This window comes from Rothia aeria (genome assembly GCF_016726365.1).
Taxonomy (GTDB): domain Bacteria; phylum Actinomycetota; class Actinomycetes; order Actinomycetales; family Micrococcaceae; genus Rothia; species Rothia aeria.
This window is the reverse complement of record NZ_CP068102.1, coordinates 1,557,133-1,787,818: the sequence shown is the minus strand read 5'-3', so window position 1 is coordinate 1,787,818 and position 230,686 is coordinate 1,557,133. Positions and strand designations below refer to the sequence as shown.

Genomic DNA, 230,686 nt, shown 5'->3' with positions numbered 1-230,686 from the left:
GATGTTGTCATACGGGCGGCCTAGAAATGCCCGGTAGGCTTAATGGCATGAACAGTAATATTCAGGCGGATTTTCCTCAGGCGATTCTTTTTGATCATGATGGCACGCTGGTTGATACTGAGCCAGTGTGGGCGGCCGCGAAGGTTGAGCTGGCGGCGGAGTTTGGTGGTGTATGGACCGCGCAGGACACCCTGGATTGCCTGGGTTATTCCATGAAGTTCACGCTTGACCGCCTGCGCGAACGCGGGGTTGATCTGCCGGATGAGCAGATTAATGAGCGCCTAGTCGCTAAGGTTCGTGAGGCGCTGGCGCATCAGCAGGTGGAGTTTCTGCCCGGTATTGAGCGTTTCCTGACCCAAGTGCGTGATGCCCAGATTCCGGCGGCAATTGTTACAAATGCTACGACTGCGGTGGCTCAGCGCACGGCTGATGCCGCCCCTGAGGGAACATTCTCGGTTGTTATTGGTAATGATGAGACCACGCATCCGAAGCCAAACCCGCAGCCGTATCTTTTAGCGGCGCAGCGCTTGGGTGTGGATCCCAGCCAGTGCGTGGCGATTGAGGATTCCCCTTCCGGGGTGCGTAGCGCTACGGATGCGGGTATGAAGGTGATTGTAGTCCCCGGTGAGCTTGAGGTTCCTGCCGGTTTAGGGGATGTGCGTCTTCGGCATGAGGAGCTGGAGCTGAGCGTGTTTAAGGCGCTCGGGCGCTAGTCTTGAGGTTAGCCTAGCTTTCTCAAACTCTTAGGATTTTCAAGGCGTCATATCAAGCAGTGCTTATTATGAATAAATAAGACTAATCTTGACGGGCCGGTCTAAAAATGATTTACTAATATCAACGTACCGGCCGGGTTTTCTCACAATAACCACCGGGCGGGCATCTACACAGCATTAAGGAGTCGTCACTATGGCATTCGCAAAATACACCGCACCCGGTCTTACCCTTGACGAGGGCAAAGAAATCTCGGAAGTTCTGCAGAGCCGCCTGCACGATCTGAACGAGCTGCACCTGTCCCTGAAGCACGCACACTGGAACGTGACCGGCCCCGGCTTCATCGCCGTGCACGAAATGATCGACCCGCAGGTTGATACTGTGCGTAACTTTGTGGACGACATCGCAGAGCGTATGGCGACCCTGGGTGCAACCCCCAACGGCCTCGCAGGTGCCCTAGTCGCAGCGCGCAGCCACGACGACTACCCCGTAGGCCGCGCTCGCGTCACCGACCACCTGCACGCCCTGAACGAGGTCTACACCCGCGTGATCGAAGACCATCGCAAGGCTATCGAATTTGCGGGCAAGGTTGACCCCATCACCGAAGACCTGCTGATCGGCCAGACCGCCGAACTCGAGAAGTTCCAGTGGTTCATTCGCGCATTCCTAGAGAACAGCGCAGGCGAAATCTCCTAACAGGCAGCCTTTCTGAGCCCTATAGGCCCACCGGGTGGGTGCCCTCCCCTAGCTGGGGAAAGCACCCACCCTTTTTGCTGCCCCCCTCACGTCTGTGGCCTGGGAACCACCCCAGCCACGGCATAACCATATGCGCCGCATATTCCGGCAGAAGTGCGGGCACAGGTGGGTGCGACACTTAGGCGAGTAAGCCCTATCAGCACGGTGGCGGCTGCCCGCATTTTTTCGGCCCGGCGAACATCAGCACCCGGTCGGGTTTACCTAGATTTTCGCCCAGCGCCCGTCTATTCTAGTGTTTTGCACGCACCAGCCACCCTGAGGAAGACGCCCCATGTCACCCGAGCCCCGCAAACACACACCCGAAGCACCCAGCAGCAACAACCACTCCCCCGCCCAGGCAACACCCGGCAGAAACCGGCGAGAGCCCATCACCACGCAGGCGTTCACCGCACCGGATGTCCCCACGCGCCGCAACCCCGAACACTCAGCCCCTTCCCCAACGGCGGCACGCACAGGAGCGCTTGACCATGTACCGGCACGGCACCACCCCGTCACCCAGCCAAGTGAGGCACAAATCCGGCGGTGGCGGCGCTACCTGGCTGATGAAGAGTCGGAGGCCCGCATCTACCGCTACCTGGCCCAGCGCGCCGAAGGTAAAGACCGCGAGATTCTGATGCAGGTTGCCGAGGCTGAGAAACGCCACCAACAGCACTGGCGTGACATGCTCGGTGAACACGTTGGCAAACCCGTCCGCCCGTCGCTCTCATCCGCATTTTTACAGTTCATGGCGAAGCATTTCGGGTCGGTCTTTATTCTGGCAATGGCGCAAATGGCCGAATCCCGCTCCCCCTACGCCGAAGACCCGGACGCCACCGAAGAAATGGCGGCTGACGAGGCTATTCACGAAGAAATTATCCGTGCCCTAGCCACCAGCGGGCGCGAAAAACTCTCCGGCAACTTCCGCGCGGCGGTGTTCGGCGCGAACGACGGGCTGGTCTCGAATCTGGCGCTAACGATCGGCATCACGGCCTCGGGCGCATCCAGCTCTATGGTGCTGCTTTCGGGGATTGCCGGGCTGCTCGCGGGCGCGCTTTCCATGGCGGCGGGCGAGTTCGTTTCGGTACGTTCCCAGCGCGAACTTTTGGATGCATCCCAGCCGACCCAGGTGACCCTGCGCGTGGCGGGCGACCTTGATATTGACGCGAACGAGCTTGAGCTCATCTACCGGGCGCGCGGCATGGATGAGGAGGCGGCGCATCACCGCGCGCTGGAACGTTTCGGGTACCTCGACTGCGACTGCGACCCGTCGCTGTCACACCGTGCGAATGAGGACGGCGAGGAAGAGAATGTAGCACTGGGTACGGATATTGGTGCGGCGGCGGCATCGTTTAGCTTCTTCGCATCCGGGGCGCTCGTGCCGATTCTGCCCTATATTTTCGGGCTTTCCGGCCTCTGGGCGATGCTGCTTTCGCTCCTGTTCGTCACCATGGCGCTGGGTTTCACCGGCGGTATTGTGGGCCTGCTCTCGGGGTCTTCCCCGATGCGCCGCGGGCTGCGCCAAATCCTCATCGGACTGGGCGCGGCGGGCATCACCTACCTGCTGGGCCTAGCCTTCGGCACCACACTGGGGTAGGTCTATTCCGTTCCATACTTTCTCTACGCCAGCGGCTTTGCCCCTTTGCAATACACGAAATGCCACGCATATGACGTGGCATCCGGAACTGGCGCATCCAAGCAGTCTTTCAGCTTTAGCTACTTGCATATCAGGTCATCGGCTATACAGCATTGCGCAAAGAGTAATCATAATGGAGAGACTGGTTCTTTGTTTTATGCTCCCTCGCAAGCCCAATCGAAAAACTCCTGCCATTGACGCTCTCCCGATAGTGGAGGGCCGTTGACAGGAGCGAGTTAGTACTTTGATTATATACGAGACCCCCGGCGGCGCGAGCGTAATGGCTCGCACCGCCGGGGGTCTTATTAGCTGCCCTACCCGGGCGGAATGCTACTTGTTCGCGAAGATTTCGCGCATCAGATTAGCGGCCTCGGAAGGGGTCTTGCCGACCTTCACGCCAGCAGCCTCCAGAGCTTCTTTCTTCGCCTGAGCGGTACCCGAAGAACCCGAAACGATCGCACCCGCGTGGCCCATAGTCTTGCCCTCAGGAGCGGTAAAGCCAGCCACGTAACCGACCACGGGCTTGGTGACGTTCGCCTTGATGTACTCAGCGGCACGCTCCTCCGCGTCGCCACCAATCTCACCAATCATCACGATACCCTCGGTCTCCGGGTCAGCCTCGAAAGCCTCCAGAGCATCAATATGGGTGGTGCCGATAATCGGGTCGCCGCCAATACCGATAGCGGTGGTGAACCCAATGTCGGCGAGCTCGAACATCATCTGGTAGGTGAGGGTACCCGACTTGGAGACAAGACCGATCTTGCCCTTACCGGTAATATTCGCCGGAGTAATACCGACCAGGCACTCCTCAGGGGTGATAATACCGGGGCAGTTCGGCCCGATAATGCGGGTAATCTGTTTGCCGTTCTCGTCCACCGAGGCTTTCGCGGCAGCCCAGAACTCAGCGGTATCCTGCACAGGCACGCCCTCGGTAATGACGACGACCAGACCGATCTTAGCCTCAATAGCCTCCAGCACAGCGGCCTTGGTGAAGGCGGGCGGCACGAAAACAATCGAAACGTCCGCACCGGTTTCGGCAATAGCCTCGGCAACAGTACCGAAGACTTTCAGCTCAACATCGGAGCCGTCCTTTGCCTTGTGGGTAACGGTGGTGCCAGCCTTGCGGGCATTCACGCCGCCCACAATGTTTGTGCCGGCTGCGAGCATACGAGCGGTGTGCTTGGTGCCTTCGCCGCCGGTGATGCCCTGAACGATGACCTTAGAGTCTTTGTTCACAAAGATAGACATAGTTTTTCCTATAAATCCTTCGGTGGCGATTACGCCTTGTTAGCGAGCTCTGCTGCCTTATCGGCGCCTGAATCCATGGTGGTTGCCTGCACCACGAGCGGGTGGTTTGCCTCAGAGAGGATGCGGCGGCCTTCCTCCACGTTGTTGCCGTCCAGCCGCACCACAAGCGGCTTAGTTGCGGAATCGCCCAGAATCTCAAGCGCCTTCACGATGCCCTCAGCCACGGCATCGCACGAGGTGATACCGCCGAAGACGTTCACGAAAACGCTCTTAACCTGCTCATCGCCCAGAATAATCTCAAGGCCCGCAGCCATAACCTCAGCGGATGCGCCGCCACCGATATCGAGGAAGTTGGCGGGCTTCACATTGCCGTGCTTTTCGCCAGCGTATGCCACCACATCCAGGGTGGACATCACCAGACCGGCGCCGTTGCCGACAACGCCAACTTCGCCATCGAGCTTCACATAGTTCAGGTCGTGCTGCTTAGCCTTAGCTTCCAGCGGGTTTTCAGCGGATTTATCGACAAGCGCCACGTGATCGGGCTGGCGGAATTCCGCGTTATCGTCGAGAGAGACCTTGCCGTCAAGAGCCAGAATATCGCCTTCGGGGGTCTGCACGAGGGGGTTAACCTCAACGAGGGTTGCGTCTTCCTTCTTGAAGACACCGCCCAGCTTCGCGAGAACCTCAACCACCTTGGGCTGCAGTTCAGCGGAGAACCCGGCGGCCTCAACGATCTCCTGCGCCTTAGCGGAGTCGATACCCACCAGCGGGTCCACCTCAACCTTAGCGAGAGCCTCGGGACGTTCAGCGGCGAGCTGCTCAATTTCCATGCCGCCTTCGACCGAGCACATGGCAAGGTACGAGCGGTTTGCGCGGTCAAGCAGAATCGAGAAATAGTATTCTTCAGCAATGTCAGCACCCTGTGCAACCAGCACGCGGTGAACGGTGTGACCCTTGATATCCATACCAAGAATCTGCTGAGCGTGCTCGTATGCCTCATCAGGGTTTTTAGCGAGCTTCACGCCGCCGGCCTTACCGCGGCCGCCGGTCTTAACCTGAGCCTTAATGACGGTCAGGCCGCCGATTTCCTCAGCTGCTGCCTTTGCTTCTTCGGGAGTGGTCGCAACAATGCCCTTGAGCACGGGTACACCGTGCTTTGCGAAGAGATCGCGCGCCTGGTATTCGAAAAGGTCCACAGGTGTCCTTCTTCGTCGAAGTGGTGCCGCCGTTTTAGGGTGCGGCGGCTTGGTCTGGTGAGTTACTATTCGACGTGTTTTACGCCCCTGAGAGGGCGCGCTGTCACGCTCTAAATTTCTCTCGGTTCTACTCTATCGGATATTTGGTTGAGGGTGTACTTATCAGACAACACACACGCTATTTTTGTAATGGGCATCACTCTTCGGTGTGTTGGGTTTTGGCTAGACCTTCTCAACCGGTGCGTACCGCAGCAGCAGACGCTTCTCCTCGGAGGCAAAACGCACCTTCGCCACGGTCTTATCGCCAGTACCTTCCAGGGCAAGAACCCGGCCCTCGCCAAAGGATTTATGCCGCACCGTATCGCCCACCTTCAGCTGCGGAATTTCCTTGCCTTGATGCACCCGCGAGCGGTTACGCACCGCTCCGGATGCGCTGGCTGCGGCCGCCAACCCGTAGCTTGCCGAACCATTGACCTCAGCGGTTGATGGTTCACGGTTCGCCCGGGAGCGAGAGTCCTCGTATCCCGTGCCATAGCCGCCCGCGCTGCCCCCGTCAAAACCGTGCCCATCAGCATTGCGCCCACCGCCGGAGCTGTATCCGCTCGCCCCGCGGTAGCCGCCCTGCCCGTAGCCTCCATACCCGCTGGCACCGTTGGCGTATGCCCCCATCCCGGAGGCACCAAACCCGGCAAAACCGCCCAGGCGGCGCCACTCGATCAGCTCCTCGGGAATCTCTTCCAGGAAGGGTGAGGGCGGGTTGAACTGGCTCTTGCCCCACATTGTGCGGGTCTCGGAGCGGGTGATGTAGAGCCGCTGCATCGCGCGCGTGAGCCCCACATAGGCAAGGCGGCGTTCCTCGCTCATCTCACCCTCGTCGGTCAGCGCCCGCTGATGCGGAAACAGCCCGTGTTCCAGCCCGGTCAGGAAAACAACCGGGAACTCCAGGCCTTTAGCGGTGTGCAGGGTCATCAGGGTAATCATGCCCTGCGCCTTCGCCTCTGCGGCCTCGGCGGCAATCTGCTCGGCGGACGGGGTCTGACCGTCGGCGGAGGCACCCCGGGACGGAATCGAGTCGGCATCTGCCACCAGCGAGACATGCTCTAAAAACTGTTCTAAGTCCGCGCCGGGGTTCTCCGCCTCAAACTCGACCATCGCATCCAGCAGCTCCGAGAGGTTTTCCACCCGGGATTCGTCCTGAATATCCTTAGATTCGCGCAGGGCGGCGAGATAGCCGGACTGTTCGAGCACCGCTTCTAGGGTTGTGGCGGCTGATTCGGTGCGCGCAATCTGGGCGAGGTCGTCCATGAGCTTGACGAACTGAGCATACTTTTTCACGGCGGCAGCGCCCAAACCCGGCACGCTCCCCGGCTCGGCGGCAGCGGCACGGGCGGCGGCGAAGAAAGAAATTCGCTGTGCTGAAGCATAATCGGCAACCACGGTCTCAGATTTCGCACCGATACCGCGTTTAGGTTCGTTGAGAATACGCCGCACGCTCACGTCGTCGTCCGGGTTTGAGAGGGCGCGCAGGTAGGCGAGCGCATCTTTAATTTCTTTGCGCTCGTAGAACCGGGTGCCGCCGACCACGCGGTACGGCAGTCCGGCGCGCATCAGGAGTTCTTCGAGGGCCCGGGATTGAGCGTTGGTGCGGTAGAAAATCGCCACATCCGAGGGTTTGATGCCGTGTTCATCGGCAAGCCGGTCTATTTCTTGGGCGATATAGCGTGCCTCTGCATGTTCGGATTCGGCGACGTACCCCACGATTTTGGTGCCCTCCCCCGATGCCGTCCACAGCTTCTTGGGGCGGCGGTTGGGGTTGCGTTCAATCACGGCGTTCGCGGCAGAGAGAATGTTCTGCGTGGAACGGTAGTTCTGCTCCAGCAGAATAATGTGTGCGTTGGGGTAGTCGCTCTCGAAATCCGTAATATTGCGAATGTCGGCGCCGCGGAAGGCGTAAATCGACTGGTCTGAGTCGCCCACGACGGTCAGTTCGCCGGGCGGCGGAGCATCCGGGTACGGTCCCTGCTCGCGAGTGTTTCCCTGCGGATGCGCCCCCACTAACTCCCGCACGAGCGCGTACTGGGCGTGGTTGGTATCTTGGTATTCGTCCACCAGAATATGCCGGAACTTACGGCGATAATAGTTTGCGATTTCGGGGAACTTCTTGAGCAAAAACACGGTTTTGCCAATGAGGTCGTCAAAGTCGAGGGAGTTCGCGGCGCGAAGGCGCTGGGTGTAGATGGTGTAAATCTGTGCGATAGTCTTTTCCCACGGGTTATTCGCGGCCGCCGCACTGTATTCTTCGGCGCTCACCAGCTCGTTTTTGAGGGCAGAAATCCTGTGCCCTACGGCCTTGGGGGCAAACTTTTTGGTGTCCAGGTTCAGCTCTTTGATAATGAGCGTGAGCAGGCGCTGCGAATCCGCCGAATCATAGATCGTGAAGGTAGATTTGAGTCCGAGTGCCTTGGCTTCCCGGCGCAGCACGCGCACGCAGAAACTATGGAAAGTTGAAATCCACATGTGCTGCGCACGCGGGCCGATCAGCGCTTGGATGCGCTCACGCATTTCCGCCGCGGCCTTGTTCGTGAAGGTGATGGCGAGAATCTGCCCTGGAGTCGCCCGCCCGGTTGCGAGCAGATGGGCGATGCGGTGCGTCAGCACGCGGGTTTTACCAGACCCGGCCCCGGCGACGATCAACAGGGGTGAACCGGCGTGTAAAACAGCTTCGCGCTGCCGGTCGTTAAGCCCGTCGATCAGGGTTGCGGGGTCGATAGTGCTGAGCGAATAGGTGCGCTCCCCGTAAGGGTCTTCGGGATTGTACTCACTTCCGTACCCGCCCACTCGGTAGGCGGGCGGCATGAACTCGCCGAGCGCATCCTCATGGGCGGTGACGGTTTGGGAGGTCACCGCTTCAGGGTTGAGCTCTGACATAAAAGATTCGTGAGCGAAGGGGTCTTCTTCCGGTGCGAAACTATCTTCCGGCGGAATACGGGCATCATATTCGGGATCGTAGGGCGGCTGCGTGTTTTCGAGATCGGCAAAGAGGGTATCTGCGGCAGGATCAACGCCGGATGCGGAGTTGGTGGGTTCGCTCATGATCTACCTCGCTGCCTAGAATACACGTTCGATATTCCATGCTACCGTATTTGCCCTCTCGCTCCCACCCATCGCGCCCGTTTGCCGCGCATAATTCGCTCTTAGCGGTACCCCACCGCGCGGTGCACCCATGTTACGATGACCGAATGGATCAGGTCATCACTCCCGCTATGTGGTGCGACGGCACCGCCGACGAAGCAGCACAGTTCTACGCCGATGTTTTCCGCGATACATCCATTGCCGAGCAGGCGCCCGGGATTGTGACGACGGTCAGCATCCACGGTTTCAGGCTCTCGCTCATCAACGGCGGTAACCAATATGCCCCGAACCCGTCGATCAGCTGCATCCTGAACTTTGATCCGCTCTTATTCGGCGGAGAGGAACAGGCCCGAGACTACCTTGATGAGCTCTATGAGCGGCTCAGCACCGGCGGCGTACTCATGGAGCTGGGTGAGTACCCCTTCTCCCCGCGCTACGCTTGGGTTCGTGACCGTTTCGGCATGACCTGGCAGCTCATGCTCACCGACCCGGACGGCGATCCGCGCCCCTTTGTTATCCCATCCTTCATGTTCGGCGGTACTAATCACGCTAATGCCGAGGAAGCCACAGACGCTTGGATCGCCCTGTTTGATAACGCCCGCCGCGGTGCTCTGTACCGTTACGAGGAAGGCGGACCGCTGGATGCGGGTACGGTCATGTTCACCGACTTTACCCTGCGCGGCACCTGGATGGCAGCCACGGACTCTGGGACCTTCCACGATTTCACCTTCACGCCCGGAGTCTCCATCATCGTCTCCTGCCGCGACCAAGAAGAGATCGACCGCTACTGGGCGGGGCTCTCCGCCGTACCCGAGGCCGAGCGCTGCGGCTGGTGCGTCGACCGCTGGGGTGTCTCGTGGCAGGTCGTCCCCCACAACATCGCCGAACTCATGGCCAACGCCACCACACGCGATAAGATCCTGCACATGGGCAAGATCGACCTGACTAAGCTGTAACCCACTGCACCACGACCCTCCTGATATAGGGGTATCAGTAAATAAGCAGTATCGCGCGGCAGAAGATCAAGAAGCCTGCCCCGTATATATACTCCACAGCTTTCTTTTGGTAAAGGCCCCACGCTGACGCACCCAACCGCTCTGCGCAATAATGGAAGGTATGGGTCTATCACAAGGTCAGAAGAGGCGCCGCTACGGCACGAACACGAAGGCCGCTCACACTCCAGGGGGCGGCACCCCCGACCCGCAGCATAGCGAAACCCGTGAGCTTCGGCAGTTTATGGAGGAACGCGCTGCCCACGATCAAGCGACCGGGCGGGGTTCACGTGTTTTCCTCCACGTTGCGGTCGCTATTTCCCTGCTCATGGGCGTGTACCTTTTCGCGTGGGTGCTTCCCGGCTACGGCAGGCTGGCGGGTGCCCCCGTTCCCGAGCTGTCACTGGCCCTGAGTACGGATGCGCTGGGGTCGTTCGCGCACGGGCTGTCCTCCTCCTCAGCGGGTGACGCCCTGGGGCCTTACACGTATGCGCACCGTTCAGTGGGTTTGGCGTTTGCAGTGTTTTTCGGGTTGTCTGTGGCGGGCCTGTCGTGGGCGGCGACGGCGAAAAAGCCGCTTCGGGTGTTATTGACGGCGCTTCCACTGGTGTACAGTGCGGTGTTTACGGCCACAATTTTTGCGGTGGACGCATCATTGGCTGACCCAGCGCATCAGCCGGGTGCACTTGTGGTGCTTCTGCCTCTGGGCTGGGCCCTTCTGGTGCTCTCGCTTCTGAGCCTGGCATACCGTGGTGTGCGGGCGTTCAAACGGGCGGTTGCTGCTTTTATTGCGGGTGGGCCGCCCACCGAGTAGCGCCGCATCTCCTTCCAGCCTGTACAAGGCAGTAGAATTTACGTCCGACACGCTGCTGGAAGGCAGCCGCCATCCGCGGAACAACCAATCCCCCTGTCCGCACCCGGTAATCGTTTGGGCCGAAGCCACATTACTCTTTGCGGCGGTTATCGTGTGAGCTAATCTCCCACGCCCCGTTCACATACTGCGCGGATACCAGACCAATAAACTCTTCTGCTACAACGGATCCTTTACCGCTCTTGGGGTAGATTACCCGGCCGTCTTCCACCTCAAACTTGCCGTATGTAATCTTGAAAGTACGGGACCACAGATACCGGTCGTCTTCTAGTAACGGTTGCGGCTCGGTAATCTCGTATTCAATGGTGACATTATCCGGCCAGTAGTTGCCTTCACGGATTTTCTTAAGCCGCACCTTCTCAAGCCCTTTGTAGTTGTCGCGTTCCGACTCTGATAGGGCGCTCTCCTCCGCCAGGGAGTAGTCCCCAGTGTTGTAGGCGTACTGGGTGGCTGCCGCCGCAAACACGACACTCAGGTAGAGACCTTTCAAAGATTTATCGTTGGCATCCTCCGGTTTCTTAGGCCGGGGCACGTTTCGCGCCGCATGTTCCTCCGTGGCAGGTTCGTAGGTGCCCGACTTCTTATACTCTAAAACGGACTCGAAGTTAATCTTTCCCTTATAGTCGCCGCTCATATCTATATCGGTCTGCGCGGTAGCAGACGATGCGGACGGGCTAGTCTCTGAGGGTTCGTTTGATGAGGAAGATGACCCTTTTGAAACGGAACGGTTGGCATCGCATGCCGCCAGTACAAAGGCACCAGCGCTTGCGCCTAGTACGCCCAATGCTGCACGACGGTTAAAAATGGAAGACATTATTACTCTCCTCTCTGAGCCTAACAATAAACCATTAACTTTAAAGCTCAGCAGTAACCTTCATGTTCTCAAGGTTCTACCTGCTGTCCCGCCCAGGCCCTCAGGCGAAACCGCCCGGTGCAGCCTCCGCTATGAGAGACCACACCGGGCGGATACCGCACCTCAACACATGGCGGGCATTCAGCACCTGCCCTAGAAGAGAAGTCTTTGACAGACCTAAGCCACCGGCAGTATGCCCTGCTGTAGCGGTGCCGTTAAAGCTTTCCTCTTCCATGGTTGAGGAGGATAGGCGCTTACTGACCACCATTTTCTGGTGGCACGAGAGGCAGATCATTGGAGAGCAGCCCGCTAATCTGCCACTGCCCGTTCACGTACTTAGCGCGAATTTCACCGTTCGTGTGGTAGCGTTTGCCCCAGTCACCCTTACCGGAGTAAGTTTCCTTGGTTACCTCGTGCACCTTGCCGTCCTTCACATAGAAGTCACCATTGAGCAGCACCAGGTTGTACGCCCACACGTACTCGCCTCCGCTGGATGCCACAGGGTGCGAGCCCACCAGCGTGTACTGCAAAATACTGCCTGCCGCCGTCCAGTATTTTCCGTCGCGGGTATCGATCAGGTTAGTAGACTTCTTGAAATACAGCTGCTCCGATTCAACGATCGCCGACTGCTCCAGGTAGCGGGCATTACCGGTCTGCAGTGCATAATCCAGAGAGGTCACCGCGAACGAGATGCTGCTATACAGGCCCCGCTCCGTGCGGTCATTAATGGTGGAGGGCTTCTTCGGCGGGTAGGTGTTCTGCTGCGGTTTCTCGCGTGTTGCATACTCCTGGCGGGGGCCGGAGCTGTCCACTTCAAGCGAGACTTCCCCAGACAGCTCAGTATGCCCCTCCCCGGGAGTATTTCCGGATTCAAGAGGGGCAGCGTCCGCGGCGCCGCTCTGGGCTGCGCTACTAGATGCTGCGCCGTTCTGGGCGGTGTCGCTGGATGCGGCACTGTTCGGTCCCGCCGGCTGCTGCGTACTGGGCTCATTCACCGCAGCCGCAGAACTGCTGGCAGTACCACCACCGGTTTCAGGCCCGTGCGCTGGGGACGATGCACTATTTGAAGCACTCGCTGAGGATGAGGCCGCACCCCCTGCGTTTGAGGACGAGCTGCCGCATGCGCTGAGAAAAGCGGCTCCTGCGCCGCCACCGAGCAGCAGCAGTGCGGCTCGACGATTAAGATGGGAAGACATCTTTAGCCTCCTTAGAATCGGTCAATACCGTCACTTTCAGACTAGCCCACATGTTATGTGTCACATCATAATTTTCAGGTGTGTCTTTAATAAAACTTCAATGTTACATTCTATGAAATGTAGACTTTTGGCCCAAGCTTGCACAGCACACGCCCCCTAAAACTCAGGCATACAGCAGAACCCGCTTGGTGCGCCTCCGTGAGGAAGCCGCATCAAGCGGGTTCTGTAACTGTGCCCCCGAGACGATTCGAACGTCCGACACCTTCTTTAGGAGAGAAGTGCTCTATCCCCTGAGCTACGGGGGCAACGTTCTCTATTATAGCGGCAACATCACGGCAGTTTTCCACCCGGGCCCCGGCGCGTCACGCTCACTACAATAGGTAGGTGAGTATTTTCATTGACCCGCCCCTCTGGCCGGCACACGGCACTTTCTTCTCGCACCTTATCTCAGACACCAGCCTGAAGGAACTGCATGACTTCGCGGCCGCCCACGAGATCAGCCCGCGCGCCTTCGACGCCGACCACTACGACGTGCCGCAGCACCGCTACACTGCCCTCGTAAACGCTGGGGCGCAGGAAGTAACCGGCACCCAACTAACTCGCATACTCATCCGCAGCGGACTGCGGGTTCCGCTCAAAGAACGGCCCAGTAAGATCCGTCCGCGTCTTCTGCGTGCCTGGGAGGCGCTCGCGCCCGGTGCTTCCGCTGTGGGCGCTGACCTGCTTGAGCGGTGGGAGCAGCCGCATCGGGCCTATCACAATAGTGTTCATCTTTCAGAGATGCTCGCCGCTCTTACCCTTTTGTACTCCCCTAAGCCGGTGCCGCGCACTGTGCTCTTTGCGGCGTGGTTCCATGATGCGGTGTATGAGGCTCAGCCCGGCCAGGATGAGGCCGCCAGCGCCGAATTGGTACGTACCAATCTTATGCCTCTCACCAGAACCGGTGTTCTGACCGCTGCGGAGGTCACCGCCGCCGCCCAGCTGGTGGAGTTCACCGCCTCCCACCGGGTACCTGAAGAGCTTGCCGGACTGACCGGTGGTGTGCTCACCCGCGCCGACGCCGATTTTTTCATGGATGCCGACCTTGCGATTCTCGCAGCAGAAACCGCCCGGTATGGCCGTTACATTGCGGGTGTACGCACGGAGTACAGCCACTACGGGCCGCAGGCGTTTGCGCAGGGAAGGTCAGGGTTTTTACGGGAGTTCTTAGGCAGAGACCGTATTTTTGCCTCTGCGGCGGGGCATTCGCTGTGGGATGCGGCGGCTCGGGCGAATATGGCCGCTGAGCTAGAGAGCTACACCTAAAAGCCCTCTTCTAAAGCGCTCACGTAGTGCTAGCACGGCCCATATAGATAGGAGCGCGCCCGCCTTACTGCTTTTTGTCGTTGGGGTGCTGCGGGCCTTCAGAAGGGCTTTGAGGCTGGTTACTGTATTTCTTACGGTAGATGAATTTACCGGTGACCATGCCAATCACGATGCCAATCCCGCCGGTGATAGAGACCCACATGGCGGGGTTGCCAAGAGGAATAGCCAGCAGCAGGCCGATAATAATGCCTGGTATGGCGCCAGCGACCATGCCGACGGCCAGGTAGGTGAATTCCTGATCGGAGCTACTTTTGGGGCTTTGGTACTGCATGTTCATTATTCTACCGGGCGTCCGCTACCCTTCGGTACGCCCCGTGCCCCGCGTGTAGCCCCGACCAGTGTATTCGGGGTCAGCGCGTGATGCGCGGTTTAACATGGGGAAGGCACCCCGTTGGGGGTGCCTTCCTCCGAGTCTAAATATCTCTAGAGTCGAGATTAGAATGCGGTGTAGTAACCGTCAACCGACATCCAGGAAACCGGGTGCAGCTGGGTGCCCTGGCTCGGGTTCAGAGCGGAGATCATCATGCCGTTACCAACGTAGATGCCCACGTGGTTGTAGCCGTTCTGGAAGACGATGTCGCCGGGCTGGGGGTTAGCGGTTGCACGCAGTTCGTTCTTCATAGCGAAGGTGTAGGGGGTCAGCTTCACGCCGTGCTGTGCGTAAACGTAGGATACGAAGCCGGAGCAGTCCCATGCACCAAAGCTGCGGCCGCCCCAAACGTAGCCGCCACCGATGCCGGTCTTAGCGGTTGCTACAACGCCCTCGTGGCCACCGGTTGCGGTCTGCACAGGAGCGGAGGGGGTGGTGGAGCTGGTGTTGGTGGTCTGCTGCTGGCCGAAGCTCGGGGTGGGTGCAACGTACTCGGTCTGGTACTCAGCCTGGGGTGCAACGTAGTTGGTAGCACCGGTCTGGTAGCTGGTGTAATCAGTCTCGTAGTTGTTGTAATCGTAGCTCAGGTCTGCTGCTGCAGGAACCTGTGCGAATGCGTTAGCGGGAACGGTGGAACCCACCAGAGCTGCACCAGCGAATGCCACGATACCTGCGTTACGAACGATCTTCTTAGCCATTGTGTATGTTTCCTCCATTGCTTCACGAGGTGAGCTGTCGGACTCGGGTATGGATTCACCCGGCTACCGAAGTAGCTTAGCCCCTAGGCCCCCTATAAGGGAGCCAAAAATTGGTTCCCCCGCTCCTGCCATTATGGGTAGATGTTTCACGTTGCGGCGGCAGGACTAAGCGGATCCGCTCCGTGGTGCCCTCTTACGATTAGGATTTGGACACAGATACGAGAATACACAGAAAACTCCCAGCTGTCACATCCCAATCTGAGTTTTTTCTCAAAAAGCTACGGTTTATATACGCAAATCATGGCCCGCAGCGGTCCCTCAAGCGGTCCCCGCCACCCCCTGTAGACCCTTCTCTGACAAGGGAATTCGATAGATTCAGGGGGTTAAGAGACAGGCAAACCGATGCGTGCATAAATTTTCTTAAGAAAAACACAGGTGTGCTTTATCTCTTAAATATTTTTCCGATAACAAACAGGCATAATCCCAGGTGAAACCACGTATCCCATAGGAAACAGGCGGCCGGTAAGGATGCACCTGCCGATGAATATAAAAAAATTTGGCTTCGGGCTAAAAAGGCTCAGGTTACCCTCAAGGAACGCTGCCCCTTAGGGAAGAGCTTAACAAATAATGCGGGGCGGTGCGGCCAGTTATGGCCGCACCGCCCCGCATCCGGCGGCACCGCGCTACGAACGCTTCACCACAATAGCGTTGGCAACGTCCTCATCGAGCGATAGGGAGGTCTCCTCCCCATCTGCACGCACAATCACGTCGTCGTCTTTACCGGCCAGAACCGACACACTGGCACCGAATGAGATACCGGCGTCCGCCAAAAGCTTGAGAAGCTCAATATCGGTCTGAATCGACTCTGGGAACCGGGAGACAGTAAACCGGTCTTCCGGCCCCGAGTCACGGGCCGCAATCGACATGGGCACAGTCCGTTCGTCGTTGTGCTCACTTTCCACGCCCAGCTCTTCAAGACCGGGAATCGCATTTCCGTACGGTGAGAACTTGGGGTTATTGAGCATCGCCAGGATGCGTTTTTCCACGTGGTCGCTCATCACGTGTTCCCAGCGGCACGCTTCATCGTGCACATACTCAATGTCCAGCCCAATCACATCGGAGAGCAGGCGCTCCGCCAGGCGGTGCTTACGCATCACCTCGACCGCTTTCTTACGGCCAGCATCGGTGAGCGCCAAGTGGCGGTCAGGCTCAACACTGAGCAGCCCGTGCTTCTCCATACGGGCAACAGTCTGCGAAACAGTCGGCCCGGAATGCTCCAGACGTTCGGCGATGCGCGCACGCATGGGGGTAATGCCCTCTTCCTCAAGCTCAAGGATGGTGCGCAGGTACATTTCGGTAGTGTCAATAAGATCGGTCATGCCGCCTGTATCCCTTTTCCCTGCCGACTAGGAAAACCTAGCCTTAGTTATGATGCTCTTCTGAGTAACTATTATGTACCTTTTTAGCGTGTTTCGCCACGGATTGCGCGGCGCGTCGCCCGAAGCGAACGTCCCGCCAGGTACACCTGACGGGCCCGTATCGCCACGCAGTCTAGCCCTCAGAGTTACGTGCGGCGGAGGTTTTTGCGCGCTTGCGCCCGCCCGATCCCCGCCCGGAGCCCTTACGTCCGCCGCTCTTCTGCGGGGCGTCCTGCTGCGGAGCGGAATCCCCCTGGGATGCTTTCTGCCCGCCTGCTCGCTGCCGGTTCAGGTTCTTCCGGTTCTGTGCTTTTCGGGCGCTACGGCGCGCCTTACGGCTCTTGCCGCCGGTTTCGGGTGTCTCAGTATCAGCGTCGAATTGAGGTTCCTCGTCCTCGTACACATCCTCAGGGTCCGCAGCGAGCGCCTCGTCAAGATCGGCGGTATCAGGCAGCTCCTGAAGGCGCTGCGCCCAAGGAACCCAGTCGGGGGCTAGCAGTGCGTCATCGCCGGGCAGCAGACCAACCTCGCATACGGTCGCCACTTTCGAACGTGGCGCCCGCGCTAATGTGGCGAACCAGAACCACCCCCGGTAACCGGGCAGGGTGCACTCAAACAGGTGGGTGGTCAAACGGTCCTCTTCACCGCGCAAATGGTGCAGCAGGCCAATGGTGTTTTTGGGGGCGATCTGCTCAATACCGGCCAACGCTACGTCTTTGGCCTGCGCCAAGACCGTGTCCACACGGCTGGTGCGGCGGCGCTTATGCGGCTGCCCAAGGGTGGGTTCACCAACCTGCTCGTATGTGTGGTCGGCAAACGGGTCAAAGCTGGCGGTTTCGGTTGGGTTCTGGTCAATCACCTGTTCAGACATACCACTATTAAAGCATTCTTAAGGTTCGCTGGGAGGGCGGGGCGGCCTGCCTTGACCTCTTACGTTCACGGTTCGCGCCGGTGTGCCATTATGGCGCGGTTTTCCGCCATTTTTCTGCCCTGATGCAACCTCTTATTCCTTGCAGAGAATACGGTATGCGCGCTATCGGGCTGGCAAACCTCCGAAGGGAACCTGCAAAAAAGATGTGAATACCGTCCACAACGCCGCAATATTAGTATTTCCACCCCGTTAAAGGGGCCTAAACCTGCTACGGTTATGCCATGACTAGCGAACGAGAAACGCCTCTTGAAGTAGCCAATGAGCTCCCCTACACCCGCGCTATCCGCTGGTTGGGAGTCGGTGGCGGCATCCTCGCACTGCTGTGCACCCTTTCGGGGGTGGCGATGCTAGTACTCAAGTGGGTGGATGCTCATCCTCCCGCCGTTATGAGCCAGGTTCCCCTGGTGCTGTTCCCCGTCGCTTTCATCGCGCTAATGCTTGCCCTCCTCCTTGCGGTTCTTCGGCGTAAGTCAAGTTAGAGGGCCTTCCGGCCGCGCAACCACATATATACGTCAGAAAAGAGTGAACATGTCTGCTGAAGCTAAGCTGCTCGTCGTTGATGACGAGTTCAACATTCTTGAACTACTCGCCACCTCCCTGCGTTTTGCCGGGTTTGAAGTGGTGACCGCCGGAAACGGACGCGAGGCCATTGAGAAGGCCGAACAGGAACAGCCCGACCTGATTGTGCTTGACGTGATGATGCCGGGCATGGACGGGTTTGATGTGACGCGCCGCCTGCGTGAAGGCGGACGCACCTACCCTGTGCTGTTCTTGACCGCGAAAGACGCCACCGAAGATAAAGTTGCTGGTCTCTCAGCAGGCGGTGACGACTACGTGACTAAGCCGTTCTCGCTGGATGAGGTGATCGCCCGTATCCGAGCCATCCTGCGCCGTTCCCGCTCACTGCAGGAGGAAGATACTGCTATTTTGCGGGTGGACGATCTGAGCCTGAATACCGACACCCATGAGGTGTTCCTTGGCGAGGAGGAGATTGACCTCTCCCCCACCGAGTTCAATCTGCTGCACTACCTAATGCTCAACGCAAACCGGGTGCTGTCGAAGGCGCAGATCCTCGACCACGTGTGGGAGTACGATTTTAACGGCGACTCGTCCATCGTGGAGTCGTATATCTCGTACCTGCGCCGCAAGATCGATAACAACCGTGAGGGCCACGAACCCCTGATCCACACCAAACGCGGCGTAGGGTACATGGTTCGTGGTTCCCGCAGCTAGGGGCGGTACCTATTAAACTGTTCAACCGCGAACCCGCACAGCAGCCCCCGGAGGCCCCGGAGGCGGCTCAACAGAATGCCTCCACGCAGAAGCACATGGGGCGCAGACCCCTTGAGCGTATACCGTTCACGCTGTCGCTGCGCACGCAGCTGGTGCTGGTGACCTCTGCACTGATTGCTTTGGCGATCGTTGTGACCTCCCTTGTGGCGATTTCGGCGTTGCGCGCGCAGATGGTGCATCAGCTGGACGACGAGATGAAGGCGAACTCGGCGAACCTGCTTTCCCTTGTCTCGAACAATAGCCAGCATCCCGTGCAGGAGGCCACGCTCGGTTCGTACCACGTGTACCTGCTGGATGAGCACGGCAACACCCTGTACGCGCTCAGCCCCGATACGAGCTCCCGGGACGAGCCGCAAGTAACCGGCTGGACAGCCGATAAAGTGCGCAAAAATAACGGGGTCGGCACTACTGTTAACTCGGTGGAAGGGTCGAAAGACTGGCGTCTGCTGCCGATGACGCTTAATAACGACACCAGCGTGAACGGGGTGCACGCCACCTCCATGGTGGTTGCCTTACCCCTGGAGCAAACCAACCAGGTGGTTGCTCTCGTAGGTGTGCTCACCTTCGCGTTCGGGCTGGCCACGCTCGCCTCGGCTATTGCAATGACGTGGGTGATTGTCACCCGCACTTTCGAGCCGCTGGCGCGCGTGGAGCAGACGGCGGCGAAGATCGCTAAAGGGGATCTGTCACAACGTATTGAGGACTACAATCCCGGCAATGAGATTGGCAGTCTTGCCACGTCGCTGAACACCATGCTCGCCCAGATCGAGACCTCGTTCAATGCGCAGGCAAAATCTGAGGCGAAGATGCGCCAGTTCGTGGGCGATGCATCCCACGAGCTACGCACCCCCCTGGTGAGTATTCGCGGGTACTCCGAGCTGTACCGGCAGGGGGCGCTGCCGAATGAGGACGCTGTGGCCACCGCTATGGGCCGTATTGAGGCGGAGTCTAAACGTATGGGGCAGCTGGTGGAGGATCTGCTGACGCTGGCCCGCATTGATGAGCGCCGGGAATCGAAGCTGGCCCCGTTTGATATGTTCCACCTGGCGGTGGACGCCACCAACGATGCCTTCGCCACCTCCCCCGACCGTGAGATTACCCTGGTGGGCCTGACCGACGATGTGGCGCCCTGCTCCGCACCGGTGGTCGGTGATGAGCCGCGGATGCGTCAGGTGGTGGCGAACCTGCTCACCAACGCCATGCGGTACACCCCTGAGGGTTCGCCCCTTGAAGTTGCGGTGGGTGTGCGGCAGGAGGCCCCCGGGGTGCCGCGCGCCATTATTGAGGTGCGCGACCACGGCCCCGGTATCCACGGTGAGGATCGTGAGCGCGTGTTCGAGCGTTTCTACCGCACCGACACTTCACGCTCACGGGAGACCGGGGGCACGGGTCTGGGCCTGTCGATTGTGGCCGCAATCGTGGAGCAACACGACGGGCATATCCGTATTGAAGAGACTGATGGAGGCGGGGCCACGTTTGTGGTGTCGCTGCCGGTTTTGGCGGGCGCTGGCTAAAAGAAGCTGCGGTACATGCGGGGCGCACGGTGACGGTGTAAGAGCCGAACCGTGCGCCCCTTTCGCGTGTGCAGGGATGTTCCACGGGCTGGTGGTCTGGGCGCCGCTAGCCCCGCAAAGCTTCATATTTCTTCATACTGAGAGGGTCTGTGGGGGTATTCAGGGCTGAAAATTGAGTTTTATTCTGTGGATAAGCTGGTTTTACGACCAGGTAACGTAAGTTATCCACAGATTTATTTTAATTCATGAAAATATTTTTTGATTCGTTTTAGTCTTGTAACAAGCGCTTAGGAATTAGGTGCTAGAGGCACAACCAATACATACCCTACTGAAGGAGAACCTATCATGGCACAGTTCATTGTCGATTCCGAAGTCATTGCGTCAAAGAGCGCGCAGGCAAAAGCACACGTTGCTTCCATCACCGCAGAGGTGAACGGCATGACTGCTTCCCTGCAGGATTTGCAGAGCTCTTGGACCGGCTCGGCCTCGACCAACTTCCAGGGCGTGCTCGATAAGTGGCGTGCAACCCAGCGGCAGGTGGAAGAGTCTATCGCCCAGATTAACGAAGCGCTTTCACGTGCCGGTGTTAACTACTCCGATACCGAGCAGTCGAACGCTTCGATGTTTATGGGGTAATATAATAAGCGAATTCTGCAATTTCAATTCAATAAACCGATATAAGTAACTCAAGATATGTGGTGAGTCTATCTTAACGGTTTGGGGCGGGTACATGATGTACCCGCCCCAATCTTTTAACCTGCTACCATCCCAGCACCCGCAGGCCCGTGCTTCGCCCCCTTCTGGGCGCAGGCTCACCCGCCCGAACGTACCGAACCGGCCAGCGCCGCACTTTTGGCGGCTGCTAGCCAGCAGCACACAGCGGATCCTGTGAGGCTGGGCGCGGCAGGTGAAACTAGCCGGGTATGGCGGTATCCTGCCTGAACCGCAGGCGCCAGGAGCCCACCTGCGCATCATAATGCCATAGGCTGGAACGGTTCACCCGACCGCGCGCGGTATCCACCACCGCCATCACCAGCACATTCGCGGTGTCTACCAGTTCCACTACGCGGTGAGTTGGTTCCCCGCGTTGAGTAAACGCGCGGGCACGGTACTCGATGGTGGAGGCTCGCGAAACCGGGCGGCCAGCAGAGGTAATCCACACCAGGTTCTCGTCCAGCAGCTCGGCGATTTCCTCCTCGCCCATGGCCGCGCCGTTGGCTTCAAGCTCTTCTTCTGCGGCAAGCGCCTCATCAGGGTCGGCGGTGAGCTGTTGCTGTGTCTGCTGTGGGCTCTGAATATGAGCGGCCTGCTCGTGCCGCTCGGCTCGCTGCGCAGCCTGCGCTAATTTCTCCTTACGCTCCGCCACCGCCTGCGGGTCGGGGGCAGCAACAGCAGAGGCGGGTTTGAGCACACCGTTGAGTTTGAGGGCGTTGAATCCTTCACGGGCCTGCTGCGCCTGCTCCATCGTGAACTCTTCAACGCTCAGATGCGCATCTGCTGAGGGGCCCTGCTCAGGCTCGGCCTCCGCAGCCGGAGCCTGCCCGTCGGAGGCCCCTGAAGATGCCCCAGCAGCCGCACCAAAGCCCGGGCCGGCATCCGGTGCGTTCCCCTGCTGGTACGCCTGCGCGGCGGCGTTTGCGCGCGCATCAGCGGCCTCGTTCAGTTCGTGGCCGGAGTGGCCCTTGACCCACACCAGCTGATAGTCACGCCCAGCGGTGGCAGCATCCAGCTCTTGCAGCAGTTCACGGTTCAACACCGGCTTGCCGTCGGCTTTTTTCCAGCCGCGGCTCTTCCAGCCGGGCATCCACTTGGTGAGGGAATTAATCACATACTGGCTGTCGCAGTACACCACAAGTTTACGTTCGGGCATGTGCGCGGTCGCCTCAAACAGGTCAAGGACAGCCTTCAGCTCACCCATATTGTTGGTGCCGTGCTCCCAGCCCCCAGCCGCCCAGTGATTGTCGTCAATGTACCAGGCCCATCCCGCCGGGCCGGGGTTGCCCAGCGCCGAACCGTCAGCAGCCGCAATAATCTCGCTCATGCACTCGACTTTACCCTACCGGCGGGTACAAACAGTGACATGTTCGTCATGCACATATCTGCATATTTTCCCTCTGGCGGGAGTAGACTATAGAGCATGATCACCACTGTCTCTACTTCCGGCGGTGCACAGGTGGCGGTATTTGCCTTGCCCACACGCACCATGTACAGCGGCCTGCGGGTCAGCTGGCTCAGCTACCTAGGTGCGGCTGAACAACGCCGCGCCGCCGAATTGCCCACCCCCGTCGGGGCGGTCAGCTACCTCTCCACCCAGGCGCTCATGCGCTCTATGGCGGCATGCCGACTGGGGGTTGCCTCCAGCGCGGCGCACACGATCGAAGTGGATCGTACCTGCACCCTATGCAACAGCACCAAGCCGCACGGCAAACCCCGCATTGAAGGCATGAACTTCAATATGTCGCAGGTTTCATCCCTGGCGGTGGGCGGGTTCTGCCCCGACGATACGCAGGTGCTCGGGGTTGATCTTGAGCCCCGTCGAGACCGCCTATTCCCCGGGTTCGCGCGGGTGGCGCTATCACTGCGTGAACGTGAAATATATGAGACAACCACCGGTGAGGCACGCAACCTGCTGGGGGTGGCGTTATGGACCGCGAAAGAGGCAGTGCTCAAAGCCACCGGCCACGGGCTGAGCGTCTCCCCGGCGGCGGTGCGCGTATTTTTCAGCGACTCCCTAACAGACCAACTGGCAGAGGCTTTCGAGGCATCCCGAGAGTCAGCTGACGAAGAGGTGACGGCCGCATCCGTCTGCTCCGCGCGCGCAGTGTTCACCGTGCCTTCACGGGATAACAGCGACACCACGGAAGAACGGTCGTTCTATATCACCTGGACGGCGCTCACCCTACATCCCGAGAAGCAGCCCGCCCACAACAACCCACAGAACACCAACCCGGCGCACGGCAGCGACGTCGCTGCCGAACAATTCCTCCTAGCCACCGCAACTGAAGGGGTGCCCAACAGCGTGCACGTACACCCGGTGGCCACCCCCGTTGAGCTGCGCAATAACCTGGCGCCGCTCACTTTTTCCCAGCTGCCCACCATGAGGATGGGGACTAACACCGTCACCGCCTAACCGCCCCTGCCGTATACTGGCGCACCGGGCGGCGCAGTGAAAGACGATGAGGAAGCGCCCTACGCCGCCGGGGGCTCTTCAGGGAGTGTATTAATCCCCAGCGCACGCCCGAAGCTGCGCAGCTTCGTGCCGGTTTCGGTGTGTTCCAGCACCGGGTCTGATTTAGCCACAATGCCCGCGCCCGCGTAGAGGATGGCGGTTTGCGCATCAACTTCAGCGCAGCGCAGCACGAGCGCCCACTGGCCGCTTCCGTCCGCGTTCATATAGCCAACAAGCCCGCCGAAATAGTCGCGGCTAAACGGCTCAAGTTCGGTAATCATACGCCGCGCAACCTCGGTGGGGGTGCCGCAGATCGCGGGGGTCGGGTGAATGGCGTGCGCACCGTCCAGGCAGGTCATACCCTGCTTGAGCACACCTGAGATGGGGGTGCCTAAATGCCACAGCTGCGGGGTTTGCAGAAGCGAAGGTTCCTCAGGAATAGTGAGCTGGCGGGTCATGGGTTCCAGTTGCGCGCGAATATCGGCGATAACGGTCGCATGTTCGCCACGGTCCTTCGGTGAAGCCATAAGCCGCCGCCCAATAGCCTCATCCTCGGTGCTGCCGCGTTCGGCGATGCGCGGGGCGCTGCCCGCCAACGGGTGCGTTTTGAAAGCACTGCCTTCCCCGGTGTCTGGTTCAGTACTGAAAATCAGTTCCGGGGAGGCACCCATCAGGTACGGGTGTTCCAACCCGCGATGCCCCTGCGGCAGTTTGACGCTAAAAACAAACGTGTTGGGCTGCTGTGCGCGCAGGTTGTTATACACCCCGGCAAGGTCGAGTGTGCCCGGCGCATAATCGGCGCGCAGCAGGCGAGAGAGCACGACCTTATCCAGCTGATGCGCCTTCATACGCTCAACGGCGGTCGCCACCGCCTGCCGATACCCGGGGTTTTCGCGGCCCTCAATCTGCGTTGGTTCGGCGAGCGTAACCTCGTGCTCGGGCACCGGAATGTCGTCGATCTGCAGGCGTTCGGGCACAAAGAGATGCGCGGGGGCGTTCGGGTCGAAAGGAATCAGACCGACCACGGCGGTACCGGCGGATTCGGCGGCGGCGTGCGCCTGCTGCGGGGTGACCTGACGGAGGGAACCGGCGGTGCGCATCACGCGGGTGCCGGTGGCAAACATGAAATCGGGCAGGGTAGTGCTCACAGATGATACAGCCTTTCGGGCCTGCTAGAGGGTCGCGCCGCCATCGGCAACAATGTTTTGCATGCTGATATGCCGTGAGGCATCGCTAATGAGGAACGCATTCACCGCCGCAATATCGGCGGGGTCGGCGATGCGCCCGAGCGGAATTCCCAGGCGGAAAGTCTCGGGGCTGCCCGCCACCGGCAGGGCGCTGAGGTCCTCGCCGCCCCAGGCGTCAGTCACCATGGGGGTGCGGGTGGTGCCGGGGCAGACCGTGTTCACGCGAATACCGTGGCGCGCCAGCTGCAGCCCGAAGCTTGACGATACGCGCACCGCTGAGGCTTTCGAGGCCCCGTAAGCACCGAATTCAGCGCGGGGCACGCGGGCCGCATTGGAGGCGACCGTCACCAGCGAACGCGTGTTCTCAGGGGTTGCCTGTACCTGCTCAATCATAACGCGCGCAATCTCGCGCAGGCACAGGAAAACACCGTCAGCATTAACCGCGTGCAGCCGTTTCCAGTCCTCAAAAGAGGTGTCTAAGAGCGGCTGGCTGTGGGCAATCCCCGCCGCGAGCACGGCACCTTTAATGGGCTCCCCCATCTCAGCGGCGGCATGTGCGAGCGCCCGCACCGACTCTTCATCACCCACATTAACGGGGCTGTAGCGGAACGTGGTGTCGCTGTAGGCGGCGAATGACTCATGCGGGGTCTCCGCCAGATCGGCGGCGTACACCGAATAGTTATTCTTGATGAGTTCGTGTACGGTTGCCGCACCAATTCCGCCGTTCGCGCCGGTCACAATAACCCAGCTCATGCGATTACCTTCCCGGTTTCCGGCGCCCCGTCCGCGCCGGGGGCACCAGCGGTAATCTGCGCCAGCGCCTCGGCGGTGTCTAGCACGCGGGCGCATCGGCCCGAGGCGTATTCGCAGGCCATACGGTGCTCTTCCTCGGTGAAGTCGGCGAGCGCATCCGCCACCATGAACGGCTGAATATCGCGCATGAACGCCTCCAGGGCGGTGGTGAGGCAGCCAATATGTGCGTACACTCCGCTGATGATGAGCTGGTCACGCCCAAGCTCTTTGAGCTGTTCTTCGAGCGGGGAGCGCACGAAGGCTGAGTAACGCCATTTGGTGAGCACAGTATCGGCCTCGGTGGGGGCGAGCTCGTCAAGAATCTGGGCGCTTTCATCGTCCTGCAGGCCGTCGCCCCAGAAGTCGGTCAGCAGGCGCCTGTCGGCGGGGTTCTGGCGGGGCGGCTGGGCGGTGTAGTAGACCGGGATATTCGCCGCGTGTGCCGCATCCACTAGGCGGCGAATATTGGCAATGGCAATGTTGATTTGGGCGTCTGGGAGGGTTTGGCCGTTACGTTCCAGCTCAAAGGCGCGCACGAAATAGCGCTGCATATCGTGCACAAGAAGCGCAGCGCGAGCAGGATCGACCCGCCAATTCACGCGGTTCTGGTGTTCCTGGTCTCGGTACGAATAGGGTGCAATTTTCTTGGGCAACGCCACGGATGACTCCCCCGTCTTTTGTATGGTTGGTGAATGACGTGCCAGCGGCGCGCACGTACGATTAAATATTAGGACATCCTGACCTAACCTGCATCTTTGGGGGTGGTGATTACGCCCCGAAAAGAAAATATAGCAAAGGCCCCTGACAGCGGTGAACAACTGTTCACCTCATGCCGGGGCCTTTACTACATACACCGGGTGACAACGCGGCAGCCAGCACCACGAAGACAACACACACAGCCAGCGGGGCGTAAAACCGCCCCGGCTCACAGCTTGAACGACGGTCCCACACCCGCAGAATAGCGCTCGCGTGGGCGGGCAGGCGTACTGGCTGGGCGCGCCGCCCCACGGGTTTTAGGCTACGGGGCTAGGCCACAGGTTGGGCCACTGCCAGCACCTCATTCAACCCCTCGGTAATTGAGGGGTGAGTGTAAATTTCATCACGTAGCTGCGATGCCGTAATATTGTGGCGCATTGCCAACGCCACAAGATTGATAACCTCCATAGACTCGACCACCAGCAGCTGAGCGCCAAGAATCTGGTCAGTCTCCGCGTCAATCACGAACTTCATGATGCCGCGCGGGTTTTCCAGGGTCTTCGCACGCGGCATGGCGGCGATAGCGGCAACAGGCTTGGCGGCAACCTTGATGGTGTGACCGGCGGCGAGCGCATCACGCTCAGTGAGGCCGATGGACGAGAGCGGCGGGTTCATGTAGATGGTTGCGGCAACCGCCTGGCGGTCCTTCGTGGAGCGGGAACCGTCACCGAGCAGCTGCGAGAGCACCACGCGGTAGTCATCCAGCGAAATGTAGGTGAACTGCGGGCCGCCGTTAACGTCGCCGAGCGCAAAAATATTCGGTGCCGTGGTGCGCAGGTGCTCGTCGACAGCGATTGCGCCGTGCTCGGTGGTTTCGATGCTCGTGTTCTCAAGCCCCAGCCCCTCGGTGGCAGGTTTGCGCCCGGTTGCAACCATCACGTAATCCACCTCAAGGTGCTTGGACGCACCCTCAGAGTCCAGGTAGTTCACGGTCACGGAGTCGGCGTTATCGGTTACAGACTCTACGCGAACGCCCGCGTGAGCGGTAATGCCTTGGTCGGCGATAATCTCGCGTGCCGCCTGGGCGACGTCGTCATCGTAACGCCCGAAAAGCGCGGGAGCGCCTTCAAGCAGGGTTACTTTGGTGCCGTAGGAGGAGAAAATACCGGCGAACTCGACGCCGATAGGACCGCCGCCGATAATGCCCAGGCGTTTCGGGCGCGGGGTGAGCTTCTGCAGTTCGGTGGAGGTGAGCACGCGCTTCGATTCGCGGGCGCCCGGGATAGGCGGGATAGTCGCCACGGCACCGGTGTTGATGATAAAACAGTCGGCGGTGACGACCAGTTTGTCCTCGCCCGCGGTGACCTCAACCTCGGTGTCTGAGAGGAACCGTGCGTGACCGTCAATGAGTTTGGCGGTGGCGTTCGATTCGAGGATTTCGCGGTTCTTCGCGCGCATGGCACCGGTGAGTTTGTCGCGGAAAATCACGGCGCTCTCGTAGGCGGCGTTCGCAGCTTCGGCATTGTGCTCGCCGAGGGCACGGAATTCGTCAGCCCGGTGCACAAGCGCCTTGGTGGGCACGCAGCCGATATTGATGCAGGTGCCGCCGTACATGTTTGAGGACTGCTCGATCAGGGCAACGTTCTTGCCGGTTTTCGCGTAGGCGCCAGCAAGGGTTTTGCCGCCTTTGCCGAAGCCGATAACGACCATATCGAAGTGAAGGCGCGCGGTAGTCATAGTGTTCTCCCGGTGAAGTTTGAGGTGTTCATAATTTGTGTCTGGTGTTCCGGTGAACTTCAACGGGCGGCGTATGGCATTTATTCCTGGGTTTTGCAAGAAAACATTAAGTTTTTTGACGCTGCGCTGGGGGCGGGTCGTCTACCTTATCTTATGCAGCCTAAAAAGAGCCTTTATGTGAATAAAGCGTTGGAAATCCCGCTTTATTCACATAAAGGCTCTTTTTACACCCAGCAGCGGGGGTGTAAGCTACCGCGACACCACACTCACGCGCTCGCACTGATGCTCCCCCGACTCGATAAGGTCAAGCACGGCGACCGCAAAATCCGCATAGCTGATTTCGCTCTGCCCGGCAGCATTCATCGTCAGCACATCGCCTGCCAGCTGGTATTCACCCGTGCGCTCACCCTCAGGGTTAAACACCAGGGCCGGGCTCAGGTACGTCCAGGCAACATCGTCGCGGATGCGCAGCGCATCATACGCCTGCGCCATCGCGGTAGCCAGCGGCTTGAATTCTTCGGGCATGGCGGGCGAGTCTACAAGCCGCTGATCCGTGGTCGAGTCGGGGTAGAGGCTGCCAGCGCTGCCGATAACGAGCAGACGGGTTTGGGTGCCGCTGAGCGCATCCGCAAGATGGACTAGGTGATCCTTGTGCAGGTGCAGGCTCTCGGGAGTCCACGCGCCGAAGGCGTCTACTACCGCATCGAACCCAGACAGGTCGCTGCGAGTGAGCGCGAAAACGTCCTTGATGAGCGTGTGCTGCGCCTGGGTGGGGTGTTCGGACCGCATGATAGCGGTAACTTCATGCCCGCGTTCGACGGCTTCGCGCACGACGAGAGTACCGGACTTACCGTTTGCACCGATGACTGCGATTTTCATGTTTCCTCCGCGATAAACGTTGTATTCTTAGGACGTATTCAACGCTACCGACGCGATAAACACCTGTGAAGACGGCACTTTAACGTGCCCCAGTTACCCCAAGGAAACTATTGTGACGGACCAGTATCTTTACCAAAACGCCGAATTGCCGCAGTGCCCCGTCGAAACCACGCTGGAGGTTATTTCAACGCGCTGGGGTGCCCTTATTGTGCGCGATCTGCTCAACGGGCCCCTGCGCTATAAAGAGCTTCAGCGTTCGCTCGGCAATATTTCGCAGAAAGTGCTCACCGAGAACCTGCGCCAGCTTGAGGCTCGCGGAATCCTCACCCGCACCGTCTACGAGCAGGTGCCGCCGCGCGTGGAGTATAAGCTGACCGAGCTGGGGCAGAGCATGCGCACCCTGTTCGATGCACTGTGGGCATGGGGCGAGCACTACCAGGAGACCGTTACGCAGAGTCAGTTGTGAAAGAGCGGCGACGGTGAGCGTTATTGCGCCGGTTGGCCTTGGTACACCTCGGTTTTCTATTTTGGTGTTTGTTTTGCATCTGGCGGTTATTTAAGTCGCTGAATGCACAACAAACCCCAAAATAGATGTGCCTCTGCGCTTTGGAATCTAGACTGGTGGTAGACGTTTTTACCCCGAATGAAGGAGCCGCAATGGATGCCCGCGATGTTCTGTGCGAAGCTGCAAGCCGACCCGCAACTGAGGCAAAAGCCCTTGTAGACGCTCTGCCCGCAGGGGTGTTGAACGCGCACGCTGGTGGGCATACGAATTCGATCGCCTGGCTGCTGTGGCATGCGGGGCGGCAGATGGATGTGCAGCTCGCGCAGCTAAACGGCGAGCCGCAGGTGTGGCATAGCCAGGGGTTTGATGCCCGCTTCAACTTGAGTGAGCTGGGCGATACGGTGGGCTACGGGCATACTGCGGAGCAGGCGCGCGCCGTCGTGGTGGAGGATGCCGCACTGTTGGCCGAATATTTGGGTGCGGCCACTGCGGCGTTGAGCGAGTATGTCGCGGGTTTGAGCGAGGCTGATTTGGATGACGTGATTGATACGTCCTGGACTCCGCATGTGACGCGCGGGGTGCGGCTGGTGAGTATGATCGACGATGCCGCCCAGCACATGGGGCAGGCAGCCTATGCGGCAGGCATTCTCGCGGGTGCAGACGGTTCGGGTGGGGCGGCATAGTGGCTGTCAGTACGAGCGGAACCGAGATATCTTCTATTAATAAAAAAGATTTTCCGAAGAAAGGTAATAAAATATTGAAAATTATTGATATCCTTCATGAGTTTTATGGTGATTTTGATTTCATTAAAGAAAAATGGAATGAGGACTATGAAGGTCTCCTTATTAAGACAAAGGAAGAGCAAAAATATAAAAGGTGTCGTTTAGCAAAGAGGACATCCAAAAAAGAAGGCTACTTTACAGTCTTTTGGAAAAAGGACCAAAATAATAATAATGTTCCTTATACTAATGAAGACTTGGGTGATGAACTTGTTATTGTCGTAATCGACAGCTACAATAGTGGGCTATTTATTATCCCGAAAGAGGTGGCAGTTAATAAAAGGATTCTCTCTACAAGGGATAGTAAAGGGAAAATGGCTATGCGTTTTTATCCACCTTGGTGTACAAATTTAAATAAAACAGCTCAGTCAACGCAAAAATGGCAGTTAGATTACTTTCGGAGTTATAAAATTGGGAATTAAGTATATTTGAAATAAATATTGGCAGAGGGCAGTGATATGAAAAAGTTAGAGAGTATTACGGGTGCGGCCAGTTCGAGAGGGGTAGCGTAGTGACAGTCAGTACGGGCGGAGCCGATTGGCGTGATGGTGCGACTGCCGAGCAGGTTGCGGCGGTTGAGCACCTGTACCGCAACCATCGGAGCCTGCCGTATATTTCGCCCAAGCGTGACCTGGCGGCGTGGCTTGAAGAGGTGGAGCTGTCCTCGTCGAAGGCCGTTCCGAAGTGGGCGCTTGAGCCGGTCGCCGACATTGAACTTTATGGTGGGTACCTGTTTGAGGTGACGGCGGGCGACATTATTCTGCTGTGGCGCATAAGCTTCGATACCTTTACCACGCAGAGCTGGTTCCCGAAATATTTTGAGTACGTCTACGGGATCGATGCGGCGTTCGACCTGCGGATGCTGGTTGAGGCCGGGGTCGTGGAGGTGGAGTCTGCCGCTGATTCTTTGGATTTGGTGACTGCCCCGGCACTGCGCAAGGCTCTCAAGGATGCGGGCGTGAACGACTTGAGCAGTGCGAAAAAGGCCGATTTGATGAGGCTTGCGCGGGAACACCTCTCCCCCACCCAACTTGAGGACGCGGTCCCCGTGCGGTCTTATAAGCTCACCACCGCAGGGCGGGCATTACTTGACGCCCGCCCCGAGGTAGTAGCTAAGCACCCGAAGAAGGGTTGATCACAGAATTTTTCCAGAGGTAATTTTCGATGGATCTACACCAAACCTCTGTAGTTTCTTGAACTGCTCGGCTACTTCATTCTTACAATATTCATTGAGCAACCAGGCTGCGTGCGAGGTTTTAGGGTGATTGATAAGGGCACGGATATATTCGTCGTCAGAATCACCAAAACTAAATCCTATACAAATTATACTGTCCACATTTTCTTGAATATCCAGAAATTTTTTCAATTTACCTAGCTGTACATCTTTTTTTAATTCCTCATGCAAATCGCGAACATTGTCATCATATTCCAGCATATAGCTCTTATAGCCAACTTCTCTAGCGCAATGACCTACAATAAGTTCGTCTTTTTCATTACCCCTAAAACCGTGTATATACAATATATTCTGACTCTGCACATCATACATTTTCTGAAGAGTTTCTGTGTAATTAAAATTAATGAAACCTCCTTTATTAATTTTTGAGTAATTTAAAAAACTTTCTTTCATTCTAGATTTCTCAATATCAACTGTAGCTATCCATTGTCTAAAGACTTTTTTAAATTCCTGGGCAGCACGAGGCCAAGGGCTACTACCATCCTCTAAAACATATCCAGTCTTTCGAGGATCAAGATCTCCCTCCTTATCAACAATATCCTCAATCTCATCGCGAATCAGCTGATAATCAATCTCTCCAAGCGCATACTCTAAATGTGACCATAAATCATCAGTTTCACAATAACTAAGAATCCCCAAAAAACCCGCAAGCACCCCTTTTACATAGGCCCAAGGCTGTATATCTTCTATTTCTTCAGCCGGAAAATTCCAGACATTATGACTAAGAGATATTAAAATATTCTCAGATTTTTCCAGAAATTCTTCATACACTAAACATTTATATTCAGGTTGTGTATCAGCAATATAATTTTTATAAATGAAATAAGCGAAATGTGTATAAGATGTTGGAAGTCCATGTGCAAGATCAAAACCATTACCAACAATGTAAAGGTTGTTCAATTCTTCACCCCTATATTAGTATTCAGATAATTTTGCTGTATTCAATTATATCCTAAGTAGCATCAACGAGAAAAGTGAACAAGAAAAAATTTTTAATCTTGAGAGTTATCTATATAATATGTAATATAGTGAAACAATGGTTTATAATATTAAATATTATTTCACACTTTTCTTTGCAAATCTATACGCTTTCTTTCGCAAAGCCCACGCCAGCGCGTCACCTCGACACACTTCTGCCTCAGACCCGCCACGCTGCGGGCTGCCGTATTCGGTCGGAACCGTGCTTACCTATGTTTCGGAATTTGGGTATTCACCATCTCCCACCGGTTCCAGCCATTCTGCCGTACCTGCCGTAATAACAAGGTGGGAGAACCATGAGTCTACCGGAGCTCCGTGCCAGTGCTTCACGCCGTCTTTGGCGAGAGCCACATCCCCAGCATGGAGTTTGGCGGGCGGATGACCTTCTTCCTGGTACCAGCCCTCCCCCGCTGTCGCTAGGATGATCTGGAACCCACCATTATGCTTGTGCCAGTTATTGCGAACGCCGAGCTCGAAACTCACATTCGCCACGGTGACAGGCACATCCGGATCATTCACCAGCGTATTCATGTAGCTGGTTCCGCTGAAATACTGGGCGAGCGCATCGTTCACACCGCCGAGCGGGAACACACCCTCGGTCACTTCAGTCTCGTATTGACTCATGGATTCCTCCGTTTGCCCTTGAAACGTCGTTCAGGCATTAGATTACCCTTAACGTTTCCTTAAACCTAGGATTTTCGGAGAGAAACACCCAAAAATTTTGTTTGTGGCGCTTTATGACGCGAAACCCACAGCGACACGCCGCATCCGCGCGTGCCACCGCCTCGCACCCGCCACTCTGCGGGATACCCTAAGAGCACCGCGCGAGCAGATAGGATTTCGACGAAAAGATAGCGAAATGTTATCTTTTCGTCGAAATCCTATCTGCTCGCGCGCTTACACTAGTGTTATGTGCCTGATCGCGATGCTGTGGCTAAGTTAGCTGGCTCGATGAAGACCCCAGAAAAACACGAAGCCCTGCCCACGCATCCGGCCTTCGAGACCGCGTTTACCTATATTTCTCGGAGTCCGGGTATTCCTCATCAGTCACCGGGTCGCCCCAAACAGCCTCACCCGCGTTCACCACGATATGCGAAAGCCACGAATCGGCAGCGGCACCGTGCCAGTGCTTCACCCCATTACGGGCGACCGCCACATCCCCGGCGTGAAGTTTGCGGGGCTCCTCGCCCTCCTGCTGATACCAGCCCTCACCGGCGGTCACCAACAAAATCTGGTACCCACCCACATGCTTATGCCATTTAGTACGGGCACCGGGCTCAAAACTCACGTTCGCCACCTTGGCGCTCACCTCCGGGTCAAACACCAGCGGGTAGTTGTAGCTTGACGGCATATCCGGCGCTGTCGATACCGGGTTCACCTCACCCAGCGGGAAAATACCTTCGGTTACTTCGGTCTTAAACTTTGACATCATCTGTTCCTTTCGGCATAGGTTTCATCTAAGAAACCTTCCGTATCTTTATTCTACTCTCGCTGACAACTTCGTGAGAAGCGGTGGGAGGGAGAATGTTGAGGCGGCGACGGGACGTGATGGCAGGGTGATGGTTTTTATTTGAAGCGGCTTGCCCTCATCTGAGGTCCACTGTATCTATCAGTTTGTCATCCCGTGGGTTCCACACCTATTCAGCGAACCTTCCACACCCCACCCACCAGCGTTCTCACCCGTGATAGAATCCACAGTATTATGAGACGCACCACAGAGCTTTCGCCTGAGCACCCTGAATCACCTGCGCCGCGCATTCCAACAAACACACCAGACTCGACCGCAAAACCCACATCAGCAACGCCGCTGAACGCACGCGGGCAGCTCACGCTCCTGACCGCGCAGGTTTCTGATGCTCTTGCGTCCAGTATCCAAGCTATCGCCATGCCCCTGCTGACCTACGGCGCCACCGGCGACCTCGCCCACTCCGCTATCGTCATGGTCGTCGAGGCAGTCCCCGTCATCCTCTTCGCACCCTTCGCAGGCACCATCGCCGACAGATTCAACCGCAAAACCCTCACCGTCAGCTTCAGACTCGCCAGCGCCGCCCTACTCATCGCATCCCCAGCCCTCTACGCCGCCGCAGGACTGTCCGCCTTCCTCACCATCGCATTTCTCGTCTCAACCTTCGGCACCTTCTCATCCCCCGCAGCCTCCGCCGCCATGCCCTCCCTGCTCGGCGACGACTACCAAAAATACATGGCACGCCGCGGCAGCCTCATCTTCCTCGCCCAAACCCTCGGCCCCACCATCGCAGCCGCCGTCGCATCCTTCACCACCCCAGCCCTCGCCGTCGGATTCGCAGGCACCCTCAACCTGCTCGCCGCCCTCACCGTCGCCACCATACGCAACTACGACCTCACCCACGCCGAACGCACCGCCACCGTGCAGGAACACCACACCGGCAGACTCCTGCGCGAAGGCGCCGCCTACACCGCACACAACCCGGTCGTGCGCGGCATGCTCACCTTCTGGTTCCTCTCCATCGCCGCCGTACCCATCACCACCCTGCCCATGCTCGAATACCTCACCCGCGGCCTCGGGCACGACTACACTGCCTTCGGAATCGCAACTTCCGTCTACGCCGCCGGATGCGTGATCAGCTCCTGGCTCTCAGCCAAACTCGGCGTCGGTACAGGCACCGGGCGGGTACGCATAACCAAACGCGGGTGGATGTGCATCTCCGGACTCGGCTACGGCGCTGTTTGTCTGAGCATGGGACTGTACCCGGCACTGTGGGCGGTACTCGTACTCTGGTTCACCTGGGGCATGTTCTACGGACCCGAAGAAGTGCTCGGGCAGGTTCTCTTCGCAGACGCTATTGACGAGCACATGCGCGGGCGCGTCTACAGCTTCATGGGCGTGGTTTTCTCCCTAGCAGGTATGGTCGGGTACCTCATCACAGGATGGGCGGTACCAGCATTCGGCGCGATCAACACCATCGTTGCCGGAGGGTCACTCTTCGTTATCGCCACCGTATTCACGTTCATTCTCGGCCCGACCGCACGAGCGATACGGGCGCAGGAATCGCGGAATGAGGCAAAGAACCGTGCGGGTGCATGACCTGCTCTGCGTATCCATCTTTGGGGTACTACCACTTCGCACCCGCCACGCTGCGGGATGCCCGAAACATCGCGAGCAGATAGTATTTCGGCGAGAAGATAACAAACCGCTATCTTCTCGCCGAAATACTATCTGCTCGCGCCCTAGGGTTGGGTTATGTATATGCTCGGGAAACCTACCCGCGCCTGAGCAACACCATAACCTCGTAGTGGTTCGTGTGAGGGAACATATCGAGCACACGCGCGGCGACCGGCTTGTAAGAAGGCATGCGCGCCAGGTCAGCGGCAAGGGTTTTTGCGTTGCAGCTCGAATAGATGACGTGCTCAATCCTCGATCCCTCAACCCAGGCGCACAGCCTCTCGCCAATACCTCGCCTGGGCGGGTTCACCACCAGCATCTCAGGGGTTTCGCGGGCATTCACGGCGAACTCGGTCGCGTCCCCCGCCGCAAATTTCACGCCCTTAAGCCCCTGCTCGGCAACGGTACGCTGGGCACTACGAATCGCCTCCGCACTGATCTCGATCCCGGTGACCTCACCGTGCATCACCTGCGCCGCGTGCAGGGCAAAACCGCCCACGCCGCAATACAAATCCCAGAGCGTGCGCGGCTGCGCCTGCCCCACCCACTCGCGGCCTTGCGCGTACATCGCCTGCGCAATCTGCGTGTTCGTCTGAAAGAAACTCTGTGGTCGCAGGTGCAGGCTCATGCCGTTCACGCGCATCGGCAGGGTTTGCCGCTCGGTCAGAATAATCTCTTCATCGCCCTCAATCAGCGCCACATGCTCGCGCAGCAGGTTCACCGACAGCACCGCCAACTTCGGCAGACGCTCCTGCAGCCACCCCAGCTGGCGGCGAATAGGCACCAGCAGCTTCTTCGAGCGGAGCACAAACCGCACCATCAGCTCGCCCGTCTCGGATGCGGTCACCAGAATATTCTTGAGCTCACCGCGCCGGGCCGGAATGTCATACGGGGTCAAATCGGCACGCTGAATGAGCTCGTGCAGCACCGGAATGGCGCGCTCAATCGGCTTAATATAGAGCGGGCATTCGCTTAAATCGGTGGCGCGCCCCGAACGGTAATCCACGATGCCCAGGGACGGGTTCTGCGCCGAACCGCCCACCACCAGCTTCGCCTTATTCCGAAAATGCGCCTCGGCACTGGCGACAGGTTCCAGCCAGGTCAGGTGAGGGTACGCCGCAAGAAGCCTGCGCGCATCGGCCTGTTTCGCCGCGAGCTGGGCGGGGTATGGGGTTTCGATGCTGGTGCAGGAGCGGCAAAGACTCTCACGGTAATAGGCGCATTCCATAGCCCCACTATTCTACCTTGTGGATGCGCGGGCACGGGTAACCCGCCGGGTGGTTTTGCTGATGTGCCCCTCAAGGCGTGCTCCTTCGCCCCTGCCCCATCGGAAAAAGAGCCTTTATGTGAATAAAGCGTAGTTTTTGCCGCTTTATTCACATAAAGGCTCTTTTTAGCAGGCAGGCGGGACTGGATCGGTCGGAAAGGCTACGGCTTCTTTGCCTTCTTCTGCTGGCCCGCATTAAGCACCGACCTGTACGACCGTGCCGAGAGCACAGATGCTTCCGATAAAACCGATAACACGCTCATGTAGCTCAGGCACGAGGCAACGGACAGCGAAGAAAAAGCCGAACCGATAGATCCGAACGAGAAAGCCGAGCCGATAGAAAACGCCGAATTTACGGAGCCAATGCTGCAGAATGAGTTCACCGACCCGATGCTCAGAAATGAATTTCGCGAGCCGATACTCTTTGCATTTTGGTCGGAATGGGCGGGGGCATCGGGGGCGTTGTTTTCGGAAGATTTGGAGGTGGTGTTAGGCATCATAAATCCAGCATACCGCGTGGCTTGCCCATCCCGAACGAATCACAGCGCACGTCACGAACAATCACACATATGCGCAAGCAGGTAGTATTGTGCCGAAAAGGTAGAATTTTCCTACCTGCTCGAGCCAAAAAACCACCCGCTCGCGGCCCTGAAGAGCATAGACAAAAGCTCTCCGGGGTGAGTCCCGCACCCGGCATTGTGCCGGTCAGGAACCCACCCCGGAGAGCTTCAACATACTCCCTCAGTCGGGAAACGTTACATCATGCCGCCCATCGGGTCAGCAGCAGGTGCCGCAGCGGATGCGGGCTCAGGCTTGTTCGCCACCACAGCCTCGGTGGTCAGGAACAGGCCAGCGATCGATGCTGCGTTCTGCAGAGCGGAACGGGTCACCTTCACGGGGTCGTTAATACCCGCAGCCATGAGATCTTCGTACTCGCCGGTTGCAGCGTTCAGACCGGTGCCCTCGGGCAGGGAACGAACCTTATCGACCACCACGCCGGGCTCAAGGCCAGCGTTCGTTGCGATCTGCTTCAGCGGCGCATCGATAGCCACACGCACGATGTTCGCGCCGGTTGCCTCATCCCCCTTCAGGTCGAGCTTGTCGAAGACCTTCGCGCCCGCCTGAATCAGTGCCACGCCGCCGCCGGGGACAATACCCTCTTCAACGGCTGCCTTTGCGTTACGCACAGCATCCTCAATGCGGTGCTTGCGTTCCTTCAGCTCAACCTCGGTTGCTGCGCCAGCCTTGAGCACAGCCACACCACCGGCGAGCTTTGCCAGGCGCTCCTGCAGCTTCTCGCGGTCGTAGTCGGAATCGGAGTTTGCGATCTCGGCGCGAATCTGTGCCACACGGCCATCAAGTGCGGCGGCGTCGCCAGCACCCTCAATAATGGTGGTCTCGTCCTTGGTGACAACAACCTTGCGTGCCTTACCCAGCATATCCAGGGTTGCGGTATCCAGCGCGAGGCCAACCTCTTCGGTAATAACCTGGCCGCCGGTGAGGATCGCAATATCAGCCATCATAGCCTTGCGACGGTCACCGAAACCGGGTGCCTTCACGGCAACGGACTTGATGGAGCCGCGCATCTTGTTCAGCACGAGCAGCGCCAGAGCCTCGCCCTCAACATCCTCGGCGATAATCAGCAGCGGCTTGCCGGACTGCATGACCTTCTCCAGGACGGGAACCAGATCCTTCACGTTCGAGATCTTCTGGTTGACCACCAGGATGTAGGGGTCTTCCAGCACAGCTTCCTGACGCTCGGGGTCGGTCACGAAGTAGCCGGAGAGGAAGCCCTTATCGAAGCGCATACCCTCGGTGAGTTCCAGGTGCAGGCCGAAGGTGTTGGATTCCTCAACGGTAATCACACCTTCCTTGCCGACCTTCTCCATAGCCTGAGCGATCAGCTTACCGATCTCCTGATCGCCCGCAGAGATGGATGCGGTTGCCGCGATCTCTTCCTCAGTCTCAACCTCTTTTGCGGAGTCGAGCAGGGTCTTGGTGACCTCCTCAACAGCCTTCTCAATGCCGCGCTTGAGGCTCAGCGGGTCAGCACCAGCAGCCACGTTGCGCAGGCCCTCACGCACGAGCGCCTGAGCGAGCACAGTTGCGGTGGTGGTACCGTCACCTGCGATATCGTCGGTCTTCTTGGCTACCTCTTTGACGAGTTCGGCGCCAATCTTTTCATAGGGGTCTTCAAGCTCGATCTCTTTGGCGATGGAAACACCGTCGTTGGTGATCGTGGGTGCGCCCCACGACTTCTCAAGCACGACGTTGCGGCCACGGGGGCCAAGAGTCACCTTAACGGCATCGGCTAGGGTGTTCAGTCCGCGCTCTAGACCGCGACGAGCTTCTTCATCAAAAGCAATAAGTTTTGCCATGTGGCGATGTCCCTCCTGGACCTATATTTCCTGATAAATGAATGTAGGAATCCCTATATCAAAAGTGTGCGGTGCACCCGAGCGGATGCGCCGCCGCAGAACGCTTCACGGCGCATGCGCACCGTGGGTGCACCGAATGCTACATCAATTTTGGCACCGACCGCACCCAGGGGCAAACATTTTCGGCCGTGGCGGGCCATCATATCGCCAACAGCGCAAGGAACACGCGCGGCACAGCAGGAAAAACAGGGCACAGCCCACATAGATGCTCACGGGCACAGCACTAACGCCCGGATCATGTGCAGGGGAAAGAATGAATGAACTAGCTCTGGAAGTCGCTGGCAAGCACCACGACTGTGTCGTTACTGCCCAGATCCTCGGCGGTGCCTTCCTGAACATTGCTAATACCCACAGCGTTAGCAACCTGCTGGGCCTGCTGCTGGGCGCCGCTCTTATAGTAGACGGTGCTGCTCTGCGGCGGGTTACCGGGCCAGTTGCCGGTCTCACTAATGGTGTAGCTCTTAAGCTTAGCGGCGGCACGGGATGCGCTGCCCGAAGGGGCCGACGCGTTATACACGGCCACAGTCCCCGAGGTGGAGCTCTGGCTCGACGACTGCGACGGCTGGGCGCTGCCGCTCTTATTCCCGCCATCAGTTTTTGGGGCGTTACTGGAAGGGCTGGCTGCCGCCTTACCCGCATACGCTTTAGAGCCCGCAGAGTTGGGTGAACTGTAGCGGGGAGCCATCACATACATGGACGCGCCCAAGAGCAACGCAATAACCCCGGCCGTGACAAGAGGAATGGCTCCTCGCGGGTCCTTAGCGGGGTCGTCGATAGTACCGCGATAGATGCCGCGCCGGGCGGTATTCTCGTCGATATCATCGAATTCGTCGTGCGGATACTTACTCATGCATCTCTCGGGTGGGTCGTCTTTGGTGTTCTATACAGATTACAGGGATTCTCGCCCGACTCCAAGGACGGGTCTGAACAATAACACACCCATTGTAAAGTTTTCAGGAAGAGTTATTCAGCATCCTCTACCGTTTTGTGGCTAATTTATCTGCCGAACCGCAGGCGCCCTGCGGCCCTCGTTGGGCGCGGTGCTCAACGCCGCCATAACGCTACTGCTGGTCGCGGTGCTCCCGCAGGCGCGCAGTCAGAATCGGCTCCGCCGCAATGACGCGAGGGTCATCAATCATCGTGTTGAGCTTCTGATAATAGGCAATAGGTGTGATGCCCAGCGCCCCAATGGTTTTCTCCTTCGACCCCTGGTACTTCCAGCGGCGCTTCTCAATACCAATAATGGCCCGCTCCAAGGGGCTAAGTTCCTCAAATTTCTTATTCACCATGACCTCGCGGGTGTTCTCACAGACCGGGTGTGCTCTACTCTAGAGTACGTAATTTATGTTGTGTGCGCCGCACCTACGGGAGGTATCCATGTCCGAGTATCCGCCGCTGTCGTCCATTATGCACGAAGAATGGGCACAAGCCCTCGCCCCGGTCGAACCGCAAATCCGCGCCATGGGCGATTTTTTGCGCACCGAACACGCCGCAGGGCACCGCACCTTCCCCGCCGGGGACGACATTTTCCGTGCCTTCGCCCGGCCCATGAGCGAAGTCAAAGTGCTCATCCTCGGACAAGACCCGTACCCCACCCCCGGGCACGCCATGGGCATGTCATTCTCAGTGCACCGCGATGTGCGCCCCCTGCCGCGCTCGCTGAACAACATCTACCGGGAACTCAACGACGATTTAGGAATCGCCCCCGCAGAACACGGCGACCTCTCCAGCTGGGCTGACGAAGGAGTGATGCTCATGAACAGGGTGCTCAGCGTGCGAGAAGGCAAACCCGCCTCCCACCGCAATAAAGGCTGGGAACAGGTGACCCAGCAGGCCATTGAAGCCCTCGTAGCCCGCGACAAACCGCTGGTGGGGCTGCTGTGGGGCGCCGATGCGCGCCGCACCGCGCCCATGCTCGCACCGTACCCGTGCGTGGAGTCGGCGCACCCCTCGCCGCTCTCAGCCAGCAAAGGGTTCTTCGGCTCCCGCCCGTTCTCACGCGTGAACGAGCTGCTGGCGCAGCAGGGGGCCACCGGGGTAGACTGGCACGTCAAATAGGGTTTTAAACGGCGGTTGCCGTAGCCGAACGGAATCACATCCGCCCGGCTACGGCAATACCGTTTTAAGGGGGCTAGGCTAGTCCGTCTCCCCCGTGGTCGGTGCGAACCGCTGCAGCAGGTACTGCATCAGGTAGTTACCCGCCGCCGTGCCCGCCGCCATGGCAATCACAACCGAAACCGCCGTGACCATGCTGGAGAGGCCGAACACCACGTTCGTATCAACCGTGAGCAGATACATGCCCCGGAAAAATTCCAGGCCCGGCAGCAGGAACGTCAGCGCCGGAATCGAAAAGATCGCCTGCGGCGCGTGCAGCCTATACGCCATATAGGTGCTGAACAGGCCAATCACAAACGCAGCCAGCGCCGTATTTGACCGGCCCGTGCTCTCCCCCGTCAGCACCCAGTACCCGTAGTACGTGATCAGGCCCGCGGTGGTAATCATCAGCAGCCAGCCGATTTTCGCCACCTTCGTGTGCGCCGCCACGGCAAACGCTGCGGTCGCCGCCAGCATAAACACGGCAAACGTGGCGGTATCGGACGGGACGAACTTCGTCTGCTCAATATCGATAGTGGGCCCGCCAAAAACCGCTAAGGCGCTCACCGCGCTGGCAATACCAATCACCAGCCCCAGGAAGCTCATACCTGTAGACACGAACCGCCCCGCAGATGTAATCGGGAACCCGTTAATCGCATCCTGCACCGCAGACACCAGGCGGGATGTTGGCAGGAACATAATCAAACCCGCCGCAACCACCAGCGGCGCCGACAGCGGCGTATCCGGCCGGTGCAGCATCGACCCCTCACCACCGAGCAGAATCGCCAGGAACGTCATAAGCCCCGCACTGGCGGCCATCCGGAAGAACGCGGGCATCCCAATCTTCCGCAGCCACTGAATCAGCAGGTACACGGGCGTAAAAATAATACCCGCCGCCACCGCAGTCGCCCAGCCGCCGCCCAGAGCAACCGTAAGCGTCGAAGCCCCAAAGATATTCGCCAACCAGATCACCGCCGGCGGGTACGGTTTAGGGCGGTGCGTAATCTCACTCAACCGCAGATCCGCCACCTCAAGGGTGATGCCACCGGCTGTAATCTCGTGAATCAGCTCGTAAATGGAGGCCAGCGCCTCGTAGTTCTCCGTAGAAGAACGCACCACCCGCACCAGGGTGTGGGTGAACCTCTCATCCAGGCCCACGCGCTTCATAATGCGTGACTCCATGTACGTGTCCGGGTCGGAGGTGTAGTTAATCGTCACCGACTGGTTGGTAATATCAACCTCAACCGAGTCCAGGCCGAACGCCGAAGAAACCGCAATAATAGCGGAATCCACATCCATGGCATCCGCCCCGTAATGGAACATCGCCTCCGCCAGACGCAGAGTGTAGTTCAAGGTGTCCCGGGCGTGCTCCTTCTCGCGGCGGAACGCCTCACGCGCGGCCTGCTCCTCCTTGCGGCTCTTGAGCGCAAACTGCCGCTGAGCGATACGGGCGCTGCCGCGCAGGGCGGGGCCCTCGGCGCCCGGACGCACAAACGATCGCAGGGTACGCACGCCCCAGCGCCCGCCCCCGCCGCGGTGCACCGTCGGCAAGGTGGTGGTCGGCTCCGACTTCGGGGAGGCGTACCCCTCCGGCGGCTCGGGGTCCACCCCGCCGAACCGCTGGGCCGCCTGCGAATTCGGCACACGCGGGATCATGCCTGTCATCGGAACCGGGCGTGAGGGCGGGTAGGCCGCAGCCACGTCAGAGGATTTGGGGGTGGTTTCGCCCGGCATCGGCTCGGGCACCAGCTCATCGTCAATGGAGACAGTCGGCATGCCTGCCTCATCCACCGGCAGCAGCTGCGTCTGCTCGGTGCTCGTCTCAACCCCGTGCGCCTGCGCCACCTCGTACAGTGCTTTGCGGGAGCTGCGGGAAGAATGCGCAAGCGCGTCCCGTAATTGCGCGTCGTTCACCTGGTTCAGCGACACAGCTGGCATGGGGTGCGCGTGCGGCTCATACCTTTTGGGGCGCGGTGTGGTGTGTGGATTATCGTGGGGTTCTGAACCGTCGCCGGTGGGACGGTTCCGCTCATCTGCCATAGGTGTCTCCGAAGTGTTTGGGCTGCGTACCTAGTCTAGCAAGCAGCACCTGTGCGTGAAACAAAAAACGCAGCAAAATTTAGTGTAAAAATTGCCGAGCGCAGCATACCCTCAGGGGCGGTGAGCTGGGTGATTAAACGCCCCGCCGCCGGTGACATTTTCCGGCGGCGGGGCGTCTGAGTCGAATAAGACGGCTACACGCTATCGTATAGTCCGTGTTTACTCGGCGTCGTGGTCGGTCTCAAGGATCTTGACCAGAGTGTCTAGAGCCTCTTCAGCGCCTTCACCTTCGGCACGCAGAACAACGACGTCACCGTGCTTAGCGCCCAAAGACATCAAGGACAGGATGGATGCTGCGTCCATAGCCTCATCGGCGGGCTCACCCTTGGCCGCGATAGTAACCTCGACGGGGAGGTCGCCTGCTGCCTCAGCGAAAATAGCTGCCGGACGGGCGTGTAGACCAACACGGCTGGCAATGGTTGCTTCGCGCTCTGCCATAGTTTTCTCCTTTATGGAATAAGTTACGTTGCTTACTATTCTAGTGCAGACGGGTGGTTTTGTACCCGTATTTAGGTGATTCTACCGTAAATTTTCCGCCCACTACTTAGGTTCATGATGACCCCATCAGGGGCGCATCGGCGGCTGCGGCTCTAACACGGCCTCAACCCCCGATGCGTCCCGTACACCAGGGCGTTGCTACAGGCCCAGCTCGTCCAGGATCGGCAGCTCTTCACGGGCTGCGGCCTTCGCCTCAGCCGAAGAGATTTGCTCCAACGCCTTATTGGCGATGTGCCGCGCCTGCTCCAAGGTCACAGACTTCAGCACCGCGGCGACCGCCGGAATAGCGGCGGCGTTCATCGACAGGGTGTCCACACCCAACCCGATCAGCACCACGGCCAGCGCCGGGTCTGAGGCAGCCTCACCGCACACGCTCACGTACTTCTTCTTGCCCGCGTTCACGGAGGCCCGCTTGGCGCCCTTGACGGTCAGCTTAATCATCTTTAGCACCGCCGGCTGCCACGGGTTGTTCAGGTGCGCCAAATCGCCCAGCAGGCGGTCGGCGGCCATGGTGTACTGGGTCAGGTCGTTCGTGCCGATCGACACGAAATCAACCTCGCCCAGAATTGCCTCAGCGTTCACGGCGGCGGCGGGGGTTTCCACCATCACACCGTGCACCGGCAAATCTACCTCTTTGAGCATTTTCGCGAAGTTACGCGCCTCAGAGGTGGTTGAAATCATGGGGGCCATCACCCAAATATCGGCGTCTGACTCGTCGTACGCCTTTTTAATGGCCTCCAGCTGGCGGGTGAGCACCCCGGGTACGGTCCAGTCGGTGCGGAACCCGCGCACACCCAGCGCCGGGTTCTCTTCCTCTTTCACGTTCAGGAACGGCAGGGGCTTATCGGCGCCCGCGTCCAGGGTGCGGACCACAATATGTTTGCCGGGGAATGCGTCGAAAACGGACTTGTAGGTTTGTGCCTGCGTCTCAATGCTCGGCTCGGCATCATGACCGAGGAATCCAAATTCGGTACGCAGCAGGCCCACACCTTCGGCGTTGAGGCTCGCAGCCTTCTCAGCGGATTTGCCGTCGCCCACGTTTGCGTAAAGCTCCACCCGGGTGCCGTCGGCGAGCACGCCTTTACCGTCGAAGTCGGCGATAGGTTTGCGGTTGGCGTACTTCTCGGCGGCTTGACGGTCGGCATCGGTCGGTTCGGTGTCCACTATGCCTTCGTTAGAATCCACGTATACGACGGTGCCGTCGGGGATTTCGGTCACGCCCTTAGCCGCCACAATCGCGGGAAGGCCCAGCCCGCGTGCCAGGATCGCGGTGTGCGCCTGCGGGCCGCCGTCGGAGGTGATCAGGGCGATCACTTTCTCGGGGTCTAGGGTTGCGGTATCGGCCGGGGCCAGGTCAATGGCGGCGAGCACAAACGGCTCATCCGAGAAGGGGATGCCGGGGGCCTGCTGGCCGGTGAGGTCGGCGACAATACGGGCGCGCACATCGTGGATATCGGTCACGCGCTCAGCCATGTACCCGCCAAGGGCAGCCATCTGGTCAGCGAAGGAGGTCGCGGCCTCCCAGATAGCGCGCTCGGGTGCCATCTCCTGGGTCTCAACCAGTTTAATGGCGCTCTTAATAAGCGCACGGTCGGTGGCCATCTGGGAGGTGGACTTCAGCACGGCCTTACCGTCACGCCCGGCGTGCTCGGCGCGGGAAAGCAGGTCTTCCTTCACGCGCTGGGAGGCGTCTTTAATGCGCTGGGAGGCTGCCTCAATGGTCTCGCCGCTCAGGCGCAGCCCGTCTTTAGGTTCCTGGATAGGTTCGGGCATCTGTTTGACGGGACCAATCACGCGTCCGGCGTAAACACCAACGCCCTTATAAGTAGTCATGAGGGTATTTTCCTTAGGTTGAAGTTGTCTTCAAGTGTAGCGTGTTCTACGTCTTAAGCCGCGACCTTCTCGGCCTTTGACGTAGCGCCGATCGATTTCAGCACCAAGTACACCAGTGCCGAAAGCAGGGTTCCGGCAGCTACCGCCGCCAGGAACATCAGCACGTTATTGCTCAGCAGAACAATCCAGATACCGCCGTGCGGTGCCGGGGAGGCCACGTGCGCACTCATGGAGATAGCACCCGCGAGCGCACCGCCCACAACGGAGGAAGAGATCACACGCAGCGGATCCGCCGAAGCGAACGGGATAGCTCCCTCGGAGATGAAGGACGCACCCAGCAGCCACGCGGCTTTGCCGTTCTCCCGTTCGGGCTCGGTGAAGAGCTTGGGGCGCAGGGTGGTGGCCAGCGCCATGGCCAGCGGCGGAACCATGCCGGAGATGATGACGGCCGCCATGATTTCCTGGTTCACGGCGCCGCCGCGCTCCAGACCACCCACAGCGAATAGGTAGGCCGCCTTATTAATGGGGCCGCCCAAGTCGGAGGCCATCATAACGCCCAGGATCAAACCAAGAACAAGGGAGGAAGTGCCCGACATTGACATCAGCCAGCCTTGCAGTACAGACATGATCCAGGCTAGGGGCGCACCCAGCAGCAGGTACATGACGGCACCCGCTATGAGGGAGGTGATAAGCGGGGTGATTACCACGGGCATCATGGAGCCGAGCCAGCGCGGCAGTTTCAGTGTTCCCAGCCCGTAGGCGACCACACCGGCAAGAATACCGGCGACAATACCGCCGAGGAAGCCAGCTTGCATTTTGAATGCCACGGTACCGGCGATGAAGCCCGGGGCGATACCGGGCCGCTGCGCCAGACCGTACGCAATGTAGGCGGCGAGCGCGGGCACCACCAGGTCAGTACCGTAACTGCCTATGGTGTGCAGTACCACGCCCAGGTACAGGGTCCAGTGGGTGCCGTTGAGATTAAAGAGGGAGGCGTTCTCAAGAATACTCTTCCGGGCGGCCTCATTCAGGTCCCCCAGGTTTGGTGTGGTGACTGCCTCAAGCATGAAACCCAGCGCCATAATAATACCGCCCGCAGCAACGAACGGGATCATGTACGACACACCGGTCATCACGGCCTTGTAGATGCGCGTACCCCACGAGCCTTCAACGGCGGAGGAGCTGTCCTCAGCGGTGGAGGTGGCGGCGGCCACCCGCTTACCGTTGGGGTTCTCGGCCTCGGCCAGGGCCTCGTTCAGCATAGCTTCGGGCTCGTCAATACCGCGTTTAACCGGGGACTCCACGTAGGGCTTACCGGCGAAGCGGTTGCGGTCGCGCACGTTCACGGAGACCGCAAACACCACGGCGTCGGCTTCATCAATATCGGCCTGGGTGAGGGTCTCATTACCGGAGGAGCCCTGGGTTTCGACTTTGAAGTCGTAGCCGAGGTCTTCTGCCGCGTATTTGAGGGCGTCGGCGGCCATGTAGGTGTGGGCGATGCCGGTGGGGCAGGCGGTGACGGCCACAATTTTCTTTTTCGCGGCTGCCGGTGCGGTGTCCTCACCGGCGGGTTCAGTCTGTGCCGCTGCCTCTGTTTCGGCGGGCTCCGCCTTCTTGTCGCTGCCTTCAGCGGAGGTACCGCCCTGAGAGCTGGCGGCCCCCGCTGCCGGTGCGGCCGCGGAGTCTTTCGTAGCAGAGTCTTTCGTGGCGGTGCTCTTTGCGTCTTTTTTCGCATTCCCGCCGCCGAGCGCCCCGGAGACCAGTTCCACGATCTCTTCGGGGGTTTTTGCCTCGCGCAGGGATGCGGTGAATGACTTCTTCATGAGCGAGCGTGCCAGGGTGGAGAGCAGCTTCAGGTGCGCCTGGTCTGCCCCGTCGGGTGCGGCGATGAAGAAGATCAAATCGGCGGGGCCGTCTTTCGCCCCGAAGTCCACGGCCGGGTTGGGGCGGGCCATGGCTAGGGTAGGCACGGTGACTGCCGCCGAGCGGCAGTGCGGGATGGCGATACCGCCGGGGATGCCGGTGTCGGTCTTGGATTCGCGTGCCTTCGCGTCAGCGTACAGCTGGTCGAAATCATTGGCGCGCTCGGCCTTCACAATGGTGTGGGCTAACCGTTCAATGACGTCAAAACGTGAGTCACCGAGGTTCTCATCCAGCAGGACGAGCTCCGGTGCGATGAGTTCAGACATGTCTACTACCCTCCTTGGGGGTATGTGTGTTGTGTGCCGGGTTGGGGTTGCGTGGGGTCCGCTCCGGCTGGGTGTTGTGTGATATATAGGGTGAAAACTCTTCGTATTCTGTTATTGGAATATTCTGACGTGTGGGTTTACCTGCGTTGAGCGCTGTTAGACCGCCAGGGCCTGCACGGTAACCTTCTGCGGGGTGGTCGCCTCAAGGGCGGGTACGCGCGTGCCCGGAAGGGAAGCAGCCGCAGAACCGTGCGCGACCGCCTGCACCAGCGCATCCTGCGGTGAGGCCCCGAGCTCGTGAGCGATCAAAAAACCCGCCAGGGAGCAGTCACCGGCACCGACCGTGCTGCGCACCGTCACGGGTTCGTGCTTAGCCCACCAGGCACCTTCAGCGCTAATAAGCACCGCGCCTTCCCCACCCAGGGTGGCCAGCACATACCGGATGCCCTGATCCACCAGGTGCCGGGCGGTGCGGGCGGTCAGTTCGGGGCTGGCCTCAAGCTCACGCCAGTTATCGGATCCCGTCAGCTGCGCCAGCTCCTCAGAATTCGGCTTAATCAGGGTGGGTTTATGCTCCCCGCGCGCGGTGGCGATAAGCGGGGCCTCAGAAGTATCAACCGCGATATTGCCGGTAAACCCGGCCGAACGCAGCTTACCCACCAGCTCGGCATAATAGGAGGCGTCCAGCCCAGGCGGCAGTGAGCCGGCCAGCACCACCCAGTGCGTCTGCTGCCCGTCGTTCACCGCGCACGCGCGTTCCACCACCAGCTGGTCCAGCGCCTGGCGCAGTTCGGGGGTGAAATGGGTTCCGGGGGCGTTCAGTTTGGTGGTGGTACCGTCCGGGTCTACCACAGTAATATTTGACCGGATCGGCTCACCTGTGGACAGGTTCGCGTACTCCACGCCCACCTCGCGCAGTCCGGTCAGCACCGGGTCGGTGGCCTCACCGGGGATAACGGCAAGGGTCGGAACGTGGGATATGTGCAGGGCGCGGGAAATATTTACGCCCTTGCCGCCGGGGTCCTGTACGGCGCCGGTTGCGCGCTGCACAGCCCCGTGCGCCAAGGGCGCGCCAAGCTCAATAGTGCGGTCCAAACTGGGGTTAGCGGTCAGGGTAATAATCATGCGATAATCACCTCCACACCGGCCCCCTCCAGCGCCTGAGCCAGCTCTCCCTCGGGTGCACGGTCAGTAATCAGCGTGTCAATATCCTCAAAATCGGCGAACCGCACCAGCGACTCGTTGCCGAACTTCGCCGAATCGCACAGCAGCACTACGCGGCGGGCCGACTTGCAGATAGCGGTCTTCACAATCGCCTCGTTCATGCCGGGGGTTGAGACACCGAACTCGGCGCCAATGCCGTTAGCCCCAATAAAAGCAATGTCGGGGCGCACGGTGGAGAAATAGTTTGCGGCGCGCGCCCCAATGGCGGCCCACGTCATTTTGCGCAGCTGACCGCCCACCAGCTCCATGGTGATGCCCTCAGCCTCAGCGAGTTTCACCGCAATGTGCAGGGCGTGGGTAATAATAATGCGGTCACTACCGGTTTTGAGGCTAAAGTTCTCAGCCCCTATCTGATCTGCCAAAATCTCAATGGTTGAGCCCGCGTCCAACACAATAGAGCCCACCTCGGAGTCGCGGAGCATGTTGTACGCTTTAGTGGCGATACGCCGCTTCTCGGGGGTGTTCATGCCCTGCCGCGAGGCGATAGAGGATTCAAGGGAGGTGGACTGCTCCACCGTTACGGCACCACCGTGTACACGGCGGAGTTTGCCTGCTTCTTCGAGGGCGGCCAGATCGCGGCGCACGGTCTCCATCGTCACGTCGTAGCGGCGTGCGAGTTCCGCGCCGTTGACGCGGCGAGCCGACGCTACAAGCTTCGCGATTTCAGCGCGGCGTTCTTCAGCGAACATAGATGTTCTTCACTTTCGGTCGGGGCGGTAAAGGTAGGCGGCAGAGGCGGCCCATTCCGGCAAGAACAGTCACGCGCTCCTGGATGGTTTCAAGCTGTAACCCATTGCAACAGCCCTGTACTTGATTTTATGTGGGTTTCTGTGGGCACGTCAATAGAACCCACCCTAAGGCTCACATATATGACGAAATTTCGCTAGAAAAACCACATTAGGGGTGGCTCCCACCGGCACACCGCCCGGTGCACCCGGTCAGGAAACCACACCCAAGAACCAGCCAGCAGCCGCCCCGATACGCCGCTACGGCCTACCCGAAACCGCGGCCCCCTTCAGGTTCAGTGGTACCCCGCCGCAGCCGACCCCACACGGCGGCACCGGCACGCACCGCAAGCACCCCCAGCAGGGTGCCGGTGCCGTTCATCAGCACATCCGACACATCCGCCGTACGGTTCGGCATCATATGCTGAATGCTCTCAATGCCCAACGACGCCACGTACCCGCCCACCATAATGTACGGGTACGCCCCGCGCGGCAGCAGCAGCCCCAGCAGCACCCCGGACGGGAAAAACATCACCACATTCGCAGCCCGCTCAACACTCTCATAGGTGATGAGCCCCGGCAGCCACCCCTGGGCGTGGCCGCGCTCCAAAAACTCGCGCAGGCTGCCGCCGGCCTCACCCGAATCAACGTGCACGGGCGCAAACACAATAGAACCCACCACACACAGGTAGGCCACAAACAGAACAATAAGAGCCCACCGCCACAGGCGTGCATAACGCGCAGAACGCGGCGGATAGGAAACAGCAGACGAATACGTGTGACTATCGGTGAGATGTTCAGCGCCCCGGAAGGTGACGGCGCCAAAAGCATCCCTGTTAGTCACCGAAATACCTCCGCGAATCCCAGGCGAACAGCCCCGCAATATCAACCTCAAGCGGTTGCGCGTTTGGTACCTCCTGCGTATGCTCATACCCCTGCGCCGCCGAAATAGCACGGCGAATCAGGCTGCCATGCGAAACCACCATCAGCCGCTCCCCCGGGTACTGGCGCACCACCTCACGCAGGGCACGCACCGCCCGCACATACAGGTCACGTTCCGTCTCCACTCCGGGGTAAAAACGGTCGGGGGCATCAGATTCATAGTCGGGAATGTTCTTACCCTCCGCAGCACCATACGCCCGCTCCACCAGCTCGGGGTACGTTTGGCTCACCGTGAGCCCAAAAAACTCCCCCACACGCTGCGCGGTTTCGTGGGCACGCGATAACGGGGAAGAAAGCACCCGGTCATAGCTCAGCCCCATCTGCTGCAGCTTCGCCCCGGTCTCATGCGCCTGCTGACGCCCAGTCTCATTCAACGGAATATCGCTCACGCCCTGCATCAGCCGGTTCTTATTCCAGTCGGTCTGCCCGTGCCGAATCAGCGTGAGCGTGCCGCCAGCAAGACCCTCAGGCAGCGGCTCGGGGCCCACATCGCCCTCGCTGTGCGTGACCACGTGCCGGTCAATCGCCGCATCCAGCAGCGCCGTGGGAAGCTGCGTAATTGAGGCGTTCGGCGGGATCGGGTAAATACCGTCCACCGTCAGCGCCTCAGGGTGCTCATGTTCAAGAAGCACAGTCATGGTCACCGCAATCAGCATACCGTGCGTGGCCACCACAATATTCTTCCCCGGATGCGCCGCACGCACACGGTTAAACGCCGTCAAGGCACGCGCCACAAACTCCTCACGCGGCTCAACCGTCGGGTTCGCACCGCTGCGGGCATCCGCCACCAGCTCGGGGGTGGCCACCAGGCCCTCCAGCTCGCCGAAGCCGCGCTCCTGCAGGCCCTCATAGGCACCCAAATACGGCACCCCCAAGCCCTCAGCAATGATCTTCCCACTCTCAACCGCGCGCACCAGCGGGGAAGACACCACCCCATCCACCGGCACACCGTCGGAGGCAAGGGCGGCGAACTCAGTCAGGGCGCCGCGCACCTGCTCGCGCCCAGCATCGTTCAGCGGAATATCGGTATTGCCCTGGAAGCGGTGCTCAATATTCCAGTCAGTCAGCCCATGCCGCAGCATGAGGATACGCCCGGCAGGGTGCGTCTTAGCACTGTGCTCTGCGGCGTTCTCCTGTCTGCTATTGCCCCGGTCGGGGGCAGCCTGCAAGTTCTGCGGAGGCTGCGCGGTTTCGGGGTGAGAGGCGCCGCTGCCGATCTGCGCGCCGTCAGAATTAGGATGTTGTAATGAGCCATGAGTGATAGTCATGCCCTCAATTATGCATGAATTTCCTTCTAAAGCTTTGGCTTAAGTGAGAATTTGTGGGATTCTCACAGGCTGGCTTCCCCGCGTACCTGTCCTACCCTGCGCGGCCCCAGCAGGCAAACACCACCGGCCAGAAGCCTTAAACCCACATCGTCAACACCTCAGTACTTCCCCACGTCATACCGTAGGGTGAGGACCCCGCCCCGGCGTCTCCACCCTAAGGATGAGATGCCGCCGAAAACCCCCGTACAGAAGGCGAAAATATCATCCCCCAGGGGCATAAAAACACCCCCTGCGCCCTGAAATACTGGGACTATGAACAACGAATACACCCCCAGCAACGGCCTAACCGCATCACCCTTTGCCCCCGCCGCCCGCGGCACAGCCCCCTCCACTACATACGCGTATGACGGGGCCCACCACAGCACGGCGCACACCGCACAGCCGAATGCGCCCCAGCATGCCCCAGCGGCCCGCCCGGGGCCACAATATGCCCCAGCACCACAAGCACCCCACGCGGGACCCCCAGCCCCCACCCAACCACCACACGCTTCCCCGGCTGCCCCCACCTCGGCGGCCGGGGCCGTACCGGCGCGCCCCGCCCCGGACGCGCCGGTACCCACCGCTGCGGGGCCAGCTGCCTCCACCTCGGCACCTGGCACCGCAGCACCCGTTATCTCCGCACGCTCAGTCACCAAAACCTACGGCCCCAACACCGTACTGCGCGGGGTATCCCTCGACATCTACCCCGGCGAATCCGTGGCCATTATGGGCCCCTCCGGCTCCGGGAAAACCACCCTGCTGCACGCACTGGCAGGCATTATCACCATGGACTCAGGGTCCGTGCACATCACCACCCCACACCCCGGGACAGGCCCGAACACGGTGGATCTGAGCTCCCTCACCGAAAAACAGCGCACCGCACTGCGGGCTGGCAGCTTCGGGTTCATCTTCCAACAAGGGCTGCTCGTACCCGAACTCACCACCGAAGAAAACGTGGCGCTCGCCGCCATGCTCGCCGGAGGCGGCCGCGCACAGGCGCGAGTAGCCGCCGTTGACCTGCTCACCAAGCTCGGGCTCGGCGACAAACTCCAATGCCGCATCGGTGAGCTGTCCGGCGGCCAAGCCCAGCGCGTAGCCATCGCCCGCTCCCAGGTGACCGGCGCCCCCATCACCTTCGCCGACGAACCCACCGGCGCACTCGACACCACCACCGCCCACGAAGTCATGGCGCTGCTGCTGGCCCTCATCCCGCAGCAGGGCAAAACCCTAGTGATTGTCACCCACGACCCGCAGGTGGCCCAGCGGTGCTCACGAATCATCCACCTGCGCGACGGGCAGATTGTGGAAGAGGCACGCCCCGCAGACCAACCCGCCGCACACGCCACCGCACCCGGCAGCACTGAAACCGCCTAGAAAGGCCCTAGCGATGCAGACCTTCAAACTTCTCGCACGCCGCACCCTACCCACCTCACAGGCAACCCTGCCGGTGCTCGCCTTTGCCGCATCCGCAGCGCTCTTTCTGCTGATCGCCGGAGGTATTCACGCCTTCTACCTGTGGCTGGGTGGGGACGCCAGCACGGCCACCTCGGTCGAGGCGGGTTCCGGCACCAAAAACACGGCGCACACGCTGCAGCCGCTGTACCTGATGCTTGCCTGGGTCAGCGGGTTCCTGCTGCTCACCCCGCTGTTCACGCTCGGGGCCTCCGCGGCACGGCTGAGCGCACGCCGCCGCGACGACCGCCTGGCAACCCTGCGGCTACTGGGGGCATCCACCCGGCAGCTTACCCTCTACACCATGCTCGATTCCGTGATCTACGCTGCGGTTGGGTTCGTTCTCGGGTTTATCGTGTACCTGATTCTGGTGCTGCCCTTCGGGATGCTGCGCTTCCAGAACATCCCCCTGGGCCCCGAAAATATGCTGCTGCCGTTGCCTATCGTGCTGGCCTGCGGGCTTGTGTGCCTGATCATTGCCGCAACCAGTTCACTCTTTGGGCTCTCGAAGGTGACCATTAGCCCGCTGGGGGTACGCACCCGTTCGGATAAGCCGTCTTTGGGCAAACGCACCCTCATTCTGGGCGGTGTGCTCCTCGTGGTGGGGTTCATCGGGGCGATTGCGTCCCAGGTCATCATGAACCTCGCCGCCGATTCTATGGGGGCGAACGGGTTTGTGCTGGTACTGGTAATTGCCATCATGTTTGGGCTGCCGATCCTGCTTACAATGCTCGCCGTAGACCTGATCGGCGGGTTCGTGGTGGGTCTGTACGCCCGCATTCGGGTTCGCACCGCCCGCACCCCCGCAACCCTGCTGGCCTACCGCTCCATTTTGGAGTCGCCGCGCACCGCTTGGCGGCAGGTCTCCGGGGTGGCCATGACCACGTTCATTGCCGCGTTCATGGGGCCAATTCTGGGCATGGTCAATTCCGCATCGGGTGTGGATGAAGGCTCGGCGGAATCCTATCTTATTGGGGATATGCTTCAGGGCCTGGTGCTGGTGCTGTTCCTGTCCTACCTGCTGGTGGCGCTCTCGGCGCTGCTCAACCAGTCCGCCGCTATCTATGAGCGCGGATCGCTGTACTCCTCCCTGCGAATGATGGGCACCGAAGCTGCGGTTTTGAAACGTTCAAGGCGCATTGTGGTTTTCGGGCCGCTGCTGCTGGTGAGCTGCATGTCTGCGGCGGTGGCGTTGCCCCTATTCGTGCTGATGCTTGGTTCGGCGCTCACCGGGACGGGGCTGCTGTACACCGCAGCACTGGTATTTGGTTCGATTGCGGTGGGGCTGGGGCTGGTATTCGCAGCGTTGGCGGCAACCGGACCCGTCATGGAACAGATCAGCCGCAAACCGGTCTCGGCGGTGTAGCGGCTCCCCCTGACAACGAGAAGCGGGTTTTCAATCAAAAACCCGCTTCTCGTGAAGTTAACAAATACCTCTACGCTGTAGGTAGTTGTAAGTAGTTTCTGCTCCGTACGGCCCGGATGCAGCACATCCTCCCCCGTGGATCTCACAAGTTCCCACCCCTCCAGGCGGATGGCGTCCTCACGGGTTTTCTCATCCGGAACATCCTGCCCGCTCTGAATATTTGAGCGCCCCATCGACCTCCACAACGAGGCGCTCTTTTATGAGAGCCGCATCCGCCCGATAAACCCCTTGACCGCGCTCAACACTTCATGGACTCTGCCACAACGCAGACGCTCCCCCAGCCTCTTCAGAGGAAACCGCATTACATGAACCGTTATAGTGCGTTTACGGATACCCCTGCGTTGTTCCGCATTATTCCGCGAGAAGCGGGTTCTGGGCTAAAAACCCGCTTCTTGCGGTTAAGGAAAGAGGACGTTATACCGCCGAGACTGGTTTACGGCTCACCCGCTCCATGACGGGCCCGGTGGCTGCCAGCGACGCGAACACCAGACCCATACCCAGCACAATAGCAACCACAATCATGCCCAGTGACTGGAGCAGAAACCGTGGTTCCACACCCGACCGAGCAATGAGACCGAACAGTACCAACGCCAACAGCCCTGAGAGCGTACTCACTAACAGCAGCGGGCCGAAGACCACAATGCGCCTCGACCGTTTGAGTACTGCTGCTTCGGTGCCCATCATTCGTAGGGAGGAGTACAGCGATCCGCGTTCATAGATGGCGGCGGACTGGTTCAGCAGCGCCGAGAGCGCCACCAGCAGGTAGGAGAGGAACATGAGCAGGAACAGGCCCTGCCACATATCGTTCAGCAGTGTATCATCCTGCACGTTCCTCCTAGCCTGCGACGTGGATTCACGAAACAGCTGCCCCAGCACGGGGCCTATCAGGGCCGCAATGAACGTGGTCATGGCCACCCCGGAGACCTGCCGCCAGGCGGCGCGCGGCGATTCCAGAACCGCCCGCCATGCCAACAAAGCTGCGGGGGTGCGGGCGATACGCACCCGAATCGTCGCGTACAGCCACACGGTAAAACCGCCGAGCAGGTCCACCGCAATCATGCCCAGCACCAGCGGGAACACCACAATGAGGGTCAGAATCAGCAGCACAAACATCACAGACATGGCTGTCCCAAAAGTCCCATCGCCCACACTTGCGCGTAGGATCTTCAACACCAGCTGCGCCCCGATGAAGCCTAAGACCAAAACCGCCAGGCCAGCGATGAGGAACACAATACCCGCTTTCGGTGCATTAGCGCGGGTGCGGACCCCCAGCGGGCTAATAGTCACCTTTGAGAGGCCAAACAGCGAACTCAACGCCGCAATCACCAGGCACCCCACATAGCAGGCAAATACCAGATGCGCCGGCAGGATCATATTATGCGCCCCCAGCGGGGTGTCCAGAAAATGCAGCATCCCAAACGGAATAGTCAGCACCAGATAGAGCACAAAACCGATGAAGAACCCGACGGTCGCATAAATCAGCGCCTCAGCCACAGTGTAGAGCGTAATACGCCCCGTGGACGCGCCCAGCAGCCGCAGGGTCGCCAGGCGGTCATCGCGGCGGCGTGCGCTCAGCCGTGCTGCGGAGGCCCCGAGCGTGAACAGTGGGGTGAGCAGCAGGAACCCGCTGGCCCACGCGAGCAGAATATACGCCGACTGTAAGTAGTTGCTCGGGTGGCTCTGCGCCCCACGGCCGGGCAGGCTCGGGTCGCCCAGCCACAGGTGAAACGCTTGAATACCGCCCGCTACCAGCAGGGTCAACGCCGCGGATGCTGCAAAGGCGAGCACCGGCATGACTGCCTGCGTGGTGGGTAGGGTGCGGCGGGCGAGCATCGTGAAGGTCTGCATTAGTGTGTACCTTCCTGCCGGGGCTGGGCGGGGTGCTGGCTGTCGTGCACGATCTGCCCGTCAAGCAGGTGGATCGTGCGGGAACACTGCGCCGCAATATTCGGGTCGTGGGTGACAATCACCAGGGTTTTGCCCTGCTGCGGGATGAGGGCCAGCAGCAGGTTCATAACCTCCTGCGCGGTGGCAGTATCAAGCGCCCCGGTGGGCTCGTCGGCGAAGGTGATGGGCGCGCCGGTCACCTGGGAACGGGCGATAGCCACGCGCTGGGCTTGCCCGCCGGACAGCTCACCGATGCGCCGCTGCAGCATCGTCCCCAGACCCAGCTGGGACAGAAGGTGCGTCGCGGCCATGCTCGCCTGCTCACGCGGTGTCCCGGCGAGCATGGCGGCGAGCGCCACGTTTTCTTCGGTGGTGAGTTCGGGTACGAGCAGCCCTTGCTGGAAGATGAACCCGAAGCTGCCGGCCCGTAGGGCGGTGCGCTGTTTTTCGGTGAGGGAGCTCAGCTCAGTTGGGGCTCCAGCATGCGCGGTGTTGTGCGTGCCGGTGTTAATGTGCACGGTGCCAGCGTCTGCCTTAATAATGCCTGAGAGCACGTGCAGCAGGGTGGTTTTCCCGGAGCCGGAGGGCCCCATAATGGCCACGGATTCGCCGGGGTAGATGTCGAGGGATACCCCGCGCAGTACGGTGTTGGGGCCGTAGGATTTAATGAGGCCACGTGCAGAGATGACGGCCCCGGCCACTGGCGGCGGGTACGCACCGTACCCCTGCTGGGCGGGCGGCATGTCCGGGGTGGGTGCCCCGGTGTTTGGGGCAGGGTTGGCGTGGGCTGCCCCAGGATGCGGCTGCGGGTATGCTGCGGTGTGCTCTTCGGGGGCAGGCTGCGGGGGTGTGCCTGGGGCCGGGGCGTGTGTGGTTTCCGTGGGTTCAGGCGGGCCTGAACCGTTATGTGTGTCGGGCCCGTTAGGTGGTGTCTGGTCGCCGGTTAGGGGCGGCTCGTTCGGTGGGGCCGATGCGGCCTCCCGGTGGCTGGTGTCCCGGTGGGGTGGTTTTTTGTCAGTGGTGTTGTCGGTCTGTTCGTGGGGGTATTCGTTTGCCATGTTTTCTAGTATCACCCCGCTGCACCGAGGGGAGGGCATCCTGAAGCTGGCTATTTCCCGTGAATTTCCGCTTCCTCCTATTCTCACGGCATGCACTATACGTGGAATTCGAACGGGTTGAGAATATCGAGACCCATACCCTGAAAATCTGCAACGTTACGAGTCACCAGCATCAGGTGGTGTTCCCTGGCAGTGGCGCCGATCAGCGCATCGTATTCTGATTTCTTATGCAGCACGTGGAGTTCAGCGCAGGTGAGGGCAACCTCTAAAGAAACCGGCAGGATGCGCCCGGCAAACTCCGGCGCAAGCTCATGAGAGAACCATTGCTGCAGAATCTGAGCCTGAGCCGCATCTTTACGGGCATGCCGCAGGATTCCTGTACGAATCTTCATCATGCTAATCACGCTGATATACACGTCGTTCACGTCTACGTGTTCCACCCAATGGCGCACCGAAGGATGTATTCTGCCCGAGCGGTATTTACGCAGTTCGGAGATCACGTTTGCATCGGCAAGGTACACGGATTAGTTCTCCTCGCTGCCGAAAAAGTCGCCGTCTTCTGCGAAGTCTACCTCGCGGTGCGGGTTTGGGGTGCTCGGTTCGCGGTCAATCTCAAAATCAATCTCGCCCGCCTCTGCCGACATGGTGGAAAGCGCATCCGCCAAGGAACGCCGAGGCTGCGGTTGGGTCAGTCGTTGATAGTCTTCAATACTCAAAATAACGTTGGTCGGTGTGCCGCGTTTGGTAATAAAGACGGGTTCTTCTGCAGCCAGGCGCAGGGCGGCGCTGGCATTCTGGTTAAATTCGCGTGCTGATACTGTAGTCGTCATAGTTTTCTCTCCCCCAAAACACAATTGTAGTAATGTTACTATATCTCTCATTTCCGTGAGCAGATGATCTTGGCCCGAGAAGGTGAGAGAATCTCAGTTTCTCGGGCAATACCCGCTTTTGGCGGTTTAAAAATGTTTATACGCGCGGCAGCTCCAAGACATGAGAAGATGGGAGCATGTTTGAACACACCGTGCCCGATAATTGGTTCCCCCAATGCGCCGTTTTTGATTGTGACGGGGTTCTTCTTGACTCCGAGACAGCCTGGAACCGCGTGCAGCGCGAGCTTTTTCAGCAGTGGGGCATCCCCTTCACCCCCGACCTTGAGGAGCGGCTCACCGGGTTATCGGCGCACGATGTTGCCGCAGCCCTAGCCGAGTTCACCTACGCCGGTGATATGACAGACACCGCCGCGTACAGCGCACATGTGCAGGCCACCCTGGGGGAGCTGCTGGAGATTGAGGCTCAGGTGATCAGTGCCGGTGTTGAGCTTATCCCCGGCGCGCAGAGGTTCCTGGGGTACCTGAGTGAGCATATGCCGGTGGCGGTCGCTTCAAACTCCACGGCGCAGATTCTTGATGTTAAGATGCGCACATACGGGTACGCCCCGCTGGTGCGCACCTGGGTCAGCAGTGAGGATGTGCCCCACGGTAAGCCCGCCCCGGACATGTATATTGAGGCCGCGCGCCGCCTAGGCTGTGACCCAGCGGATGCGCTCACCGTAGAGGACTCTGCGGCTGGTGCGCAGGCAGCGCGAGACGCTGGCACAAAGGTGCTGATTTACGTACCGGATGGTGATACGGCCAGCGCACCCGCCGGGTACGGGTATTTTGAGTCGTTCACAGACCCGGCCCTGTGGGATGCGGCCCGCATCTGGGTTGCTGCACTTGAGGGGGCGCGTGCTGCGGAGGGTGCGCACAGCCCTGAAGATGAGCCTCCGCTGGTGGAGGCACACGCATGAGCGAGAACAACACCCCGGGCACCGGCACGAACCGCCCCGGCACCCCGCCGCCAGCGCGTAGGGAAAACAAAACGCAGAGCCGCTACGGGTTACGTTTCGATCAGATGGACCCGGAGGAGCTTGAATACTACCGCCCCTTCTGGGATGCCCCCGAGAACACTCGGGAGCACACCGTACCCGATGAGGTGTCTGCGGTACTGGCTGTCCGTGCCCGCCGCCGCCTTTTTAATATGATGGGGCTCATGATCTTGGCGGTGGGCCTGGCGATTGCGGGTGCCGGGCTGTTTGCGTCGGCCCTGCCCGCAACGTTTGCTGGCACGCTGCTGTCTTTAGCGGGTGTGGGGTGCTGGGTGGCGGTGCGCCGCCGCCTGTTCGCGGTGCTGCGCGCCCCCGGCGAGGAGGCGGTGCAGCAGGGGGAGCATTCCCGGTGGTGGCTGCTGCCGCATCTTATCACCGTGTTCGGGGTGGGGGCTGTGATTGCCAGTTTCACCGTTGTTCCGGTGCTGTACGCGAATACTGGTGAGGATCTGCGCCGCAACTACACGGTCATGTGGGCTGAGATTGGGATGACTGCGCTTATCTTTGCGGGGCTGGCCTACGGCATGCTGGCCCTTGCCGCCTACACTCAGAAGGATGAGGATGAGCGGGTGCTGCGCCCCACCGACTATGCTGAGCGTCAAGGCACTGAACCGCAGATTCCGCGGTACCGCCCGGGGATGCTTAACCCGCGCGATGACGATGACCGGTAGCGGCCCGCCATCGATCACATCCCAGCAAACGGGGCTTGTTGCAGGCAGATGTGAGGACTAAAACTGATGGCCCGTGAAACATGAGGTTTCACAGGCCATCAGTTTTTGTATTTACGGGCTAAAGCTTACCCTCCTGTCCGGGGAGGGGCCAGCGCCCAAGCGGCGTTTACCGGTGCAGCACCCGCTTCGCCAGGGTGTTGCCGATGAACTGCACCAGCTGCACCAGAATAATAATGACCGCAACAACCAGCCAGGTGATCTGGTCCTGGAACTTCTGGTAGCCGTCCACAATGGCGACCTTACCCAGGCCGCCACCGCCCACGTACCCGGCCATGGCGGACATATCGACCACGCCGATCACGATGAAGGTGTAGCCCAGGATCAGCGGCCCGAGCGCTTCGGGGATCATCACCGTGAACAGAATCCGCAGCCTGGAGGCACCCATTGCGCGGGCCGCCTCAACCACGCCCGGGTCGATGGAGACCATATTCTGCTCCACAATGCGCGCAATGGCGAAGGACGCGCCGAAACTCATGGCGAAAATCGCCGCGTTTAGGCCTAAACGGGTCTGTACTACCGCACTGGTGAGCGGACCCAAGGCGGCAATCAGAATAATGAACGGGATGGGCCGCACAATATTCACCAGCACGTTCAGCACTGCGTACACGAAACGGTTCTGGTAGATATTTCCTTCACGGGTGGTGTACAGCAGCGCACCCAGCAGCAGCCCCAGGAAACCGGCAATCACCATTGTGATTGCGACCATGTACAGGGTGTCGAAAATGGCGGGGACGAGGGTTTTGGGGATGAAAGTATCCCAGTTAACCGGCCTGGTGGAGGCCGCCAGCGGCGCAGTCGTCAGTAGTGCGTTCATTTAGCGCACCTCCTTCACGCGGGTCACAGTTTTCAGTTCGGCCACCACGGCGTCAATACTGGTGACCTCCCCCAGCAGTTCGAGGGTGAGCGTGCCGTAGGCTTTACCTTGCAGAGTCTCAATACCGCCCTGGACGATATTGAACCGTACCCGCCTCTCACTCAGGTATGAGAGCACCTTGCCGAGCTTCTGGTTGCCCTCAATAATTTCGACATTCACCAGGTAGCCCTTATGGTTTTTGCGCAGTTCGGCGGCGTCCTCACCGGTGGGAACCTGTTTGACGGTGGTGGCTACGAAAAGCTTGGCGACCTCAGTCTGCGGGCTTGAGAACACGTCGTAGACGGTCCCTTCTTCCACCACGCGGCCGTTCTCCATAACGGCAACCCTATTGGCGATGGAAGCCACCACATCCATCTCGTGGGTGATGACGACAACAGTGATCCCCAGCTCCTGGTTCACTTTTTTCAGCAGGGCAAGCACTTCCTGCGTGGTTTCGGGGTCAAGGGCGCTGGTCGCCTCGTCTGCCAGCAGCAGCGCCGGTTTCGTGGCCAGCGCCCGGGCAATACCTACACGCTGTTTCTGCCCACCCGACAGCTGACTGGGGTAGTAGTTGGCGCGTTCGGTAAGCCCGACAAATTCCAGCATCTCCGCGACACGTTTTTTCCGGGCGGCTTTATCCCACCCGGCGACCTTGAGGGGGAACTCAATGTTCTTGGCCACGGTACGGGAGTTCATGAGGTTGAACTGCTGAAAAATCATGCCGATATTGGTACGGACTTTTTGCAGCTCCAGGTCACGTTTACCGGAAATTTCGAAGCCGTCCACGGTGAGTGTGCCGCTGGTGGTGGTTTCCAAGCCATTAATGAGGCGCACTAGGGTTGACTTTCCCGCGCCAGAATAGCCGATAATGGCGAATATTTCGCCACGGTTAACGGTGAGGGAAACGTCATCGACTGCGGTAACGGCTTTTTTGCCTTTACCGAAAACTTTGGAGACGTGTTCGATAGTGACCATGGGTGTCAGTGCATCCCTGGGGTCTATCTGTTCGCTCAATGTACGCTCTCTTTGCTGTGATAGTGGCTGGTTCGGTCGGATGCGCCTGCCTCGGGGTGTGCCGGGGCGCATCCACCCGTCTACGGCAAAATGCGGTAAGCCGGGCACCCTGCGGGGTCGTTCCGGTTTACCGCTTCCGCCGTATGCTATCTTACTGCATTACACCTATTTCTTCAGCGCCGCCTCTTCGTTTTCGAGCGCTTTTTTCAGCTCATCCTGGGAGAGATTCACCTCAACTGCGGTGTTCTTGGAGTCTTCCTTCACGGCGTCCTGCACGGTCTTGCTGTGGAAGATTTCAACGACTTTCTTGTAGGTTTCGTCGTTGACCTTATCTTTCTGCGCCACGAACAGGTTCACGTACCGGCGGGCGTCGGGGTTGTTCGGGTCGTCCTGGGCGAGCGCATCGGAGGGGTTCAGGCCCGCATCCGCAAGGAAGGTGTTATTAATGACGGCGGCATCCACGGAGTCCAGGGAGACCACGGTCTGTGCCGCATCTACCGGGGTGACTTTCACCTTGGATTTGCCGGTGTCAATATCATTGTGGGTGGGGGTGTGCACCTCTGATTTGAAGGTGACCAGGTTCTGGGCCTTGAGCAGCAGCAGGGCACGGGCCTCGTTCACGCTGTCGTTCGGGATGGCGATGGTGCCGCCCTGAGGAATCTCATCTACCTTCTTGTGCTTCTTAGAGAAGATAGCCATGGGGTAAATATTGGTAGAACCCACGATCTGCAGGTCTTTGCCGGAGCTGACGTTATAGTTTGCCAGGTAGGCGATGTGCTGGAAGCGGTTCATGTCGTTATCGCCCGCGTCAACAGCCGGGTTGGGCTGGGCGTAGTCGGTGAACTCACTGTACTCAATGGTGATGCCCTGTTTGGCTGCTTCGTCTTTGAGCACCTGGTTCGCGGTTTCGTTACCAACCACGCCGATGGTGATCTTCTTGCTATCACCGTTACCGTTCGAGGAAGAACCGCAGGCGGCGAGGCTGAAGACAAGAGGTACAACTGCCAGTGCAGCAACAAATTTTTTCACGGCTATGAAACTTTCTGTTGTTTGGGTTTACGATGCGCCACCACGTGCACGGTTAAATTCCTGTGCGGGTGGTTCCCGGGGTTCCGGGAGGGGTGTTTACCCATTAGAGCATGCCCGGCTTACGCTTGGGTAGTCGAGGCATCACATGGCGAAACACAGGGTCACCCTCGCAATATTTCGTAACATTTCGGCGATACCGCACCCGGGCTTTTAGTACCCGCTCATTAACGGCTAAATCGCCGGAAAACCGGCGATTTAGCTATTACTGGGCGTGTCTCAGCACCCTGCGGCTCTAGTGGCTGAATTCTTCGCTGTTCAGCAGTTGCTCGCGTACCTTGCGGCGCAGAATCTTGCCGAGCATCGACCGGGGCAGGTCGTCCACCGCCACAATCTTGCGCGGCACCTTATAGCGGGTCACGCGCGCATAGCAGTGCTCGCGCAGCGCATGTTCATCAACCGCGTGTCCTTCGGCGGGAATCACGGCGGCGACCACCATCTCTCCCCCGCTGGCCTGCGGGATGCCCACGACCGCCGCATCCGCCACGGAATCATGCTGTTTCAGGGCGGTTTCCACTTCGGTGGGCGAGACGTTGAACCCGCCGGTAATGATGACTTCCTTAATACGGTCCACGATTTGAATGAAGTAGTCTTCGTCCAGGCGCACAATATCGCCGGTGCGCAGCCAGCCGTCAGCCGTAATGGTTTTCTGCGTGTCTTCCTCGCGTTTCCAGTACCCGGCGAAACATTGCGGACCGTAAACCCACAGCTCGCCCTCTTCGCCGAGCGGCACATCCTGAAGGGTTTCGGGGTCTACCACGCGAATATCGGTCGAGGGGAAGGGGATACCGATTGACCCGGCACGGCGCGTATCGTTGAGCGGATTGCATGAGACGAGCGGCGCGCACTCGGTCAGCCCGTACCCCTCAACCATGTACCCGCCGGATGCCTCCTCCCACTCTGCCACCAGCTCGGGCGGCAGGTTCATGGCACCCGAAACCGCATAGCGAACTCCCTGCAGCGAGATGCCCTGCTCTTTGGCGACATCCATCAGGCGGCGGTAGACCGGCGGTACTGCGGGCAGAATCGTGGGGCGGGTCTTCTTCATCGCCTTAATAATCAGACCCATATCGACGGTTGGGAAGAGCACCAGCCGGGCGCGGCACAGCGCCGCAATCGTTACGCCCAAGGTCATGCCGTAGGCGTGGAAGAGAGGCAGCACCGAGTAGATGCATTCGTCGTCGCTGGGTTTAATCCAGGCTTCGCCCATGCGCCCGTTCGATTCGAGGTTGCGGTGGGTGAGCATCACGCCCTTGGGCAGTCCGGTGGTGCCGGAGGTGTACTGCAGAAGCGCTACGTCGTGGGCGGTGGGCCGTTTAAAGTCGGGGTCGATCGGCGGGCTCTTGAGCAGCTGCGCCCAGCTGGTGGTTCCGGGGGCGGCTCCTTCGAGTTTTTCGCGGGACTCGCGTGCCTTTTTGATCGGCAGTTTGAGCGCTGCACGGGTGAGGGCAGGCATCGCTTTAATAAGGTTCACGGCGTAAATATGCGCCGGTCTGATGTCTGCGGGCAGGCCCGTAATATGCCCGGAAATCTTATCCCACACGATGGCGGCCTTCGCGCCGTGATCCTCAAACATGTGCCGCAGCTCGGCGCCGGTGTAAAGGGGGTTGTGTTCCACAACAATCGCACCCAGACGCAGAATCGCGTAGAAGGCAACAATATGCTGCGGACAGTTAGGCAGAATCAGGGCGACCCGATCCCCCGCCTGCACCCCGGCCAGGCGCAACCCTTCAGCGGCACGGTCAATCTGACTGCCAAGTTCGGCGTAGGTGGTGGTGGCCCCGAAGAATTCGAGGGCGACCTTATGGGGAACCTCGCGGACAGCATCATCAATCAGGTGGCTCAGCGAGGTCTCAGACAGGTGAACATCGGCGGCGACGCCGGGTGAATAATTTTTGAGCCAGGGGCGATGCGCCAGCGGGTTCTGCCCGGGCACATCCGGGGTGGCTATAGGGTTGTGTGCGTCAGTCATGTTCTGTATTGTGCCCTCTGCCGCCGCCCGGCTCAAGCCGCAAGGCCGCAATGGCAGATCATTGCCAGCAGGTTCACCGGATTCACCCAGACTCGCCCAAGCCGCAGAGGGTGGGCGTGCAGTGTATCTTCTGGGATACTTAACGGCATGAGTCAGAATTACTCAGATGAGGATTTTAAGAAGCTGCTGCGTGAAATCTCTAAACGTTTCGCCATTGCCGGGCTGGTGGTTATCGCCCTAGGCGCCGCCATTATCGGCTTCATGTACCTATTCTATGGGGGTATACATCAATGAGCCGCCACCAGCAACCGGCCGAGCACGGCCCCGTTTTTAAGCGCATGATCGCCGGCGCCCCCTACAAGCCTGACGCCGAATGCCACGCCCTTTCTGACACCATCTATGAGGCGACCAAACTCTTCGAACAGTACTATGCGCGCAGTGAGCACGCCCAGGCGATGCACGTGCTCCGTGAGCACCTTGGCGCGTTCGGCGCCGGGTCGTTTATGCGTCCTTCCGTGGCGTTCGACTACGGGGTGAACACGTTCATTGGCGAGGGATGCTTCTTCAATTTCAACACCGTGATTCTAGATGTGGCCCCCGTACATTTCGGCGACGGCGTGCTGGTTGGTTCAAACACCCAGTTCCTCACCCCCACCCACCCGGTGAACCCTCAAGACCGCAAAAACCTGTGGGAGGGCGGGCTGCCGATTACCGTGGGCGATAACGTGTGGATCGGCGGCGGCGCAATCATACTCGGTGGGGTGAGTATCGGTGAGAACGCCGTCATTGGGGCGGGGTCGGTAGTCACGAAAGATGTGCCCGCCAATGCGGTGGTCGTGGGCAACCCGGCGCGCGTGGTGCGCACCGTTGGCCCCGATGAGCACCCGGCGCATCCGCACCAGTACAGTGCACAAAGTATCGCTGAGGCGCAGGCGTTCTACGACTCCCTAACAGCCAGCATCGACTAGGCACCCACCAAACACACCAACCGCATCCCATCAGCAACCGACAGGAAACCAGGTTACGTGACCCCTAACGACCCGCACTCTCCCACGGGCGCACGGCCCGGCGCCAAGGCCCGGCGCGCAGCTGAACCGTATCAGCAGGGACGCGATCACGGTAACACTCAGGGCCTTGCATATGTTCATGAGCCCACCGTGGCGTTCGGTGACGATTTCGAGGCGCCCCAGCAGGCCCGCGCACCGCAGTATGACGATGATGAGCCCACACTCTCCCTTGGCGGCCGGTTCCCTAACGGGCATGAACCCGCACCTGAACAGTTCGGCTCTTCCGCGCAGAACGCGGCGGGGCCGGGAGTGGATGCTACCAGCGGCGACGAGGAGCTGGCCTGGCTTAATACCCCCACCACGGGCGCCCTCCACCCGGATGCTGCGCCCGCACCAGACCCGCACAACGCAAACCGCAGTGCTCCCCACGGCGGGCCCCCGGAACCTTTAGAGGCGTGGGAACAGCCACCGGAAGGCGTGGTTGCCATGGCTCCGCTAGAGGCGCAGCGGGAACACTTCGGGCGTTTGCAGGTGTTTCCGGGGCTCATGGGGTGGATGGTCGCACTCTCGGCTCTCAGCTTTTTCACCTGGCTGGCGGAAACCATTATGGTTCTCCCCACGGGTACGCTCACGCACCCCATAGCCGAAACCCTGCAACATTTTTCCGAGGGTGAGGCGGATGCGCTCACCTTTTTAATCACGGTGGGGGTGATCTACCTGTTGGCGTACCTCGCGGGAGGGTACACCGCCGGACGAATGGCACGGTTTGCGGGCGCTAAACAGGGTGTGTCGGTGTGCCTGTGGCAGATCCTCGGGTGCGCGACCGCCACGATTTTCACCTATGTCATGCCTCACGCGTTCTCCCCCGGCAGCTATTCGCCGCTGGCGGCCCAGCAGTTCTTTGGGGCGGGCACCATCAGCAACGGTATCCTGGCGCTTCTTAGCGTCATTGGGGTGTCGTTTCTGGGCGCTGTCCTGGGTGGGATGTGCGGCCGTATCTACCACCGCCGCGTGGAGAAATACCCCAAATAACGCCTCTCACAAGCGTATATGCTGAACTTAGAATAGAACTGGGGTTCGTAGCCGTATCGGTTACGAACCCCAGTTTTCGCACCCTATACGGGTGCGGGCGCCTGCGGCTAAATATCCAGCAGCATGGCCGGTTCCTCAAGGATGGCGGCAACATCCGCCATGAAACGCGCCGAGAGGTCACCGTCCACCACGCGGTGATCGAAAGAACCGCCCAGCGTGGTGACCCAACGCGGGATCACCTCACCATCAACCACCCACGGCTTCTGTTTGATCGTGCCGAAAGCAATAATCGCCACCTCACCGGGGTTAATAATCGGGGTGCCCGTGTCAATGCCGAGCGAGCCGATGTTCGTAATCGTCAGGGTCCCGTTCGCCATCTCGGCGGGCTGAGTCTTCCCTTCCCGCGCACGGGCGGTCAGGTTATTCAGGGCGATCGCCAGCTCACGCAGGGACAGCTCCTGCGCATCCTTAATGTTCGGCACCATCAGCCCGCGCGGGGTAGCCGCCGCAATACCAAGGTTCATGAAGTGCTTAATCTGGATCTCACTGTCCGTCCAGGTGGCGTTCACCTGCGGGTTCCGCTCGGCAGCCCAAATCACGGCGGCGGCAAGCACCAGCAGCGGGGTCACCTTAATCCCTTCAAAATGGCGGGACTTCTTCAGCCGCTTCACAAATTCCATGGTGCGGGAGGCGTCCACATCCACGAAAATCGAAACGTGCGGGGCGCTAAACGCCGAAGACACCATAGCCTTCGCAGTGGCCTTACGCACCCCCCGTACGGGGATGCGTTCAAGACGGTCACCGGGTACGCTCGGGGGCTGCCAGAACCGGCCGCCGGTTTCTTGCACATCGTTCAGGTGCGCCACATAGTCCAGCAGGTCCTGTTTCGTCACCTGCCCCCGCGAACCGGTCGCGGTCACATTCGCCAGGTCCACTCCCATTTCCTTAGCGGCCAGGCGCACCGGCGGGGCGGCAAGAGCAGGCCGATGCGGCACGGGGGCGGCAGCATCCTGCTCAAGTGCTGGGGCCTCGGCACCCTGTAGGCGCTGCCGCACAGTGTTCAGGGACGAGTTCAGCGGCGTGTTCTCCACGAATTTACTGGCCCGCTCCGCCCATCCGCTGAGCCCACCCAGCAGCCCGGCACGCGGCTCGGCGGAGGCGGGTGTGTGCCCCACCGGGGCGGGCTGCTGCGGGGCGGGGGTCGCCGGCTGCGGTTGGGCGGCAGATGCGGGGCGTTTACGGGCACGGCGCTTAACCGAGTCTGCCTTGGGGCCCGAACCAACGAGCGCCTGGTTACCGGTTTCCGCCTCGGGTGTTTCGGCAGCACCGGTATTAGCGCCGGGTGTGGTGGGGGCGGAGGAGCCAGCGCTTTCGCTGCTGCCCGCCACGGCGATAATGGGGGTGCCCACCTCCACCGTGTCACCTTCAGCAGCGAGCAGCTGCTCCACGCTGCCTTCATACGGTGAGGGGAGCTCAACCACAGACTTGGCGGTCTCAATCTCTACCAGCACGTCGTTAATGTGCACGGTGTCGCCGGGGGCAACTTTCCAGGCGAGAATTTCGGCTTCGGTGAGTCCTTCACCCACATCGGGTAGATTAAAAATCTGGGACATTAAACGCCTTTCACTAGTGCATATAGCCCGTAAAGAATACGCTGAGGGGTGGGTCTAGTACTCAAAGGAGCGGTCTACCGCCTCCAGGATACGGTCAATATCGGGCACGTATTCGTCCTCCGTGCGCGGTACCGGGTACGGCATATAGTAGCCGCCCACGCGCAGCACCGGTGCCTGCAGACTGTAGAAGCAGCGCTCGGTGATCGCGGCAGCAAGTTCGCCGCCCATACCCCCGAAGGTCGGCGCTTCGTGGGCAACGATCAGGCGTCCGGTCTTCACCACGGATGCGGCGACGGTGGGCACATCCATCGGGGAGATCGACCGCAGGTCAATGACTTCGATTGAGCGTCCATCTTCGACGGCAGCCTCTGCGGCGGCGAGCGCTACCGGCACCAGCGGACCGTATGCCACGATGGTCGCGTCTGTGCCTTCTCGCACCACCTGCGCCTGGAACGGATCAAAATCGGTGTCCGCAAAATTCACCTCACCCTTGAGCCAGTAGCGGCGTTTGGGCTCGAAAATAATTACCGGGTCGTCGCATTCAATAGATTTGCGGGTCATCCAATAGGCGTCATGCGGTGAGGACGGTGTTACGATGCGCAGCCCGGCGGTGTGCGCGAACAGCGCCTCGGGCGATTCCGAGTGATGCTCGACCGCCCCGATCACGCCGCCATAGGGAATACGGATCGTAACCGGAACAATATATTTTTTGTCGCTGCGGTTGTGGATTTTGGCGAGCTGGGTGGTGATCTGGTTGTAGGCGGGGAAGACGAACCCGTCGAACTGAATCTCGGCTACGGGCCGATAGCCGCGCATCGCCATGCCGATGGAGGTGCCCACAATACCGGCCTCTCCGAGGGGAGAGTCCATTACGCGTTTCTGCCCGTGCTTCGCCAGTAACCCTTCGGTTACGCGGTATACGCCGCCGAGTTTGCCGATATCTTCACCGATCAGCACGACTTTGCGGTTATCTGCCATCGCATCGTCGAGGCCGCGAGTGATCGCTTTCGCCAGGGTCAAGCGCTCAACCTGTGCATTCTGCTCGCTCATTCTTAGTCCTCCTCGAAACCTGCGACGTAGTTGCGGTAGAACTCGCGTTCTTCTTCTACCTGAAGGTGTTCTTCGGCGTAGGCGCGGTCGAAGAATCGGTCGAATTCATAGGGTTCGGAGGCAATCGCCGCCTCGCGCACCCCGTTAGCAAGTTCTTGTGCTTCTTCGGCGAGTTTTTCGAAGAAGGAGTCATCTGTGTGCCCGTTCTCGCGCAGGTATTTTTCCAGGCGAATCAGCGGGTCTGCGTTCAGACGCTGCTGGAGTTCTTCGTCGTCACGGTATTTGGTGGGGTCGTCGGCGGTGGTATGCGGGCCCAGGCGGTATGTTTCCGCCTCGATCAGTACGGGGCCTTCGCCGCGGCGGATTTTATCGAGTGCGTAGCGGGTGACGGCGAGGGTGCCGAGCACATCGTTGCCGTCAACGCGCAGCCCTTCAAAGCCGTAGCCTTGGGCGCGGGTTGAGATGGGCACACGCGACTGCACGTCGAAGGGTACCGAAATAGCCCAGCGGTTGTTTTGCACGAAGAACAGTACGGGGGCATCGTAGGATGCGGCAAAGACCATGGCCTCGTGGGCTTCGCCTTCGGTGGAGGAACCGTCGCCGAAGTAGACGCCGACGGCGGGTTTCACGGTGTCGTTATCGGGGTTGGTGGCCTGCCCTTGGCCTGTCTGCAGCTGCCCGGTTTCCGCCGCAATGTCGGCATCAAAGTTCAGGCCCATAGCGTAGCCGACCGCGTGCGGCACCTGTGCGGCAAGCACTTTGGTGTAAACATGGAAGTTATGTTTTTTAGGGTCCCACCCGTGGGTGTGGGAGCCGCGGAAAACCGTGATGAGTTCGCGGAAATCTACGCCGCGGGCGAAGGCGACCGCGTGTTCACGGTAGGAGGGAAAAATATAGTCGTTGGGGGCGAATGCCAGTGCGGAGCCGACCTGCGCCGCTTCTTGCCCGCGACTGGGCGCCCACAGAGCCATTTGCCCTTGCCGCTGAAGTGCCGTTCCTTCGTCGTCAATGCGGCGGGTAATGTACATCAGGCGGTAGGCTTCGCGAAGCTGTTCTGCGTCTACATCGTGCACATAAGAACTGAAGGTGGGGTTCTCGTGTACCTTGCCGTTCTCATCCATCAGCTGGATGCGTTCGGGTACTCCCGGATATTTTTCGTTCTCGTGCATCAATCCTCCACGCAGATACGAGCTGCCCTTCACGCCGGGCGCACGCAGAGAGTTTCGGCGCGCGGGGCGGAAGGCTTGGGCATATTTCCTCTTATTTTACTCCTCTTCACAGGAAACATCAGCGCGATGTAGCGTTTCTTAAGGTTATTCTTCCAGCATAAATGAGGCTCAGTCAGCGTGATTTTGGTTTTTCCAAGCAGCACCGCATAGGTTGAGAAATGGTGCTGCGTCGGCACGGTGAAGAGAGTGATTCACGAGCACTGTCGCCAAGGCCCCTGAGCTGAGGTTTTCCCACCCTCTTGGTGCATAGGCGCAGCGTTGCAGGGTCTAGACTCTGTGGGGAAACTGTTCACAGATGCTGATAAAACGGTCATTTGCCTCATCTTCGCCGATGCTCACCCGCACCCCTTCCCCATCGAAAGCACGCACCGAGAGGGCGTGGGAGGCGGCAAGCTTATTGAAAGCCTCGGTGTGCTCCCCCAAGGGCAGCCACACAAAGTTGGCGTAGGTTTGCGGGATGTTGTACCCCAGCTCGTGCAGTCGGGCAACCACACGTTCACGTTCAGCAACGATATGCCGCACCCCATCCATTACCGCCTCTTCATGTTCAATAGAGGCCACGGCTGCGGCTTCGGCGAGCGCGGTCACGGCGAACGGGGTGGCCGCAACCCGCAGGTACTGGGTCAGCTGCGGGTGGGAGACGGAGTAACCCACGCGCAGCCCGGCGAGCCCCTGTGCTTTGGAGAAGGTGCGCAGCACGATCACGTTCGGGTGGTCGTTGAGCAGGTTCAACCCGTTCACGGGGGCGTTTTGCCCGGCGGGCACGGTGGATGCGGTGCAGAATTCGTAGTATGCCTCATCAATGACGACCACCACGTTCTCGGGGATTTTGGTGAGAAATTCGCGCATCTGCGCCTCGGTGACGGCTGGCCCGGTGGGGTTATTCGGGGTGCACACCAGGATCACACGGGTTCTGTTGGTAACAGCCTGCGCCATGGCGTTCAAATCGTGCGCCCCATTGGGCAGGTTGGGGATTTGCACGCTTTTGGCGCCCAGCAGCCCCACCAGAATGGGGTAGGCTTCGAAGGACCGCCAGGCGTAGATCACTTCGTCTTGGGTGCCGTCGAGGCTGGCCCCGGCGAAGGCTTTGAGGATTTGGTTGAGTGCCCCCAGGCTTCCCGCGCCGGTCACAATATTGTGGGCGTCTACCCCCAGGCGGTGGGCGAGGGCGGTACGCAGCTTGGTGGAGAGCGGATCCGGGTAGCGGTGGGTGGCGTCGAATTCGGCGAGAATGCGCGCCACCTCAGGTATGGGCCCGTGAGGGTTTTCATTGGAGGAGAGCTTATACTGTTTCAGCCCCTCTACGGGCGTGGGAGGTTTACCGGCAGCATATTTGGGCAGAGACGAGAAGACGTGGCGCGGCTGGATAGCGGGTGTTTCGGGGGTGTTGCTGTGTTCGCTCATAGTCTCAGTATAGTGCCACACATCACGGCTGTGGTGTGGGGCTGCCCGCCGGGGCGCTCACAGTACTGGTTCTGTTCGCGCCCCGACGGGATGCCCGTTTTAGGCTGCCGCCCCTGCCAGTTCGGGGGCTGCCGCATTTTGGAGGAAGATAGGCCCGCCGTTGTCGGTGTTCGGGTTGTACGGCAGGTTGGCTACTTCCCCGCTGTCGGTGGCGGGGTCATAGGGCATGTAGGCGGGTCCTTGGGTCGGTTCTTCCCACTTGGCTGTCTCTAGGTCGCCAGCCATCATGTCGTCGGCACTGCCGCCAAAGGCTGCGGATGCGATCTGCTCAGCGACGGATACCTGCGGGGGCGTGTACCCGTTGTTGGGCTCCACCCGGGTGGGCATCTGCAGCGGCTCTTGCACCGAGGTATCGGCCGGGTTATACGGCATGTTGGAGGCTCCCACGTTATCGGTGGCGGGGTTATAGGGCATGGGCGTGTATTCCGGTTCCGCCGTGGGCGGGGTGAACTCTCCGGCTGGCGCCCCGGTGACGGCCTCACCGGCGGGTTGGGCAACCGGTTGCGCTGCAGGGGGCACGGTGGTGGCGGGCGCCTCAACTTGCGGGGGCGTATACCCGCCCTGCGGAGCTGCCGCCACCGGTTCAGGGGTCTGCACTGGCTGCGGAGCCGGGGCTGGTTCGGGTGCCTGCACCGGTTGGGGAACTGGAGTTGGTTCGGGTGCCTGCACCGGTTCGGGAGTCGGCGGGTCCGGGAGCTTAGTATCAGGCTTGTACGGCATAGTGGCGGCACCCACGTTATCGGTGGCGGGGTCATACGGCATAACATGCGGCTCGGCAGGGGCAGTGTCCGGGTTGTAGGGCATAACGTGCGGCCCGTCCGAAGCGTCAGCACTATCAAGCTGGTCCATGAAGCTCTCCGCCCCCGCCGAATTAGCGTCCTCTGAGGAGGCGATCCCAAGGTTCTCCGCCAGCTGGCGGCCTACCCCCTCAACCATTTGAGTCGGGCTCACACCAGACCCAACGACCCCTGAGGATTCTACGATATCTGACCATGACAAGCTGCCCTGCGGGGCGGAAGGCGTAGCCCTTTGGGAACTTTCCGCGAAGCTCTGTGACGGCTGCGGTGGCCTCAAAGTTATCGCATCCTGGTATCGCTCTACAAGGCTGTCGCTCCTCATATTCGGTGTGGAGGCAGAAGACTCCCCAGCTTCCTGGTCACGATACCGAGGGTCTAGAATATCTGGAAGCCTCTCTCCCCTGGCATAATCTGCGCCCGCTTGGTGAATATGAGCATTGGCGCCCTCGGCCTTAGATGTGATAATAGCTTCTTCATATCGCCCAATTTGCATCGCACTGTTTGCCAGGTCTGATGTGCCATCGGGCATTGTCGAGGCAGAGTACACGCCGATCTGCTGCGCTTCGTAGTCCCCGTTGCTGAAGAAATCTTTAAGCTGTTTAAGGTCTTTGTGCCCTTTCGGGTTGTCGTTCAGCGCCTTCTCGTATTCCACGGCGGCATGCCCATCCATACCCGAGTTAGAGGTGTTAATGACGGTGTCACGCTCATCCGGTGTCCACCCTTTTCCCTTCTTCCGGGGCCCCAAGGAATCTGGTACAGGCTCTTTACCTTCCACGTATGCGACGCTGAAGTCGCGTCGTTTTGCTGGCAGGCCGCTCAGTGGCGACCCCTCCGTATAAACACCTTTAACATTGTATTTTTTGGCGAATTCTGTGCTGTTGGCGGTGTTGTAGGCGATCATACCGCCTTGGCTGTGGCCCATGAGGAAAACCTCGGAGCCGGGCTCGGCACCTGCGTCTTTCAGGGCTTGGTCTATCATTTTCTGTTGGGGGGTCAGTTCCCCGTCTTTACCTCCGCTTTCGCGAATCGCGTTATCCCACGAGTGGGGGTCGCCATTGCGGTTATTGGAGTCGGTTCCGGGTATGACAACCACATACCGTTTCTGCCCCGTATTTTTATCTCGGTAGGGGATAACAGTGATGGCTCCCCGGTCGGCGTATTGTTTGCCCTGGTGTGTTTTGTCCACTTCGTCGGCTTCACTGCCCGTCTTGTTAATATATATGGAGGCATCGTGAGCAGACGTTGGCGTTTTTTTATTGTTATCAGGTTTAGGGGCGTCAGCGGAGTTAGGGTCAATAGTTTTAACACGTTCAAAGGAGAAAAGCTCTTTGCCATAGAATACCCGTGCGCCAAACTTTACTGCTTCCGCACCATCACGGAGCATGATTCCTGCTTTGGCCATTTCGTCTGCTGCCCAATAGCCTCCGTACGCCCCAAGTACTTTCCTAGCCATATTTGCATATGTGCCTGAGTACGTGGCAAGTTTCGCGGAGGTTCCTGCGGCACGGGCTGCGGCGGAGCGGCCATGTGCACTCATTGCCAGGTGCGCAAGGATACCGGTCCCTGCGGCCCCAACCGGCATCACCATTGCCCCGCAGTCGTAACCAATATGCACAAGCCCTTCGGCGATGCGCGGCAGCTCTTCAAGTTCAACGTCTATGGTGCGGTTACCCATGATTTTCTCCTACGTGTTTCGTGTTTTTAGTGCGGCATGAGCGAGCCGAGGCCCTGTAGCATTTTGCTGCCGTTATCCGCGAGGGCGTTAAGCGTATCCTGGGCGCCACCGATACCCGATTTTTTAATAATGTCGCCTATCTTATCGGCTGCATCTGCCGCCCCGTGGGCGAGTGAATGCAGTATGGAGTCCACCTGGTTTGCCGCGTTGTTAATGGCCGCGCTCTGTGCCTCGAGGTTCTGCGCGATTTCCTCACCAGCTTGCAGTGCTTCTTGGGCGGCTGTGCGCAGTTCGTCGCGGGAATGTTCGGCGTCTTTCCGGCGGTTTTCCAGCTGTTCTCGGTATTTCTGCCCGGATTCTGATTTCCAGGATTCGTTGCGCATACTGTTGGTGCGGTTGCAGAGTTCGTCGAGAGTTCCGGCGTGTTTCATGAGCTCGTCATGGTATTCCTTCCCTTTCTGCCGGATTAGTTGCGCACCAGCGCTGAGCCCTGCGGCAATATCTTTGGCGGCTTTGGCGCCGAATCCCATGTCGCCTGCGGCCCGCAGAATGTCGGTGGGGTTTGGTGGTGCGGGCGCTGGTGACGGGGCGGGGGCAGGGGCTACTGTTGGTGGTGCCACGGTACTCTCCTTAGTGCTACGCTCAAATCTTTAAAAACACCATATGATACCTTTTGATATATTTTGCGAAATTTAGAGTTTCCTGTGGATAAGTAGATGGCAGGGTCACCACAATAAGTTTTCCACAGGATTTTCCGACTTACCGGGCTTCTTATACACACCTAATATGAACAAATATTACGAAAATGCACTTTTATGGCCGTTTTGACTTCTACCAATACCAGTTCCGGAAGGTACCCCACCCACCGCTCTACGCGTTATCTTGCTAACTATTTGGCGAAGCACCGAAAGATTCTGCCCGCCCAAACACACTGCATCCCAGCACCGCGTGTCAAAATAGAAGCATGTCTCACCTTGAAAACACACTGCCCTCCGGGCGTACCGACCTTTCCGCCGGTACCCTTGCACTTGGCCCTCTCGATGGGCGTTACGCCCCTGTGACCGCGCCTTTAACGAACTACCTCTCCGAAGCCGCGCTGAACCGCGACCGCATCCATGTGGAGATCGAATGGTTCATATACCTGTGCGAGCACGCCGTTCTTCCCGGGCTCACGCCGCTCACCGATGAGCAGAAGTCCGGCTTGCGCGCTATCGTGACCGAGTTCAACACCGATTCCGTCACCGAACTCGCCGAGATTGAGGCGGTCACTGTTCACGATGTGAAGGCCGTCGAGTACTATATCGGCCGCCGCCTCGAAGCGCTGGGGCTGGGGCATCTGGTGCCGCTCGTGCATTTTGGGTGCACCTCCGAAGATATTAATAACCTCTCCTATGCCCTGGGTATTAAGGACGCGGTCGAGAACGTATGGCTTCCCGCCGCCCGCGATCTGGTGCAGGTTTTGCTGGATCTCGCAGAAACCGGCAGGGATGTTCCGATGCTCTCTCGCACGCACGGCCAGCCCGCAACCCCCACCACGCTGGGCAAGGAAATGGCTGTGCTGGCGTACCGTTTGAAACGCCAGATTTCCCATGTTGCCGCTACCGAGTTCCTGGGCAAGATTAACGGCGCGACGGGCACCTATGCGGCGCATTACGCCTCGGTTCCGGGGGCTGACTGGCAGGCTATTTCGCGGGGTTTCGTGGAGCATCTGGGGCTTAGCTGGAACCCGCTGACCACACAGATCGAATCGCATGACTGGCAGGCGGAGCTGTACTCTGATGTGGCGCATTTCAACCGTGTGCTGCATAATCTGTGCACCGATGTGTGGAGCTATATTTCGATTGGTTTCTTCCGCCAGATTCCGGTGGCTGGCGCGACGGGCTCGTCGACAATGCCGCATAAGGTGAACCCGATCCGCTTCGAGAATGCGGAGGCTAATCTTGAGCTCTCCAATGCGATCTTCGATTCGCTGGCGTCCACGCTGGTGACTTCGCGTTGGCAGCGTGATTTGACCGATTCTTCGGCGCAGCGCAATATTGGCGTGGCGTTTGGGCATTCGGTGCTGGCGATTTCTAATGTGATTAAGGGTCTGCAGCGCCTCGATATTGCCGCCGACGTTATTGCCGCCGACCTGGAGTCCAATTGGGAGGTTCTGGCGGAGGCCATTCAGATGGTTATGCGCGCGGAGGCGATCGCGGGCACCCCCGGCATGGAGAACCCCTATGAGCGTCTGAAGGAGCTTACGCGCGGTCATCGGGTGGATGCGGTGCGCCTCAAAGAATTTGTGGGCACCCTGGGTCTGTCTACCGAGGCGCAGGAGCGGCTGTCAAACTTGACCCCGCATACGTACAACGGCATCGCCGCGCAGCTGGTGGATCACGCGAAAGATGCGCAGGGCTAATTCGGCTCCTTTCCCCCGCTCTCTACGTTCTAAAAAGGCTCTTTATTCCAATAAAGCGGTTTTTCCAATGCTTTATGTGAATAAAGAGCCTTTTTACGGTTCCGGCAGGGTCTACAGAACACCCATTTATTCGCCAGTTTTCCATCTCAACACAAAAAGTTGTTAGATTAAGGATGCTCTAATCTAACAACTTTTCGCACTTTGACGGAAAACTGTTAGATTAGCACCCCGCTAATCTAACACTCTCCCGTATATATCTCATGAAAACCGCGGCAAAACGGGCACTCTTACCCGCGAAATACCGGCGGGCAGAGGTAAGAAGCTAGTTTCTTCTAGTCCCCCATCGTCTTGCGATGCTGCGCGCCGGGGTTTTGCAGCCCGTGCGAGTGCACATCGTGGTTTTTGGTGTCGGCCTTGTTGCGTTTGAACCGGCCGGTCAGCGCCCGCCGTGCCTTCGAGGGGCCTTTACCCTCATTTGCGTCATCAAATTTGGGGGCGCGCGGTTCGACCATGAGCTCTAAGGGGAAGAACGGCGGGGCGTCACCGAATGCTTCCCGAGTGTTCTTCACGACGTCTTTGCCAAGGCCGTAGTTCGCGCCGCCACCGACCACAGCACCCACCCCGAACGGCAGGGCGCGGCCTAAGAACGCGCCGGTTTGGCGGGTCAGGAACCGTTTAATGAACATATTGCGGATTGCCCGCTCTACGCTGAACATTTTGCCAGAGGATTTACCGCCCAGCAGCATCCCCCAGCGGCCCGAGACACCGGTGGCTTTGCCGGTCTGCAGCAGCACGGTGTTCATCAGCTGTGAGCCTTCCTCACCGAGCATAATCGCCATAACCATTGAGCGGGCCAGGTCGGGGTCTTTCACGTGCACACCGTGCAACTCGGCAACTGCCTGCGCGTACAGGGCGGTCCTTTCCAGGTATCCGCCCACCGCGAGCGCTGAAAGCCCCATTGAGGTGACGGTGCCGATTCCGGGCACGAACGCGGAGGCGCCGGTCACCCCGCCGATTGCGGTCACATCCCGCAGGTACTGCCTGTCGAGGCGGCGCAGTATCTGTTCGGGGGTTTCGTGCGGGTGCGCGGCACGGAGTTTCTTCACCATAGACAGCGCGAGGGGGCGCTGTAGGCGTAGCACAGTATCGAGCGCGTTGGTGAGCGCGGGACGGGGGTTGCCGTCATTGTCAAAAAGTGACTTTTTAGCGTCTAGCATGTTCACCAGTAAAGCATGTTTGGCTGAGTGTTTGATGTGGGGTGCGCGCATGGCGAACCCGTAAACCCGGAGGTTTACCGGTGTGCGCACCTGTGTTTTTCGGGGGACGCCACGCCAGCGTCATTAGTTTACGGTCATTAGTACACTTACAACCTGTTAGCGCGTAGAATTGAGCTAGATTACATGACGCACACAGGGTGATGCCCGCAGTTGAGCATCCCACACCCCGCGGCTGGGGCGCACCGGCCGCGGTTTTCTGAACGTAAAGGAACTATATGTCTGCTCCCGCTTCGGCTTCAGCACCAGCGCGTTCTCCCCTGGCGACGCAGGGTTTGGGCATGGCGTATGCCATTGGTGCCATTATTTCAATGCAGTTCGGTTCGGCGCTGGCTAAAACTATGATGGGTGATTTGGGCGCATGGGGTGTGGTCACCCTGCGCCTGATTACGTCTTCACTACTGCTGTACGTGTTTTTCCGCCCGCAAGTTCGTCAATGGACGCGCCCGCAGTGGATAGCCGTGACGGTTCTTGGCGTGGCCTTATTTGGTGCTAACGCGTTTTTCTATGTGGCTATCCAGCAGGTACCGCTGGCAATCGCGGTCGCTATTGAGTTCATGGGCCCGCTGGTACTGGCGACTGTGCTCTCACGCCGCAAACTGGATTTGGTGTGGGTGGCACTTTCGTTCACGGGCATGGCGGTGCTGACCGCCGACTCGCAGGCCAACCCCGAGGATTTTGCGCTGGCTGGCGTGTTCTTTGCGGTGCTGACCGCTATTTCACGTGCCGCCTATATTTTGGCAACGGAAAAGGTGGGGGCGAGTATCCCCGGCATGGGCGGTATGGTGATGGGCAATATTGTCTCTACCCTGCTGGTGCTGCCGTTCCCGTTTTTCATCACCGGCAACCATCTTGAGAAGGCTATCACCGACCCGGCGCTTCTGGGCTTGGGGTTCGTGATGGGCCTGCTTGCGTCGGCTCTGCCAGCGCTTGGTGAGGTTTCGGCGCTGCGTATGCTCCCGTCGAATGTGTACAGTGTGGTGCTTTCGCTGGAGCCAGCGTTCGCTGCTATTGTGGGTATTTTTATGCTGGCCGAGAATACGGGGTTGATACGGTGGGCGGCGATTGCCCTGCTGATTTCGGCGAGTATCGGCATCACTCTGTCACATGCTAGGGCTGAACGTGCGGCTCTTGCAGCGGGTAAACGTGAGTCGATCGAACCGTACCTGCCGGGTGCTGTGGATAATATTGGTGCCGGTATAGCGCAGATGACTGGTGCGATTGAGCTGCCCACCCCTGAACAGGTTGCGGCCGATAAGGCGCGTCGGCAGGATACCGCTGGAAAAACCCATCCCCGTACCGGCGAGGAGGGCTAACGCACAGCATTCCATCTATTGAGATGCACGCCACAGGCAAGTAGAATGTGGGCGGCGGTACCGAATACTATCGGTGTACCGTCGCCCTTTGCCGTGATTCGTGCACCCTAGCGACTGTGAGGAGCCAGCAATGACCCCAGGTACCACCAGGCACAAGCGCCCCACCGTCGGCATCATTTTTGTGATCATCTCGTGCCTTTCTCTGCAATTCGGCGCGGCTTTCGCGGTGCACCTTTTCCCGCTTTTTGGTCCGTGGCTCGTCACAGTTCTGCGCCTGCTTCTCGCCGCGATCACGGTGGGTGCGGCGGTCTGGATTGCCGGGCGCTGGCGGGCGCATCGGGCAGGTGCACAAACCGCATATATGGCAGTACCCGCAAAAACATCCGACGGGTTCTTAGGCTGGTCTTCCCGCCAGTGGCGTGCCATGCTCATTTTTGGTGTCACGCTCGGGCTCATGAACGGCTTCTTCTACAATGCGCTGGCTCGCATCCCGCTCGGGCTGGCGGTGGCGGTCGAGTTTACCGGTCCGCTCGTACTAGCCTCTATCCTCACGCGGCGTAAACGCGACCTAGTGTGGGTATTCTGCGCGGCGGCAGGCATGGCGGTACTCGGCTTCGAGGCGGTACACGGGCAGGAAACAGACCTGCTGGGCGTACTATACGCCCTGATCGCGGGCGCATTCTGGGCACTCTACATTCGCTCAAGCGCCTCGGTCGGCGAACTCGTGCCCGGTGCAAGCGGACTCGCCGTAGCAATGGCCGTGGGAGCCATCTGCGTGGTCCCCGAGGCCCTGCTTTTCCCCGGCCCCGTAGCGCTCTGGAGCGTTACGCACGATACCCAACTGGTGCTCTTCATTATCGGAACTTCCCTGCTGGCATCGGTCGTACCGTACAGCAGCGAGTTGGCAGCTCTGCGGCACCTTCCCGAACAGGTCTTCAGTGTGCTTCTCAGCCTGGAACCGGTGATTGCGGCGCTCGCGGGGTGGGCGCTGCTGGGTCAGGAAACCGGTCTGATGCGCTGGGTTGCGATTATCCTGCTGATCACGGCAAGTATTGGAATTACCCAAACGACTGGGGGTTCGGTGCCTGCGGACGAAACTTCGGATTCTTATCGGAGGAACGAGCCTCCCGAGCATACCTCTCCCCTGCCGCTGCCGGAATAAGCCACAGGATACTACGCTGCGTGCCGGGTCGGTTTCTGCGGCGAACGGCATTTCGTAGGCGGCTATTGCCCGGCCAGGTACCCCAGAAAATCCCACAGCTCTTCGGTACCCAGTACTTCCGCCGGATGCGGCCCCCGCGCGAACAGCGCATCGGCTGTGTCTTCGTCGAGTTCGCGTGCAGTTGCGATCAGCACCAGGTTCCCCTCGTGTTCACCGCTTAGCATGGAAGAATCGCACAGGCACCACACATGCTCGAACGTGTCCAATAGGGCGCGTGCCTGCCCCTGAAAGAAGGGCAGCCCGGCATCATCGCCCACGTTCACAGCGAGTACCCCGCGAGCGCTCAGAAGCTCACGCAGCTCGGCGTAGTAGTTGGCGTTGGCAAGGTGCGCGGGTGCATCCATGCCCGTAAAAATATCAAGAATAATGGCGTCGATCCCGCGAAAAACACCGCCGTCGGATGCGGCATGAGCACCGAAAAGCGCGGGAATCTCGGGAAGCACGGCGCGCGCATCCGAAACCACGAACTTGCACCGGGTACCTGCGGGCAACGGCAGCACCTCGGTCACAAACCCCATCAGCTGCGGCTCATAATCGACGGCCACTTGCGAAGAACCCGGGCGCGTGGCCTGCACATAGCGGGCAAGCGTGAGCGCCCCGGCCCCCAGGTGAAGAGCTGTTACGGGTTCGCGCGGCGGTGCGAGTACATCCAGCACATTGGCGATGCGCCGCAGATACTCGTAAAACACGACGGTCGCATCAGCAGCATCAACATGGGATTGTTCGGCACCACCGATGTCAAGCACATAGCCGTGTTCGCTGAATCCGTCCTCAAAAATGCGGGCGCGCTGACCGCTCACACTCAGATGAACGCCCAGCACGGCACGCTCTCGCTGTCTCTCATCCATCACGAAAGACTAGCCCAGCCCTGCGGCTTTCTTGAATTCTTTAGCCATATCCTCGGCGGAGGTTGAAGAGTCCACATTCTCAAGAGGCTTATCATTCACCACGAATTGGGGGGTGCCCTTCACACCGATCTTATGGCCGTACTCAAAATCGCCCTTGACCAACTCAAGAGTTTTGGGATCAACCAGATCGGTCTTGAACTTCTCTGTATCCAGCCCAAGTTCCTGAGCATAGCTGAGGAAAAGTCCCCTCAGCTCAGTCTGTTTGTCGGTAATACCTTTCCAACTGTCCTGAGTTTGAAAGAGCTTATTCGCCATCTCCAGGTGTTTACCCTGAAGTTCTGCTGCCTGCACGGCCTGAGCGGCGGGTACGGCGTTCTTGTGGGAAGACAATGGCATATTGCGCACGGTTACGTTCATGGTGCCCTCAAGGTCCTTGGCGACCTTCTCATAGGTGGGCTCAGCCTTGGCGCAGTAGGGGCACTGGTAGTCGGTGTACAGGGTCACGGTGGGCGCACCCTGTTTGGGGGTGTTGAGGTGGTACCCGGCATCGTCACGTTCACCAACTTTGGTGGCGGTTATTTTGGCGGAGTCACCCGAGGCTGAAGCCGAACCGGATGCGCTTGCTTCTCCCCCGGCGCTAGCACTGCCGGAAGCACCACCAGAGGGAGCGCTGCTTGCTGAGCTGGCATTAGAGCTTGAACTACCGCTTGCAGATGAGCTTGACCCGGAACTGGAAGAGCCGCTAGAGCACGCAGCAATAGCCACCAACGCGGCGGGTGCCCCAAGCGCGAAAAGGGTGCGGCGGGTCATGGGTGATTGCGTCATTTCTGTTTCCCTTCAGGGCTATTGGTAATAATTTCTATCGTCCCACACATTAGGGCCGATTTCTTATTCTTGTGACGGTTCGCGCATCTGCACCTCTCTCTGTTACTATTAGCGATGTGTGTTTGCCTGGTATAGCGCCGGGCATCCAGTACGCCTCCTTAGCTCAGGGGTAGAGCGTTTCTCTCGTAAAGAAAAGGCCGTGGGTTCGAATCCCACAGGGGGCTCCATTCGCACGTCACTCTGAATACAAGTAATCCCGGCCCGGCCGGTAGGTATCCAGGGTGGCGTTTTTGCTGTTTTGGCGCGGTTTTTGCAGGGCTCGGGTACTCGGTCGGCAGCGGCCCGGCCTGCGAGCGTCCCTGAGGCCCAGAGAGTGCCTTCCGAGCTACGGCACGGCAACCCGGTCAGGGGAGGTTTCGTCGCCGGTTGCCACCAAATGGGACAACCTCATATCAAAAGGTTTACGGTGTTTGGCTGAGACCTATGCGTGAGCGGGAATCCAGCGGACTACGACACGGAGATCATCCGGGACCACCGATATCAAGCACATAACCGTACTCGCTGAATCCTATCCTCAAAAATGCGGGCGCGCTGACCGCTCACACGCAAGTGAACGCCCAGCACGGCACACTCTCACTGTCTTTCATCCAAAACGAACGAACCAGCTCAGCCCTGCGGCTTTCTTGAATTCTTTGACCAGATATTCAGCGGGGGTTGAGGACTCTACGTTCTCAAGAACCTTGTTATAATCTATGTTCTCAAGAATCTTGTCATTAACCGTGAATTCGGGGGTACGAACCATCCGGAGATCTAGGAAGGCATGTTTCTGATCAGTATGGAGCAGATCGGCTATCGACTTGTCATCCATAGTTTTGTCAAATTTATCAACATCAAGGCCAATTTCTTTCGCGTAACCTTTGAGTTTTACACGCAGATTTCCAACGGCACTCCCCCCTACGATACCGTTCTTCATGGGTTTCACAGAGTTTACGCGCCATAGCTTGGTGTTTACCTTGTACCTCAGCGGCCAGCACAGCCAACGCCGAATCGCGCGCATAACCACTATTCGGCGACGGGTAATGGCGCACGGTCACATTCATGGTGCCCTCAAGATCCTTAGCAGCCTTCTCATAGGCGAGTTCGGCCCTAATGCACTCGAAGACTTCGTAGTCGGTGTACAGGGTCACGGTCGGGGCACCATCTACAAGTTTGTTCAGATGGTACCCGGTGTCATCACGTAACTTAGTCTCCGTGATTTCGGGCCAGTTGAAAGAAACCACTCTGTCAGGCGTAGAAACACTCTTACTGGTGGTGGAATTACTGGTACCGGAAGGACTTTTAGAGCATGCAGCAATAGTCACCAGCGCGGCGGGTGCCCCAAGAGCGAAAAGGGTGCGGCGGGTCATGGGTGATTGCGTCATTTCTGTTTCCCCTCAGGGATATTGGTAATAATTTCCATCCTCCCACACATTGGGACCGATTTCTCATTCATGTGACAGTTCACACACCTGCACCTCTCTCTGTTACTATTAGCGATGTGTGTTTGCCCGGCATAGAGCCGGGCATCCAGTACGCCTCCTTAGCTCAGGGGTAGAGCGTTTCTCTCGTAAAGAAAAGGCCGTGGGTTCGAATCCCACAGGGGGCTCCACGAGTAAAGTCCCGTGCATCCTACACATGGTTAGGGTGCACGGGACTTTGTTGTACACACTCCATGCTGTTTTTCATTCCCAACTTCTGCTAGTAAATTCAGCCCGTTACCGCTGTCTCAACGCGGTAGGGATGTGACCCCGTACAATGGGGAGCAGACACTATGTGAGAGGAGACCCGGATGCGCCCGAAGAGAAACTCGCGATTCGGCCTTGTTTTTGTCCTGCTTCTGGTGCCGTGCTGCGCGCTGTGGTTCTTCTACCGCTCGGTTTTTCAGGACGATACGATTCTTGTGGTGCCGGTAGTGCTGGGGCTCATCACCTCGTACCTGTGCGCTTATGCCCTCACCGGCGGGAAAGACCCCTATAACTGACCCGCCGCCTCCGCGTGGAGGCGTGAGCGCCCCCGGGAAGAAAAACATTAGGCTGCTTCTGGCCGCGAAGTTTTCTTTCCGGGGGCGTCGTGTTTATAAGCCCTGATAGTTAGGCGCGTTTTTCGCCCTCAAGTTTGCCCCACAGCCCGTACACTCGGGCCAGTTCCGCAACCTTTTTCGCGCGCAAGAAACGCGGCATGTATGAGCCATCTTTGGGCCCGTCCAGCGGCACGTCCAGCAGGGAATGAGCCCACTGGATTTCATCTTCACTGGGTGAGAGGGCGTGGTTAATCGTATCGGCCTGCCCCACATCTAGGGTGAGTTTTCCGGTCATGCCGTGCACGGTGCCGTGCTGGCAGGCGGTCACAAGTTCCGCCCCGCGTTTGCCGAGAGTTGGCCCGTCGATCGGCCCGGGCAGCCCACCCAGGGTCGAGGCGATCACCAGTTGCGAGCGCACGTAGGCTAAGGCCATCGGGTCGTCGGATGCGCCGGTGTCGCGGCGGTAGTCTCCCACCCCGAAGGCTAGGCGGAAAGTGCCGATAGCGCTGGCAATTTTCACGGCGTTGTGCACCCCAAGGGCTGACTCAATGAGAGCAATAATGGGGGTTCCGGTTGGTAGTGCGGCGGCGGTGCGGTCAATGTCGGTGGAGTGTTCGGTGGTTGCGAGCATTACCCCGCGCAGGCCTTTGACACCGCTAAGGGCTTTGACGTCGTTCCACCAGTGTTCGGTGGTGATGGCATTAATGCGCACCCATGCGCGGGCTTCGGTGTTGAGGATTTCGACGACCCTTTTGCGGGCTTCGTCTTTTTCGTCGGCTGGGCATCCGTCTTCGAGGTCTAAAATGACGGAATCGGCTTCGCTTTCAAAAGCGGCTTCCATAGTCGCTTCGTCTGAGTTGGCACGTACCAGTAGCCAGGATCGGGAGAGGCTGGGTCGTAGGGCCATGGCGCGTTCATTGCGATGGTAGTCGTACATGGTGTTTTCTTTCCCAGTGAATATGAAGTTCGAGATTTCAGTGTATTATTCGCCTCACCCACCTACCTACTGAGGTGAACCTTAGCCACTGCTGGCAGCAGTGGATGCTGTGGGGTTTTTAAGGTTTTGCGTGTGTTCTTGTGGTGATGCAGCCCACCACTGCGGGTGTCTGGCATCCGCTTAAGGTCGGTTTTTGTCAAATAGACACGAAACCTTAAATTCGGGTGAACTTTTCCCTCCGCCGGGGGCGTGGGTTTCATATTGATGGGGGCTAGCGAGCGAGTACCGGCTCATGCCGTTCGTCGCGGGCACGCGCAATCAGCCGCTCGGCCTCCTGAATGTGTTCAACAACGGTTTGCACGCGGCGTTCTACGGTCACCTGCCGCTGGCAGTGGGCGGTGCATTCCCCGAAGCAGCGTGCCATGGCGAGCGCCTCGGCACAGAGGGCCGCCGAGTTCCCTGCTTTAGAGAGCGCCCGGTGCACATCGGAGTACACTCCGGTGGGGGATGAGGGCACATCTGTGCCTTCGCTGGGGGCCAGCCGCTGTGCTTCCATGGCGATAGCGCGCACGCGCGGAATCAGGTCTGAGAGGCTGTTGGCGGCGGGTACCACCAGTTCGACCATGTCGGTGTGGGCTAGGCGCTCAAGCACTTGGTGGAAACGGTCTACGCCACGGATAAAACGGTCATGAGCGCGCCTCCAGAGCCCGCGGCCAAGTTCGGCGTCATCACGGCGTGACTGCAGAAAGTTTTTGATACCCACTGATCCCTCCTTTCGCAGCATCTTTAAAACCCTTTAACACTTAGGTTACCCTAAATCTATTTTGCTGACACTATGTCACACCGGTTTTGTGAAGAATCTTATGGTGCCCTGCGCTCAACAGAGAAGTTTCTGCGGCAGGACGGCCACCAGCCCACCCAAACAACTAGTCTTCGCCGAGGGTGAGCACAATCTTCCCCCGGTGCTCCCCCGAATCGAAGTAGGTGTGGGCCTGATCAGCCTGTTCCAGTGCGAAGGTGCGGTCTAGGTTTGCGCGAATAGCCCCAGATTCCACAAGCGGCAGTACCTGCTGCCGTACCCCGGCCATAATGCGTGTTTTCTCGTCGGCGCTGCGCGTTCGGAGGGAGGTGGCGTGCACCGAGAGACGGCGAGTGAGCATGAGCCCCAAGTTCACCTGGGCTTTCGCCCCGCCCTGCAGACCGATAATTGCCAGGTGTCCCCCAGTGGCGAGGGAGTGCAGGTTATCGTCTAGATACGCCCCGCCCACCACATCCAGAATATAGTTCACCCCGACCCCGCCGGTCTTTTCGGCAATAACCTCACGGAATGACAGCTCAGAGTAGATGATCGGTTCAGCCCCGGCCGCACGCACACTATCAGCCTTCGCACCGGTGCCAACAGTGGCGAACACGCGAGCACCAACCGCCTTGGCCAGCTGAACCGCGTGCAGCCCAATACCGCCCGCACCCCCATGAATAAGCACGCTGGTTCCCGATACGCGGTGGGCGGCAGCATCAAGGCTCATGCCGCAGGTGAGCACTAGGTTTGAGTAGACGGTGGCGGCAACCTCAGGCAGGCAGGCCGCCTCGGCGAAGCTCATCCCCTCAGGAACACCGAATGTGTGGCGCGCATCAACCGCCACATATTCGGCATACCCGCCACCAGCTAAAAGCGCTGCAACCGGCGAGCCAACCATCTGCGGGGAAACACCTGCACCAACGGCAACAACAGTACCCGCCGCCTCAAGCCCATAAATGCTGCTGACCCCCGGTGGAGGCGGGTAATACCCCCGCCGCTGCAGGGCATCGGCACGATTCACTCCGGCGGCACGCACCCGAATGAGCACCTGCCCCGGGGCGGGTTCGGGTATGGGTTGTTCGCTAACACGCAGCACCTCGGGCGCCCCGTGTGTTTCCTCCATAATGGCGCGCATGCGCTCGCTCCTTCTGCTCTTTTTATGCGGGGTTGTGGCTTCCACTCTACCGGCCCGCTAACCGCCCATGAGGCACCCCACCCACAAAGTTCAGCCCTTATTCGGCGGGATGCCTGCACACTACCGCAATAGGTGCCAGGCTGCCGTGCGGAGGCTTCCGAGTCTTTCACACCCGGGCTGAGGCAGGGCATTTAAGGAGGGCGCAATTTACAGAAAAGCTTCCCTCGTGCGATAATCAGCTGGTAGCTTTTATCAACACCCGGCTTTGAGCCGGTATGATAGTAAAGCATCTGGATGGTTGTCCGAGCGGCCGAAGGAGCTGGTCTTGAAAACCAGTAGGCGGTAACCCCGTCTCAAGGGTTCAAATCCCTTACCATCCGCACACGCTAAACCCCGCGGACCCGTAGAGATACGGGGCGCGGGGTTTTGCTTATTTCAAGGCGTTTTTCAGGCTATTAGAACGAGCTGGACATGTATAGGGAGAACGCCCACATGCTGATCCCAGCCGCACCAAGCAGGATGCCCGCGATCGCCAGGCCACGGCTCTCATACCCCTTATTCAAGGTGAGTGCGACGACCCCAGCACCAATAGCGGCAGCACCAATGAACCCTACATACAGGTAGAAGAAGAGGCCCAGCACGCCCACAATGAGCGCTGCGGTCGAAAACAGTTTGATTTTTTTAACGGCGGCCTCAGCCTCGGGGTTGGGGATCTGGGGTACTACGGGGACGGAATAGGTGTGAGGGCCGAGCTGGGAAGAGTACCGGAAGGTCTGCTCATCGGCGGAAGAGGAGGGCGCAAGAGTCATAGTCTCAGACATTTGAATCCTTATGCGGTTGATGCGGCCTACGTGTGCTGCGGCCACGTGTATATTTATCGGTTCGGTACCACCTATTCTACCCGAGATAAAAGTTATGTGCGTCGCCACCCGTTCCCATGCATCGCATTAAATTTCGGTTTTAACGTCCAGATGCGCTCGCACCATCGATTCATGTTCCGCTCTCTTTCCTCAAACGCACAGACCACGCCCGGTGCTGCGAAGGCCCCTATGAAAAGCCAAAAAGGCCGGAGGCTCCCTCCCGTATCGTACGAGAGGGAGCCTCCGGTCAGAAAGTCACTGGTGCGGGACTATGAGACACCTACATTTTGTCTTAGAAAAGAGACATGAGCGGGGCGAAGGTATACGCCAGATCCAGGTAGTTCCCTGTCGAGCTTGAACCTGCTGAAGCTGCAGCAATAAAGACTACGATTATGAAGCCAATCGCCAAGATAGTTAATATTGTGAGTAGGCCTCCGCCGATAAGGGATATCCACCCCATCACTTTCCCGCCTGTAGCGGGAACTCCTTGACGTTCTGCCTCAGCCGCCTTTTTCACCCCGATGATACCCAAAATCAAGGTAATAACGCCGCCCAAACCGGTGAGGAGAAGCACAAGGCCAATAACTCCGAGGGTCATCGATGTCTGTGCTGCCTGCTCACCGGCGATCTGCTGCGGGGTTTTAGGGACTACAGCCATCATTGGCTGAGCATACATGGGCTGCTGGTAGGTGGGTTGCTGGTACGTCGGCTGCTGATATGCGGGCTGTTGATTCTGGTATGTCTGCCCCGATGATGAGTTATAGGAATTAGAGCCACTATCAGGCTGTGGATCATAAGGGGATTGTGACATCGGGCTGTCCTTTCGGTGACTTTTGCAAACAACCGCCGTATCGGCCATTCCTCACCGAGCGGCGCATAACCCCTATAGTTTAACCTACTCGCCTGTATAAAACACAGGCTTTGGCGCCGTGTGGGCCATCACTCAACGCCACCTGTTTCGCTGTTTCCAGCGCCTCGTATCCTCACCTTTTCTCCACCGATTTATGTCTATATCGAGGCTCGGCGGCGCAATTATTAGTCACCCTGTGGGTGAGGCTCAGGCGCATATCAAGCAGCGTGGCAGCCGGTATTTTTAGAGCCCCTAACCGTTGGGCGCTTTCTTATGCACCCGCATAAGGTGCCGGGGAATTGACCTGTGCCAGAACGAACGATATTCTTGTAGAGATGCACTGCGGTGCATCGCTGGAGACGTGCCAGAGCGGCCGAATGGACTTCACTGCTAATGAAGGGTCGGGGTTGAACTCGACCGGGGGTTCAAATCCCCCCGTCTCCGCATTGTGAATAATAGTTGAGCCCCCGCACCAGCACGTGCGGGGGCTCACTTTATAACCATTACCCTACTTGCCCCTGCCAGACAGCAGCTTTAGCCCTAAAGCACGCACGCTCCCCAGCCACCATGCCCTAAAGCGTGGGCTAGAAACTTTTAAACGCAATAAGGTGCGCATCCGCCCCATCCAGAAGCGCCCACTCCCCAGGCACCTCAAACACTGCCACGGACGACGGGGGGAACCCATAAAACATCTCCATGGCTGCGTTCTGGTCAGAGTCGGGGTGGGTCAGCTGGATCGCCGCATCCTGGATGCCCGGCAAATGCGACACCACCAGTACCGAACGAACATTCTCCGAAACCCCGTTAATACGCGCAATAATGCGGGATGCGCCCACCTCATACAGCCCCTCGTCCAGGTGCGCAGTGGGGCCTTTCTCACCCAGCGCGTCCGAAACCCAGGTGGTGGTCTGGCGGGTTCGCAGCGCGGCCGATGACATGATCTGCTCGGGAATATAGCCGCGTTCAGCAAGCCACGCCCCCGCCTGTGCCGCCTGCTGGTGACCGCGCTTTGTCAGCGGCCGGTCAAAATCGTTCAAGCCCCAGTCTGCCTCGGCATGGCGCATCAGAATCAGGTGTTTCACATCCCGCTTCATACGGGAAGAAATCTCAGTCATACCCTCATCTTACAGGCTGCACGCAACAGTGCCCCGCGCTCATGACCACAAGCGCGGGGCACCGCCATAGACTCTTCAACACATCGGGCGGCTACTAGGGGGTTAGATGGAATATTCAGGGGCCGCCCACACCACAACTTCTGGATGCTCAAAGAACCGGTACCCCTGCCCACGCACCGTACGCACCGTACCTGAGAGGCGCCCTAGCTTTGAGCGCAGACGCCGGATATGCACATCAATGGTGCGTTCGTGCGGGTGCTCGTCCCCGGCGCTCCACAGCGAGTCCAGCAGCTCATCACGGCCGACCGTGCGGGAGGAGTTTTCCACCAGGTGCGCCAGAAGCTCAAATTCTTTAAAAGTGAGCATAAGCGGCTCACCATCCAAGAACACCTCACGTCGCGCCAGATCAATCAGCACGCCATTGGTATGCGTGGCCTGCGACTCGGCCTCAACATGGGTGTTTGCATCCGGCTGATAGTAGACAGCCGTGGGGTCCCCCAGCGCGTTCCGCACTACCTCAAGGTCGCTCCCCTCCGCACTGGTGGGGGCCAGCGCTACCGCAGCATAAGACTCCGCTTCCGGAGCTAGGTGGTGAGCGTAATTGCGCAAATCCTGCACGATACGCACTAGGGAGGTACCGTTGGCCGCCGCAAGCTCCTCATTGAGGCCCACATACAGCACGAACCCGCGCGCCTCATTCTCGTGCGCGCCGCCCTTGGGTGAGTGGTCATTAGCAGTGAAAGTCATGGGTCGCAGAGTAGCCGCAGGCGCCTGCGGGCGACTGGGCTGGGGAGCCTGGCGCTTAGCGGCGCGTCCACGCTGGGAAATGTGAACGTACCCTGGTACTGCACCTGACATATGCATCCTTCTCTCGCAGTTCGAAGCGTAGGGGGCTGATATACGGGCGCCCGTTATGTCACGTCGGATTCCCGCCTGCACTGCCGAGCCGCGAATGGGCTCAGCGATACCCACCGTACATTTAATATTTCTCTTATTTGTCACATAAATCAAGCGGGTTCAGAACGTGGAGGTATCCTCTAAAGCTACATCACCCTCATGACGATGAGGCTATGGACGGGGAAGCAAAGCAGCCCATACCACCAAATCTAGCATGAGTATTCACTTAGTTCCCTAAATATTCAATATATTTACGGATTATTATGCACCATATCGCATGTAAGGGAAGTTCCCAACGGCACCGTTGAAACACTTTCCAGCATGCAAAAAATTTTTACACCCGCCAACCTGAGACACAAATCCCCCACCAGCTGCCCCGCCTAGACACCGTCAGCGCGGAACTCCACAACCGCCGAGCCCCGCGCCACAGCGCGCACGCGCCTAGACCTTCACGACACCGGTGAAGGCGTTAATACAGCCGCGCACCAAAAGTTATGAGCTACTCCGCCAGCCCATACAGGCGGTCGCCCGCATCACCCAAACCGGGCACAATATACGCCTTCTCATTCAGCCGCTCATCCCGCGCCGCCAAGAACAAATCAACATTGCGCAACCCCTCAACGCCCTTCTCAAGGGCCGCAATACCCTCAGGCGCAGCAATGAGACACACACACGTAATAGACTCAGCACCGCGTTGGCGCAGAAATTTAATGGCTTCTATCAGAGTGCCACCGGTAGCCAACATAGGATCCAACAGATACACCTGCCGACCGGTCAAGTCCTCCGGAAGACGCTCAGCATAGGTCACAATATCCAAGGTCTGCTCGTTACGCGCCATACCCAAAAACCCAACCTCAGCGGTTGGAACCAGGCGAGTCATCCCCTCCAGCATCCCCAACCCGGCACGCAGAATCGGCACCACCAGCGGCTTAGGGCTGGCAATCATGGTGCCCACGGTGCGGGCCACCGGGGTCTCAATCTCCCGCTGCTCCACCCGGATCTCACGGGTTGCCTCATAAGCAAGCAGGGTCACGAGCTCATCAACAAGCTGACGGAACGTAGGCGAAGGAGTATTTTTATCACGAAGCACACTGATTTTATGCGCCACCAGCGGGTGGTCAAGAATCTTAATACGCATGATTCAAGTCTAATCCAAACACGGGCACACACGCCGCAAGCACCAAGCGCCGCAACACTTTATACCCTCAAACACCCCGAACACGCGAACCGCGCCTGCGCACAACGGCACCAGCCGCCCCGCTAAAAACATGAAAAACAAGCCGTCTTCAGCCAGAACCAGCGGGCTTGCCTCTCATCCCCTTACCCACCACCATGCTATGATGCACATCATAAATACTCTCTCTACCCCACCAAACCTATGCACAGTACACCCGCCCCGCCGCCGCGCGCCATACTCATAAGACGCACACGCCATATCATGGTGTTCGGGCTGCTGCTGTCAACGCTGGGTAACAACACTGTCGAATATGGTTTCAACGCCCTCACTGCCGCCGGAGTAGTCAGCGTTGGCGCGCTCCTCACCCTATCAGCCCTTAGGCGACTCTCAGCCTTCGCGTTCCCCGCCATCGCCAAACTCATGGGCAAACACAGCCCCGATAAGGTACTCATCGCCTGCGACAGCACCGAAACCGTATTGAGCGCTTTAGCCCTCACCATCACACTCCTAGCGCCCCACCAGGCCATATGGACAGTCTATGCTTATACGCTCATTGACCTGCTCATCTTAGCTTTCACCGACATCGCCGAAGAATTCTACGGTGCACACTTCGCACAGATTAATGAAGACACAGCAATGGCATTCAACGCCTCACTCAGCACCATCCAAGCGATCGTTAACTTCGTCGTCGCAGGGTTAGCAGGCTCACTCCTAGCGGGGGTCTCAATCCCCACACTACTAGCCGTCAACACAGCGCTCTCCCTCGCAGCAGCACTCTTTCGGGCACGGGCACGGCACACCTACCCCGTGCCACCACCAACCACAATAAATGCAAGTCAATTCGCCGCCACCGGGCATAAAGAGCCGCTCCGACAGTTTCTGCACGACCTGTTCACTTCAGGCCCTGCCTCCCCACTCGTCTCACTCGCCATAGCATTCGCTGGAACCATGAGCGGGGAACTGTTCATCCTCTGGGCCGCAAACCACGGACCCGCGGTGCCTCTGCCCGGCACAGACAATACCGCCTACACAGGGATGGGGCTTGTCTTAACAGTGTTCGGACTAGGCGCCGCATTCGGCCCACAGGCAGGAAAATGGCTACGACAGGCCGGTGAAACCGCACCGATTCTGAGAACAGCCGCGTTATTCTCTGCGGCACTCACCGGAGCACTCGCCACAGGCATACTGACAGACACAATCCTGCCACCGCTCATACCAGTGTTTGTATTCCTCAACGCGGCAGCCTCACGGGCACGGGCAGTAGTACTAGAAACACACCGACAGGCATATTTTCGAGGTGCCCAATTCGCACGCATTATGAGCTGGTCATTCACATTCAGTGCAGCCGGTACACTCTTAGGGCTGCTAGTGGGGTACCTACTGGGCCAGGCATACAACCCGGTGCCATGCCTACTCATCGGCACGACACTGTGGCTCGCTATCGCCCCGGTCGTCTCCAGTAGGCGGGGCGGGCTACGAAATTCTGTATAATGGTTCACCTGTCTTATGAGGTATTTCCGATGTGAGTAAGGGGGTAAATATATGGATGTACGTCAAAAGCTCAAACCATTCACAAAATGGACAGGCGGAAAACGGCAACTACTCCCGGAACTAACCGAGCGACTCCCCGTAAGCTACAACCATTATTTCGAACCTTTTGTTGGTGGGGGAGCTCTTTTTTTTGAGTTACAGCCCAATTTTGCGACCATTAACGACTACAATACTGAGCTTATCTTCTGTTATGAACAGATCCGCGATAATCCAGAAGATGTTATAGAAATACTACGGATACACCAAGAAAATAATTCCAAAGATTACTATCTTAATATTCGAGCAGCAGATCGTGATGGGCGATTGGAAAGCTTTAGTGAGGCACAACGCGCAGCGCGTCTACTGTATATGCTTCGAGTAAATTTTAATGGTTTGTACCGAGTAAATTCAAAGAACCAATTCAATGTACCATACGGTCGCTACAAAAACCCAAAAATACTGGATGAAGAACTCCTTAAAAACATTAGTTTTTATTTAAACAGTGCGAATATCACTATCCATCAGGGTGACTTCCAGGATGCTGTTTCCAAAGCAGCTACGGGTGATTTTGTGTACTTCGATCCACCATATATTCCGCTAAATACCACAAGTGACTTTACATCTTATACAGACTCCGGTTTTGGCTTCAGAGAGCAGACACGCCTTATGGAAACATGCCGCGAGTTAGACCGCAAAGGGGTACTTTTTATGGCATCTAACTCTTTTTCTCCTTCTGTACTTGATCTGTACGAAGGGTTTATGATCGAAACTGTGGGCGCTTCCCGTATGATTAACTCTAAAGCAACCGGCAGGGGAAAAATTAATGAAGTTATTATCCGAAATTATACATGACGTACCATCTCAACAAATATATTATCAAGATTCGGACACCATATTACTTCAAGGCGACAGTTTTAGAATATTAGACAATATAGCCCCTGACTGTATCGATATGATATTTTCAGATCCACCCTATTTCTTAAGCGGAGGTGGCACCACAAACAGCGGTGGAAAGAGAGTAAATGTCGATAAAGGAAAATGGGATACCAAAATTTCTGTCCTTGAAAAAACAGAATTTAACCGCCAGTGGATTTCTAAAAGCTATCATATATTAAATAAGAACGGAACCATTTGGGTTTCTGGCACACTTCACAATATATACTCTGTTGGCGTTGCTCTAGAGGAAGAAAATTTTAAAATTCTCAACAACATTACTTGGCAAAAAACCAACCCGCCACCCAACTTGGCATGCCGCACCTTCACCCACTCTACAGAAACCATCCTGTGGGCCAAGAAGAACCTACCCACGGCACGGCACTACTTCAATTATGAGCTCATGAAGGAGCTCAACGGTAACCGACAGATGAAAGATGTTTGGCAAGGCTCTCTAACGAAACCTGGAGAGAAATCTCACGGCAAACACCCTACGCAGAAACCAGAATATCTGCTGGAACGTATCATTCTCGCTTGCACCCGCCCGGGAGACCTTATACTGGATCCATACCTCGGTAGCGGTACCACAGGCAAAGTAGCCAAAGAGCTTGGCAGGAAGTTCATCGGCATTGAGCTTAATACTGATTACCTCCATATAACACAAAAACGTATCGCTGAGGCACCGCAAAGGCTCTTTTAAAATTACGGAAGGTTACCTCACTATGAAGTACAACGAATACATGGGTAGTGCCCCTGAAGAAAAACTTAAATACTTTCTGAGCACCCTTTCAATCACAAACCGCACCCCCGAATACTATGTAAACTGGGAAAAAGTAAATGGTGGAGTCAAAAAACATGCCCTAGCCCTGAATACCCTGAATTACTTGATTGGTCTAAATAACCTGTACGAGGAAGCGATTCAGCTGTTTACCCAGCAGCCCAACCTTCTTGAGGCAGTACCAGTTCTTTTCGCCTCCCGCGATGTTCACCTAGATGTCATGGAAGTAGATGAAGATGAGAGCATCTTCTTCTACAACCTTGACTTTAAAAATGTAGATACCACCAATATTCAAAAATATGTGGACTTTATGCAAAAATCCGGTCTTCTCGATTTCCTAAAACACAGCGCGAATCGTTCTCTGGTGGACTATGCATACGGTGTAGAGGTTGGGTTGGATAGTAACGGGCGCAAGAACCGCAGCGGCAAGGTCATGGAAGACCTGTTAGAGGGGCAGCTACGGGCTGTCGCCGATTTTTACGGCTACCAGACAATGACCCAAGCAACAGCTCATCGGATGCGGCAGGAATGGCAAGTTGAGGTTCCTGTGGATAAGTCAGAACGTAAGTTTGATGGGGCTCTTTTTGACTCTCATAAGCGACGTCTTTTTCTCTTCGAAACAAACTACTATGGAGGTGGAGGCAGTAAATTAAAATCGGTAGCAGGTGAATTTAAATCACTTTATAATCACATCATACAGAATTCTGAGGGTATTGAGTTTGTGTGGGTAACCGACGGCCAGGGATGGAAAACCACTGCAAAACCTCTCTCTGAAGCATTTGCAGTTATCCCAAATATTTTCAATATCAATCAACTACATCATGGGTACCTACGTGAATTTACTCGCTAAAACGGTCGGGATAATAAACACTATAGAAAATCTCCATAATACAAGAGGGCGGTTTTTCCTTGTAAACCTATATGTATCGCACTTGCTGAGAAAGCTGCATAGGTTTTTACTCTAGCCGCATGACCACTCAAAAATCACATTTGAGAAGTCGCGCGCTGCAAGCTGTTCGGGTGTTATCAGCCAGTTCGCGGAGCCCGCATCGCCCCAGAGGAGTTCCGGGGTTTCTTCCTCCGATTCCCAGTCCGCCTCGGAGACAATGGTTAGCAGGTTCACTGTGTGCCCCTGCAGGTTCTCGTCGAAATCCCGCGGGTCATTCTGAATAAAGTAGGGGTAGCCGCCGATCCGGGAGTACTCATCACTCTCCTCATACGGGAGAGTAAGCTCCTCAACGGTGTGTATCCGTTGGATCCTCGCCTGCTCGTCGTCTCCCGTGGGCAGTTTATCCTCGGGGTACAGGTCATCCCACACTCGCGCAAAATCGGGATAGTAGTAGTGCGCAGTACCGGTAACACCCTGCTCAACCAGGCTGAACGAGAGCGCAAATTCCACGCTCTCCGGTTCGATAGGCCAGCCAATCACATCCCAGTCGATCACCGGCAGCGGCGCATCCGGGTTCGGCTCACCCACGCTCTCGTAGTAGATCACCCGCCAGTTCTCCTGAACCGCAGGCTTGTTATAGTCATACCCCCACACGGTGTCGTGAGGGTCAATCCAAAATTGAAGCATACCGCTCTTCGGGTAAATATTATTCTGCGGCAGCTGCACACAGTTAATCTGCGCGATCATGCCTAGGGGCTGGCCGGATGCGTTCGTCGGCGCGGATTCTCTCACAGGCAGGTACGGCACTCCCCCGAACTTTGAGGCGGTCTTCGGCAGCGGTTGCTGCGATGGGGTTGCCGTAATCCTGATAGCCTGCTTGAGTTTTCCCTGATTCATAACGTCGAGGACTCGACGCACCTGCGCTTCGGTGTTTTTAGCTGCATTCTGCTCGGTGGTATTCATGTGTTCCTCCGGGTGGTTGGTTCAGTGCTACAACCATCAGAACATATTTTGCGGTGCCGTGCGCCTTTTTCTGGAGTCGGCGATGTGGCATTCTGCGTTGCTGGGCGCGGTTCTTCTGGTGGTTGCCGGTTATGCTGCGATGCGGGTGTTGGCGCCGTTTCAGATCCCGGTGGGGCTGGCCACGGGGGCGGTTGGTGGGGTGTACATGCTGTGGCTTCTGCGTAAAGTGCGGTGGTTTACGCACCCTCTGCGGCTGTGCGTTGGGGAAATGATGGGCTAAAAATGCTCAAAAATTTTATTTCTGGGGGCACCGCACCGAAAAATCTTCTTAAACCGTCAGGGGGCGGCTGTAGCGTAAGAGCATCAGATAAAGCTCCCGGAAGGAAATCACCGCCATGGTAGAGAAGAAGACTCTGTGCCTCGCCGACGAGGTTGTTAATGCCGATTTGCAGTTCCTCATGAACGCGGGCACCGTTCTCACCACCAACGTCTACAATATTGATGCTATTGGGCGCACCATTGCGGAGGTTATTACCGCCGGGCGCGCGTTTAATGTGGCTCGCCCTTCTCACGTGTATGACCGGGTAATGAGCATGCACGCCCACCCTGCGCTCGGTTCGTTTACTGAGACCCTCGCCGATATGCGCCAGGCTGCCCGCAACGCCCTGATTCTGCGGTTCCCGGCACCGAATGAGCGGGGCCTTGAGGTTGCGGTGCGCATTGAGCGGGTAATGGGCACTAAGCTTGCTGTGACGAAGGTGTGCTGCCGCCCGGCGGGCACTCGCCGCTGGTATGAGCATTGGGCGAAGGAGGTGCTGCAGATTGACGGGTATCTGATTGCAGGCGAGTCGCGCCGCACCCGCGGCATGTTTGAGGTGCACCGGCAGAACCTGCTGTTTGCGCTGGGGATGCTGGATGTTGCGATGCTTGGCCTAAGCGCCAGCGAAGCAGATTTTCACTGGCTCGCATCCCCTAAGAGCGCGGTCACTAAGTTTAAGCGGCAGCGTCGGGATTTGCTGCGGCGGATTCGCCAGGATTATGCGGAAGCAGCCTAAGGAGTGCCTATTTCCTATTAGTGCCCCAAGGCGCTCTTCATAGCTGCGGCTTCTCCTGGTTAGCCGAGCAGGTATACCGCCTAGAACCAGCCACGCCTCTTAAAGAAAAAGTACACCCCCACACAGGCAAGCACCATCAACAGGAGTGACGCGGGGTACCCATACTCCCATTTGAGTTCGGGCAAGTACTCAAAATTCATGCCGTAAATGGAACCAATAATAGTGGGCACCACCAGAATCGCTGCACCTGCCGAAATACGTTTCATGTCTTCGTTCTGCTGCTGCGCCACCAGTGTATCGTGCACCGTCAAAGCGTTCTGCAACGACGTGCGTAAATCCTCTAGCCGGTCCCTGATCTGCATCACATGATCGTGCACATCCCGGAACTGGCGCTGCAACTCAACACTTTCATCCTCAACCCGCCGAGGCGTAGCACCCGGGCGCGGGGAGGCGTCTAGGGCACCGATGCGCAGGTCTTCAACGATGCGCACCAGCATGGAGTCCAGGGGCTTGCAGGCTCGCTGAAAATCAATCACCTGGTTCAGCAGCCCGTAGATACGCTGGGAAATACCGCGGTTTTTACCGCCATCGGTGAAAAGCGCATCCTCTATTTCGTCGCTGTCAGTCTCTAGCCCAGACAGCACCGGCATGTACCGGTCTACCGTGTTGTCGAGGATACGGTGCAGTAGCCGAGCAATACTGGCGTCGGATTCGGCGAAGAACCCGCCCAGAACCTCACGCACACGTTCTGGGCTGCGCAGCTTATCTTGTACGATACACACCAGGTAGTTGCGGCCTACGAAAAGGTGCACCTCGCCCAGGTGCACTTCTTCTTCTGCGTCTAGGTACACGGCGGGGCGTACCACCGCCAGCAGGGAGTCACCGTACCGTTCAAGTTTGGCGCGCTGGTGCCCCAGCATGGAGTCTTCGATGGCGAGCTCGTGCAGTTTGAAGATGCTTTGCAGGTGGGCGAGCTCAGTGTCGGTGGGCGAGATGTACCCTAGAGCGACCGCAGAGGCACCCGCCTGGTATGCTTCAACGGCTGTTTCTAGCGGGGCGTTCAGGACGGTTTCGCCGTGGGTTGGGTAGATGGCTCCGGTGAGATACGACATAGGTTTAAGTGTAAAGGGTAGGTGAAATGCCAACGCCAGTACGGGGATACTGGGGGCTGGGGGTGTGCCTTTCTGGGAAAATTTAGGTGGCTTGCACGAAGAACAGCCCGCCGGTGAGGTCTTTTTTCACGAAGATATACCCTACGTTTTCGGTGAGGTAGAACAGATCATCAAGGGAACTGGGCAGATCCGCACCGGAAATTTGCCCCACAAATACGTAGTCATCCAGCCCATCTGGGAGAGTGTGCTGCAGGTATACGGGGCTGCCGCCTATGAAGCTCATCGCGTCCGGGTCCGCGTTGAATTCTGGGGTGAAGAATTTCTGGTGGTCAAAGTCGTGCAGGTTCTTGTGGGCGATTTCGACACATGTGTCTAGCAGGGCGGGCTGTAGCTCAGTGATATTACCAAGAAAATAGTCGTGTTCATCGTAGTAGGAGAACACGTACACTGCTTTGTCGTGATGCTCGGCGGGGACGGGCAGGGCGAGTTCGGGGACGAGCTTAAATAGTTCAGGGAGCGGGATATACGCAATAAGCGCCAGCAGTATCCCGTCAGGGGTGGCTACTGGTTGAGTGTATCCTGCATCGCGCCCTATGAGGATGCGCTCCCCTACTGCTGTGCGCTGCGTTGGGCTGGTTTCAGGGAGGGTGAAGCTACGGCGTGTACTCATGAGCATATCCTAGCAGCGTCTGGAGTCTTCAAGACTGTATTCACCTGCGGGACGGAGTGGGTAAATCAATAACCACTATTTCAGGGCTAAAAAGTCCTTTAGTGGTGTGTTTACTTTGTCGATTAATGCGCTGGGAGATACTATCGTGTGCAGTAAGTTCTCTGCAAACAAACTATCATATTCGAATATATCGTCGTAGCCGTCATCCACAATAATTTTTATAATTCTCTTAGCGCTGGTGTTTTTTGCAGAGAATATAGGGTTTCCATCCATCAGTGGGGTTCCGTCAGCATATGTGGCCTTAAAGTAAGGAAAAACCCAATCACTCGTATGGGATGAAACTTCCTTCAGTAGATACACAAACATATTTTCAATATATTTTTCCAATGCTTTATATTTATCAATATTCGTATCCCATGCCGTCCATTCATCTGTCATTGTGATTATTCCCCGAGGTTCCTACAACTTTTCGAGTGTTTGCACATCTTCATCACACGATAAGAAATAGTTGTAGCCACTCGCCTTTAGCTCTCCGTCTACATAGTGCCCGATTTTTTCAGCAGTCTCATGTGTTATTGGGTATTCATCATACATAGGGCCAGTTTCATTAAAAATTTTTTGCAGTACATCAAGGGGTGGCTCGTTTTTAAATTTTAGTACCTCAATAAAAATATCTGTGTCTTTTTCAAATTTTGAAATGTATCTTACAACGTTTTTCATGATGCACCCCTACCTTACTCCCCAAGGTCCCATGGCTTCTGTTTCAGCACCTTCAATGACTGCACCTAAGTCATACTCCCTTAAATAAGGATAGAGAAAGTCTGCATACACCGACGGGTAATAGGATTCAGAAAATTTTACGAACGTGCCAACTAAAGATATAAGCTGATATATCAGATTGTTTCTGTCAATAACCTCATCCACTCCAATGTATTTATCGCTTGTTAGAGAATAACATTTAGAGTAAACAATATTTACAGTCGATCCGTTACCGCCCTGAAAGAATTTAATAGCCCTTTCGCTCCCCACATCATAGAACACTAATTTTGTTGATTTATTATTTTTCAGATCAGAAATAGCGTCTAATATTTCCGGAAATATATTGTCTAAGTACTTTCTATATTCTTTCCATTCTAATCTGTACCCTTGAATAGTCAGCTCACTGTTTCCTACGGGTAAGATTTCTGCACACACAAGGCTGCAAGCTTCAATAAAAGATGCACGCAGATCTTTGGGATCATAATCATCATAAAATTCTAAATTCTCGCAGAGCTCTCCCAGAAGCCGCTTTTCAGGTCTTATAGTAGGGTTTTCTGATATTGCTAATTTGAATATTGCCATTTTCCTAGCTACTTTAGGGTACTTCACCATAAATGGTGTTGAGGCTCCATTATCTCCACATCTTCAGGATAGAGCGGAACGTCCCAGCAGGTGGCGCATCCACCTATAAATGTGGATGCGCCACCACAAAGAACCGAGGCAGAGGCCTCTCAGAGTTACTCTGCTTTCTCCCCAGCTTTGAGCGGGGTACGCGGCTTGAGCGGAATAACACTATTACCGCCTACACCGCCGGGGGCATATAGGACCGGTGGAACAGGAGTCGATGTGGGGGTTGACTCTTTACTAACTTCATGTTTCTCTTGGCCTGGGCGCTCTTGATAAACTTTGCCGTCGGCGGTTCCATAGTAGGTGCCGTACGAGTCCACTTCACGCCATGTCCCGTCAGCTTTCACTTCCATGCCCTGAGCACCTTTAATCAAGTCTCTCTCGGTGCTGTCACGTACCTGAACCCAGCTACCATCAGGGTTCACACGAGAGCGCTCATTTCCATGTACTTCAAAATTTTCCCAGCTGCCGTCAGCATTTAGGTTGGCTTTATCGCCGTTGTTGCCTTCCCAGTTCCATGTGCCATCAGCTTTAACATGTAACGTTCCCGAACTATTGGTGTAGTCCCAAGAACCATCCTCGTGAATCGTTGCGCCCTCACTGATGCTCTCTCCGTACGTTGAGGTTGGGCGTGGCTTACCAGCTTTGTTGTCATCGGTCAGAGCCTTTGAGGTAGCGCTTGGACTTGGTGAAGAAGTGCTGGCGCTACTAGAAGTAGTTGTCAGCGGTGATGCGCTAGGCGATCCGTTATCCGCGGTAGATACGCTAGCGTTTGACTGGCTGGTTTCGGAAGACGAAGATTTCCCGCTGCTGCTCGCTGAGGAGCAGGCGCTGAGAGCCAGTATCATGGCAAGAGCAGCAGAGATCGGTACCGGAAGATGACGTAAGGTATTCATAAAAGCCTCTTTCAAAGGTGATTGCTACGCAGTGTTGATAACACTGCCTTAATCATTCTACCCGTATCTTCATCATAGATAGCGATGTTACCGTACCGTAATCTACTCAAAAGTATTTAATTATATACTTATAGGACTAATAGATAGGAAAATAGGAAGTAACGGGCTGCATTCATGTTGAAGTTAAGCTTGAGACAAACAACCTAGCGGTCGAGCTTCACGGTAGACAGCACGGATCGTACTGTTCGTTGAAATTAAACCTGCTTATAGTTTCAACGGCTTATCAGCGGATAATTCAGATAACTGCGGCGATACATTGTAGGATGATCAAGAACAGAAGAATTAATATATAACTTCTAAGGTAAAAAATAGTCGATCCTTTTAAAGGTTGCTTATGCTTCTTAACTGCTCCGACCTCAAAGTTAGTAAAGCAATTGTTACTCCCCTATCATCACAAAATTCCACCTCGTATGCTTCATGAGAATCCATATAGGTGTCTATAACTGTACCGATAGATCCTCGAAATAGACTAAGGTTAGGGAAGTCTTGCTGTAGTTGAACAACTTCCAGAATAGAATATTGCATAGTAAATTTCCTTAAACTTTTTACCTATAAAGGCTATTTAGAACTCTTTATAAATAAAATTTCGTTATGATCATTCTCGCAGATTAACCATGATAAATCGAATGGACATATATAATACTCAAAGAATCGGCACTCTTCAAGAACATTAGGAACTTTGTCCAAACTTATTTTAAATACTGGGTTATCTTCAGATTCATCATCGATGTCTGCTATAAAATACACAGTTTTAGGCGGAACAACGTTATTTTGAATTAGAATATCCTCTATATGACGAAACCCGTAATTATTTGCAAAATGGTAAGACTGAGGGATATTTTTAAACGATAGCCACCAAACCCTGGGATTTCCGGTAGTATAGCGGCTCGTAATTTCTTTGAGAATCTCTTCTCCATTTTGAGTAGTAGAATTAGAGATACTAAAAATATTACATGCTTCTACTATTTCACTATAAATCTCATTTTCTTGCAGCATCGATTGGCCTTACCTACTCTATTTCGTGTTCCATTATAAAATTCTCCACCGTCTGGTCTCTATAAGTTCTGCTCGTTCTCAGCATTGACATTTATGCATCTGCGGTATGGTCTGAAAGATGCACAGAAACACAGCCGAGAGTTTTATTGTACTCTGCCATTTTTACTAAGCGTTAAAAACAATCGTTTCCATAAGTATTGTTTTACCTTTAAAGCGCTATTCGTATATCCGTGCTGCTTCAAAAATATCTGCCAAAACGCTCCACTTTATGTTTTCATCAAAGTTTTCTTCTTTACCTACATTTTGGTAGTACCCGTCCATATCTTTAATCCAATATCTCATAGCTTCCAAGAATCCGTTCAAAGTATTATTTTCAAACTCCCCTGCATCCATTTCATTAATAAAATTCTGTAAGAAGATTAAAAAATCATCACGGTTTTCAATTTCCATATTTAAATCCTTATCGAACGGTCCTTATCTATAAACACATAAAAATCAATGAAATATTAGTTGGGTTAAGAACATCATTCCCATCATAATAATCTATATGGAAATGGTCATATTTTTTACTCTCCTTATCGAAAAAATTATTTAGCGAATCTCCTAGTATGCTCAATGCTATGCTGTTTCCTTTAATAATAAACTTATTGCCCTTGATTTGGACAGAAACTCTATTAGTTTGGTCTTCCTGATAAATTATCTGTAAAGACTTAAAATTTCTTGGATAGAATTTATCTGAACAAGTCTGGAGATTTAGTGTTGTTGTAGTGGTAGTTTGAGTCAAAATATCTCCTAAAGTCGTCAGGGACAGATTTGTCCCTGAAATTTCAACTTGAGTTTCTTCCGCATTTCCATTGATAAATATCTCTTCCATGCCTTACCGTTTTCTTCTCTGCTAGTTAATTAGTAAAATCATACGTAACCCTTTGCCAAACAGGTTATAGCTTCTTTTCTACCAGCTGTAATGCTCAAAAGGAGAGCTAGACGAAGCCATGTTTCTTATCGCAGAGCAGGTTGCTCTTGCATATTCATCTCGATAACTTACAAACACCTCCCCCACCCTAGTAGGTTTATCGGCCCGACCTTACTTTATTTTCTTTATTTCAGACAAAAAGAAGCGGCTAGATAGCATTTTTAGTCTGCAAGGGTTTGGAAATATTTTCGAAAGAAAATATTTTCAAAAGCATCTTCTACCGTAGTTCCAATTCGACAAAAGTAGCTCTCAAAACCACCAAACATTTCACCCTTAGGACTTAAGAAATATGTTAAGTGCTCAGAATATCCAACCCCTACTGGACATAAAGAAGATTTAGTGATCTCAGAATATTCTTCCCTCATAATAGGTGAATTAGCAAGTGCTAAATTAGGGCTAAATATTGAAGAGTCTTTGCCACTTCCGCGATACTTGTCATGATGAATTTCGAGGTTCCCAAAGTTACATAAAAAACTTCTTGAAAAGCTATCTAATACGTAACCGTCATCAGAAGAAATGATGTTCTCAAAATGGTTTATATTAATTCTACGGTTAGGACGCCACCCATCTCGATATAGAAGCTCCCTAACCGGAGAAGAAAAATAAAAGCTTCTCATTATAGCTTCCCTAACTACTTGTTTTCCTTTTAAATAAATTTTATCATACAAATAAGGCTATAGTATTGAGAGTACAGTTTTAGCGCCTCTCTATCAGGAACATCCTGGTCTCTGGTACAGCAGCCAGGTAAATCATTACCCAATAAAAAGAAAATAGATATTTATACCGTCCTTTGATTTATTTATAAATAAATACCCTGTTTGTTCCTGTACGCCCACATAGAATATTGTGCTGTAGTGTCGAATTATCCAGTGATCATATATAATATATTACAGTACTCAACAATGTTGGGAAGATACTTTATGTGGAAAAGTAAAATAAAAAGGACTGTATAAATGAAGCAACCGTATGAAATACACTCAGATTTTTTCAAGAAAATGATTTCTTCAGGGTGGTATGAAAATAGAGATATTATTCTAGAGTCCTTGCCGCCCCATTTGGAGGAATTGCCTGATGAGGTAAAAAATTTTCTGAGAGAAATCTGGTATTTAACAGTCAGCTATGATGCCTATTATCGCAGCGATGCCCGTGTCTTTCTATCTACAGTACTGCATAGCTTTGGAGAAACTACAAATAAATTATCCGATTATTCACTGAATGATGAAGATTTTATTTATTATCAAAAATCTGTTGGTAGAAAATTAAGAAATTTTGGTTTTGCGGGTGACCGAGAAGTTCTTATTGATGATCTGGGGAGAATTTATTTTATCCCTGATTCTGGCGACCTGTACTACCTGGGAGGAAAATTCTATGAAGGATTATATAATTTAATATTTAGAACTAGGAAATCGTATATTGTAGAAGACGATGGTGAACTATTTGTGGAGTCAGACCAAGGCGTTTTACCGGGGAATATGAACATCAGGGATATTCCGTAAGCACACGCTGGTTCTAAAAAAGATGCGCAGCAAATGGAAAACAATGAGTGGTTCTTTGATCATCACAGAAATGTTTAAAAACACTTGTTTTAGTTTTCTAGGAGTATTTTCTATATCATAGGGTGGTAATATGGAAGCTAGCAGCAAAAAACTGCAAGATAAGTTATCCATGCTACATGCAACAAAAATGACAGAAAAATTGATTGGCATTAATCTGTTGTCAGTATCAGCAGATAGTCCATATAACACGGAATGGATTTCTGATTTTGATATAAACGATATATACAAAGAAAATCCACGGTTCAGGTTCCCTTATGGGGTGCGTATAGATAGCTTGGCAGAATCTCTAGATTTTATTTGTGCGCCGCAAAACGAATTTTTGATTATTTACTATGATTATAGTCCTATATACATATCATTTCAGATTACAAACTTAGCTGAGTTCTTAAAAAGCTACGCAAAAGAGCAAAAATCTTTAGATATAACACTATTTTGTTTAAATCGGCGCGAAGTGATCGATATTTTTATAGAAGAAAATGACATTGAAGTTCGGGTGATGCCAATCTTCGATTATTAAACTACATAAGTATAGCCTATTTTGGACGCTTGGTTTTTTGCGGATAATTCATGTAGGTGCGGTCAGCCCGTGCCATCGGACGTAACCATACATAAGATTTTCTAGGACGCCTGAACGATTTTGCTTTTCAGATATTTTCTTCGGTCTGCTTCCAGTGTACATATGCCGAGGTAGCTTTGCATGAACCTAGAAGCTGGCAGATTCTAGAGAAAATAACGTTGAATAGGGTCGATTTTGGAGGATAGATCCGGTCCGTCAGAAAGTAGGCGACACTTTCTGCTCATGTGTCCGTGATAGTTGATTACTGGTGTTGATTACTGTTCTGCTGCTGCTCAGACATCTCATTTATCCTACCGTGTATTATGTTTTCATAGGTTATCGTCGACCGCGCCGAAAAACACTTTCAGGCAGTCTGAAACTTCCGTTTCCCGCCCTATCCTTGAAAGGACACACTATGAGTATGTTTGCTATGCTGCACGGAGTATCCCCCGAATTTCTGCGAAGCTGCCAGACCGACAGCAGTATGCTGGATACTCTGGAATACCCTGAAAAAGAAACTCCAGATTTTTTGGTTATCCACTGTTGGGGTGCGCTCACCTACCTGCTTGGCGGCGACGAAACAGGCGCCTGGAATAGCGAGATTCTCACCAGCCGCACTATTATCAGTGGAGAGTGCATTGATCCTGAACACGAGACTGGCATCACCCCAGCGTTTTACCTGACTGTGGACGAAGTTATCCAGGTTGCCTCCGAACTCGCGCAGATCAGCGATGAAGCCCTACTTTCGCGCTACGAACCCGAAAATATGCATGACCTACACCCTATAGGTGAATGGACAGACTGTCCCGAAATTCGCAGAGAGTTACTTGATGACTTCCACGCCTTGCAAGCCTTCTATGCTGTCCAAGCCAACGCTGGCAATGCTGTGATTAACTACCTTGTCTGATTTTCAGGCATCATGAAAATATCGTTTTGTGGGGTTGCGCCCGCAGGCAAGGACGCTTTCAGCCCTTATGGTTGTCTGACAACCTTAACAACAGTGCTTTAGGGGCGATTAGGTGTTTAGCCTCTGTCCTGTACGCAATGAAGCAGCAGTCTCTCCCCTGTCAGTTCGGTGGAACCTAAACCCACAACAATCGCCCCATCATGTACACGCAAGCAGAAACCGTTACTGGACCCATAGGAGTTACCTCCGCGCAAGTCCGTCATCTTGCTTCTCGGTACATTAGAAGCGCAATACATTTTTGAGATTTGGGAAGAACATAAGGGGAACCGCATGCCAAATAAATTATTGTTTCAGACTTTACAAAATTCTGAACTACCCGCCTGGGACAAAGTACAGGTTATTTTAGATTTAGCTGAGCAGAAAAATAATGAAGTTTACCCAATTATCTTAAAACTAATAGATCAGCCAGAATTTAATAATTGTAAAGGAACATTAGTGTATGCGTTAGAAAATTATCCCCCGGAGCCTCTATTCGAAAAAGCTATTGAATGGTTAATACATGGGGAATTCGAAGTCGCATATGGGGCCTTTAATATCATTAACAAAATATCAAAATTATCAGGAGATTCAGTTGATGATGCTTATGAATCTATAGGATTTGCTTCTAAAGATCGTAAAAATGAAGAGTGGAGAACTGAACTGTTGAATGAGGCTTTAGATATGTTTGAGTAATAAATTAATCTGTGATTTAAAAGAGTTTTTAGACATGCGAAGCCATAATAATAAATATATGATTGTATGAGAGAATTTTAAATATGCCCCTCCTAATGGAATCTAATTTATTGACACAGATATAGTAAAGTTGAGGAACTTTTTGTTATAAACTTTGGTTTAAAAAATCGCTTGGATTAAATATTTATAAATTTTGCAATTGGTCTGGAGCTTTATGTACTGTAATATTTGTGCGTCCGATTATGAATTTATCAATTTTTTAAATACCTTTATTGCTGAGAATGGGTTATCTGTTTACGATCCTATAAATAAATTATGGCTGCGCCGCATTGACGAAAAGGTGAATGCAAAAAGCTCATTTATATATAACATTGCTGTTTATAAGATGGAGGATACAACAAAAATTCCTGTACGTTTTGAAAGATTTTTATCAGTTCATAAATACAGTGAAACTGATTCAAAAATATATTGCGGCGTAATTTCATGTGTTAACGATGATAAACTCACGCAAAAGATGTTTTTAAAATTAAAGCGCAAGACTAGTAAAAACTTTGAAAAAGGGATGAAGTGGCTAGACGAAAATTTGAACGTTAATCCTAATAGTGTGTTGAATAGTTATTTTTGGTCTACATCTTTAGACCGCGATAAAAAGTATTACTCATCGGGTAATGGAGTTAATCAAATTACCCCTTTCTGATTTCCAAAAACAATCCGTCCAGCATACATGTGGTGTGGTTGCGGACTACACGCACGTAGTCTCTCCCTTTATAGTTCACCATCCTAAACCCTGTGGCTCATAAGTGAACATACTCGGTTTTACCACTTGTTAGATCAAGTTACACCCCACAATGGTTACCATTGACCAATCAAAAATTTGTAACTGTTCGTGATAAGATTTATCCATTACCTGAGTAATAAATGTAGTACGATAAGATTCCGTAAGATGTAGAAAATTACGGATCCCTCTGTAGAAATTTGATGGTAACCTCATTTGATGTCAAACTAACGTGAAGGTATAGTAGTACATAGTGTATATTAATAATATATATTCTAGTATTCAAGCTGAAAGAGGTACAGCTATGAAAATTTCAATAAACGCAGATGATTTAGATCAATTTAAATTTTTTCTCAACACTTTACTTCTTGGAGGGGTAACTGCCCTGCTGCAAAAGAAAGCAAATATTGATGATATAGAATATTTAATGTTTGGACCTAAAAGTATTGAACTTTTGAAATTGATCCCTGTTGAATCTGTATACTCAGATCTAATTCATCAAGGAACGGAAATTGAAGATATAGCTAGTTTATTACCTGGTGAGTTAAATAATTATTTAGAATATTTACAAGAAGCAATATTACATAACTATCAATCAATTTCTTTGTCAAAACAAAACCCAGTTAAGATTACTTTATTTTTTGATAAGACTGAATATTTGGTTAAATAAATCATGGTAAGCGTAGCGTAGTAATCGTAGGCTGAGTCGTGCGCCAACAAAACAGCCGTGTCCGTCTGCCTCCGCTACGACAATACCGGATACACCTACGACGATGCCCTAGGCACCCCGATTTACACTCAACTCCCCCACCGACGAAAGCCAGTACGTCCACGATGATACCGAAAGCCAGCTCTTTCGTACCAAAACTCAAAAGCTGACAGCACTACCAACACCTGGGTACCTACAACCTGTTCAGATCTAGCCTCTCTGACGAGTGTCGGGATAAACCGGCTTGAACATCGGCCACAAACCGAAGCGCACTCACTTTGTTTGGGGCGGAACGAGATCATTTTAAGAGTACACTTACAAAGGCAACCACCCCTATAACTATATTGGCCACGGTCAGGAACAATACCTCTCCCTGAGCCATCTGCACATGATTGTTGAGGACTGCTAAAAAGAAATATTAGAGTTGATAATTTATAAGGAGCTTTATGACAAGGTTATTTGATGTTTCTGCTGAAGAGGCTATCTATATTGATAACTCAGAATCTATTTTACTAAAACTTTCAAATGAATTTTCCGAGATGAATATATATTTCCCCAAAGATAACATTCAAGAGTTTAAAGATTTTATTACAGAAAAGACACAATACATAAAGCTAGGGTTTATTCTTGGATATTCAGTCATATGGAAACGAAAAAACTCTGATATTTATCTATTGATTGGCGATGATGAAAGCACTTGGGATGTCTGTTTTATAATGAATAAATCAACAATGCTAGATATTCTAAATGAAATTGAGGGCTTGTTATAATATAAAAGCATCAAACCTTTCCTGCTCATATAGACAACATGCTGAAGAAGTAAAACATGACTAACTCCGTATCAACAGGTAGCATTTATTGGATTTCAGACGAGGAAATTAGTACTCTAGAAGAAAAGGCCCACAATGGGGATAAAAATTCATCGTTTAAGTTATACCAATATCATATGTTTGTATCTTTAAATCAAGATTTAGAATTTAAATGGCTGGAAATAGCGGCAAAAAATGGACACCCTATTGCCCAATCCAATTTAGCTGATTTACTTTTAGCACAAGGTGACAAAAAGAAATATATATTCTAGAATCAGCTATCAGAAGCAAGATATTCTCACGATGGATGCAATACAGATCTTTGTTATTTTTTGAGGGCTATGGAGATTACAATATGAACAACTTAAAAATTTTAGGATGGGATAAAAACCAAAAAACTTTGTACAGGTATATCAAAGAAGGTGATACTTTTGCGTATTAAAAAATCTTGGGATCCGCGACAGTAATGGAGGTTAAAATGGCTGAGGTAAATAGACCTGATGTTATAGCAGGACGAGAATTAACTAATACATTTGATATTGATGCCATAAACTATTATGACCTTCAGATAATTACGCATGATTTTATCAAAAACGTACTTTTATCTAGCCCTTGTATCCATAATCAAATAGCTGATACTCTAATAAAATTAGCAGAAAATACGTGTCGTAAAATTCTATTGAATTTATCCAATGTCTTATCAAATGAGGAATTGAAGAAGGAACGAATAAGAGTTTGGAAAATTCATGATTCACAAACATCATCACATGAAAGAAACTTTATTCAACTTATACTAGGAGGGTTATCAGATGAAGAACAATTCACTGATACACTTGAGAACTGCGCTACAGTATCCGATATATTACTTCCCACTTTCTTTAATGTGTATAAATTATGCGGAGAGGAACTTTTTAAAAAATACCTAGAATTTCTAGTTAATCATCCTACTTTAAGGAAGTATCGTATTGAACATGTTTGAACCAAAAGTTGAATATACTGATTGAATTGCCCCAAAGACGATATCCAACGTGGGTTATTAAAAACTACTGGTTTAGCATACTGCTGTAGTGGTTCCTGTTTTCCGTATTTTTAGTCTACTATGGAAGGAACACTTACTTTCACATTTAATCTGCTTGGCGAACCGATGATTTCATTTTTCTGGTGATATTATTCCATTTAGCAAACGTAGGCTGGGGCAAGACCCAACAAACATCAAGGTTGTCTGAAATAAATTTTCAGACGACCTTTTTCCTATATGCAACTATCACTTGTTTTGACTACAACGAAAATGGTCAGATCTAAATCATAGCCCCAGCACCAGCGGAGAGCTTCTTTCCCGTGTAACGGAATGCTTCTATAGTGGAGGAGACTTGACGGTGAACGAACTGATGAAACAGATAGATGATTATATGGACTACTACAACTGGGAGCGATGCAGAGTTTGAAATTGAAAAAGCTGGGTTCTGTTGCATACAGAACCCAGCTTATGCGGAGCGCCTGAAGAGGTTTTTATGAGTGTCCGATCGCCCGAGTGAGGGTCAGCTCAACCCGAATCCGGATTTTCAGACGACCCTTTCTCTATTTCAATCAACGTTCAGCAGGCAATTAATACAACCCTTCACGCTCTTCGCGGGTGGAAATGTAGATGTTTTTCACCTGCGTGTAGGCGGCGAGCATCATCTTGTGGGTTTCGCGGCCGATGCCTGAAGTTTTGTATCCGCCGAACGGCGCGCCTGCGGGCAGGCGGTTGTAGCAGTTCACCCAGATACGACCGGTTTCCAGTGCGTTGGAGACGCGCAGGCAGCGGTTGATGTCTTTGCTCCAAACTGCGCCGCCCAAGCCGTATTCGCTGTCGTTTGCCATTTTGACGACTTCTTCTTCGGTTTTGAATTTAATTACGGTAGCAACCGGGCCGAAGATTTCTTCTTGGGCAACGCGGGCGTTGTTGTTGTCAGCCTCGATCAAGGTCGGCTCGACAAATTCGCCTTTGCCCAATTCGCCTTCGAGTTTTTTACCGCCGGTGATGATGCGGCAGCCTTCCTGTTCGCCGATTTTGACGTATTTCAAAATGGTTTCAAGCTGACCGGCGTTGACTTGCGAACCCATTTGGGTATCGTCTTCCCAAGGCAGGCCGACTTTGATTTTTTTGAACTCTTCCGCCAAGGCGTTGACGAACTTGTCGTAAATGCCTTCTTGTACGAAGACGCGCGAACCGGCGGAGCACACTTGGCCTTGGTTGAACAAAATGCCTTTTTGCGCGCCTTCGAGGGCTTTGTCGAACGGCATGTCGTCAAAGAAGATATTGGCGGATTTGCCACCCAGCTCCAAGGTGGAGGGAATGAGCATTTCGGCGGCGGCGATGCCGATGTGGCGGCCGATTTCGGTTGAGCCGGTGAAGGCGAGTTTGTTGAAGCCTTTGTGGTGCAGCATGTATTCGCCGGATTTCGAACCGCGTCCGGTAATGATGTTCAGCACGCCTTTAGGCAGCAGGTGGTTAATTTTTTGAGCGAGCGACAACAGGCTCAGTGAAGTGCTGGAAGACGGGTGAATGACGATGGTACAGCCTGCGGCGAGTGCGGGCGCGATTTTCCAAGCCGCCATCAGGAAGGGGAAGTTCCACGGAATGATCTGACCGACTACGCCGATAGGTTCGCGCAATACGATGGACAGGTCTTCGGAGTCAAGCTGGGTTGCGGTGCCTTCTTCGCCGCGGATGACGCTGGCGAAATAACGGAAATGGTCGGAAGCCAGCGGGATGTCGGCGGCGCGGGTTTCACGGATGGGTTTGCCGTTGTCCAGCGTTTCCTGCAGGGCGAACAGTTCCAAGTTTTCGTCAATCACATCGGCGATTTTGTTGAGTATGGCGGCGCGTTCGGTTGCGGTGGTCTTGCGCCATGTTTTGAATGCTTCCTGCGCGGCGGCGACGGCGGCATCGACATCGGCGTCAGTCGCGTCGGTAAATTTCGCCAATGCTTCGCCATTGGCGGGATTGTAAGAATCCAAAAGCGTGCCGGGGCTCGTCCACGCGCCGTTAATCAAAAGGCCATACTCTTTATCGAACACATTTAAATCTTTTGCCATGATGCTGTCCCCTTAGTTGCCTTTCTTGGGTTCTGGACGTTTCTCCAACGTCACCTAAAACAGGATAGTATTTTTTCTCTTTCGGTTCAAGCATTAAAAATGAGAGCGTTCTCGAAATTCCAAATATGCATAAAACGCAGCCAGGCAAATCTTGATTACGTATGGGGACGAGGGCGGTTTATTAATAATATATTAAGTTCTCAGACAACCCTTGTTTGGTTGAGACCAAGGAATCTATCTTAATGAACAGCACCATTCTGACCCCAAATTTTCCGGAGCTTTGGGCGACATAATTACCTGCGTCACCACCAGGGTTTGTGCCTACTCAAATTTGTTGGCATTAGGCGGGTCAAGCGCGAACAAAAGAACTTGCAGCGGTTGTTAAACCTACCGTTGCGCATCGGCACAAATGAGCATTTGATGCAAACCGAAGCACAGCTGCGCGAATATTTTTTCTGGTACGCGCCGCTCTTTCGATACTGCATTGCATATGCCCGGAACATCGTTTCAGAATGAAGCGTGGCAAGGATTTGCACCAAATCCCACACGGCAAAACGGTCAGGTCAACCGCCGAGAACAGGCAGCCCGCATGGGCAAGCCGTCCGTTGTGCGCGCCGTCGCCAATGCCGAAGACGAAAGCCTCAGGAAGTGAACTACCTCCACTGCGACCACATCAACGTCTCAGGGAGATGACCGATAAGGGCGGCAACCTGCTGTGGTTCGGTATATATACCGGCTGGGATCGTCTGAAAGAGGAAACCAAGGTAACGGATACTGTTTACCAGCCCTTTCGCCCGCAAAGCCAGTATTGTGACCGTGAGATGGGCGCGCTACGACTTCTTCAGGTACTATGAACCTGATGCGGGTCGGTTTGTGAATTAGAATTCGATTAGGTTATAGGCGGAGAGGATCTGTATCAGTTTGAGTCGAATGTACAAGATTGGAGAGATACTTTAAGGTTAATAGGACAATGTGGCTGTAGGGGGGTATTTGCTGGGAATTGGACCGTGTCACCTATGTCCTTAATAACCTTAGAAATATGAATATAAAATTAGGAGTATAAAATGAAAGTATATGGAACTGGAATCTATGAGAACGATAGAGCTGATCTTGTTGGGTTGGCGTATTTGCACTTCTCAATATCTCAAATCGAAGATGTTATTGAATGGATGAAAGGTACTGATGAACCTGCCCAACAATTATTAGGGTATTTAGACATGTTACTTATGATTGCTAAAAAATTTCCCGATGATGCCAACTTGAAAATAAAAAACAAAGAGTTTCTGAATGGCAAATTATTTTTAATGAATGGTTTGTAAGAGCCGAAAAAAGTTACAGAAAAAGTATCGTGATTCAATTAAAAATGATTCAGAAAAACTATTTGAAGAGATAAAAAAGTACGGTCACTCAATAAGCTGGTTATAAACGTTAAATAAATAGTCTATTTTTAGATTTTAATAAGGAGTGTATTTTTATGGGAGCTTGGGGATATAAATTTTACGAAAACGACGAAGCAGCAGATTGGTTACATCAATTTTGGGACACTAAAAGCTTTGACCTACTAGTTAAAGAAGTGGAGCAATTTGATCCTAGGAACGAAAATTACGACACAATAAGAGTGATCGCACATATTTTAATTTGTTTTGGTTCACCTTATACATGTCCAGAGGATTTTCTAGATCAAAGAAGCATAATCATTAAGAGGGTTTTGACAATACTTGAAAATATGATAAATCCTCCAAATAGCGATTGGGATTTCTTAGACATATGGGATAATGATCCTACAATTATCTCTGAGGTAGAAAAACAAATCATAGAACTCAAAAAAATTGTATAGGATATATGTCCTAAATAAAAATTTACTAGACATTAAAAACCGTTGTTGCATTGTTTATACAACTCGCTGGACGCTTCGTTGCCGTTGCGTTTTGCGCCGCTGGTAGCAGAGGACGGTTCGGATGAAGACTACTTCCTCTTCGCTAGTGGCAGCAGAAGACGCCAACGGCAGCCATCAGCGTTTCGTTTACCATCTGCTGACCGGACCGGTTTGCTGCAGTACGTTATCGACAACAACGGCCGGGTGCTCTCGCTGAACTTCAGAAATGGAAGGGGTAACGGCTGGCAGGAAATATGAACAACGCATCTGCTGCATTAGATTTAGTTATAGAATCTTATTGGGAAGATGCTAAAACAGGAAAAATAAAAATGGGAAACAAACCCTAAAAGCAAGGATTGCCATAAAGCATAGAGAGCACAGAAATACAAAAAATATTATCTCCAAAATATAATTGTACATAATGAGAATTTTAATATGGGTAAAATTGTTTTAAATGTAATTAATTATGAAATGGTTTATGATCAATTAGATACAAGTTGTTTCAATATTATATTTGAAGGTGGATATTTTAATATTCAGTCTTCTGTATACATAGACCCTGATTTCGAGTATTCAGAGATTGCTTATTTTGAGTTATCCGGTCAGGAAAATGGAAGGTACTTAGACCCAGAAAAAATTATTTTTCACCCTAAAAGAATCATAATTATTTTTGACAAAAGTGAAAAATTTCTGGACACCATTCAAGAAATACACATTATTTTTTCTAATGAAATAAAAAAGGAATTGGTTGATTTTTTTAACAATTGTTTATTTTTTGGTGAGTTTATTCAGTACTCATCTGATTTTGATAAACATAAAATTGTGCGGCAAACTCTTGATCGTGAAGTTATAGATTGGGAAGAGGATACAGAGTAGCGTAGAAAGCGTAGCCCACATAGGTAATAACTGTATTTTTACCCCTGTTGGGCGAAAATGCAAAAACTCAAATCAAGCCGCTCGGATACTGTTTCCGGCAAAGTAATCACGCATCCGGGCGTTCAATACCATCAGCAGTTTGCGCACACACGCCGTAACGGCAACGAATAAGCGGTTCAGAACTGTGTTGCCACCATGGTAGCCATATACAGCGCCTTATGTACTGCAGACCTTCCACCGAAGTAGTGGCTTTTGAATTTGGTTTCGTCGCTCTGTCTCAGGTGCAGCGCGATGCCGACCAGACTCGCTATCCGATTGTTCGGCAACCGTTTCAACTCGGGCAACGCAGTAAGAGGTATTAGATATACTTACAGAACACCATGATCGGCGCATGATAGGAAGATTTCCATTAGTCTGTGGTATATGTGGTAATTCAGTAGATGGTTGATGAATATAATTGTTTAACAATTCAATTAAGGAAAATATCATGTTTTTGGAAGAAGATGACGACAGATTCGACAGGGTACACTTGTGGTTAGGAACTGTAACAGATTCAGAAGATCAGTATGAGCAGTATTTCGAACAAGATAGTTTGCCAGAGGGTGTGTTTTGCCCTTTTTGTAAAGATATTGGATTAGATGAAGAATACGATGAAGACTATATTGGAATTATTCCTTTATTTCCTAAAGTAGTTTCTTTGAATAAATTATTAGTTGAAGCTGCGGTAGATGAATCTGAATTACCAGCCGTAAAAGCAAAATGTAAAGAGCTGGGTATTACAAAAGGTAATGCTGTCTTATGGTATTCAGACCCTGACTTAAAAATTTCTCCAGATAAAAAATATAATGGTTTAACATATATCGGTGAGTTTTGTGGAGATTAATATGCAAAAAGCGTAAGCACTAATGCCGTCTGAAAAGTTTTAGATAAAATTTTCAGGCGGCATTTTTGTTTTTAACAACATATTTTATCTAGTTGGCAACCGCCCTGAGATCTGGGCATACGCCTACGGCCCGTTCGGACGAAGGCTTTCCAAAGAACGCCAAGACAAACTGGCATAGGCGAGCACCGACCCGAAACGTACCCATTTCGTCTGGGACGGTAATCGATTACTTCAGGGGTACACCTACAAAGGCTGCTACCCCCCTAGCCAAAGTCTTCCACAACAACCAAAACAAAGAAGAATAAATACCTCGCTTATTTCCGCACCGACCACATCGGTATCCCAGAGAGATGACTGGCACCCACGGCAATCTCCTGCGGTACGGCGAATACACCGCCTAGGGGCGCCTGAAAGGACGAACGCGTCTATCGGAACGCACATCAGCCGTTCTGACTGCAAAACCAGTATTATGATGAAGAGACCGGATTGCATTACAACCTGATGCGCTACTTTGAACCTGAAATCGGTAGGTTTGTGAAACAGGACCCGATTGGGTTGGTAGATGGGGATAACCTTTATCAGTTTGCGCCGAATGTTCAGATTTGGGGTGATCCATGGGGTTTGGTTCACCTTATACGTTACAAACCCCGAGATACTATTCCGGCTCAAAATGGTGCACGTGGAACAGCCATAGATAAAGCTTTGGAGAGAGGAAAAAGCTTTAGTTGAGGCAGGGGGTGGTACTCGAAAATGGACACAAGCAGAAAGAGATTTGATTTTGAGCACGAAAAATAAAAAATTGACTTCTGTTATGTCTAGAGCGGGTTATACCGGTCATCATATTAATTCTGTTGAATCAGGCAGTTTAGGTCAAAATGGAAAGGCAACCCACGAAATATTGTATTTTTGCCTAATAGTAACCATCCCGGAGGAGTTGACGATAATTTACATTCTAATCAAGGGCGTAGAGGTCGCTGGACCAATTTAGGACGCGGTAAATTAATTGGTAGGCGAGCAATGTTACAATAACTTAAAAATGCACAGTATAGGAGTATATTATTATGTTTAGTTTGAACACAGCAGTTAGAAATTTTTCTAATATTTATGGTCAACTTTCTCGTGAGGAGATTGATTTTGGGCAAATTATAATTGATAAAAAAATATTACAGGATAATGAGTTTATCATTAACTATTTTTTCAATTTGGTAACATTAAACCCTCAGATCCATATAGGTCAGCCATTTAATTTAATTTTTGCATCATCTAAAAATCGAGAAAGCTTAGTAGGATGGCCAAAAGGCATAAACATAGAGAATTATCTCTATATGGCTAGTCAAAATGATGAACCTATATTAATTTCAAAGGAAACTTTTGAAATCTTTTCCTTACGATTGGGTTCAGAAGAACCTAAAAAAATAGCTTCTTCTTTAGGAGATTTTATACAAACATTATCTGAAATAATGACATTGTCGGAAAAATTCTTTTCGAAGAATATTAATAATGATGATTATTTTATTCTAGAGGACGATGAATTCATTGCTGAAATTAATGCTTTTTTCCAGCTGACTAAACTAAGTATTGAAGTAAAAAACTTCTATGGTTTTTTCTTTGAATAATTGGGAATAACAAGAAATAAATAAGAAAATGTAAACCTCTATCTGTATGCGTTTTTAGCGAGCAAGCCACAGCCTACCTAAATTTCCAAATTCACAGGTAGCGGTGGCGTGCGTTCTTCAAAACGTACACGCGTTTTTTGGTTTGCAGACTACCCCAGTATCTCTTTGTGGTCGTCTAAAATATTTGTTCTTTGACAATCCGATTTCTGTTATCGGTCGGACTGGGATAGCAAGCTGTAGCCCGAACAAAACCTTCAAGTCTGGACGTAGGGTGTATGCGGTACGCACGTGGTTTCTGCTTTTCAGAGGACCTTTGTTGTACCGTGTTCAATCGCCGTTACGCCTACGACAAAGCTGGCGACCTGCTGTGGTTCGGCAACTATACCGCCTAGGGTCGCCTGAAAATGAGGAACGGGTCTATCGTAACGCACATCAGCCGTTCAGGTTGCAAAAACCAGTGTTATGATGAAGAGACTGGACTGCATTACAACCTGATGCGGTATTACGAGCCGGAGACTGGACGGTTTGTGAAATACTTTTAAAGTTTAATGATTAAAGGAAAAGTATTATGGATAGAAAAGTATTTTTTGAAAATCTCATGGAATATATTAAAGAAAACATGAATGAAGAAAATGTGCGTTTCTTCAAGAAGTCGATTAAATTTAGAAAAGCAAACCATCTTTACGGAGAAATCTCCTTTGATCATTCAAGAGTTTATGAGGGATATACAGCATGTATTTGGATAGAAAGTAAAACTTTAGCTAAATTTTTTAAGGAAATGTATGAGTCTCAAAATCGAAAATATAATATTCATGAGATTAATTTTGAAACAATTTTTTGGATGGAGTCTATAGCATGTGCACATTATTATCATGCTCCCTTGCTTACTAGTTTCAAATGGGGGAACACTATTAAGGTACCGTCCTCTCCTGAGGAAGCTGACAAAATTTATCCTGATGTCCTGAGGCATTTGATATCAGGTTATGTTTCTATTATTAAAGCTTTCATGGACATGAGTCCAAATGTTCTAGAACATCTAGCTAAGTACCCATCTCATTTTGAGTTTAAATCATTGACAGCTTTTTATATTATTAAGGTAAATAAATTACCTTTTAATCACCCACTTGTTCAAAAATTGTTCGAGTTTGATGATAAAGTGAAAGAAAATAAGAATGGCCTTTTTACTGGTTTTGACTTGATTTTCGAAGATAATCCTTTTGATCAGGAAATTAAAAAGCGCATATTAAATAATGAATATTAAATTGTGTGACAATATGCGTAACAACTGTATTTTCACCTCATCAGGCAAAATTGCCAAAACTCAAGTCAAGCTGTTTGGATATTGTTTTCGGTAAAGTAATCGTGCACCAGGATATTGCAACATAAAAGATGATGATAGGGGGCAATCACACCATACCATTGAACGAGAATGGGCAAGAAAGAATATAAAAGGTTACGATCCCCTAAAAGCTCCAGCAATTCTATTGCCTTCTTCGTCAAAAAGCTCATGCTATTATTTCAGCAATGAAGCGAGCCTTTAGGAAACAAAATGGATATAATACAAGTATTCGACAATAATTTACGGAAGCAGCAAGACAATTAAAAGCTGCGGGTTTGTCACCTAAGAAAATTAAACGAGCATTAAATCAAAACTATAAGTATTTCAAAGAACTGGGAGCAATTTAAAATGAATAGATATGAATTAGAAACTTTATACATTTTAAATGACCCTGCTACTAGCCAGGCAATAAAAATGCTGCCACTGAAGTGGCATAGTTCATATTCATCATATATTCAATTTTTAGAACTAAGTAATGGATTATTTGGAGATGAGATAACCCTTTTAGAGGCAGAGGATATTCAACAAAGGAATATTGACTATGAGGTACAAGAATATTTACCGAATTTTCTTATGATTGGAGATAATGGTGGGGGAATTGCTGTTCTGATGGACAATAAAGAGCAAAATATTTTTGCTGTTGGCCTGGGAGTAATGAGTGAAGACTCCTTAGAAAAAATATCATCTTCCTTAGAAGAATTTCTATTGGTAAAGAAAGGAATGTTTAATTATTAGAAAACTAGGTTTAACAAGCAACAAACCGTAACGTGTATAAAACTTCTAATTCCGACACAGCAAGCCGTAGCCCGCATAAAACCCCTAATCCTGAAGTGGGGTGTGTGTGGAATGCACGCACTGGGCAACCTGATCTACCGCCAGCTCCCTAACGGCGAAAACCAATACTTCCAATACGACACCGAAAACCAACTGGTCCGCGCCGAGATTAAAAAGAAAGCCGGCAACACCGAAATCTGGGAATACGCCTACGACCCGTTCGGGCGAAGACTCTCCAAAGAACGCAAAGACAAACTGGCCTGGACCAGCACCGAACCAAAGCGGACCCATTTCGTCTGGGACGGTACGAGACTGGCGCAGGAGTATACCTACCAAGGCAGCCACACCCATCTCTACACCGACTAGGACAGCTACGAACCGCTGGCGCAAGTCTTTGACAATGCCAAAGACGGCAAACAATACCTCGCCTATTTCCACACCGACCAAATCGGCATCCCGCGCGAGATGACCGACATCCACGGCAATCTCTTATGGTACGGCGAATACACCGCCTGGGGTCGTCTGAAAAAGGACGGGCGGGGTTTACAAGAACGCGCATCAGCCGTTCCGACTGCAAAACCAGTATTATGATGAAGAAACCGGGCTGCATTACAACCTGATGCGCTATTACGAGCCTGAGGTCGGGCGGTTTGTGAATCAGGATCCGATTGGGTTGTTGGGTGGGGAGCATCTTTATCAATTTGCAGATAACGCTTTGGTTTGGTTCGACCCGTTGGGATTGAAAAAACCTACGCGCAGCGCTTGGGTACTGCCGGCGAGCGCAGGGTAATGAAATATCTGGAAGGTACGGGATACAAAAAAGTCTTCTCTATTCAAAATGCCTCCGGAAACGGCTTGGATATTGTCGCATTGAGACCGGATGGGAAATATGACATATTTAAAGTTAAAAGTTCTAAACGTGGAAAATTTAAACTAAGCGAAAGACAGCAGAAAGGCGGTAAATGTTTTGCTGAGCAAGTGTTGACGGAAGATGTAACGGATAAGAAAAAAGGCGGATATTTTATGAAAGGCTTAGACGGCAAAAAGACGCCTCTTAATAAGAAGAAGGCGCAAGAGATATTTAATAATATAGATAAAACCGAAACTGTCTTTGTTGATATGAATCATAAATTTCAAGCAACCCGCATGACATTTAGCCCATGGTAATTAATTTAGGAGCAAAAAATGAGCAAAAAACCCACCGCCGCCATGAAGCACAATCTTGACCGTCTGGTTGAAAACATTACTACCGGTGACGACAGCGAAGACTATCAACGCGAACGCGGCTATCTGGACGAATACATCCGCCAAGGCACCACCCCGTTCACCCACCGCTGGTATGACGACTTTTTGGAGAAGGACTGTGAAGTCAGCTACACCGCCACCCAAGTCATCTACGATCTGCGCATGGAACTGTGCATCCCGCTTGCCGAATTTCTGCAAGCTCCAAGCGAAAGCCTGTTCCGCGCCATGATGGCAAAAGCCTATTTCCTTACCATGGGCTATGTACGCCACCACCTCACCGGCAGACCGCGCATTCCCTATATCAGCGTAAACAATAGCTACTTCGCCTTCCTCGCCTCCCTCTTTTTCAGCCGCGACGAGCAGAGCCTCAGCTTCGCCGCCCTGCAAACCATCATTGCCAACCCAGACGAATGCATCCGACCGCAGGAAACCGATGCCGCCCGCACCCTCATCCCCCTGTCGTTCCGCCTCGCCCAAGACCATCTTGCCCTGCCGATTGACCAAACGCAGGCAGATTTGTTCGCCTTCTCCGAACTCTACCAAACCGCCTACGCAGGCTTTGACAGCAGCGACGCCGAACAGGTGAAGCAGATTTTCAACGACCTCGCCGACTACCATATCCGGCAAAGCCGCGACGATGAAAAAGGTTACCCCGAATTCGAATACACGTTGGAACAATGGATGCCGTGGGAAATCCTCGCCCTGCTGCGCCTGCGTACGCAAAAAGGCTTGGACAACAGTATGATTAGCCACCCGCTGATTACTCCGTTTCTCCCCTTTGTCGGCTTAGAACTGGGCGGCTTTTTCGACGACGCGCAAAAAAACCTGCGCCGCGCCGTGTTCAAAGAATTTGGTTACCAACCTGTTGTTGATTTATAAATATCTGTGGCAACAAGCGTGCGTTGGGTGGCTAAACTCAACCCAAAGCAGCCTGAAATCCTTGTTTCCCTGTTTTCAGGCTGCCTTTTTATCACAAAGGCCGTCTGAAACTCCGCAGCTTGGTAAGCCGTAGTCTACATGGGTAGCAACTGTATTTTTCACCCCGTCGGGCAAAAATACCAAAACTCAAATCAAGCCGTTTGGATACCGTTTTCGATGGTACCGTTTTCGGCAAAATAATCACGCATCCGGGCATTCAATATCGTCAGCAGTTTGCGCATACACGCCGTAACGGCAACCTTATCCTGTTTGTCTGCCTCGGCAACATCTGCCGCTCGCCGATGGCCGAATACGTCCTGCGCCACCAAGCCGCCGAACGCGGCCTGTCGCACCTCGTCGAAACAGCCAGCGCGGGCACGTCCGGCTGGCACGACGGCGAAGACATGCACCGCGGCACCCGGGCCGAACTCAAAGCGCACGGCATTGCCGCCGACGGGTTTTCCAGCCGCAAAATCCGCCGCGAAGACCCGGCGCATTACGACCTCATCATCGCCATGGACGACGACAACCTGGCCGAACTGGAAAGGCAGTTCGGCCGCTGCCCCGGAAAACAGTTCAAGCTCACCGACCTGATTCCCGACAGCGGCTACCGGGCCGTGCCCGACCCTTGGTATACGGGCGATTTTACCGAAACCTTCCGCCTCGTCTCCGCCGCCGCAGAAGCCCTGCTCGACAGGCTGGAAACGGTGGAATAAACAAAAAAGGCCGTCTGAAAACGCATTTCCCGCTTTTCAGACGGCCTCCCGAACCACCTAACCCCGTTACCACCATGACCAAACGCCGAACCTTCCTCATCCTGACCGTCCTCTTCACCCTGCTCTTCATCGCATTGGTAACTCTGGGCGCGTACCTGCTTTCCATTCAAAGCAAACAATTCGCCGTCGCCGCCTTCCTGTTCGCCTTCGGCGCCGTCTTCGGCCAAGTCGGCAGCCTCGCCCTCTACATCCGACATAAAGCCCGCGCCCAAATCATGCGTGAGCAACAAACCGAATCCCATTAAGGCTGGGTATTGTTCGTTATCCGTTTGCCGGTTCTACAGACTTTACATAGGTAAAGTTCTGTTTGCCGCATTGCTCCCCCCCCCTTGCAATTTACACTGACACCGCATACAATTTGTATTGTTCTTAAATCTTTCAATCCACGGGAGTAGACTTATGAAACAAAACATCATCGTTGCCTTATTCGACATCTCCAGCGAAGCTTATCAAGCCTTTTCTGAATTGAAAGCTTACTCGCAGACAACAGATGCTTTGGTGGCACAAGCCGTTTTGATTAAAAAGGAAAATGGTCTGATTATCCCAGCAGAAAGCACCGACTTTACCGCCAATACGGCCGAAAGCGCATGGACGGGCGGCCTCATTGGTTCGCTGGTCGGCATCCTCGGCGGTCCTATCGGTGTTCTGTTGGGTGGAGCTATTGGCGCACTCATCGGCAGTGATGCAGGCACTGCCCAAACATTGGGAGAGGGGTCGTTGCTGGAAAATACAGCCAAAAAACTGGATAACGGCAGTACTGCGATCATTATTTTGGCGCAAGAATCCAACGAAGCTGTATTGGACGCTTTCTTCCACCGTTTCAAAACCGTTATTCTCCGGCAAGATGCAGCCGTTGCCCAACAGGACGTATTGGCAGCAATAGAAGCGCAGGAAGAAGTGGCACGTCAGGCACACGAAGTTTGGAAAAAACAGCGCAAAGCCGAACGCAAAGCCGAACGCCAAGAGAAAGTGGAAGCCTTCAAGGCCGACATCAAACAAAAATTCGACGAATTGGCAGCCAAGTTAAAATAACACTGCCACCAACCCAAGGTATGTAACCGCTCAAATTTTCCGTTTCGGATGCATGATACGGCTTACCCTTGGACAGCAGGCGCTGATAGAAATCCCGAATAAGCGGTTCAAAACGTGTCGCCACCACGGTAGCCATATACAGCGCCTTACGCACCGCAGACCTTCCGCCGAAGCAGCGGCTTTTGAATTTGGTTTCCCCGCTCTCCCTCGGGTGCGGGGCAATACCGACCAAACTCGCTATCCGTTTGTGCGACAGACGTCCCAATTCGGGCAGCATCGCCATCAGCGTAGCCGTCGTTATCGAACCGATGCCTTTGATTTGTTCCGCCACTTGGGCTTTGCCGTCAAAATGCGTGTGGGTGTGGTCGTCGATTTGTTTGTCCAATTCGTCAATCAGCCGGTCAAAATGAGCAATCAGTTGTTTGACGCTTTCGACTTGCGTTTCGTGAACCTGATGCAGACGGTTTTTCTCGGCAGTCCGCATATCCACCAGCTGGTTGCGGCGGTTGACCAATGCTTCCAACACTTCTTCCGCTTCGGTGGGCGGGTGGTAGAGCATGGTTTGCCAACCTTCTTTCTGTGCCGTCATCTGTGCGAAGAAGGCGAGCATTTGGGCATCTTTGGCATCGGTTTTGGTCAGCGACTGCGATTGGGCAAACTGATGCGTCTGACGCGGGTTGGCGATAATCACGGCTATGCCTGAGCGGTGGATGGCTTTGGCGGCGGGAATTTCGAGACCGCCGGTGCTTTCCATCACGACGAGGGCGACCTTGTGTTTTTTAAGGTATTCGACGGTATGGGCGATTCCTTTGGGGTTGTTGGTTTCGGTTTTGGTTTTAGACAAAGACGAAACGGCGATGACGAAGTTTCGTTTGGCGATGTCGATGCCTGCGTAATTGTGTTGGGTACTCATCATAAACCTGCCTTGCATTCGGTTGTGTTGTCTGGCAACTGTCCGGTTGTGTCGATGGGTTGCCCGACCGCTCCCTGAGCTACTCAACGGTTGTTTGCCTTGGTCGGATGCGGGTGGCGGCCGGGCGGTTTGTTGCTATGATACGGGTGTTCCGATATACAAGGGTGTGTGCGGTACACACGCAGTTTCTGCTTTTCAGACGACATCTACCAAATCGCCTCACCCGAAGGCAACGTCATCGCCATTACCGCCCCGGACGGCAGCAGCACCCAAATCGGCTACCACGAAACCCTCAACCTGCCGGTTGCCGTCAACGATCCCGCAGGCAGGATTACCGCCTACACCTACGACGAACGCGGCAACCTCATCAGCATCACCGACCCCGCCGGTTACACCACCCGCTACGGCTACAACGCCCAATGGCTGCCCGAAACCATAACCGACGCCTTAGGCAAAACCCGACACCTACACTACGACACCCTCGATCAGCTCGTCTGCTTTACCGACTGTACCGGCGAAACCACCCGTTTCGGTTACACCGAATACGGCGATCTCGAAACTGTTACCGATGCGCTGGGCCATACCACCCGCCACCACTACGACGCAGCAGGCAACCCCGTCCGTACCGACTACCCCGACGGCAGTCACGAAACCTTCGAATACGACCGCCTCAACCGTCTGACCGCCTACATCGACGGACTCGGTGCCAAAACCGCCTACGAACTCGCAAATGCCAAACAAATATAAAAAATTACCCGGCACCTGTACCCTGCATTTGATGCCTATAGTTTTTGGCGCGCCTCAGCCACAAGTCAGCCTTTCAATTTCAAAACCAGTAAAACCAGCAGCGCCTCATCTACAGCACCCCCCTGCAAGGGGCATCCTGCCGCTGGTATGGATCCGTTGCTCCGTTCTGAGGCCTGGTTCGTTCGGCGGATGCTGAAGCGTGACGCTGGTAGAGCATTACCTGTGATGCGGTAGGGCTGGCCTATATAAAACGATCAGGGGTGACTGTTCCCGCTACCTGAGGTGGACAAGGAGGACGAGAAGCAGGTATTGTTCGAGTGCGAAAAGAGATACGGTCATCCTCGAAAGGACATACCAATGGATGAATTGTATATATGGGTTGTTCAAGGAAGCAGCGCCAGTTTTCCGTCTGCTATCTTTTCGTCTAGAGAGAAGGCTGTTCGATGGATAGAAAAGTATAAAATCAGCGGGATACTATCGAAGTACCCTCTTGATATATCTATATATGATTGGGCTATTACACAAGGATTGTTTAAGCCCAAAAGAGATGATCAGAAAACTCCTGGTTTTATCCAGAGCTTCTCAACCGTTCATATTGAGGATTCTCAATACATTGATGGAGTTGAAGAGGGTTAGAACACCATAACCACCAATATAATCAACTAACAAGGTACGTTTAAATGGTGAAAAAGTCAGTCAGTTATTATAAGTAATCTTGGTTTCTCTAGATAAGATACCTTGCACATATCACCGACGCTCAGCATTAAACACCTTATCTAGCCCGGATTTTGCATTAATGCCCGTTGAAATAGCATCGGTTGAAGAAAACTTGGAATTATACTGAGTAATTTCCAAATAATTCTGAATCGCATATTGAAAATCTGAAGCATCACTACCAGATCCCTAACTCAGCAGTATTTATACTGGGGAATATGTCCTTTACTATAGTTAACTAGAGACGACAGCTTAGCTAAATTTTCTTCATTTAAATACGAGCATAAAAATTTACCTTCGGTAGCACTCTCAATTAGGTTATTTTCCAAGAAAATGCTGTCACAATCAATATGTTTTATATCAAAATTTCCCCATTCACTGCCAAATTGAAAAACTTCAAAAATAAATATTTTTAATAGATTTGCACAATGATATTCATCTTCCTTATCTTTAGTCAAAAATATTTTGTAGATTTCATCAAAAATATGGTTTAGTTTATTAGACTCTCTGGGAAGATGCTCTCTCATATCACTAGGAAAAATATGCACCACATAACTACTATAGAGCTCTGTGATTAGCCATAGTCCATATTCCAGGAAAATCATATAATTACTTGAATCGACATAAAGGCATTCTTCCAAGTATGAGGCAATAATAATATCTGCCGTATTAGATTCTCTGTTGTAATCATCTTCTTCATACGATCTAATATTTTCTTTTCTTACAGTTTCTCGCGAAAATCCAGTAACATTTTCTGGATTAACCCACTCAAAAGGCTCAATAAAAAAGGTTTCCTTTTCCTCTAGAACAGAGATATCAATATACGAGTTACCCATATTTCACCTATTTCCTCTTGCTATTCAGTAAAATATATTTAGCCCTGTGGGCGCACAAACCATATAATACCATGCACGACTATCACTTTATCTTCCAGATAAATTTTCTTTAAGAGACTATGCCATGGTGAGCATTCACTATTATAGGTCCTCAGAAAAAAATCACCGGGTCCGTTCGAAATACACATCATGTAGTTGCTATACCCCATGGTGTGTGCTGCCTACTGCAATAAACGCAAACCTATAGATTGAGTATGTTAATATAGAGGAAATAAAATATATCGCACAAATAATAGCACGAAGAAGGCTCGGTTAAAAATGGCATGAATCTAAATAAATATAATTATTTTTAACGCCTATCTGAAATATTATCATGAACAGAAAAGAAGCTATAAAAATACTTTCTGAACATCAGAGTAATTTAATATCTGATGCTGATAAGATGAATATATTGTTAGATTTTTGGTATTCTTATGAATCTGAACCTGAGTATTTAAATGAAGAACTTATAGATTACCTAAGCACACATGAATTTGACGACGTAGAATACTATAGTGAATTTTTCCAGCCTGTAGTTGTTTCAGGACTGGTTCATAAAAATTCGATTCTAAATAATAATTATTTATCAAAGGAACTTAGCAATGTTCTCCTCAAAAAGATAGAGGTCTTTGGGGATGAAATAGGCAGGAAGATCAAATGCCCCTGCTGTTATTTTTACACTTTGTCGGGTAGGTTAAGTTATGATATTTGTTCTATTTGTTATTGGGAAGGCCCTGGCGGTGATGAATTGTCATACTCGTCCGCAAACCACAGTACCTTATCTGAATACAGAAATGAGTTCTTCATTAACCATGATAAGGCCGAATTAGAAAAATACATCTTTAACAAGAAGGCTGATATTTTTTGATGCCCCATTCATGAATCTGAAAATCTTATTCCCCCAGGGATAAAAGCCGCGTTTTCAGTTTTATAACAGTGTATTTCATACAATAATTTTTAAAACCACTGTGTATTGACCCCTGAGCTCATGCTTCAATCTTTTAAATAAGTTATTTCCTTTATCTATAAAAGCCTGCTCTTTTTCTGTATTTTCAAATCCAGAGTTTACAGGATCGTTCATATTTAGTGTTTTATCATATTCATTTGCCCACTTTATTAATTCTTCAGCCAATATATTGGATATCGGTAGAGAATATGGGTCTATATTGCAGCAAATATCATCATCTATCCGCCATAACGGAAAGCAATGGTAGTCAGGCATCAGCTTAATTTTCTTCATTCCTCATACCGCGTCTTATTGTTCTTTCGCAAGATTCTTATCAGCGATAACCCATCGTTAACTTACTTATAGTACTTTAACAAATTCATTATATCTTTTGACTTCTTTTTACCATGATAATCTTCAGTCGCATAATGCCTAGCATTATATCCAAACTCATTTTTTATGAGCTGCCTGTATTAGATAAGGCTAGCTGGAACCGGATAGTTTTTATCTACGTAGACATCATCAACACTACAGGTTTCATAAATCCATTTATTCCAATTATCTATCACCCATTGCCTGCTTACCCCTGCTGAATGTTCCAATTCAGCTTCTTGCGGGAGCATCACCAGAATTAGCCCGGCCTTATACCCAGTAGATACCACAAAACCATATTTTCTGTCGCTACCTGGGAATTCGACCAGCATTAAATCAACATATTTTTCGTGCGGGTATGAACCGGGAAACCTAAAAACTGCACCATGCCTCAAATCACTATGATAATTAACTAGTTTTTGCACTATTACTCCTTATATTCTCTTATTGGAATATTATGTATCTATGACGGTGTTTTATATTTATATCTCCCACAAGCGGATGAAAAATTAAAACATGTGGTTCCCTTTAAAACCTTGATACATGAACCTACTCGGCACCCTCATCGGTTATGGCTATATGTTAAATTTCTCTCCATGGAAGCCAACAAGCCTATACCCTAACCCATCTTGATTTTCTAGAAGCAGCTTATCTCCGCTCAGAGTAAGACTAATCCACCGTACCAAAGTCTAGATAGTCATAGACACAGATACACCACTTTTCCTCAGTATCGATCAGATAATTTTCCCCCGGATACTCCACAAGAAAATCAAGTAGTGAACGAACACTTTGTATAGAACACTGAATCAGGTACCCGTCCTCAAAATCGTTTCCCACCACTATGAACCTGCAGAAATCGGTGGGCTGAAGAATGACCTCTATATCTTCTACAAACTCCAATGTTTCATGTAGGCGACAGCAACGGTGGTTTTTTGTTTTACTCCACGCAATTCTAGAACCCGTGAAAGAAAAACCCCTCATAGATGAGTAGCTCTTATAAGATTCCTCATCTAACCGGGCATATTCAATATTGTGCCGCTTGAAAAACCCGGTTAGCTCCTGATCATACACAGCTCAGTCATCCTTTCAGCAGCTATTACCGCTGCGCCCAGTACCCGTTAGTCCAACCGGTAGTGCAGCATACGAGTGGAGTCCCGGAAGGCTGGGATCTGCCGCCCGATAAGGGATAACAAGAAGCCGCTTCTTTTCCACATCGGAAAATCAACTGTCAGGCGCTTGACGCTCATCAGGTGCAGATTATCCGCCCACCGCTCAAACTCCAGGTCATCGTCACAGCCGAAAACGAAACGGGCACGCACATGCTTCAGCGCCTCATGCCTGTCGGAGTTCTTCACCATCCACGAATTCTGCACATCGAATGCTGCCTCACTACGGTGAAAACGACGCGCCAGATCGCAGAACAAGGCGCGCACAGTGTAACGGTCAAAGTACATGAGCACCCCCTCAATCACCAGCAAAAACTGGGCGTTCGGGTGCAGGCGGTTCAGCTCATCCATCCACCCAGCGTCAAAAGCAGAAGTGGCCAGCAGCGTCTCACCCCGCTGCGCAGGCAGCAGCTTCTGCCGCAGAGCAATAACATCAGGCAAATCAATATCGTAAAACGGTACACCGTCGGCAGCAGCGCCGATACGCTCCCGGCGGCTATCCAAACCACACCCCACGTTTACGACCACAGGGTTAGGGCGGCGATGAATGAAATCAGCGGTTAGCCGGTCGAAGTAATCCGCGCGGATCGCGGTACCAACAACGGTGTGAATAATATGGTCGTACTTCGAAAAATCGTAATCAAGCTGCCGCACCAGGCGTGTAGCCGCCTCATCGTGAATCACCGGGTTAGGCATCTGCGAGGCAAGATGCTTCATATACAGCGGAATCAGTAAGGTCTCGCTCACAGAATCTTCAAGGTGCAGCATGGCACGCTCCTTTGGCGGAGTCCACGACATAACCCCCAGTAGCTAGAGGCGACTACGCCCCAGATGCCCACCAGCAGGGATACGCATGGAGAATGGCTAACTTTGTGTGTATTTTATCTCCATCACCCACGATTTTTAAGGGGTATGCTGTCAAAAACACAGCACAGGTATTTCAGGCCTCGTGCGGCACAGCCACAAACCTTGTTATATTGCGACCGCGGCAACGGCAAGCAGCGGCTCCTCCGGCCGGTAAAAGCATTGTAAACACCGCCAGATACACACGGTGCCGCAGCTTTAAAAGCTGCGGCACCCACAACAGCGCACCGTGGCTAAGCCGCGCCGCTGCCGGTATTCTTCACGTAGAAAAACCTAATCGATCAGATCACGCACCACAATAGTCTGGTCACGATCCGGACCCACACCAATCGCCGAGATACGACAGCCAGAAAGCTCCTCAAGCTTATGCACATACTTGCGGGCGTTCTCCGGCAGGTCAGCCAAAGACTTCGCATCCGAAATGTTCTCGCTCCAGCCGTCAAAATACTCATACACTGGCTTGGCGTGATGGAAATCAGTCTGCGTCATCGGCACCTCATCAAACCGAACACCGTCCACCTCATACGCCACACACACCGGAATCTTCTCAAGCCCAGTGAGCACATCCAGCTTAGTAATGAACAAATCAGTAAACCCGTTAATACGCACCGCCTGACGCGCAAGCACCGCATCGTACCAGCCGCAGCGGCGCGGACGGCCCGTGTTCACGCCAAACTCGCCGCCGGTCGTGCGCAAAAACTCGCCCATCTTATCGAACAGCTCAGTGGGGAACGGGCCAGCACCCACACGGGTGGTGTACGCCTTCTGAATACCGATCACACGGGAAATGCGGGTGGGACCAACACCCGAACCCACACAGGCGCCCCCAGCAGTCGGGTTCGAAGAGGTAACAAACGGGTAGGTGCCGTGATCGACGTCAAGGAAAGTCGCCTGACCGCCCTCCATAAGCAGGGTTTTGCCCTCATCCAAGGCATTATTGAGCAGCTGAGTAGTATCAACAATCATGGGCTTAAGCCGCTCAGCGAACGAGAGGAAATAATCCACAATCTCGTTCACCTCAACATGGCGGCGGTTATACACCTTCACCAGCAGCTCATTCTTCTGCCGCAGCGCGCCCTCAACCTTCTGCCGCAGAATCGACTCATCCAAAATATCCTGCACACGAACACCCAAACGGCCCACCTTATCCATATAGGTGGGCCCAATACCGCGCCCGGTCGTACCAATCGCGCGCTTACCCAAGAAACGCTCCGTGACCTTATCCATCGTCTGATGGTACGGGGCCACCAGGTGGGCGTTCGCAGAGATTTTAAGCTTAGAAGTATCGGCACCACGCGCCTGCAACCCCTCAATCTCGGCGAAAAGCGCCTCCGGGTTCACCACCACGCCGTTACCAATCACGGGGGTCGCGTTCTCGCTCAAAATGCCAGCGGGCAGCAGCTTCAGCTCAAACTTCTGCCCATTCACCACCACCGTGTGGCCAGCATTATTGCCGCCATTAGGCTTGACCACGTAATCCACGCGGGGGCCGAGCAAATCGGTTGCCTTGCCCTTCCCCTCATCGCCCCACTGGGCACCCACGATGACGACAGCTGACATTTCTTGCGCTCCTTGTTAAGCTTCACATTCCGCGCCGGTTACGCGCCATACAACCCGCACCCAGCCGAGGCGGGCACACAATTATTAATCATACCGCCCACCGCCCGCGCCAGCACTAGCAGCAGTCGCCAAATTTCGCGGCGGGCACGTGCATCTGCTGCGGACACAACAACGGGTGCGCACCCAAGACATTGCAGGGAGTGCGCACCCGTAATAATCGGCTGATACCAGAGCCAGAGGATTTAAAGGATCTTAATGAAAGTCAGCGGGTACTCGTACTCTTCGCCATTATTCGCCGAGACAGCGGCAATAATGTGGAAGACAATCAGCACAATAGCCACCAGAGGCATCACGATCAGCGGGATAAAGATCAAAATACCGAAGGTAATAAGTGCCAGGATCCACGACGCCATGGTGATAACCCACAGGGTGAAGTTAAAGTTAAAGGCACGGCGGGACGCTTCCTTCGTGAACCCGTAGCCCGGCTTGTCTTTATAAATAAACCAGAAAATCAGCGGCGCCAGAAAACCAATAGTGGTTGCCGAAAGGAACGTGGCGCCCGCAGAAATAAGGTTCATCAGAAACGCCATGTTCTTATCGTCTGCGCTCACCGCCCCAGGCTTCGGCTGCCCGTACGGATCCTGCTGGTACTGTGCGCCCTGCTGGTCGTACTGGTTTTGGTTCTGCTGGTACTGGTGCTGTGCCCCCTGCTGCTCATAAGGATTCTGGTTCTGCGGCTGGTATCCCTGCGGCTGCTGGTTCTGCCCATTCCCAGGGTTCTTGTCGTAGGGGCCATTTTCGTAAGGATTTTGACTCATGATGCTCCTTAGGTGTGCGGTTTTCGACGCCGCACGGTTGTTTGTGAGGTAAACACCATTTTAAGGGATGCACCTGAAAGAGCGCGAGCAGAAGATTTTTATCCACACAGGGTTTTTAATCCTCATTCTCAAACACGTATCCTCTGCTCCCGGTAAAGCGAATAAAACATTGAGAGATAATTCACCTTCATTCATTGAATGAAATAAACCTCAATGTATTCCGTGCAACTTTTTTCTCGCACACTGGTGTATTGTGGTGTTCATCTCTCAGCTTCTTCGAGGTGCGGCGATGCCGTCGCACCGCATTATCACTCATACATTCGAGGAGCATCATGCCAAAAAACACTCCGATACGGGGCCTCTCAAGAGCCTGCCTATCGGCAACCCTGGGTGTAACTATGGCCATTACAGCGGGACTGCCCGCGACGGCGGCACCCGCTGGCGACCCTGACACGCCAGTCGCCCAGGACATCGCCCGGAATTCCCGTGAGCACGCCGTACTCTCGGATTCCATGAAGAAGGCCGAAGGCAATATCCCCGTCTTCGTACAATTCAAAGGCAAAGGCGCATACGAACAAACCCAATCCCCCGCAGTACTAGCCAACAAACAAGCACCCACCAATAAGCAGGCCGAAGTCCAAGCCATCAAAACCCAGGTGCAGTCACAGGCACAGGCAGCAGCCCAGAGCACCGGCGCGAAAACGCTGTACACCACGCACAATATAATGCGCGGGGTGGCTTTGCAGGGTGATGCGGCGCAGATCCGCGCCCTCGCCAATAACCCCGAGGTGGAGCGCATCACCCCGATCGTGCCGAAGAAGAAGCAGAACGCCGGTTCCGTGGTTGATACCGGTGCGGCGGAAAACTGGGCACGTGAAAACAGCGGGTACACCGGTAAAGACGTGAAAATCGCGGTCGTAGACTCCGGTATTGACTATACGCACGCCGATTTTGGCGGGCCTGGCACGGTCGAAGCGTTCAACAAAGCAACTAAGCTCACCGAGATGCCTGCCGCAGACTCGGGCCTGTACGATGCCAAGAAGTACATAGGCGGCTACGACCTGGTGGGTGACTCGTACGACGGTACAAACCAGACCGCCCCGGATAACAACCCCATCGACTGCTCCGCTGGCGGCCACGGCACGCACGTTGCGGGCACCGCCGCCGGGTACGGCGTAAACCAGGACGGCACCACCTTCCGCGGCGACTACTCCAAACTCACCGCAGAACAGCTGAACCAGATGAAAATCGGGCCCGGCGCGGCACCGGAAGCGCAGCTGTATAGTTTCCGCGTGTTCGGGTGCACCGGCACCACCGGTGTGGTTGTTCAGGCCCTTGACCGCACCCTCGACCCGAACGGTGACGGGGATTTCTCGGACCGGGCGAATATTGTGAACCTCTCCATCGGCGGCGAGTTCTCCCCACCGGATGATGCCGACGCATACGCCGTTGAATCCCTCAACCGTCAGGGCGTGCTCGCAGTTGTTTCAGCCGGTAACGCAACCGACTACTACGGCCGCGGCGACACATACTCCGATTCGGGCCAGCCCGCAAACGCGGTTTCTGCGCTGACAGTGGCGAACTCCATCGGCTCCTCCTACGCGGTGGACTCCATGGAGATTCAGGCACCGGCAAACGTGGCCGGTAAAGTCCCCGGCGACTACACCGTCTCGTACACCTACACGGGGGCAAAACCTGAGGCACTGACCGGGACAGTCGTGACCCCTTCCGAGTCGAATAAATTCGGGTGTGAGGCGTTCAGCGCCGAAGACGCCGCGAAGATTAAAGACAAGTGGGTGTTCCTCGAGTGGGCCAACGCAGACGGTTCACTCCCCTGCGGCTCTAAGGTGCGGTTCGATAACGTCGAAAAGGCTGGCGGTAAAGGCGTAGTCCTTTCTTCAGAGGAAGAGAAACCTGCCCTGCCGATCGGCGGTAATGAGAGCATCCCCGGGTTCCGCGTGGCTAAAAGCGCCTCCGCTAAAGTGCGTGAAGCCGCCGCCAACGGTGAGCTGAAGGTACGCTTGGGCACGGATTTGAAAGAATCCCTGCGTGTGCCCAGCAATAAGAAAGATCAGCTGACCGCCTCCAGCGCCCGCGGCTACCACGGCACTTACGGGTACACGAAACCCGATGTGGCGGCACCGGGCAACAATATCTCTTCGGCGCGGGTAGGCACCGGAACGGACGGCATCTCGTATACGGGTACCTCAATGTCGGCCCCGTTTGCCGCCGGTGTGGCCGCCCAGGTGCTGCAGGCTAACCAGTCCTACGGCCCCACCCAGCTCAAGGCCGCAATCATGAACAGCGCCAACCATGATGTGCGCACCGCCGACGGGAACGTATACGCGGTGGACCGCGTGGGGTCAGGGCGTATTGATGCTAAGGCTGCGGCAGAGACGAAAGTGCTGCTGTATAACGCCGACCGGCCTGCGCAGGTGTCCCAGACCTTCGGGGTACTCGAATACGCGGTGAACGAGGGCAAGCAGACCCTAACCCGCGAGATGACGGTGGAAAACTTCGACTCGCACACCCACACGTACAACATTTCGTACGCGGGCAGCACCGACATGCCGGGGGTGGAGTTCTCCCTGCCGTCGAATATTACGGTAAACCCCGGAGAGAAGAAGAACTTCACGGTCACTATCACCATTGACCCGGCCGCCATGGAGAAGACCATGGACCCGGCCATGGAGAAAACCCATAACTCCGTGGACCCGTACGGTGACGGCACAGAGCTGGTACCCGAACAGTACCGCCAGTTCATTGCCTCAGAGTCGGGGCGTATTCTGCTCACTGAGGGCGCAGCCACCCTGCGTGCGCCCATCCACGCGGCACCTAAGCCCGCATCAGCCATGAAAGTTGAAGGGAGCTCTGTTGAGATCCCAGCCGGGGAGCACCAGGCAAACCTGAAACTCACCGGTACTGAGCTGAACCAGCGCGGCTACAAGTCGCTGCTGGGGGCGTTCGAACACGGCGCATCAATTGAGCGCACCTCCCCGGTAAAGCTGGATGTGAGCAGCAACGCGAAAGCGAATATGCAGCATGTGGGTGCCGCATCGACTGCACCCGCGCTGAAAGCATCCGGCGGTAACCCCAATGACGGGCTGCTTGCGTTCGGTATCTCGACGTGGGCTAACTGGGACGTGGTCTCAACAGAGAACACGTTCACCGTGAATATTGACACCGACGGGAACAACCGTGCCGACTATATGCTGGTCACCGACCGTGCGAAGGGCATCGACTTCCCGATTGTGCGCCTGTACGGGTACAAGAACGGCAACCTGGAGCAGATCGCCTACTACCCGCTCAATAACGCCTGGGGCGATACCGACACGAACATGATGGACTCCAACGCCCTCGTGATGGCGGTACCGCTGAAGGACCTGGGGCTCAGCGCCGAGAAGACGAAAGACATTAAGTACAGTGTCTCGGCCACCACCCAGTACGCCTGGACGAACGTGAGCGAGACCGGCTGGATTAACTACCGTCCGTTCGACCCGAAGCTGTGGTTCTCTGGGACCGCCGCAACGGTTCCGGGTTTCTTCGCTGATGCGCCTTCCTCCGAGCTGGTGGCACACCGCGCCGAAGGTGCGACTGATGTGAAGGCCCTGTTCCTGCACATGCACAACACCACCGGTGATCTGAGCGGGCTTAACGGTGCCGCAGGCAACCGTGCCCAGGTGCTGGAGGTCACCGAGCAGCAGCAGCTCGACCCGGCGCCGTCACGGTTCACGGATGTTCCGGCCGAGAACCAGTTCTACGCAGAAATCAACTGGTTGGCTCAGCGGCGCATCACCACCGGCTACCCGGATGGGACATTCCGCCCGGGCGAGAACGTGGAACGCGGGGCAATGGCCGCGTACTTCTACCGCCTAGCAGGCACGCCGCAGTTCACCGCGCCGGATAACCCCACGTTCAGTGACGTTCCGAAGTCTCACCCGTTCTACAAAGAGATTGAGTGGATGGCCGCCCGCGGCATCACCACCGGCTACGGCGACGGCACGTTCCGCCCCTCCGCCTCGGTGAATCGTGACGCCATGGCCGCGTTCTTCTACCGGTACGCCAACTCGCCGCAGTTCGCAGCCCCGGCAGCCTCCCCCTTCAAGGACGTACCCGCCAACAGCCAGTTCTACAAGGAAATCGCGTGGCTGGCCGAGCAGGGCATTACGAAGGGCTGGGATGACGGCACGTACCGCCCCGGTGAGCCGATTCACCGCGATGCGATGGCCGCGTTCCTGTACCGCTACAGCGATAAAGTGCTGAAGTAGGTACGAGCGGATCTTAGCCGCTACTGCGTTTGGGGCGCTGGCTTCTCCTGTGCGGGTGAAGCTGGCGCCCCGCGCCATATGCGGTACCGCCCAAAAGCTACGCGCCATAGGGCGGCAGGGTTTATTCAGACCTAAAACGCCATATTTTTGAGGAGGATGGATATTACACACCGCATATTTACGTTGCGTACCAAAAATATTGGGATTTTTATTGCCCCGATAATGCTTTAAAAACAGATGAATAGAGCACCCAGGAATTATTAAATCTCATGCTAAAGTAAATCACACTGATATGCCGTAGCTCACACATATCACGTTACCTATAGTCAGGAAACCATCATGAGACCACTATCCGACCCACGGCTTTTCGCCAAAAGCTGCCTGGCCGCAACAATGGGCTTAGCACTCACCCTCAGCGCCGCAGCACCGGCCTCAGCCGTACAGCCCCCTGCTGATGAAACCGGTATCGTCACCTCGGGGGATACCGCCAAGGACGTACTCAGCCCCGGCATGAAAAAAGCGGAAGGCAATATCGCAGTCTTCGTACAATTCAAAGGCAAAGGCGCATACGAACAAACCCAATCCGCCGCAGTACTAGCCAACAAACAAGCACCCACCAATAAGCAGGCCGAAGTCCAAGCCATCAAAACCCAGGTGCAATCACAAGCACAGGCGGCGGCCCGCCAGTCCAGCTCCCAGGCACTGTACACCGTGCACAACACCGCCCGCGGCGTGGTACTCCAAGGGAATGCTGCGCAGATCCGTGAACTTGCGCACCGCGGCGATGTGGAGCGCATCACCCCCATTATTGCCAAGGAACGGCAGAACGCCTCCAGCGTGGTAGACACCAAAACCGTTAACACCTGGACCCGCGAAAACACCGGGTACACGGGCAAAGACGTGACCATTGCCGTGGTCGATTCGGGTGTGGACTACACGCACTCCGACTTCGGCGGCCCCGGCACGGCCGAAGCATACCAGAAAGCGAAAGACATGCCCGAGCTGCCCTCCGCAGATTCAGGGCTGATTGACCGCAATAAGATCGCTGCGGGCGTGGACTTGGTAGGAGACAGCTACAACGCCTCCTCCACGAACACCGAACAGAACACCCCGCACCCCGACAACAACCCGCTGGACTGCCGCCCCGACGGGTTCGGCTCCGGAGGCCACGGCACGCACGTTGCGGGCACCGCCGCCGGGTACGGCGTAAACCAAGACGGCACCACCTTCCGCGGCGACTACTCCAAACTCACCGCAGAACAGCTGAACCAGATGAAAATCGGGCCCGGCACCGCCCCAGAGGCTAAAATCCTGCCGGTTCGCGTGTTTGGCTGCCACGGCACCACCCACATGGTCATTAAAGCCCTCGACACGGTAATGGACCCCAACGGCGACGGCGACTTCTCGGATAAGGCGAACGTTGTGAACCTGTCGCTGGGCGGCGAATTCGCGCCTGTGGACGACCCCGAATCGTATATTGTGAACACGATGGCGCGGCAGGGCGTATTCACGGTCGCCGCAGCCGGTAACGCCAATAACTACAACGGGGTGGGCGACACCTACTCCAACTCGGGCAGCCCCGCCAACGCCGCCGCAGGACTGTCAGTAGCGAACGCCTACGGCACCACCCAGCCGACGGATCAGATGAAAGTGCTCGCCCCCGAACAGCAGGCCGGGTTCGTGAACGGCGTGTACACCTCCAGTTTCGGCTACGCCGCTGCAAGCGCCGACAAGCTCACCGGTGAGGTGGTGAAAGCCCCAGCATCCAACCGGTACGGCTGCGAAGCGTTCTCCGAGCAGGACGCGGCGCAGCTTAAGGGCAAATGGGTGTACATCGACTGGGAAGATCCGGCCACCGGAAAATTCCCGTGCGGCTCAGCGGTGCGGTTCAACCATGTGGAGGCCGCCGGCGGTCAAGGCGTCATCCTGGGGTCGGTGCAGGAACGGCACGAGGTCGGTATCGCGGGTAACGCCACGATCCCCGGTTTTATGCTCTCTCAAAGCGCCACCGACAAGCTGGCCACGGCAATCAACGACGGCACCCTGCGGGTTGAGCTGAACAACGACTACAAGACTCAGGGCCGCACCTCACACAGTAAGGCACTGAGCCTGGTGTCCTCATCGGCGCGCGGGCAGCACGGCTCAGACGGGTACATTAAACCGGATGTGGCGGCCCCCGGCGCCGAGATCGTCTCAGCAGCCGTGGGCGGCGGCACCAAGGGGGTTGCGTTCACGGGCACCTCCATGGCGGCACCCCACGCATCCGGGGTGGCGGCACTGGTGCTGCAGGCGCATCAGGACTACTCCCCCACCATGCTCAAGGCTGCCCTGATGAACGGGGCGAACACCGACCTGAAAGACTCCCAGGGGCACACGTACGCTGTGGACCGGGTAGGGTCCGGCATGATTAACGCCAAGGCCGCTGTTGAGGCTAAGGTGCTGGCGTACGATACGAAACAGCCAGAGCGCGTATCAACAGCGTTCGGCGTGCTGGAGTACACCCCGGACTCGGGGGTGCAGACCGTAACCCGCGACATCACCCTCGACAACACGGACTCGCGGGCACACACCTACACCCCGGAGTATGTGGCAAGCACCAGCATCCCGGGGGTGAGTTTCTCCCTGCCGTCCACGGTGAGCGTGGGGGCGGGCGAGAAGAAGAACGTGACGGTGACCGTCACCATCGACCCGGCGAAACTGGAGAAAACCAGGGACCCCGCGCTGGAAAAGCACCAGAGCTCACGCAACGTCGTGGGCGATAAGGTCGAAACCACCGCCGAGGGGGACCGCCAGTATGTTGCGAGCGCATCCGGCCGGGTGGTGTTTAAGGAGGACGGCACCGAGGCGATGCGCGTGCCGGTGCATGTGGCCCCTAAACCGGTTTCGGCGATGCGCGCGGACACCTCAAAGATTGAGTTCGGCACCGGTGCTGAGCAGAAGGTGAAGCTTACGGGCACCACCTTGGATCAGGGCGGGTACCGGTCGATGCTGGGCGTGTTTGAGCTGGGCGCCGCCAGCGGCCGTATTCCAACGCAGAACCTCACGGTGGCGTCGGATCAGGTGGTTGATGTGCAGTATGTGGGTGCCGCCTCGGATGCCCCGGCGCTGGCTGCTGCCGGGAAGAACCCGGATGAGGGAAACCTGTATTTTGGGATTTCAACATGGTCGAACTGGGATGTGCTGCATTCTGGGCGCAGCGTGGAGGTTTCGGTTGATACGAACGGGGACGGCCAGCGGGACTATGTGCTTGAGGTGGCGCGCGAGAAGGGCCTGGATTTCCCGCTGGTGAAGGTGTGGAAGGCAACCGGGGACAAGTGGGATTTCATTAACCAGTACCCGCTCAATAGTGCCTGGGGCGATACCGATACGAACATGATGGATTCCAATGTGATGGTGCTGGGCGTCCCGTTGAAGGATCTGGGCCTGACCTCAGCGAACGCGAAGGACATTAGCTACACCGTGTTCACGAACACCTGGTTGAATGAGGGCTCTGATTATGTGGACCGCACGGAGAAGGCCACGTTCAACCCGTTCGCGCCGAAGGTGTGGTTTGAGGGCGATTCGGCGGGTGTGCCGGGGTTCTTCGCTGACCGTGCTGGTGCTGAGTTGACGGCGCACCGGCAGGCGGGGGCTTTTGAGGCTAAGGCCCTGTTCCTGCATATGCATAACGGCACCGGTGATCTGAGTGGCATTGGTGCCGGGCATGGCGAGCGTGCCCAGGTGGTTGAGGTGAGTGCCGCATCTGCTAATAGCCGTGACGCCCGGTTTAAGGATGTTCCGGCCGATAACCAGTTCTATACGGAGATTAACTGGTTGGCGCAGCGGCAGATTACGCTCGGCTACCCGGATGGGACGTTCCGCCCGGGCGAGAATGTGGAGCGCGGGGCGATGGCGGCGTTCTTCTATCGTTTGAATGGTTCGCCGCAGTTTACGCCTCCGACGAAGCCGACGTTTAGTGATGTGCCCACGAATCACCCGTTCTATAAGGAGATTGAGTGGATGGCTGCCCGCGGCATCACCACCGGCTACGGTGACGGCACGTTCCGCCCCTCCGATTCGGTGAACCGTGATGCGATGGCGGCGTTCTTCTACCGGAATGCGGGTTCCCCGCAGTTTGCGGCACCCGCCCGGACGCCTTTTGCGGATGTTCCTGCCGACAGCCAGTTCTACAAGGAGATCGCGTGGCTGGCTGAGCAGGGCATCACGAAGGGCTGGGACGACGGCACGTACCGCCCCGGTGAGCCGATTCACCGCGATGCGATGGCCGCGTTCCTGTACCGGTATCACGAGAAGGTGCTGAGTAAGCGGTAGCGCCCCAGCTGCCGGGTGTCTGTGCCGTAGTCTTACGCTATTGGGCGCCCTACTATTGGCTGGACGCCTGGCGCTTTGGCTGGTTTCCCGGCCGTCAGTGGCCCCTGAGGGGTTATTGGCGGTCGGGTTTTCTGTGCGGTGTGGGTGGGGCGCTAAGGATGAGCCGCATAGTTATAGAAAACTGCAGGCGAGGCGCACCTCAAAATAAGCCTCATATACCGTGATATTGCACAAGTATTCCGAATATTTTCTAGTCTTAGTGCCAGTAAAAACAAGGAGATGCACTAATAATTATTAGTCTACTGTTGTTTTTTGTGGTTAAACCGTGAGTGCCCCCGCACAGCCGCCCGATACGTCCCGAAAGTTTTCGGTACTCTTATCTCGTTCACTCTGCGCACCAACCACATATCAAGGAGCTGTCTATGGCGAGAAAGTTCATGGGGCAGGCAAGATGCACTCTTGCCACAGCGTTGAGTTTATCGTTAGTAACCACCACCGCCTTCCCGGTTTTCGCCGCAGATACACCGGATAGCAGTGTCCAGCAGGGCGCAGAAACCAGCAGAGATCAGAATATTATTAGCCCCTCAGCCGCCAGCGCATCGGGTGAAACAGCGGTTTTTGTGCAGTTCAAAGGCACCGGCGCCTATGAGCTCACCCGCCCCGCGGCCGGCCACGCCACCCGGGAGCAGAACGCGGCCAAACGGGATGAGGTGCGTTCCATCCACGCCTGGGTCAACGAGCGGGCACGCACGGCTGCTGAGGCCACCAGCTCAAAAATACTGTACACCACCGTGAACACGGTGCGCGGGGTCGGGCTCTACGGCGATATTGAGCAGATCCGTAAGCTCGCGGCCCGGCAGGATGTGGCGCGCATTAGCGTTATTACGAACGTGCGGCCGCAGAACGCGGGTACCGCCGTGCACACGGATACGCTCACCACCTGGGCGCAGAAGAACAACACCGGCGGGTACGGGTACACGGGCCGTAACGTTACGGTGGCCGTCATTGATACCGGCATCGACTACACCCACGCCGATTTGGGCGGGCCCGGCACCGATGAGGCCTACCGGCGGGCGAAGGACTCGGCCACCCTGCCGGATGGGCTGTACGACCCGCAGAAGCTTGTGGGCGGGTACGATATGGCCGGGGATGGCTATAATGCCAGCACTAAGGAGCATGCCCTGCCCATCCCGGACGCGAATCCTCTTGACTGCAGCGGGCACGGCACCCACGTGGCGGGCACTATCGCCGGGTACGGTGTGGCGGCGGATAATACTGCCTTTCATGGGGATTACTCCGCGCTCAGCGCCGATGAGCTGCACAGGATGCGCATCGCCCCCGGGGCCGCCCCGGAGGCGCGCCTGGTGGCCTTCCGTATTTTTGGGTGTGCGGGAACGTCGGCGCTCACGCTGAAGGCTCTCGACCGGGTGCTTGACCCGAACGACGATGGGGATTTCAGTGACCGGGCGGATATTGTGAACCTTTCGGCCGGAACAGACTACGGTGTATTCGATGAATCGACTAACTATGCAATAGGTGAGTTGTACCGGCAGGGTGTTCTTACGGTGACCGCCGCGGGGAATGCCGCATCCCAGAACGGTGCTGGCGACACCTACTCTATCTCCGGTGGCCCGGCAACCAGCGCGTACGCGCTCACTGTGGCGAATTCTATGGGCGCCACGCAGTCTGCTGACCGGGTGAAAGTGCTCTCCCCCGCTGGCACGAGCGAAATATACGGCCGGTACACCACAAAGTATGATTATGCACGGTACAGGGAGGGTGAGCTCACCGGCCAGGTGGTGAAAGCCCCCGCCTCGAACCTGTACGGGTGTGCCCCGTTCACCGCTGAAGAGGCCGCCAGGCTCAAAGGGAAATGGGTGTACCTTGACTGGGACAATACAAGCGGTGCCGTGCCTTGCGGTTCGGCGGTACGGTTCGCCAATGTAGAGCGGGCTGGCGGCGCTGGGGTGGTTCTTGGCACCAGGCAGCCGCTGACCGATATCGCTGGCACTGCGGCCCTGCCCGGGGTGCTGCTGCCCTCAGAGCAGGCCGAGAAGATCCGCCCGGCGCTGGCCTCAGGCACCCTCACCCTGCGACTAGACGATGCTCTCCGCACCGGTGCGCGCATCGAAACCGGGGCGGCGGATCAGCCTAACCCGGCATCGGCGCGGGGCGCTCACGGCTCGTGGGGCAGTATTAAACCCGATGTGTCTGCCCCGGGCACCGGTATCGCTTCAGCCCGGGCGGGCTCAGGTGCAGGGGCCAGTACGCTCACGGGCACCTCCATGTCTGCCGCCTACGTCTGCGGGGTGGCCGCGCAGCTTGTGGAAGAGCACCGCAGCTACAGCCCGCAGCAGCTTAAAGCCACCCTGATGAACACTGCCGCGCACCCCGTGCATGATGCCCACAACCGCCCCTACCCGCCGGATCGGGTGGGTTCTGGCCGCATCGACTCCGCCAAGGCCGTGAATAACCGTGTGCTCGTCTATAACGCCGCCCGCCCGGAGCAGGTTTCAGACACGTTCGGGGTACTCGAATACGCCCCGGATGCGCCGGTGTCTGTTCTCCGCCGTGAAATGGTGGTGGAAAATACTGACACTATCGCGCACACCTACCTGCTTTCGTACACTGCCAGCACCGAAATCTCGGGGGTTGCTTACTCCCTGCCTGAGAGCGTGACGGTACCCCCGGGCGGGAGGACAACGTTCACCGTCACCCTCACCGTGGACCCCGCCGCCCTGGCGAAAACCGCTGAGGCGACCGCAAACACCACCCAGCGTTCCACTGGTGAAGACGGGCAGGTGGTTGCTTTTGGGGCGCGCCAGTATGTTGCGAGCGCATCCGGGCAGGTGGTGCTCACCGAGGGCGACACCACGTTGCGGGTGCCGGTGCACGCCGCCCCGAAGCTGGTGTCAAAGATGCGGGTGGCCGCTGCGGAGGTGCAGTTTGAGCGAGGCCAGCAGCAGGCGCAGCTGCCGCTGTCCGGTACGGGTGTGGATCAGGGCGGGTACCGGTCGCTGCTGGGGGCTTTTGAGCTGGGGGTCACGAGCGGGCATATTCCCACCGAGGACCTGTCGGTCAGCAGCGACCAGCGGGCGGATATTCAGTACGCGGGTGCCGCATCGGATGCTGCCGCACTGGCCGCCGCAGGCAAAAACCCGAACGATGGTTCGCTTTATTTTGGTATTTCAACCTGGGGCAACTGGTCCGAGGTGACCCCGCGCAGCACCTACTACGTGTTTATTGACACTGACGGGGACGGCACCAACGACTACCGCCTGCACACGATGCGCGCCGCCGGGGTGGACTACCCACTGGTGCAGCTCTCCCGTGCCGATAACGGCCGGTGGGTTCCGGTGGACGGGGCGCTCTACCCGCTCAATAACACCTGGGGCAGCACCGACACGAACACCATGGACAGCAACACCCTCATTATGGGGGTGCCGCTGCGGCTGCTGGGGCTGAGCGCCCAAAACCCGGGAGCTCTCTCATACACGGTGGCCACCACCTCCTCGTACGCCACCACACCCATTGTTGATGCGACCGAAGCGGTAAAGTTCAACCCGTTCACACCCGCCTTCTGGTTCACCGGTACCGCCTCAGGCGTGCCGGGGCTGTTCGTTGATGCGCCCAACGCGTCTTTGACGGTGCACCGCACCGAAGGGGCAGAAGGTAAGCTGCTTCTGCTGCACCTGCATAATTCCACTGGTAACCTGAACGGCGCCCGGGGTGCCACAGGTGATCGGGCGCAGGTGCTGAATGTCTCTGGGGAGAACACCCACAACACGGTGCGGGCCCGGTTTACGGACGTGAACGATGCGAACACAGCCACCCCCGACATTGACTGGCTGGCCGAACGCAGAATTACACGCGGGTACCCGGGCGGCACTTTCCACCCGGGTGAAGATACCGAGCGTGGGGCGGCCGCGGCGTTCTTCTACCGGCTGGCCGGTTCCCCCGCCTACACGCCCCCGCAGCAGTCGCCGTTTACGGATGTTCCCACAAACCACCCGTTCTATAAGGAGATCGCGTGGATGCACCAGGCGGGTATTACTACCGGCTGGGCGGATGGCACGTTCCGCCCGCATGAGGCTGCCACCCGTGAGGCCATGGCCGCGTTCTTCTACCGTGCCGCAGGCTCCCCCGCCTACACGCCCCCGGAGAAGAGCCCCTTTGAGGATGTGCCCACCGGTGCGCGTTTCTACCGGGAGATCACCTGGGCGTATGAGAAGAAGATATTTATGGAGGAGACTTCCCTGCTCAAACCTGCCGCCACGGTGCGGCGTGAGGCTGCGGCAACGATGATTCACCGGTACGCCCGGCGGGTGCTTCACCGGGGATAATTCTCGCCAGTGTGCGCATAAAGTTGTGGCCCGGATCTGTATAGTACAAATCCAGGCCACAGCTTCATTATTACCTGAGTGGACGGTAATTTTACTTATCCTTCAGAACCTTAAGGGTGGGAACCGGGTACTTGTAGTCCTCTCCCTTATTAGTTTTTACTGCTGCCACAATGTGGAAAATAAGAACTACAAGACCGGCAGGGATAATCAGCAAGTACATCAGGGATGCTATTCCCACCAGGGGAGAAACATTTCGAGCTGTTGATGCTGCCGCGCCTGCCCCGAAGATAACGGCGCACACAATAATGTACACAATCGCCACAATGGTCCAGGTGAGCGCCAGGTTAAACGCGCGGGCGGCAGCAGCCTTGGTGCGACCATACCCGGTTTTATCTTTGTAAATGAACCAGAAGATCAGAGGCGCAAAAAGAGACAGGACCGGGGAAATGTGTGCAAACGTTGCCATGGAACGTGCGTCCGGGGCTTCCTGCTCGTAGGGCTGCTGCCCCATACCCTGCTGCATATTTGGGTTGTAGTTGTAGTTCGGCTGGTTGGGGTCAAAGTTCTGTTGACTCATAATGTACTTTCGGTCGGTTGGTCGGTGAATGGTACGGTGCGGTACGTACCATATCCGCAAGACTACCAAGATTTTGATGAATAGTCTTGTAGATACGCCACCCAACACCGTATATGTGTCACCCATCACTAACAGATGGTTTGGTGGGGGCGTTTTTTGAGTATTATGAGAGACAGTTCACCTATCCGTCTTCATCCAGTATTTTTATGTGCGGGAGGGGATACCGGTACTCTTCCCCGCGGTTGGCGCGTATCGCCCCCATAATGGGGAAGATGAGGGCCAGAATTAGCATGACAGTCACGATCCCCAACACCGCTATAAGACCGATCATGAATACTACTGCGGCCACCGCCGCCGCATCTCGGCTACCGGCGGTTATACCCATCAAGACCAGAAAACTCAGCAGGCTAAAAGCAATCACCGAGAGCTCAGCAATCATTACGGTCATCGTAAAGTTAAACGCGCGGGCGCAGGCTCGCCTAGTAAACCCGTACCCGGGCTTATCTTTGTACACAGCCCATAGGATGAGCGGGGTGAACCCCCACAGCAGCAGCGAAAGGTGGGCGAGCATCGCTATAGTGTGGGCGTCAGCCGCCCGGTACTCAGCAGGGTAAGGATACTGGCCCGGGTAGGGGGCTGCATAGGGCACCGGTGCGGGCGGCTGCCCAACGGCGGGACCCTGGTAGCTCTGCGGGTGGGGGTCCGGCTGAGGCTCGCTCGGGTGAGACGGCTGCTCCGTTTTGTCGAGGTTAATACGGGAGTCATTGGGGTTAGAAGTGGGTTCGGTCATTGTGTCCTTCCTCTGAGATTGCGTCCCTATCTCAAGGATAAAGCTAAAAGGGGGCGCACGGACAGAGTCAGTTCACATGCCACCACGTATCGGCGATACCCACCGGAACCGTGCGTTTATGCCGACTGCGCAGGTAGATGCTCTCCAACTTTTCGGCGACGACGGGGTCAATCTCTTTACCCTCCAGGTAGTCGTCGATCTGCGGGTAGGTGATGCCAAGCTCGTCCTCATCGGTGCGCCCGGGGATACCGTCAAGCAGGTCGGCTGTCGGCGGCTTAGCCCACAGCCGCTCGGATGCGCCCAGAACCCTCAGAAGCAGCTGATTCTGCCGTTTGTTCAGTCCGGAAAGGGGCAGTATATCCGCCCCTCCGTCACCGAACTTCGTGAAGAAACCGGTCACAGATTCCGCCGCGTGGTCGGTTCCGACGACCAGCAGGGACGGGTCGCCAGCGAGCGCATACTGGGCGATCATGCGGGCACGCGCCTTAATATTTCCCTTATTGAAGTCGCTGATGGGCGTGCCCACGGCAGCCGTGTAGGCGGTGTCGAACCCATCGACCGCATCCGCAATATTGAAGGTGACGGCACGGTCGGGTGCGATGAATTCGAGGGCTTTTTGCGCGTCTTCTTCGTCTACCTGGGTTTTATAGGGCAGGCGCACCGCCATGAACTGCGCCCGGTATCCTTCGGCGTTGAGTTTTTCGCTGGCGAGTTGGCAGAGCCTGCCCGCCAGTGTGGAATCGATGCCGCCGCTAATGCCGAGTACGAATCCGCGGGTGCCGGTCGCTTTCGCATAGTCGCAGAGGAACTGTACGCGCCGCTGTACTTCCTCACGCGCTTGCTCTTCGGTCATATTGGGGCGAACGCCCATCTGGGCCACGATTTTTTCCTGAAGTTCACGCATACCTCTAGTGTACGCGCAGGCGTGAGCCGTTATATTCCGGCGCCAACACTCCCAGCGGCCTGCCCTCCCGGTTCTGCCGATGCGGAAGCGCCCGCATCGGGGGCTGTTGCGGGCACGCGGGTGCGGCCCGTTACCGCGAACAGCACCACGCCGAGCGCGCACGAGGCCATCTGGGTTACCGGGAACGCCCAGGTGAGCCCGTCAAACCCGAACAGTGCCTCCCCCGCCAGCACCGTAACGAAGAAGAAAACACCCACGCTCGCGGTCATCACCACCGCGGCTGTTCCTTTGCCGCACGCCTGGAACCAGGAGATCCACAGCACCACCAGCGCGTGGAACACGGTCGAGCACAGCAGGGCCGTGAGCACCTTATCGCCCGCCTCAACCAGGGTGGGTCCGCCCGTCAGGTACAGCGCCCAGTCCCGGAAAAACCACACCGGGATGGAGAACACCGCCGAGGTGCCCACCGACAGCGCCACCGCCGTTCTCAGTGAGGCCCTCAGACGCTCCCGATTCCGTGCCCCGTAGGCGTAGGCGAACAGCGGGATACCGCCCATGCAGATACCCATGCACAGGGTCTCTGGCACCATAATCAGCCGGATTGAGACACCGAATGAGGCGACTGCCGCATCCCCGTACTTGACCGCTAGGTTATTCAGCACCAGAGCCGAGGCCACCAGGAACAGGCTAGAGACCAGCTGTGAGGAGCCCACCGCCAGTACGGGTTTGAGCACGTCGGCGGAGAGCTTGAAATCGCGGGGAGATACCGAGAAGTTCTTGCTTTTAGCGGTCAGAAACAGCATGTAGTAGATAATGCACGCCAGGTTTGAGCCCATGAGCGCCCACCCGGAACCGGCTGCGCCCATGTGGAGCACACCAATGAGCAGCGCATCCAGCACCAGGTTGGCGAGCACGCCCCAGGCCAGCCCGTACATGGACTGTTTGGCGTACCCTTCGGCCCGCACCAGCTGCTCTAGGGTGAACATGCACATCCAGGGCGGGGCGCCAATGAACAGGATTGTCACGAACCAGCGGGTGGGTTCGTAGGTGGCTCCTGAGGCGCCCATGAAGTGGGTGAGCGGGTCGATGAAGAACACGCCGATCAGGGCCAGCAGCACCCCGAACAGCAGGGACGCGTACAGTGCGAATGAGGTGACTTCGGGGATGCGGTCGGCTTTGTTCTCGCCCAGCAGCCGCGCCGTGAGGGTGGATGCGCCCACCCCGAAAAGGCCCGCCAGGGCGGTGATGACACCGATAACAGGAAAGCCGAAGATGAGGGCCGCCAGGTCTTCAACGGTGCCGAAGTGCCCCACAAAGTAGGAGTTCACCACATTGTAGATGGAGGTAATCGCCAGGCCGGTGGCCATGGGGATGCCCAGGGCCAGGAGGGCGCGCATGGGCGGGGCCGATTTGAGGTAGTAGATGTTTCTTTCGTCGCCGGATTCGAGGATTTCGGCCGCACGCGACGCAGGGGTGTTGTCGGTTGTTTCGTGCACGCGCGCCTCTTCCTTTGTGCTCGTTTCCGTGCGTGGGGTGTGGTTGTTTGCCTCGCTCATCATACCTCTATTGGCGCGGCAATAACGAACACCGCCTAAACCATATGGTGTTTCGCTGCTGCAGCCCCTGTTGGCGGCGGTGAGACTAGGCTTTTGCGGGGTCTTTCACCGTAGCAGTCTCGTTCGCTGCCGTGTCCTTCACCTTGGTACCGCCGGTTGCGAAGAACAGGATCACGCCCAGCACACACGCCGAAATCTGGGTGAAAGGGAACGCCCAGGTGAGGCCGTCGAACCCGAACCACATATTACCGAAGATAACCGCAGGGAAGAAGAGCAGCGCAATACCCAGGGTCATGAGCGTGGCGGGCAAGCCTTTACCGGCGGCCTGGAACCACGAGACGAACACGATGCTCACGGCGTTGAACACGGCGGCGAGCATGAGCGCGATCAGCACTTTCTCGCCGGTGGCGACCAGCGAGGAGTCGCCCACGAGCTCAAGCAGCTGGTGACGGAATATCAAAACGGGGATGGTGAAGATAATGGAGGTTGCCACCGATACCATTGCGGCGGTTTTCAAGGCCGAACGTACTCGGTCTCGATTGCGAGCACCGTAAGCGTATGCGAAGAGCGGAATACCGCCCATGCAGATACCCATACACAGCATTTCGGGTACCATGTTCAGGCGCATCGCCAGCCCAAAGGCGGCCACGGAGTCGTCACCGTATCCTGCCGCAATATTGTTGAGCACCAGCGCGGAAACGGTCAGGTTTGCACTCTGAATCAGTTCGGCGGCACCCACGGCGAACACGGGTTTAATAATGTCACCAGCGATCACAAAATCGCTGGGTTTCCACGAAAAGTTGGGGCTCTTGCGAATAAGGAACTGCAGGTAGTACACCATGGATGCGGCGTTTGCGGCGAGCATCGCCCAACCGGCACCGGCGATACCCCAGCCGAGAACCGCAATCAATAAAACATCGAAAATTGAGTTGATGACGACACCCCAGATAATGCCGTACATGGATTGTTTGGCGTAACCTTCAGAACGCACCAGCTGTTCCAGAGTGAACATACCGACCGAAAACGGCGCACCCACAAAGAGCAGGTGCACGAAGGTTTTGGTCGGTTCAAAGGATGCTCCGGAGGCGCCCATCAGCCCGGTAACCGGGTCTGCGAACAGGAACCCGGCAATAGCGACCACCACACCGCAGGCGAGCGCAGAGTACAGGGCGAATGAGGTTACGTTGCGAATACGTGCCTTGTTACCTTCGCCTAGCAGACGCGACGCCAGGGTTGATGAGCCCAGACCGAACACACCCGCAATCGCTATGATGATACCGAAAACAGGTACGCCGTATCCGGTGGCGGCGAGCTCTTCGACGGTGCCGTAGTGACCCACAAAGTAGGAGTTAATGACGTTGTAAATGCTGGTGATCGCCAGGCCCGCCGCCATGGGGATACCCAGGGAAAGAAGCGCTGTGAAAACGGGGGCATCTTTGAGCAGGTAGATGTTTTTGGGATCGTCCATATTGGGCATCCCGGGGCCTGCATCAGGTGCGGGCACAGCCGGGATGGCGCCAGTGGTGGAGGGCACGGTGCCTGTCACCGCCGGGACTGCACCGGTGACGGGCGGGTTCGCCTCGGACGGTGCTGCTGTGCCAAGTTTTGCGGCTGCGTTGGGGTTGTCTGCCGCGCCGGTATTTTCGGGCAGGGCGTGTGTAGGTTTATGTGTCATGAAGATGCGTTTCTTGGTCTGTGCAGTGCGCCCGTCTCTGGGGCGGCATGGCTCAGGTAATATCGGTCAGCGCTACATGCCGGATGCGGGCAGGGGACTCTATTGTACCCGTCGCGTTTCCCACTGAGAAATAAACCCTTCCTCCCACTGCTTTCCCCAGCGCCCCTCCCCGGCCTCCTTCTCTAACCTCCCACGCAAAAAGGCTCTTTATGTGAATAAAGAGAGTTTTTCAACGCTTTATTCAAATAAAGAGCCTTTTTACATGCTAATCGGGCTTCTTAGTGTTCCTTATACCCAGCGGTTCTTGGGTCCTTAGGCAAGGAACTCGGGCAGCTTTTGTTCAAGCTCGGCGCAGGCACGCTCAACAGCGACGTCTGGGCCAATATTTGGGTCCATGGTGCCTTCGGCACGCACAATATCGGTCGAGTCGAACCCGAGCATCCCAAATGCGGTCTGCAGGAAGGGGTACGATTGCTCCCACGGTGCCAGCGGACCGGTGCTGTATACGGAGCCGCTTGACTGCACGAGCAGCGCTTTATGCCCGCCCATGAGACCCTGCGGGCCCTCCCGAGTGTACTGGAAGGTCTGCCCCGGCACGATGATGTTGTCCAGGTAGTCTTTCAGGCGTGAGGTCACCGTGAAATTGTGCATGGGCATGGCGATAATCACCCGGTCGGCCGCCTTGAACTGTTCGAGCAGCTCGGCATTGCGCGCAAGAAAATGCTGTGCGCCCTTGCTCAACTCTGCATCTTTACCATCCCCACTGTATGCGCCGTTAAAGACCGGCAGAGTCTCGGCAGTAAGTTCGGGAATATCCTCGTTGTAGAGGTTCAGCACGGTTGCATCCGGCAGTTTCTCGGTCAGGCAATCGACGAGGCGGTTGGTGCAATACGCGGTTTTATTCCGGGGATCTGGGTGGGCGTTAATAATAAGGGTCTGCATGGGGTCTCCTGGTGATTGAATAAGATATTGCAGATTTTACAAAATCCGGGGTGGATATTTCTATCGTAGATTGGGTGTAACGCTGGTATCAATGCTGAGTACTGGCAAAGTTATGGAATAACGCTTTATGACGCAATATTTCTTCAGGGAATGTCCCTAGTGCACGTAAAAAGAATTTAAAAATGGAAGAATCACATTTTTACGCATTCTCCAGAATCACACGAAATTTCCTTGTAAAGCATGCGGTAAAGTTGTGAGTGCCCTCTTCCCGGAATGAGTCACCGGCACAGTTTGCAAATTTATATTCCGTGATGACTCTCAGGGTAGAGAGGGGGTGAGTAGGAATGCTGTTCTACGAGATAGTAGAAACGGCCCAAGCGATCCTCATCAACTACATTCTGATTGATGGATCGGCTCAAGCCGTTTCACATATTGTAGGCTTTATCTCAGCTTGGATTAAGAGCCTGAGGTAATACCCTACTCACAGAGAGGGGCTGGTAGTTGGCGCTACCGGCTCCTCTTGCCTATAACAGGCATCCAGTTTGCAAATATGGTTCCAGCTTAGCACACCACCAAAAGACCGTGAAGGCGCTCGCCTCCCGGAGAGAAGTGCCCACCCATTCACCTCTCAAGTGCCGCCCGCAGGTCCGCCAGAGTTGTCGAGCGCATTGTACCGAAGAATTGTGCATCTACCTGCTCGACAGCGGGAATCGCCTGAATCGCAATATCCTGCCCCGCGTCCGTGAGAAGAACATTCTTTGACCGCCCGTCCGCGGGGTTTGAAACACGCTGCACAAGCTCGCTTTTCTCTAGGCGCCGCAGTACGTCAGAGACCATTTGTGCATCCATGCCAGCAGCTTTAGCAATATCGATCTGTTGTACAGATTCGGTCTTTTGAGTTAGCCAGTAGGCGCAGGCGAGAATCACGAACTGAGTCTGCGTAACGCCCAGCGGTTCCAGGGCATCAGCTACCGCTCGCTGCCATCGCTGGGTTAGTTTCCACAGCACAAACCCCGGGCTGTCGGCACCAGGGCTAGCAAACCTGCTAACACTCATGATGCACTCGCCGCCTTAATAAGCTCGTTCATCTGGGCAGGAAAATCAGAGCTTATGCCAGGCCCTATGTGTGCACCTATGGTATCTGCCTCATCCCCTGTGATTTCTAGGGTGTGAGTAATGCGTGTGCCTTCCTTAACCGGCTCAAACTCGTGACGGAAGGTCAGGGTTAGACCGTTAAACGGGGTCTCGTCGGCGTAGCGTTTTTCAGGCACGAACTCGGTGACCGTTGAGATGACCTGTTCCTGACCGGCAGGAGTCATTGCGATACGTGTACCCACTGCGAGTTCCCGTTCAGGTTCAAAATGGTCGCCACCGGGCAGGGTAAGTTCGCCGCTGTGCACCGCAATAAAGGTGCGCCACAAGGCAGATATGCTGACATCAGTAATCTGAGAATGCTGGGTGCTCCACATCGTGTATTCCCTTCTACGAGAGTATTATGTCCCATTGCGTATATTAGTAAATACATTGATTATCAATGCATTTACTAATATATCAAAAGGTGTCTCTCGGAGGAACCATGAAGCACGGTAGCCTAACGTGGCGCCACCCTAGCCCTTCTTCGCGTCCTCCAGCACCCGCATCAGTTCGGCGAGCCCCGCATCCAGCTGACGGCGTGTCTCAGCGGGCAGCTTTTCCAGAATACGCCGCTCATTGTCCACGTGTTCGAAGACGACTTTTTCCACCAATTCACGCCCGGCACCCGTCAGCTTCACGAGCATACTGCGGGCATCATCCGGGTTAGGGATGCGCTCAATGAACCCGCGCTTCTGCACCTTCTGCAGGCGGGTTGTCATAGTGCCTGAAGTAACCATGAGCGATGCAAAAAGCTCGGTCGGGGTCAGAATATAGGGCGCACCCGCGCGGCGTAACGTCGCCAGCACATCAAAGGCGCCATTACTAAGATCATGGGCAGCAAAAACCTCGTCAAGGCGCGGCGCGAGCAGAATAGAGCATCGCTTAAGACGACCGATCAGAGCCATATTTTCAGAAGCCAACTCGGGGAGTTCACGTTTCCACTGATCGATAATAATATCCACGGCATCGGGGCGGTTACTGCGGGAACGGGCGCTCGACATATTCCTCCTAAAATCGACTCACTACTATTTTATCTTGCTTTCAAGACAAAAAGCGATTAGGATTTATCTTGAACTCAAGACATCTATCCGACTACGAAGAACTATGAAAAACCGTCTTCCTCTGCTGATCATCACGGCGTTCGTCCCCATGGTTTGGGGATCAACCTACCTCATCACCTCCGAGTTTCTGCCGCCCAACCGTCCCTTCACCGCCGCACTGATCCGCGTGCTGCCAGCAGGTTTGCTGCTGCTGCTCATCACCCGAGAGTTCCCACGCAAGAACGAGCTGGGCCGAATTATTCTTCTCGGCATCCTCAACATCGGTCTATTCCAGGCGATGCTGTTCGTCTCTGCATACCGCCTGCCCGGCGGACTGGCGGCGATTCTCAGCTCAACACAAACTATTTTCGTCCTCGTCCTCACCCGAACAGTTGCTAAGAAAGCGACTCCCGCATCGGCATGGCTTGCCGCACTGATGGGCATTATCGGCATTATTCTGCTGGTCGCATCCCCCAGCACCACCTTCGATGTGATTGGCATTCTCGCGGCGCTCACCGGGGCTGTCGCTATGGCGTGCGGAATTTTCTTCACCTCCATGGGCACATCGTCTCTCTCGACTCTCGCCATGACAGGATGGCAGCTGCTCGTGGGCGGAATATTCCTGCTGCCCATCGCCCTACTGACCGAGGAACCGCTGCCACCGCTGACCGCCGCAAATATCGGCGGATACGCCTTCCTCTGCCTGGTGGGCACAGCGCTCGCCTACTGCGTGTATTTTTATGGGCTCTTGAAGCTGCCGCCCGCGGTCATTGCGTCCCTGGGACCGCTCAGCCCAGTCACCGCATTTATCCTTGGCTGGATTTTCTTGGGGCAAAACATGACACCGCTGTCGATGCTCGGCTTCGTGCTGGTCCTGACTTCAATAGTGGGGGTACAGCGCGCGATGATGGGCGCGCGGAAAGCGGCTCTTTCTCACACAAAATAGTTTTCCCGCCGCCCCACACACGACATAAAAAGGCTCTTGATGCGCATAAAGCACCGAAAATCCTACTTTATGTGCATCAAGAGCCTTTTATATACACATATTGATTCGTTTAAAGGTTTTCTAATAAAACGTACAGTAAAGTAGAAGATGCCCTCTTCCTGGAATGGGTCCACGGCACAACTCATAAAGATACATTCCGTGATGATTCCCAGGGCGGGAAGGCGGTGAGCGGGTATGTCTATCTACGAGATTGTAGAAACGGCTCAAGCGATCCTGGTCAGTTATATCCTGACCGACGGATCAGCTCAAGCCGTTTCTTACGCCGTAGAAGCTATCTCAGTGTTTCTTAAGCGTCTGAGGTAGTTCTCTACCCGCAGAGAGGAGTTGGCAGGTAGCACTACCAGCTCCTCTCGCCATAAGGCGTATAACTCATAAAGATAGAACCAGCTTAGCATACCGCCTCAGCGCGCCGATTAGCTGTCAGTCGTCTTAGGGGGCTCAGCATCATTCTCGGCTGTTTCCGCTTTGGTTCCGGCCGCTTGTGAGTTCCCCTCAGCACGGGCTTTCTCACGTTCCGCTGCTTCTCGTTTAGCTTTTGCCTGGGCATACAGTTCAGCTGAAGAACGATTAATGCCCGTGCCCTGCCCCAGTGACGGGTCGTTTGGGCGGTCCACCAGAATCAAGGTTGCGCACACCACCAGGGTCACGATAAACACGGCACCCCCCACACCCAAAGCCAGACCGATATTCGGCTTATTATGGGTGCCTCCGGTTGCAAAAACGAACACCGCAAAGAATGCCGCGAGCGCAAGCGCAGCAGCAATAATCAGCGGCCCTTTCACTTGGGCTTTGAGCCCCCGCGGGCGGTCTTCAGCCACGAACCCTCCTTTTGTGTGCGTCTAAACCAGTGTACGCGTCCACGGTTCCGCACCCATTATCCAGCGCCAACATTACGCCCCGGGCGTGCCTTCGGTACGTGCACCCAGGGCACCAACCAGCAGGAAAACACCCGCTATGAGCGCCCCGCCGCCGGTGACTCCCAGCACCGCTTTCGGCCCGATGTTCACCATGAACGGTACAGCGAGTGCGGCTGCGAGCATCACCGTGCCCTCCAGCACCCAGTCACGCGCCGCAGCGATAACGGAGCGGTACCGCACCCCCAGCAGGCCCTTCAGAAGGGCGCCAAGGCCAATACCGCCGCAGGTGGCCAGCAGGATTGGGGCGGGTGCATCAGGCTGGGCAATTAGTAACGCCCCGGAAGCGGCCTGCACGAGCGCAACCGAGATGAGCGTGGCACTGGTGGCCGGGCCGTAGCGTGTTCCACGTGAAACCCACCAGTGGGAGGCTCCGAGGGCAAGCATCAGCCCTCCAATGAGCAGCCTATCGGTACCCCAGTCGGGGATTTGAATAAAGATGGTGCTCAGACCAAAAAGCAGGTAGATGACTGCGTGCACGGCAAGTGCGCCCCGGCCCTGTGCGGTGGCGCGGGTGGGTGAGCCGGGGGCCGGTATCTGCGGTGTGTGCTGCTGCGAGGTGGCTGGCTTATTACTCACGCATACCAGCATACCGTGCACAGAACCGCAGAGCACGACTACCAGTGTTTGCGTTACTCCAGCTCAACCGGGCCGAGCACGCGTATCTCCTCAATATCCAGGATTTCCTGAATCGCGTGGAGCACATTCGTGTCGATTGTGCGCTCATTACGCAGGCGCTTGAGCACCTCACGCTGTTTCTCCAAATGCCGCAGACGCAGCTCTTTCTCAAGATCGCTCGCTTCAATAATACGGCGGGCTTCTTCCGGCGCGTTCGCACCGTGCTTACGAACGGTGTGCAGGTTGCGGTACATACTCGCGTTGTACATCTGTTCTTCGGCAATGCGGTCGATAATTTCCTGCGGCGCACTAATTTCCTGGCCGATCTCAGTCACAGAGTCGAAGGACTCGGCAATGATCGTGCGCACCGCATTATTAATCTCGTCTTCTTCGGTGGTATCAACCGGAATTTTCGCCCACCTGATAACCAGCGGCAGGAGCATCCCCTGAACCACCATCGACAGAAGAACCACGCCCGCAACAATAAAGATAATAAAGTCACGCCCGGGAACACCAGTCGGCACGGAGAGAGCCACCGCGAGGGAAACACCGCCGCGCAGCCCCGCAAAGGTGCTCACCACACGACCACGGAAAGTTGTGCGCAGCCGCCTCTGCTTTTCTGAACGGTCAAGGGCACGAATAATACCAATCGTGACGTGCAGGAAGATGAAACGCGCCGCAATCGAAACGAGCCACGCCACCACAATCACGGCGAGCGCGGAAGCCCACGCATAGTTGTATTCGTGGATGACGCCTTCCATATGCTCGGTGGCGCTGGGCAGCTGCACACCCACAAGCACGAAGAGCGCACCGTTCATGACATAGGAAACAAACGACCAGATGGGCAGACCGTAGAAGCGGTTTTGGGGTTTGATGGTATCCGGCCCGCGATAGGTCAGGTAGAAGGCGGCGACCACCACGGCTACCACTCCGGAACCTTTCATGCCTTCAAAAGGCTCGATCTCTTCAGACAGGAAGAAAGCAATAAACGGTATGGTGAACATGAACACACTGAAGTTCATAGGGTTGCCGATGTGTGCACGCAGCTTATTCGCGCCCCATCCGACGGCCAGGCCAACGAGAGTTCCAATCAGGAACGAGAAGAAGAACATTCCGGATGCGGTCCCCAGGGCCAGCTCATGACCGCCCGCAAGCTGTAGTGCGAGCGCGAAAAGAACTAGGGTGGTGCCGTCGTTAATGAGTGCTTCCGCTTTGAGGGTGGTAATGGAGGCTTTGGGGAGTTTGCCGTTGAGCGTTGCCACAGCCACGGCATCGGTGGGGGCAAGCGCCACACCGATAATCAGCGCCACATGCCACATGTAGATGCCCATGAAGGTGTGAAGCACCCAGGCGATAACGAACGCCGTAAAAATTACGAGCACCGTGCCCGAGAGCAGAATGCCGCGCAGACGGGTGCGTACCTCACGCCAAGAGGTATTTCGGGTCTCCCAGAACAGCATCACGGGCAGGAAGATTTCGAGAATCACGTGCGGGGGCAGCCCGGCCTCACGCACCTCGTGCATGGCGTGAACGGGGATGAGTGCCAGCACAAGCCCAAGGAAGATGAGCATAATGGCGGGGGTTATTCGTATTTTATGGGCAAGGATATTACCCAGAAGAATTGCCAGCGATAGGGCAATAATGACTTCAAGCACGGTGACGTTCCTTGATGTGTGTGTTGGGGTTGAAGAGAAATAAACAGCGCCAGAATAACACCTGTAAAGGCGCGCATATTCCAACATATCACGGGGTAAAAATACGGGGCTTTATGCTGAACGGCACTCTCTTCGTGGTGCTGTACTTCTAGGTGCAAAAGACCCGCGCATGTGAGATGCCCTGTGCAGGGTGCACACCGAGCTCTAGTATTATCCCTTCTATAGGAGCAGGCTTACGAGACTGTATAACGCCACGAGCCTCATGAAATATGACGATTCATGTCGCGCAGACACAAAGATGCGCGCCCTGCGGCAGAAAATCCGTCACGGGGCGAGCGTACATACACCAAACGTGAGAAAATGGGGGCATGACTGAACAGACTAATTCCCCAGTAACCGGCTCCCCGCTCGTGAAGCGCGGGCTTGCCGACATGCTCAAGGGCGGCGTCATCATGGACGTCGTCACCCCCGAACAGGCCAAGATCGCCGAAGATGCTGGCGCCGTCGCCGTCATGGCGCTTGAGCGCGTACCCGCCGATATTCGTGCTCAGGGCGGTGTGGCTCGTATGTCCGACCCCGACATGATTGAGGGCATCATCAACGCCGTCTCGATTCCCGTGATGGCGAAGGCGCGCATCGGGCATTTTGTTGAGGCGCAAATTCTTGAAAGCCTCAAGGTGGATTACATCGACGAGTCAGAGGTACTCTCCCCCGCCGATTACGTGAACCACATTGACAAGCACCAGTTCACGGTGCCGTTCGTATGCGGCGCCACCAACCTGGGTGAGGCGCTGCGCCGTATCGCCGAGGGTGCCGCCATGATCCGCTCGAAGGGTGAGGCTGGCACCGGTGACGTCTCGGAGGCAACCAAGCATATCCGCACCATTAAGCGCCAGATCGCCGAGCTGCAGGGCCTGTACAACACCATGCCCGACGAGCTGTACGTGAAGGCGAAAGAACTTGCCGCCCCCTACGACCTGGTGCTCGAAGTTGCGAAGACCGGTAAGCTGCCCGTAGTCATGTTTACCGCCGGTGGCGTGGCAACCCCCGCCGACGCCGCCATGATGATGCAGCTGGGCGCGGACGGCGTATTCGTCGGCTCCGGCATCTTCAAATCCGGAAACCCCGAGGCACGCGCTAAGGCCATCGTGAAGGCAACCGCGTTCTACAACGACCCCGAAAAACTGGCGGATGCATCGCGCGGTTTGGGCGAGGCCATGGTCGGCATCAACGTTGCCGATCTGCCCGCGCCGCATCGTCTGGCGGAGCGCGGCTGGTAAGTATAGGCCGCCGCGTGGCGGATGCGCGCTCGCCGATCGATTATATTCGGTTCAGGTGAGGGTGCCCGGTCAAGGCGTGCAGGGGGTGAAGCTCGGTGCGGGCTTCGCCCCCGACTCTGTTCAGATACGTTATCTGCTCGGGTGAGTTTGGTGCTCTCAAACGCAGCCCGAAACCCAACGTTCTACACTGTGCGCAACCTCGTGTTGCAGAAAGATAGGCTCATGAGTGAGACTGAGGTTCTTCCCCCGGCTGCCCTGCCCGGTGCGGGCAAAACCGTTGGTGTTTTGGCGCTGCAGGGCGGCGTTGCCGAACACGCGCGCATGCTCGAATCACTGGAGGCGCAGGTGGTGCTCGTCAAAAGTGCCGAGCAGCTGGCGAACCTGGATGCGCTGGTTCTGCCCGGTGGCGAATCTTCCACAATTGACAGGCTGACCCGTATTTTTGGGCTGCGCCAGCCGTTGATTGAGGCGATTTCGGGGGGCTTGCCGACCCTGGGAACCTGTGCGGGGCTGATTATGCTCTCGACCGTGATTGACGATCCGGCTCCGGGGCAGCAGTCGCTCGGTGTTTTGGATGTTTCGGTTGGGCGTAACGCCTTCGGCTCGCAGGTCGATTCGGCGCAGGTTCATTTGCCGTGGCTTACGCCCTCGGGTGAGGAAGTCGTGATCGATACGGCGTTTATTCGCGCGCCGATTGTGACCCGTGCCGGTGAGGGCGTGCAGGTGGTGGCGCATCATGAGGGCAAGATTGTGGGCGTGCGCGCCGGGAACATTATCGGCATTTCTTTCCACCCGGAAGTCACAGGCGATACCACCGTGCACGAGGAACTGCTCTCGCTAATTCGATAGGCTCTCTCCCGCCTCTCCCCTGGTATAAAAAGAGCCTTCATGTGGGAGAACAAAAGTTATCGAAACTTATCGGGGGTTATCGGAATTTTTAAGATAAGTCCCGATAGGTTGAGATAACTTCGTGCAGCTACTGTGCCGACCGCTTAATGAACCGATCCATCCCCGGAACCGTAAAAGCGATCCGACCATATGCAGGGCTGTACAGTACACCTTTCTCAATTAAGGATGCGCGGCGGGCACTCAAAGACGTTGTAATAGATTTCATCCGGCTGGATACCTCTGAGACCGGCACAGAATCTCCTTCTTTCTCAGACATAAGATCGGCGACCGCTACCAAGTAGTGTTTCTCAGATTCTGTTGCCCTGTTCCACCGCGTCATATAGAACCCGCGGTTTAGCTCTTCCCAGCCCAAAGTAACGCCCACACGAACATCATCCTGAGTGATATTGCCCGCGCTGGCACAGTCCCAGGCATCCCGCCCAAACTGCTGAATGAAATAAGGGTATCCGTGGGATTGGTCCACAAGTTCTGCAAGCGCATCCTGCGTGATACTACCGCCATTTTTAGCAATAGGATCAGCATAAGCCAGTCTGGTCTGATCATCATTGAGACGCTCTAAAGGATGGTAGCTAAAGAGCCTTTCGACGTAAGTCTTAATCTCGCCCAGTTTCGTGGGGACTGAAGGCAGCCCGGCTCCGAAAATATAGAATGGAAGCTCTTTTTGCCCGGCTTCATGCTGGGTTGTCAGCAGAATATCGAGCATCTCATGATCAAGATCTTGAATCTCATCAATGAAAATACCCACACCAGCACTGGGAGTTTGGTCTTTGAGCTCCCGAGCCATAGACAGTAGTGTCTCTGGAAGATCAAAGTCCAGAAGACCCGTTGTATCGGAGTGGTGCGTATCAGCTTTAAGCACAACGGAGGCTCCAGCAAAACCAAGCGTCGCCGATAAAGAAGCGACATTCGATAAGAGTTTCTTCCAGCGGCTCTTCTGCCGGTAGCCTCGAACAGCTAAGGCAAGTTCTTTACCTAGGCGGGTGCGAACTTGAGCATACGCGTTCTTCCCCATTCCGCTTTCCAGAGAGATCGTTACCCATCCGGCACGTTTTGCGTCTTCCTGCAGACGACGCAGAAGCACGGTTTTACCCATCCCACGCAGCCCGTAAAGCATCATGCCGCGGCTAATAGCCCCTATCTCGGTACGACGCAGGATATTAGTAAACGTATTAAGCGGTTCTTGCCTACCCGCAAATTCGGGCGGAGTATGCCCGGCACCCGGGCGGAATGGATTAAGAGTCATGATCTGCGGAAGCCTCCTTAGATTTTTAGTCTACAGGAAGTTATCGGAACCTATCGGGGGTTATCGGGATTTTTAAGATAAGTCCCGATAGGTTGAGATAAGTGCGAAAACTAGTTATCCCCAGTTATCCCTTTTAAGGGATTTCTAGGGATAAGTTGGGATTGCTTACCGCGCAGCCGTATTTTCCGAGGCGGTTGCAGAAGCTGTTGTGCTTTCCAGACAAAGGCTGTATCTCCCCTCTCCACCCTAAGAGTCATCACGGGGGTAAATTTCATAATGCGTGCCGTGTGCTCTTACCCCGGTGAATAAGGGGTTAATCCAACTTTACCGAATGTTTTACAGATAAAACGTTCTCATTCCTAGGGTTCGCGCCGCATTAGAGTTCGATCACGGTATCGTTCTGCCGGGCGGGCGCGTCCTCATCGTGGGTGCTCACCAGCACGATTGCGGTATGGGCCACTCGCTCGATCAGTTCCCAGACGCGGGCACGGGTAGGCGCATCTAGCCCGGCGGTCGGTTCATCGAGAACCATGACGGTCGCGGGGCTCAGGGCTTTCTGCTCATTCAAGGTTTCGGCCGCCGCCAAAGTACGCGCCAAGGCGATACGCCTGCCCTCTCCCCCGGACACGCTGCCGCTCTCACCCGCGACGGTGTCATGACATCGAACACCACTAGAGGCAAACTCGCTTAGCCCCACCGCCTGCAGGTACCGGTCGCATATATGCACCGGAATGTCGCGACCAAACGCCACATTCTCATGCGCGGTACCAACCAGCAGCCCAGCTTCCTGCGGCAAGTAGACAAACCGAAGAGTGCCTTGCGGCGCGCTCATCGACATATAAGCGGGGGTAGTTGTCGCACGCACGCCAAGAAGTCGTTCTAAAAGCAAACTTTTTCCCGCGCCGGATGCGCCACGCACCCAACACGGGCGTCCCGGCTTCACCGTATGCACACCATGGGATGTTTCACTCAGATTGCGTGCATCCACGCGGAGGGAAAGCTCACCTGTGGTTACGACGTAGTCGATGAGATACCCCGAATCGTCGGCGGCAGGAGCGAGTATTTTATGGTGCGCCTGCCGGTAACGCTCTGCCGAAACCGCGATGGTCGATACGCCAAAGCCGACGGCTTGGAGCGGACCAATTGCCGCCGCGCACACTCCTATGAGCGCCACCGCAGTACCCGTAATCTGCGCCGGAGAACCTTCACCGAATAATACGGTTTTGAGCACTATCGCGAGCAGGCATAGAGCCAACATCGCGCCCTGCCAGGTGTGTAACAACATGGTGTAACGGTAACTTTTGAGAGCTTTTGCTTCTACGGGCAGGCGGCCTTGGGCGTATCGGTCGTGAAGAAAGGGAGCCGCCCCAAGGATTCTGCTTTCACGCCAGAGACGAAGCGTGTTTTCCAGGGTGCCGAAACTGCGCATTGAGCCGTCAAAGAATTCGCCCTGAAACTTCTGATGACGCGCGATCAGCGGCATGCTTCCAGCCAGATAGAGCGCCACAAACCCGCAAAATATGCCTAGCTCCGGCACGCCACCCATCACCAGAATCGAGACAGCACCAGCGATGCAACCAACCCCGGCGGGTAGAATTGAGAGGTACAAGGTGGCGAGGGTTTCGCGAATGGATGCGGCCTGCGCATCGACGGCATACGCAATTTCGGAGGCGCCTAGTGTAGCGCGTGCGCGCGGGTCGGCGCCGATGCTGGTGGCGAGCGCATCCGCCATATGGCGCGATTGCATTTTCTGCTCGATGAACCCGTAAGCAGGGTAGAAAAGATACCGAAAGCTCTGCCCGATGAGCCACAGAATACTGTAAAGAATCACGAGGACGGCAAGGTTTTGACGCCAAACTTCAGGGTTTTCAAGGGTGCGCTGAACACCATAACCCAGCAGAATGGGGCAGGCGATCAGAGCGAGCGCAGAGATCATGACGGCGGCCAGTACGCTAAGGTTTTTCAGGGGTGAAGCTCGCCAGGCTAAAGTCATGACGCGAGCACAAAATACAAAATATGGTTTGAGGTATTTCACCGAATTCTCTTTCTCTCCTGTTGTCTAATGAGGCAGGAGAATATATGTTGTCGGTATGTGTGCACCTAGGCACGGTATAACGATATATATCGTACACTTTCCCGCATATCGTACGCTTTAACCCTACAAATATGCGGGAAAATGTACAGTTTATGGGCGATAGAGGCACGGCTAAAGCCACCCGTTGTCGCGGGCGATACACCATGCATGAGGAATACAATATAAAACAGCCCCACAAAAACCTAAAAGGCCATGTCACAGGTTATGCCGAGCTAGGTTATTGGTGTGATGACAAGCTCCTGCTGTACCCCTGACGAATGTCACGGGTGCGCCGAAAAACCGCCGTTATGCTACTGGTACCGTCAGTATCCTGCAGCAGATAGGGCACCTTATGAGTACAGACACCGCGCCCGCACTCACCATTAATAACCTCACCAAAACTTTTGGTACCACCACGGCCAATAGCAATATTAGTGTGCGCCTTGACCCCGGCGAGGTCACGGCCCTCATAGGGCACAACGGCGCCGGTAAAACAACTTTTCTCAACCAAATCGTGGGCCTGACCAAGCCAGATGCGGGCAGCATTAGCTACGGCGGCACAGACCTGATAGCGCATCCAACACAGGCTCGGCAGATATGCGCGATCATGCCGCAGGTAACGTCCTCCCTAGAAGGGGTGACCCCGCGCCAGGCGATAGCGACGGCGGTTCGCATTCGCGGGTTGAAGTTGGGACAGGCGAAGCGGGCGGTTCAGGAAACTCTCGATACTCTCGATTTAGGGGATTGGGCGGACAGGCCGGGACATAAGCTTTCGGGCGGGATTAAGCGCCTGACCTCATTCGGTATGGCGGTTACCGCGCCCGCCCCCATCTACCTCTTTGACGAGCCCACGAACGATGTTGATCCGGTGCGCCGTGAACTGCTGTGGAGGATGCTGCGGATGCGCGCCGAGCAGGGTGCCACGGTGCTGATCGTGACTCATAACCTCCTGGAGGTGGAGCGTCACGCTGATAGGTACCTGCTGTTTAATAAGGGGCTGCTAGTTCGTGATGAACCGACAAGCGCGCTGGGTTTGGAGGAAGCAAAAAGTACGCTCTCGATCACGGCTACCCCGGAGTTCCTTCAAGAACTTAGCAGCGTGCTAGATGTAAAAATATCCCCTTCACCAGGGAATATGCCAGATACGGAATATATTGAGAAGCGTGCAGAGGGCGATTTCACTATCCCCCGGGAGTTTACCGTCACCCTGAGTACCGACGAGCTTGAGCTGGCCTTACCCCATGTACTTTCAGGAATCCGTGCGGGATGCGTCGAAAGCTATCGCATAGGCTCGGCGTCTTTGGCCGATAACTATGAGGAGATGATTAACCATGACTAGCGCCCTCGTGTCCTCACGAATTTCGACGGTACGTGCCACGGTCGAGCTGATCCGCTGGTCACTGATTCGTAACGCCATCAACGCGCCGCTTTTTGCGGTGGTGCAGGTCCTTTTAGCGTTTGCACTTCTTTACGGCATCTCGGTCTTCATGCCGCATCTTGACCGGAATTCTGCAGAATATCTGGCATCCGGCACGGTAACGGTAACCCTCATTTCTATGGGGTGTGTAATAGCTCCCCAGATTATCGTTACCACTAAGACGAACGGCATGTTCGACTATCAGCGGTCCCTTCCGGTCCCGCGCCTGGCGATTCTGGCGGCTGACATACTCGTTTGGGCGGTTCTCGCGATTCCCGGCATTATTGCGGGCGGTGCAGCCGCGAAACTCAAATTTGGTTTTGACGTGAACCTGAGTATCGGCGCTATTGCCGTTGTGTTCGCGCTTCAAGTTGTTATGGCGGTATTAGGGTTTATGCTTGCGTACTGGATTCCGGCGGCATTTCTGACGATCGTGACACAGACGATTACCTTCATGGTTATACTGTTTGCGCCGATTAACTACCCGCCCGAACGACTGCCCGAGTGGTACGCGCATGTTCAGCAGTTCCTGCCGTTCGCACCTGCGGCAAACCTTGTGAGGGCCACCCTCTTCAACATCGGCCCGATACAGATCCTGGACGTAATAGTCGTCGGTTTTTGGGGTCTTCTGGGATGCGCATCCGCACTGTGGGCACTGGCCCGCAGGGACTAGCAGTGTTGGTGTGGCCGCTCTTCACACACAGGGTCTGCTGAAGGTATAGGTACTATTTCTGCGGCAAAAACAACATTAATCTATATAGGAAATATTCGAAAACTGGTTTCTTTTGTTTCACTTACTCCTGTAGACTGTAGAGCACATGCCCCAGCATTGCAGATGCACTAAACCGAATGTAAGCATATGCGGGGTAAGTGCACATGTCATCAAACAGCGAGGTACATCATGACCACTTCAACGCTGACCCGTGCGGATTTAAACGACCCGCAGCTGCGCGAAGAAGTACAGAAGCTCGTCCCTGGTGCTCGTGATACGCATGGAGATACCACTGAAGTCTCGTTCTTTCTGCAAGTGCAGGGGAAGGATTCGGAGGAACTCGGCCCTAAACTGTCGGAACTGATTCGTGAGCTTATCGCAGCCGTTCGTTCCGGTGCAGATCTGGCCATTGTCTCCCAAGCGCGAGTATTCACCACGACCGCCGCCGCGAAAGAACTGGGTATCTCCCGGCCGACTCTCGTAAAAATGATCCGTAACGGAGAAATTCCCGCACACAAGGTAGGCTCGCATTTCCGTATTATGCGCGAAGACCTGGAATCATACCAACGCGCCCAATTAGAGCGTCAGAAACAGGCACTCATGAAAATCTGGGATATAGAGGCAGAACTCGGAATTCGTGAATAATTCAGAAGTATCGCCCCGTTACTTTGCTAGACTAAATAGCATGAGCAACGGGGCGACTTCTATTCTTCTAGATACCAATATTCTGCTGAGTAAAACACTCAGGGATTGGATGCTTCTTCCTAACCAGATACTAAATAAAAAGTACTTCGATATACACACAACACAGAATATTCTCGACGAGTGGGGGTACCACTGGCTTAGAGGAAACCCAACTGGAAATGATGCTACACGGGTGAAGGTTAGAGAGCAGATAGGTAAATCTGTGTTCGTGTTAGAAGGTTACCCTATCCCCTCAATACATGGATACCCCGATAAGAACGACCTTCATATACATGCAGCAATGGTGAAGCACAATATTGACTACTTAGTCACCAACGACAAAGCTCTCCTGGATTACTGGGAAACGAGCGAAAATACCGGTGACCCTTTACCCTATGTCACCATTAGCGCTGACGACCTTCTGATGGATTTTGTGGAACCGCATCTCGGTAGGTCAACTCAAGAATCCCTCATATTGTCGTCTGCAGACCTCGCAGAAATATATTTATTCCAAGAAAGATATTTCATTAATAAATATGGCGAATTAGATCTATGTGGAGCGCTTGAAAGAGCTGATGCTCCTCGTTTTGCTGCTTACTTACGGCGTCATATGCTTCCCCGGTTACCATAAGTATTTAATCCTTCACCACGCACTCATATAGTGCACGGTTTCGGTTGTTTTGTAAGGATGGGAGCATTACAAAAATGCCAAAACCATGCACTATGTTGTGCCGTCATTGCCGCCGCCTGCGCCGTCCCGCTATGCAGCAGTCCGGTTATAGACCCTGTAACCGGTAGAAGCCTTCCACCGCGCGGGTCAGGTACGCCATGTCGTGAACGTGGCACATTTCGCGCGCCGAATGCATCGACAGCAGGCCCACGCCCACATCCACGGTACGCATCCCCAACCGGGTGGCGGTGATAGGCCCGATGGTGGAACCGCACGGCATATTATTATTCGACACGAACTCCTGATACGGCACCCGTGCCGCCTTACATGCCGCCGCGAAAATACCGGCGCCCACCGAGTCTGTGGCGTACCGCTGGTTCGCGTTAATCTTCAGCAGCGGCCCGGCGCCGGGAACCGGCTGCACCACCGGGTCGTGGTGGCCCTGATAGTTCGGGTGCAGCAGGTGCCCCGCATCCGCCGACAGGCACACTGAGGAGGCGACAGAGCGGCGGTACTGCTCCGTGTTCTCGCCGCGTGCCGCCGACAGCCTCACCAGCACATCTTCCAGGAACGGGCCAGCCGCGCCGCTGCGGGTTTCCGAGCCGACCTCCTCATGGTCGAACCCGGCGAGCATCACGGTGTGGGATGCGTGCTCGTCGGCGTTATCGGCCACATACCGCTCCAGCGCGCACAGCCCCGCGTGCACCGACGACAGGTTATCCAGCCGGCCGGAGGCAAAAAACTCGCCGTGCTGCCCAAACCGGCGCCCCGGCTGAGAATCGGCGGTCAGCAGGTCGTAGCCAACCACGGTGGCGGGGTCAACGTCGCCGCCCTCATCGACCGTGTGCCGCCCCAAGTATGCGAGCACATCGTTCTGCCCCGGGTCAATACCCCAAATCGGGTACAGGTTGAACTGTTTATCAAGAACCAGTTCGTTCCGTTTATGGTCCAGGTGCGGGGCCAGCTGGGGGATGCGCGCCAGCGGCGGCGTGCACACGTACCGGTCACGCAGGGTGCCGCCCTCGTGCACCGTCAGCCGCCCCGCCAAACGCAGCTCCCTGTCAAGGTACGAGTTCAGCAGCCCCCCACCATAGTTCTCAACACCGATCTGGTGCCAGCCTTTAACCGTGAGCGAAGATTTCGGTTTAACTTTCAGCGCGGGCGAATCGGTGTGTGCACCCAGCACCCGGTAGCCGCTCGCCGCAGACGCCTGACGCCCGCCCGCCCACGCAATAATCGCGCCGTCACGCACCACAAAATGGCGCCCCGTCGCGGCGGAGTCGGGCCACGTCTCAGACTCGGTCAGTTCGGTAAACCCGGCCCCCTGCAGGCGCCGCGCCACGGTGCGCGCCGCCAGGTAAGAAACCGGCGAGTCCTCAACGAACTGTGCTAGGTCTTCGATGTTTTTCACTGCGTCTACACTCATGTTTTAAGCCTACCTTCACGCGAGAGTTTTGGGGTGCTAAAAAGCCTCTTCCCGTGAGGTAAAAGCAAGAAATGCTGCTTTACCCCGCGTGAAGAGAGACTGACTCTGACCGGAAACACCAGATGATGCGTGCGGTGCGCCCGTGTGGGTTCTCAACCCGCACCGGCACACCGCACCGTGAGCTTTTTGGGGGAGGTTACTTCCCCTGTTGTTTCGGCTGCTCCGGCGACTGGGGTGAGTGCCCCTGAGAGGCCTGGGCGGGCGAGAACTGCACGGGCGCGTGGCTCTGCTTCGGATCCTGCACGGTGAACGTGGCAGTGCGCAGGTAGCCGCGGTAGTGTGTGAACCAGCAGATGGCCGCCGTGTAGAGAACCTCGGTGGCGAGCACCATCGCGAAATCGGTGGGGGTGCCGCTGCTCTGCATCTGAAGCGGGTCCGTGTTCGCGAACATACCCATCGCCATCGTTGTTATATTATTCATCACATGCATCCCGATAGCTGCCTCTAAGCCGCCCGTGTACCAGCAGAGGAACCCCGCGAGCACCGCCATAACCACTATTGAGGCTTGCCCCCACAGGTCGTAGCCGTGGGCAAGCATGAAGAAGGGAGCTGGGAGCAGAATCGCCCACGCCGGGTTCTTGAGCCACCGGCCGATGGTCTGCATCAGGTAGCCGCGGAATACCAGTTCCTCCGCGTAGCACTGCAATGGCACCAGAACAAGAAGCAACACCATGTTCAGCCAGAAAGCAACCTCATGCGGTTGCTTGTGGTGGAAACCGATGGATGAGAAGCCGTCCAGCATCAGCGTCAGCAGGGAAAGCAGCCCATAACAGAAGGCACCAACCACCAGCGCCGTCAGCAGAAGCGACCAGCGGACCCGGCGCTGCACCGAGTGCACCAGGCCCCATGGACGGGGACCGAAAATCAGGCGTGCAACACGTATGGCAGGGAACATAAGAGCAACTGAACCGAATACGAAGAACATAGCCAGCGGATCATTCAGTACATCGTCCCTTATGTAGGTTCCGAAGTCAGTTGTTTTATCCGCACGGATGATCAGTGGGATGCTCATCATCACCACGGTAAACAGAGTAATCAGAACCACGTAGACTACCAGAGCCACCAGGCCCTCCAGCAGGGGCGTGAACCAGCGGGAACGGCCATCGGCAAAGGCCAACCGGTGGTACGGCAGGGTACGCTCAACAGAGGCCGACATATCGGAGGTGAGACTGGGGTCGAGGTTATATACGGGCACCGCATACGAGCCGTGCGCCGGTGGGTTCTCGGGGTTCTTAGAGACCTGCTTAATAGCGTCCGTTAGCGGCGGCAGGGCAAGCAGCTGCGATACCGGCCGCGGATCATCCCCTGGGCTGACGGGGGCCGCCTGGACAGGGTCCTGCTCACTACCCGAACCCGAGGCGGTGCTCTCGGCGCTTTGAGCAGCGGTATTGGAGCTGCTCCAGGGCACATCAGTAACCCCTGAGGTGGTCTCAGGGGCTGGGGAAGTAGCGGATGATTTAGGTGATTTTTGCCTCGTATCCTGCGGCCTCTGTTGGTTTGTGCCTGCGTGGTGGTTGTGCTCGGGGTGCCGTTTGGGCTCCGACGAATTAGTGCTCATAATCTATGCCGCTCCTGCAACTTTTCGATGCTCACGCAACGTTGCGCCGTGGGGTTGTCTAAGTGACTGTTACAGGGTATTTTAGCGGTAAATATGACATAATTCTATGGTTACCGTATTTCTCTTGTTTAGATTGTGCGCGCCATCGCTTCCGGGTATGGGGGTGGCGCGGGCAGAAGGAAGGCTTCTCATGGCACTGATTTTTAATCCGCCGCCGAATTGGCCCAAACCCCCCAAAGGCTGGAAACCCACCCCCACTTGGCGCCCCGACCCCGCGTGGGGCCCGGTCCCGGCCGGGTGGCAGCTGTGGATTGAGGAGCCCACCGATTCCGCCGATTTCAACGACGAAGGCACGGCGTATGAGGAGCCCATGGATGAGCTTCCGGCACACGTTGGCGACGACTACACTCTAGCGGGTGACGACTCGGTTATTGCCCCCACCCCACAGGAACACGCGCAGCATAGTCCCGCAGCCCCCGCCACCGGCAGTTTTCCTATACAGGAGCAGGCGGGCACAGAGCGAACCGTCGATACCGCTGTATCTCATAACGCACCCGCACATTCCGCCCTCGAACACGACACGGTGACCGCGGAGAACAGTAACGGTACTGAACAGGGGCAAGAGCAGAAGCCGCGCACCACCTCTTTTGACCCGCTTAATGATGACTTCAGGATGGCGCAGGCCACCTCGCACCCCTCCCGTGCGGCTCATGCCGCACACTACGAGGCTGAGCGCGCCCGCCTGCAGCCAAACGGCCCGGCGAACACCACCGAGCCGCAGCCTGGCGGACACCCGCAGGTAGTGGAAGGGCAGTCAAACGGTTTTAACGGTGGGCAGGCTGTGGCGGGTATGCCCGAGAACATGCCCCAGCCGACTTCCCGCCGGGCCGCCCGCGAGCAGTTCATGGCTCAGCAGGCGGCGCAGGAGGCCGCCGAGCGTGAAGCTGCCGAGCGCGCAGCCGCCCAGCAGGCTGAGCAGAACACAACTGATGCCAAGGACGAGCAGGCTAGCGCCGCTTCGGCAGCGCACACCCAGCCAGCTAGTGAGTCCACGAGCGGGCCGCAGGTGGCCGAGATCGCCGAGGACACGCCCCGGCACGCCCAGCCTGTTAGCGGCGAGCCTACCCTGCCGGAGCCCGCTGATTTTCAGCGTGAGAGCACTACTGCCTCCCCCGCTGCAGATGAGCTGGCGGAGTCGCAGGTAACCGCTGACGTTGACGCGCACCGGGAAGCTGACACTCCCCCCAGCATCCCCGTTGGTGATGCAATAAAGAGCGAACTGCAGAAGGATGAGCCCGCTCAGGCTGCTCCCGCAGCGGGTGCGGACGAGCAGGAGGGCACCCATGCCGGTTCGCCCGAGCCGGTCGCCGCTGCCCCTGCACCACTCCCCGAGACCGAGGAAAACCAAACGGATACGGTTGATTCTGGTGATTCCCGGGCTGCGCGGCGTGCTGCACGGGACGAAGAGTACGCGCAATCCTCCACCGAAAAGGGTGCCGCTGAGCAGGTTTCCGCTGAACACATTTCTTCTGAGCAAACCTCCCCCGAGCAAGACACCCCCGCCGCCGAGACCCGCACCGGTGCCACCACAGCCGAAGAGCTGGAGCAGCCCGAACCCGTGAAGAACGCTCTGCGCCGGTTCGCGCAGGTGCGTGAGGCGCAGGAGATGAGTGCATCAAACGAGGGTGCACCCGGTGAGCACATCAGTATTGAGGTGAACGAAAACCTCGACACCCAGGGGCTCATTAAGATTCAGCCGAAGAAGAAACAGCCCAAAGACGACGCGAAGCCCGCACAGAACACCCAGGGTGCCGCTGAGAGCACCGCGTCAGCAGCTGAAGAAACCGACGGTGCGGCACAGCACGCCGCAAAACACGCCGCCACGAGCCCCGCCGCCGATGAGGTTCAGAAAGAGCAGGCGGACACAGGCGAGCGGCAGCAGCGGCAGGGGCCCACCCTCAGCGGTGCGGGCGCCGACGATATTATGCCTCTGCCCACCCCGCCTGAAGGTATTGCGGTGCAGGAGCAGAAGTCGGATGCGGCAACCCGCACCTCCGCCGATGACATTATGGGCGGTGACGAGCCTCCCAAGCGCCGCCGCAGGGCAGCCGAAGCGGCTGAGGACGATAACGCCCAACCGTTCGTGTATGAGGGTGAGCGGATGCTCGGCGCGAGCGTTGAGGCACCGGACATTACCACCGCCTCATCGGTGGATACCGCAGCAAATATTCCCGCAGACGCGGCAACTATTGCGCTGTCCCCCCTCGACGATGATGAGCCGTTCGAGCCGAAGGAAACACCCTCGGTTCAGGATGCTGAAAGTACCCCGTCTGAGGATGAGGATGCGCTGCCTTCGCCGGTGAACTCGCCCCTGATTGAGTTCCACGACACCTCCGCCGCGGCCCAGCACACCGCCCAGGATGATGAGGCCCGCACCGAGGGTGAGGAGCCCTCCACCGAGCAGCCGTCCCAGGTAAAGCCGCGGCACGCCGCGAAGGATACCGCAGAAGAGGCTGAGGATGCGCCCCGCGAGTCCCGCCGCGCTGAGGAATACAGCGCTAAAGACCACAGCGTTGAGGCACGCGGTGCCGAAAGCACCGGCACCGAAACCGATGGCGCCCAAGATTATGTTGTCCAGGAGTATGGTGTCGAGGCTCGTGACGCTAAAACTCACGATGCTGGGAAACACCAGCAGGAGGCCGTGTCTCACACCCCCGAACCTGAACCGGGACCCCAGCAGGAGCCTTACGGGCTAACTGATACTGCGCAGCAGACATCAGGCGCGGATGAGGCCGCTAAACCGGCCTCTATTCTGCCCGCAGCGACCTTCCCCGAGGGTACCGGTGCGGCACAGTCGCATGTGGCAGCTAGCGAAACCGGCAAGCAGCCATACACGGCGGACCCTTCGGGGTACGGGCTCTCAGAAGAGCCCACCGACCAGCCCGTGGCACCGGCTGCTGCACCCGCAGCATCCGCTGGGGCAGGTTCCGATCAGGCCTCTGAGGTCGCAGCACCGGCTGTTCCTCCGATCCTGCCGGAGCCGATTAACCCCGAGCTGGCGGATCACACCTCGCAGATTCCGCTGCCGAACCAGCAGAGTGCCGCTCCCGTGAATTCCGCGAACCAGGGCGGCGCACCAGCGCAGGGCGCCTCGTACGGCACCGACCCCGGTGCGGCGCAGTCACCCGGCTATGGGCAGGATGGTGCGCAGAACTACGGCCAGGATTACGGTGTCTCCGGCTACGGTCAGGACGCCGCCCAGGGGTACGGGCAGGATACGGCAGGCACCGGCTACGGGTATGACCCGCAAAGCCAACCCGGCGCCCAGCCGGAGAACCCGCAGGCGGGGCAGGCCCAGGCGGGCCAGCAGCCCCCAGCCGATCAGTCCCAGCCGAGCCAGACGCAAGGTACCGGGCTGACAGCCCGCGACGTGCAGGCCACCCCGGCTGACGGTACGCAGGGCAACGCCAGCGGCCCGGTCGTGAACGCGCCAGCACCCGGCACCGTGACCCCCGCATCGTTCGCGGCTGAGAACGCCCGAAACACCCAGAATAACGCACAGTTTAACCCCGCAAACGCTGCCGCACCTGCGGCGGCTGCGGCTGGTGGCGCGGCAGCCAAGAAAGCCTCCGGAAGGGCAGCCGGGGCCGTGAATACGCTGCGTGAAAAACTCACCGCGAATAACGGGAACCAGAACTTCTTCTCCACCCCGCTGGGTTTGGCGAGTATCGCGGGCGTTATTCTGCTGGTGGTGCTGCTGATCCTGGCGCTGGTGCTGTTCATACCGCGCGGTAGCGACAATACGAACAACGCGGAGCCTGCCGCAAGCAGTTCCAGCAGCTCCTCGTCCGCGAGCAGCAGCTCATCCTCCGATTCGGATGACTCCACCGAACTGAAGAAGCCCTCGGGCGACTTCAAGGAATACACGGGTGAGGGTAAGAAGACCATCGACATCGAAAAGCCCAACGGCAACGACTCGAAGGCGCTGGTCTACTACGAGTTCACTCCCGCATCCGTGCCCGCAAACGAGAATAACCGGGGTGTGCTGAACGTGGCGGGTAAAACCGACAAAGACCAGTCCAGCGGTTTTGAGGTGCGTGATTCCGGCAGCGTGAGCTCCACGATCACCGGCTCCGCCTGGATGGACACCACTAGCAAAACCACCCGCAAGCTGCAGATTGAGGGCGAAGGCAAGTGGACGGTGCGCGTGTACGATGCCTCCTCCGCACCGAAGTACGGTAAAGGTGAGAGCATTGAGGGCCGGGCACGTAACTACGCCTTCACCTACACCGGCGGCACCAGCTCGTTTGAGGTGAACAGCGAAAGCACCGACAATAACGGCTACTACCACTTCAGGCTGGATGCGGTCGGTAAAGGCTCGGTGATTGGCACCAGCATGGCTTCGTCGAAGAGCACCACCGAGTGGGAAGACAGCAGCAGCGAAGTGTACATGTTCGTTGAGGCGCCCTACGCCCGGTGGCGCATGAACACCAAGTAGCCCGCACCCGGTCGCCTCACCGGAAGGTGCCCTGATTGCTAAGGCCCGTCGTGATGCACGACGGGCCTTAGCTGTGCCCTCTTGGGCGCGGGTGTGTGAAGGGCTACGGTGCGGGGCGTTCGGGCGCACGGAACCGGCCCGAGTCCACCCGCGCATCAATTGCTGCCCGGTGCGCCCAGTAGGTGAGGAACACCAACACCACCACCAGGTACATGGCGGCGTACGGGGCTGAACTGGCCACCAGCCCGGCCCCGCCCTGCGGCAGGTAGATCATCTCGTGCGAAGAGTACTTCGGGGAGAACAGCACCGCCAGCCAGAACGGGGAAATATACATGCCCACCAGTGCGATCACGCTCGCGAACGCACTCAGCACGTACACTACCGGGCGTGCCGCAGGCATAATAAGCGGGAAAATCTCCAGGCACAACGCAACCAGCAGAACCGGGTACCAGGTGTTGTGGTGCGACCAGCTAATCGGGGAGATCTGGAGCATTAAAAACGCGTTCAACGCCACCTGGGAAAACACCATGTTCGCGCGGATGAACAGGCACATCAGGGCGGCGGTGGCCACCAGCAGGAATAGGGACAGCGCCACCACCAGCACCGTGGCGATAGGCTCAGGCACACCCTGGTGCGCGAAGATACCGGTCAGAGAAACGTTATCGTAGAACGCGGTCACCCCAATGCGGGAGGTGTTACGCACCGCCACACCCCAGTAGTAGGCGGCCTCACCCGGCACCGCCAAAAACCCGAGGGCGATGGTGCCCACGAAACCACCCGCCACGGAGGCAACACCGCGCCAGTCTTTGCGCAGCAGCAGGATAAGCCCGAACGCGAGCGGGGTGAGCTTAATACCGCCAGCGATACCGATCAGCGCCCCGCGGGGGATACGCTTGGCTGGGCGCAGGAAGTCAGCCAGCACCAGCAGCAGGATGACCGCGTTAATCTGCCCAAAATGGGTGGTTAGCCGCCACGGTCCGCTCGCCCAGATCAGCATCGCCAGTGTTGAGGCGCACCCGGCGGTTCCCAGGTGTTCGTACAGGGGGATGCGCACCCCGCGCCTGCTCACGTACCTGGTGATGACCCACCCCAGCCACCAGGCGATACCGGCGGTGATGAGCATCATCAGGGCCATCCCGACTTCTTTGGGCATGAGCGCGAACGGTATAAAGAGCAGCGCGGCGAACGGCGGGTAGGTGAACGGGTAGTTGTCGAGGCTCACCTCGTACAGCCCGGGCCCGCCGGGCCCATCAGCGATAGTTTCGGCCCCTAGACGGTAAATGTACAGGTCGTTGCCGCCGTCGTTAATGACGTACTGCACCATGTAGATGACCGCGAGCACGAACAGGGCATGCGGGATAAACGCTGCGGGGTGTTTTTTCAACGGCTACCCCTTTTTGGCATCGGGTGCCGCGCCGGGGGGCGGGGCGATAAACAGGTCGTCTTCTTCTGCGGTGCGCACGGCGGGTGTTAGGGCCGCCACCGCCCAGGTGATCATGACCAGGTACAGGCACAGGATCGGCACGGTGGAGAACAGCAGGGCGTGCTGGTAGATATTGTCAAGGTCGCTGAAGCTGCCCCACAGGGAGGCGCCCAGCCACATGGGCGAAATGTACAGGCCGATGAGGGCCACCCAGGTGAGGATGCGCGCCGCCCGGTTGGCCCAGGCGGGCAGGTGCGCATAGAACCGGGGGAACGCATCAACGATGAGCGCCATGAGGATCAGGGGGAACATGACGTTGTGGTGCGACCAGCTGATGGGTGAGATGCTGACCATCAGGAACCCGCCGACCGCCACCTGTGAGAGTACAAGTTTACGGCGGTTCAGCTGGTGCAGCAGCGCGGCGAAGAGGACGATGGTGGCGAGCACCAGCCCGTAGTATGCGGGCTTCAGCAGCGGGTCACGCAGCCCCAGGTGCATGAGCCAGCCCTGGATGGAGATATTGTCGAGGAAGTTAATGTTGCCCACGCGGGAGGGGTCCGAGACGGCGCTTGTCCAGAAGGTGAGAGCCTCATGGGGCAGGAAGATGAACCCGATAATGACGGTCGCCGCGAAGGAGGCGCCGAGGGTGAAAATACCGCGCCAGTCTTTGCGCATCAGCAGGATAAGCCCGAACGCGAGCGGGGTGAGCTTAATACCGCCAGCAATACCGATCAGCGCCCCGCGGGGGATACGCTTGGCTGGGCGCAGGAAGTCAGCCAGCACCAGGATGAGGATAATGGGGTTCACCTGCACCAGCGCAAGCCCGCGCCGCCACGGCCCGGAGAGGATGATGATGAAAGTGAGCACGGCAATAGTACCGTATCTGCCGAGCTTGTCTTGGAAGGGGATGTGGTAGCCGCGGCTGGTGGCGTAGTCGTAGATGAGGGTGGCCATCCACCAGGCCACACCAATGCTGATGGTGTACATGATGCCCACGCCCACCCCGAACGGCAGGAACGCGAACGGCATAAAGAGCAGCGCCGCGAACGGCGGGTAGGTGAAGGGCAGTTTAAGCGCACCGTAGTCGAGCAGGTCACGGGCGTAGAGGTCTTTGTGCATGCCTTCGTTGTCGAAGATGGTCATGGCCCCGAGCCGGTAGACGTTAAAGTCCAGGCCGCCGGTGAATTCGATGTAGATGAGCCAGCCGACGACGGTCAGGGCGAGTGCCGCGAGCGCTATTTTGCCTGCCACGGTGGTGTTTGGCGTGGGGTTTTGCACGGGTGGCGCTGTGGTCATGGTGGGTCTTTCTGCTCGGGGGTGTTTCGCGTGGTGTCGGTTGTGGCCCGCCGGGCGCGGCGGTTGTGGCTGGTTTTCTGTTGCCTGTTTGTCCCAGTCTATCGTGTGGGCGTGTGGGTGTGGGTGTTCCCCGGTGGTGCGGGGGTCTTGTGGTGGGGCTCTGCCCTGCTGCTGGGTGGGGTGCGGCTGGTTGCGGCGAGGGTGTGTGCAGCGGCGGGGCGGCAGGGGCCTGTTAGTCCGTGTCTGTGGTGGGTTTGTCTGATTTTTTTGTGGTGGCTATGAGGCGGTTGCCGCGGCGTACGGGTGCTTTGCGGTTGAGTCCGGCGCGCATCCTGGTGCGGGTGGTTTTTTGGGAATCGGCAGGTTTTGCCGCAGCGGGTTTTGCGGTGTTGGGGTCGTCGTGCTCGCCCGCTGCGGTGTTGGCCGTGTCTTCCTCGGTGGGGCGGGTCGCCGCGCTGTCGCTGTCTAGTGCGGTTTCGTCCGGGTCGTGCTCGCCCGCGCTGTCGTGTTCTTGTTCCGCTGCGGGGCTGTCGGTTTCGGGGGTGTCGTCGCCGTCGGCGGAAGCCTTGGCGCGTTTGGGGGTATCGGCGATGCGCGCAGCCACCTCAAGCGCGAGCGCGGCCAGGGCCACATAGTACACGATGATGGAGGGGTATAGTGCGGCGATTTTCTGGCTTGACCCGACGAAGGTGAGCGCCGAAATGACCAGCTCGATCGCCATCACCAGTGTGAGTTTCGCTGATCCTCCGGGGTTTTTGAGCATCAGGTACAGCGCCATGAGGGTGAAGAGGACGGGGAAGAAAATCTGCCCTGCCACCGCCATAGCGTCTTGGTCGTAGGAGTAGATTGTGATCGCCTGCATGATGGCTGCGAGTGCGGCAAAGGGGGCGAGGGACAGGTACTTCATAGGGGATATTCTACCGTTCCTCTACGTCATGTAGCACAGGTCACCGACACTAAAATTCGTATAGGTGGCGCAATATAATGGGGGTAATTGGACACAGCGAATGAAAGAGCGGTAGCGTGAGCGAGAAACTCAACGGGCCTTCCGCCGACGAGCCTGAACGCGGCGGTGCACAGGGTAAGAACACCCACCATGACGATTCCCAGCGTGCGGGGTCTGCGGGCGCTGGCGCTGATGGTGCGGGCGGTCGGGGTGCGGCCGGGTCCAAGCCGGGGTCTGCGCCTTTGGGTTCTTCCGGCAGCAGCGGGCTGCAGATCGGCGCCCGCCCGGAGGGTGTCCCTGGGGCGAATCTGACGGCTGAGGAGATCGCGCGGCGCGCATCGGGGCGCGGCACGTGGCACCGGCGTGCTTCTAAACCTGTGTCGTACTGGATGTTCGGGATTATCGCCGCTTTGCTGGCGCACCGGTTTATTCCTAATGGCGGCTGGCTGATCGTGCACATGGTCACCCTGGGTTTGATTACGAACTCTATCCTGATTTGGAGTCAGCATTTCACTGAGGCGCTGATGAAAATCAAAATCCCGGATGAGGCGCGCGGGGTTCAGGTCACGCGTATTTTCACGCTTAACGCCGGCATCGTGGTGCTCATGCTGGGCATGGTGTTTCAGGAGCAGCTGCCGACGCTGTACATACTCACGCTGGCCGGGGCGAGCGTGGTGGGGGCGATGGTCGCCTGGCACGGTGTTGCGCTGCTGAAGCAGGTGAAGCAGGCGCTGCCGTCCCGGTTTGGTGCAACTATCCGCTTCTATATTGCGGCCGCGTTCATGCTGCCGTTCGGTGCGGCCTTGGGGGCGATGACTGCGTTCCCGGGCCTTGAGAAAACTCTTCACGCCCAGTTTTTGCTCGCTCACGAGGCGGTGAACGTGCTCGGGTTTGTGGGTGTGACCGTGGTCGGCACTCTCATCACGTTCTGGCCGACGATGCTGCGCACCAAAATGGTGGAGAACGCCCTGGGTATTAGTGTGCGGGCGCTGCAGCTAATGATCGCGGGTGTGCTGGTGACGGCGCTCAGCGCGATTTTTGGGGGCGTACCGGGGGCGCGGTTTGCCGCCGGGGCGGGTCTGCTCGCCTACTGTGTGGGTCTGCTGATGGTGGCGGTGGTTATGGTGCGCACTATGCGCACGAAACGGCCCGGCGAGTTCCCTCCCATGTCGGTGGGGGCGGGGTTCATCTGGCTGGTGCTGGGGGTGCTCGCCACCGCGTTTATGGTGCTCAGCACCCCGTTCGCTGAGCTTGATATGCGCGCCGTCACCCCCGTGTTTGTGGCGGGGTTCCTGCTGCAGGTGCTGCTGGGGGCTATGAGCTACCTGCTGCCGCAGCGTATGGGCGGCGGCCCGGCGGTGGTGCGCGCCTCCAATAAGGAGTTCAGCCGGTTCGCTGCCGCACGCGTGACAGTGGTTAACCTGAGCCTGATTGTTTTTATGCTTCCGACTACGCTCACCGGTTCGTGGGTGAAGGTTACGGTCTCGGCGATGGGGGCGTTGGGGTTGGCGTCGTTCCTGCCGTGTATGGTGCGCGGGGTGAAGGCGTCGGTGAATACCCGCAAGGAGATGATGGCTGCGCGCGCCCGCGGTGAGAAGCCCTCTTTCGACGGGTCTGGGGTTCAGCCTGATCCGGTGAACCACACCCGGCATTCCCTGTTCGGGGTGCTGGCGGTGGTGCTGGCGCTGACCCTGGGTATTGCGGTGGATCCGAGCTCAGTGGGCTTTAACCTTATGGGCGGCTCAACCGCGACCGGCACGGGGCAGACCACCACGGTGAAGGTGAAGGCCACCTCAAACTACCGTTTCACCCCGGACACTGCGCAGGTTCCGGTGGGTAACCGCCTGGTGGTTGAGGTGACGAACGAGGATCAGGGCATGACCCACGATTTGACGTTCAATAACGGCGCTAAGACCGGCACGATTAACCCGGGTGAGACGAAAAGCGTGGATGTTGGCGTGATTACTGCCGACTCTGAGGGCTGGTGCTCTGTTGCCGGGCACCGGCAGCAGGGCATGCTGTTCCATGTGAAGGCCACCGGTTCTAACCTGCAGGCGAATGGGCACCACGGGGGCGGCGCCTCCGGCGGTGGCGCGGGGTCGAACGGTTCGGGGTCGAATGTGATGACGGCCCAGAACGGGAACGTTGATCTGCACGCATCCCCCGGAGAGGGCTATGAGCGGCGTGACCCGGTGCTGCAGCCCGTACCTGCGGGTGAGAAGCGTGACGGGAAGACCGTGCACAAAATAACCATGGACGTGCAGGAGCTTAACCGCGAAGTCGCCCCCGGGGTGGACGTGAAGGCGTGGACGTTCAACGGCTCGTATATGGGCCCGATTCTGCACGGCAAACTGGGTGACGTTTTTGAGATTACCCTTGAAAATAACGGGTCGATGGGGCATTCGCTTGATTTCCACGCGGGCATGGTCTCCCCCGATAATACGATGAAAACCATCGCCCCGGGTGAGAAACTGGTGTACCGTTTTGAGGCGACCGGCACCGGCATCTGGCTGTACCACTGCTCGACTACGCCCATGAGCCTGCACATGGCCTCGGGCATGTACGGGGCGGTGGTGATCGACCCGCAGGATATGGACCCGGTGGACCACGAGTATGTGCTGGTGCAGAACGAGACGTACCTGAGCAACACGGGCCAGACTGCGGAGAACGGCAATAAGCTCACTGAGGTTTCGTCCGAGGGTATCGCGGCGGGCACCCCCACGTTCACCATGTTTAACGGGCACGCCACCCAGTACATCAACCAGCCGTTGGAGGCAAAAAAGGGTGAGCGGGTGCGTATCTGGCTAATGGCGGCGGGGCCGTCAAAGGGCATGAGCTTCCACGTGGTCGGCTCGCAGTTCGACACGGTGTATAAGGAGGGCGGCTACCTGCTGCGGCGCGGTAAAGACCCGTACGGGGTTACCGGCGGGCATTCGCAGGCGCTCGATCTTGACTCGGCGCAGGGCGGATTCGTTGAGATGCAGTTCCGCGAACCCGGCACCTACACGTTCGTGAATCACCGGTTCGCCGAAATGGAACGCGGGGCGATGGGCAAGATTAAGGTGACAGACAAGTAGCCTCTCCCCTGCCGCCGCCCCCTAGCAGGCAGGGTGGGGGCTCTGCCGATGCCTTCTGGGCAACAGCATCTGCGCCTGCCCTGGCGTAGTCAGAAAGAGTTATTCGATGACAAAGTTTCCATGTTCAAAGATATTACCTGAGACACCAAATCATTTGTATCAAAAAATACGATTATTCGATACTTATCGGTGCTTCCGTCAACATCTGGCAGCCAGCAGACAAAAATATTCGAATTGCGATAGTTTGAAGCGTAATAATCTTGGTCAAAGAAATGTTTAGCTTCAGCCCACTTCCCGCTAGGTAATTCAAATAGCTCTTTTAAGCAATTGCTATTTTTATCCAACACAAAATCATCTAATAATAGATCCAGTTCAATTACTGATTTATGCTCTTTATCCTGAGAAGCTTCCATGATCCCTTTTCCTGATGGTGCGAATAATATGAGCATTTTCTTCTAGGGTTGCCCGTCTAAATTTTACCTGCGCGCAATGGCCCGGTTGCCCACCGCCCGGCGCCGGTAACCAACACCGGCACACCCCTCGTTCACCGTGAGGAGGCTCCGGCGGTTAGTGTGTGGGCCGCGTCCGGTTCTGCGGCGGGGTGCGTTATTCTAGAAGGCATGGCGTCTGAAAAGTCGAGGGCGGGGTTCCTCACGAAGTTCGTGGCTGGTTTCATGGCTAACTGGCAGGTGATCGCGTCCGTTGTACTGCTCGGAGGCGGCGTGGTGGGGCTCGCGGCAACCTATGACGAGTACTGCCAGGTTACCGATCTGACCTATGCGCCCGCCGAGGTGCGTGAGGATCTGCTGCGGGGCGCATCCGCTACCGGGTACCGCCCGGGGATTCTTGCCGCGCAGCTTGAGACGGAGAGCCACTGGCAGGTGGGTGCTGTCTCCGACGCGCAGGCGCAGGGTATCGCCCAGTTTACCGATGCCGCGTGGGCGCAGTGGGGCCAGGGCGGGGATCGACGCGACCCGCACGATGCGATTGCTGCGCAGTCCCGCTACCTGGTTGGATTGAAGGAGCGTTTAGCTAAATACGCCGCGAATGATGATGAGCTGCTGGATCTGGTGCTGGCCGGGTATAACGCCGGGCCGGGCGCGGTTGAGGAGTATAAGGGCATCCCGCCGTACCCCGAGACGCAGAATTATGTGCAGAAGATTCGCAGCTTAGCGGACACTAAATACAAGCAGACCTGCACCCCTGACCGCCGGTTTAAACAGTCGCAGATTGTGCGTGCTGATGCACCGGTCCCTAGCTCGGCTGCTGCCACCCCGAATATATCCGCCCAGGCAGCGGGCCTGTACCGCAGATAACCAAGACGAAAATACCTTGGTGATTAAACCTTAAAGAAGCGGGCAGAGGAATATTTAAAATCGCAAAATGAGCAGCTAAACATGGGTGCCTGTCTCAAGTTATAGCTGAAGGAGTATGGTGTGAGAGAAATATTTGAAAAATATAGACTCCCTAAAGCTTATATAGATTTCCTGCATAAAAACAAAAACGGGATTTCACAAGCGCTATTCAATGCAAAAGATTGTAAAAATTATGACGGAGGCGCATTTTATGACTTGTGGAATGAAGATATGCTTCTTGAGGAAACTTTTTCCGATGGCCCCAATTATCAAATCCCATTAAATATTATTGATGAGATAGTCATAGATTCTCATGAACCAAGTTTTTTCGATGAACAAATGGTTAAAAATATGTTTGCTATAGGCTTGTCGGATTCTGGGTTTTTATGTTTTAATCCGCACAATAATTCTCTTTGTGTTTTGCACTCCGATGGTTTTCTCATGACGATTGCCCCATCATTCGAATTTTTTATTAATAATATAAAAAGGTAGTGACCCCCTGCATAACCCTTAAATATAATATAGAAACGGTGCTTTAAATTAATAAGTACCAGCAATCAATAGGCAGAAATTGTACACACAACCAAAATATTAAATATATCTTGATTTATTTTATTTTAAACAGTATAATGGCAGTGTCTGCTGTATTTTTAAATTTATAACTTAGGTAAGGTAAATTTTAAGGCAATAATTCGTGAGGGGATGAGTATAGTGCACAAGGACAACCAAGGTAAGCAGTCACGGCGTCAGGAACTTCCACTATCGCTCTGGGTGTTTGCCCTAGCAACTTTCGTTTTAGCGCTCCCCCGCATTGGTGACGGCCGTATATTACCGATCGATCTCACGACTTCTTCTATTCTCGGCGCGGTTCTTATCGTCTGCGGGTTCTGGATGATGTACCGCGAACACAAGAAGTCTTCTGCGCAGAAAGATAACTCCCACAACCAGTAATTTTTCTACGAAAAAGCATGTCCCATGACTACTTTCTATGCCACGTCAAAGATGGCATACCCGAATACCGCTACAACGTCTTAGACTCTAGCCACAACCACGCCATGTACGGAACCGACGGCAGGCGCGGCTTTGTAGTAGCCGCAGGATAGTCCTTCCCCCCCCTTATTAGTCTCATATATGAACCTCCAGATTTTATCCACACTCCCAAAAAAGTCTGATGGATACCACCAAGATCACACATTACATTCGTCAGCATGCAAAAGATAGACTGACCCTCACCAGTATTGCTAAAGCCTGCGGGTATAGCCCGTACTATCTCTCACGTCGATTTAGGCAGGTGAGGGGATACACCATTAAGCAGTATGTTGAGGTGCTGAAAATTCAGTGCAGTATTGAGAGGCTTCTGGATCGTTCCTCGCCCATCAGTACCGTAACAGCTAGCGCTATTACTGCCGGGTACAGTAGCTTAACGTCCTTCTCCCGCACCTTCAAACAGCATACGGGTAGCTCGCCTCGCGATTATCGCCGGGAGTCTTTTAAAGCCCGGAGCGTGCTCTTGGGACTGTGCGGTCGCACCACCCAGTTTGAGCACCGTCAAAGCGCCGTCACAACACCGCATCAGCTGACGGTGCGAGCCGTGTACCCACCAGATTACCGCAGCGATATTACGTTTATGGGGTTGTTTCCTACTGCGATTCCTAAAGGAGAGCCGGTTATTGGGGTGGCGGTGGTTGGTTCTGCGGAATACACCTTCACGAATATTCCACCCGGAACCTACTACCTGCTGGCGTGCGAGGTGCGTTTCGGGGTGCATCCGCTAAAGGCGCTGAGCCAGAATTACCGCGCTAAAGCAGACTCCTCAATAACATTTGATGCGGCAACAACACCTGAGCCGGTTCACCTGATGATGCGCCTGCCTCTGCCCGAAGACCCGCCTATCACCATGAATTTTCCGGTGTTGCTGGCACGTTACCTGCTGTCATCCCGTAAGAGTCAATAAGTGCGCAATTGAAGATAAGCAAAGGGCAGTGTGGCTTTGCTACCGTGAAATTATTGTCCCCATCATCCGAAATCAGGAGAATTTCACATGGCACAGATGAATGTTTATCTTTCAAACCACCAGGGAACCACCCGTGAAGCTTTCGACTTCTATGAGGAGCTTTTTGGGGCGCAGCGAGATGGCCTTATCCGCTACCGGGACATGGCAGACGCGCTCAAGAGCGCTGGGATGTATAAGGAAGAATGGGGCGAGAAGATCGCTCACACCGCCTTAAAGTTTAATAACATGACTCTCATGGGCTCGGATGTTATGGCTGAGGAAGCACCCGAAGGCGCACCAGCAAGTTTTCTGGTCTATTCGGCTGATTCTGTGCCCGATGCGGATCGTGTTTTTGCAGCGCTTTCAGAGGGCGGAACCGTGCTTTACCCGCTTGAGATGCAGGTGTGGGAAGCATACGACGGGTGCTGCATCGACCGGTTCGGTACCGCCTGGGAAGTCATGTACGAAGGGCAGGATCTGTAGGGTTTACCCTCTCCCACTGCGGTAAGTGCTGTTATTGTTCTTTCACTACAGCTTATTGAAGCAGCCAGGCAGCCGCAGATTCTCCACCATATAGCCAGTTATACATTGTTTTTATTTTTCAGGGTAATAATTAAGTATTTATTGGAGCTGCCCTCCGATAATAAAGCTCCTCCCCGTATTCCCCTGACTATCTAATAAATAGGTGCGAACATAAGAGCAAAAAGAGCGCATATTTCGGGGGTATTTTTTATCCCGAAATATGCGCTCTTACAATGTAGGATTACATACACAGAGGGTTCGGCACCGGATATTACTTCATTGAGTTACAGTGCCTGTGCCTCAAAGGTGAGGCACCTTCTTAAAGGTAGGCTTAAGGGTAGTAGCCTGCATGGACAATCACGTTGGTGCGACCAAAGAACAGGTCACGGTACGGGCCGAAGAAGAAGAAGCCGTTCGTGGCCTCCTCAAACGAGCCAAGCTCGCGGATATCAGCCTTGATGTACTGCAGGTAAAACTCCTATCCCTAGGATTTCCTTGCTGGGGTACGCCCTTTTTACAGGGAGAACTGGAAGAAGAGACGGCCAGCAAAAATGTCACGGTAGGCCCCAAACCAGAGACCGCTCGTGGTCTCCTCGAATGAGCCAACCTTACGGATATCAGCCTTGGTGTACTGCATATAGAGACTCCTATCTCTAGGGTGTTCCTAAGAGTGGTGTACCCTCAGGCCGGATTATCAATCCGATAGTCCCCATCCTAGGTGAGGTTAAATTTTTAATCCATAAGTTTTTAAAAAAATTTAAATTTTTTGTAAATAATTTCGTATGTAAAATTTCAGTTATGCACTTTTACTTATCAAGGAATATCGTAAACCCTTGCTATAGCAGAGAAATAAAGCCACATTCTCAATATCTGCTGTTCTCTAAAATACGCGACACTGCGATATATAGTTTTATCAGTATATTAAATGCTCTTCGGGTACCATCATCGCCTGTAGTAGAATAGTGGGCGTGCTCGCTGTGAGAGCACCCACAAACTTGGGCTACCGCCCGCCTATGACGGACAGTAGCCCAAGTGTTTAGGTGTGCCTAGACATGTTGCTGAGAGATGCTAGCTAACCATTCTTTCTGCACAACATATCTAAGCGGGGTAGTCACCTACCTAGTGGGTGGCTACCACGCCTCGGTGGATGCACTGGCTGCGCACCCCACCTCACGGGCTGGAAGCTGAACTGAAGCTGACGAAACGGCTTAGGGCATACCGTCTGCCAAGTCTTCAATATCATCCACTAGACTCTGCTACCTAAAAGATCACTGTTGTTCTGGGGATTCTCTCTACTCTCCTTTCTAAACCTGTTCCCCTGCCTCTTGGGTCAACAGGGAAATATCGGTGATAACCAGAGACACCGCTTTCCGGACTAGTGGTGTTTCCAGCGAATAGGGCCAATAGGTGCGTTCACCCGACCGCTTTGAGAACCTCGTTGCGGCCCCTTAGGGATACCAGGAACAGCAATTTATCCCCTCAGATCTCGCCCGTGCAGGGACACAGGTGGGATGGGATCCCGCGGTTAACCCTATTCTTCTTGTTTCGGGGGGTGAACACAGCACAGGCGGCGCCCGCCCCCGATCTTTATCTTGCGCCACCGGCGCGATGCAGTAACCGTGTGAGCGGGTCGCTGTGCCTATGTGATGCGTGGTGTACATCGTTTCTCACCTCCCTTATCCTGCTGCTGGTTATTTACTGACGTTACTGGGCTGTAATGGTGCGGCCTATGGTCGTGTACTGGCGCGCCGTAAGGAACAGGCGGGTGCAAGGGCATTATCCGCCGATTCCCTGCTGCAGGGTGGGATAGAATTCAGTGCCTTCCAGCCGCAGCGGCTGTGCAACGAAAGGGGCTCTAGACTGGGGATTTTATATGCCCCGATCCGTCCCGTGGATCTGCCTGCTTGGCCGTTGCTCATGCACGCTGCCTCGCGCGGGCAGCCGCCGAGGGTAGTTAACACGCTCAAAGGGGCAGCAGGTGTTTGGGGACAGGCGGACAGGCGGGGATTATTCCCTGTTACAGGCAGAAAAAATACGTAGGGAACCCATCTATGGAGCAAGAAGAGATGGTGGGCACGGCACAGGCTGTTGGGGTTTGGTTTTGTCAAGGTATTGAGATACACGAGAGCAACCCCTAACAACTGTTCTAGACACTATGACCGGAAGCCTTTAAACCTCAACTTGAGGCACAGATTTTCCTAAACCCGTTATTCGACTGTAGAGGATATCTGCGCGATTAACCAACCCCAACTAGACAAATACCAGATTGTGAAAATTTTTCCATTGCATTACTAAAGCACACTCAAAACTATCAAAATACAAGCCAGTGTTTAAATTTTACGGGTAAATATTTAAAATCTAATGGCGGATTATTGCTTGCGCGGTACAGTTTTCAGGCTGTTTAGCCACTAAATTATTGGCCCCCTGACCCCAATCTCAAAGGGAAAAACAACCTAGCATATTTAAAAACGACACTCAATACTCACTCTGCGGGTCAGGGTGAAAAAATTAAAAAAATATTAAAGAAAAAGTGCTCTATTTTTTAGATGTTCGGTCTGCATCTGTCCACAATATGACACAGGTTTTTGAGTGGCACAGCCCAATCTGCACCACTGCGTCGCTGCCCTGGGGTGGCGTACAGTCATACGTCCTATGTAAGAAAGTACGTGTAGCCCGCCCCCTTCGCAATTGGCCGAAGGCTGCTATGAGGCCCTAAACCCTACCCAAACACCACCCGGACCGTCGAGTAACCTGAGATCGGGTAGGTGGCGTTCTCGGTGGCGGGCACGTCAGACTCGTCGCCTGGAACAATGCTCTTGGTCGCCTTCAGCAGCTCCTCCATGAGCAGGCGCAGCTCCAAGCGGGCCAGCGGCGCACCCGGGCAGACGTGAATACCGTCGCCATACACCAGGTTGCGGGATTGGTCACGATGCGGGTTATAGGCGAGCGCATCCTCGAACGCGTCTTCGTCACGGTTGGCACTCGACCAGTTAATCGTCACCCGCGAATTCGCCGGAATAGTACGCCCGCCCAGCACGGTGTCTTCGGTAGTTACGCGGCGGTTCGTCACCAGCGGGTCTTCAAGGCGCATAATCTCCTCAACTGCGGCGGCGATTTCCGCATGCCCCTCCCCCAGTGAGTCACGCAGCCGTGCCTGCTCCTGCGGGTTGCGCGCCAAAAAGTTCACGATAATCCCGGCGCACGCCGAAACGGTCGAAAGCTCCCCCACCGTCCAGTTACGGATCAGGCTCACAATCTCTTCATCGGTCATGGTGCGCGGCTTGTGGCCGGGCAGCTGCACGGTGTCGGTCAGCAGCTCGGCGGTCACATCCTGCGGGTTCCCGGCGGCAGCCTGTTCGCGGCGCGCATCCAGAAGCTCACGAATATAGGTGTCAAACTCAAGGGCGACCTTGCCGATCTGTTCGCGGTCGCGGCGCAGCGTAGCCTCGCGGTTTTTCTCAATCCACTCGATCAGCGGCTTCTCAAGGCTTGCGGGCCAGCCCATGAACGCGTTCTGGATGCGCATCGCATAAGCCTGCGCGAACCCATCCATCACATTAACCTCGGTGCCGCGCGGCAGATCAGCCACCAGGTTCTTGACGACCTCACGGATTTTCGGCTCGAACTCCCTCAGGCGTTCGGGGGTGAAGTATTTGTCGTTCACGGCGCGGAACGTTGTGTGTTCTGGCGCATCCATACCGTTCGGCACGGCAATATGCCTCGTCGAGACGACATTCGAGTAAATGTCGGGATGATCGAGCACATGCTGCACATCAGCGTTCTTGAACACGGAGTAGCCCATGAACTCGTCGTGCGCTACGGGGCAGCGACGGCGCATCTCGTCATAAGCGGCTACCTGGTTCTTCTGAACCTTTTCGCTGCGCAAATCCCAGTCATTTTTCTCGGTGTTGGTCACTTCTTTGCCCCTGATTCAGTTGTTATGTTTGGCTCGTCGGGTGGGTGGATGCGCGCCATGGGTGTGTGCCGAGAGCCTGCGCGCGTTTGTTTCGGCGTAGCGCCGTCTTATTTGACGGTAGCACTTAACCGCCTGCCCCGCAGGATAGGAGTGCCTTTGCTGGGGTCAGCAAAAACATAGAACTGTTGCTGGTTTAGTTCCTCAGGTAGTCACATGCTGTATGTTTGCAGATTGAACATATGCGTACAGTAAAGTTAGAAATGCCCTTTCTGCAGGGTAATCCCACAGCCACTTTGCGAAGAATATCCTGTGGAGATTCCCAGGGCGGAAAGGCGGTGGGATACGATGTCTTTCTACGACTACGTAGAAACGGCCCAAGCGCTCTTGGTAAGTTTTGCCCTTACCGATGGAGCTGCTCAAGCCGTCTCGTACATCATGAGCTTTGCTTCAAACCTCATTAAGCTTCTGAAGTAGTGCTCTACCTACCAGGAAGGCTCAGTAGTTGCCGCTGCTGGGTCTTCCGCTGTACGCAGGTAACTTTGCGAAGATATGTTAAGACTAACACAAGCATTCTCTATCAATAACATTACCTCGAGTAGGACATATGACTGGTCTAGACCCCGTAGAAGAATACGAAGAGCTACTTGATATTGAGGCTCTGCGTAAAGCCCGTGCCGAAGATGATGGTTACCGCATCTCTCTTGAAGACTTTCTACAACAGAATCCGTAAACCGTATCCAGCGGCCTTATTTATCCATGAGCAGGTGGATTTTGGTATGAACAGGTCGATCTGTTCGCGAACTAGTGGAGCACCGTCTACCGAGTCGTCCCAAACGGGTAGGCGGCGCCCGAGATAACGCCCGCCTCCACATCTTCCAGGGTTTTGCCGCGGGTCTCAGGCAGGTTACGCCACATGAGCACGGCGATTAGCACGTTCACCACCATGAACCCGAAGAAGGATCCGGTCAGCCCTAGCGCCCCCAAAATAACCGGGAATACGAGGGACAGCAGGCCGTTCATCATCCACCCGCAGAATGCAGAAAGACCCATGCCAACCGCGCGTACCCGAAGCGGGAACAGCTCGCTCATCAGCACCCATGTCGAAACATTCAGGCAGGTCTGCATCGACCCCACGAACCCGACCACAAGCGCCAGAATAATATAGGGACGCGCGGGGGTGCCTTCCGGCAGGAGCATAGACGCTACCCCGATCAGCAGGTGGAAAAACGCGGTCAGCGAATACCCCGCAATCACCATCGTGCGGCGGTTCACGCGCTCCATCATGCGCAGCGAAAAGACTGAGCCAACCACGGCGATAGCGCCCGGCGCGATATTCGCAATGAGAGCCGAACCCTCGTCAAACCCAGCTTCTTTGAGCACCTTAATGCCGTAGTACATGATGGAGTTAATACCGGTGAGCTGCTGCCCGGCACCCACCAAAATACCAACCAGCAGAATCCGCACAAACCATTTTTCACGCAGGATTTTACCCATGCTGCCCCTAGTCCCCGCGCCGATTTGGGTGCGGGTTTCCTCAAGTGAACGCGCGATGTCCGCAATTTCGGCATCGGCACGTTCGGCGGGGCGGATGCGCCGCATAATGGCGCGTGCATCCTCGGTGCGCCCCTGCGCGATAAGCCAGCGTGGGGATTCGGGCATGCGCAGCATACCGATAAAAAGCGCGAGCGCAGGCAGAGCGCAGACGGCGAACATCCACCGCCATACACTGTCGTGTTCGCCCCAGAGGTTACCGATGATGGCGTTCACGATGAACGCGGCTAACTGCCCGCCGACAACCATGAGCTCGTTACGCCCGGAGAGTGATCCGCGAATTTCGTAGGGTGCAAGTTCGGCGAGGAAAACAGGCACAACTGCGGACGCGCCTCCCACAGCGAGCCCGAGCATCGTACGGCCCATCAACAGTACAGCAATGCTGGGGGTGAAAACGCATGCAAGCGCGCCCGCGATGAAGAGGATTGAGAGTCCGATGATGGTTTTGCGTCGCCCGATGGCATCTGAGATGCGCCCGGTGACCATGGCTCCGAGGGCGGCGGCGAAAGCGAGGGAGCCTGTGACCCAGCCTTGAATGGTGTTGTCCATGCCAAGTTCGCGGCTCATGGGGTCAAGGGCACCGTTAATAACCCCGGTGTCATACCCGAAGAGGAGCCCACCAAAGGTTGCCACCAGCGCGATAACGCCCAAGCGGCGGGTGTGCGAGCCCTGCCCGAGCGGGGGTAGTGTGCTGGCGCGGTTCGGCGGCTCGGTGGTGATGCTCATGCGGGTATTCTTGTCTCTCATGCGGTTGGGTGTTCTGCGTTTTTGTGTGGTGCAGGGGTTTAACGCCCGCCCCGGCGGCAGTATTCCCGTTCAGCAATATCTGTGGTGAAGGTTGTGTTAGAAAAGCGCGATGCGCTCGGGGGCGGGGAAAATCTCGTTGAGCCGCGCCAGTTCGTCATCATTGAACCGCACGCTTGCGGACTGCGCGTTTGCGCGTACCTGGTCGGGGGTGGTTGCCCCAGCGATCACGCTGGCGACGGGGTTCTGCTGTTTGAGCCAAGAGATGGATGCTTGAACCTCAGAGATCCCCAGATCGGCGCAGAATTCGCGGTAGGCGTCGAGTTGTTCCCAGTCGGCTTGCGCGAGTACCTGCGCTTTGGAGTGCGACAGGCGTGACCCTGCAGGGATGCTGTCGCGGCGGTATTTTCCGGTCAAAAGCCCGTTGGCGAGCGGGAAATACGGGAGCACCCCGAGCCCGAAATGGCGGGCGGCGGGCAGAATTTCGAGTTCGGCACGGCGATCCAGCAGGTTGTAGTGGTTTTCGGCGGCAATAAACCGCTCAGTGCCGAGCTCGCGGGCGAGATGCTCGGCGTGGGCAAGCTGCCACCCCGCAAAGTTGGAGTGCCCCAGGTAACGCACCTTTCCGCTGGTCACGAGCGTGTCGAGAGCAGATAGGGTCTCTTCCAACGGGGTGTTCTGGTCAGGGCTGTGGTAGAAATACAGGTCAATGTACTCGGTTCCCAGGCGGCGCAGTGAACCTTCGACGGCACGCATGATGTATCGGCGTGAGCCGCGCGCATCCCAGTCGTTGCCGTTGAGGGTACCGGTGGGAAGCCCGAATTTGGTGACGATGATCAGGTCATCGCGGTTGAGGTTGAGTTCGCGCATCGCGGTACCGAACATGGTTTCTGACAGCCCGGGCTCGGCACCGTACAGGTCGGCAATATCGAAGAAGCCGATGCCCGCCTCGACTGCGGCAGCGATAACGGCGTTGGTGCCTTCCTGAGTTTGAGTGGGGGTGCCGGGGCGTCCCAGGTTGTTGCAGCCGATACCGACGGAGGGCACGACCAGCCCGGAGTTACCCAGGCGTGCATATGCGGGAGATTCGATGCGTTCCATACGTTTACTCTACCGTGTTTGACAGGACGTGGTTGCAACATGACGTTCACGGCACCCTGCAATTCTTTCGCAGGCAGATAGTTTTGTGACGAGCAGATAACATTCCGCTATCTGTTCGTCGAAATATTATCTGCTCGCGGCCAAATCAGGTGGAGGCTTCAATACGCTAGTCCAAACTGCCGCGAACCTATATGACGTATTGTTTCGCCGCATCCCGCAATATTACGCGGTTATGACCGTCCAGTGACATGTGCCGACATATTCTTGCTGGCACCGCGCATCCTGCCTAAAGTAGGAGTGTTATCTATCCAGAGCGACCGAGAGATCTGGCTCTTCGACGTCGCAGCAACCTCGCCAGCCTCCACCCCACGGGGTGGGCGGACAAGGTGCTCCCGCCAGAACCGATAGAAGTGAATTCCTTTCGCATTGTGCATAAAGAATTCGGCGTACCTTCGGGCACGCTTCTATCGGGTGAACACGAAGGAATGAAAATGACGACAGTTCACCCGGCTCTCTCCTACGAGCTGTATCCTCCGCGGTCGCACGCAAGCTGCGATTCCCTGCTCAAAACCATTACCGAGCTTGAACAAACCAACCCGGATTACGTTTCCGTCACCTATTCGGGCGATGCGCAGCGCCGCCAAAAGACGTTGGCTCTGCTCGATCACCTGGTGCATGAAACCTCGCTGAATCCGCTGGCGCATCTCATCTGTGTGGGGCATTCCGTGGCCGATTTGGAACGCTCGGTTCGTCTGATTCTGGGGCTTGGAGTACGCGGTTTCTTGGCGCTGCGCGGCGATATTCCGCCCGAAAACACGCGCCCGCTTGAGCTGCCTTTTGCCCGCTACCTGGTGGAGCTGATTCGCAGGGTGGAACGTGAGGATTTCGCGCATCTTGCCGCGGGGAAGGTATCGATTGGGGTTGCGGCGTACCCGCATAAGCACCCCGAATCTTCCTCGCTTCTTCAAGACATTGAGATTCTGCTTTCAAAACAGCGTGCCGGGGCGGATTTCGCCATCACCCAGGTTTTCTTTGAGACCGAGCGCTATTCGGGGTTGGTGGATGCTGCGCGCCTTGCCGGGGTGGAGATCCCCATTATCCCCGGTATTATGCCCGTTACCTCGCTGACTCGGCTGACGAAGCTGTGCGAGCTTGCCGGGCTTGAAGTACCGCGCGAGCTGGCGCATCGCCTGGAAACCGCGAGTGAGCCGCGCGAGATGCACCGCATCGGCGTGGAACATGCACTCGACCAGTGTCGCAAGGTGCTTGATGCTGGCGCCCCCGGCCTGCATTTCTTCACATTTAACGAGCATGAGGCTGTGCTGGACGTCCTTGAAGAACTCGACGTTCCGCGCTACTCGAACCGTTTCAAACTCCCCCTGAGCGATCTTCAATACCTCTAAACTCCCCTTTTATTTGACACCCTCCCACAGTAAGGAACTAGGATGACCCACACCCCATTCCCCGCAGCAACCATCGTCGGTTACCCCCGCGTGGGCCGTTTCCGCGAGCTAAAGAAGGCACAGGAAGCGTTCTGGAAAGGCAAAATCACGCAGGATGAACTGCGCCAGGCGGCCGCAGATGTGCAGCGCACCTACTATGACCGTGTGATCGAGCGCGGTCTTAGCGCAACCGATTCGTCTATCCCGGCGACTTTCTCATACTACGATCAGGTGCTCGATGCCGTGCGCCTTTTCACCCTCGTGCCCAAGCGTCTTGCCGACGCCAAGGATGCGCGCGGCCTGCTCGATCTGCCCGGATACTTTGCTCTAGCACGCGGCACCGAGACGCTGCCTCCGCTGGAGATGACGAAATGGTTCGATACGAACTACCACTACCTGGTGCCCGAGATCGGCCCGGATACCGAGATCACGCTGAATCTTGAGGCTATTGACGAGCAGCTTGAAGTCGCCAAGGAGCATGGGGTGACGGTGCGCCCGCAGCTGGTCGGCCCGCTCACTCTGCTTCTCGGGGCGAAAGCCGAGCAGGGTTCGCCCGAAGGGTTCACACCGCTGGATCGCCTGGACGATTTCGTGAAAGCCTACCAGCAGGTACTCGCCGAGCTGGCGGCACGCGGCGTGCAGTGGGTGCAGCTCGACGAACCTGGCCTGACCGTGGACCGCGACATTCCCAACGCCAAAATCGCCGAATTGGCGCGTAAAACTTACTCCGCGTTGGCAGCCGAAACGAACCGCCCCGCAATCCTGGTGACAAGCCCCTACGGCAATCTGCGCGAGAACCTGCCCGCACTGTTAGACACCGGTATTGAGGCGCTGCATCTCGACCTGGTTTCCACGCTCTACAATGCCGAGGCGCTGACCGCCTTCAAAGACTCCGGCGTAACCCTGGTGGCAGGTGCCATTAACGGGCGCAATATTTGGCGTGCCGACCTGCGAGCGCTCCTGCACGCACTCCAGAACATTAACGGCGGTGCGGTGGCGGTTGCGTCCTCAACCTCGCTGCAGCATGTGCCGCACGATCTTGACCTTGAAGACCCCGCCGATGTGCCCGTAGACGGTCTGGCCTTTGCCGACCAGAAAGTCGCCGAGATCGTAACTCTTGCCCGCGGTCTTGCCGACGGTGAGTCTGCGGTTGAGGCAGAGTTGAAGACCGCCGACGAAGCGCTAGCACGTTTCACAGCGGATCCACGTAAGCATAATGCGGCAATCCGTGAGCGTGCCGCATCCGTGAAACCGCAGGATTTTGAGCGCCCTGAACTGAAAATCCGCCGGGATGCCCAAGCCGATCTGAATCTGCCGAAGCTGCCGACCACAACCATTGGTTCGTTCCCGCAGACTGGCGATATTCGCCGCCACCGTGCAGAGGCGCGTGCCGGTAAAATCACGCAGCAGCAGCTTGACGAGTTCCTGCGTGAAGAGATCGCCTCCGTTATTAAACTCCAGGAAGATTTGGGCCTGGATGTGCTCGTGCACGGTGAGGCCGAACGTAACGACATGGTGCAGTACTTCGCCGAAAATTTCGATGGTTTCGCCACGACGAAGCACGGCTGGGTGCAGTCCTATGGTTCACGCTGCACCCGCCCGTCGGTGCTGTTCGGCGATGTGAAACGCTCAGGTGAAGGGCTGCGCGGCGAGGCCGTGACCGTGCCCTGGATTTCCTACGCCCAGTCGCTCACCGATCGTCCCGTTAAGGGCATGCTGACCGGCCCGGTGACTATTCTGGCCTGGTCGTTCGTACGTGATGACCAGCCGCGCGAGGAAACCGCGAATCAGGTTGCATTGGCGCTCGCCGACGAAATCGCCGATTTGGAAGAGGCGGGCATCCGCATTATTCAGGTGGACGAACCGGCGCTGCGTGAGCTTCTGCCGCTGCGCCGTGATGAGCAGCCCGCGTACCTGGCGTGGTCGGTGAATGCGTTCCGCCTGGCGACGAGCGCGGTCGAGGATAAAACTCAGGTTCACACCCACCTGTGCTACTCGGAGTTCAACGAGATTATTGATTCGATTAATGCCCTGAATGCGGATGTGACCAGTATTGAGGCGGCGCGCTCGCATATGGAGCTGCTGGCGGATATTCCCGAGAGCTATGTTTCGGGGCTGGGCCCGGGCGTGTGGGATATTCACTCGCCGCGTGTGCCTTCGCAGGCCGAGGTTGAGGAGCTGATCCGTGCCGCGATTGGGTACGGAACCATCTCTGACCTGTGGGTTAACCCGGATTGCGGTTTGAAGACCCGCGACTACGAGGAGACGAAGAGGACGCTCAAGAACGTGGTGGCTGCCGCGAAGAAGGTTCGGGCGAGCCTGTAGCCTCTTTATAGGTCCGCGAGCAGCGGGGTTTTGCCTGAGAAGGTGATATTTTCTCACCTTTTCGGCAAAATACCCGCCGCTCGCGGGTTGTTTTACCCGCGTCTCGGGTCATCCTGCGGGCAGACTGAGGGGTCACCTCATACTGCGGGGTGAGGCGCGCCATCTGCTCACCCCCTAGAATGGGTTCATGGATAACACTAAAAAATCAGGTATTGTCACCGAATGGGTCGATTCAAACGTCAAACCGGGCGATGATTTCTTCCGCCACGTGAACGGCGCGTGGCTTGACACGTATGAGATCCCCGCCGACCGCTCCAAAGACGGCGGCCTGTACACCCTGCGCGATGACGCCGAGAAGCATGTGCGTGAGATTATTGAGCGCGTCGCAAAAGAACAGCCTGCTTCCCGTATTGGTGCACTGTACAACTCGTTCATGGACACCAAGAAAATTGAGGCGGATGGCCTGGACCCGCTGCTGAAAGAGGTCGCCCCCATCCTGAACGCGCAGACCCCGCAGCAGCTGGCGGTCACCCTGGCGCTGCTCTCACGCGCGGGTATTTCGCAGCTGATCGGCTGGTACACGAGTATCGATTCGAAAGACCCGCAGAAGTACACGTTCTATATGACCCAGTCGGGCCTGAACCTGCCGGATGAGGCGTACTACCGTGAGGAGAAGTACGAGCAGGTGTGCTCCGCCTATATTGACCATATTGCGCGTGTTTTTGAGCTGACTGGCTTGGCGGAGGGGTTCAGCCTCACCCCGGCGGAGGCGGCGAAACTGATTTTTGCGCATGAGGCCGAGATTGCCGCCCACCACTGGGATGTGGTCGCTAACCGCGACGCTGAGGCGCGGTACAACCCGGTGGATGCGGCTGAGCTTGAGGAGAAGTTCCCCGGGTTCCAGTTCTCGCACTGGCTGCGGGCGCTTGGTGCTGACCCCGACAGTATGGGCAAGGTGGTGGTGTCTCAGCCGTCGTTCTTTGAGGGTGTGGCGCGCCTGTGGGAGCAGACGCCGCTGCTGACGTGGAAGCTGTGGGCGGTGTGGAATGCTGTGCATTCGCGGGCACCGTTTATGTATGACGAGCTGGTGCAGGCGAATTTCGATTTTTACGGCCGCACCCTTTCGGGTACGGAGAAGCTGCGCGATAGGTGGAAACGCGGCGTGGGCACGGTTGAGAAGGCGCTCGATCAGGAGGTCGGCAAGGAGTATGTGGCGGTGCATTTCCCGCCGGAGCATAAGGCGAAGATGCTTAAACTGGTGGATAACCTGCTGGAGGCATACCGCCGCTCGATCACGAACCTGGAGTGGATGACTGAGGCCACCCGGGCGAAGGCCCTGGAGAAGCTGTCTATGTTCGTGACGAAAATCGGTTACCCGGATGAGTGGCGTGACTACTCGAAACTTGAGCTGGTTGAGGGCGATTTGTTCGAGAATTTGCGCCGCGCCTCCGCCTTTGACTGTGATTTTATGCTGGAACGCAATGGCCAGCCGGTGGATCAGAACGAGTGGCTGATGTCGCCGCAGACGGTGAACGCCTACTATATGCCCCCGGCGAATGAGATCGTGTTCCCGGCCGCTATTTTGCGCCCGCCGTTCTTTGACCCCGAGGCCGACGACGCAGCAAACTACGGTGGTATTGGTATGGTGATCGGGCACGAGATCGGCCACGGTTTTGATGATAAGGGCTCACGCTATGACGGCACGGGGGCACTGAATAACTGGTGGACCGATGAGGACTACGAGGAGTTCAATAAGCGCACGCACGCCCTGGTTGAGCAGTATAACGCCTACACCCCGGTGGGTCTTGACCCGGAAAAGTTCCGGGTAAACGGTGAGCTGACGCTGGGTGAGAATATTGGTGACTTGGCGGGACTGTCGATTGCGATTGAGGCGTATAAGATCGCCCTTGAGCAGCAGGGTATTAATTCGTTGGAGGATGCGCCGGTGCTTGATGGGATGAGCGCGGCGCAGCGTCTGCTGTGGTCCACGGCCCAGGGTTGGCGCACGAAGTCCCGCCCGCAGCACGCGGAGATGATGATTTCGGTGGATCCGCACTCCCCCGATGAGTTCCGGGTGAACGGCACGGTACGCAATATTGACGAGTTCTACACGGCTTTCGGTGTTACTGAGGGCGATCAGCTGTACCTGCCGCCCGAGGAGCGGGTGCGTATCTGGCTGTAGCGCCCTGCGCCTTTAGCAGAATCTTTAGCAGACCCACAAACCCACGGGCAGAGGGCATCGGTTTGAGCAGCGGATATTTTCTCCTCTGTTAGAACACATATCCTCTGCTCGCGGCCTCAGGGGCTAGATGTTAGGTCGTGCGGCGGGTCCACTTGGTGAGGGTAAGACCCGCTGTAACAGCTATGAGGGATGCGGCACACACTATGGCGTACAGCCCGGTATCAGCCCACACACTCACATGTGAGAACAACAGGCTGCCTAATGCGGTGAAGAGTGCAGTTGCCAGGAAAATAACCGACATAACTTTCCCAATATGTTTGGGGTTACTGTTCTTCTGCACATCACTATATAGTCGAATATTGTAAATAACTATAATTCCTGCGCTTATAAATAATGCACAAAATACACTAATAATTCCGGGAATGATAGCTATACAGTACGCGCAGCACATCAGAAATAGTAGAGTATTTGGGTGAGCTTTTGCCCCGAGACTGGGCGTTTTATGAATAATAGCGGATGCAGCCACAGCACCCAGCACCGAGATAAACATGCCCAACCCATACATGTTTGAGTCCATCCCCAGGTGCGCCACTCGCCCCAGCAGCAGATACAGAGTGGAGGCTCCCCACACGTTAATGACCGTAATGTAGAGTACCTCGCGTCTAAGATATGCTGAAGATGCTATATATGCTAGTCCATCACTTAAATCACGGGTTATTCGAGGTTTTTCTTCCTTCACCTCAGCACGAGACACACGCCGCCCCGAAGGCAGATACAGAGTGATTACCAAAGAGAGCATAAAGGAGACAAAATTGACAATCAGCGCAGCTTCAAGAGCATCAGCTGTCTGTTGCGCCAGGATAGCTGCACCCACTAGCGGGCCCGCCGAACGCGATAATTCCCCTACCACCGAATAAACACTATTGTATTTTTCAAACTCTTGAGTATGGAGTATTTCAGGAATGATAGCCCGGCTGGTAGGCGCATATATTGTTGCGATAAGCGACAACCATGCCGAAAGAATGAGCACAATAAAAACACTTGCGTGCCTGTCAAGGTATATCGATAATACGGCGGCGACTATACAGAAAATACTGTTTATAATGTCATAGGCGATAAGCAGTGTTTTCTTATTGTATCTGTCAATAATCGTGAACCCCAGAATACTGGCAAGAAGCACCCCTGCCCCATTGAGTGCGTTCATCAGCCCCACCATCTGATTACCTGCATGTTGGCTCACGTACCATGCGACCACCACAGTGTAGGCGATCGACCCTACTCGGGAGAGGGCGGTGGCAGGAATAAGGTTGTGTGCCCTGCTGTATCTATTGACCACCTGGTTTATCACCGTTTCATCATTACCCATACGGCGCGGCTTCTAGCTCGCAGTGTTAGATTTTCACATCCTTCGCGGGTGCATAAGAGTGCATCTATACCTTGTTCGTGCCGCTGGTTGCGGAGGAGGAGAGCGAGGCGTCAGTGCTGATGACCCACTTGTTGTCTTTGTAGGTTAGATGCATCTCTGCGTCATCGGTTATTTCCCGCTTGTCACTGGAAATATCTCGCGCACGGCCATCTGACACAGCGAACTCCCCAATAGTGATTTTCGTTGTGCAAGGCCACATGTATGTGTCGTCTTTTTTCGTGGGCAGGGGATCTTTAAGGATGAAAACGCACTTGGATTCCCCCACCCATGCCTTGGTGAAGGGTTTCCCAAAATACTCGTACACGCCCTTTTTGCCTGCCTCCTCCATGTTCACCTGCTGAATACAGGTGTCTTCCCCAGTGTTTATGGCGTAGGTGATGGCGGCCGCATAATGCCCGAGGGCGGAGTAGATTCCCGCAACGGTTTTATTGTCGATGTTGGCGGGTTTGACGGGTTTGGGTACGTTCTTGGCGCGGTGCTCTCGGGTGGCGGGTTCGTAGGTTCCCGCGGAGGTGTCGTAGCTGTCGAACTTGATCTCGCCCGAGTAGTCTCCCCTCATATCTGTGAGCTGGGCTGAGGAAGTGCAGGCCCCTAACGCGGTGGCACCTGTTGCGGCGATCCCCGTGAGCACGGCGCGGCGGGTCACAGCGGAAGATCGGTTTAATGCGGAAGTCATAGGGTCATCGTTCCTTTTGTGGTCGATGGTCGGTTCTTCATTCATCATATCGACCGCCGGGGAACATCTAAAGACCCCACCGCCTTCACTGTGGTGCAGTTAACCAGTATTATGGCCTGTGAATCATCTGTAACACTCGTAAGCTGTTCCACTTTGCGCGGAGCGCAGGAGAAATAGGGCACCGGGTCCTGTGGGGGCGAGCGCGGCAGCAGCCTTGTGCTGGCACCCTAGATGCGGGAGGTGCCCCCTGCACCGGGCGATGAGGAGCTGTCGTTGGGCAGGGTATCAAAGACCCACCGCTCGTCCTTGTACCGGGCAACAATATCCATGGGGAACTCATGTGACCGTTCTGATTCTGGGACTTCTTCCACTGAACGATTCTTCACCCGGAAGGGGCCGATTTTAAGAGTGAGCAGGGCTGGCCACGTGTAGGTATCGCCGTCTTGCCGGGGTGTAGCCTCTTTAAGACTAATGATCAGTGTGGGGTCAGCAAGCCAGGTGGAGCCACTCACACGGCCTATAGCTCTTGTCAGAGAGGCTTTATCTTCGCTGCTTAATGCGCTTTTTCCAACACATTCCGCGTCGCCGCTGTTGAACCCGTAGATGTAGGCGGCAGCCAAGTAGGCAATATTAGCGTGGAGTCCGGCCACACTATTCTTATTCGCTTCTTCGGGAAGAATAGGTTTGGGGACGTTTTTGGCGCGGTGTTCCCGGGTGGCGGGTTCGTAGGTTCCCGCGGAGGTGTCGTAGTTCTCGATTTTCGCTTCGCCGCTAAAGTCGGTGCGTTCAGAGCTTGAGGAGCTGGCTGCCCCTTCCTCTATTGTTTGTGTGGTGGCAGGCACCAGTGTGGAGGCGCATCCTGTGAGCGCGGTAGCGGCTGCCATACCCACGGTCATGAGTGCGGTGCGGCGGGTATAGGCGGAAGTTGTCATAGTGTGTCATCCTCAATGATTGGTGATTGCCATATTAGTTTATCTGTATGGAGGTATCTAGTTTAACGGCTTAACCACGGTGTTGCTTGTTATTTTGGCAAGTATTTCATCTCTGGCGGCTGGCGCCTGGGCCTGAAAGCTGATCGTCCTGGGCTCATCTGAGAGGGCCGAAAACGGGTGGAGGTTTAGTTGCTGGTGTACTGCTCGTCGGCTCAAACATTAACCCTGAATATTGTGTTAAAGCAGCGCTAAAACGCTTCGCGCCGCGCTGTCCGGGCCACTTTTGCGCGACTATTCAGGTTCTTTCCGTACAATAGAATACGTTGCCTCCGTACAGGTGTGCGGCACCCGAATAACCGTGCACGGTACGTATTGGCGGCTTCACCGTGACTATTAGTGCGCTACAGAAAGGGTGTCCAGTGTCTGACATTCCCGCCTCCGAACCACAGTTCGGTGCACCCCCAACCGTTACCCAGGCCCCGGCTAGACTGGGCACCCAAGGCACCCTGGATTTGGTGAAAAAAGAGACCCGCGCACCCGAGGCAGCCACGGTGAGTAACGGCGCTGATGAGCTGGCAATAGCGCTGAATAACACCGACCTGAAGTCTCCCACGCTGCTTGACACCCTTGAGAACACGATCTCGGTGTACGGTGCCGACACGTTCAACGGTATTGACGTAATCACCCAGCGGCTGCTGAACATGCAGGAGCTTGAGCTCGCCCCCGAGTCGCCGCAGACGAAAGCCTCGAAAAACTTGGCTGAACTGCGCGCGCAGATCAACTCCCTGGATTACAGCGCAATTGACGGCACCCCCGGCAAGCGCGGCCTGGCAAAACGCCTGCTGGGGCGCGGCAAAAACAAGATGGAGGCGTTCTTCTACCAGTACGCCACCGTCAACCGCAATATTGAGGGCATCAGCAAAAAACTTAAAAAGTCCACGGACGCCCTGGTGATGCAGCAGGCGGAACTGGTGAAACTGCGTGAACGCCTGCAGGAAGGCATGCGGGATTTGAACGAGAAAGTTGCGGTGCTTCAGCAGTTCGCCGATATGGTGCGTGCCGCCGCCGAAGAGACCCGCCTTGAAGGGGATGAAGAGACCGCGCGCATTTACACCGAGAAGGTGCTGTACGTGACCGAGCAGCGCATCAGCGACCTGCTCACGAAGCTTGAAATTGCCGGGCAGGCGTACCTGACCAGTGACGTTGTCTCCAGCAACGGTAAAGAGCTGATTCGCGGTATCCGCCGCGCCGAAGACACCACCCTGTGGGCGTACAAGATGACCGCCTACATTGCCCGCTCTTTGGGCATGCAGGAGGCGGTGCTGCAGCAGCTTGGTGCCTTGAAACAAACCACGGAGAACGCGATCACGCGCAACGCCGAGATGCTGTCCTCGCAGGCTACGCGCATCCAGCAGATGGCGTCCCAGCCCGCAATCGACCCGCAGGTGCTGGAGCAGGCGCACGGCAAGGTGCTGGCCGCTCTTGATGAAATTTCCTCCTTCAGGCAGGGGGCGGTGGATGCGTTCGCCCAGTCAAACCAGATGCTGCGGGAGCTCACCGCCGACTCGATGCGCCGCGTCGAACGCAGCAACGCCGAAGAGAACGCTATCACCGGCGGCGGTTCTGCCCGCGCCATCACCGGGAACTAGCGCCAATGAGCTTCCTTAAATGGTTTCTTGGGGTTCAGGACACACACCCCGCACCCCATCCCGGGCAGCAGCCAGCCCCACCCGGGGCGGGGGTGGGCGAGCATACCGCCCAGGCCGGTAACGCACAGGCGTACCCGCAGGTACACGAGCCCACACCCGCCGAGGTGATCGCGGAGGCCAGCATACGCCTGGGGCAGTTCGCTGACACGGTACCGCCTCGGGCGCTCTTTCCAGCGTTTGAGATGGTCGAGACCTACCGGAAGATCACGGATGAGGCGGGGGCTAACACGCACCGGGCACTGCCGGAAACAACCTCGTACACCCTGCAGACGGCGCTAAGCACCTACCTGCCGAACCTTTTCACCGCCTATACACGCACCCACTCCCCCACCGAGACGCAAACCACCGAGCTGGTGCAGGCGCTCACGGAGGCGAACCGCGAGTTCTCCACCGCCCTGAACCTGGTGCGGGCCGGGCACAGCATGGACCTTGAGACACACACCCTGTTTATGCGTAAGCGCATGGTGGCATGATGGGGGCGGTAACGTGATGGAACTGAGCATCGGGCAGAACGTGAACCTGACCCAGGCCGCCCCCGAGGTGCACAATATCCTGGTGGGGCTGCGGTGGCGCACCGACGAACCGCTGCTGCGTGAATGCTTGGAAGCCGGGGTGCTGCTCACAGCGGGCGGGCGCCTGGTGAACCGCCGCGACTTCGTATTCGCGCACCAGGTGCTTGACAGCTCCGCCAGTGTGCACCGCCGCGAGCTCATGGGCGACGACAAGGCACAGTTCGGCATACATTTACCGGAGGTTCCGGCGGATGTGGACTCGCTGGAGGTGGTGCTTTTCATTAACGGGGAAAGCTCAATACGGCTTAACCGTGCCAGCGGCATACGGGCCCGCGTCATTAACCCGGCCACAGGAGCCACCATGTTCCGTGCGCCCCTGGCGCAGGTGGGCCGCAGCGCGGCGGTGCGCCTCATGCAGGTGTACCGGCACCGTGGGGACTGGAAGGTGCGTGCGGTGTGTGACGAATGGGCAGATGTTCCAGCGATGCTGCGGGGGTTCGGGTTGTGAGCCGCTACAGCTTCTTAACGGCGTACCTGGCCGACCCGGCGCCACAGAATACTCGTGACCACGGCGGCAGCGCCCCTGCCACCACGGGCAGCGCGGCGGCCCACGCACCCCAGCGAACAGCCCCGGCCGCCACCCAAAACACCCGGCACAGTTCCCCCACACCGGCGGCACAGCCCGGTGGCGGCGGGCGTCGCGTGCAGGCCCCCTCAGTCGTCAAACCCGGCGGGTCGAATAGCGAAGGGCAGCAGGTGGCCCCGCCAGATATGCGTAAACCCGCGCGCCGCACCGCCACCTACACCCCCGCAGAGCCCAACAGCCAAATATCGGGGGCACCCTCCGGGGCCGAAACCACCGAAACATCCACGACCGTAACCGCCAGCCCTACACCAGACCCCGAACCGCACTGGTGGGGGTCCGCCCCGAATATCACCGAAGCGGCGCAGGAAGAACGGGCCTTCATACTTGATGCGGTACAGTCCGGAATCGGCGGGGTGAGCATCACCGGCACGAACCTGCACGCAACCCTGCTCACCTGGGACGGCGCCACCATCGACTACCCTGAGCCTTCACGGCCCGAACCCATTGATACGGTCACCAGGATCACTCTCAACACCGACTGCACGGTGCTGAGCATACCGCCGCGGGCGCTCACGCAGCTGCGTTCGCTGGTTGTGGGCGGAGAAAATCTTATACTGGCCAACACCAGCCTAGGGTTTACCCGAACCCTGGGCAGGGGCGCGCTAGTATTAAGCGAGAGTGGGTACGCTACGCTCGCAATAGCCATTATTGGCTAGAAATAACCACCATAAATAGACAAGAGATAAGGAAAGGTACATGGCTGCTATTAAGCTCACCAAAGGCAACCCCATTAACCTCACCAAGGAGGCCCCCGGCCTGAAGAACCTCACCATCGGTCTCGGCTGGGACCTGTCAATTGCTGGGGAAGCGTACGACCTGGACGCCTCGGTCATGCTCACCGATGAGAATGACAAGATCATTTTCGATGACGCCTCCCTGATCTTCTTCAATAACCCCACCAGCGCGGACGGGGCGATCGTGCACACCGGTGATAACCGCACGGGTGACGCCGAAGGCGACGACGAGACGATTATCGTGAACCTGGAGAAGGTGGACCCGCAGATTCAGCGTGTGCACATCCTCGCCTCTATTTACGAGGGTGAGAAGACCGGCAAGAACTTCGGTGTGGTGCGCAACGCCTACGTGCGCCTGATTAATGACGACACCAACGAAGAGATCGCCCGCTACGACCTGTCCGAAGACTGCTCGGCCGCACCGGCGGTGCTGTTCGCTGTGGTGTACCGCCATAATGGCGAGTGGCGTTTCAAGGCTGTGGAAGACCCCTTCACCGGTGGCCTGCCGCACCTGCTCACCTCCTACGGTTTTACCGTCTAGAACCCTCTAGACAGCACACACACGCTCTATAAGGAGAGCTTTTAGTCAATGGCATTGTTGAAATTCTTCAAATATGACCTGCTCATCACCCTCGCGGCACTCGTTGTGGCGATGTTCTACGGCGGTGTTTCGGGCATGGTTTCAGCCGCGATCCTGATCGTGCTTGAGATCGTGTTCTCGTTCGATAACGCGGGCGTGAACGCAAAATACCTGAACAAGATGTCGCACGCCTGGCGCCGTATCTTCCTGACCGTAGGCGTGCTCGTGGCGGTATTCGGAATGCGTCTGGTGTTCCCGTTCCTGATCGTATGCCTGGCTGGTAACGTGGGACCGGTCGAAGCGTGGAACCTAGCCATGGAGCGCGGCGACCCGCACACCCCCGGCACTTACGGCTACATTCTGGAATCTGCGCATCACACGATCGCCTCTTTCGGCGGCATGTTCCTGCTGATGCTGTTCCTCTCATTCCTGTTCGAGGCAGGTAAGGATGTGCACTGGCTGGCGGTCATTGAGAGGCCGCTGGCTAAGGCGGGGCATTTCGACTCAATGCCGGTGCTGGTTTCGGGTGCGATCCTGTTGGCGGCCGCACAATTGTTCGGGGCCGAGCACCATGAACAGTACACGATCCTGCTCTCCGGGCTGCTGGGTATGCTCACGTTCCTGGCGACGAACGGTCTAGCGACGTTCATGGAAGACCGCAATGAGGCTCAGGAAGAGTCCCTGTCGGAGGTCGCCATGCTCACGGGTAAGGCCGCGTTCTCCATGTTCATCTTCCTGGAGGTGCTGGATGCGTCATTCAGCTTCGACGGGGTGCTGGGCGCGTTCGCGGTGACTTCCGACCCGATTATTATTGCGATCGGCCTGGGTGTGGGCGCCCTGTTCGTTCGTTCAATGACGATCTACCTGGTTGAGAAAGGCACCCTGCAGGAGCTGCGCTACCTGGATCACGGCGCGCACTGGGCGATCGGTGTCCTGGCGCTCATGCTGATAGCGACCCTGAAATGGGATATCCCGGATTATGTGATCGGTTTATCCGGCATCGTGTTCATTGCGGGTTCGGTCATCTCATCCCGCCGCGCTAACCGTGCCGAAGCCGCCGAGAATGATGGGGACGCCAAAGAACCTGTAGCCTCGGGAAGCTCAACCGATTAGGCCGCCCTGTGAGCGTGTCCGTAACCGCTGCCGGGTGGCCGCCCCACTGGGGTGGGTGCTGTCACCCGGCGCGGCATGACAACTAACGTACAACGATGTAGAAGGGTAGAGAAATTATGGCCATTAACCTTTCAAAAGGCCAAAAGATTAACCTGTCAAAAGATAGCGGCCTCACCCAGGTACGCCTGGGGCTGGGCTGGGACCCGATCAAGGTGAAGGGCTTCTTTGGGCGCACCAAGGAGAAGGCCGTGGACCTGGACGCCTCGGTGCTGGCCTATGATGCCTCGGGGCAAATGGTTGAGGCCGTGTTTTACGGGTCGTTGCGTGCCGCAAACGGCTCAATCATTCACCACGGTGATAACCTCACCGGTGCCGGTGATGGCGATGACGAGGTTATAGACATTAACCTGCCCGGGGTGGATGCCCGCATCAACACCCTGGCGCTGGTGATCACCTCATATTCGGGTGATCAGTTCAGCGGTATTGAGAACGCGTTTGTGCGCGTCGAAAACGTGGAAAACCGGCAGGAGCTGGCCCGTTTTGAGATGACGCAGAAAGGCTCGCACACGGGCCTGATGGTCGCCTCCATTAGCCGGGACGGGAACGACTGGGTGTTTAAGGCCGTGGGTTCGCCGCTGCCGGGCGCCGCACGCACCCCGCGGGACGTTATCGACCCGGCCCGCGCCTACCTGTAACCTGCCAACTAACGCGAACCGCCGGAGCAGGTTCCGGCCCGTGATACAGGGGTGCCCCAGATGGCTAACCATCTGGGGCACCCCTGTTACTTCTTTGAGCCAGTCATGGTGCGTACCCCGACACTTCGGCGGCGCGGCACCAGCTAAGTGCCTTTGAGGCAGACGCAGGTAACCGCCTAGATTGAACTGCTGGGTGAGGCACTGGCTGATGCACCCGGTGACTGAGAGCTGATGTCACTAAGACGCCACGCACCATCCGAATATTTGGCAGTAAGCTCACCCTTATACGTGTGCTTCCGTTCTGCCTCCTTGAACTCCTGCACTTTTCCGAGAGCTACTATATATTCCCCAAGGTCAGAGGTGAATGTAACTGGCCAATGGTAGGTGTCATCACGTTTAGTAGGCTGGGGTTCTTCCAGAACAGCCGTAAAGGTGGGGTTGCCGAGCCACGCCTGCCCCTCCCTAAACGCCCTGTACATATCCCCGGCAGAACTATCCTTAGTAATGTCCCGTTTGTCTTCATCACTGAGGTCTGACTGCTCAAAATACTGGTCGTCTCCCGTAGCGAAAAGATACTGTAGCGACGCTATCATGAACGCAAGAGACGAATAGAGGCCCGCCACTGACTCCTCACGAATATTATCAGGCTTAACAGGTTTGGGCACGTTCTTTGGTGGCTGGGTGCGGGTAGCTGGCCTGTAGGTTCCCGCAGAGGTGTCGTAGCTTTCGAGTTTTACCTCACCTCTATAGTCTTTCTCGGGCTCTTTTTTCTGATCATCATCAGAAATATCTGAGGTAGAAGAGTTTATATTTAACCCGCTGCAGGCGGTTAAAAACGTAAGGGAGCCAGCGCCTATAAAGCCGAAGGCGGCACGGCGGTTCACTATGAATGTCATGTTAGGTTTCCTTTCAGCTGGGAATAACCAGCCTCAGCATCATACTGAGCTTTCACCACGGTGAGCGGGGGTTTTCCAGCCCACATCTGCGCTGCAGCTTTTTGCGCAGGCAAGAATTTTCCGCATACCACGGTGCAAGGGGCGACTTAGGGCTTCACCGTTGAAGAGAAGGCCTGAATACCGGCAAGCTCCCACACACCACCTGTATACTCGCCACGCATAACAACTTTGCTACTAATTTTCCGTTCATTAGCAGGCATATCGCGCACTTGACCGGCAGTCACTAGGTAGGTACCTACTGCGGTTGTGATGGTTGCTGGCCATAGATAGTATTTACCTGATTTATTGGATGAGGATGTTTCTAGGGTGATGACATACTTGGGATCTTCAAACCAGACTTCGCCTGTTTGCAGAACCGAGTACTGTTCAACCATTATGTCGTAGTTTTTCTTCTCCTCTGGGTGAAGTTTGACCTGCTCAGTGTATTGGGAGTCCCCAGTGGTCATGAGGTACTGCATTGAGGCTGCCATGAATGCCAAGGATGAGTAGAACCCTTCCTCAGAGTTCTCGTTCATGTTCTTTGGTTTGATGGGCTTGGGCACGTTCTTCGCTGGCTGGGTGCGGGTAGCTGGCGAGTAGGTTCCCGCAGAGGTGTCGTAGCTTTCGAGCTTCACTTCCCCTTTATGGTCTACCGACGACGAGCTGGACGGTGAATTAGAGGCTGCAGAAGACGACGAACTTGCCGGACCGGCGGAGGCACTGGACGATGCGCTGCTGCTCTCAGCCTCTTGATGCTTCACAACGGTTCTTATAGGGGTGCAGGCAGACAACAATGCTGCAGCAGATCCAGCACCCGCAAAGTTCAGCGCGGCACGGCGGTTAAATACGGAAGTCACAATATTATCGATCTCATTTGTCCAGATTCAGGATGTTTGACTCTTTTATTGTAGCTAAAATTCGTTTTTATTACCTTAAATTTCTTTTTATGAGTTATCTGAAAGATCATAGATCATGATGGTAACTTCCCACACGCCACCAGTGTATTTCCCTTTCATATACCCCTTTTGAGGCTTTTCAGCCCCTGTAGAAGGCACAGGAACCGTCTGGCCTTGTGCGTTATGAACATTTTTACCGTAATCAAAAACGACCGTAGAGGGCCATGTGTAACTAGAGCCTGACTTGGTGGGCTGGTCAGTCGTTAAAGTAATAACAATCTTGGGGTTTTCAAACCATGCGACACCGCCTGCGATATATTGTGCCATCTCATCGTAGTCACTCAGGTCCTCTTCCTCATCAGTCTTTACCTGGTCCAGGTATTGCCGGTCGCCCGTTGTCACAAAATACTGGAACGAAGCGGCATAGAAGGCGATTGTTGAGTATAGACCAGCCACCGAGTTTTCATTCATATTCGCTGGCTTAATGGGTTTAGGCACGTTCCGCGGGGGATGCTCGCTGGTGCCGGGCTCATAGGTGCCTGCGGAGGTTTCGTATTTCTCTAGTTTTGCCTCACCTTTATAGCTCTTCGCAGGCTCCGAAGATGCTGATGAAGACGATGACGTAGAGACCGCAGGACTCACGGACTCCTCAGACGGCTCCGGAGAATGTGAATTGGGGCTGCTGCTACTACTGCTACTGCTGCTGCTATCGCCGCTACTTTTCTTAACGCTTCTTAGCGGGGCGCAGGCCGCTAAGAACGCAGCAGACCCTGCGCCCAGAAGACCCAGGGCGGTACGGCGGTTAAACACGGAAGTCATGACAGGGGTCGCATCCTTTCCACATAAGGTGATCGCGCACTCTTATCATACAGCGGCAGGGGCAGAAGTAGCGGTTCGAAGGTGCGTGCGCTCTTAACAATAGAATGCAGGCCACACCCGTCAAGAGGGACAGTAGGCGTGTACCACTCCCATACGACAAGCCCACTGGGCAGGAGGATTCCATGGGCACCAACCATGATGTCCACTCCAACGACTAGCACAACCATACGTTTCTATAAATATCTTTTTCTCTTGAGGTATCAATCATTTATCCTTAGAGAACGGCAGCATCTACTCGCGTGTTAATAGTTAATTATTGAATTATGAATCACCACATACCGGAAAGTGCAGATATCCTGCTTTGTCACTGCGCAAGGGGCGGGTTAGCCCTATATAAATAATCTCTAATATCCGATTTTTGAGTTGATTACTAAATACTTAAGCACTATCTCAGAATATTAATATTGCACAATAATATATTAAAAACATTTTAGACACTCTACAGTATGTACTAGTTTTATTTGAATATATTATTTATAATATAGATGTATATTTTGCGACCAGCTCACAAAGGAACGATACAATGACCGAGAAGAAACCCACTCAGCAGCAACCCACCGAAAAGGAAGTACAGGAAAGTATCGCTTTCGCTGTTGCAGCCGCCAATCTTGCAGGCTGCACGCCTCCAACCACCGAAGAACTTGAACGACTTGAACGTGTAGCACGCGGTGAAATCACAACCGATGAAGCGATTGCAGAAATTCGACACCGAATTCAGGGAGTGTAAGTACTATGGAACAGCGTTGGCTTCAGGAGCAAGCAGCAAGCCCCGAATGGTATGCCTACTATATTCCCTTCACCTATACTCTGCGCAATAAGTTTACAACCCCTGAACATCCTTATGGGGAGCCCAACCCAGAAAAACTACGATCTTTAGAGGAACAGGTTACAAAGGTGCGCATGCGTAACCTATATGATAACCCTATTCAGGGCAACTTTGATTACAATCATATGAAAGCTGTGCATCACGCGATCTTTCAGGATGTATATGACTGGGCGGGTCAAGAACGCACCGCCCCTACCAATGGACCCATGGTCAAACTCGGGCACGCATACTACCCTGCGGGGCCTAATCTTACTGCTGCTGCTCACGCGCAATATGACCTTCTGGCCCGAAAAAACTTGTTGCGAGGTTTAGATCAGAACACGTTTGTTACTGGACTTGCTGAAAGCTGGGGCGAGATCAATGTGGTCCACAGTTTCCGTGAAGGCAACACCCGCAGCCAGTTCGTGTTTTTCTCCCAACTCGCCCAGCAGGCTGGTTACCATATTGATACCGCTGCTTTTGCCCCTGGAAATCCTTTGCGTGACGAGTTCGTACAGGCGCGTTTCTATAGCCAAGATACCGGCAGGAACGATAGGTTAGCCGCTGTGCTGGGTAAAGCTATTACACCCATATCACCTTCTGTTTCCGCGCAGGGGCACGAAGTCCCCCTGCAACGAGAGGTCGGCTTGAGCAGGGGTGTTTCCCTGAATAATGCTGGTGACCCTAATCTCCGCAGGACAGACGATGCGCCCACGCTAGGTTCTTCTGAGGCACCTAAAAATACATACAACAGGTACCAGCTACGTTCAAAACTAGACGATGTAAAAAACACGGCTCCTTCCCACCAGCAGAACCGTTCACAGAACACACAGCAGCGGCAGGAGCCGCAAAAATACAGGCAGCCCCACCCCAGGCGCGAGCGCAATGACCGTCACCCGAGGATGGGACTATAAAGTAAACGCCCAAAATCAGAGGTAGTTGGGAAGCCCACAGTATAAGCCCACCATGCACATGGGCTCTTGTTGAGCCTGTACACGTGGCGGGCTTATTGTGGGTCTACCATCATGACTTACCGCCTGCGCCCCAGCCCAGGATTACACCAGACCCCACCGTTTAAGATACGGCAGCTAGAAGCTCTCAGGCAGCAGTAACCGCCTGCTAACGGCAGTTCACAGTACCGTCAGAGGTGACACCCCAGTTATCCATGGTGGGGGCCTGCATCCTAATCAAATGCTGTAGGACTTCAGGGCGAATACTACTATTCATTAACTACCTTAATCCCTCAGGAAGACTATCGTACACAGCATCATAAATATCCTCGCTAATAAGCCCACGATCATACGCAAGTTCCAAATATTCAGAGGAAAGATCCGTGTTATTCTCGTAAAACCACCCGAGAGTCTGTCGTGGTTCATACGGCCAACGCTGCAGCTCATCAATTACTTGATCCCTCGAAAACAAACCCGCAGCATATCGATCACAGATCTCGCGAATACTAGCTCCAGAAAACCCAGGTTTTACCTCTTCCAGAGGGTACTTAACAAACCTTCCGAATTCTTCATCTGATAGGAGTACCTCACTCCGAAAACTCTCAGGTTTCCGCCCGGCACGTATCTGTTGTTGAATATACCGACTGGAGTCAATCCGATGGATCGTAGCTCGTATATTGTTTAATATTTGTGGCTTTAAAGACATTTAATCTTATCTATCTTGTTATTTAATGCCTCAGATTGGTAGAAGGCATACTGGAAGAAATATTACGACGTAACATGGAGGATTATTCATTAGAGGTTGTTCCGCGCCCAGAAAAACTTCAAATGACCGAAAACCTAGAGTACGAGGTTGACATCCTGTGGAACACTGTGGGCAGTACCCGCCAGTATTTCGATACGCGGGTCCCTGTTCTACACCACACAGTGGCAGTTAACCTGCTGGTTGAGCTGTTTGTCCCCATGCGTCGAATGGTCCGCCTTGAACGGAGAGTTTATCAATATTTTCTTTATGGGTACGGGTATCGGTGATACGGTCGGTCATTGGGGTTTATCCTTCTGCGGCGCGGCGTAGAGCGGCTCGTGTCCGAGAAACTTCTAATGTCAGGTCGTAATCAATGAGCTCATGGGTTTCTGCGGTGTCGAGGTCGTCCCAGGATCCGCGGACACGAGGTGCTCCTCCTTCCATACCCCAAGGATCCCACTCCTCACCTTTAGCTTGAGGCTTGTACTCCCAACGAACAAGCTCATCAATCGCCTGAGCACGGGTAAGTTCACCAACATAGTAGCGTTGACAGATCTCATACGGAGAACCGGAGCTAAACCCGGCACGGATAGGCTCAACACGCTCTGCTTTTTTGAGCATATCGGGCAGCTCATATTTACTGATACCAAGCCCATGGGCGAAATCGTGCGGGGTAGCACCGGCATCGGCGAGAGTTTTAGCTGCACGGTAAATTTCTAGGTCAAGGAGTTTTTTACGGACTTTGGTATGGCGTGCTTTTTCAACGAGTTCTTGCAGTTCCATGGTGTGTTTTCCTTTACGAGTAGTTGGGTGCGCGGTCTTTGGGGTTTATCCTTCAGGGGGTAGCCTGAGCTTGACCAGCAACCTCCTACTGCGCCCCAGCCCAGGATTACACCAGACCCTACCGTTTAAGATACGGCAGCTAGAAGCTCTCGGGCAGCAGTAACCGCCTGCTAACGGTAGTTCACAGTACCGTCAGAGGTGACACCCCAGTTATCCATGGTGGGGGCCTGCATCTTCCCGCACAGCTGATACGCTCTCATCTGGTCTTCTTTCAGCACCCCAGCGTCGGCACGGGTCCACCACGGGGTTAGCCCCAGGTGCATTGGCCTATAGTTCTTATACTGCACCATAGCCGTAAACGCTGGGATCTGGGTCATGGCCGCCGCCTCCATCACCGATTTCTCTTCCACAGAGTACGAGGTGGAGTTACCGTACTGCCCTGCGGAATACGACCGAGAAACCCGTTTACGGTCGAATTTACCCAGTGCCTCAGAAACCGGCCGCAGCGTCTCTACGTCCAAGCCCGGCAGGTAGTACTTCACCACCGAGTTACCAGAAATTGTTTTTGCCCCTTGCTCACCCCAACGGTCTACCAGCTGAGAGAACGACTGCGCAATCAGAATTACTTCAACACCACGACCGTTAATATCCGACATAATAGAATCCATCTTTGGGAATGCCGCGAGGTTCGGGCCCTCATCCAGCACCGCACGGAAACACGGCCACAGCCTACCACCGTACATCTCCTGGGATAGTTCGCGTGCCGTGTTGATCAGCTCATTGGCAAACATCGAAACCAGTGGGCCAACCTCAACACCCGTCGCCGTATCAGATACCAGGTATATGGTGTTCGGTCCCGACAAGAAATCCCGCATATTAAAGGCGTGCCGCGAATCGCACACCAGCTGCTCACGGATACGTTCTACCGCCAACGGTTCCAGCAGCCCTGCAAGTGTCTGCTGGATCGAGTCGATTGTCTCACCGGCCCGTGAGTCCAGCTTCGATTCCAGGAATGAAATAACCTGTGGGCTCACATGGTGGGAGTAGGACTGTGCAATTTCCAGGGGGATGGCCGACCTCAAATTCTCGGCCCACACCATCACGTCCTCAATACTGCGCCCAGCGACCGCAGCAACATGCAAAAACCTCGCGAGAAAAGCGCCCGCCTGAGAATTAAACCAGTCTCCGTTCTTCGTACCGCCCATAGGCTGCGCACCAGCCCACGCCTGAGCACGACGCTGTGCGACCTCAAAGTTTTCACACCCGGCAACAGGATTCCACATCACCCGATGCGGCCACCCTGACGTATTATCAAGATCAAAAACTAATACCTGCCCACCCGTTGTACGTTCGCGGGCCACCGCGGTAAGCATTAAAAGGTCAGACTTTGTGGATGTTGCCATTACAGCGCCGGGGGCGTCCAGCACCAGGTTCGAGGCAATCGAGGTGGTTTTACCGGCCTGAGTTGGAGCCAGTACAAGCTTCGATTCTTTCGCCTCACCGTAAACGGGTTTACCTCCGCTATACGAACTGGATCCCCCGGAAGAAGTAACTTTGCCCCCAAGTTTGCCCAGCTCCGTCACCAGCCAGGAATCCGGCATACGATCCACAAATTCATCAATCTGACGCTTTGATTCCGCAGGGTCCGCAGATATTGGAGGCATCGACAGTTTTGCCTTCTGCCGCGCGTTTTTTACCGCAGCTTCATACCCCAAGGTCTTAGCTACCTGCGCGTACTTTACCATGTGCGGCAGTCCAGCTTTATTCCCCTGGTGTGCGCCCTCACCGAACTTATCGTCCAGTTTAATGACGATACCGGCCGCGAAAAACCCGACCACTAAAGCAGCTACAATAACCACCCAGAACATTACGCCTATACCGTGCTCACCCAGCACCCGCGCAAGATCCTGCACGTTTGTGTACCACTGACCGGTGGAGAAGAACGCGCTCACACGGGCAGCTAACCACGCGCCCACCGCCAAAATAAGAAATAAGAGCAGTACCGAAAACTTCTCTGCATTACGCATAACCTTACCCCTTCTTCAACGTCAACGGCTCAATCAGCGCGACCTTCGGAGCCTCCCCCGCCCCTTCCCGCTGAAGATGCACCACCCACACCCCAGCATCCGTCTCAACCCGCACCACAGCCTTCTTCGCATCCGGTGGGAACTCCGTATACACCGCCTGATACACCGTGTTCACCGACCCATACTGCGGGTTATAACGCTCCAACTGCTTCTTATACCCATCCGTCACCCGCGGATCCATATAAAGATGCCACGTCTTCGCATCCGTTTTCATCGCAAAAATACGCATGGACGAGACCGCGAACTCAGTCGCAGTCTTCTGCTCTTCTTTACTCCACCCCGCATAAGCCCCCGGACCCGGCGAATTCGCAGGCTCACCATAATGACCATAACGGTCATTATCCTCAGCACCCGATGAACTACCTGAGGCCCCCACCACCGGAGCCGCCGGTGAGGAAGAGCTCTGCTGCCCCGAAGAACCACTAGACCCCTGAGAAGAACACCCACCCAGGAACACAGCCGCCACCAGCACACCAACAACACATGTTTTCCGCATTATTTCTTCTTCTCACTATCAGGAATGTGCAAATAATTACTGATGTTCGACGCCGGCAGCTGACGCGTACCATACGCGTGCGGAGTATTAGCGTTATACTCCTCAATCACCACGGTCTTACCGTCGTCTTTAACCTCTTTAACAACCGCAATATGACCGTACGTCGCAGACGCACCAGGGGCACCCGCATAGAAATGAGCCATTGCCCCCACCTCCGGGGTATTATCCACAGGCCAGCCCTTCGCGCGCCATGTATCGGCCCAATCACCACCGTTACCGAGCACCCTGCCATTGACGAAATTACTATTCGTGTACTTCGGCTTCTGCGGATCGGTCGCACCCACCTGCTGGTTTAACCGCCACAACGAAAAATCAGTACAGTTCACATAGTACGCACCCGTGATAGGGTTAGGGCCTTCCGCGTACCCCTTCCACGGATAATCATCATTACCGCTGGTCGAACCACCCGAGTAGCCGCTGCAACCGCTACCCGAATTTGAGCCGCCAGACCCAGCAGGTGCGTTCTGCACTGGAGCGGTATCAACCGAACCATCCGACTTACCGCCGACTTCGTCCCCGTACACCCGCTTATAAAAATGATCATGCAGCACATGAATTCGTTTAACATACGTCTGGGTTTCCTCGTACGGGGGAATGCCCCCGTACTGCATAGGACCACCAGGACCAGCGTTATACCCAGCCATCACCACGTCTTTCCAGTCCTGCCCCGACGACTGGATAGTTGGTTCCAGCTGTTTCTTCAAGTCTCGTAAGTACTCACCCATCGCCCGGATCGACGCATGCCCATCACTCTGCGAAGCACCATGACCATACGTCGCCCAGGTCTCTGCCGTGAACTGCGTGAGGCCAGAGGCATTCGCCTTATTCGGGCCTAACCCCGCGTTCCACCGTGACTCAGCCTCAATCTGGGCAGCAATCCACGACGTTGGAATACCAGACACCTTCGACGCATCAATAACATCCTGCTCATACTCCTGAGGGATCAACCCACCCACACCCGAAGTCTCACCCTTATCATCGTAATCCACCGGAATCACACCATAATACGGAGCAGGACGACCATCCGGGCCTTTCTCACCTGGGGGTGGCGGGGTACTATTCGGCTCACCGCGCACAGCAGTTTCGCCGGATGGTTTCCCCGGCGTGCATGCTGCTTGTGCAGCCTGATTATTGCCAAAAATAATAATCACTACGAGGACGGGAGCAAATATAATAGCTAGTACTACGACTAGGACACCAGCAATGATGAGGCCAGTTGAGCCGTTATTCTCTTCATCCATCTGCTGACCTCTTCACTAGCTATTCTTCACAAAACGGGTATCTGTATTGTGCAGTCGCCCTAAGGTAGCAGGTTTAGGGGACTGGATCGGTATACCTAGTGAATCTCCTACCTTCCACAGTGCTTTACCGGCACCTGCAAGTACTTTCTGCCCGCCCTTATTTACTCGACCATCAGATCCTTTAAATTCTGAATGCTGCTCCAGCCCTTGGGCACCTGACATAAATCCGGTCACCCATGAAGCCTCAGTATCCTCAATCTTCCGAATAGTGCTCAATGCGTCTAGGTCAGCTGATGTCATGGCCATCAACACCCACAATCCGCATTTTTCGATCAGCGAGTGGGCGATCTTCTGGTCTGCTTCGTTTGCGAGCATCAAAAAGTCTTTGGGCGAGTGGGTTATTTTCCATTCCCCCACACCGACTGAACGGTTTGTACGGGATAAGCGGTCTACTTCCTGCACCATGCCGTCAGCCATACGCACCGGGTACCAGAACTCATCCATTAAGGAGGAGTACCCGTGCCACGTATACTTTGGCACATACACCTGCCCGTCAGCGGCAGCTTCTTCCGCAATGCGTTTTTCATGCTGGGCCAGTTCCCAGTGCGCATCGATCGCGTTCATCCCTAAGCGCCAGGTAGACATCATGACCGCAGAGATCATCCGGTCTAGGCTATCTGGGATGGATGAGGAGTCGAAGCAGAACCCACCGGGGTTACCCGGGTTAATGCTCACACCTCTATCAGAAAAAACTGTCGACATCTCGCCGTATACTAGAGCTGAGAGGGAGCGGAACAGCTCAGAGTATGTTTCTTTAAACTCTCTAGAAGACCCAAGCCCGGAAGCATAGAGCGCGTTATCTGAGGGGTTATCGAAGAAGTACAGCAGGTGCTTCAGTGATGGGGCCTGCTCGTTATCCATCACGGTTTCAACCGCGAGCTTGATAATAGTCGCTTCCGAGTCTGAAATGCTCTTATCACGGCCGCGGTTAATACGCACTAGCGCGATCACGTTATGCACAATATTAGTGATCGCGTCTGCACGCATTGAACGCCCTAAATCGCCCCCAATGTATGCCCCTGCTGACGCTAGCGGCCCGGGATCTAACGGGTTAATTTTTGTATTATTATCGCGAATACCGATCTGGAAGACGTCAGCTCCAATAGCGCGCGCAAAGTCAGCCCACTCACCCTTGATCGGGTCGAAAATAGCCAATGGGCACCCTGTGGCGTTGACCGAGGCCGCAACCAGACCAGATATCGATGATTTACCAAATCCGTTTAGGCCGAACACCATCGCGGATGGAGCCGTGATAGCGTTTGATTTATACAGTGACATATGATCCATTGCCACTGCCGAACCAGAGGTCAGGTCGTACCCAATGGGTGCTCCTAGCCGCGGCCTAGCTGTACCGGTGATAAAGGGGTACAGCCCAGCGTTATCCCAGTTAGATTCCAGCCACATACGCGGGGCGGCCAGCTGGTCCCAGGCGCCGCCGCCTACCCCATGCTGTCCAGCCCTACTTATTTTGGGTAGCGGGTCAACAACCGCTGTTGCTGAACGCTGTTTCTTCTTTTTGGATCGAGAAAAAATACCCATGCCTATGCGCCGTCCCCTTCTTGAGCGCGGGCGGAGGAGGACGACCCACCCTTGGTTTTAGCGCTGCCTTTCTGATTTGTATACTCGGGGTTGAAAAGCCACGGCCGTGATGAGTACACCCAAGGGAACAGCCCTATTGGGAGGGTCTGGTGGAATGCCGCGTCTGCAGCGTAGTCAGCGAATGTCCAGCGCATACCGCCCATGAGTCCTTTGAGCTCATTTTCTGCTGCACGTTTAGCTTTGCGGTTTGGCTCAAATGTTACTGTGATCATGAGCGCCCACTCGTGAATCATTGCCCCGCGTGACATCTGGTCCATTGTGTGCCCGATCGCTTTTGCTTTCTTTGTTTCAAAAACCGTCACACGTTTACGGGAGGTATTTTCGGTGGTGGAGTTACGTGATGCGCTGTCGATTCGGGTACGCTGCGCTGAAACGGGAATCGGACGGTAGAACATCGTCACACGTTTCCGCAAAAAGTGGCGAGAAGGAGCAAACAGGCGCTCATAAGAGCGTTCTGTGATCTTTGACGGGTCAGGCACCGTCATCATCACCGTCATTGACGCCACACCATCATGAAGCACTACGCGTTTATCTGTAGCGTCTGTATATTCAGGACCGGAGCCAGCAAAAGTGCGCACGGCATCAATACCGTAGTGGAGTTCCCGCTCCACTTCACCTGTACGATGCGGGTTGTATGCCGTGTACATCATGTCGCCATACTCGGCGTCGCTCATGGCGTGGATCTGCCCTGCTCCTGAAGCAGATAGGGCTGACACATGCCGTGGTATGCGCGATACTATTTCTGCCAGCGCACCGTCAATATCGTCATCTAGGGATGAGAGGCGCCAACCCAGTGTGACATAAGAAGTAACTTTTGACACACGTGCAGGAAGCGCTGCGGCGGCTTCACGAAGGATTTGCTGCGCCACCTGTGGTGAGCGCGCATCCACCGTGTCCATGATGGCCTCGGCCATGGGCAGGGAAGACTCAAGGATGGAATCCACCGTGACGGATGCACCGCGCAGGCCCCCTTCGGAGGCGAGCGAACCCAGCCAGTTCGCGAAAGAACCTACCTGGTGGGTTGTGGAGTCTTGCGGCTGCATATTCGTGCCTATGGGAGCACACGCTAACGTCACTGACGCCATGCCTACGCTCTTATGGTGCAGCAGCTGAACCGGTGCGCCTGTACCATCAATGCTGTTGACTGTGTTGATGGTATGCAGGTACCCGGGGAGCCCCAATAGCTCTTCAGAGGTGCGTCCTGAAAAGTGGGAATTCACGAAGGTTGCTTCCCCGGTGCTGACGTGCCGTGCATGCCTTAAGCTACGTAATATGCGAGCCGCCAGCGTCAGGTCTGCATCTCCAAAGGGAATTCCGAAAATAGCCAGCCCGAGGAACATACCCAGCAGGAACACCAGCCCAGGTATTAGGTATCCCAAAAGGATAATCATCATAGTGGCCACAACTGTGCCCAGCCCGATCACGAATGACCGCACCGGCAGCCAACCGCCTATGCGCAGAGAACCAACGCGGATAGAGTTACCGTACTGTGGGTTGCTCATACTATCCTTCCTTCTCTTTACTGACCGTCACGGTCGATATGTGTCTCGTCAAGGAATGTATCCCCAAGGTTCGAGTTTGGACCGATTTGGTCTAGCCGTTGATGCCATTTAAAGAAGGCATCAGCGAAGGACTCAGGGTTATTTTCTTGTTCCCTTGTTCCCTGATAAGCCTGCTGTTGCTGTTGCTGGCGTTCAGGAGGCGGGGTGCGGTTTTGTTGTTCGCGGTGGTGCGGCTGCGGCTGTTCCTGATATTCCAGCGGAGGGTTCTGGCGTTCAAAAGACTTGTTGTTACCCCCGCCGCCGCCCTTATTCGACTCCTGGTCATCGAAATTACGCTGATTGGGGTCATGATGCTGTTTATCGTCACCGCCACCTCCGCCTCCTGGATCCTGTTTTTCGTTACCAGGGTCCAGAATAAAGTCGTCAGGGTGCGTTTCGTCCGGGTCGGGCTGCAATTCCTCTGAGCCGGGGCCACCGCCTGATCCCCCGCCGGTGCCAGTTCCCTCGGGGTCAGTATTAGAATTGCTGATTGGGCTACCGCTAGATCCCTGGCCGGTTGAGCCACTGGGCGTATCGTCTACCGGCATCAGGCCGCTTGAACCAAGGGTCTGGCCGGAGTCGATGGTCATTCCACCGCCGCCTCCGCTGCCTCCACCGCCAGCGCCACCGGCAGCCGCCATTCCACCGCCGCCTCCGCCAGCGCCACCAGCTGCTCCCCCGCCGCCAGCACCAGCAGCACCACCGGCACCAGCAGCGCCAGCGCCTGCACCGGCGGTAGCCCCGGCTGCTGCTGCCGCAAGAGCGAGTTTTCCAACGGCGATAAGCTCGTCACCGCCGCCGCCAGCGCCAATAGCAGTGGAGAGCGGCATAACGATCTTGAGGATGAAGGGGAGCGCAAAAATACTGATGGTCACAACTGCTACTGCCATCACCGGGCCACCAATACCGTCTTGGGATTTCAGCAGCGTAAAAGCAAATGCGTACAATATGGCGACTGTTGGTTTAAATAATAAGAATGCTAGTATCCACCGCGAGGCTCGGGAGAATCTGGGCACTCCAGCGGCCATATTCATGGCTTCGGAGATAGGCCAGAATAGCACGATAATAGGCAGAACCAGCGCGCGGATAATCATTAGTATCCATTGGATAAGAACGACCAGAACCATAATGCCGGAGAATATAATCGACATCGCGCCTGCGCTTGCTACGAATGCGGCTGGATCTTTCAGCAGAGCCTCTTTGACATTAAGTTTATCCCACTGTGCCATCTTGAGAATCCACCCAGCCATACTATCGCTTGCTGTAATCATCCATGCGATAAATGCAGAGCCACCGGTAGAGACAATCATGACCCGAGCAAGGCTCTGCATCATCAGACGCAGGTCGTCTCCACGCGCGTTCCACATCGCTTTACCACCAGCGATGAGAATCCCAATCACGGCGCAGATCCACACCATAGGGCCGGTTGCTACCTTCATCCAGTCCATTGTGTCTTTTTCAAGACTAATAACAGGACCAGCATGAATCCATGACGAAATAAATGTCTGAAAAAAATTGACGGCCCCGGTCCACAAAGAGATCAGAAAATCATTAATCGGGCCTTCAAGCGCAGTTTTAACAGCAGTGCCAACAGGGTCTTTAGCAGCTTCGCCTGCTTTTTCGGCGGTACCATCAACCACTTTACGGCAGGCTTGACTATCCGCCCCAGCATATTTACCAGCTGCATCACACACTGCACCGCCAAATTTTTTAGCACCGCCTACGACGGTATCCACTGTTGCATTCCAGAGCTCAGGCATTTTGTGAGCCACCTTGAGCCTTGAAAATATGAGTTGGCTCCTTGGTTAAGGGAGACGGCTCCGGCTTTTTATCAGTATCTATTTTCCAATCATTATCCTCCCAAATTAATGGTATAGATACCTTAAATCCCATATTTTTCCCATCCGAGTCCTTAGCGATAACAACAATACCGATAGTAGCTTTTTCAGGAGAATAATTTTCTATATCATAACCAGCAATACGAGCATTTACACGCTCAGTATTACTATTAGGCGCGGAATGAAGATCAGCTGCTATACGCGAAGAATACAGTCCACGAAGCTCGGCCTCAGTAGCCCGAGTATCCCCAACAATCGTGCTACCCTGACTAGCCGCCAGAGCAGCACCTGTTGGGTTATGAGCGAAACAATACCCCACCACCATGCCTGGCTTATAGGTAGGACCATACTGAGCCGATATCGGGTAAATAACACCATGGGTTGTTGTCTCAAACCGATAATCAGACGGCAGTTCAGCGCTAAAAGCCTTATCAGGAGCCACCGGCACATCGCATTTATGGTCGCCGCGGCCTGTAGCATTAGAGGACGGCGTACTTGACTGCTGACCACCATCCGAAGGTGCAGAACTCGACGACGCCGCACCCTCAGCAGAGTTTTTATTCTCTCCCTTATTTCCCATCAGATTCCACACCAGCAAAACAGCCAGCATTAGAATCACGCACAGCATAAAGATAAAAGCAAGGTTACGTTTCTGCACTTCGGACATACGAGACATCGTGCACCTCCAGAGTTAGTTAGTATCAGTAACTATTAGCGACAGTTCAACTTGCCAGCGATAAAGACAGAGGCAATACCAACCGCCGCAGTCACCACAATAGCGCCCCCAATCCACCAGCCGATTTTCTTAAAAGCACCCTCACCCGACTCATGCCGGTGCGAGAAAAACATGCCCGCACCAATGATTACCAGACCAATAACACCCAATGAAGCGGCGATGCCCGTAACCCATGCCTGCATTGTGTCCAGACCATCACACATTTCTTTCGGGGCGGGCTTTATCTCAGCATGTGCTGCCGACATTACAAAAGGAAGCGATAGAACCGCACCCAAAGCACCATATCCCAAAGACTTCACTGACTTTTTCATAATGTATTTATTCCTTTACTCAATAACACCGGCCGGAAGACCGGAAATCACATTTTTAACCGCTTTCACAACCGCCTTGTCAGCAGCCGCTTCAGCAGTGAGAGATACCGCCCGCAGGCGTGGTACCCACGGTACGGAAATAACCGAGTTAGCCCCGGCTAAAATCTTGATTTTATGTTTCACAGGACGCACCGCTGCCCCCGGGGCGTCAGCAACGCACAGAATTGCTGCAATATCCACGCCGCTACGGTGAACAGACAAGAAATCGAAACACGCCTGTATTGATGTCTCAGTGGTACGCGCTACCAACACCAGCGGCCTCCCCGAGGCTACCGCACGGTCAATATCAACCACTTCGCCTAGCCCCAGCAGTGAAGCCCACGTTGTAGCACCCGATACTGGTGAAACCCCATACACGATCGGGGACAGCTGCCCGCCCTGTGGCGCACTCACCGGAGGCACAGGCTCGCTAGGCGCAGACTCTTGAGAACCTGCCGGCTCCGCGCCAACAGTGTTCATCGCCTCACCAGCACCCGCAGGACCCCTTAGATCTTCCTGAGGTGAAACCGGAGTGTACTGCGGCTACACCGGCGCACTAGGCTGAGGCTCAAAAGCCTGCGGGTACTGTGGTGCGAAAGCGCCCGAAGCCCCGTCAGCTACAGATGGCTGGGGCTCACTCACAGGCAGCACAGGCCCTGGAGCACCTACCTGCTGCGGCGGAATCTGCTCCTGTAAGCTTGGCTGCTGTTGTTGGTACTGAGTGAGAGGAGCCTGCTGCGACATGGGCGTTTCCGGCTGAGGATTCCCATAAAAACGGTTATCTGCCGACTGCCGATGCTGTGCTACTGGCGCTTGTTGGACTGGTGTGTGTTGTTCTTGGTGAATCTGCGGTGGCTGTGTTCTTTCCGGCAATGAATTTCTTGCAGCATCCTGATGTTTTTGCTGATAACCCTGAACGGCAGGCTGCGGATGTGCCTGTTCATATCTTGGAGGGTTCTGCGCATAATACCCGTTAGGGGGCTGCTGCGCTGCGGATGCGTCCGGCACATTACCACCGCCTGCTGCATTGGTATTGGTGATGCCGGGATTGTGTGGCCGTGAGTAGCCGTAAGCTGGCTCGGCAGTATACGTGTAATAACGAGAGGAAGGTGCCCCGGCGTTACCTTTAGCCCCGGCAGAGGCGGCAGGTGCGTTCGTATCGGACTGCTCTGCGGGTGCTGCAACATACCCGTACCCGCCATCAGCAGGTACCGTCACAGAACTGTCTGGGGTAACGGTAGCATTGTTACCCCTTATCGGGGTACTCATATTAGGGTGTATTTCTTTCTATTTATCACGCGGTGAGACGGCTGGCCCGTCCGAAGATGATTATAGGCAACAGAAGCTTCCCGATTCAAGCGGGCCAGAAGTCAAGTCTATTATAACTATACACTTCATGAACTATCACAAGAGGTTATCCGAGTAAAAATTTATGTTTTACAAGGAAACAAAAGTATGCCCTGTTTTTTGACAGCCTACTACCATATAAACCATATAAGTGCAGCAAATAGGAGGATAGGAAGAGCTACCCTCCGGCAGCTGACTGTTAAACTTTAGTGTAAAACTGATACTTTCAAGCTCTAAGACACGCACAGTAGGGCAGCCCTCACGTTTAACTTGCAATTATTAGGCCTTGCAGCTCCTGCACCACCCACTGCAAAGCGATCAAAAACATACTTATTGAACAGAGCCCACAAACAATTCGCCTGGGTTGAGAGGCTGTTTCACCACCCAATCCAGGCGAATTTTAGTTCTTTCTCAAGAACAGTTGAGTTATACCTACAAGGCATATGGCAGGCACACGCCTGGGAACACCCACAACCTCAGCGAACCAAGGGTGAAGCAAGCTCCCTAGACGGGCTCTTTACGCCTGCTGCCTGCGCTTCCGCGATGCAGCATAGGTGAGCGCTACACCCGTTGCGAATAGTCCGGCAGCGGTAGCCACCGGGGTGGCTGAGAAACCGGTGTTTGCCAGGTTACTTGCGCTCTTCGCAACGGTTGCCTGGCTCTCACTCTGCGCAACAGAAGCAGCAGCCGGGTTGTTAGCAGGCACAGCAACGGTCCCAGAGTCTTGAGCCTGCTGAGCGGCAGGAGCAGCCGGGGCGGCCTGAGAACCTGCAACAGCGGCAGACCCGCCGGACGCACCATTAGCTGCAGCACCAGCACCCGAGCCGCCAGCTGCTGCCTCAGAAGCAGGGGTGTAAGCAGGAGTATAGGCCGGAGCCTGTGCAGCCTGTGCCTGCGCGGCGGGGGCCGCCTGAACAGTAGCCTGAGCGGCAGGGGCCTGCACGGGTGCTGCCTGAACCGGAGCCTGTGCAGCGGAACCGCCTGCCACAGAGGTGTCGGCTGAGGCGGCAGGAGCTACCGGGGCTGCCGGGGCAGGAGTTTCAACCGGTGCGGGCTGGACAGGCTGAACGGGAGCAGGCTCGGTATCAACCACGGGAGCCACCGGGGCGGGAGCTACCGGGGCATCAGGCGTAGGAGCAGGAGCCGGAGTGGGGTTAATTGCCGGGTCGGCAGGCGCAGGGGTCGGATCAATAGCAGGATCTGCCGGTGTCGCATCCCCCGGAGCGGGAGTCAGTCCAGGGGTGGGGAAAAACCCGACGGGGTCCTGCTCTGTAGCAAGAACCGGAGCCTCAGGCTCAGCAGCAGGCTGAACAACAGCTGCCGGGGAAACCGCAGCAGCGGGCTCTTCAGTTGCCACAGCCGCAGGGGTGTACGCTTCAGAGGGGGCATCATCAGCCATAGCCGGAACCATATTAATAGCTGCAAGAACAGCCAAACCGCCCAGTATTGTCACTTGTTTCTTCATGGGGTCACTCACTCTCCATCTTTCTTAATAATTGTCATGTGGTGATGGTCGGCTGATAACAGCACGGATGCTCCATCATGGTTAACACCAAGAACCTCACCTTCCGGGCTCTTGCGCACCCCACCGGGGCCAGCCCACGAAACGCCGCCCGTGCCGCCAGAAAGGTGAAAGCCCACCGGAAGTGGGGTAGCTTTTTCAGGGACCATCTCTATGGTATACGTTGAACGAGTGTTACAGTCGATAATTTGCTTACCTAATAGTAGTGTCGAACCAGAAAAATCTACCTTGGCCCCCTCTGATGCGTCAACGGAGACCTTCGCCGCAATATCATCAGAACTCACCGACTGAAAAACCAGGGTTGAACGGCCATCAACAGACCAGAGCGTCATCACCTCGCCACGCGAGCTCACCCCAGCCCACGATATAAGACGCGCCCCCTCCCCCGGTGAGGCAAGCTTATGCGAGCCCTCAACCTTGCCGGACGAATCAGCCGTAACAACTGTTCCTCCGTCCTGGGAAGTAGCCCAGTACGCCCGTGAACCATCAGTAGAAATAAACGACGCGCCCTCGGCCGGGGTGCGAAACTCTTTGGGCGATGACCCCAGCAGCGTTACTTTCGCTGGTTTAGACGGGTTATCACGGTTAACCAAAGCAGTAACCCCTTGACGGGTGAGCATTTGCTGGTCTTTAGCGGAGTACCGCAGCACCTCACTGAATTTCTTATCACTGGACCACGTGAGGTAGGACTCTTTACCAACGTATGCGAAACCACCCTGGTGGGGCCGTATTGTCAGTTCAGAAAGCGCATTATCAGGCTCTTTTACCTCCGTTTTGCTGACTTCCTCCCCCGTCTGAGCCGATACAACATACAGTGTTTTACCGGACAGGTAGGTGACATATTTACCGTCCTGAGAGACGGCGGAAACTTCAGCAGCACCAGTTAACTGGACGGCATCGCCTTTCTTCTCCTGGGCAGAGCTAGGACTTTGGGGTTCTGCGCTAGTTTCATGAGACTCAGCCGCAACAGTTCTCTCCCCCTGATTCGAGAGAAAAAACATGACCCCCCACACGCCGCCACCCAGCAGCCCCACAACAAGAACCAGAGCCAGCGGAACAAGAAACACTGCCCGCTTGTAGAAGGGTTTGTTCTCCGCAGCAGGGGCCGCTACCGCTGCTTGAGGAACCACCATATTTTCGGGCTCAACAAAGCCATCTGGGTACACCACCATCACTTTGTCGTTGCCCTGTATATCTACTACATGAACGTATACCGGGCGTCCCAGATTACCTGCAATAGTGGAAACATGGGCGTAGGAATGGGATAAGGCCGCATCAGTTGTGGCTTCTTGAAAGAAGCGGGACTCCTGATCTTGAACAGTTAACTCAACAACAGCTGGCCCTCGAACAACGGCATCCACACGCGGGTACCTTGACGGTTCCATTCTTCCCTCCTTGCGATGCCCCTATTCATCATAGAATCCGGGCAGCTGGCGCGCCCTGCGGGGTACTCATAAATGTACATATATCGTAGCAAGGTTCACTGAGCCGCCACGGCACCCTAAAACTGCCCAGCGACAGGACCATTATTCAAGACATGTCGACCGTTAAACGATGATGATACATAGCTGAACGTAATTTGAAATGCCCTATATTCAGTCATTTCTTTTGTTATAGTAAATATTGATACTTTTCAGCACTTCAGCAGGAAGGCACTATGGAACGTGGAACTGCAAGAACTCGTTGAAAAAGCACGCCATACCAAAGTCCGCAAAAGGCTCATGGACCTAGAAGTCTACCGCATGATCAACACTATTCTGAGCACCGGAGCCGAACCACAAGCAATAACCCAATATTTAGGCATCCCCACCTCAGAACGCGAAGCCATGATCCAAAAAGCAGAACGTGTTGAGCCTATCCGTGCCGGGTTTAGCTCTGGCTCTCCGTATGAGATCTGTCAACGCTACTATGTTGGTGAACTTACCCGTGCTCAGGCGATTGATGAGCTTGTTCGTTGGGAGTACAAGCCTCAAGCTAAAGGTGAGGAGTGGGATCCTTGGGGTATGGAAGGAGGAGCACCCGAAGTCCCCGGATCCTGGGACGACCTCGACACCGCAGAAGTACACAAACTCATTGACGACGACTTCTTCAATGAGGTTGCTGATCAAATCGACGCGAAAGCTCAGGCCACCCCTGAAGGATAAACCCCTAGACCGCGCACCCAACTACTCGTAACGGAAA

At 55.7% G+C, this 230,686-nt stretch carries 220 protein-coding genes, 5 tRNA genes, 3 pseudogenes and 2 riboswitches (1 of these 230 cut by a window edge); of the genes and pseudogenes, 104 read left to right on the top strand and 124 right to left on the bottom strand.

Features of this window, described 5'->3' with window-relative positions; all coding sequences use genetic code 11:
* From I6I94_RS07765 to I6I94_RS07750, 4 genes are all read left to right on the top strand, one after another.
* Positions 1-24: the 3' portion of an NAD(P)-dependent oxidoreductase gene (locus tag I6I94_RS07765; protein ID WP_006887612.1), read on the top strand. Its footprint begins 654 nt before the window's first position; the window shows 24 of its 678 coding nt (coding positions 655-678); its start codon lies off the left edge, out of view; the stop codon is at positions 22-24.
* A gap of 23 nt (positions 25-47) precedes the next feature.
* Positions 48-713, top strand: coding sequence for an HAD family hydrolase (locus tag I6I94_RS07760; RefSeq protein WP_128087095.1), 666 nt, complete (start codon positions 48-50; stop codon positions 711-713).
* A 193-nt stretch (positions 714-906) separates the two neighbouring features.
* Entirely contained in the window at positions 907-1,407 is a 501-nt protein-coding gene (locus I6I94_RS07755) for a Dps family protein (protein ID WP_128087096.1), read from the top strand.
* A gap of 331 nt (positions 1,408-1,738) precedes the next feature.
* Complete coding sequence (locus I6I94_RS07750) at positions 1,739-3,040, top strand: VIT1/CCC1 transporter family protein (RefSeq protein WP_128087097.1); 1,302 nt, start codon at positions 1,739-1,741, stop codon at positions 3,038-3,040.
* Positions 3,041-3,409: 369 nt separating this feature from the next.
* Here the strand turns inward: I6I94_RS07750 and sucD are convergent, their stop codons facing one another.
* The 3 genes from sucD to I6I94_RS07735 all read right to left on the bottom strand — a co-directional run bounded on the left by sucD (position 3,410) and on the right by I6I94_RS07735 (position 8,616).
* Positions 3,410-4,327 (bottom strand): succinate--CoA ligase subunit alpha, encoded by a 918-nt coding sequence (gene sucD, locus I6I94_RS07745; protein ID WP_004005553.1) that lies wholly within the window; start codon positions 4,325-4,327, stop codon positions 3,410-3,412.
* Positions 4,328-4,356: 29 nt separating this feature from the next.
* Entirely contained in the window at positions 4,357-5,523 is a 1,167-nt protein-coding gene (gene sucC, locus I6I94_RS07740) for an ADP-forming succinate--CoA ligase subunit beta (protein ID WP_128087098.1), read from the bottom strand.
* Between the two features lie 222 nt (positions 5,524-5,745).
* Positions 5,746-8,616, bottom strand: a complete 2,871-nt coding sequence (locus I6I94_RS07735) for an ATP-dependent helicase (protein ID WP_128087099.1) — start codon at positions 8,614-8,616, stop codon at positions 5,746-5,748.
* 146 nt (positions 8,617-8,762) lie between these two features.
* On the opposite strand from I6I94_RS07735, the gene I6I94_RS07730 reads away from it, so the two are divergent.
* Together I6I94_RS07730 and I6I94_RS07725 are read left to right on the top strand one after the other, a co-directional pair.
* Entirely contained in the window at positions 8,763-9,611 is an 849-nt protein-coding gene (locus I6I94_RS07730) for a VOC family protein (protein ID WP_128087100.1), read from the top strand.
* A 160-nt stretch (positions 9,612-9,771) separates the two neighbouring features.
* Positions 9,772-10,461: a TANK-binding kinase 1-binding protein (TBK1-binding protein 1) gene (locus I6I94_RS07725; protein WP_232617529.1), complete on the top strand. Its 690-nt coding sequence runs from the start codon at positions 9,772-9,774 to the stop codon at positions 10,459-10,461.
* Between the two features lie 130 nt (positions 10,462-10,591).
* Here the strand turns inward: I6I94_RS07725 and I6I94_RS07720 are convergent, their stop codons facing one another.
* The 3 genes from I6I94_RS07720 to I6I94_RS07710 all read right to left on the bottom strand — a co-directional run bounded on the left by I6I94_RS07720 (position 10,592) and on the right by I6I94_RS07710 (position 12,872).
* Positions 10,592-11,332, bottom strand: a complete 741-nt coding sequence (locus I6I94_RS07720) for a DUF6318 family protein (RefSeq protein WP_006887631.1) — start codon at positions 11,330-11,332, stop codon at positions 10,592-10,594.
* A gap of 293 nt (positions 11,333-11,625) precedes the next feature.
* Complete coding sequence (locus I6I94_RS07715) at positions 11,626-12,567, bottom strand: DUF6318 family protein (RefSeq protein ID WP_006887644.1); 942 nt, start codon at positions 12,565-12,567, stop codon at positions 11,626-11,628.
* A 232-nt stretch (positions 12,568-12,799) separates the two neighbouring features.
* Positions 12,800-12,872: transfer RNA gene (locus I6I94_RS07710), tRNA-Arg, on the bottom strand.
* Between the two features lie 79 nt (positions 12,873-12,951).
* On the opposite strand from I6I94_RS07710, the gene I6I94_RS07705 reads away from it, so the two are divergent.
* Positions 12,952-13,872: a DUF4031 domain-containing protein gene (locus tag I6I94_RS07705; protein WP_128087102.1), complete on the top strand. Its 921-nt coding sequence runs from the start codon at positions 12,952-12,954 to the stop codon at positions 13,870-13,872.
* Positions 13,873-13,936: 64 nt separating this feature from the next.
* Here I6I94_RS07705 and I6I94_RS07700 read toward each other — a convergent pair whose 3' ends face one another.
* The 4 genes from I6I94_RS07700 to I6I94_RS07685 form a co-directional block, all read right to left on the bottom strand.
* Positions 13,937-14,209 (bottom strand): hypothetical protein, encoded by a 273-nt coding sequence (locus I6I94_RS07700; protein ID WP_023134570.1) that lies wholly within the window; start codon positions 14,207-14,209, stop codon positions 13,937-13,939.
* A gap of 158 nt (positions 14,210-14,367) precedes the next feature.
* The gene (locus I6I94_RS07695) at positions 14,368-15,000 is read right to left on the bottom strand and encodes a C40 family peptidase (RefSeq protein ID WP_006887606.1); all 633 of its coding nucleotides are present in this window, start codon (positions 14,998-15,000) and stop codon (positions 14,368-14,370) included.
* 5 nt (positions 15,001-15,005) lie between these two features.
* Positions 15,006-15,154, bottom strand: a riboswitch (cyclic di-AMP (ydaO/yuaA leader).
* Positions 15,155-15,683: 529 nt separating this feature from the next.
* Positions 15,684-16,379 (bottom strand): metal-dependent transcriptional regulator, encoded by a 696-nt coding sequence (locus I6I94_RS07690; protein ID WP_128087103.1) that lies wholly within the window; start codon positions 16,377-16,379, stop codon positions 15,684-15,686.
* Between the two features lie 172 nt (positions 16,380-16,551).
* A complete protein-coding gene (locus I6I94_RS07685; protein ID WP_201620577.1) occupies positions 16,552-17,289 on the bottom strand; it encodes a DUF3027 domain-containing protein in 738 nt (245 codons plus the stop codon).
* Between the two features lie 281 nt (positions 17,290-17,570).
* On the opposite strand from I6I94_RS07685, the gene I6I94_RS07680 reads away from it, so the two are divergent.
* From I6I94_RS07680 to I6I94_RS07665, 4 genes are all read left to right on the top strand, one after another.
* Entirely contained in the window at positions 17,571-17,828 is a 258-nt protein-coding gene (locus I6I94_RS07680; RefSeq protein WP_128087104.1) for a hypothetical protein, read from the top strand.
* A 49-nt stretch (positions 17,829-17,877) separates the two neighbouring features.
* Positions 17,878-18,582, top strand: a complete 705-nt coding sequence (locus I6I94_RS07675) for a response regulator transcription factor (RefSeq protein WP_006887005.1) — start codon at positions 17,878-17,880, stop codon at positions 18,580-18,582.
* A gap of 95 nt (positions 18,583-18,677) precedes the next feature.
* Positions 18,678-20,156 carry a sensor histidine kinase gene (locus I6I94_RS07670; RefSeq protein ID WP_006887004.1) on the top strand — a complete coding sequence of 493 codons (1,479 nt, stop codon included), beginning with the start codon at positions 18,678-18,680 and terminating at the stop codon, positions 20,154-20,156.
* Positions 20,157-20,501: 345 nt separating this feature from the next.
* Positions 20,502-20,792, top strand: coding sequence for a WXG100 family type VII secretion target (locus I6I94_RS07665; protein ID WP_006887070.1), 291 nt, complete (start codon positions 20,502-20,504; stop codon positions 20,790-20,792).
* 277 nt (positions 20,793-21,069) lie between these two features.
* Here the strand turns inward: I6I94_RS07665 and I6I94_RS07660 are convergent, their stop codons facing one another.
* Positions 21,070-22,197: a ribonuclease H family protein gene (locus I6I94_RS07660; protein ID WP_201620576.1), complete on the bottom strand. Its 1,128-nt coding sequence runs from the start codon at positions 22,195-22,197 to the stop codon at positions 21,070-21,072.
* Positions 22,198-22,293: 96 nt separating this feature from the next.
* Here I6I94_RS07660 and I6I94_RS07655 point away from each other — a divergent pair, with 96 nt between their 5' ends.
* Positions 22,294-23,286, top strand: a complete 993-nt coding sequence (locus I6I94_RS07655; protein ID WP_201620575.1) for a 4'-phosphopantetheinyl transferase family protein — start codon at positions 22,294-22,296, stop codon at positions 23,284-23,286.
* Between the two features lie 59 nt (positions 23,287-23,345).
* Here I6I94_RS07655 and I6I94_RS07650 read toward each other — a convergent pair whose 3' ends face one another.
* From I6I94_RS07650 to I6I94_RS07630, 5 genes are all read right to left on the bottom strand, one after another.
* On the bottom strand, positions 23,346-24,473 hold the full coding sequence (locus I6I94_RS07650; RefSeq protein WP_128087105.1) for an isochorismate synthase: 1,128 nt from the start codon (positions 24,471-24,473) through the stop codon (positions 23,346-23,348).
* A 24-nt stretch (positions 24,474-24,497) separates the two neighbouring features.
* Positions 24,498-25,265 (bottom strand): SDR family oxidoreductase, encoded by a 768-nt coding sequence (locus tag I6I94_RS07645; RefSeq protein WP_128087106.1) that lies wholly within the window; start codon positions 25,263-25,265, stop codon positions 24,498-24,500.
* Positions 25,262-25,963: an isochorismatase family protein gene (locus I6I94_RS07640; protein WP_201620574.1), complete on the bottom strand. Its 702-nt coding sequence runs from the start codon at positions 25,961-25,963 to the stop codon at positions 25,262-25,264. The genes I6I94_RS07645 and I6I94_RS07640 overlap by 4 nt, the downstream gene beginning before the upstream one ends.
* Positions 25,964-26,330: 367 nt before the next feature.
* On the bottom strand, positions 26,331-27,737 hold the full coding sequence (locus I6I94_RS07635; RefSeq protein ID WP_128087107.1) for an FAD-dependent oxidoreductase: 1,407 nt from the start codon (positions 27,735-27,737) through the stop codon (positions 26,331-26,333).
* Positions 27,738-27,986: 249 nt separating this feature from the next.
* Positions 27,987-28,616 carry an NAD(P)-dependent oxidoreductase gene (locus I6I94_RS07630; RefSeq protein WP_128087108.1) on the bottom strand — a complete coding sequence of 210 codons (630 nt, stop codon included), beginning with the start codon at positions 28,614-28,616 and terminating at the stop codon, positions 27,987-27,989.
* Between the two features lie 112 nt (positions 28,617-28,728).
* Here I6I94_RS07630 and I6I94_RS07625 point away from each other — a divergent pair, with 112 nt between their 5' ends.
* The 4 genes from I6I94_RS07625 (at position 28,729) to I6I94_RS07610 (ending at position 31,035) form a co-directional block, all read left to right on the top strand.
* On the top strand, positions 28,729-29,082 hold the full coding sequence (locus I6I94_RS07625) for a winged helix-turn-helix transcriptional regulator (RefSeq protein ID WP_128087109.1): 354 nt from the start codon (positions 28,729-28,731) through the stop codon (positions 29,080-29,082).
* 191 nt (positions 29,083-29,273) lie between these two features.
* The gene (locus tag I6I94_RS07620) at positions 29,274-29,804 is read left to right on the top strand and encodes a mycothiol transferase (protein WP_201620999.1); all 531 of its coding nucleotides are present in this window, start codon (positions 29,274-29,276) and stop codon (positions 29,802-29,804) included.
* Positions 29,804-30,322, top strand: a complete 519-nt coding sequence (locus tag I6I94_RS07615) for a MepB family protein (RefSeq protein WP_236588842.1) — start codon at positions 29,804-29,806, stop codon at positions 30,320-30,322. The genes I6I94_RS07620 and I6I94_RS07615 overlap by 1 nt, the downstream gene beginning before the upstream one ends.
* Positions 30,323-30,411: 89 nt before the next feature.
* Entirely contained in the window at positions 30,412-31,035 is a 624-nt protein-coding gene (locus I6I94_RS07610) for a hypothetical protein (protein ID WP_201620573.1), read from the top strand.
* On the opposite strand, the gene I6I94_RS07605 is transcribed toward I6I94_RS07610, so the two are convergent.
* The 3 genes from I6I94_RS07605 to I6I94_RS07595 form a co-directional block, all read right to left on the bottom strand.
* Positions 31,036-32,034 (bottom strand): AbiH family protein, encoded by a 999-nt coding sequence (locus tag I6I94_RS07605; RefSeq protein WP_201620572.1) that lies wholly within the window; start codon positions 32,032-32,034, stop codon positions 31,036-31,038.
* Positions 32,035-32,322: 288 nt separating this feature from the next.
* Positions 32,323-32,736, bottom strand: coding sequence for a cupin domain-containing protein (locus I6I94_RS07600; RefSeq protein WP_128087114.1), 414 nt, complete (start codon positions 32,734-32,736; stop codon positions 32,323-32,325).
* Positions 32,737-33,121: 385 nt separating this feature from the next.
* Positions 33,122-33,541 (bottom strand): cupin domain-containing protein, encoded by a 420-nt coding sequence (locus I6I94_RS07595; RefSeq protein ID WP_004005581.1) that lies wholly within the window; start codon positions 33,539-33,541, stop codon positions 33,122-33,124.
* Between the two features lie 273 nt (positions 33,542-33,814).
* Between I6I94_RS07595 and I6I94_RS07590 the strand changes: the two genes are divergently transcribed.
* Positions 33,815-35,176, top strand: a complete 1,362-nt coding sequence (locus tag I6I94_RS07590; protein ID WP_236588841.1) for an MFS transporter — start codon at positions 33,815-33,817, stop codon at positions 35,174-35,176.
* A gap of 175 nt (positions 35,177-35,351) precedes the next feature.
* Here the strand turns inward: I6I94_RS07590 and rlmC are convergent, their stop codons facing one another.
* The 5 genes from rlmC to I6I94_RS07565 form a co-directional block, all read right to left on the bottom strand.
* Positions 35,352-36,482: a 23S rRNA (uracil(747)-C(5))-methyltransferase RlmC gene (rlmC, locus tag I6I94_RS07585; protein ID WP_128087116.1), complete on the bottom strand. Its 1,131-nt coding sequence runs from the start codon at positions 36,480-36,482 to the stop codon at positions 35,352-35,354.
* Between the two features lie 200 nt (positions 36,483-36,682).
* Positions 36,683-37,021, bottom strand: coding sequence for a hypothetical protein (locus I6I94_RS07580; RefSeq protein ID WP_172425629.1), 339 nt, complete (start codon positions 37,019-37,021; stop codon positions 36,683-36,685).
* Between the two features lie 255 nt (positions 37,022-37,276).
* Positions 37,277-38,899 carry a chaperonin GroEL gene (gene groL, locus I6I94_RS07575; protein ID WP_126500609.1) on the bottom strand — a complete coding sequence of 541 codons (1,623 nt, stop codon included), beginning with the start codon at positions 38,897-38,899 and terminating at the stop codon, positions 37,277-37,279.
* A gap of 322 nt (positions 38,900-39,221) precedes the next feature.
* A complete protein-coding gene (locus tag I6I94_RS07570) occupies positions 39,222-39,809 on the bottom strand; it encodes a LytR C-terminal domain-containing protein (protein ID WP_006887015.1) in 588 nt (195 codons plus the stop codon).
* Between the two features lie 211 nt (positions 39,810-40,020).
* The gene (locus I6I94_RS07565; protein ID WP_023134332.1) at positions 40,021-40,248 is read right to left on the bottom strand and encodes a DUF3263 domain-containing protein; all 228 of its coding nucleotides are present in this window, start codon (positions 40,246-40,248) and stop codon (positions 40,021-40,023) included.
* Between the two features lie 88 nt (positions 40,249-40,336).
* On the opposite strand from I6I94_RS07565, the gene I6I94_RS07560 reads away from it, so the two are divergent.
* Complete coding sequence (locus tag I6I94_RS07560; RefSeq protein ID WP_006887052.1) at positions 40,337-41,017, top strand: uracil-DNA glycosylase; 681 nt, start codon at positions 40,337-40,339, stop codon at positions 41,015-41,017.
* A gap of 78 nt (positions 41,018-41,095) precedes the next feature.
* Here I6I94_RS07560 and I6I94_RS07555 read toward each other — a convergent pair whose 3' ends face one another.
* From I6I94_RS07555 to I6I94_RS07520, 8 genes are all read right to left on the bottom strand, one after another.
* Positions 41,096-43,093, bottom strand: a complete 1,998-nt coding sequence (locus I6I94_RS07555; protein WP_201620571.1) for a threonine/serine exporter family protein — start codon at positions 43,091-43,093, stop codon at positions 41,096-41,098.
* A gap of 219 nt (positions 43,094-43,312) precedes the next feature.
* A complete protein-coding gene (locus I6I94_RS07550; protein ID WP_006887010.1) occupies positions 43,313-43,591 on the bottom strand; it encodes an HPr family phosphocarrier protein in 279 nt (92 codons plus the stop codon).
* Between the two features lie 198 nt (positions 43,592-43,789).
* Positions 43,790-45,484 carry a phosphoenolpyruvate--protein phosphotransferase gene (ptsP, locus tag I6I94_RS07545; RefSeq protein ID WP_128087117.1) on the bottom strand — a complete coding sequence of 565 codons (1,695 nt, stop codon included), beginning with the start codon at positions 45,482-45,484 and terminating at the stop codon, positions 43,790-43,792.
* Between the two features lie 53 nt (positions 45,485-45,537).
* Positions 45,538-47,673: a PTS fructose transporter subunit IIABC gene (locus I6I94_RS07540; RefSeq protein ID WP_128087118.1), complete on the bottom strand. Its 2,136-nt coding sequence runs from the start codon at positions 47,671-47,673 to the stop codon at positions 45,538-45,540.
* 156 nt (positions 47,674-47,829) lie between these two features.
* Positions 47,830-48,798, bottom strand: coding sequence for a 1-phosphofructokinase family hexose kinase (locus I6I94_RS07535; protein WP_128087119.1), 969 nt, complete (start codon positions 48,796-48,798; stop codon positions 47,830-47,832).
* Positions 48,795-49,586 (bottom strand): DeoR/GlpR family DNA-binding transcription regulator, encoded by a 792-nt coding sequence (locus I6I94_RS07530; RefSeq protein WP_126854568.1) that lies wholly within the window; start codon positions 49,584-49,586, stop codon positions 48,795-48,797. The genes I6I94_RS07535 and I6I94_RS07530 overlap by 4 nt, the downstream gene beginning before the upstream one ends.
* Positions 49,587-49,890: 304 nt before the next feature.
* Positions 49,891-50,466, bottom strand: a complete 576-nt coding sequence (locus I6I94_RS07525; protein WP_172425630.1) for a VanZ family protein — start codon at positions 50,464-50,466, stop codon at positions 49,891-49,893.
* Entirely contained in the window at positions 50,459-51,832 is a 1,374-nt protein-coding gene (locus tag I6I94_RS07520) for a histidine phosphatase family protein (RefSeq protein WP_201620570.1), read from the bottom strand. The genes I6I94_RS07525 and I6I94_RS07520 overlap by 8 nt, the downstream gene beginning before the upstream one ends.
* Before the next feature lie 312 nt (positions 51,833-52,144).
* Between I6I94_RS07520 and I6I94_RS07515 the strand changes: the two genes are divergently transcribed.
* Both I6I94_RS07515 and I6I94_RS07510 read left to right on the top strand, forming a co-directional pair.
* A complete protein-coding gene (locus I6I94_RS07515) occupies positions 52,145-53,245 on the top strand; it encodes an ABC transporter ATP-binding protein (protein WP_128087122.1) in 1,101 nt (366 codons plus the stop codon).
* 13 nt (positions 53,246-53,258) lie between these two features.
* Positions 53,259-54,689, top strand: a complete 1,431-nt coding sequence (locus tag I6I94_RS07510; RefSeq protein WP_201620569.1) for an FtsX-like permease family protein — start codon at positions 53,259-53,261, stop codon at positions 54,687-54,689.
* Between the two features lie 474 nt (positions 54,690-55,163).
* Here the strand turns inward: I6I94_RS07510 and I6I94_RS07505 are convergent, their stop codons facing one another.
* The 4 genes from I6I94_RS07505 to I6I94_RS07490 form a co-directional block, all read right to left on the bottom strand.
* Entirely contained in the window at positions 55,164-56,597 is a 1,434-nt protein-coding gene (locus tag I6I94_RS07505) for an FtsX-like permease family protein (protein WP_128087123.1), read from the bottom strand.
* Complete coding sequence (locus I6I94_RS07500) at positions 56,597-57,694, bottom strand: ABC transporter ATP-binding protein (protein ID WP_128087124.1); 1,098 nt, start codon at positions 57,692-57,694, stop codon at positions 56,597-56,599. Before I6I94_RS07500 ends, I6I94_RS07505 begins: the two co-directional genes overlap by 1 nt.
* 95 nt (positions 57,695-57,789) lie before the next feature.
* On the bottom strand, positions 57,790-58,215 hold the full coding sequence (locus I6I94_RS07495; RefSeq protein WP_128087125.1) for a type II toxin-antitoxin system VapC family toxin: 426 nt from the start codon (positions 58,213-58,215) through the stop codon (positions 57,790-57,792).
* Positions 58,216-58,218: 3 nt separating this feature from the next.
* Positions 58,219-58,524: a type II toxin-antitoxin system Phd/YefM family antitoxin gene (locus I6I94_RS07490; RefSeq protein ID WP_094758395.1), complete on the bottom strand. Its 306-nt coding sequence runs from the start codon at positions 58,522-58,524 to the stop codon at positions 58,219-58,221.
* A gap of 176 nt (positions 58,525-58,700) precedes the next feature.
* On the opposite strand from I6I94_RS07490, the gene I6I94_RS07485 reads away from it, so the two are divergent.
* Together I6I94_RS07485 and I6I94_RS07480 are read left to right on the top strand one after the other, a co-directional pair.
* Complete coding sequence (locus I6I94_RS07485; protein ID WP_201620568.1) at positions 58,701-59,483, top strand: HAD family hydrolase; 783 nt, start codon at positions 58,701-58,703, stop codon at positions 59,481-59,483.
* Positions 59,480-60,232 carry a Bax inhibitor-1/YccA family protein gene (locus I6I94_RS07480; protein WP_128087126.1) on the top strand — a complete coding sequence of 251 codons (753 nt, stop codon included), beginning with the start codon at positions 59,480-59,482 and terminating at the stop codon, positions 60,230-60,232. Before I6I94_RS07485 ends, I6I94_RS07480 begins: the two co-directional genes overlap by 4 nt.
* 166 nt (positions 60,233-60,398) lie before the next feature.
* On the opposite strand, the gene I6I94_RS07475 is transcribed toward I6I94_RS07480, so the two are convergent.
* The 4 genes from I6I94_RS07475 to I6I94_RS07460 all read right to left on the bottom strand — a co-directional run bounded on the left by I6I94_RS07475 (position 60,399) and on the right by I6I94_RS07460 (position 65,217).
* A complete protein-coding gene (locus I6I94_RS07475) occupies positions 60,399-61,106 on the bottom strand; it encodes a methionine ABC transporter permease (protein WP_006887028.1) in 708 nt (235 codons plus the stop codon).
* On the bottom strand, positions 61,107-62,120 hold the full coding sequence (locus I6I94_RS07470) for a methionine ABC transporter ATP-binding protein (RefSeq protein ID WP_037236226.1): 1,014 nt from the start codon (positions 62,118-62,120) through the stop codon (positions 61,107-61,109).
* Positions 62,121-62,324: 204 nt separating this feature from the next.
* Positions 62,325-63,188 carry a MetQ/NlpA family ABC transporter substrate-binding protein gene (locus tag I6I94_RS07465; RefSeq protein ID WP_006887089.1) on the bottom strand — a complete coding sequence of 288 codons (864 nt, stop codon included), beginning with the start codon at positions 63,186-63,188 and terminating at the stop codon, positions 62,325-62,327.
* A gap of 292 nt (positions 63,189-63,480) precedes the next feature.
* Positions 63,481-65,217: a long-chain-fatty-acid--CoA ligase gene (locus I6I94_RS07460; protein ID WP_128087128.1), complete on the bottom strand. Its 1,737-nt coding sequence runs from the start codon at positions 65,215-65,217 to the stop codon at positions 63,481-63,483.
* A gap of 147 nt (positions 65,218-65,364) precedes the next feature.
* On the opposite strand from I6I94_RS07460, the gene I6I94_RS07455 reads away from it, so the two are divergent.
* From I6I94_RS07455 to I6I94_RS07445, 3 genes are read left to right on the top strand one after another with little or no spacing between them, the layout of a single operon-like run.
* Positions 65,365-65,511 carry a hypothetical protein gene (locus I6I94_RS07455; RefSeq protein ID WP_006887003.1) on the top strand — a complete coding sequence of 49 codons (147 nt, stop codon included), beginning with the start codon at positions 65,365-65,367 and terminating at the stop codon, positions 65,509-65,511.
* Positions 65,508-66,185 carry a sugar O-acetyltransferase gene (locus tag I6I94_RS07450; protein WP_201620567.1) on the top strand — a complete coding sequence of 226 codons (678 nt, stop codon included), beginning with the start codon at positions 65,508-65,510 and terminating at the stop codon, positions 66,183-66,185. The genes I6I94_RS07455 and I6I94_RS07450 overlap by 4 nt, the downstream gene beginning before the upstream one ends.
* 57 nt (positions 66,186-66,242) lie before the next feature.
* A complete protein-coding gene (locus I6I94_RS07445) occupies positions 66,243-67,256 on the top strand; it encodes a YrzE family protein (RefSeq protein ID WP_128087129.1) in 1,014 nt (337 codons plus the stop codon).
* 107 nt (positions 67,257-67,363) lie between these two features.
* Here I6I94_RS07445 and I6I94_RS07440 read toward each other — a convergent pair whose 3' ends face one another.
* The 6 genes from I6I94_RS07440 to I6I94_RS07415 all read right to left on the bottom strand — a co-directional run bounded on the left by I6I94_RS07440 (position 67,364) and on the right by I6I94_RS07415 (position 75,704).
* Entirely contained in the window at positions 67,364-68,869 is a 1,506-nt protein-coding gene (locus I6I94_RS07440; protein ID WP_201620566.1) for a dihydrolipoamide acetyltransferase family protein, read from the bottom strand.
* 54 nt (positions 68,870-68,923) lie between these two features.
* Positions 68,924-69,919 (bottom strand): alpha-ketoacid dehydrogenase subunit beta, encoded by a 996-nt coding sequence (locus I6I94_RS07435; RefSeq protein WP_070448791.1) that lies wholly within the window; start codon positions 69,917-69,919, stop codon positions 68,924-68,926.
* A gap of 2 nt (positions 69,920-69,921) precedes the next feature.
* The gene (locus I6I94_RS07430) at positions 69,922-71,088 is read right to left on the bottom strand and encodes a thiamine pyrophosphate-dependent enzyme (protein WP_201620565.1); all 1,167 of its coding nucleotides are present in this window, start codon (positions 71,086-71,088) and stop codon (positions 69,922-69,924) included.
* Positions 71,089-71,415: 327 nt separating this feature from the next.
* Complete coding sequence (locus tag I6I94_RS07425; RefSeq protein ID WP_201620564.1) at positions 71,416-72,552, bottom strand: histidinol-phosphate transaminase; 1,137 nt, start codon at positions 72,550-72,552, stop codon at positions 71,416-71,418.
* A gap of 99 nt (positions 72,553-72,651) precedes the next feature.
* Positions 72,652-75,084, bottom strand: coding sequence for a hypothetical protein (locus I6I94_RS07420; RefSeq protein ID WP_201620563.1), 2,433 nt, complete (start codon positions 75,082-75,084; stop codon positions 72,652-72,654).
* A gap of 26 nt (positions 75,085-75,110) precedes the next feature.
* Positions 75,111-75,704, bottom strand: a complete 594-nt coding sequence (locus I6I94_RS07415; RefSeq protein WP_128087133.1) for a glycoside hydrolase family 9 protein — start codon at positions 75,702-75,704, stop codon at positions 75,111-75,113.
* A 344-nt stretch (positions 75,705-76,048) separates the two neighbouring features.
* Between I6I94_RS07415 and purB the strand changes: the two genes are divergently transcribed.
* The gene (gene purB, locus I6I94_RS07410) at positions 76,049-77,485 is read left to right on the top strand and encodes an adenylosuccinate lyase (protein WP_128087134.1); all 1,437 of its coding nucleotides are present in this window, start codon (positions 76,049-76,051) and stop codon (positions 77,483-77,485) included.
* Between the two features lie 332 nt (positions 77,486-77,817).
* Here the strand turns inward: purB and I6I94_RS07405 are convergent, their stop codons facing one another.
* Entirely contained in the window at positions 77,818-78,702 is an 885-nt protein-coding gene (locus tag I6I94_RS07405) for a di- and tripeptidase (RefSeq protein WP_126854584.1), read from the bottom strand.
* 275 nt (positions 78,703-78,977) lie between these two features.
* Between I6I94_RS07405 and I6I94_RS07400 the strand changes: the two genes are divergently transcribed.
* Positions 78,978-80,075 carry an EamA family transporter gene (locus I6I94_RS07400; protein WP_126854585.1) on the top strand — a complete coding sequence of 366 codons (1,098 nt, stop codon included), beginning with the start codon at positions 78,978-78,980 and terminating at the stop codon, positions 80,073-80,075.
* Between the two features lie 130 nt (positions 80,076-80,205).
* Complete coding sequence (locus I6I94_RS07395) at positions 80,206-81,237, top strand: EamA family transporter (RefSeq protein WP_128087135.1); 1,032 nt, start codon at positions 80,206-80,208, stop codon at positions 81,235-81,237.
* A gap of 62 nt (positions 81,238-81,299) precedes the next feature.
* Here the strand turns inward: I6I94_RS07395 and I6I94_RS07390 are convergent, their stop codons facing one another.
* Positions 81,300-82,145 (bottom strand): spermidine synthase, encoded by an 846-nt coding sequence (locus I6I94_RS07390; RefSeq protein ID WP_201620562.1) that lies wholly within the window; start codon positions 82,143-82,145, stop codon positions 81,300-81,302.
* A 9-nt stretch (positions 82,146-82,154) separates the two neighbouring features.
* Positions 82,155-82,970, bottom strand: coding sequence for a DsbA family protein (locus I6I94_RS11625; protein ID WP_201620561.1), 816 nt, complete (start codon positions 82,968-82,970; stop codon positions 82,155-82,157).
* Between the two features lie 152 nt (positions 82,971-83,122).
* Here I6I94_RS11625 and I6I94_RS07380 point away from each other — a divergent pair.
* Positions 83,123-83,197: transfer RNA gene (locus I6I94_RS07380), tRNA-Thr, on the top strand.
* Between the two features lie 416 nt (positions 83,198-83,613).
* Here I6I94_RS07380 and I6I94_RS07375 read toward each other — a convergent pair.
* Together I6I94_RS07375 and I6I94_RS07370 are read right to left on the bottom strand one after the other, a co-directional pair.
* A complete protein-coding gene (locus I6I94_RS07375) occupies positions 83,614-83,772 on the bottom strand; it encodes a hypothetical protein (protein WP_201620560.1) in 159 nt (52 codons plus the stop codon).
* Between the two features lie 88 nt (positions 83,773-83,860).
* The gene (locus tag I6I94_RS07370; RefSeq protein ID WP_201620559.1) at positions 83,861-84,391 is read right to left on the bottom strand and encodes a DsbA family protein; all 531 of its coding nucleotides are present in this window, start codon (positions 84,389-84,391) and stop codon (positions 83,861-83,863) included.
* Between the two features lie 152 nt (positions 84,392-84,543).
* Here I6I94_RS07370 and I6I94_RS07365 point away from each other — a divergent pair.
* Both I6I94_RS07365 and I6I94_RS07360 read left to right on the top strand, forming a co-directional pair.
* Positions 84,544-84,618 (top strand) — tRNA-Thr (locus I6I94_RS07365).
* A gap of 180 nt (positions 84,619-84,798) precedes the next feature.
* Entirely contained in the window at positions 84,799-84,990 is a 192-nt protein-coding gene (locus I6I94_RS07360; RefSeq protein ID WP_128087137.1) for a hypothetical protein, read from the top strand.
* Between the two features lie 109 nt (positions 84,991-85,099).
* On the opposite strand, the gene I6I94_RS07355 is transcribed toward I6I94_RS07360, so the two are convergent.
* The 3 genes from I6I94_RS07355 to I6I94_RS07345 all read right to left on the bottom strand — a co-directional run bounded on the left by I6I94_RS07355 (position 85,100) and on the right by I6I94_RS07345 (position 87,900).
* Positions 85,100-85,966, bottom strand: a complete 867-nt coding sequence (locus I6I94_RS07355) for an HpcH/HpaI aldolase/citrate lyase family protein (protein WP_006887079.1) — start codon at positions 85,964-85,966, stop codon at positions 85,100-85,102.
* Between the two features lie 271 nt (positions 85,967-86,237).
* Positions 86,238-86,729, bottom strand: coding sequence for a hypothetical protein (locus tag I6I94_RS07350; RefSeq protein WP_006887032.1), 492 nt, complete (start codon positions 86,727-86,729; stop codon positions 86,238-86,240).
* Positions 86,730-86,892: 163 nt separating this feature from the next.
* Complete coding sequence (locus I6I94_RS07345; protein WP_128087138.1) at positions 86,893-87,900, bottom strand: NAD(P)H-quinone oxidoreductase; 1,008 nt, start codon at positions 87,898-87,900, stop codon at positions 86,893-86,895.
* 292 nt (positions 87,901-88,192) lie between these two features.
* Between I6I94_RS07345 and I6I94_RS07340 the strand changes: the two genes are divergently transcribed.
* Positions 88,193-88,280, top strand: a tRNA-Ser gene (locus I6I94_RS07340).
* A gap of 75 nt (positions 88,281-88,355) precedes the next feature.
* On the opposite strand, the gene I6I94_RS07335 is transcribed toward I6I94_RS07340, so the two are convergent.
* Together I6I94_RS07335 and I6I94_RS07330 are read right to left on the bottom strand one after the other, a co-directional pair.
* Entirely contained in the window at positions 88,356-88,721 is a 366-nt protein-coding gene (locus I6I94_RS07335) for a hypothetical protein (protein WP_128087139.1), read from the bottom strand.
* Positions 88,722-89,052: 331 nt separating this feature from the next.
* Entirely contained in the window at positions 89,053-89,571 is a 519-nt protein-coding gene (locus I6I94_RS07330; RefSeq protein WP_128087140.1) for a DUF4190 domain-containing protein, read from the bottom strand.
* Positions 89,572-89,965: 394 nt separating this feature from the next.
* Here I6I94_RS07330 and I6I94_RS07325 point away from each other — a divergent pair.
* Positions 89,966-90,054: transfer RNA gene (locus tag I6I94_RS07325), tRNA-Ser, on the top strand.
* Positions 90,055-90,194: 140 nt separating this feature from the next.
* Here I6I94_RS07325 and I6I94_RS07320 read toward each other — a convergent pair.
* From I6I94_RS07320 to upp, 3 genes are all read right to left on the bottom strand, one after another.
* A complete protein-coding gene (locus tag I6I94_RS07320; RefSeq protein WP_037236285.1) occupies positions 90,195-90,725 on the bottom strand; it encodes a SixA phosphatase family protein in 531 nt (176 codons plus the stop codon).
* Positions 90,726-90,827: 102 nt separating this feature from the next.
* The gene (locus tag I6I94_RS07315) at positions 90,828-91,583 is read right to left on the bottom strand and encodes a winged helix-turn-helix domain-containing protein (RefSeq protein ID WP_037236287.1); all 756 of its coding nucleotides are present in this window, start codon (positions 91,581-91,583) and stop codon (positions 90,828-90,830) included.
* 538 nt (positions 91,584-92,121) lie between these two features.
* Positions 92,122-92,760: a uracil phosphoribosyltransferase gene (gene upp, locus I6I94_RS07310; protein ID WP_006887073.1), complete on the bottom strand. Its 639-nt coding sequence runs from the start codon at positions 92,758-92,760 to the stop codon at positions 92,122-92,124.
* A gap of 300 nt (positions 92,761-93,060) precedes the next feature.
* On the opposite strand from upp, the gene I6I94_RS07305 reads away from it, so the two are divergent.
* The 4 genes from I6I94_RS07305 to I6I94_RS07290 are packed head-to-tail and all read left to right on the top strand — an operon-like array spanning position 93,061 to position 96,890.
* Complete coding sequence (locus I6I94_RS07305) at positions 93,061-94,290, top strand: MFS transporter (RefSeq protein ID WP_128087141.1); 1,230 nt, start codon at positions 93,061-93,063, stop codon at positions 94,288-94,290.
* A 51-nt stretch (positions 94,291-94,341) separates the two neighbouring features.
* Positions 94,342-95,181, top strand: coding sequence for a DNA adenine methylase (locus I6I94_RS07300; protein ID WP_201620558.1), 840 nt, complete (start codon positions 94,342-94,344; stop codon positions 95,179-95,181).
* A complete protein-coding gene (locus tag I6I94_RS07295) occupies positions 95,153-95,962 on the top strand; it encodes a DNA-methyltransferase (protein ID WP_201620557.1) in 810 nt (269 codons plus the stop codon). The genes I6I94_RS07300 and I6I94_RS07295 overlap by 29 nt, the downstream gene beginning before the upstream one ends.
* A 22-nt stretch (positions 95,963-95,984) precedes the next feature.
* On the top strand, positions 95,985-96,890 hold the full coding sequence (locus I6I94_RS07290) for a type II restriction endonuclease (protein WP_201620556.1): 906 nt from the start codon (positions 95,985-95,987) through the stop codon (positions 96,888-96,890).
* A 111-nt stretch (positions 96,891-97,001) separates the two neighbouring features.
* On the opposite strand, the gene I6I94_RS07285 is transcribed toward I6I94_RS07290, so the two are convergent.
* The gene (locus I6I94_RS07285; RefSeq protein WP_128087142.1) at positions 97,002-97,892 is read right to left on the bottom strand and encodes a YwqG family protein; all 891 of its coding nucleotides are present in this window, start codon (positions 97,890-97,892) and stop codon (positions 97,002-97,004) included.
* Between the two features lie 58 nt (positions 97,893-97,950).
* On the opposite strand from I6I94_RS07285, the gene I6I94_RS07280 reads away from it, so the two are divergent.
* Both I6I94_RS07280 and I6I94_RS07275 read left to right on the top strand, forming a co-directional pair.
* A complete protein-coding gene (locus I6I94_RS07280) occupies positions 97,951-98,172 on the top strand; it encodes an iron chelate uptake ABC transporter family permease subunit (protein WP_236588836.1) in 222 nt (73 codons plus the stop codon).
* 115 nt (positions 98,173-98,287) lie between these two features.
* Positions 98,288-98,947, top strand: coding sequence for a hypothetical protein (locus I6I94_RS07275; protein WP_094758380.1), 660 nt, complete (start codon positions 98,288-98,290; stop codon positions 98,945-98,947).
* An 80-nt stretch (positions 98,948-99,027) separates the two neighbouring features.
* On the opposite strand, the gene I6I94_RS07270 is transcribed toward I6I94_RS07275, so the two are convergent.
* The 11 genes from I6I94_RS07270 to I6I94_RS07220 all read right to left on the bottom strand — a co-directional run bounded on the left by I6I94_RS07270 (position 99,028) and on the right by I6I94_RS07220 (position 105,708).
* Positions 99,028-100,059 carry a magnesium and cobalt transport protein CorA gene (locus I6I94_RS07270; RefSeq protein ID WP_128087144.1) on the bottom strand — a complete coding sequence of 344 codons (1,032 nt, stop codon included), beginning with the start codon at positions 100,057-100,059 and terminating at the stop codon, positions 99,028-99,030.
* An 82-nt stretch (positions 100,060-100,141) separates the two neighbouring features.
* Positions 100,142-100,729: a hypothetical protein gene (locus I6I94_RS07265; protein WP_197702316.1), complete on the bottom strand. Its 588-nt coding sequence runs from the start codon at positions 100,727-100,729 to the stop codon at positions 100,142-100,144.
* Positions 100,730-100,804: 75 nt separating this feature from the next.
* Positions 100,805-101,167 carry a hypothetical protein gene (locus I6I94_RS07260; RefSeq protein ID WP_037236294.1) on the bottom strand — a complete coding sequence of 121 codons (363 nt, stop codon included), beginning with the start codon at positions 101,165-101,167 and terminating at the stop codon, positions 100,805-100,807.
* A gap of 21 nt (positions 101,168-101,188) precedes the next feature.
* Positions 101,189-101,449 (bottom strand): DUF7683 domain-containing protein, encoded by a 261-nt coding sequence (locus I6I94_RS07255; protein WP_037236295.1) that lies wholly within the window; start codon positions 101,447-101,449, stop codon positions 101,189-101,191.
* 9 nt (positions 101,450-101,458) lie between these two features.
* Positions 101,459-102,100, bottom strand: coding sequence for a hypothetical protein (locus I6I94_RS07250; protein ID WP_037236296.1), 642 nt, complete (start codon positions 102,098-102,100; stop codon positions 101,459-101,461).
* 125 nt (positions 102,101-102,225) lie between these two features.
* Entirely contained in the window at positions 102,226-103,011 is a 786-nt protein-coding gene (locus I6I94_RS07245; RefSeq protein ID WP_037236298.1) for a hypothetical protein, read from the bottom strand.
* A 381-nt stretch (positions 103,012-103,392) separates the two neighbouring features.
* Complete coding sequence (locus I6I94_RS11595) at positions 103,393-103,596, bottom strand: DUF4926 domain-containing protein (protein ID WP_037236300.1); 204 nt, start codon at positions 103,594-103,596, stop codon at positions 103,393-103,395.
* Positions 103,597-103,629: 33 nt separating this feature from the next.
* Positions 103,630-104,067, bottom strand: coding sequence for a DUF6756 family protein (locus tag I6I94_RS07235; protein WP_052186564.1), 438 nt, complete (start codon positions 104,065-104,067; stop codon positions 103,630-103,632).
* Positions 104,068-104,283: 216 nt separating this feature from the next.
* The gene (locus I6I94_RS07230; protein ID WP_037236303.1) at positions 104,284-104,517 is read right to left on the bottom strand and encodes a DUF7660 family protein; all 234 of its coding nucleotides are present in this window, start codon (positions 104,515-104,517) and stop codon (positions 104,284-104,286) included.
* Positions 104,518-104,545: 28 nt separating this feature from the next.
* Complete coding sequence (locus I6I94_RS07225; RefSeq protein WP_037236308.1) at positions 104,546-104,941, bottom strand: Imm32 family immunity protein; 396 nt, start codon at positions 104,939-104,941, stop codon at positions 104,546-104,548.
* Between the two features lie 260 nt (positions 104,942-105,201).
* Positions 105,202-105,708, bottom strand: coding sequence for an SUKH-3 domain-containing protein (locus tag I6I94_RS07220; protein ID WP_131588812.1), 507 nt, complete (start codon positions 105,706-105,708; stop codon positions 105,202-105,204).
* Between the two features lie 285 nt (positions 105,709-105,993).
* On the opposite strand from I6I94_RS07220, the gene I6I94_RS07215 reads away from it, so the two are divergent.
* The 10 genes from I6I94_RS07215 to I6I94_RS11590 all read left to right on the top strand — a co-directional run bounded on the left by I6I94_RS07215 (position 105,994) and on the right by I6I94_RS11590 (position 112,529).
* Positions 105,994-106,536 (top strand): SUKH-3 domain-containing protein, encoded by a 543-nt coding sequence (locus I6I94_RS07215; protein ID WP_037236311.1) that lies wholly within the window; start codon positions 105,994-105,996, stop codon positions 106,534-106,536.
* Between the two features lie 130 nt (positions 106,537-106,666).
* Positions 106,667-107,113, top strand: coding sequence for a hypothetical protein (locus I6I94_RS07210; RefSeq protein WP_037236314.1), 447 nt, complete (start codon positions 106,667-106,669; stop codon positions 107,111-107,113).
* A gap of 454 nt (positions 107,114-107,567) precedes the next feature.
* Positions 107,568-108,059, top strand: coding sequence for a DUF1877 family protein (locus I6I94_RS07205; protein WP_023134383.1), 492 nt, complete (start codon positions 107,568-107,570; stop codon positions 108,057-108,059).
* Positions 108,060-108,389: 330 nt separating this feature from the next.
* Complete coding sequence (locus tag I6I94_RS07200) at positions 108,390-108,791, top strand: hypothetical protein (RefSeq protein ID WP_037236380.1); 402 nt, start codon at positions 108,390-108,392, stop codon at positions 108,789-108,791.
* A 214-nt stretch (positions 108,792-109,005) separates the two neighbouring features.
* Positions 109,006-109,488 (top strand): hypothetical protein, encoded by a 483-nt coding sequence (locus I6I94_RS07195; RefSeq protein WP_131555893.1) that lies wholly within the window; start codon positions 109,006-109,008, stop codon positions 109,486-109,488.
* 382 nt (positions 109,489-109,870) lie between these two features.
* On the top strand, positions 109,871-110,236 hold the full coding sequence (locus I6I94_RS07190) for a DUF3969 family protein (protein ID WP_037236319.1): 366 nt from the start codon (positions 109,871-109,873) through the stop codon (positions 110,234-110,236).
* Between the two features lie 485 nt (positions 110,237-110,721).
* Positions 110,722-111,045: a hypothetical protein gene (locus I6I94_RS07185; protein ID WP_128087147.1), complete on the top strand. Its 324-nt coding sequence runs from the start codon at positions 110,722-110,724 to the stop codon at positions 111,043-111,045.
* A gap of 56 nt (positions 111,046-111,101) precedes the next feature.
* On the top strand, positions 111,102-111,356 hold the full coding sequence (locus I6I94_RS07180; RefSeq protein ID WP_037286915.1) for an SEL1-like repeat protein: 255 nt from the start codon (positions 111,102-111,104) through the stop codon (positions 111,354-111,356).
* A gap of 206 nt (positions 111,357-111,562) precedes the next feature.
* Complete coding sequence (locus I6I94_RS07175) at positions 111,563-112,063, top strand: hypothetical protein (protein WP_201620555.1); 501 nt, start codon at positions 111,563-111,565, stop codon at positions 112,061-112,063.
* 397 nt (positions 112,064-112,460) lie between these two features.
* Positions 112,461-112,529 carry a hypothetical protein gene (locus I6I94_RS11590; RefSeq protein WP_408015306.1) on the top strand — a complete coding sequence of 23 codons (69 nt, stop codon included), beginning with the start codon at positions 112,461-112,463 and terminating at the stop codon, positions 112,527-112,529.
* Positions 112,530-112,689: 160 nt separating this feature from the next.
* On the opposite strand, the gene I6I94_RS07170 is transcribed toward I6I94_RS11590, so the two are convergent.
* Complete coding sequence (locus I6I94_RS07170) at positions 112,690-114,165, bottom strand: aldehyde dehydrogenase family protein (protein WP_201620554.1); 1,476 nt, start codon at positions 114,163-114,165, stop codon at positions 112,690-112,692.
* Positions 114,166-114,854: 689 nt separating this feature from the next.
* On the opposite strand from I6I94_RS07170, the gene I6I94_RS07165 reads away from it, so the two are divergent.
* The 4 genes from I6I94_RS07165 to I6I94_RS07150 all read left to right on the top strand — a co-directional run bounded on the left by I6I94_RS07165 (position 114,855) and on the right by I6I94_RS07150 (position 116,917).
* Positions 114,855-115,019 (top strand): hypothetical protein, encoded by a 165-nt coding sequence (locus tag I6I94_RS07165; RefSeq protein ID WP_197702319.1) that lies wholly within the window; start codon positions 114,855-114,857, stop codon positions 115,017-115,019.
* Positions 115,020-115,229: 210 nt separating this feature from the next.
* Positions 115,230-115,484, top strand: coding sequence for a hypothetical protein (locus I6I94_RS07160; RefSeq protein WP_201620553.1), 255 nt, complete (start codon positions 115,230-115,232; stop codon positions 115,482-115,484).
* 155 nt (positions 115,485-115,639) lie between these two features.
* Complete coding sequence (locus I6I94_RS07155) at positions 115,640-116,002, top strand: DUF4259 domain-containing protein (RefSeq protein WP_128087149.1); 363 nt, start codon at positions 115,640-115,642, stop codon at positions 116,000-116,002.
* A 474-nt stretch (positions 116,003-116,476) separates the two neighbouring features.
* Positions 116,477-116,917: a hypothetical protein gene (locus I6I94_RS07150; protein WP_128087150.1), complete on the top strand. Its 441-nt coding sequence runs from the start codon at positions 116,477-116,479 to the stop codon at positions 116,915-116,917.
* Positions 116,918-116,989: 72 nt separating this feature from the next.
* On the opposite strand, the pseudogene I6I94_RS07145 reads toward I6I94_RS07150, so the two are convergent.
* Positions 116,990-117,270 (bottom strand): annotated as a pseudogene (locus tag I6I94_RS07145) (IS110 family transposase); the annotation flags it as partial.
* 134 nt (positions 117,271-117,404) lie between these two features.
* Between I6I94_RS07145 and I6I94_RS07140 the strand changes: the two are divergent.
* The 12 genes from I6I94_RS07140 to I6I94_RS07085 all read left to right on the top strand — a co-directional run bounded on the left by I6I94_RS07140 (position 117,405) and on the right by I6I94_RS07085 (position 123,653).
* On the top strand, positions 117,405-117,800 hold the full coding sequence (locus tag I6I94_RS07140; protein WP_201620552.1) for an immunity 22 family protein: 396 nt from the start codon (positions 117,405-117,407) through the stop codon (positions 117,798-117,800).
* 501 nt (positions 117,801-118,301) lie between these two features.
* Positions 118,302-118,529 carry an RHS repeat-associated core domain-containing protein gene (locus I6I94_RS07135; protein WP_236588971.1) on the top strand — a complete coding sequence of 76 codons (228 nt, stop codon included), beginning with the start codon at positions 118,302-118,304 and terminating at the stop codon, positions 118,527-118,529.
* Positions 118,530-118,861: 332 nt separating this feature from the next.
* A complete protein-coding gene (locus I6I94_RS07130; protein WP_006887535.1) occupies positions 118,862-119,416 on the top strand; it encodes a hypothetical protein in 555 nt (184 codons plus the stop codon).
* 404 nt (positions 119,417-119,820) lie between these two features.
* Positions 119,821-119,958 (top strand): RHS repeat-associated core domain-containing protein, encoded by a 138-nt coding sequence (locus tag I6I94_RS11585; protein WP_197702321.1) that lies wholly within the window; start codon positions 119,821-119,823, stop codon positions 119,956-119,958.
* A 26-nt stretch (positions 119,959-119,984) separates the two neighbouring features.
* A complete protein-coding gene (locus I6I94_RS07120) occupies positions 119,985-120,677 on the top strand; it encodes a growth inhibitor PemK (RefSeq protein WP_128087152.1) in 693 nt (230 codons plus the stop codon).
* A gap of 121 nt (positions 120,678-120,798) precedes the next feature.
* Positions 120,799-120,957: a hypothetical protein gene (locus I6I94_RS11580; RefSeq protein ID WP_122937410.1), complete on the top strand. Its 159-nt coding sequence runs from the start codon at positions 120,799-120,801 to the stop codon at positions 120,955-120,957.
* Between the two features lie 146 nt (positions 120,958-121,103).
* Positions 121,104-121,490 carry an SMI1/KNR4 family protein gene (locus I6I94_RS07110; RefSeq protein ID WP_128087153.1) on the top strand — a complete coding sequence of 129 codons (387 nt, stop codon included), beginning with the start codon at positions 121,104-121,106 and terminating at the stop codon, positions 121,488-121,490.
* Positions 121,491-121,601: 111 nt separating this feature from the next.
* A complete protein-coding gene (locus tag I6I94_RS07105) occupies positions 121,602-121,895 on the top strand; it encodes a hypothetical protein (protein WP_197702322.1) in 294 nt (97 codons plus the stop codon).
* A gap of 99 nt (positions 121,896-121,994) precedes the next feature.
* Complete coding sequence (locus I6I94_RS11575; protein ID WP_197702323.1) at positions 121,995-122,120, top strand: hypothetical protein; 126 nt, start codon at positions 121,995-121,997, stop codon at positions 122,118-122,120.
* Positions 122,101-122,319, top strand: coding sequence for an RHS repeat-associated core domain-containing protein (locus I6I94_RS07095; protein WP_197702337.1), 219 nt, complete (start codon positions 122,101-122,103; stop codon positions 122,317-122,319). Before I6I94_RS11575 ends, I6I94_RS07095 begins: the two co-directional genes overlap by 20 nt.
* Positions 122,250-122,696, top strand: a complete 447-nt coding sequence (locus I6I94_RS07090; protein ID WP_172425622.1) for a PDDEXK family nuclease — start codon at positions 122,250-122,252, stop codon at positions 122,694-122,696. Before I6I94_RS07095 ends, I6I94_RS07090 begins: the two co-directional genes overlap by 70 nt.
* An 18-nt stretch (positions 122,697-122,714) precedes the next feature.
* Positions 122,715-123,653, top strand: a complete 939-nt coding sequence (locus I6I94_RS07085; RefSeq protein ID WP_037236367.1) for a hypothetical protein — start codon at positions 122,715-122,717, stop codon at positions 123,651-123,653.
* Positions 123,654-123,844: 191 nt separating this feature from the next.
* Here I6I94_RS07085 and I6I94_RS07080 read toward each other — a convergent pair.
* A pseudogene (locus I6I94_RS07080) lies at positions 123,845-123,964 on the bottom strand (IS110 family transposase); the annotation flags it as partial.
* A gap of 30 nt (positions 123,965-123,994) precedes the next feature.
* On the opposite strand from I6I94_RS07080, the gene I6I94_RS07075 reads away from it, so the two are divergent.
* The 3 genes from I6I94_RS07075 to I6I94_RS07065 all read left to right on the top strand — a co-directional run bounded on the left by I6I94_RS07075 (position 123,995) and on the right by I6I94_RS07065 (position 125,500).
* Positions 123,995-124,408, top strand: a complete 414-nt coding sequence (locus I6I94_RS07075; protein WP_037288519.1) for a low molecular weight protein-tyrosine-phosphatase — start codon at positions 123,995-123,997, stop codon at positions 124,406-124,408.
* A gap of 74 nt (positions 124,409-124,482) precedes the next feature.
* Positions 124,483-124,713 (top strand): NGO_0222 family membrane protein, encoded by a 231-nt coding sequence (locus tag I6I94_RS07070; protein ID WP_023134418.1) that lies wholly within the window; start codon positions 124,483-124,485, stop codon positions 124,711-124,713.
* A 154-nt stretch (positions 124,714-124,867) separates the two neighbouring features.
* A complete protein-coding gene (locus tag I6I94_RS07065; RefSeq protein ID WP_128087154.1) occupies positions 124,868-125,500 on the top strand; it encodes a DUF1269 domain-containing protein in 633 nt (210 codons plus the stop codon).
* A 40-nt stretch (positions 125,501-125,540) separates the two neighbouring features.
* On the opposite strand, the pseudogene I6I94_RS07060 reads toward I6I94_RS07065, so the two are convergent.
* Positions 125,541-126,413, bottom strand: a pseudogene (locus I6I94_RS07060) (IS110 family RNA-guided transposase); the annotation flags it as partial.
* Between the two features lie 168 nt (positions 126,414-126,581).
* Here I6I94_RS07060 and I6I94_RS07055 point away from each other — a divergent pair.
* Complete coding sequence (locus I6I94_RS07055; protein ID WP_197702324.1) at positions 126,582-127,160, top strand: RHS repeat domain-containing protein; 579 nt, start codon at positions 126,582-126,584, stop codon at positions 127,158-127,160.
* Between the two features lie 357 nt (positions 127,161-127,517).
* The gene (locus tag I6I94_RS07050; RefSeq protein ID WP_037233477.1) at positions 127,518-127,796 is read left to right on the top strand and encodes a DUF7710 domain-containing protein; all 279 of its coding nucleotides are present in this window, start codon (positions 127,518-127,520) and stop codon (positions 127,794-127,796) included.
* A 272-nt stretch (positions 127,797-128,068) separates the two neighbouring features.
* On the opposite strand, the gene I6I94_RS07045 is transcribed toward I6I94_RS07050, so the two are convergent.
* A complete protein-coding gene (locus I6I94_RS07045; RefSeq protein WP_201620551.1) occupies positions 128,069-128,710 on the bottom strand; it encodes a hypothetical protein in 642 nt (213 codons plus the stop codon).
* Between the two features lie 373 nt (positions 128,711-129,083).
* Here I6I94_RS07045 and I6I94_RS07040 point away from each other — a divergent pair, with 373 nt between their 5' ends.
* The gene (locus I6I94_RS07040) at positions 129,084-129,617 is read left to right on the top strand and encodes a CPCC family cysteine-rich protein (protein ID WP_023134425.1); all 534 of its coding nucleotides are present in this window, start codon (positions 129,084-129,086) and stop codon (positions 129,615-129,617) included.
* A gap of 75 nt (positions 129,618-129,692) precedes the next feature.
* Here the strand turns inward: I6I94_RS07040 and I6I94_RS07035 are convergent, their stop codons facing one another.
* From I6I94_RS07035 to I6I94_RS07015, 5 genes are all read right to left on the bottom strand, one after another.
* Positions 129,693-129,989 carry a hypothetical protein gene (locus I6I94_RS07035; protein WP_023134426.1) on the bottom strand — a complete coding sequence of 99 codons (297 nt, stop codon included), beginning with the start codon at positions 129,987-129,989 and terminating at the stop codon, positions 129,693-129,695.
* A 179-nt stretch (positions 129,990-130,168) separates the two neighbouring features.
* On the bottom strand, positions 130,169-130,492 hold the full coding sequence (imm45, locus tag I6I94_RS07030; protein ID WP_037286858.1) for an Imm45 family immunity protein: 324 nt from the start codon (positions 130,490-130,492) through the stop codon (positions 130,169-130,171).
* Positions 130,493-131,185: 693 nt separating this feature from the next.
* Positions 131,186-131,980 (bottom strand): class I SAM-dependent methyltransferase, encoded by a 795-nt coding sequence (locus I6I94_RS07025; RefSeq protein WP_236588835.1) that lies wholly within the window; start codon positions 131,978-131,980, stop codon positions 131,186-131,188.
* A gap of 390 nt (positions 131,981-132,370) precedes the next feature.
* Positions 132,371-133,657 carry an adenylosuccinate synthase gene (locus I6I94_RS07020; protein ID WP_023134432.1) on the bottom strand — a complete coding sequence of 429 codons (1,287 nt, stop codon included), beginning with the start codon at positions 133,655-133,657 and terminating at the stop codon, positions 132,371-132,373.
* Between the two features lie 242 nt (positions 133,658-133,899).
* On the bottom strand, positions 133,900-134,475 hold the full coding sequence (locus I6I94_RS07015; RefSeq protein ID WP_128087157.1) for a DUF4870 domain-containing protein: 576 nt from the start codon (positions 134,473-134,475) through the stop codon (positions 133,900-133,902).
* 332 nt (positions 134,476-134,807) lie between these two features.
* Between I6I94_RS07015 and I6I94_RS07010 the strand changes: the two genes are divergently transcribed.
* The 3 genes from I6I94_RS07010 (at position 134,808) to I6I94_RS11550 (ending at position 147,397) form a co-directional block, all read left to right on the top strand.
* Entirely contained in the window at positions 134,808-138,743 is a 3,936-nt protein-coding gene (locus I6I94_RS07010) for a S8 family serine peptidase (RefSeq protein ID WP_307968942.1), read from the top strand.
* Positions 138,744-139,082: 339 nt separating this feature from the next.
* On the top strand, positions 139,083-143,054 hold the full coding sequence (locus I6I94_RS07005) for a S8 family serine peptidase (RefSeq protein WP_201620550.1): 3,972 nt from the start codon (positions 139,083-139,085) through the stop codon (positions 143,052-143,054).
* A gap of 422 nt (positions 143,055-143,476) precedes the next feature.
* Positions 143,477-147,397, top strand: a complete 3,921-nt coding sequence (locus I6I94_RS11550) for a S8 family serine peptidase (protein ID WP_279755233.1) — start codon at positions 143,477-143,479, stop codon at positions 147,395-147,397.
* Positions 147,398-147,488: 91 nt separating this feature from the next.
* Here the strand turns inward: I6I94_RS11550 and I6I94_RS06995 are convergent, their stop codons facing one another.
* From I6I94_RS06995 to I6I94_RS06955, 9 genes are all read right to left on the bottom strand, one after another.
* Entirely contained in the window at positions 147,489-147,974 is a 486-nt protein-coding gene (locus I6I94_RS06995; protein WP_172425631.1) for a DUF4870 domain-containing protein, read from the bottom strand.
* A gap of 181 nt (positions 147,975-148,155) precedes the next feature.
* Positions 148,156-148,764 carry a DUF4870 domain-containing protein gene (locus I6I94_RS06990; RefSeq protein ID WP_201620549.1) on the bottom strand — a complete coding sequence of 203 codons (609 nt, stop codon included), beginning with the start codon at positions 148,762-148,764 and terminating at the stop codon, positions 148,156-148,158.
* 67 nt (positions 148,765-148,831) lie between these two features.
* Positions 148,832-149,668: an ammonia-dependent NAD(+) synthetase gene (gene nadE, locus I6I94_RS06985; protein WP_128087162.1), complete on the bottom strand. Its 837-nt coding sequence runs from the start codon at positions 149,666-149,668 to the stop codon at positions 148,832-148,834.
* A 29-nt stretch (positions 149,669-149,697) separates the two neighbouring features.
* Positions 149,698-151,224 carry an MATE family efflux transporter gene (locus I6I94_RS06980; RefSeq protein ID WP_236588834.1) on the bottom strand — a complete coding sequence of 509 codons (1,527 nt, stop codon included), beginning with the start codon at positions 151,222-151,224 and terminating at the stop codon, positions 149,698-149,700.
* An 85-nt stretch (positions 151,225-151,309) separates the two neighbouring features.
* Complete coding sequence (locus I6I94_RS06975) at positions 151,310-152,899, bottom strand: MATE family efflux transporter (RefSeq protein WP_128087164.1); 1,590 nt, start codon at positions 152,897-152,899, stop codon at positions 151,310-151,312.
* Positions 152,900-153,211: 312 nt separating this feature from the next.
* Positions 153,212-153,841 (bottom strand): FMN-dependent NADH-azoreductase, encoded by a 630-nt coding sequence (locus I6I94_RS06970; RefSeq protein WP_128087165.1) that lies wholly within the window; start codon positions 153,839-153,841, stop codon positions 153,212-153,214.
* 621 nt (positions 153,842-154,462) lie between these two features.
* The gene (locus I6I94_RS06965) at positions 154,463-154,897 is read right to left on the bottom strand and encodes a MarR family winged helix-turn-helix transcriptional regulator (RefSeq protein WP_128087166.1); all 435 of its coding nucleotides are present in this window, start codon (positions 154,895-154,897) and stop codon (positions 154,463-154,465) included.
* Positions 154,894-155,310, bottom strand: a complete 417-nt coding sequence (locus tag I6I94_RS06960; protein ID WP_128087167.1) for an SRPBCC family protein — start codon at positions 155,308-155,310, stop codon at positions 154,894-154,896. Before I6I94_RS06960 ends, I6I94_RS06965 begins: the two co-directional genes overlap by 4 nt.
* Before the next feature lie 138 nt (positions 155,311-155,448).
* Entirely contained in the window at positions 155,449-155,976 is a 528-nt protein-coding gene (locus tag I6I94_RS06955; RefSeq protein WP_128087168.1) for a MarR family winged helix-turn-helix transcriptional regulator, read from the bottom strand.
* 103 nt (positions 155,977-156,079) lie between these two features.
* Between I6I94_RS06955 and I6I94_RS06950 the strand changes: the two genes are divergently transcribed.
* On the top strand, positions 156,080-156,961 hold the full coding sequence (locus I6I94_RS06950; protein ID WP_201620548.1) for an EamA family transporter: 882 nt from the start codon (positions 156,080-156,082) through the stop codon (positions 156,959-156,961).
* Positions 156,962-157,434: 473 nt separating this feature from the next.
* Here the strand turns inward: I6I94_RS06950 and I6I94_RS06945 are convergent, their stop codons facing one another.
* From I6I94_RS06945 to I6I94_RS06935, 3 genes are all read right to left on the bottom strand, one after another.
* Positions 157,435-157,839, bottom strand: a complete 405-nt coding sequence (locus tag I6I94_RS06945; RefSeq protein WP_126854635.1) for a hypothetical protein — start codon at positions 157,837-157,839, stop codon at positions 157,435-157,437.
* Between the two features lie 72 nt (positions 157,840-157,911).
* On the bottom strand, positions 157,912-158,514 hold the full coding sequence (locus I6I94_RS06940; RefSeq protein ID WP_236588833.1) for a hypothetical protein: 603 nt from the start codon (positions 158,512-158,514) through the stop codon (positions 157,912-157,914).
* A gap of 53 nt (positions 158,515-158,567) precedes the next feature.
* The gene (locus I6I94_RS06935) at positions 158,568-160,208 is read right to left on the bottom strand and encodes a Na+/H+ antiporter (protein ID WP_128087170.1); all 1,641 of its coding nucleotides are present in this window, start codon (positions 160,206-160,208) and stop codon (positions 158,568-158,570) included.
* 368 nt (positions 160,209-160,576) lie between these two features.
* Between I6I94_RS06935 and pdxS the strand changes: the two genes are divergently transcribed.
* Together pdxS and pdxT are read left to right on the top strand one after the other, a co-directional pair.
* Complete coding sequence (pdxS, locus tag I6I94_RS06930; protein WP_004006448.1) at positions 160,577-161,488, top strand: pyridoxal 5'-phosphate synthase lyase subunit PdxS; 912 nt, start codon at positions 160,577-160,579, stop codon at positions 161,486-161,488.
* Between the two features lie 222 nt (positions 161,489-161,710).
* On the top strand, positions 161,711-162,337 hold the full coding sequence (gene pdxT / locus I6I94_RS06925) for a pyridoxal 5'-phosphate synthase glutaminase subunit PdxT (protein WP_004006447.1): 627 nt from the start codon (positions 161,711-161,713) through the stop codon (positions 162,335-162,337).
* Positions 162,338-162,464: 127 nt separating this feature from the next.
* Here pdxT and I6I94_RS06920 read toward each other — a convergent pair whose 3' ends face one another.
* A complete protein-coding gene (locus I6I94_RS06920) occupies positions 162,465-163,640 on the bottom strand; it encodes an ATP-binding protein (protein ID WP_128087171.1) in 1,176 nt (391 codons plus the stop codon).
* A gap of 376 nt (positions 163,641-164,016) precedes the next feature.
* Positions 164,017-165,633, bottom strand: a complete 1,617-nt coding sequence (locus I6I94_RS06915; protein WP_236588832.1) for an ATP-binding cassette domain-containing protein — start codon at positions 165,631-165,633, stop codon at positions 164,017-164,019.
* 433 nt (positions 165,634-166,066) lie between these two features.
* Here I6I94_RS06915 and I6I94_RS06910 point away from each other — a divergent pair, with 433 nt between their 5' ends.
* From I6I94_RS06910 to I6I94_RS06895, 4 genes are all read left to right on the top strand, one after another.
* The gene (locus I6I94_RS06910) at positions 166,067-167,053 is read left to right on the top strand and encodes an ABC transporter ATP-binding protein (RefSeq protein ID WP_201620547.1); all 987 of its coding nucleotides are present in this window, start codon (positions 166,067-166,069) and stop codon (positions 167,051-167,053) included.
* Complete coding sequence (locus I6I94_RS06905; RefSeq protein ID WP_128087173.1) at positions 167,046-167,804, top strand: ABC transporter permease; 759 nt, start codon at positions 167,046-167,048, stop codon at positions 167,802-167,804. Before I6I94_RS06910 ends, I6I94_RS06905 begins: the two co-directional genes overlap by 8 nt.
* A gap of 228 nt (positions 167,805-168,032) precedes the next feature.
* Positions 168,033-168,488 carry a helix-turn-helix domain-containing protein gene (locus tag I6I94_RS06900; RefSeq protein ID WP_172425632.1) on the top strand — a complete coding sequence of 152 codons (456 nt, stop codon included), beginning with the start codon at positions 168,033-168,035 and terminating at the stop codon, positions 168,486-168,488.
* Positions 168,489-168,528: 40 nt separating this feature from the next.
* Positions 168,529-169,158, top strand: coding sequence for a PIN domain-containing protein (locus I6I94_RS06895; RefSeq protein ID WP_128087175.1), 630 nt, complete (start codon positions 168,529-168,531; stop codon positions 169,156-169,158).
* Positions 169,159-169,303: 145 nt separating this feature from the next.
* On the opposite strand, the gene I6I94_RS06890 is transcribed toward I6I94_RS06895, so the two are convergent.
* Together I6I94_RS06890 and I6I94_RS06885 are read right to left on the bottom strand one after the other, a co-directional pair.
* On the bottom strand, positions 169,304-170,623 hold the full coding sequence (locus I6I94_RS06890; protein ID WP_094758792.1) for a M18 family aminopeptidase: 1,320 nt from the start codon (positions 170,621-170,623) through the stop codon (positions 169,304-169,306).
* 196 nt (positions 170,624-170,819) lie between these two features.
* Positions 170,820-172,241, bottom strand: coding sequence for a CPBP family intramembrane glutamic endopeptidase (locus tag I6I94_RS06885; RefSeq protein ID WP_128087176.1), 1,422 nt, complete (start codon positions 172,239-172,241; stop codon positions 170,820-170,822).
* A 190-nt stretch (positions 172,242-172,431) separates the two neighbouring features.
* Between I6I94_RS06885 and I6I94_RS06880 the strand changes: the two genes are divergently transcribed.
* Positions 172,432-176,739 carry a hypothetical protein gene (locus I6I94_RS06880; RefSeq protein WP_201620546.1) on the top strand — a complete coding sequence of 1,436 codons (4,308 nt, stop codon included), beginning with the start codon at positions 172,432-172,434 and terminating at the stop codon, positions 176,737-176,739.
* A 103-nt stretch (positions 176,740-176,842) separates the two neighbouring features.
* Here I6I94_RS06880 and I6I94_RS06875 read toward each other — a convergent pair whose 3' ends face one another.
* The 3 genes from I6I94_RS06875 to I6I94_RS06865 all read right to left on the bottom strand — a co-directional run bounded on the left by I6I94_RS06875 (position 176,843) and on the right by I6I94_RS06865 (position 180,365).
* Entirely contained in the window at positions 176,843-178,123 is a 1,281-nt protein-coding gene (locus tag I6I94_RS06875) for a glycosyltransferase family 87 protein (protein ID WP_128087179.1), read from the bottom strand.
* A 3-nt stretch (positions 178,124-178,126) separates the two neighbouring features.
* Positions 178,127-179,458 (bottom strand): glycosyltransferase 87 family protein, encoded by a 1,332-nt coding sequence (locus I6I94_RS06870; RefSeq protein ID WP_128087180.1) that lies wholly within the window; start codon positions 179,456-179,458, stop codon positions 178,127-178,129.
* A 232-nt stretch (positions 179,459-179,690) separates the two neighbouring features.
* Positions 179,691-180,365, bottom strand: a complete 675-nt coding sequence (locus I6I94_RS06865) for a hypothetical protein (protein ID WP_201620545.1) — start codon at positions 180,363-180,365, stop codon at positions 179,691-179,693.
* 116 nt (positions 180,366-180,481) lie between these two features.
* Between I6I94_RS06865 and I6I94_RS06860 the strand changes: the two genes are divergently transcribed.
* Entirely contained in the window at positions 180,482-183,481 is a 3,000-nt protein-coding gene (locus tag I6I94_RS06860; RefSeq protein ID WP_201620544.1) for a multicopper oxidase domain-containing protein, read from the top strand.
* Positions 183,482-183,570: 89 nt separating this feature from the next.
* Here the strand turns inward: I6I94_RS06860 and I6I94_RS06855 are convergent, their stop codons facing one another.
* Positions 183,571-183,894 (bottom strand): hypothetical protein, encoded by a 324-nt coding sequence (locus I6I94_RS06855; RefSeq protein WP_201620543.1) that lies wholly within the window; start codon positions 183,892-183,894, stop codon positions 183,571-183,573.
* Between the two features lie 207 nt (positions 183,895-184,101).
* On the opposite strand from I6I94_RS06855, the gene I6I94_RS06850 reads away from it, so the two are divergent.
* From I6I94_RS06850 to I6I94_RS06830, 6 genes are all read left to right on the top strand, one after another.
* Positions 184,102-184,797, top strand: a complete 696-nt coding sequence (locus I6I94_RS06850; RefSeq protein WP_128088163.1) for a lytic transglycosylase domain-containing protein — start codon at positions 184,102-184,104, stop codon at positions 184,795-184,797.
* 120 nt (positions 184,798-184,917) lie between these two features.
* Positions 184,918-185,328, top strand: coding sequence for an SMI1/KNR4 family protein (locus I6I94_RS06845; RefSeq protein WP_201620542.1), 411 nt, complete (start codon positions 184,918-184,920; stop codon positions 185,326-185,328).
* Between the two features lie 219 nt (positions 185,329-185,547).
* A complete protein-coding gene (locus tag I6I94_RS06840) occupies positions 185,548-185,787 on the top strand; it encodes a hypothetical protein (RefSeq protein ID WP_128087182.1) in 240 nt (79 codons plus the stop codon).
* A gap of 17 nt (positions 185,788-185,804) precedes the next feature.
* A complete protein-coding gene (locus tag I6I94_RS11530) occupies positions 185,805-185,939 on the top strand; it encodes a hypothetical protein (protein WP_269090145.1) in 135 nt (44 codons plus the stop codon).
* 68 nt (positions 185,940-186,007) lie between these two features.
* Positions 186,008-186,790 carry a helix-turn-helix transcriptional regulator gene (locus I6I94_RS06835; RefSeq protein ID WP_128087183.1) on the top strand — a complete coding sequence of 261 codons (783 nt, stop codon included), beginning with the start codon at positions 186,008-186,010 and terminating at the stop codon, positions 186,788-186,790.
* 87 nt (positions 186,791-186,877) lie between these two features.
* Positions 186,878-187,312, top strand: a complete 435-nt coding sequence (locus I6I94_RS06830) for a VOC family protein (RefSeq protein ID WP_128087184.1) — start codon at positions 186,878-186,880, stop codon at positions 187,310-187,312.
* A gap of 553 nt (positions 187,313-187,865) precedes the next feature.
* On the opposite strand, the gene I6I94_RS11525 is transcribed toward I6I94_RS06830, so the two are convergent.
* Complete coding sequence (locus I6I94_RS11525; protein WP_023133130.1) at positions 187,866-187,988, bottom strand: hypothetical protein; 123 nt, start codon at positions 187,986-187,988, stop codon at positions 187,866-187,868.
* A gap of 2,082 nt (positions 187,989-190,070) precedes the next feature.
* Positions 190,071-191,267 carry a cytochrome P450 gene (locus I6I94_RS06825; RefSeq protein ID WP_128087185.1) on the bottom strand — a complete coding sequence of 399 codons (1,197 nt, stop codon included), beginning with the start codon at positions 191,265-191,267 and terminating at the stop codon, positions 190,071-190,073.
* A 345-nt stretch (positions 191,268-191,612) separates the two neighbouring features.
* Here I6I94_RS06825 and I6I94_RS06820 point away from each other — a divergent pair, with 345 nt between their 5' ends.
* Together I6I94_RS06820 and I6I94_RS06815 are read left to right on the top strand one after the other, a co-directional pair.
* The gene (locus I6I94_RS06820; protein WP_236588831.1) at positions 191,613-191,741 is read left to right on the top strand and encodes a cell division protein FtsL; all 129 of its coding nucleotides are present in this window, start codon (positions 191,613-191,615) and stop codon (positions 191,739-191,741) included.
* Between the two features lie 130 nt (positions 191,742-191,871).
* Positions 191,872-191,997 carry a hypothetical protein gene (locus tag I6I94_RS06815; RefSeq protein WP_037233815.1) on the top strand — a complete coding sequence of 42 codons (126 nt, stop codon included), beginning with the start codon at positions 191,872-191,874 and terminating at the stop codon, positions 191,995-191,997.
* Positions 191,998-192,083: 86 nt separating this feature from the next.
* On the opposite strand, the gene I6I94_RS06810 is transcribed toward I6I94_RS06815, so the two are convergent.
* Positions 192,084-193,565, bottom strand: coding sequence for a sugar porter family MFS transporter (locus I6I94_RS06810; RefSeq protein ID WP_128087187.1), 1,482 nt, complete (start codon positions 193,563-193,565; stop codon positions 192,084-192,086).
* A 96-nt stretch (positions 193,566-193,661) separates the two neighbouring features.
* Entirely contained in the window at positions 193,662-194,663 is a 1,002-nt protein-coding gene (locus I6I94_RS06805; RefSeq protein WP_128087188.1) for an aldo/keto reductase, read from the bottom strand.
* A 301-nt stretch (positions 194,664-194,964) separates the two neighbouring features.
* Positions 194,965-195,074, top strand: a riboswitch (SAM riboswitch).
* A gap of 80 nt (positions 195,075-195,154) precedes the next feature.
* On the opposite strand from I6I94_RS06805, the gene I6I94_RS06800 reads away from it, so the two are divergent.
* The 3 genes from I6I94_RS06800 (at position 195,155) to I6I94_RS06790 (ending at position 200,612) form a co-directional block, all read left to right on the top strand.
* A complete protein-coding gene (locus tag I6I94_RS06800; RefSeq protein WP_201620541.1) occupies positions 195,155-196,066 on the top strand; it encodes a methylenetetrahydrofolate reductase in 912 nt (303 codons plus the stop codon).
* Between the two features lie 42 nt (positions 196,067-196,108).
* Positions 196,109-198,430 carry a 5-methyltetrahydropteroyltriglutamate--homocysteine S-methyltransferase gene (gene metE, locus I6I94_RS06795; protein WP_128087190.1) on the top strand — a complete coding sequence of 774 codons (2,322 nt, stop codon included), beginning with the start codon at positions 196,109-196,111 and terminating at the stop codon, positions 198,428-198,430.
* A 187-nt stretch (positions 198,431-198,617) separates the two neighbouring features.
* Positions 198,618-200,612 carry a M13 family metallopeptidase gene (locus I6I94_RS06790; protein ID WP_201620540.1) on the top strand — a complete coding sequence of 665 codons (1,995 nt, stop codon included), beginning with the start codon at positions 198,618-198,620 and terminating at the stop codon, positions 200,610-200,612.
* Between the two features lie 130 nt (positions 200,613-200,742).
* On the opposite strand, the gene I6I94_RS06785 is transcribed toward I6I94_RS06790, so the two are convergent.
* From I6I94_RS06785 to I6I94_RS06775, 3 genes are all read right to left on the bottom strand, one after another.
* Complete coding sequence (locus I6I94_RS06785; RefSeq protein WP_201620539.1) at positions 200,743-201,978, bottom strand: MFS transporter; 1,236 nt, start codon at positions 201,976-201,978, stop codon at positions 200,743-200,745.
* 64 nt (positions 201,979-202,042) lie between these two features.
* Positions 202,043-202,714: a DUF6318 family protein gene (locus I6I94_RS06780; protein WP_201620538.1), complete on the bottom strand. Its 672-nt coding sequence runs from the start codon at positions 202,712-202,714 to the stop codon at positions 202,043-202,045.
* 227 nt (positions 202,715-202,941) lie between these two features.
* The gene (locus I6I94_RS06775; protein WP_128087192.1) at positions 202,942-203,646 is read right to left on the bottom strand and encodes a DUF6318 family protein; all 705 of its coding nucleotides are present in this window, start codon (positions 203,644-203,646) and stop codon (positions 202,942-202,944) included.
* A 419-nt stretch (positions 203,647-204,065) separates the two neighbouring features.
* Between I6I94_RS06775 and I6I94_RS06770 the strand changes: the two genes are divergently transcribed.
* The 7 genes from I6I94_RS06770 (at position 204,066) to I6I94_RS06740 (ending at position 209,635) form a co-directional block, all read left to right on the top strand.
* On the top strand, positions 204,066-205,295 hold the full coding sequence (locus tag I6I94_RS06770) for a toxic anion resistance protein (RefSeq protein WP_201620537.1): 1,230 nt from the start codon (positions 204,066-204,068) through the stop codon (positions 205,293-205,295).
* 5 nt (positions 205,296-205,300) lie between these two features.
* A complete protein-coding gene (locus I6I94_RS06765; protein ID WP_128087193.1) occupies positions 205,301-205,828 on the top strand; it encodes a hypothetical protein in 528 nt (175 codons plus the stop codon).
* 16 nt (positions 205,829-205,844) lie between these two features.
* Positions 205,845-206,375, top strand: coding sequence for a TerD family protein (locus tag I6I94_RS06760; protein WP_128088164.1), 531 nt, complete (start codon positions 205,845-205,847; stop codon positions 206,373-206,375).
* On the top strand, positions 206,372-207,169 hold the full coding sequence (locus tag I6I94_RS06755; RefSeq protein WP_128087194.1) for a hypothetical protein: 798 nt from the start codon (positions 206,372-206,374) through the stop codon (positions 207,167-207,169). Before I6I94_RS06760 ends, I6I94_RS06755 begins: the two co-directional genes overlap by 4 nt.
* Before the next feature lie 40 nt (positions 207,170-207,209).
* Positions 207,210-207,788: a TerD family protein gene (locus I6I94_RS06750; RefSeq protein ID WP_023133111.1), complete on the top strand. Its 579-nt coding sequence runs from the start codon at positions 207,210-207,212 to the stop codon at positions 207,786-207,788.
* Between the two features lie 48 nt (positions 207,789-207,836).
* Entirely contained in the window at positions 207,837-208,940 is a 1,104-nt protein-coding gene (locus I6I94_RS06745) for a DUF475 domain-containing protein (RefSeq protein WP_128087195.1), read from the top strand.
* 116 nt (positions 208,941-209,056) lie between these two features.
* The gene (locus tag I6I94_RS06740; RefSeq protein WP_128087196.1) at positions 209,057-209,635 is read left to right on the top strand and encodes a TerD family protein; all 579 of its coding nucleotides are present in this window, start codon (positions 209,057-209,059) and stop codon (positions 209,633-209,635) included.
* Positions 209,636-209,811: 176 nt separating this feature from the next.
* On the opposite strand, the gene I6I94_RS06735 is transcribed toward I6I94_RS06740, so the two are convergent.
* From I6I94_RS06735 to I6I94_RS06725, 3 genes are all read right to left on the bottom strand, one after another.
* Positions 209,812-210,531, bottom strand: a complete 720-nt coding sequence (locus tag I6I94_RS06735) for a DUF6318 family protein (protein WP_201620536.1) — start codon at positions 210,529-210,531, stop codon at positions 209,812-209,814.
* 146 nt (positions 210,532-210,677) lie between these two features.
* Positions 210,678-211,427, bottom strand: a complete 750-nt coding sequence (locus tag I6I94_RS06730) for a DUF6318 family protein (protein WP_128087198.1) — start codon at positions 211,425-211,427, stop codon at positions 210,678-210,680.
* Between the two features lie 87 nt (positions 211,428-211,514).
* Positions 211,515-212,285, bottom strand: a complete 771-nt coding sequence (locus I6I94_RS06725; protein WP_201620535.1) for a DUF6318 family protein — start codon at positions 212,283-212,285, stop codon at positions 211,515-211,517.
* Between the two features lie 583 nt (positions 212,286-212,868).
* Here I6I94_RS06725 and I6I94_RS06720 point away from each other — a divergent pair.
* Together I6I94_RS06720 and I6I94_RS06715 are read left to right on the top strand one after the other, a co-directional pair.
* Positions 212,869-213,072, top strand: a complete 204-nt coding sequence (locus I6I94_RS06720; protein WP_128087200.1) for an antitoxin VbhA family protein — start codon at positions 212,869-212,871, stop codon at positions 213,070-213,072.
* A 5-nt stretch (positions 213,073-213,077) separates the two neighbouring features.
* Entirely contained in the window at positions 213,078-214,064 is a 987-nt protein-coding gene (locus I6I94_RS06715; RefSeq protein ID WP_128087201.1) for a Fic/DOC family protein, read from the top strand.
* A gap of 1,087 nt (positions 214,065-215,151) precedes the next feature.
* Here the strand turns inward: I6I94_RS06715 and I6I94_RS06710 are convergent.
* From I6I94_RS06710 to I6I94_RS06650, 13 genes are all read right to left on the bottom strand, one after another.
* Complete coding sequence (locus I6I94_RS06710; RefSeq protein WP_052029801.1) at positions 215,152-215,628, bottom strand: hypothetical protein; 477 nt, start codon at positions 215,626-215,628, stop codon at positions 215,152-215,154.
* 170 nt (positions 215,629-215,798) lie between these two features.
* On the bottom strand, positions 215,799-217,655 hold the full coding sequence (locus I6I94_RS06705; protein WP_128087202.1) for a type IV secretory system conjugative DNA transfer family protein: 1,857 nt from the start codon (positions 217,653-217,655) through the stop codon (positions 215,799-215,801).
* Positions 217,656-217,659: 4 nt separating this feature from the next.
* Positions 217,660-218,211: a hypothetical protein gene (locus I6I94_RS06700; protein WP_128087203.1), complete on the bottom strand. Its 552-nt coding sequence runs from the start codon at positions 218,209-218,211 to the stop codon at positions 217,660-217,662.
* Positions 218,211-219,512: a CHAP domain-containing protein gene (locus I6I94_RS11545; RefSeq protein ID WP_128087204.1), complete on the bottom strand. Its 1,302-nt coding sequence runs from the start codon at positions 219,510-219,512 to the stop codon at positions 218,211-218,213. The genes I6I94_RS06700 and I6I94_RS11545 overlap by 1 nt, the downstream gene beginning before the upstream one ends.
* Before the next feature lie 15 nt (positions 219,513-219,527).
* On the bottom strand, positions 219,528-221,111 hold the full coding sequence (locus tag I6I94_RS06690; protein WP_037233855.1) for a hypothetical protein: 1,584 nt from the start codon (positions 221,109-221,111) through the stop codon (positions 219,528-219,530).
* 2 nt (positions 221,112-221,113) lie between these two features.
* Complete coding sequence (locus tag I6I94_RS06685; protein WP_037233858.1) at positions 221,114-222,673, bottom strand: SCO6880 family protein; 1,560 nt, start codon at positions 222,671-222,673, stop codon at positions 221,114-221,116.
* 17 nt (positions 222,674-222,690) lie between these two features.
* Positions 222,691-224,448 carry a hypothetical protein gene (locus tag I6I94_RS06680; protein ID WP_201621016.1) on the bottom strand — a complete coding sequence of 586 codons (1,758 nt, stop codon included), beginning with the start codon at positions 224,446-224,448 and terminating at the stop codon, positions 222,691-222,693.
* Between the two features lie 16 nt (positions 224,449-224,464).
* On the bottom strand, positions 224,465-225,226 hold the full coding sequence (locus I6I94_RS06675) for a hypothetical protein (RefSeq protein WP_201620534.1): 762 nt from the start codon (positions 225,224-225,226) through the stop codon (positions 224,465-224,467).
* Between the two features lie 35 nt (positions 225,227-225,261).
* A complete protein-coding gene (locus tag I6I94_RS06670; RefSeq protein WP_128087209.1) occupies positions 225,262-225,597 on the bottom strand; it encodes a TrbC/VirB2 family protein in 336 nt (111 codons plus the stop codon).
* A 15-nt stretch (positions 225,598-225,612) separates the two neighbouring features.
* A complete protein-coding gene (locus I6I94_RS06665; protein ID WP_128087210.1) occupies positions 225,613-226,116 on the bottom strand; it encodes a hypothetical protein in 504 nt (167 codons plus the stop codon).
* Positions 226,117-226,179: 63 nt separating this feature from the next.
* Positions 226,180-226,905 carry a PAT1 family protein gene (locus I6I94_RS06660; RefSeq protein WP_128087211.1) on the bottom strand — a complete coding sequence of 242 codons (726 nt, stop codon included), beginning with the start codon at positions 226,903-226,905 and terminating at the stop codon, positions 226,180-226,182.
* Positions 226,906-227,500: 595 nt separating this feature from the next.
* Positions 227,501-228,460: a hypothetical protein gene (locus I6I94_RS06655; RefSeq protein WP_201620533.1), complete on the bottom strand. Its 960-nt coding sequence runs from the start codon at positions 228,458-228,460 to the stop codon at positions 227,501-227,503.
* Positions 228,457-229,890 carry a hypothetical protein gene (locus I6I94_RS06650; RefSeq protein WP_201620532.1) on the bottom strand — a complete coding sequence of 478 codons (1,434 nt, stop codon included), beginning with the start codon at positions 229,888-229,890 and terminating at the stop codon, positions 228,457-228,459. Before I6I94_RS06650 ends, I6I94_RS06655 begins: the two co-directional genes overlap by 4 nt.
* A 279-nt stretch (positions 229,891-230,169) precedes the next feature.
* Between I6I94_RS06650 and I6I94_RS06645 the strand changes: the two genes are divergently transcribed.
* The gene (locus I6I94_RS06645) at positions 230,170-230,649 is read left to right on the top strand and encodes a hypothetical protein (RefSeq protein ID WP_201620531.1); all 480 of its coding nucleotides are present in this window, start codon (positions 230,170-230,172) and stop codon (positions 230,647-230,649) included.
* Positions 230,650-230,686: the final 37 nt, after the last annotated feature.

Bases quoted from the DNA above. Each gene is read 5' to 3' on its own strand.
- I6I94_RS07300 (WP_201620558.1), top strand. From the start codon at position 94,342: ATGGATGTACGTCAAAAGCTCAAACCATTCACAAAATGGACAGGCGGA.
- I6I94_RS07560 (WP_006887052.1), top strand. From the start codon at position 40,337: ATGTCCGAGTATCCGCCGCTGTCGTCCATTATGCACGAAGAATGGGCA.
- I6I94_RS07500 (WP_128087124.1), bottom strand. From the start codon at position 57,694: ATGGCAAACGAATACCCCCACGAACAGACCGACAACACCACTGACAAA.
- I6I94_RS07520 (WP_201620570.1), bottom strand. From the start codon at position 51,832: ATGACTATCACTCATGGCTCATTACAACATCCTAATTCTGACGGCGCG.
- I6I94_RS07295 (WP_201620557.1), top strand. From the start codon at position 95,153: ATGAAGTTATTATCCGAAATTATACATGACGTACCATCTCAACAAATA.
- I6I94_RS07215 (WP_037236311.1), top strand. From the start codon at position 105,994: ATGAAGCAACCGTATGAAATACACTCAGATTTTTTCAAGAAAATGATT.
- purB (WP_128087134.1), top strand. From the start codon at position 76,049: ATGTCTCACCTTGAAAACACACTGCCCTCCGGGCGTACCGACCTTTCC.
- I6I94_RS07290 (WP_201620556.1), top strand. From the start codon at position 95,985: ATGAAGTACAACGAATACATGGGTAGTGCCCCTGAAGAAAAACTTAAA.
- I6I94_RS06920 (WP_128087171.1), bottom strand. From the start codon at position 163,640: ATGACTCTTAATCCATTCCGCCCGGGTGCCGGGCATACTCCGCCCGAA.
- I6I94_RS06830 (WP_128087184.1), top strand. From the start codon at position 186,878: ATGGCACAGATGAATGTTTATCTTTCAAACCACCAGGGAACCACCCGT.
- I6I94_RS07270 (WP_128087144.1), bottom strand. From the start codon at position 100,059: ATGTCGTATCTCACCGGAGCCATCTACCCAACCCACGGCGAAACCGTC.
- I6I94_RS06815 (WP_037233815.1), top strand. From the start codon at position 191,872: ATGACTGGTCTAGACCCCGTAGAAGAATACGAAGAGCTACTTGATATT.
- I6I94_RS07040 (WP_023134425.1), top strand. From the start codon at position 129,084: ATGAACAGAAAAGAAGCTATAAAAATACTTTCTGAACATCAGAGTAAT.
- I6I94_RS06885 (WP_128087176.1), bottom strand. From the start codon at position 172,241: ATGAGCACTAATTCGTCGGAGCCCAAACGGCACCCCGAGCACAACCAC.
- I6I94_RS07405 (WP_126854584.1), bottom strand. From the start codon at position 78,702: ATGCTAGACGCTAAAAAGTCACTTTTTGACAATGACGGCAACCCCCGT.
- I6I94_RS07510 (WP_201620569.1), top strand. From the start codon at position 53,259: ATGCAGACCTTCAAACTTCTCGCACGCCGCACCCTACCCACCTCACAG.
- I6I94_RS07165 (WP_197702319.1), top strand. From the start codon at position 114,855: ATGACCGATAAGGGCGGCAACCTGCTGTGGTTCGGTATATATACCGGC.
- I6I94_RS07085 (WP_037236367.1), top strand. From the start codon at position 122,715: ATGAGCAAAAAACCCACCGCCGCCATGAAGCACAATCTTGACCGTCTG.
- I6I94_RS06785 (WP_201620539.1), bottom strand. From the start codon at position 201,978: ATGGGTAATGATGAAACGGTGATAAACCAGGTGGTCAATAGATACAGC.
- I6I94_RS07120 (WP_128087152.1), top strand. From the start codon at position 119,985: ATGGATAGAAAAGTATTTTTTGAAAATCTCATGGAATATATTAAAGAA.
- I6I94_RS06895 (WP_128087175.1), top strand. From the start codon at position 168,529: ATGAGCAACGGGGCGACTTCTATTCTTCTAGATACCAATATTCTGCTG.
- pdxS (WP_004006448.1), top strand. From the start codon at position 160,577: ATGACTGAACAGACTAATTCCCCAGTAACCGGCTCCCCGCTCGTGAAG.
- I6I94_RS07505 (WP_128087123.1), bottom strand. From the start codon at position 56,597: ATGCAGACCTTCACGATGCTCGCCCGCCGCACCCTACCCACCACGCAG.
- I6I94_RS07630 (WP_128087108.1), bottom strand. From the start codon at position 28,616: ATGAAAATCGCAGTCATCGGTGCAAACGGTAAGTCCGGTACTCTCGTC.
- I6I94_RS07225 (WP_037236308.1), bottom strand. From the start codon at position 104,941: ATGGAAGAGATATTTATCAATGGAAATGCGGAAGAAACTCAAGTTGAA.
- I6I94_RS07170 (WP_201620554.1), bottom strand. From the start codon at position 114,165: ATGGCAAAAGATTTAAATGTGTTCGATAAAGAGTATGGCCTTTTGATT.
- I6I94_RS07195 (WP_131555893.1), top strand. From the start codon at position 109,006: ATGTACTGTAATATTTGTGCGTCCGATTATGAATTTATCAATTTTTTA.
- I6I94_RS07700 (WP_023134570.1), bottom strand. From the start codon at position 14,209: ATGAACATGCAGTACCAAAGCCCCAAAAGTAGCTCCGATCAGGAATTC.
- I6I94_RS07355 (WP_006887079.1), bottom strand. From the start codon at position 85,966: ATGTACGACTACCATCGCAATGAACGCGCCATGGCCCTACGACCCAGC.
- I6I94_RS11530 (WP_269090145.1), top strand. From the start codon at position 185,805: ATGTCCCATGACTACTTTCTATGCCACGTCAAAGATGGCATACCCGAA.
- I6I94_RS07550 (WP_006887010.1), bottom strand. From the start codon at position 43,591: ATGGCAGAGCGCGAAGCAACCATTGCCAGCCGTGTTGGTCTACACGCC.
- I6I94_RS11550 (WP_279755233.1), top strand. From the start codon at position 143,477: ATGGCGAGAAAGTTCATGGGGCAGGCAAGATGCACTCTTGCCACAGCG.
- I6I94_RS07250 (WP_037236296.1), bottom strand. From the start codon at position 102,100: ATGGTGAAGTACCCTAAAGTAGCTAGGAAAATGGCAATATTCAAATTA.
- I6I94_RS07570 (WP_006887015.1), bottom strand. From the start codon at position 39,809: ATGAGTAAGTATCCGCACGACGAATTCGATGATATCGACGAGAATACC.
- I6I94_RS06960 (WP_128087167.1), bottom strand. From the start codon at position 155,310: ATGTGGAGCACCCAGCATTCTCAGATTACTGATGTCAGCATATCTGCC.
- I6I94_RS07490 (WP_094758395.1), bottom strand. From the start codon at position 58,524: ATGACGACTACAGTATCAGCACGCGAATTTAACCAGAATGCCAGCGCC.
- I6I94_RS07210 (WP_037236314.1), top strand. From the start codon at position 106,667: ATGGAAGCTAGCAGCAAAAAACTGCAAGATAAGTTATCCATGCTACAT.
- I6I94_RS07600 (WP_128087114.1), bottom strand. From the start codon at position 32,736: ATGAGTCAATACGAGACTGAAGTGACCGAGGGTGTGTTCCCGCTCGGC.
- I6I94_RS07565 (WP_023134332.1), bottom strand. From the start codon at position 40,248: ATGGTGAATAAGAAATTTGAGGAACTTAGCCCCTTGGAGCGGGCCATT.
- I6I94_RS11595 (WP_037236300.1), bottom strand. From the start codon at position 103,596: ATGCAATATTCTATTCTGGAAGTTGTTCAACTACAGCAAGACTTCCCT.
- I6I94_RS07425 (WP_201620564.1), bottom strand. From the start codon at position 72,552: ATGAGCGAACACAGCAACACCCCCGAAACACCCGCTATCCAGCCGCGC.
- I6I94_RS07135 (WP_236588971.1), top strand. From the start codon at position 118,302: ATGCGCTACTTTGAACCTGAAATCGGTAGGTTTGTGAAACAGGACCCG.
- pdxT (WP_004006447.1), top strand. From the start codon at position 161,711: ATGAGTGAGACTGAGGTTCTTCCCCCGGCTGCCCTGCCCGGTGCGGGC.
- I6I94_RS07635 (WP_128087107.1), bottom strand. From the start codon at position 27,737: ATGACTACCGCGCGCCTTCACTTCGATATGGTCGTTATCGGCTTCGGC.
- I6I94_RS07285 (WP_128087142.1), bottom strand. From the start codon at position 97,892: ATGAATACCACCGAGCAGAATGCAGCTAAAAACACCGAAGCGCAGGTG.
- I6I94_RS07180 (WP_037286915.1), top strand. From the start codon at position 111,102: ATGACTAACTCCGTATCAACAGGTAGCATTTATTGGATTTCAGACGAG.
- I6I94_RS06685 (WP_037233858.1), bottom strand. From the start codon at position 222,673: ATGAGCAACCCACAGTACGGTAACTCTATCCGCGTTGGTTCTCTGCGC.
- I6I94_RS07675 (WP_006887005.1), top strand. From the start codon at position 17,878: ATGTCTGCTGAAGCTAAGCTGCTCGTCGTTGATGACGAGTTCAACATT.
- I6I94_RS07160 (WP_201620553.1), top strand. From the start codon at position 115,230: ATGAAAGTATATGGAACTGGAATCTATGAGAACGATAGAGCTGATCTT.
- I6I94_RS07440 (WP_201620566.1), bottom strand. From the start codon at position 68,869: ATGTCCCAGATTTTTAATCTACCCGATGTGGGTGAAGGACTCACCGAA.
- I6I94_RS07690 (WP_128087103.1), bottom strand. From the start codon at position 16,379: ATGACCGATCTTATTGACACTACCGAAATGTACCTGCGCACCATCCTT.
- I6I94_RS06915 (WP_236588832.1), bottom strand. From the start codon at position 165,633: ATGACTTTAGCCTGGCGAGCTTCACCCCTGAAAAACCTTAGCGTACTG.
- I6I94_RS07580 (WP_172425629.1), bottom strand. From the start codon at position 37,021: ATGATGCCTAACACCACCTCCAAATCTTCCGAAAACAACGCCCCCGAT.
- I6I94_RS06720 (WP_128087200.1), top strand. From the start codon at position 212,869: ATGACCGAGAAGAAACCCACTCAGCAGCAACCCACCGAAAAGGAAGTA.
- I6I94_RS07735 (WP_128087099.1), bottom strand. From the start codon at position 8,616: ATGAGCGAACCCACCAACTCCGCATCCGGCGTTGATCCTGCCGCAGAT.
- I6I94_RS07275 (WP_094758380.1), top strand. From the start codon at position 98,288: ATGGTAGAGAAGAAGACTCTGTGCCTCGCCGACGAGGTTGTTAATGCC.
- I6I94_RS07470 (WP_037236226.1), bottom strand. From the start codon at position 62,120: ATGGTCACTATCGAACACGTCTCCAAAGTTTTCGGTAAAGGCAAAAAA.
- I6I94_RS07330 (WP_128087140.1), bottom strand. From the start codon at position 89,571: ATGTCACAATCCCCTTATGATCCACAGCCTGATAGTGGCTCTAATTCC.
- I6I94_RS07660 (WP_201620576.1), bottom strand. From the start codon at position 22,197: ATGAGCGAGATTATTGCGGCTGCTGACGGTTCGGCGCTGGGCAACCCC.
- I6I94_RS07200 (WP_037236380.1), top strand. From the start codon at position 108,390: ATGCCAAATAAATTATTGTTTCAGACTTTACAAAATTCTGAACTACCC.
- I6I94_RS07390 (WP_201620562.1), bottom strand. From the start codon at position 82,145: ATGGATGAGAGACAGCGAGAGCGTGCCGTGCTGGGCGTTCATCTGAGT.
- I6I94_RS07540 (WP_128087118.1), bottom strand. From the start codon at position 47,673: ATGTCTGAACTCATCGCACCGGAGCTCGTCCTGCTGGATGAGAACCTC.
- groL (WP_126500609.1), bottom strand. From the start codon at position 38,899: ATGGCAAAACTTATTGCTTTTGATGAAGAAGCTCGTCGCGGTCTAGAG.
- I6I94_RS07420 (WP_201620563.1), bottom strand. From the start codon at position 75,084: ATGGGTAACCGCACCATAGACGTTGAACTTGAAGAGCTGCCGCGCATC.
- I6I94_RS11545 (WP_128087204.1), bottom strand. From the start codon at position 219,512: ATGGATGAAGAGAATAACGGCTCAACTGGCCTCATCATTGCTGGTGTC.
- I6I94_RS07645 (WP_128087106.1), bottom strand. From the start codon at position 25,265: ATGAGCTGGGTTATTGTGACCGGCGCGAACGGCGGAATTGGTGCGGCA.
- I6I94_RS06805 (WP_128087188.1), bottom strand. From the start codon at position 194,663: ATGGAACGCATCGAATCTCCCGCATATGCACGCCTGGGTAACTCCGGG.
- I6I94_RS06790 (WP_201620540.1), top strand. From the start codon at position 198,618: ATGGATAACACTAAAAAATCAGGTATTGTCACCGAATGGGTCGATTCA.
- I6I94_RS11585 (WP_197702321.1), top strand. From the start codon at position 119,821: ATGAGGAACGGGTCTATCGTAACGCACATCAGCCGTTCAGGTTGCAAA.
- I6I94_RS07670 (WP_006887004.1), top strand. From the start codon at position 18,678: ATGGGGCGCAGACCCCTTGAGCGTATACCGTTCACGCTGTCGCTGCGC.
- I6I94_RS06820 (WP_236588831.1), top strand. From the start codon at position 191,613: ATGTCTTTCTACGACTACGTAGAAACGGCCCAAGCGCTCTTGGTAAGT.
- I6I94_RS07715 (WP_006887644.1), bottom strand. From the start codon at position 12,567: ATGTCTTCCCATCTTAATCGTCGAGCCGCACTGCTGCTGCTCGGTGGC.
- I6I94_RS11525 (WP_023133130.1), bottom strand. From the start codon at position 187,988: ATGCAGTACACCAAGGCTGATATCCGTAAGGTTGGCTCATTCGAGGAG.
- I6I94_RS07305 (WP_128087141.1), top strand. From the start codon at position 93,061: ATGGTGTTCGGGCTGCTGCTGTCAACGCTGGGTAACAACACTGTCGAA.
- I6I94_RS07150 (WP_128087150.1), top strand. From the start codon at position 116,477: ATGGGTAAAATTGTTTTAAATGTAATTAATTATGAAATGGTTTATGAT.
- I6I94_RS07230 (WP_037236303.1), bottom strand. From the start codon at position 104,517: ATGGAAATTGAAAACCGTGATGATTTTTTAATCTTCTTACAGAATTTT.
- I6I94_RS07685 (WP_201620577.1), bottom strand. From the start codon at position 17,289: ATGTCTGAACAGGTGATTGACCAGAACCCAACCGAAACCGCCAGCTTT.
- nadE (WP_128087162.1), bottom strand. From the start codon at position 149,668: ATGCGTGAACTTCAGGAAAAAATCGTGGCCCAGATGGGCGTTCGCCCC.
- I6I94_RS07070 (WP_023134418.1), top strand. From the start codon at position 124,483: ATGACCAAACGCCGAACCTTCCTCATCCTGACCGTCCTCTTCACCCTG.
- I6I94_RS07375 (WP_201620560.1), bottom strand. From the start codon at position 83,772: ATGGTTCGTACCCCCGAATTCACGGTTAATGACAAGATTCTTGAGAAC.
- I6I94_RS06700 (WP_128087203.1), bottom strand. From the start codon at position 218,211: ATGCGGAAAACATGTGTTGTTGGTGTGCTGGTGGCGGCTGTGTTCCTG.
- I6I94_RS07075 (WP_037288519.1), top strand. From the start codon at position 123,995: ATGGCCGAATACGTCCTGCGCCACCAAGCCGCCGAACGCGGCCTGTCG.
- I6I94_RS07720 (WP_006887631.1), bottom strand. From the start codon at position 11,332: ATGTCTTCCATTTTTAACCGTCGTGCAGCATTGGGCGTACTAGGCGCA.
- I6I94_RS07155 (WP_128087149.1), top strand. From the start codon at position 115,640: ATGGGAGCTTGGGGATATAAATTTTACGAAAACGACGAAGCAGCAGAT.
- I6I94_RS07205 (WP_023134383.1), top strand. From the start codon at position 107,568: ATGAGTATGTTTGCTATGCTGCACGGAGTATCCCCCGAATTTCTGCGA.
- I6I94_RS07335 (WP_128087139.1), bottom strand. From the start codon at position 88,721: ATGTCTGAGACTATGACTCTTGCGCCCTCCTCTTCCGCCGATGAGCAG.
- I6I94_RS06990 (WP_201620549.1), bottom strand. From the start codon at position 148,764: ATGACCGAACCCACTTCTAACCCCAATGACTCCCGTATTAACCTCGAC.
- I6I94_RS07245 (WP_037236298.1), bottom strand. From the start codon at position 103,011: ATGAATACCTTACGTCATCTTCCGGTACCGATCTCTGCTGCTCTTGCC.
- I6I94_RS07760 (WP_128087095.1), top strand. From the start codon at position 48: ATGAACAGTAATATTCAGGCGGATTTTCCTCAGGCGATTCTTTTTGAT.
- I6I94_RS07430 (WP_201620565.1), bottom strand. From the start codon at position 71,088: ATGCACGAGAACGAAAAATATCCGGGAGTACCCGAACGCATCCAGCTG.
- I6I94_RS07175 (WP_201620555.1), top strand. From the start codon at position 111,563: ATGGCTGAGGTAAATAGACCTGATGTTATAGCAGGACGAGAATTAACT.
- I6I94_RS07045 (WP_201620551.1), bottom strand. From the start codon at position 128,710: ATGGGTAACTCGTATATTGATATCTCTGTTCTAGAGGAAAAGGAAACC.
- I6I94_RS06705 (WP_128087202.1), bottom strand. From the start codon at position 217,655: ATGCGTAATGCAGAGAAGTTTTCGGTACTGCTCTTATTTCTTATTTTG.
- I6I94_RS07140 (WP_201620552.1), top strand. From the start codon at position 117,405: ATGTTTTTGGAAGAAGATGACGACAGATTCGACAGGGTACACTTGTGG.
- I6I94_RS06880 (WP_201620546.1), top strand. From the start codon at position 172,432: ATGGCACTGATTTTTAATCCGCCGCCGAATTGGCCCAAACCCCCCAAA.
- I6I94_RS06665 (WP_128087210.1), bottom strand. From the start codon at position 226,116: ATGAACACTGTTGGCGCGGAGCCGGCAGGTTCTCAAGAGTCTGCGCCT.
- I6I94_RS07315 (WP_037236287.1), bottom strand. From the start codon at position 91,583: ATGTCAGGTGCAGTACCAGGGTACGTTCACATTTCCCAGCGTGGACGC.
- I6I94_RS07595 (WP_004005581.1), bottom strand. From the start codon at position 33,541: ATGTCAAAGTTTAAGACCGAAGTAACCGAAGGTATTTTCCCGCTGGGT.
- I6I94_RS06810 (WP_128087187.1), bottom strand. From the start codon at position 193,565: ATGAGAGACAAGAATACCCGCATGAGCATCACCACCGAGCCGCCGAAC.
- I6I94_RS06905 (WP_128087173.1), top strand. From the start codon at position 167,046: ATGACTAGCGCCCTCGTGTCCTCACGAATTTCGACGGTACGTGCCACG.
- I6I94_RS06865 (WP_201620545.1), bottom strand. From the start codon at position 180,365: ATGAAGTACCTGTCCCTCGCCCCCTTTGCCGCACTCGCAGCCATCATG.
- I6I94_RS06735 (WP_201620536.1), bottom strand. From the start codon at position 210,531: ATGACATTCATAGTGAACCGCCGTGCCGCCTTCGGCTTTATAGGCGCT.
- I6I94_RS07450 (WP_201620567.1), top strand. From the start codon at position 65,508: ATGAGCCGCCACCAGCAACCGGCCGAGCACGGCCCCGTTTTTAAGCGC.
- I6I94_RS06660 (WP_128087211.1), bottom strand. From the start codon at position 226,905: ATGAGTACCCCGATAAGGGGTAACAATGCTACCGTTACCCCAGACAGT.
- I6I94_RS07535 (WP_128087119.1), bottom strand. From the start codon at position 48,798: ATGATTATTACCCTGACCGCTAACCCCAGTTTGGACCGCACTATTGAG.
- I6I94_RS07035 (WP_023134426.1), bottom strand. From the start codon at position 129,989: ATGAAGAAAATTAAGCTGATGCCTGACTACCATTGCTTTCCGTTATGG.
- I6I94_RS07400 (WP_126854585.1), top strand. From the start codon at position 78,978: ATGTCTGCTCCCGCTTCGGCTTCAGCACCAGCGCGTTCTCCCCTGGCG.
- I6I94_RS06765 (WP_128087193.1), top strand. From the start codon at position 205,301: ATGAGCTTCCTTAAATGGTTTCTTGGGGTTCAGGACACACACCCCGCA.
- I6I94_RS07485 (WP_201620568.1), top strand. From the start codon at position 58,701: ATGTTTGAACACACCGTGCCCGATAATTGGTTCCCCCAATGCGCCGTT.
- I6I94_RS07370 (WP_201620559.1), bottom strand. From the start codon at position 84,391: ATGACGCAATCACCCATGACCCGCCGCACCCTTTTCGCTCTTGGGGCA.
- sucD (WP_004005553.1), bottom strand. From the start codon at position 4,327: ATGTCTATCTTTGTGAACAAAGACTCTAAGGTCATCGTTCAGGGCATC.
- I6I94_RS07460 (WP_128087128.1), bottom strand. From the start codon at position 65,217: ATGACTGACGCACACAACCCTATAGCCACCCCGGATGTGCCCGGGCAG.
- I6I94_RS11575 (WP_197702323.1), top strand. From the start codon at position 121,995: ATGACCGACATCCACGGCAATCTCTTATGGTACGGCGAATACACCGCC.
- I6I94_RS07530 (WP_126854568.1), bottom strand. From the start codon at position 49,586: ATGTTCGCTGAAGAACGCCGCGCTGAAATCGCGAAGCTTGTAGCGTCG.
- I6I94_RS06955 (WP_128087168.1), bottom strand. From the start codon at position 155,976: ATGTCGAGCGCCCGTTCCCGCAGTAACCGCCCCGATGCCGTGGATATT.
- I6I94_RS07020 (WP_023134432.1), bottom strand. From the start codon at position 133,657: ATGTCAGCTGTCGTCATCGTGGGTGCCCAGTGGGGCGATGAGGGGAAG.
- I6I94_RS07360 (WP_128087137.1), top strand. From the start codon at position 84,799: ATGCGCCCGAAGAGAAACTCGCGATTCGGCCTTGTTTTTGTCCTGCTT.
- I6I94_RS07620 (WP_201620999.1), top strand. From the start codon at position 29,274: ATGGATGCCCGCGATGTTCTGTGCGAAGCTGCAAGCCGACCCGCAACT.
- I6I94_RS07435 (WP_070448791.1), bottom strand. From the start codon at position 69,919: ATGAGCGAGCAGAATGCACAGGTTGAGCGCTTGACCCTGGCGAAAGCG.
- I6I94_RS07015 (WP_128087157.1), bottom strand. From the start codon at position 134,475: ATGAGTCAAAATCCTTACGAAAATGGCCCCTACGACAAGAACCCTGGG.
- I6I94_RS07665 (WP_006887070.1), top strand. From the start codon at position 20,502: ATGGCACAGTTCATTGTCGATTCCGAAGTCATTGCGTCAAAGAGCGCG.
- I6I94_RS07190 (WP_037236319.1), top strand. From the start codon at position 109,871: ATGAAAATTTCAATAAACGCAGATGATTTAGATCAATTTAAATTTTTT.
- I6I94_RS07755 (WP_128087096.1), top strand. From the start codon at position 907: ATGGCATTCGCAAAATACACCGCACCCGGTCTTACCCTTGACGAGGGC.
- I6I94_RS07005 (WP_201620550.1), top strand. From the start codon at position 139,083: ATGAGACCACTATCCGACCCACGGCTTTTCGCCAAAAGCTGCCTGGCC.
- I6I94_RS07480 (WP_128087126.1), top strand. From the start codon at position 59,480: ATGAGCGAGAACAACACCCCGGGCACCGGCACGAACCGCCCCGGCACC.
- I6I94_RS06750 (WP_023133111.1), top strand. From the start codon at position 207,210: ATGGCTGCTATTAAGCTCACCAAAGGCAACCCCATTAACCTCACCAAG.
- I6I94_RS07345 (WP_128087138.1), bottom strand. From the start codon at position 87,900: ATGCGCGCCATTATGGAGGAAACACACGGGGCGCCCGAGGTGCTGCGT.
- I6I94_RS07455 (WP_006887003.1), top strand. From the start codon at position 65,365: ATGAGTCAGAATTACTCAGATGAGGATTTTAAGAAGCTGCTGCGTGAA.
- I6I94_RS06690 (WP_037233855.1), bottom strand. From the start codon at position 221,111: ATGGGTATTTTTTCTCGATCCAAAAAGAAGAAACAGCGTTCAGCAACA.
- I6I94_RS11625 (WP_201620561.1), bottom strand. From the start codon at position 82,970: ATGACGCAATCACCCATGACCCGCCGCACCCTTTTCGCGCTTGGGGCA.
- I6I94_RS07750 (WP_128087097.1), top strand. From the start codon at position 1,739: ATGTCACCCGAGCCCCGCAAACACACACCCGAAGCACCCAGCAGCAAC.
- I6I94_RS06675 (WP_201620534.1), bottom strand. From the start codon at position 225,226: ATGTCTCGTATGTCCGAAGTGCAGAAACGTAACCTTGCTTTTATCTTT.
- I6I94_RS07680 (WP_128087104.1), top strand. From the start codon at position 17,571: ATGACTAGCGAACGAGAAACGCCTCTTGAAGTAGCCAATGAGCTCCCC.
- I6I94_RS06910 (WP_201620547.1), top strand. From the start codon at position 166,067: ATGAGTACAGACACCGCGCCCGCACTCACCATTAATAACCTCACCAAA.
- ptsP (WP_128087117.1), bottom strand. From the start codon at position 45,484: ATGACTACTTATAAGGGCGTTGGTGTTTACGCCGGACGCGTGATTGGT.
- I6I94_RS07555 (WP_201620571.1), bottom strand. From the start codon at position 43,093: ATGGCAGATGAGCGGAACCGTCCCACCGGCGACGGTTCAGAACCCCAC.
- I6I94_RS07130 (WP_006887535.1), top strand. From the start codon at position 118,862: ATGTTTAGTTTGAACACAGCAGTTAGAAATTTTTCTAATATTTATGGT.
- I6I94_RS07260 (WP_037236294.1), bottom strand. From the start codon at position 101,167: ATGACAGATGAATGGACGGCATGGGATACGAATATTGATAAATATAAA.
- I6I94_RS07105 (WP_197702322.1), top strand. From the start codon at position 121,602: ATGCACGCACTGGGCAACCTGATCTACCGCCAGCTCCCTAACGGCGAA.
- I6I94_RS06725 (WP_201620535.1), bottom strand. From the start codon at position 212,285: ATGACTTCCGTGTTTAACCGCCGTACCGCCCTGGGTCTTCTGGGCGCA.
- I6I94_RS07515 (WP_128087122.1), top strand. From the start codon at position 52,145: ATGAACAACGAATACACCCCCAGCAACGGCCTAACCGCATCACCCTTT.
- upp (WP_006887073.1), bottom strand. From the start codon at position 92,760: ATGCGTATTAAGATTCTTGACCACCCGCTGGTGGCGCATAAAATCAGT.
- I6I94_RS06850 (WP_128088163.1), top strand. From the start codon at position 184,102: ATGGCGTCTGAAAAGTCGAGGGCGGGGTTCCTCACGAAGTTCGTGGCT.
- I6I94_RS06745 (WP_128087195.1), top strand. From the start codon at position 207,837: ATGGCATTGTTGAAATTCTTCAAATATGACCTGCTCATCACCCTCGCG.
- I6I94_RS07730 (WP_128087100.1), top strand. From the start codon at position 8,763: ATGGATCAGGTCATCACTCCCGCTATGTGGTGCGACGGCACCGCCGAC.
- I6I94_RS06800 (WP_201620541.1), top strand. From the start codon at position 195,155: ATGACGACAGTTCACCCGGCTCTCTCCTACGAGCTGTATCCTCCGCGG.
- I6I94_RS07110 (WP_128087153.1), top strand. From the start codon at position 121,104: ATGAATAGATATGAATTAGAAACTTTATACATTTTAAATGACCCTGCT.
- I6I94_RS06650 (WP_201620532.1), bottom strand. From the start codon at position 229,890: ATGGAACCGTCAAGGTACCCGCGTGTGGATGCCGTTGTTCGAGGGCCA.
- I6I94_RS06715 (WP_128087201.1), top strand. From the start codon at position 213,078: ATGGAACAGCGTTGGCTTCAGGAGCAAGCAGCAAGCCCCGAATGGTAT.
- I6I94_RS07590 (WP_236588841.1), top strand. From the start codon at position 33,815: ATGAGACGCACCACAGAGCTTTCGCCTGAGCACCCTGAATCACCTGCG.
- I6I94_RS06965 (WP_128087166.1), bottom strand. From the start codon at position 154,897: ATGAGTGTTAGCAGGTTTGCTAGCCCTGGTGCCGACAGCCCGGGGTTT.
- I6I94_RS07185 (WP_128087147.1), top strand. From the start codon at position 110,722: ATGACAAGGTTATTTGATGTTTCTGCTGAAGAGGCTATCTATATTGAT.
- I6I94_RS07235 (WP_052186564.1), bottom strand. From the start codon at position 104,067: ATGCTGCAAGAAAATGAGATTTATAGTGAAATAGTAGAAGCATGTAAT.
- I6I94_RS07010 (WP_307968942.1), top strand. From the start codon at position 134,808: ATGCCAAAAAACACTCCGATACGGGGCCTCTCAAGAGCCTGCCTATCG.
- I6I94_RS07050 (WP_037233477.1), top strand. From the start codon at position 127,518: ATGGATGAATTGTATATATGGGTTGTTCAAGGAAGCAGCGCCAGTTTT.
- I6I94_RS06775 (WP_128087192.1), bottom strand. From the start codon at position 203,646: ATGACAACTTCCGCCTATACCCGCCGCACCGCACTCATGACCGTGGGT.
- I6I94_RS06855 (WP_201620543.1), bottom strand. From the start codon at position 183,894: ATGGAAGCTTCTCAGGATAAAGAGCATAAATCAGTAATTGAACTGGAT.
- I6I94_RS07265 (WP_197702316.1), bottom strand. From the start codon at position 100,729: ATGAGTACACGCCGTAGCTTCACCCTCCCTGAAACCAGCCCAACGCAG.
- I6I94_RS06760 (WP_128088164.1), top strand. From the start codon at position 205,845: ATGGAACTGAGCATCGGGCAGAACGTGAACCTGACCCAGGCCGCCCCC.
- I6I94_RS07255 (WP_037236295.1), bottom strand. From the start codon at position 101,449: ATGAAAAACGTTGTAAGATACATTTCAAAATTTGAAAAAGACACAGAT.
- I6I94_RS06835 (WP_128087183.1), top strand. From the start codon at position 186,008: ATGGATACCACCAAGATCACACATTACATTCGTCAGCATGCAAAAGAT.
- rlmC (WP_128087116.1), bottom strand. From the start codon at position 36,482: ATGGAATGCGCCTATTACCGTGAGAGTCTTTGCCGCTCCTGCACCAGC.
- I6I94_RS07695 (WP_006887606.1), bottom strand. From the start codon at position 15,000: ATGGCTAAGAAGATCGTTCGTAACGCAGGTATCGTGGCATTCGCTGGT.
- metE (WP_128087190.1), top strand. From the start codon at position 196,109: ATGACCCACACCCCATTCCCCGCAGCAACCATCGTCGGTTACCCCCGC.
- I6I94_RS06950 (WP_201620548.1), top strand. From the start codon at position 156,080: ATGAAAAACCGTCTTCCTCTGCTGATCATCACGGCGTTCGTCCCCATG.
- I6I94_RS06780 (WP_201620538.1), bottom strand. From the start codon at position 202,714: ATGACTTCCGCATTAAACCGATCTTCCGCTGTGACCCGCCGCGCCGTG.
- I6I94_RS06900 (WP_172425632.1), top strand. From the start codon at position 168,033: ATGACCACTTCAACGCTGACCCGTGCGGATTTAAACGACCCGCAGCTG.
- I6I94_RS07395 (WP_128087135.1), top strand. From the start codon at position 80,206: ATGACCCCAGGTACCACCAGGCACAAGCGCCCCACCGTCGGCATCATT.
- I6I94_RS06740 (WP_128087196.1), top strand. From the start codon at position 209,057: ATGGCCATTAACCTTTCAAAAGGCCAAAAGATTAACCTGTCAAAAGAT.
- I6I94_RS06995 (WP_172425631.1), bottom strand. From the start codon at position 147,974: ATGAGTCAACAGAACTTTGACCCCAACCAGCCGAACTACAACTACAAC.
- I6I94_RS06670 (WP_128087209.1), bottom strand. From the start codon at position 225,597: ATGAAAAAGTCAGTGAAGTCTTTGGGATATGGTGCTTTGGGTGCGGTT.
- I6I94_RS06975 (WP_128087164.1), bottom strand. From the start codon at position 152,899: ATGACACATAAACCTACACACGCCCTGCCCGAAAATACCGGCGCGGCA.
- I6I94_RS07655 (WP_201620575.1), top strand. From the start codon at position 22,294: ATGATCACCACTGTCTCTACTTCCGGCGGTGCACAGGTGGCGGTATTT.
- I6I94_RS07065 (WP_128087154.1), top strand. From the start codon at position 124,868: ATGAAACAAAACATCATCGTTGCCTTATTCGACATCTCCAGCGAAGCT.
- I6I94_RS07475 (WP_006887028.1), bottom strand. From the start codon at position 61,106: ATGAACGCACTACTGACGACTGCGCCGCTGGCGGCCTCCACCAGGCCG.
- I6I94_RS06980 (WP_236588834.1), bottom strand. From the start codon at position 151,224: ATGAGCGAGGCAAACAACCACACCCCACGCACGGAAACGAGCACAAAG.
- I6I94_RS06870 (WP_128087180.1), bottom strand. From the start codon at position 179,458: ATGACCACAGCGCCACCCGTGCAAAACCCCACGCCAAACACCACCGTG.
- I6I94_RS06890 (WP_094758792.1), bottom strand. From the start codon at position 170,623: ATGAGTGTAGACGCAGTGAAAAACATCGAAGACCTAGCACAGTTCGTT.
- I6I94_RS06970 (WP_128087165.1), bottom strand. From the start codon at position 153,841: ATGCAGACCCTTATTATTAACGCCCACCCAGATCCCCGGAATAAAACC.
- I6I94_RS06710 (WP_052029801.1), bottom strand. From the start codon at position 215,628: ATGGAACTGCAAGAACTCGTTGAAAAAGCACGCCATACCAAAGTCCGT.
- I6I94_RS07320 (WP_037236285.1), bottom strand. From the start codon at position 90,725: ATGACTGAGATTTCTTCCCGTATGAAGCGGGATGTGAAACACCTGATT.
- I6I94_RS07725 (WP_232617529.1), top strand. From the start codon at position 9,772: ATGGGTCTATCACAAGGTCAGAAGAGGCGCCGCTACGGCACGAACACG.